Consider the following 230,686-nt stretch of genomic DNA (forward strand, 5'->3'; position numbering starts at 1 on the left):
GGACGGCGTGAGCGCGACGACCGCGCGGGCCGCCGTCAGCGTCCGCGGGCTGGGGCACCGCTACGGCACCCGCACCGCCCTGGCCGGGATCGACCTGGACCTGGGCCCCGGCGTGACCGGGCTGCTGGGGCGCAACGGCGCGGGCAAGACCACCCTGCTGCGCTGCCTGGCCACCGACCTGGAGGCCGACGACGGCGAACTGCGCGTGCTCGGACACGACCCCGCGCGGGCCGCCGAGCGCACCGAGATCCGCCGCCACCTGGGCTACCTGCCGCAGAACCCCGAGTTCTACCCGTACTTCACCGCGTTCGGCCTGCTGGACTACATGGCGGTGCTCAAGGAGCTGGGCGGACGCCGCGCCCGCCACGACGAGGTGCGCCGGGTCCTGGAACGGGTCGGTCTCCACGACCGCCGCCACAGCCGGGTCCGGCGCCTGTCCGGCGGTATGCGCCAGCGGCTGGGCCTGGCCTCGGCCCTGCTCGGGGACCCCCGGGTGCTGCTGCTGGACGAGCCGACCATCGGCCTGGACCCCGAGCAGCGCATCCGGTTCCGCGGCCTGGTCTCGGAGCTGGCCGTGCGCAGCACCGTGGTGCTGTCCACCCACCAGATCGAGGACGTGGCCGCCCTGTGCCAGCGCGTGGTGTGCCTGGACGCGGGCCGGGTGATCTTCGACGGGACGCCCCGCGCGCTGGTGGACGGGGCGCGCGGGCACGTGTGGGAGCGCGACGGCCGCCCCGGCCGGGAGTACACCGCCTGGCGCCTGGCCGACGGGCGCTACCGGGTGCTCACCCCCGCGGGCGGCGCCGCGCCCGGCCCCTCCGAGGGTCTGGAGCCGGTCGAACCCAGCCTGGAGGACGCCTACCTGCTGCTCACCGGCGTGGAACGGGGCGACCGGTGAGCCCCACCCGACACGCGGTCGGCGCCGGACCCGCGCGAGGGGCGCCCAGCGGTCAGGAGGCCGCGGCCCCGGACCGCGGCGCCTCCCGGACACGCGCCGCACGCAGGCACGCCGCCCGGAGCGCGGCCACGTTCGCCCGCCTGACCTGGTTCAACGCGTTCCGCCTGGCCCGCAACCCGTTCGTGCTCCCGGGCTCCCTGGTGGGCGTGTACCTGCTCGTGACCCCGGACTGGGCGAGCGAGACGGCCACCCTGGAGCACTGGTACGACAACGCCGACGCCGCCGCGACGGCCGTGGGCGCGGTGCTCTTCGCCGCGGTCGCCTTCCCCGCCATGCGCGAGGTCCGCTACTGCCCGCGCCTGGTCTCCCCGCTGGGCCGGACGGGACGACTGCTGTCCCTGATGGCGGCGTCCTCGCTGGTCGGCACGGCACTGGTCGTGCTGTGGGCCGGGGTGGACCGCTGGCTGTCCCCTCCCCTGCTGGGCACACTGAGCCCGTCCGCCTACCCGGCGCCCCTGCTGTTGGCGGCCGCGGGCCCGCTGCTGTCCATCGCCCTGGTGGCGTGGACCCGCTCCTACCTGCCGCTGGTCGTGACCCTGCTGGCCCTGCCCGCCTACTGGCTGTACGGCGTCTCGGCGGTGGACGCCAACCTGTCGAGCGCCGTGCTCCGGGTGGAGTGGGCGGCCCGCGTCGCCCTGGACCCCTTCAACGTGAGCGCCCCCTCCGTCACGGACGTGGCCACCGTCTACCTGGTCTACTCCGTGCTGGTCGTGGCCCTCCTGGCCGTCCTGGCCTCGGCCGCGCGGGGCCGCCGCGCCCACCGGGCGGCCTGCCTGGGCGCGGCCGCCGTGCTGCTGGCCGCCGCCGTCGGCACCGTCGTCCACGGCCGCCAGACCCAGCCGCTGTACGCCCCCATCCCCGACAGCCGGGTGTACGGCGCGCAGGGGCCGCCCTGCCAGACCAGGGAGGGCGTCACCTACTGCCCCCTGCCCGGCTTCGAACCGTGGGTGGAGCGCTGGCACGGCGCCCTGGGCCCGGCCCTGGACCTGCTGCCCGATCTCCCGCGCGAGCGCATGCCCGTGGTGTGGCAGGAGAGCTTCTCCTACCACCGGGAGCTGGACGTGCCCCGGGACCGGGACGTGGTGGTCCACGCGTACACAGGCGGCTGGGACCACTACTGGCAGACCGCGATGGTGGGCGAGGCGGCCCGGGTGGTCCTGGGCCTGTCCGACCCCTACGAGACCGGATGCCTGGGCACCGGGCAGGCGCGCGTACTGCTGGCGGCGTGGCTGGCCGCCAGCGTGGAGGGCCTGTCCCGCTACGACACCCTGGACACGCTGGCCGCGAACCTGTACGCCTACCAGCCCTCCCCGGTGGACCTGGAGCTCTCCCTGGCCATGGCCGACCTGCCCGAGGAGCGGGTGAGCCGGGTCCTGGAGCGGAACTGGGAGAGGCTGACCGACCCGCGCACGACCAGCCTGGAGCTGGCGCTGCTGCTGGACACGCCGCTGAGGGAGTCCTCCACCGAACCCGCCGGGCCCGGGGACTGGCGGCGGCTCTACCCCGAGCACCAGTACCACACCTCCGAGGAGGACCCGAGGCGGTACGCCCGGCCCGTGTGCGGCTGAACCGCGACCGGGTTATCGAATGACCTATGCCCCGCGCTCTGGATCGGCCCCGCCCGCCTCCCTAGGCTTCCGGGCACGCCGCACCAGAAACGAGGCCACTCCCCGTGCGCAGAACCACGGCGGCACTCGCCGCCCTCCCCCTCCTGACCGCGGTCCTGAGCCCCGCCGCACCCGCGGCGGCCGAGACCTCCCCCTCCGAGGCGCGGGTGGTGCCGATCCAGGTCACCGGCGACCCCTCCGAACGCTTCAACCTGGTCATCCTCGGCGACGGCTACACCGAGGAGGAGATGCCGCTCTTCCGCGAGCAGCTCGACCAGCACCTCAACGTGCAGTGGAGCATCGAACCCTTCCGCACCTACCGCAACTACCTCAACGTGTACGCGGTGCAGACCCCCTCAGCCGAGTCGGGCGTGGACTGCGACCCCGCCCGGGAGGACCAGGAGCGCGACACCGCCCTGGGCATGGGCTTCTTCAACGGCTGCGACCCCGAAGCCCTGGAGCGGCTGCTGACCGTGGACGAGGAGGCCGCCGAGGCCGCGGCCGACCTGGTGCCCGGGGTGAGCGCGGACAACCGGCAGATCCTGGCCCTGGCCAACAGCGGCACCTACGGGGGGCGCGGCGGCGCCACCGCCACCGCCTCCTCGGGCAACGCCCTGTCCGCGCTGATCAGCCCGCACGAGCTCGGGCACTCCCTGGGAGAGCTCCAGGACGAGTACCCGTACTACTTCCGCGACACGAGCCTGGGCCGCTACACGGGAGGGGAACCCGACTCGGCCCACCACACCCTGATGTCGTCGCGGGAGATGCTCGACCGGCGGGAGAAGTGGTGGCGCTGGCTCGGTGAGGAGAGCGAGGCGGGCGGGACCATCGGCGCCGCCGGCCCCGACGGCCACGAGGGCGGTCTGTACCACTCCGAGGGCGTGTGGCGCCCCAGCGGGCACTCCATGCTCAAGTCGCTGGGCTACTACTTCGACCAGGTCGCCCGGGAGGTGATGGTCCAGCGGATCTCCGGCCTGCGCGACCGGGGCGAGATGCCGGTCTCCTCCACCCCCGAGGGCGAGGTGGGGCCCGAGGACGCCGTGTGGGTGGAGGGCCCCCACCCCGTCTTCCACGAACTGGAGTACACCTGGTCGGTCGACGGCGAGGAACTGCCCGAGGCGGCGGGCTCGCGCGCCCTGGACCTGTCCGGGCTCGGCCTCGACGAGGGGGCGAAGGTGAGCGTCCGGGTGCAGGACCCCACCGGCTTCGTCCGCGATCCGCTCATCCGCGAGTCCGCCGCCCTGACGCAGACGCGCTCCTGGACCGTCGGGGAACCGCTGCCCGCGGACGCGGGGACCGTGGAGTTCACCCGCTTCCGCGACACCGCGCGCGCCGTCGGCGGCGACGAGGTGGTCTACGCCGAGACCTCCCGCCCCACCGACCGGGTGCTGGACGTGGCCTGGACCCTGGACGGGCGTGAGGTGTCCACCTCCGCCGACGGGCGCACCCTGGACCTGGGCGCGGTCGCCCCCGGGGCGGGCACGCACACGCTGACCGCCGCGGTCACCGACCCGGCCGCCCCGGGCGGGGACTCACAGACCCTGGTCTGGAAGGTGGACAACACCGCTCCCACCGCGCCGCGCGAGCTGTCCGAGCCCGCCGCCACCGCCGGGCAGGACCACCACATCCACCTCAACGCGTTCTCCATGCGGCTCTCGCCGCGCGACGACGGCGAGGGCCACGTCGTCGGGGAGTTCCGCGTCGACGGCGACGGCTGGCACCACTACTACGGCTGGCCCGACGACCCCGGGGCGCCGTTCAGGTTCACCCCGGACGGCACCAACGTCGACGACCTCGTCTACGGAAGCCTGGGCAGCGGCGGGCTGTCCACGGCGGTGTTCGAGGTCGACGGACACGAACCGGGCTGGGGGACGCACACGGTGGAGCACCGCGCCATCGACGCGGCGGGCAACACCGGCTCCCCCGACTCCTTCCGCGCGACCGTCGTCCCGGCGGCCGACCCCGAGTGCACCGAGACCGTCACCGGAACGGTCCGGGGCGGCCTGGACGTGGACTCGGGCGTGGTCTGCCTCGACGGGGCCGTGGTGAACGGCGGCGTGGACGTGGCCGCGGGCGCCTCGCTCGTCGTGGACGGCGGGTCGCTGCGGGGCGGGCTGAACGCCGACGGCGCCCACACCGTCCGGCTCACCGGCACCGAGGTCCGCGGCGCGGTGCGCGTCAGCGGGACCACCTCGGAGGTGATGGTCCTGGGCTCGGAGCTGACGGGTTCGCTGGCCCTGCACGGCAACACCCAGGTCCCGTCCCCGACCTGGACCGGGGACCCCGGGGGCTACGGACCGGTCCTGGCGGGCAACAGCGTCCGGGGCTCGCTGTCCTGCACCGGCAACAGCCCGGCGATCGCCGACTTCGGCGCCGCCAACGACGTCACGGGCTCGGCCGCGGGGCAGTGCGCGCACCTGTGACCGGCCGTGCCGCCGGGGCGTGAGGCCCTCGCCTCCCGTCCCGGCGGTCCCCCGCGGACTCCGCCACCGCACCGACCCGGGAGCGGCTGCCGGTCCCGGGCCGCGCCGTGCCCGGCGGTCCGAGGGGGTCGCGGTCAGCCCTCCCGGTGGCGGCGGGCCGGGTGGACCGGCTCCAGCACCGCCAGGCACTCCACGTGATGGGTCATCGGGAAGGCGTCGAACGCGCGAAGGTCCACCAGACGGTAGTCGGCCCGCTCGAACGAGGCCAGGTCGCGGGCGAGCGTGGCGGGGTCGCACGAGACGTAGGCCACCTTGCGGGGGCGCGTCCCGGTCAGGGAGCGCACCACCTCGGCGCCCGCACCGGCCCGGGGCGGGTCCAGCACGACGACGTCGGCGCGCACGTCCGCCCACTCGCGCAGCTGGGCGGCCACGTCGCCCTGCTCGACGCGGACCTGCTCCATGTCCTTGAGGTTGTACCGGGCGTCGCGCACGGCCTCGGCGCCGCTCTCCACGCCCATGGCGCGGCCCTCGGGGCCCACGGCGGCGGCCAGCGCGCCGGTGAACAGCCCCGCCCCGCAGTACAGGTCCAGGGCGGTCTCGCCGGGCTTGGGCTCCAGAGCGTCCAGGACGGCGGCGGTGAGCACCTCGGCGGCGGCCGGGTGCACCTGCCAGAAGCCGCCCGCGCTGACGCGGTACTCGCGGCCGTCGACCTTCTCGCGCACGCCCCTGCGTCCGCGCACCTGCTGGACGCGGCCGCCCTTGAACCGGCGCAGCACCGCGCTGGAGGTACCCAGTTCGGGCAGGGAGTCCAGCCTGGCCCCGGTCGGTGTGACGACCACGGCGCGGTCGGCGCAGGCGGCCGAGGCGACCGCCTCCACGTCGCGGACGCCCTCCCACGTGACGTCGGTCACCCCGAGCTCGGTCACGCCGGGGTGGGCGATGAGGCAGCGCTCGACGGGCTCGATGTCGTGGGAGCGGTGGCGGCGCAGTCCGGCGCGGCCGCCGGAGTCCACGGCGAAGCGCACGCGGGTGCGCCAGCCCAGGCCGTCGGGGGTGCCGGGCAGCTCCTCCACCTCGACCCGGCGGTCGATCCCGGCGATGCGCCGCAGCTGGTCGGCGACGACCTTGCCCTTGAGCGCCCGCTGCGCCTCCGGGGCGGCGTGCTGCCAGTCGCAGCCTCCGCACTTGCCGGGCCCGGCGGCCGGGCAGGGGGCCTGGACGCGGTCCGGGGAGGCCTGGAGGACCTCGACGGCGTCGCCCCTCATGAAGCGGGAGGTCTGCTCGGTGACGCGGACGCGGACCCGCTCGCCGGGCAGGGCGTGGCGGACGAAGACCACCTGGTCCTCGTGGCGCCCCACGCACCAGCCCCCGTGCGCGACGTCGTCCACGGTCAGCTCGAAATCCTGTCCCACACGGTTCATGGCGGTCGTCCTCAAAGATGGTCGGGTCACGTGACGGGTGACCCTGCGCGCACAGCCACCAACCGTCCCCAATCTACCTGCCGGAACCCGCCTCCCGGACGGGCCCGTGGACGGCCGGGGCGACCGAGCGTGTCGGCCGCGTCTGTGCCAAGGTGTCACTGTGCGCACGCGCGACCGCGGCGTGCGCGGCGGCTATCTCGACGGGAGTGCGGGCGAGGTGCACATCGTGATCATGGGGTGCGGGCGGGTGGGGTCCACCCTCGCGCACACCCTGGTTGACCTGGGGCACACGGTGGCGGTGATCGACCGGGACCCCGAGGCGTTCCGGCGTCTGCGCGGCTCCGTGGCCAAGCACGCGGTCCGGGGGCAGGGGCACGACCGGGAGGTCCTGCTCGCCGCCGGGATCGACCGCGCGGGGGCCTTCGCCGCGGTCAGCAACGGGGACAACTCCAACATCATCTCGGCGCGGGTGGCCCGCGAGGCGTTCGGCGTGGACAACGTGGTCGCGCGGATCTACGACCCCCGCCGGGCCGAGGTCTACCAGCGGCTGGGCATCCCCACGGTGGCGACGGTGCGCTGGACGGCCGACGCGGTCCTGCGCCGGATGGTGCCGGGCGACGGGCGGCTCACCGCCGGGCCGGAGTGGCAGGACGCGTCCGGGACCCTGGCCATGAACGAGATGAACCTGCCGCGGGGGTGGGCCGGTCGCCGCGTCGCCGACCTGGAGGAGCGGGCACCGGTGCGGGTGGTCTACCTGACCCGTGCGGGCCGGATCCTCCTGGCCGGATCCGGTGAGCTCCTGGAGGAGGGCGACGTCCTGCACGTGGTCGCCCGCGGCCGCGACCTGGACGGGCTGCGGCTGGACGACGACGAGACGGGGCGTGGGTGAGATGCGGATCGCCATCGCGGGAGCCGGGAGCGTGGGACGCTCCATCGCCACGGAGCTGGCGGGCAGCGGCCACGACGTGCTGCTGATCGACCGGGACACCCGCGCCATCGGCGTGGACGACCTCCCCCAGGTGGAGTGGCTGCTGGCCGACGCCTGCGAGCTGGCCACGCTGGAGGACGCCCGTCTGGAGGACTTCGACGTGGTGGTCGCGGCCAGCAGCGACGACAAGGTCAACCTGGTGGTGTCCCTGCTGTCCAAGACCGAGTTCGGGGTGGACCGGGTGATCGCCCGCATCAACGACCCCGACAACGAGTGGCTGTTCAACGAGTCCTGGGGCGTGGACCTGGCGGTCTCCCCGCCGCGGCTGATCGCCGACCTGGTCGAGGGGGTCCCCGAGGAGGAGCCGGGCGGGGAGGACTCCCTGCCGCCGCTGCCGGGGGCCGAGATCGCCGAGTCGGTGCTGCACGCCGAGAGCCCGTTCGCGGGCGGGCCGGAGGGCGCGCTGGCGGAGTCGCTGCCCGAGGGGGTGGCGCTGGTGGCGGTGGTGGGCCCCGGCGGGGTGCGCCCGCCGGACCCGGGCCGGACCCTGTCGGTGGGCGACACCGTGGTGTTCCTGGCCGAGCCCGAGGTCCTGGGCGCCCTGGAGTCCCTGCTGGGCTCGGCGGACGACCCCGGCCTCTAGGGCGCGCGTCCGCCGGGACGCCCGCTCAGTCCGCCGTCTCGTCCCGGGCCGGGTGCTCCCGCTCCTCCAGCGGGGTGCGGCCCCGGGCCAGCACCCAGACCATGGCCGCGAACGCCGCGACCTGGAGCGGCCAGCCCATGGCGACCTTGGAGAAGCCCAGCAGGGCGAAGGTGTCGGCCCAGCCGTAGTGGTCGGCCATCCACAGCGGGTACTGCACGAGCACCCGGATCACGCAGGGCAGGACCAGCAGCCAGGTCAGGCGTGAGGCCAGGGTGACCACGGCCGGGTTGGCGCGCCAGGAGGTGAAGTCCTCCTTGTCGCCGATGAACGGGCCGATCATCAGCCCGATCGCGGGCCAGCGCACCAGCACCGACAGGCTCAGCACCACGGCGTAGACGGCGTTGTAGATGACGCCCGGCAGGAAGGCGTCGGCGGCGTTGCCGCTGCGCATGGCGAAGACCGCGGCGATGCCGATGCCGAACAGGCTGGTGAGCACGTACTGCACCGAGGAGCGCTGCACGAGCCGGACCGCGCCCAGGACCAGGGCCGCGACCACGCCCAGGACGATCGACAGCCGCAGCTCCGAGCTGACGATGTAGGAGACGGTGAAGGTCAGGGTCGGCACCGCCGCCTCGACCATGCCGCGCTTGCCGCCCAGCGCCTTGGCCAGCTGCGAGCGCACGAGCGCCTCGACCGTGTCCTCGGTGACCGCCGGGCGGTCCGCCGCCGTGGCGCCCCGGCCGGAGTCGCGCTCCGGGGCGGAGGCGTCCCCGGAGTCCGGGGCGTCCGCCGCGGCTCTGTCGTCCGCCCCGGCGGCCGGGGCGGCCTCCTCGGCGGCCCGCTGGTGCTCAGTCATCCTGCTCCTGCTCGGGTTCGGTCGTGGGCGGTCGTCGCCGCGCGGGGCGTCCAACACGGTTCCGCGCGCCGTGTCGGCCCAAGCCTATGTGACGTGCGACCGGTCGCGGGGTACGCGCGGTGGTCGCGCGGATGCGCTCCGCCCGCCTTTGCCCCCTTGGGTCCGGGCTTGTCGCGTGCGGCTTCTCACCCCGCGGCGCACCCTGGCGGTGGAGGAGGGCCGTTCCGTACGCTGGCGACCAGACACCGGAGCCGAGAGCGAGCAGGAGCCCATGCAGACGAGCACGTCCCCGCGCCGGGACCATCTGGAGTTCGCCGCCGCGCTGGACCGGGTGCTGACCCGGCCGGGGGAGTCGCACGTGTGGTCCCCCCACTCGGTGGGCACGGTGCTGGCGCTGCTGGCCACCGGCGCCCGGGAGCGCACCCTGGCCGAACTGGAGGCGCTGCTGGGCGCGGACGCGCGGGGCCAGCTGGAGGAGCTGGACGCGGCCGTGGCCGCCGAGCCCGGACTCGACCTGGCCAGCCTCAACGGCCTGTACGTGCCCGCCGACCTGGAGGTCCTGCCGGGTTTCGCGTCCCGGGTGCGCGAGCGCGCCGGGGCCGAGGTGGAGAACGCCGACTTCGAGCACGACTCCGAGGGCGTGCGCTCACGGGTCAACGCCCGGGTGGCGGAGGTGACCCGCGGCCTGATCGAGGAGCTGCTCCCCGCGGGCAGCGTCCACCCGGGCGTGCGTCTGCTGCTGGTCAACGCGCTGTGGGTGAAACTGGCCTGGCCCGACCCCTTCGACCCCGCCCGGACCCGGGACAGGCCCTTCCACGCACCGTCGGGCAGACGGAAGGTGCCCACCATGCACCGTTCGGCCCGTCTGCCGCACGCGCGGGCCCGGGGGTGGAGCATGGTGAGCCTGGAGGGCGACCACGGCCTGACCCTGGACGTGCTGCTGCCCGACGAGCGCGCGGCCGCTCCCGCCCCGGTGACGGCCGACGCGCTCGCGGACCTGTACGGCCACCGCTCCTCCCAGCAGGTGGACCTGGCCCTGCCGCGCTTCGAGGTGGAGACCGACACCTCCCTGCTCGAACCGCTGGCGGCGCTGGGCGTGCGCGACCTGGCCACGGACGAGGCCCGCTTCGACGGGATCAGCCCGGAACCGCTGCGCGCCGACGAGATCCTGCACCAGTCGGTGCTGCGGGTGGACGAGAAGGGCGCCGAGGGCGCCGCCGCGACCGCCGTGATGATGCTCCGGGCGGCCGCGGTGGCGCCGAGGCCGGTCGCGTTCACCGTGGACCGGCCGTTCGTGTTCGTGCTGCGCCGCGGCGGGGCGGTCCTGTTCCTGGGCCGCGTCACCGACCCCGTGGACCCGGGCCCCGCCTCCTGACCCGGCCGGGGCCGCGCCGCCGCCCGCGTTCGCGGGCGGCGGTTCAGACCTCGAACACCTCGAAGGCGGTGGCGAGGGGGACCCCGGCCCACTCCCCCGCCTGGGCGGCGGCCCGCGGCAGGAAGGACTTCTGGTCGAACCCCTCCAGGTTGGCCAGGTAGAGGGCGTGGGCGTCCAGCGACGCCACGCCCGCGGCCAGGTCGGCCTCGCCCAGTTCGACGTAGTGGGTGGCCAGGGGCGAGGCGCCGAAGGCCACGAAGCGCACGCCCGACCACGGCTGGAGGCCCTCCTCCAGCTGCTCGCGGAACACCCACCGGTTGGCCGCGTCGCGGACCGCGTCCAGCAGGGCCGGGCCCAGCACCCGGTGGTCGGCGTGGTTGAGGGCGCTCGAACCCGCGAAGTGGTCGCGGAAGTTGATGGAGACGATCACGTCGGGGCGGTGGCGCCGGATCGCCTCGGCCAGCGCGGCGCGCAGCGGGATCCCGTACTCCAGGGTGCCGTCGGGGAAGTCGAGGAACTCCACGGTGCCCGCGCCGACCGCCGCCGCCGAGGCGCGCTGCTCGGCCATGCGCAGCGGCGCGCACTCCTCGGGGGCGATGGTGTCGATGCCCGCCTCGCCCCGGGTGACCAGCAGCTCCACCACGTCCTTGCCCTGGCCGGTCCAGCGGGCGATCGCCGAGGAGCTGCCGAACTCCAGGTCGTCGGGGTGGGCCACCACAGCCAGGGCCCGGTTCCAGTCCTCGGGGATCGGCCGGGGCGCGCTGTTCTCCGTCGTCTGCGTCATGTGCCACAGACTACGGAAGACGGCGCGCCCTGCCCGGCGCCTCCCCGGCGGTGCGGGGCACCGCTTCGCCCCGGGAGGCCGCTACTCCCCCGAGCCGCCCGCGGCGCCGCCCGGCTGGCCGCCGTTCCCCGCGGGCCGCGCGCCGGGCGCGGCGCCGTTGGGAGAGCGGCCGGCGTTGCCGCGCTGGGCCGCCTGCTGGGCGGCGCGCGCCTTGGCGGCCTCGGCCATCTTCTCCTGGATCTGCTTGGGCACGGTGATGGGCAGCAGTTCGCTCGGCGGCACCGGGTGGTCCCCGCGCACCACCACGATGTTGGCGAAGAGGTGCTCGACCTCGGCCATCACCTCGGGCTTGGAGGCGCCCTCGCCGCGGATCACTCCGCGCAGCACCCAGCGCGGCCCGTCCACGCCGATGAAGCGCACCCGCTGGGCGAGCTGCTTGCCGTCCTCGGTCGTGCGGCCCTTGACCGGGACCAGGGCCTTGAGCTCGGGGCCGAAGGTGCCGTCGTGCTCCTCGGCCTTGCCGCCCTGCTTGACGACCTGCTCGCGCAGCTCCTCGCGCATCTCGTCCCACAGCCCGGAGGACTTGGGCGCGGCGAAGGGCTGCACCTGGAGGGCGCTCTTGCCGCGCACCAGGGTGACGCCGATGATCTTCTGCTTGCCCTGGGAGTCCTGGGCGACGTTCACCTGGATCTCGGTGCCCTGCTCCATGGGCAGCCGCATGCTGCCCAGGTCCATCCGCTCGGCCTCGGGAGCGTCCTCGGTGGAGTCCCACGGCCCGGAGGAGCGGTGGCGGTCCGCGTCCTTGGGCTGCTGCTCCCGGGAGCGCTCCGGCTCGATCTCGTTGCCGAAGGAGACCGCCCCGGCGGCGCCCTCGCGCCCGGGTGCGGCCTGCGTCCCCGTTCTCTCGGTCTCTTCGTCCCGCTTCTTGCGGCGGCGTCCGAACACGCCTTCACCTCTTCGCTTCCGTCGGTCCCGGATGACTCCGGGGATTCGGGGCGCCGTCACCGCTGTGCGGCGTGCCCCCCGGTCGAACCGAAACCACCCGTTCCCCGCGCCGACTCCGGGAGGGAGTCGGCCTCGACGAACACCGCCCGTTCCACGCGCTGGACCACCAGCTGCGCGATCCGGTCGCCCCGGGTCAGCTTCACCGGGGTGTCCCTGTCGGTGTTGATCAGGGTCACCCTGATCTCGCCGCGGTACCCGGCGTCGACCGTGCCGGGCGCGTTGACGAGCGTGACCCCGCAGCGCGCCGCGAGGCCCGAGCGCGGGTGCACGAAGGCCGCGTACCCGTCGGGCAGGGCGATGGCCAGGCCGGTGGGGACCGTGGCCCGCTGCCCGGGCTCCAGGGTGACGTCGACGGCGGTGTACAGGTCCGCGCCGGCGTCGCCGGGATGGGCGTACTCGGGCAGGGGGAGGCCGGGGTCCAGTCGGTGGACCGTGACGGGGATCCGCCCGCCTTCCAGGGATGTGGTACTCACATCGGCCGAGCCTATCGCTCTCCGGGCGATGAACCGGTGTCCAGCACCGCCGGTACGCGAACGGGGGCGGCCCGCGTCGGCCGCCCCCGCTTCCGTGCTTATCGGAGGCTCCGCTCCGCTTCTCCCACCCGTCGCCCGCCGCCGCCCTCAAACGACGCCTACGGAGCAGTCCTCCCGCGAAAACCCGCCTCCGGCGCCTCCAGAACCCCGCGGGCGCCCGAACTACCCCCAGGGGCTGAGCAGGAGCCGATGAACAGGCTTTACTCCGCGGGGGCCTCGGGCAGAGTCACCTCGACGGTGAGCTCGGCGTCGTCGGTGGCGCGGAAGTCGATCCCGGAGGCGCGGCCCGCGGCGGCGATGTCGGCGCTGGCGGCGCGCGCGGCCTCGACCCGCTTGCCCGAGACGCTGACGTGCTCGACCTCGGCCCGCATGGACAGCTTGGCCTCGGACTTGGCCTTGCGCACGGCGCGCAGCACCTCGGCGGTGGCGGCCAGGACGGCGGGGTCGCCGTCGGCCGCCGCGGCGCGGTACTCGGCGGTGTCGGGCCAGCGCTGGGCGTGGACCGAGCCCTCCTGCCACCAGCTCCAGACCTCCTCGGCCACGAAGGGCACGAAGGGGGCGAAGAGCCTGTGCAGGGCGCCCAGGGCGACCAGCAGCGCGGCGCGGGCGGAGGCGCCCTCGGCCGACTCGGTGTCGTAGGCGCGGGCCTTGACCAGCTCCAGGTAGTCGTCGCAGAAGTCCCAGAAGAAGCGCTCGGTGCGCTCCAGGGCCCGGGTGTGGTCGTAGGCGCGGAAGGCGGAGGTGGCGTCCTCCACGACGTCGGCCAGCGCGGCCAGCATCGCCCGGTCCAGCGGCTGCGTCACCTGCGCGGGGTCGGCGACGGCGCCCTCACCGGCCACGGACATGACGAACTTGCTGGCGTTGAGGATCTTGATGGACAGCCTGCGGCCGACCTTCATCTGGCCCTCGTCCATGGCGGTGTCGGTGCCCAGGCGGCCGCTGGCCGCCCAGTACCGGACCGCGTCGGAGCTGTACTTCTCCAGCAGCGCCAGCGGGGTGACGACGTTGCCCTTGGACTTGGACATCTTCTTGCGGTCGGGGTCCAGGATCCAGCCGGAGATGCCGGTGGTGCTCCAGGGCAGGGTGCCGTTCTCGAAGTGGGCCCGGACCACGGTGGAGAAGAGCCAGGTGCGGATGATGTCCTGGCCCTGGGGCCGGTAGTCCATGGGGAAGACGCGCCGGTACAGGTCCGGGTCGCGCTCCCAGCCGGAGGCGATCTGCGGGGACAGCGAGGAGGTCGCCCAGGTGTCCATGACGTCGGGGTCGCCCATGAACCCGCCCGCCTGCCCGCGCTGGTCCTCGGTGTAGCCCTCGGGCGCCTGCGAGCTGGGGTCGACGGGCAGCTGGTCCTCGGCGGGCACGATGGGCTCGTCGTAGCGCGGGTTGCCGTCGGCGTCCAGCGGATACCAGACCGGGAAGGGCACGCCGAAGAAGCGCTGGCGGCTGATCAGCCAGTCGCCGTTGAGGCCCTCGACCCAGTTCTCGTAGCGGGCGCGCATGTGCTCGGGGTACCAGGTGAGTTCGCGCCCGCGCCGCAGGAGCTGCTGGCGCAGGTCCTCGTCCCGCCCGCCGTTGCGGATGTACCACTGGCGGGTGGTGACGATCTCCAGGGGCTTGTCGCCCTTCTCGTAGAACTTCACCGGGTGGGTGATGGGCGTCGGCTCGCCGACGAGGTCGCCGCTCTCGCGCAGCAGGGCGACGGTGCGCTCGCGCGCGGTGTGGACGGTGGCGCCCACGAGCGTGTCGTAGGCCTCGCGGGCGGCGCCGCTCTCCAGACCCTTGGGCGGGTCGGCCATGATGCGGCCGTCCCAGCCGATGATGGGCCGGGTCTCCAGCTGGAGCTCGCGCCACCAGGTGACGTCGGTGGTGTCGCCGAAGGTGCAGATCATCGCGATGCCGGACCCCTTCTCGGGGTCGGCGAGGCGGTGGGCCCGCACCGGGACCTCGACGCCGAAGACGGGGGTGCGCACGGTGGTGCCGAACAGGTCCTGGTAGCGCTCGTCGTCGGGGTGGGCGACCAGGGCGACGCAGGCGGCCAGCAGCTCGGGTCGGGTGGTCTCGATGTGGACCGGGGTGCCGTCGGGCTTGTGGAAGGCGACCTTGTGGTAGGCGCTGGGGCGCTCGCGGTCCTCCAGCTCGGCCTGGGCGACCGCGGTGCGGAACGTGACGTCCCACAGGGTGGGCGCCTCGGACATGTAGGCCTCGCCGCGGGCCAGGTTGCGCAGGAAGGCGCGCTGGGCGGCGGCGCGGGAGTTGTCGTCGATGGTGGCGTAGGTGTGGCGCCAGTCGACGCTCAGCCCGAGGCGGCGCCAGATGGACTCGAAGACCTTCTCGTCCTCGGCGGTGAGCCGGTCGCACAGCTCGATGAAGTTGCGCCGGGAGACGGGGACCTGCCGCTTGGGGTCGGGCTTGGCGGGCGGCTGGAAGTCCGGGTCGTAGGGGATCGACGGGTCGCAGCGCACGCCGTAGTAGTTCTGGACGCGCCGCTCGGTGGGCAGGCCGTTGTCGTCCCAGCCCATGGGGTAGAAGACGGCCTTGCCGTTCATGCGCTGGAAGCGCGCGACGGTGTCGGTGTGCGTGTAGGAGAACACGTGGCCGATGTGCAGCGACCCGGACACCGTGGGCGGCGGGGTGTCGATGGAGTAGACGTCCGCGCGCTCGGCCGTGCGGTCGAAGTGGTAGACGCCGGACTCATCCCATACGTCGACCCACTTCGCCTCGATACCGTCCAGCGAGGGCTTGTCGGGCATGCGGAAGGAATGAGAGCCGTTGGTCATGGGGCAATGGTAGTGCTCTCCGGGCCGTGGTCGCTCCGGGTTTCGGGCCGTCACAGCGGGGGGTCGGCACCCCCCGGGCACGCTGGCGCGGGGTTGGCCCCTGACTCCCGCGAACGGACGTGAAAGGATCTCCCCGTACGCACGGGAGGGTGTGCGCCGGCCGCGCATCCTCCGTACACCCAACGGAAAACGGTGAAGGATTCGATGGCTAAGAAGGACGGCGGTGACCTCGGCCCCGCCCTCGTGGGCTTCGCGGCCGGGTTCGCCGCGCAGTACGTCATGCGCAAGGCCCTGAACTTTGCCTGGACCCGCGTGACCGGCGAGGAGCCGCCCACGGACGTGGACTCCCCCGACATCAGCCTGGGCACGGCGCTGAGCTGGGCCGTGATGGCCGGTGTCGGCACCGAGGTGGCCCGGGTGCTGGCCGTGCGCGCCGCCCGCGCCAGGATGTTCGGCGCCGGTCCCGGCGAGCTGGAGGTCTGACGCCGCGAAGGCGACGACGGCGGGCGGCCGACCGCACCGCAGTGTGGTCGGCCGTCCGCCGTCGTGTTCCACCGCGCTCCCCGCGAGGAGCCCGGAAGGCCTCACACGCTCCCTCCGAACGGCGGCGGGGTGGTTTCGCGACCGCGCGGGCGGGAGCCGCCCGGGACGGGACGGTTCAGGGGCCGTCCCGTCCGCTCAGGCGCACTCCTTGCAGACCAGCTGGCCGGCGCGCTGCTCGGCGAGCTGGCTGCGGTGGTGCACCAGGAAGCAGCGCGAGCAGGTGAACTCGTCGGCCTGGCGCGGGAGCACGCGCACCGCGAGTTCCTCCCCCGACAGGTCGGCACCGGGCAGTTCCATGCCCTCGGCCACCTCGTCGGGGTCGACGTCGATCGTGCCGGTGCCCTTGTCCACGCGCCGCGCCTGCAGCTCCTGGAGGCTGTCCTCGTTGATGTCCTCGTCAGTCTTGCGCGGGCTGTCGTAGTCGGTGGCCATCTCTGCTAACTCCCATCCCCCTCGTTCAGTGCCTCGTCGCGCGGGTGTAACGCTTGAGAGACCTTGGTTGTGCCCGGTTCGGCCGATGAGTTTTCCCGATGTCGGCGGACCGTGTCCCCTCCCGGGCCACTGTCCACAGGTCAGCAGCACTTTCGCCGCCTCGTGACCGAAGGCGGCCACGTGTGACTGCGCCGGGGCCGCACCCCTGTGTCCTACCCAACGTCGGCTGCCTCGTAGACCTGGGAAATCCGTTTTCGCCCACTCCGGACAAAGCGCGGGACACTCCCCCAGGGGCGGACGAAAAGCAGGACATGCCCACGTCAGGAGGGATTCCCTCCGTGTCCACGCCCGGGGAAGCATACCCACCCGGGGTCGGCACCCGTGACACGGGTCGGCGTGTCATCGGACACGTATAGATACCACGAAGACCGGCCAAACGCAGATCGGCCCGGTGGACGGGTTCAGCGCCGCTCCGCGCCCTCTCCCGGAGGAAGGGGGAGGCGCACGGTGACGACCAGTCCTCCCCCGGCGCGCGGCCACGCGGTCACCGCGCCCTCGTGCGCGCGCACCACGGACCGGACGATGGACAGCCCCAGCCCCGCGCTGCGTCCCGAGCCCACCCGGTCGCCGGAGCCCCGGCGGAACGGCTCGAACAGGCCCTCGATCTCGTAGGCGGGGATGACCTTGCCGGAGTTCTCCACCTGGACGGCGGGCGTGCCCTCGTACATGCCGCTGCGCACGGTGATCTCGCCCCCCTCGACGTTGTACTTGAGGGCGTTCTCCACCAGGTTGCCCACGAGCCGCTCCAGCAGCACGGGGTCGCCGACCACCGTCGCGGGGCGCAGGTCCTGGCGCAGGCTCAGGCCGGAGTCGGCCACCGGTGCGCTGAGCTGGCTGAGCACCGTCCCGGCCACCTCGCCCAGGTCGACCTTGGCGCGGACCTCCAGCTCGCGGTCGCTCTTGGCGAGCAGGAGCAGCCCCTCGATGAGGCGTTCGTGGCGGGCGTTGGTCTCCAGCAGGGTCTGTCCGACGCTCTTGAGGTCGGCCGAGACGTCGGGGGCGCTGAGCGCCACCTCCAGCAGGGTGCGGTTGATCGCCAGCGGCGTGCGCAGCTCGTGCGAGGCGTTGGCGACGAAGCGGCGCTGGCCGTCGAAGGCGCGGTCCAGGCGCTCCAGCATGCCGTCGAAGGTGTCGGCGAGCTCGCGGATCTCGTCGTCGGGCCCGGACAGGGCGATGCGCTCGTGCAGGGAGCGCTCCGACAGGCGGCGGGCGATGCGGGTGATCTTCTGGAGCGGGGACAGCGCCCTTCCGGCCACCGCGTAGCCCAGGGCGACCGCGAGCAGGCCCACCAGGAACAGCGCGAGCAGCGAGAACCGGGTGACGTGGGTGAGCACCTGCTCGATGAGGTCCCTGTGCGCCCGCAGCTCGGCGAAGCTCTGCTCGACCAGGAGCGCGTTGAGCAGGACCGCGACGATCAGGTAGTTGACCAGGACCAGCACGGAGCCCGCGGCGAAGAACAGCATCCCGTAGATGAGGGTGAGCCGCGCGCGCAGGCTGAGGTTGTCGGTGAAGTGGTGCACCCGGGCGGCGGCCGCGGAGCGCTCGGCCCCCGCGCCCTCGGGGGTGAGGGTGTTGAGGCGCCGCCACGTACCGGTGTCGCCGGGGCGGGTGGGCTCGACCTGTCCCGGTTCGGTCCGCTCCGCCGGTCTCACAGCCGGTACCCGGCGCCGGGGACGGTCTGGATGACGGGTGGGTCGCCGAGCTTCTTGCGCAGGGTCATGACGGTGACGCGGACGACGTTGGTGAAGGGGTCGGCGTTCTCGTCCCAGGCCTTCTCCAGCAGCCCCTCGGCGCTGACCACGGTCCCCTGGGCGCGCATGAGCACCTGGAGGACGGCGAACTCCTTGGGGGTGAGGGTGACCTCGCGGCCGTCGCGGTGGACGCGGTGGTTGGCCGGGTCGAGCGTGATGCCGTGGCGCTCCAGGACCGGGGGAAGCGGGGGCGCCGAGCGGCGGCCGAGGGCGTGGACCCGGGCGATGAGCTCGGCGAAGGCGAAGGGCTTGGCCAGGTAGTCGTCGGCGCCGATGGTGAGGCCCTCGACCTTGTCCTGGACGCCGTCGGAGGCGGTGAGCATCAGGATGCGTCCGTTGTAGCTCTCCTGGACCAGGGCGCGGGCCACGTCGTCGCCGTGGGTGCCCGGCAGGTCGCGGTCCAGCACGACGACGTCGTAGTCGTTGACCGCGGTGTACTCCAGGGCGGCGTCGCCGTCGTAGACCACGTCCACGGCCATCGCCTCGCGCCGCAGTCCGACCGCCACTGTGTCGGCCAGGACCCGTTCGTCTTCGACCACGAGTACGCGCACGTTGTCCTTCTCGAGCGTTGGTCCGCAAAGAAAGGGGGCCGCTGCCGGCGCATCCCCCAACACACCGGCAGCGGCGTTCTTGGTCCCGGCCGCGTCATCCGTTCTTTCACAGTCGGGGTAAGGAGACGGTAAACCCGTCGGGGCGGTTTCGCGAACCGCCCGCTTTCCTCGCCCCGCGTGAACGCGGGCGCTGGGCCGGGAGCTTCACGCTCCCCTGGGCACGGGGAGCCGCTGCCGGCGAATCCCCCAACCGCCGGCAGCGACTTAACCCCGCACATCTCAAAACTGACACATCAAGAATAAGAAACAAGTAAGCACCAGCCCTCCCGGGAAAATGTGTCATGGGACACCCTTGTCCGACACATGGTGTAATCCGCACCGGAGGACCCGGCGTCCGGCCCCGGTGGCCCGTCGGCGCGCTCCCCCGGCCCGGCGCGGCGGGGTCGGCCGCCCGGAGACGGGGGGGGCGGCCGCGGGGCGGATCACGAAAGCATCACACCGGGATTCGGTGGTTTGGGCGAAGGTCCGGCAGGGGTACAGGAGGAGGACGCGCGCGTGGACACCGGCCCCTGGCCGGACCGCGACGCGCACGCATGTCACAGGGACGTGACACTTCGACCGTGCGGACGCCGTGGCGTGCGCGAACGGATTCCGCGCCGGAGCACCCTCGTGCCCCGGTGCTTACCCCTGGAAGAGGTGCAATGGGCGAGTTCCTCGCGGAGATCAAGGTCCGTATCAACGAGACCTACCGGTCGTTCCAGGCTGCTCAGGCCGCTGGAGACGACTTCCTCGCCGACACTCACGCGTCGGAGCTGGAGGACCTGTACCGCATCGCGGCTCGCAACGGCGTCGACACCTGCGCCTGAAAGCGCTGAGGGGCGCGGTGGGCACACGGCCCGCCGCGCCCCTCGTGTGTTCCGGGGGAGCCCGGCCCCGCCGGGTGGTCGCGGGGCCGGGCTCCCGTCAGCCGTCGGTGTCGGCGCCCAGCGGGGCCAGGAGGGCCTCCAGGGCTCCGTAGAGCTCCGGGCGGGCCGCGATGACCAGGTCGTTGCTGGGCGGTCCCGAGCGCGCTCCTCCCAGCCGCAGGCCCGCCTCGCTCGCCACCAGGCCGGGGGCGCACCAGTCCCAGGGGTGGAGGCCGCGCTCGTAGTAGGCGTTGCAGCGGCCCGCGGCGAGTCCGGTCAGGTCCACCGCGGCCGACCCGCCGCGGCGGATGTCGCGGATGCGCGGGATCACCTCCAGCAGGACCCTGGCCTGCTGGACGCGGCGCTCGGGGAAGTACCCGAAGCCGGTGGCCACCAGGGCCTGCTCCAGCGGCACGGCGGGCGGGGCCTCCAGGACGCGGCCGTTCAGGCGCGCGCCGCCGCCGAGGACCGCCTCGTAGGACTCACCGAGCCGGGGGACGTTCACGGCCGCGGCCACCACCACGCCGTCGACCTCCGCGGCGACGGACACGGCCCAGTCGGACCGGCCGTACAGGTAGTTGACGGTGCCGTCGATGGGGTCCACGACCCAGCGCACACCGCTGGTGCCGCCCTCGCCGCCGCCCTCCTCCCCCAGGAAGGCGTCCTCGGGGCGCGCGGCGAGCAGGCGGGTGCGGATGAGCTCCTCGGTGGCCCGGTCCATCTCGGTGACGACGTCGGTGGGACTGGACTTGGTGTCGAGCACGGTGATGCCCGCCTGCCCCTTGGCGGCGAGCTCACCCGCCTCCGCGGCCACGCTCACGGCGAGGTCGCGCAGGCTCTCGCGGTCGGGTGCGGCGTGGGTGGTACTCACTGGCTGTCCTCCGTGGCGTGGTGTCGCGCGCCGGGGTGCGTCCCGGACGCGGGTCCGGCCGGGGCCGCGGTCCGCGGCCCCGGCCGGGCGTGGGCGGCTCAGAGCAGTTCGGGCCTGCTCCACTCCTTGCCGTGCACGTGGTGGTCGAGGAAGGCGAAGACGGTCTCGTACCAGATCCGGGCGTTCCCGGGGGTGAGGATCCAGTGGTTCTCGTCCGGGAAGTACAGGAACTTGGCGTCCACCTCGTGCAGCATCAGGTCGCGCCACAGGCGCAGGCCCTCGGAGATGGGCACCCGGTAGTCCTTGTCGCCGTGGATGACGAGCATCGGGGTGCGGATGCGGTCCGCGTGCAGGTGCGGGGAGTTGAGGGTGTAGCGCTCGGGGCGCTCCAGCGGGGTGCCGAACTCGCGCTCCCACACCGGCGGGTAGTCGGTGGTGCCGTTGAAGCCGTCCAGGCCCCACAGGGAGGCGTGGGAGACGATGGCCCTGAACCGGTCGGTGTGGCCGGCGATCCAGTTGGCCATGTAGCCGCCGAAGGAGCCGCCCATCATGGCGGTGCGCTCGGCGTCGATGTCCTCGCGCGCCTCGGCGGCGTCGGTGACGGCCATGACGTCGGCGAAGGTGCGCGGCCCCCACTGGCCCCAGGCGCGGCGGAGCATGTCCTGGCCGTAGCCGGTGGACAGGGCGGGGTCGGGCAGCAGGACGGCGTAGCCGCGCGCGGCGAGCAGCCACGGGTTCCAGCGCCAGGACCAGCCGTTGAAGCTCATGTAGGGGCCGCCGTGGACCCAGAGCATGAGCGGGGCGGGCGAGTCGGCCGAGGCCTCCTCGGGCAGCACCAGCCAGGAGCGGATCGGGGTGCCGTCGTCGGCGGTGGCCTCGATCTCGGTGAGGGTGCCGGGCATGGTGAGCTCGGAGCCGGGGGTGCGCAGGTGCACGGGCTGGCCGTCGGCGGCGTCGGCGGCCAGGCGCACGGGCGCGGGCGGGGCGTCCCAGGCGTCGCGCAGGGCGTAGACGTGGCGGCCGTCGGGGGACGGGTTGAGGTTGCTGTAGGCGCCGTGGTCGCCGGTGACGCGGGTGAGCGCGCCGCTGTCCAGGTCGATCCGGAAGACGGGCCGGCGGCCGCCGTGGTCGGCGACGAGGAACACCGCGCCGGAGTCGGCGGCCCAGGCGAGTTCGCGGGGCCACAGCTCGTGGTCGGCGAGCAGGTCGCGGCCCTGTCCGGTGGCCAGGTCGACCAGCCAGGCGGTCTCGTCCCGGGGTTCGCCGTCGTAGTCGCCCTGGGAGCTGCGCACGAGCAGGACGTGGCGGCCGTCGGGGGAGACGAGCGGGCCGTCGAAGTCGTGGTCGGGGTCGGTGGCCAGGGTGCGGCGCCGGCCCGTGGCGGTGTCGATGGCGACGACGTCGGTGCGCCGGGCGCCCCGGCCGACGGGGACCTGCCACTCGGTGACCAGGGTGGTGCCGTCGGGGGTGAGGTCGCCGCTCGCGCCCAGGAGCGCCATCCCCGCGTCGGGGGTCAGGTCGCGCGGGTCGCCGAGCCTGGAGTCCTCGTCCGCGGGCGGTTCGGCGACCAGGTAGCGGGGGTGTCCGGGGCCGATGTCGCTGTCCCAGGAGCGCACGGGCAGCGCCTCGTGCAGGATGGCGGTGACCCCGGCCTCCTCGCGGGCCTTGCGCGCCTCCCTGTCGGCCTCCTCGTCCTCGCTGAGGGGGAGGGTGTCGGCGGTGAGGGCGACCAGTCCGGAGTCGCGGGCGACCGTGAAGGAGCCGATGCCTCCGGGACGGGAGGCCACCTGGCGGGCCTCGCCGCCGTCGGCGGGCAGGAGCCACAGGGCGGTGCGGGCCTTGGCCTCGGCCTCGGCCTCGGGGTCGGGGCGGCCGGTGGTGAACAGGACCGAGCCGTCGGGCAGGAAGCCGACGCCGCTCTCGCCCTTGGCCGAGCGGGTGAGGCGTCTGGGCGCGCGCCCGCCCTCGGACTCGGGGGCGGTGTCGATCTCCCACAGGGCGCTGCGGAAGGACTTGGCGTCGGGGGCGAGGCCGCTGACGGGCGCGACCAGACGGGTCCCGTCCGGTGAGAGGCGCAGTCCGTTGACGCGGCGGAGTCGGACGTACTCCGGCAGTTCATACCAGGAACGGACCAAGACACATACTCCCTGAACGTCGGCGTGGGGTCGGGGCGGACACCGTCGAGCGGGCCGTGGGGCGACTGTGGTCCCCCGCCCTCCCGCGGGCGGTGTCAGCAGCGTTTACTCACCTTCCCACACGTCCGGGGCGGTGGGTCGGGTCGGGGCGCGCATCCCGTGAGGGGCCGCGGGAGGCCCTCCACTCCAGGATGACCCGCCAGGGCCGTCGCACCAAGCCCTTTCGCCGGTCTGTGGACGACCCCGTGTCGAGCCGCGTCGAGCCGCGCCGGGACCGCCGGCCGACGGCGGGGGATCCGTCGGCCGCGCGGTTCAGCGCCTCAGGCCGGGCACGAGCAGTCGGTGCAGCGCGCGAGCGAGCTCAGGCGCCGGGGCTCGGCCCGTTCGGCGTACTCGCGGACCAGGTCGGTCACCATGGACACGAACGCGGGGTGCGTGCCGGGGCTGAGCGCGCGCTCGTAGCCGATGCCGAGCTTCTTGGCGGTGTCGCGGGCCTCCACGTCGAGGTCGAACTTGACCTCCATGTGGTCGGAGACGAAGCCGTGCGGAATCACGACCACGGCGGGCACGCCCTCGGCGGCCAGCTCCTCCATGCGGTCGTTGACGTCGGGCTCCAGCCAGGGCTGGCTGGGCGGGCCGCTGCGGCTCTGGTAGACGACCTCGTACGGGTAGTCGCGGTCGAGCCCCCCGGCCACCAGGCGCGCCACCTCGGCCAGCTGGGCGCCGTAGGCCCCCTCGGGGCCGAAGGCCTGTCCGGGGCCGCCGCTGGCCTCGGCCATCGTCGTGGGGATGGAGTGCGCCGAGAAGAGCAGGCGCGCGCCCTCGCGCTGCTCCGCGGGCAGGGCGTCCAGGGCGGCGCGGGTGTGCTCGACCAGCGGTTCGACGAACCCCGGGTGGTCGTAGAAGGGCCGGATGAGGTCCACCTCGGGGGCGTCCTCGCCCAGCGCGGCGCGGGCGCGGGCGATGTCCTCCTCGTAGGCGGTGCGGCTGGACCAGTTGCAGTACGCGGAGGTGGGCAGCGCCAGGACGCGGCGCACGCCGTCCTCCTTCATCCGGGCGAGGGTGTCGGTGAGCATCGGGGCCCAGAACCGGTTGCCCCAGTAGACGGGCAGGTCGATCCCGTTGGCGGCGAAGTCGGCGGTGACCGCGGCGAGCAGGTCGCGGCACTGCTGGTTGATCGGGCTGACACCGCCGAAGAGGAAGTAGTGCTCGCCGACCTCGGCGAGCCGCTCACGGGGGATGTTGCGGCCCCGGGTGACGTTCTCCAGGAACGGGATGACCTCGTCCTCCCCCTCCGGGCCGCCGAAGGAGATCAGCAAAAACGCGTCGTAGTAGCTCACAGCTCTTATGAAACCAGCTCCGCCGGACCGGCTCGCGCGACCCCCCGGATGCGTGTCCTGTGGTCTTGGCCTCCTCCCCGCCCGGGGCCGCGTCCGGGGGAACCCGGCTCTGGCCGCGCGGGTGACCGGTCGGTAATGTCGCCGCATGACAGATGTGATGTGGCACACATGGGCGGGCACCCACCAGGCCCGGCCCAGGCGCACGGCGTCGCCGGGGAGCACCGCGGAGGTCGCCGCGGCGGTCTCCTCGGCCGCCGCCGAGGACCTGCGCGTCCGCATGGTCGGCACGGGTCACTCCTTCACCGACGTGGCCGTCACCGACGGCCTCCTCCTCTCCCCCACCTCCCTGACCCGGGTGCGCTCGGTCGATCCCGCCGCGGGCACGGCCACCGTCGAGGCGGGCCTGCCCCTGTGCGACTTCAACGACGTGCTGGCCGGGCACGGGGCGGCCCTGGCCAACATGGGCGACATCGCCGTGCAGACCATGGCGGGCGCGGTGCAGACCGGCACCCACGGCACCGGCCGGGACGCGGGCGGGCTGGCCGCGCAGGTGGTCGGCATGGAGATGGTGCTCGCCGACGGTTCGGTGGTGGAGTGCTCGGCCGGGCGGGAGCCGGAGCTGTTCCAGGCGGCGCGGGTGGGCCTGGGCGCCTTCGGCGTGGTCACCGCGCTGACCATGGCGGTGCGCCCGGCCTTCCTGCTGCACGCGCGCGAGGAGCCCATGCGGTTGGAGGAGGTGCTGGAGCGCCTGCCGGAGCTGCGCGCCGACAACGACCACTTCGAGTTCTACTGGTTCCCGCACACCGGCAACACCAACACCAAGCGCAACAACATCAGCGCGGGTCCGGCCCGGCCGCTCTCGCCCTTCCGCGCCTGGCTGGACGACGAGTTCCTGTCCAACACGCTCTTCGAGGGCGTCAACCGGGTGTGCCGCCGCTTCCCCCGCGCGGTGCCCGCGGTGAACCGGGTCAGCTCGCGCGCGCTGACGGCGCGCAGCTACACCGACGCCTCGTACCGGGTGTTCGCCTCGGTGCGCGACGTGCGGTTCGTGGAGATGGAGTACGCGATCCCCGCCGAGCACCTGGCCGACGTGCTGCGCGAGGCCGGGTCGATCGTGGACCGGCGCGGCCACCGGGTGAGCTTCCCGGTGGAGGTGCGCTTCGCCCCGGCCGACGACGTGTGGCTGTCCACCGCCTACGGGCGCGACACCGCCTACGTGGCGGTGCACATGTACCAGGGCACCCCCTACGAGGCCTACTTCGCCGACCTGGAGGCGCTGTTCACCTCCGTGGGCGGGCGCCCCCACTGGGGCAAGGTGCACACGCGCGACCGCTCCTACCTGGAGGGCGTCTACCCGATGCTGGGCCGGGCCCTGGCGGTGCGGGACCGCGTGGACCCCGGGCGCCGGTTCGGCAACGCCTACCTGGAGCGGGTGCTGGAGTAGCCGCGCGGCACGACCGGCCAGGGGCCGCCGTCGACGTGTCGGCCGGCCCCGGGCGCCTCGCGGCGGCTGGACCCGGCCGTTCCCGACGGCTGAGGGCCCCGGCCGCCGCGAGGCGCGCTCAACCGGTCTGGGGCACGGCGGGCGGGGGCGCGGGGACGGCCTCCTCGCCGCCCTGTCCGCCGGTCCCGGGGCCGGGGACCTGCCCGCCCGGGTCCTGGGTCCCGCCGCCGTCCTCCGGCGGTCCGGTGGGCTCGGTGGTCCCGCCGGTGCCGCCGGGGGCCTCCTCCTCCGTGCCGCCGCCCTCGCCGGTCCCGCCGTCCTCGGGCGCTCCGGTCTCTGGGGCGGGCTCGGTCGGCTGGCCGGTGCCCGGGACCTGCTCCTGCTCCTGATCCCCGAACGAGGGGTCGGGGGCGTCCTCCCCGGTCCCCTGGTCCTCTGGTACGTCCTCCTCGGCCGGGGGCGCGGAGGTGGAGCCGCCGAACAGCGTGGGCGCGCTGGGCTCCTCCGAGCCCTGGGTCCAGGAGGTCAGCGAGCGCCCGGTGAACAGCTCGAACACCAGGATGACCAGCATGACCAGGGCGAAGACCGCGGCGGCCGGGATGACCAGGGAGCGCCAGCCGCGCCGCCGACCGCCCTCGCGTTCGCCGGCGCCGCCGGCTTCGTCGTCGGAGCCGCCGTGATCACCGGAGCCGTCCGCTCCCGGAGGCCACGGACCGACGGCGGGCGTCCGCGCGGTGGCTCCGGGGTCGGCCGGTGTCCGGGTCCGGCCGTCCAGGGCGGGCAGGGCCATGGTGCGGGTGGCGTCGGCGTCCTCCCCGCCCCGGGACGGGGGCTCGGTCCCGGTTCCGGAGACCTGCCGGAGCAGGGCGGTCTCGGAGATGCCCTCGGGCGGCGGCGCCACCGGGGCCCCCGGGGCGTGGGGTACCGCCGCGGCGCCCCGGGGGCCGGAGGCCCGCCCGGCCAGCTGCCTGGCCTGCTCGCCGCCGCGTGAGAACCAGTGCTGCAACAGCGGGCTGACGAGTGTGCTGAGCGCGGCCATGACGGCGGCGCCGATGACCGTGCCGTACACGTTCAGGTAGGAGGCCGCGGTGGCCGCGGCCAGCGTCGCGGCTCCGGCACCGGCGACCTGGGAGACGCTCAGGTCGAACCTCTTCCCTCCCTTGGCGTCCTCCTCCCCTTCTTCCTGGTCGTCGTGGTGTGCGGTCCGACCCATCCGGTCGTCCCCCCTTCGTCGGCCGCGCGCGGGCGCGACGGGACTCTCAGCGCGGGATGGGCGTGTGGTGGGGCATACAGCCCCACAGACCCTGAACTTCACATTTCGCCCATAGCTTGATAACTCAGGCTAAGGGCGACAGGTTTCCGATAACGCCATGAAATAAGAAGCATCACTCTCTGGCACACATCGGCGTGTCGAGTTGCGTCCCGGAGGGTCCGTGTACCCGTGGAACGGTCCGGGATCGGAGTTTTTCCCAGACCTGGGGTGATTCGGGAGACGCGGGATACCATCACGGCTGAGCCCTCGTGCGGGATCGGCGACATTCCCCCGCGATCGCTCCCGGTCGCGGAAGCGTCAGCGTGCCAAGATTGGCACCGAAGCGACCGTGAGGGCCCCGGGTACCCCCGGGGCGGCTCCCACCGCGGCGACAGCCGCGGATCGGGAGGCGGGCACACAGTTCGGACATGCCGGGCGCGGTACTGGCCGAACAGTTGTCGGCCGACCAGACTTGGAGAACGCGGGGGCGGGTCGCGGGACCTGCCCTCGACGGGACGCGAAAGGGAGGGCGATGCACGAGCTTCGCCTCGTGGCCGTGAGCGAGGACGGCACCTACCTGGTGCTCGCCAGCGCCGGCCGTGGAACCCGTTTCACGCTGCCCGTCGACGACCGCCTCCGCGCCGCAGTACGCGGCCAGTTCTCCCGGCTCGGCCAGTACGAGATCGAAGTGGAGAATCCGTTGCGCCCCAAGGAAATCCAGGCCCGTATCCGGTCCGGCGAGACCGCGGAGGCCATCTCCGAGATCTCCGGTATCCCCATCGAGAGGGTCCGCTGGTTCGAGGGCCCCGTCCTCCAGGAACGCGAGTACATCGCCCAGCAGGCCCAGCGCGCGAGCGTGCGCGCGCACGGCGACGCCGCCCCGGGCCCCTCCCTGGAGGAGTTGGTCACCAAGCGGATCGGCGCGCACCAGCTGGAGACCGGTGACGCGGCGTGGGACTCGTGGAAGCGCGAGGACCGTTCCTGGCAGCTCAAGCTCGTGTTCCTGCACGGCGGCGAGGAGCGCGTCGCCCACTGGCTGTACGAGCCCAGACACAACAGCGTGGCCCCGGCCGACGAGGAGGCCGCACGGTTCTCCTCGCCCGACCCCGAACCCGTGTCCTCCCCCGGCGCGACCGTGACGCCCTTCGCCCCGCGCCGCACCGAGACCGCCTCGGACCTGCCCCGGTCCGAGTCCCAGCCGTCCTCCGGGCGCGAACGCCCCGCGCCCCCGCGCCCGTCCTCCGCCGCGCACCGGGACGAGCCGCCGCGCCCGGCCGCCGCCGAGCGCCACCCCGCCGAACGCCGTCCCGCCGAGCGGGAGCGTGCCCCGGAGCGGCCCGCCGAGCGCGAGCGGGCCACCGGACGCCAACCGCTGGAGTGGGACCGCTACCCGGAGCCGCAGGCGGAGCGGTACGAGCGGCCGCGCGGGGAACAGCCCGTCGCGCGCCCCGCCGCGCGGGCGGAACCCGAGCGGTGGCCCGCGTACGAGCGCGGGGCCGAGCCCGAGCGGCGGACGCGGAGCGAGCGCTGGCCCGAGTCCGAGCGCTGGCCCGAGACCGAGCGGTGGCCCGAGACCGCCGCCCGCGACGAGCCCCCGGCACAGGAGCGCCGCCGCCCCGAGCGGCGGACCGAACCGGCCGCCTACGACGAGCCCGCGGTCGAGGAACGGCGCCGCCCCGAACGCCGGGCGGACTGGCCGGAGGCCCGTCCCGCCAGGCCGGTCGAGCCCGAGGCCGCCCCGCCCGCCGGGGAGGGCCCCGCCCAGCAGCGTCCGGCCCCGCGCCGCCGCCGCGCCACCATCGACCTCAACGACAACGGCGTCCCCCGCCGCGCCGCCGAGCAGCCGCCCGCGGCCGCGGTCCCGGCCGCCGCCAGCGGCGGCCCCTCCGCGGCCAAGCGCAAGGGACGCGGCCGACGCGCCTCGGTCCCGTCGTGGGACGAGATCATGTTCGGCTCCAAGAAGGACGAGTAGGGCGCTCCCGCGCCCGCGGGGAGGGGTCGGCCGCACGGTGCGGCCGACCCCTCCCTCACGTCCGCCCCGGTCCGCGCGGGTCCGGCCGCACGCCCCCGCCGTCCGGCCCCGCGTCCCGCGGGTCGACGAGGAAGGGGCGCACCATCTCGGGGGTGACCCGGGCGGCGAAGGCCACCGACTCCTCGAACGAGGCGTCCTGCGCGGTGTAGCCGCCCGCGCCCGCGCCGACCGTGACCTGGAGGTCGGCCAGCGAGGACGGGCGCTGGAAGAGGGTCTGGGTCCAGGTCCAGCCGATCACCGCCGAGTGCTCCACCGTCGCCTGGGAGCGGCGCAGCGAGCCCGAGCGCACGCTCACCCGCCCACCGTCGTGGCCGTGGCCCAGGGAGCGGTACCGGTCCACGCCCAGGAGCACGCCCAGCACCGCCAGGACTCCGGCCGTCCAGGCCAGCCACGCGGCGTCCACGGCCAGGGCGACCGCCAGGAGCAGCACGAACGGCCCCGAGGAGCGGGTCAGGCGGCGGTACAGGGCGGCGCGCGGATGCCGGTTCAGGCCGCCCCGGTACCGGACCAGTGCGCGGTCCACGACGTCCTCGACCACCGCGCGGGGCCCGATCGGCAGCAGCACCGCGCGGTTGGCGGCGTCGCCCAGCCCGGTGACGATGGCGCGCAGGCGCACCGCCCCGCGCAGGCGTTCGAGGGGGTTGTCCAGGAGCTCGTACCCGCGGATGCGGCGCTTCTCCAGCGTCACGCTGCGCCGGGTGAGCAGTCCCCGCTCGGCGACCAGGGAGCCGTCGCGCTCCCTGAGGGTGAAGCCCCAGTGGGTGAGCGCGTAGGAGACCACGGCGAACACCGGCATCAACAGCACCAGCGCACCGGCGAAGAGGGCCGCGGACAGCAGGATCAGGTTGTGGTCGGAGGTGGTCACCCAGTCCACGAGGTAGTCGGTGGCCAGGTCCCCCGCGGTCTGCTGGACCATCCCGAACAGGGTGGCCAGGACCGCGAACGGGGTGAGCAGGTACCCCAGGCTCAGCGCTCCGTACAGGTACCACGAGCGGGGCATGGCGAAGTGGGTGACGGTGTCGTCGCCCCCGGCGGCCCCGGGCGTCTCCCCGGGTCCCGGCTCGCCCTCACCCGTGCCGGGCCCGCCCGGCGCGGCGGGTGGCGCGACTGCCCCGGCCCCGCGACCGGTGAGCACCGCCCTGCGGTGCAGCAGCACCCGGCGCAGGCGGTCGGCCTCGCCCGCCGACACGGCGTCGAGCTTGCCGTCCTCGGTGGCGCCCGCGGAGCCCGCGGCGGCCTCGACGTGGACCACGGCCACGCCCAGCAGCCGGTGCAGCAGGGTGCTGGTGACGTCCACGCCGCGCACCCGCTCCAGCGGGATGGTGCGCTGGGAGCGGCGGAGCAGGCCCCGGCGGATCTCCAGCCGGTCCCCGGCGACCTCGTAACGGGTGGTGCGCCAGGTGACGATCCCGCCCACGAGCAGGGCCACGACGGTCGCTCCCGTGGCGGCGAGCACCCAGGCGTTGAACCCGCCGAGCACCAGCCCGGCGATGATCGGCACCAGGAGGCCCCTGAGCTGGTTGATGGGGCCCACGACCACGCTGCGGGGGCTGAGGCGGCGGGCGCGCTCGGCTCCGAAGGCCTCCGCGCCCCCGCCGTCCTGCCCGCCCCACCAGTCGCGGGGGCCGTCGGAACGCTCCCGCCCGGGCTCCGGGGGCGTCTCGGGGCCGGGGCCGGGGAGCGCGTGGGCGTCCGGGTCCTGGAAGGCGTGGGCTCCGGAGCCCGCGGGCGTGTGGGCGCCGGGGCTCCAGGGCGCCCGGGGGTCGGCGGTCGGGCCGCGGTCGGCGGCCTCCCCCGTGCCCCGGTCCGAGCGCGCGGGGCCGCTTCCGGGGGCGACCCAGCCGCCGTGGTCGTCGGGCTCGGCCGGGTCCGGCGGGCCGTGGTGTTCGCCGTGTCCGTCCATCAGGTCGCGTCGTCCCGCAGCGTACCGGCGCGCACGGCCAGTTCCTCGCTCAGCAGGCGCGCCTCCTCGGCGTCCAGCCCCTCGATCGTGGACGACCCGGCGTAGGAGGCGGTCTGCACCTCCAGCGTCGCCACGCCGAACAGGCGCTCCAGCCACCCCTGCGTGTGGTCCACCGTCTGCAGGCGGTTGACCGGGACCAGCTGCCAGGAGCGGCTGACCCAGCCCGCCCGGGTGTAGATGACGTCCCCGGCCACCTCCCAGCGGTGCACCCGGTACCTCCACGAGGGGACGACGGCGATCCTGCCCAGGGCGTAGAGCGCGTAGACCCCCGGCAGCAGCCAGGCGTTGTCCCTCGCCCACGGGGGGATCCACGCCCAGCCCAGCGACGAGGCCGCCCAGGCGACCGCCGACAGCATGAGCAGGACGACCACGCTGGCGAACATCAGGCGCAGGGTCCACACACCGATCGCCCGGCCGCTCACGCGGCGCAGCGGCGGACGCAGCCGCGCGGCCGCCTCGGGCCCGGACGGTCGCGGCGGCTCATGGGGACCGGGTGTCGCGGGGGTGTCCATCACGCGCACGAGTCTAGGGCCTCGCCCCGCGCCCGCCCCTTCCACCGCGGGCCGCCGACGAAGGCGCACGCCCTGACACGCGCTGACGGAGACGTCCGTTTCCTGGAGGTTTCTCCGTCAGGCGCTGTCAGCGTTCTGTCAGACCGGTTGGCCAGACTTGACAGCAGACGTTGACATCTGGAGGAGCGATGACTGACGCCATCCGCGCGGAGGGCCTGGTCAAGCAGTTCAAGGGCAAACGGGCCCTGGACGGCGTGGACCTGAGGGCCAGGACGGGGGCCGTGCTGGGCGTCCTGGGACCCAACGGCTCCGGGAAGACCACGACGGTGCGCATCCTGGCGACCCTGCTGCGCCCCGACGAGGGGCGCGCCGAGGTGGGCGGCTTCGACGTGGCGCGCCAGCCCCACGAGGTGCGCCGCCTGATCGGGCTGACCGGCCAGTACGCGGCGGTCGACGCCGACCTGACCGGAACCCAGAACCTCGTGCTGATCGCCCGGCTGCTGGGCTTCGACCGGGCCGGGGCGCGGGCGCGCTCGGCGGAGCTGATGGAGCGCTTCGAGCTCTCCGACGCCGCCGGCCGCCCCGCCAAGACCTACTCGGGCGGCATGCGCCGACGGCTGGACCTGGCCGCGAGCCTGGTCGGCCGCCCGTCGCTGCTGTACCTGGACGAGCCGACCACCGGCCTGGACCCGCACAGCCGCAACGGGTTGTGGGACGTGGTGCGCGGCCTGGTCGACGACGGCGTGACCGTCCTGCTCACCACCCAGTACCTGGAGGAGGCCGACCAGCTGGCCGACGACCTCATGGTGCTCGACCACGGCCGGGTGATCAGCGAGGGCACGCCCGAGGAGCTCAAGAGCCGGGCGGGCAACCAGGTGCTGGAGGTGCGCACCGTCGAGACCGGGCAGCTGTCCCTGGCCACCAGGATCATCGAGGCGGTCACCAGCACTCCGGTGTCCTCCGACGGGCTGCTCGCCAGCGTCCCGGTCACCGACTCGGCGGTCCTGCCCGAGGTGGTGCGCCGCCTGGACGAGCAGGGCGTGGCCGTCGCCGAGCTGTCACTGCGCAAGCCCAGCCTGGACGAGGTCTTCCTCGCCCTGACCGGGCACGCCGCCGAGGAGGAGGCCCCCCGGGGGGCCGTTGACGAAGGGACACGAGCATGAGCGCCGTGACGACCCGGACGCCGTCGGCGCGGCCGGAGGACGCGCCGACCACCCCGAAGCGGATCAGTCCGCTGATCACCGTGCGCAACGGCCTGCAACTGGCCTGGCGCAGCGTGCTGAAGATCAAGGCCAATCCCGAAGAGGTCTTCGGGCTGATGTTGCAGCCGGTCATGTTCGTGACCCTGTTCGTCTTCGTCTTCGGACAGGCGATGATGGGCGACTGGCAGTCCTACCGCGACTTCCTGATGCCCGGCATCATCGCCCAGTCGGTCATCTTCGCCACGCTGGGCACCGGCTTCTCCCTCAGCGAGGACGTGGAGAAGGGCATCTTCGACCGGTTCCGGTCTCTGCCCATCGCCCGCTCGGCCCCGCTGACGGGCGCCATCCTCGGCGACCTGGTCCGGTACTCGATCACCGTGGTGATGGTGCTGGTGGTGGGCATGGCCATCGGGTTCCGCCCCGAGGGCGGCGTGGTGGGCGTGGTCGTGGCGGCCGCCCTGGTGCTGCTGTTCGCGTTCGCCCTGTGCTGGATGTCGGCCTTCATCGGCATGATCGTGCGCACCCCCATGGCGGTGCAGGCGTTCGGGATGATCCTGATGTTCCCGCTGACCTTCAGCAGCTCGGCGTTCGTCAGCCCCGACGACATGCCCAGCTGGCTGCGGGTGGTGGCCGCCAACAACCCGGTCACCCACGTCGTGGACGCCATGCGCGCCCTGATGCTGGGTTCGGGCGAGGCCGCCGGTCCGGTGCTGTGGACCGTGGTGTGGGCCGCGATCATCACCGCGGTCTTCTTCCCGCTGGCGGTGTGGGCCTACCGGCGCCGCACCTGACCGGTTCCCGACCAGAACAGGTCGCGCGGCCGCCCCGGGTCCTCCGGGGCGGCCGCGCGCCGTTCGGCGGCGCCTCCCCGGGCAGGGGATCGGCCTCCGGGCCACCGCCTCCGCCCCGCCGGAGCACGCACGCCCCGCCGGGGCCGGCCCCGGGCACGGCGCGCCGGGGATCAGGGGCGCTCCGCGCCACCGGGCGCGTCCGCGGCCAGCCAGGCGTCCACGAGCCCGTGGATCCGGTCGGCGCTCATGTCCCGGACCCCGGCGAGGACGAGGTCGTACTCCCGTCCGCCCAGCTCCCGGCGCGCGCTCTCGCGGGCCCGCACCACCAGGGGCGTTGCGGTGTCGGGCATGCCGCGCAGCACCTCGGCGCAGGCCAGCAGCCAGGCGCCGCGCCGCGGGTCGTGTCCGACGGCCATCACGGCGAAGGTGTCCAGGACCTCCGCGCACACCGGACCCAGGCCGTGGTCGGCCAGCCGCCAGGCGCGCCGGGCGTGCTCCCAGGCCTCCCCGGTGTCACCGGCCCTCCAGGCGACGGTGGTGTACAGGGTCCGCCAGCCCGCCTCCACGTAGACGGGCGAGAACCCGCCCAGGCCCTTGAGGTCCTCACCCGCCCGGTCCAGGACCTGGCGGGCCGCGTCCGGCTCCCCCGCCTCCCGCAGCCACTGGCCCTCGGCCAGGCGCAGCAGCACCATCTGCTCCTTCTCCACGGGCCGCTCGGAGCCGAGGAGCCCCCACAGGTCCTCACGCGCGGCCTCCAGGTCACCGAGGTCGGTGAGGACCTGGGCCCGGCGGACGCGGAACATCCAGTCCAGCGCCTCCAGCCCCGCCTCCTCGGCCCTGCGCACGCCGAGGGTGAGCAAGTCGCGGCAGCGGTCGAGGTCCTCGAACCGGTACAGGTCAACGACCTGGACCAGCGCCTGGCACTCGCCCCAGGTGTCGCCGCACGCGCGGAACTGCTCCAGGGCGGCGTTCGCGCGCTCCATGGACCGACCAGTGCGCCCGTTGACCGCGTCGAACAGGGACAGCAGCGTTCCCACGAGGGCGCGCATCCACGGGTCGGGCTGGTCGGCCGCGGCGGCGAGGCGTTCGTGGGCGGCGCCGGTCGTCCCCTCCAGCAGCGCCCTGTACACCAGGCCGTAGACGAGCATGGGGTGCTCCTCGGCCCGCTGTCCGGCCCCTTCCAGGACGGCCTCGACCTCGCGTATGCGCTCCAGGACCGACTCGTGGTCGGTGGTCGTGTCGGCCCGCTGGAACAGGCAGCTGGCGTAGGCCACGGCGCGCCCCTCGGGCACCCGGTCGCCGACCATGTCCAGGACGTCCACGGCCCACTGGTGGAGCTGGCGCCAGGAGCCGCACAGGGTCCAGTACCACTGGGTGCACTCGACCAGGTCCAGGGCCAGTCCGGCGTCGCGCCGCTCGACGGCCCAGCGCACGGCGGCGCCGCAGTTGTCGGCCTCCGCGGCCAGCCGGGCGAGCAGCTCCCCCTGGCGCGGGCCGCGCAGCAGCGGGTCGGCCCAGCGCCACAGGTCGCGGACGTGGCGGGCGTGCGCGTCGCGCACGCGCTCCTCCTCCCCGCTGCGCGCCAGGCGTTCGGCGGCGTAGGCCCGCACGGTCTCCAGCTGCCGGTAGCGGGGCGGGGTGTCGTCACGGTCGGGGTTCTCGGCGACCACGAGGGACTTGTCGACCAGGGCGAACAGGACGGTCCACGCGTCGTGGCCGCCGATCTCCCCCTCGGTGCCGGGGTCGGCGCAGACCCGTTCGACGGCCTCCAGGGTGGCTCCCCCGGCGAAGATCGACAGGCGGCGCAGCAGGCGGCGCTCGGGTTCGTCGAGCAGGTCCCAGCTCCAGTCGACGACGGCGCGCAGGGTGCGGTGGCGCGGCAGCGTCGACCGGGCGCCCCCGGTGAGGAGCCGGAAGCGGTCGCGGAGCCGGTCGGCGAGCTGGGCGGTGGTCATGGAGCGCAGGCGCGCGGCGGCCAGCTCCAGTGCCAGCGGCAGGCCGTCCAGCTCGCGGACGACGCGGACGACGTGGGCGACGTTGTCGGGGGTGACGCGAAAGCCCGGACGCACGGCGGCGGCGCGTTCGGTGAACAGGACGACCGAGGAGCAGGCGGCGGCCCGGTCGGCGGAGGCCCCCTCGGGCGGCATGTCCAGGGAGGGGACGGGCAGGAGCTGTTCGCCGGGCACGCCCAGGGGTTCGCGGGAGGTGGCCAGGATCCGCAGGCCGGGGCAGCGGGCCAGCAGCGTCGCCACGGCGGAGGCGGCCTCCTCGACGATGTGCTCGCAGTTGTCCAGGACGAGGAGGACGGGGCGGTCGCCGACGAAGGAGACCACCCGTTCCAGGAGCGGAACGATGGCGGCGGGGGCCTTGGGGGCCGCGGAGCGCGCCTGGAGCACGGCGTGCTCGCGCAGCTCCAGCGCGGAGGCCAGCGCCTGGGGGACGTCCGCTGCCGTCCTGGAGGCGAGTTCGACGAACCAGCCGCCGCGGGCGAGCAGGGAGGGCGCCCGCGCGGCCAGCGCGGAGGCGCTCTCGATCGCCAGGCGGGTCTTGCCCGCTCCGCCGGGGCCCAGCAGGGTGACCAGGCGTTCGCGGGTGAGCAGGTCCACGGCGGTGTCCACCTCGGTGTCACGCGGCACGAAGCTGGTCAGGGAGGCGGGCAGGCGCAGGGGCGGGGCCGGAGCCGGGGGCGGAACGGGGGGCTCGGCGGAGGGGGACGCGTCGAGTTCGCCGCGCAGCAGCCTCAGGTGCAGGTCGCGCAGTTGGGGTGAGGGGTCCAGGCCCAGCTCGTCGGCCAGGTGGGAGCGGAAGCGCTCGTAGGCGGCCAGGGCGTCGGCTGTGCGGCCGGTGGCGGCCAGCGCGCGCACGAGGAGCGCGAGGGGGCCCTCGCGGTGCGGCTCGCTTCGGCACAGGGCCTCCGCCTCGGGCAGGACCTCGGCGTGCAGCCCCAGGTCGGCCAGGGCGGTCAGGCGGTCCTCCAGGGCGGCTCGGCGGGTCTCGGCCAGGCGCAGCGCCGTGTCCTCGGCCAGGCCGTGCGCGGTCAGGTCCGACAGGGCCGGTCCGCGCCACAGCGCGAGGGCCTCGCCCAGGTCGCGGGCGGCCTCGGCGGCCCTGCCCGCAGCGAGCCCGGCCCGCCCCCGCCTGACCAGGGACTCGAACTCGGCCAGGTCCACCTGGCCGGGCTCGACCGCCAACCGGTACCCCGAGGCGTCCCCGTCGATGCGCGCGCCCTCGCCCAGCGCGCGGCGCAGGCGGGAGACCAGGGCCTGGAGGGCGTTGCCCGCCGCGGCGGGCGGGCTCCCCGCCCAGACGGCGTCGGTGAGCTCGTCGTTGGCGATCCGCTGGCCGGGCCGGAGCAGGAGGAGGGTGAGCAGCGTGCGCAGGCGCGCACCGCCGATGGCGACGGGTCGCCCGGCCGCGTCGTGGACCGCCAGGGGCCCGAGGATGGAGAACCGCACCGACCCATGATCACCGATCGTGCGGACGGACGCTCTCCGTGAGGAGCCGCCCCCAACCCGTTCCCGCCGGGCCGCGACCGGCGGAGGCGCGGCCGGGGTCGCGGGCCCCCGCGTCCCGCGCGGGAGCGGACGGGAGACCGAACGCCCGCCTGACCGCAGTAGGGTTCGCTGGGGAACGTGTCGTCGGCGCCCGCCCGCGGAGCCGCCCGTTCCCCGCCGGTCCGGCGCCGGGTCTCCTCCGAGCGCCGCACCCGCGTCACCGAGATGTTCGCCTCCACGGCCCGAAAAGCAGGAGTCCCATTGTTCCCGGCCCTCCCCTTCCCCCGGACCACCGGTGCGCCGAGTGCGGCCCGCCCGTCCCCCGGTACGCGCGCCGGCGCGGTGGCGGCCGGGGCCGTCGTGGCCCTGACCACGGGCTGCGGGATCCTCTCGCCCGCGCAGAACGGCGACATGCCCGACGACATCAACGTCACCAGCCCGCTGATGCAGGAGGGCGAACCGCTTCCCGCGGCCTACTCCTGCGAGGGCGCGGCCGAGACCACCGCGGAGGGCGAGGGCGACACGGGCGGCTCCGAGGACCCCGAGGAGGCCCAGCAGGCGTACTCGCCGCCGCTGAGCTGGTCGGGGCTTCCCGACGAGGCCGGGTCGATCGCCCTGGTGGTGGACGACCCGCAGGTGGCGCAGGTGTTCTGGGTGGTCTACGACCTGGACCCCCAACTCGTCGAGCTGCGCCAGAACACCGTTCCGGCCGACGCCAAGCAGGGGCAGAACAGCATCGGCGGGTCCGCCTACGACCCGCCCTGCCCCGAGCCCGACGAGGCCTACGAGTACCGGTTCACCGTGTACGCCCTCCGGGGCCCGCTGGACCTGCCCGAGGGAGCGCCGCTGAGCGCCTCGCTGGAGGCGATCGCGGACCAGGCCGTCGCACGCGGTTCGCTGGTCACGCGCAGCGAGTGACGTAGTTCACCGCGGGCGTCGCCTCCGGATCGACCCCGGACGACCCGACGGATCCGGGGTCACGGGGATTCCTGGAGGAAGCTCCCGTAGCCCTCTGCACACGGAGCACGACAACGCATACAGTGGGTCTGTGCCCCCGCCCCATTTCAGATGACCGATACTCGTCCACTCGCCGCGCGGCGCCCTGACCCGATACCGCACCGGACCGCCTGCGTCCCCCCGCGAGCGCAGGCCGAACCCACCGGATCACCGCGGTCCCCGGAGGTCACCGCCTCCCCTCGTCCGGCCTCCTCTCGGCCGGTCACCGGTGCGACCCGGGCGCGGCCGACCTCCCCAAGGTAGTGCGTACACCATGACCGTCACCGTCATCATCATCATCGCCGTCATCGTCGTGCTCGCCGTGCTCGTGCTCCTGCTGCTGGGCATGCGCGCGCTGAGCTCCGGCTCCCGCGAGGACGACTACGACGACGAGTACGAGCACGAGGACGCCGAGGGCGACGACCGCGACGAGGAGCGGCCGCGCGGTCGCGGACGCGGCCGGGAACGGGCCCGCGACGGGGGTCGGGGGCGCGGCGGGAGCCGGGGTCGCGACCTCGACGAGGACGAGGACGAGGACGACGGGGAGCCGGAGCCGCGCGGCCGCAGCCGCAGGTCCCGTCAGGGCGGCGGCGCCAAGGCGGAGCGGCGGCCCCGGGGCAGGCGCAAGCTCGACGCGGACTGGGACGACGATGACGACTCCCTGTCCGACAACGACTTCTGGTCGAGCCTGGGCGAGGACGGCCCGGCGCAGCGGCCCGCCGGTGCGCGGGACGGGCGCGGGGACCGGGACTCCGCCGTCACCGTGACCGCCCACGAGTACGAGGACGACGGCTACGACGACGGGTACGGGGACTACGAGGACGAGGAGTCCTCCGGACCCCCCGGAGCCACCACGGTCATGCCCGCCGCGGGAGGCCGCGGGAGCGGCGACCCCTCCGCCGACCTGGCCGTGCTGGCCAGCCTGGGACAGGGCAGCGTACCCCATCCGGTGGAGGAGGACGGGGAGGAGCCGCCGCGGGGCCGGGGCCGCAGGCGGCGCGGGGCCGAACCGGTCGGCGAGGACGAGCGCGCCCTGCCTCCGGGGGCTCCGCCGCGTTCCGCGCTTCCCCCCGCCCGGGAGGCCACGCCCCCGGGGGGCGTCCCCCAGCCCTCCCAGCCCGCCGCACCGGCCGCACCGGCCGCCTCGGTCTCAGACGACCCCCTGGGCACCGGTTCGTGGTCGCCCCGTTCCTCCTACTCACCCTCCTCGACCGATCCGCTGGGCTCCTCCACCAGCGCGCACGACCCGCTGGGGGCTGCGGCCAGCACGCACGACCCGCTGGGAACCTCCTCCAGCACGCACGACCCGCTGGGGGCCTCCTCCGGGCGCGACCCGCTCGGCGGGTCCGGTTCCGTCCCGTCCTCGGGGGATCCGTTCCAGGGCCGCTCGTCCTACGACAGCGGGTCGATGAGCCGCTCGGACTACCCGGGAACGGCCGGTGCGCGGAGCGCGTCCCCCGCCGACCCGCTCGGCCCGGCCTTCCAGTCCCCGGCCCCGGGCACCGGCACGAGTTCGCCGATATGGTCCAGCATGGACACCGGCGCGCACCAGCGCTCCGAGCTCGGCTTCGGCGGCGGGCAGGGCGGCGCGGGCACGGGCCACACGTCCCCGGGCGGCGCGGGCGATCCCGCCGACCCCCTGAGCGGTGGTTACCGGTCGCGGCCGGAGACGTCCCACACCACGGGGACGCACCAGCGCTCGGCCTACGACACGGGGTCCCACCAGCGTCCGTCCTACGACACCGGAGCGCACCAGCGGTCCTCCTACGACACGGGCGCCCACAGCCACGCCGACTACGGCATGCCCGGCACCGGACGACCCGAGTACGACACCGGCAACCACACCCGCCCCTCCTACGACACCGACTCCTTCAACCGCAACGACCACGACACCGGAACCCACCACCGCTCCCCCTACGACACGGGGTCCCACCAGCGTCCGTCCTACGACACCGGGGCACACCAGCGGTCCTCCTACGACACGGGCGCCCACAGCCACGCCGACTACGGCATGCCCGGCACCGGACGACCCGAGTACGACACCGGCAACCACACCCGCCCCTCCTACGACACCGACTCCTTCAACCGCAACGACCACGACACCGGAACCCACCACCGCTCCCCCTACGACACCGGCGCCCACAGCCGCCCGGCCCAGCCGGACCCCAACCCCCCGCTGTGGGGTCCGCAGGAGGACGGCGGCGCCTTCGGGGCCCCGGGCGTCCACGGCGGTCCCGGCGCGGCGGGCTTCCCGGGCGGGAGCGCGGTCACCGGGGCCCCGGAGCCTCCGGCGCCGTTCGACCAGGGGCCGGTCGGCCAGCCCGCCTATCCGTCCGCGTTCCCCGGTGAGGCCCCCGGGTACCCGCAGGGCGGTTACCCGACGGGGGGATACCCGGTGGACCAGGTGCGCGGGGACGCCCCGGCGGGCTACGGCGAACAGGCCCCGTTCGGTTATCCGGCCGGGGGCACCGGCGGCTACCCGAGCTCCCCGGGGGGCTACCCGGGCGGCGGACAGCCCCAGCAGCCGCAGCAGCCCGGCTACGGCGGCTTCCCGCCCGCGCCGGACTGGCGGTCTGGCGAGGAGGAGCGGCACCCCGGCGGGCCGCAGGCGCCGGAACCGTACCCGACCGACCCCCGCGACCCGCACGGCCGCAACCGCTACGAGGGCGGGTACGAGGACGGCCGCTTCATCTGATCTTCCGGACGTCCGCAACACGCGGTAACGACCCTTTTCCGGCCCCCGGGCCGTACGAGAGGTACATCACTTCACACCCCGAGGCGGTAGGCGAGCCCGCCACCTCGGGGTTTTCTCTGTCCTGATTTGTCCCCAGGACATGTGAAGACAGGAAAATGGTTACCAAAGGAGCAACAGACCGTAACACTCCGTGGCGGATACTGGCTACAGTTGGTAGCGCGAAGGACACCCTCAGGGACGTTCTCTCATCCCGTGTCTCCACGCGCGCCCCCCGATCCGAACACCGCAGTCCCCGTGCGCCCACGCATCACTTGCCTGGTCCAACCCGAATGGAGTAACCATGCGCAACGACGCCCAGGGAGTCACGTCCGAGAGGCCGCCCACGGCCTCACCCGGGCAACGTTTCGACCGCCACAGGGGGATCGCCGCCGACGTCGGCGCCTCACTGGTGGTCTTCCTGGTCGCCGTCCCCCTGTCCCTGGGGATCGCCGTCGCCTCCGGCGCCCCGCTCATCGCCGGGATCATCGCCGCCGTGGTCGGCGGGATCGTCGCCGGACTCGTCGGCGGGTCCGTGGTCCAGGTCAGCGGCCCCGCCGCCGGTCTGACCATCATCGTCGCCGACCTGGTCATGACCTACGGCTGGCGGGTGACCTGCCTGATCACCCTGCTGGCCGGGCTGGTCCAGCTCGCCCTCGGCGCCTTCCGCATCGCCCGGGCCGCCCTGGCCGTCTCCCCCGCCGTGGTGCACGGCATGCTCGCCGGGGTCGGCGTCACCATCGCCCTGGCCCAGCTGCACGTGGTCCTGGGCGGGGAGCCGCAGAGCTCGGCGGTGGCCAACATCGCCGACCTGCCCCACCAGATCGCCAACAACCACACCCCGGCCGTCGCCGTCGGCGTCATCACCATCGCGATCATGTTCACCTGGAACAAGCTGCCCTCCCTCGGGCGGCTGCGGCCCGCCGTGGTGCCCGCCGCACTGGTCGCCGTGGCCACCGCGACCCTCATCTCCACCACGAGTGGCTGGCAGGTGCAGACCGTCGTCCTGCCCGGCTCCTTCGCCGACGCCTGGAACGGCCCGATGCTGCCCGAGGCCGGGCAGTGGGACGGCATCGCCCTGAGCGTGGCCGCCGTGGCCATGGTCGCCAGCGTCGAGTCCCTGCTCGCCGCGATCGCCGTGGACCGCATGCACAGCGGCCGCCGGGTGATGCTCAACCGCGAGCTGTGCGGCCAGGGCGCGGCCAACACCATCAGCGGCGCCCTGGGCGGGCTGCCGGTGGCCGGTGTGATCGTGCGCAGCACCACCAACGTGCGCGCCGGGGCGCGCAGCCCGCTCTCGACCATCCTGCACGGCGTGTGGATCCTGCTGTTCGTCGCCCTGTTCGCGCACGTGGTCGAGCTGATCCCGATGCCCGCGCTCGCGGCGCTGCTGGTGTTCATCGGCGTGCAGATGGTCTCGATCGCCCACCTGCGCGACCTGCGCCGCCACCACGAGGCCAGCGTCTACCTGGTGACCCTGTTCGGCGTGGTGTTCCTGGGGCTCCTGGAGGGCGTGTTCATCGGCTTCGGACTGGCCATGATCGTCTCCCTGCGCAGGCTCACCAAGCTGACCGTGACCACCGAGGAACGCGACGAGCGGGTGCACATCACCGTGCACGGCTCGCTCACCTTCCTGGGCGTGCCCCGGCTCGCGCACGTGCTGCGCACCGTTCCCTCGGGCTCACGGGTCGACCTGGACCTGCACGTGGACTTCATGGACCACGCCGCCTTCGAGGCCATCCACGCCTGGCGGGTGGACCACGAGCGTACCGGCGGCAGCGTCGACATCGACGAGGTGCACGAGAAGTGGTACACGCGCAGTTCCACCCGGTCGGCGCCCGCCGCCAAGACCGCGCCCGGCGGCCTGGCCCGCTGGTGGGCCCCCTGGGAGATGCGCGGCGACGGCGACCGCGAGGTGAACGCGCTGGGCCTGCTGGCGGCCGGTGCCCGCGAGTACCACGCCAGCACCACCGACCGGATGCGGTCGGTGATGAGCCGCCTGTCGCACGGCCAGAACCCGACCGCCCTGTTCGTCACCTGCGCCGACTCGCGCGTGGTGCCCAACCTCATCACCGCGAGCGGGCCCGGCGACCTGTTCACCGTGCGCAACCTCGGCAACCTGGTGCCGCCGCGGGAGGCCCCCGACAACGGTTCGATGGGCGCGGCGATCGAGTACGCGGTGAACGTGCTGCGGGTGCCCTCGATCGTGGTGTGCGGCCACTCGCACTGCGGGGCGATGCAGGCCCTGTTGGAGAAGGCCCACCTGGAGGCGGACGAGCAGGCGTCGCACATGCGCCGCTGGCTGTCCCACGGCTCGGAGAGCCTGGCGCGGGTGGGCGAGGAGTCGGGCGCCCTGTCGGGCCTGCCCACGGCTGAGGCGCTGCGCCGTCTGGCCCAGGCCAACGTGGAGGCGCAGATCGGCAACCTCGCGAGCTACCCGGTGGTCCGCGAACGGGTGGAGGCGGGCGAGCTGACGCTGACGGGGATGTACTACGACCTGGAGACGGCGAGGGTGCACCTCCTGGACGCCGAGACGGGGGAGTTCGTCCCCGTGCAGGGCGTCCAGGACGTGAACGACCCCGTGCCCCACCCGAGGACGGATGCGGACCACGGGGATCAGCTGGTGGAGGAGTCCTCGTCGGGCGCGTCGTCGCGTCCGTCCTGCTGAACGCCTGAGGCCTGGTAGGAGGCGAGCAGGACGATCACCACGATGGCCACGACAGGCAGACCGAAGAGAGCCACCCAGAAGGCGGTGGAGTCGAACAAGATGCACCCATTCCCGTGAACGCGGATGCCCGCTGGGTCCGACCCCGGACGTCGGCCCACGGGCGTACGCGCTCCGGAGGTCGCCCGGGGTAGGGAGCGCAGGGGCCAATCTATCGGTGCGCGCGGGCGCCGGGCCATCACCGGAGGGCTGTAGGACTGTACCCGTGCACCGCGAGTGGTCTCTCGGCCCCTCCGACCCGCCGCCCGGGGGCCGCGCCCGCCGGAACACCCCGGGTGGGGCCGCGCCAGCCCGGCTCACGCGTGGAGGGATCCGGACGCGGAGCGATCGGCCCGCTCCCGCTCTCCGGCTGGTCCGCCGCCCGGGACAGAACCGGAACACGGCCGTCTCCCCCGCGCGGAGCGCCTGGTCAGAAGGGTGTGTGAGGGGAGTCGGCCGGTAAGCCGGATTCTGTCGGTTCCGAGGAACCGGGCGGCCATCCATCTGGGACCGCCGTTGCCGACGGCCTCGGTGCGGTCTACCCGCGGACTCGGGCGGGCCGCCCTCGAACATCCGCGCGGGAACCCGAAGGTTCCCTTTTTGACCTTGCTCCGGGTGGGGTTTACCGAGCCGACCGGATCACTCCGGCCGCTGGTGGTCTCTTACACCACCGTTTCACCCTTACCACCGCGAGCGGTGGCGGTCTGCTTTCTGTGGCACTGTCCCGCGGGTCACCCCGGGTCGGTGTTGCCGACCACCCTGCCCTGTGGAGTCCGGACTTTCCTCGAACACGCGCACCAGGCGCGGTCCGCGACCGCCTGGCCGACTCCCCTCGCCGCCCATTCTACGCCCGCCGCCGCGGCCCCGCTCCCCCTCGGCCCCTCACGCCAGGTGGGCGGTGTCGTTGAGGGAGCGCACCACCATGGGCCCGTCGGCGAACACGTCCACCTCGGTCAGGCACGCGGTGTCCAGGTGCATCCGGTACAGCGCCTCCAGCGGGGCGAGCAGGGCCTGCTGCACCAGCGCCTTGATGGGGGTCACGTGGGTGACCACCAGGACGGTGCGCCCCCGGTGCCGCTCGACCAGGGCCCGGCGGGCGGCGGCCACCCTGCGGGAGGCCGCGGCGAAGCTCTCTCCACCGGGCGGCGCCGTCTCCGGGTCGGCCAGCCACCGGTCCACCTCGGCCGGGGCCTGCGCCCGCGCCTCGGCGAACGTCATCCCCTCCCAGTCGCCGAAGTCGGTCTCGACGAACCCCTCGTCGACCTCCACCGGCAGCCCGAGCGCCTCGGCGGCGTGGGCAGCGGTGTCCCTGGTGCGGCGCAGCGGGGAGGACACCACCGCGTCGAACGGCCGCGGGGCCAGGCGGCGCGCGGCCGCCCTGGCCTGCGCGTGCCCGTCCTCGGTCAGCGGGATGTCGCCCCGGCCCGCGAAACGGCGCTCCACCGACAGCGGCGTCTGCCCGTGCCGCAGCAGGACGAGCCGGGTCGGCGCGGTGTCGGGCGGTGCCCCCCAGCCGGTGCTCACTGCTCGGTCCGGCCGCCCAGACCCGACTCCTCGGTGCGGACCAGGATGCGGCGGCAGTCCTCGCAGCGCACGACCTCGTCGGCGGCCTGGGCGCGGATCTCGTTGAGCTCGACGGTGCTCAGCGCGAGCTTGCAGCCCCCGCAGCGGCCGTAGCGCAGCGGTGCCGCGCCCACGCCGCCGTACTGGGCGCGCATCTTGTCGTAGAGGGCGAGCAGGTCGGCGGGGATCTCCTCGGCCACGCGCTCGCGGTCCTGGGTGGTCCGGGTGCGGTCCCACTGGATCTCGGCGGCGGCGGTGTCGCGGCGGGCCACGATCTCGGTGTGCTCGGCCACGAGGCGCTCGCGCTCGGCGGTCAGGCGGGCCACCGTGGCGTTGAGCTCCTCGGCGCGCTCCATGACCTCCAGGACGATCTCCTCCAGCTCGGCCTGGCGGCGGCCCAGCGAGGTGATCTCCGACTGGAGGTTCTGGAGTTCCTTGGCGTTGGTGATCTGCCCGGACTCCAGGCGCTTGGCGTCCCGGTCGGCGCGCGTGCGCACCTGGTCGACGTCGCTCTCGGCCTTGCGCTGCTGGCGTTCGACGTCGGAGACCCCGGTCTGCGCGGTGATCAGCTCGCTGTCGATCTGGTCGACCCGCTCCTTGAGCCGGGCCGCCTCGGCGACCTCGGGCAGGGTGCGCGCCCGGTGGTCCAGGCGCTGGAGGTCGGTGTCCAGGTCCTGGAGGGTGAGGAGTCTGGCCTGTGCGGCGGGTTCGGCTTTCACGTGTGACGTCTCCTGTGATGGCTGGGGAGGGCGAGTACGCCGCCCGCGCTCTACTCTGTGCAGTTTGGTCGGCGACCCCGCGGGGCCCGTGGTCTCTCTCAGACGTGTGAGACGGCCTGTGACCAGGCGTCCGTGACCGTCGTCGAGACGCGGACCTCCACGTTAGCCCCATCCGGGCCGCCCGCGCGCCCGAGTGCGTCGACCAGGTGGCGCGCACCGTCGGCCAGCCAGGGCCACTCGCTGGCGAAGTGGGCGGTGTCGACCAGGGCGGGGCCGCCCGGGTTCTCCACGAACTCCGAGGCGGGGTGGTGGCGCAGGTCGGAGGTGACGAACACGTCCACGTCCGCGGCCCGGGCCGCGCCGAGCAGGGAGTCCCCCGCTCCCCCGGACACCGCGACGGTGTTCACGAGGCGGTCCGGGTCCCCCGCGACGCGGATCCCGGCCGCGGTGGCGGGCAGCCCGCGGGCGACCTGCTCGGCGAACTCGCGCAGGAGCACCGGCCGGTCCAGGGCGCCGATCCGGCCGATGCCGCGGCGCCCCTCGGGGTCGGTGGCGTCGGGGTCCAGGGGCCGCAGCGGCCCGGTGAGGCCGACCGCGCGGGCCAGCGCGTCGGACACGCCGGGCGAGGCGGTGTCGGCGTTGGTGTGCGCGGTGTACAGGGCGGTCCCCGACCGGATGAGCCGGTGCACGATCCGCCCCTTGGGGGTGTCGGCGGCCACGCTGGTGACACCGCGCAGCATCAGCGGGTGGTGGGTGATGATCAGGTCGGCGCCCCAGGTCAGGGCCTCGTCGACGACCGCGTCGACCGGGTCGACGGCGAACAGCACCCGCGCGACCTGTTGCGCGGGGTCGCCCGCCACCAGCCCGACCGCGTCCCAGGAGGCGGCCCACGCTGGCGGGTAGACCCGCTCGAAGGCGGCGGTCACGTCGGACAGGGTCAGGTGCGCGGAATCGGTGTTCACGGCCCCGACCCTAGCGCTCCCGCGGCCGGTCGCGGTCCACCGGCGGTCGCGGTTCAGGGAGGGGCCAGGCGCGCGCCGACGTCGCGCAGGCGCTCGGCGACCCGGGGCGGGGCGTCCAGCGTGAAGGGGACGCCCAGGGCCAGGGCCGCCGCCGTGTACTGGCACACCAGGTCGAGGGAGTCGGCGCTGATCCGGATGCGGCAGCGGTCGTCGTCCAGCGGTTCGACCCGGCCGGGCAGGGGGCCGTGGAATCGGCTGTGGAAGTCCTCGGCGGACAGCTCCAGGGTCAGGTGCGCGGTGTGTCTGTAGACGCCCGCGGCGAAGAGGCGGGTGAGGAAGGCCGCCGGGTCGGGCGCGGGCAGCGGCCTCTGCTCGAACCGCCGGTGGGTGGGCCGCGGGCCGCTGACCCGGTCCACCCGGAAGGTGCGCCAGTCGTCGCGGTCGGTGTCGTGCGCGATCAGGTACCAGTGCCCGCCGTGGGAGACCAGGTGGTGCGGCTCCACCCGGCGCCCGCGGGCGTTGCCCTCCCGGTCGCGGTAGTCGAAGTCGGTGACGGCCAGGTCGCGGCAGGAGGAGGCCAGCGACCCCAGGACGGCGGGGTCCACACCGGGGGCGTCGGGGTGGGGCACCGCGCTGGTGGCGCCGCCCACGGCGGCCAGCCGGGGGCGCAGACGGGCGGGCAGGACGCGTTCGAGCTTGGCAAGGGCGCGCAGCGCGCTGTCCTGGAACCCGGTGGCGGTGGCCAGGCCCAGGGCGATCGCGACGGCCTCCTCGTCCTCCAGCAGCAGCGGGGGCAGGTCGCGTCCCGAGGCCAGGCGGTAGCCGCCCGCCACTCCGGGCGTGCCCTCCACCTGGTAGTCGAGCCCGCGCAGCCGTTCGACGTCGCGGCGCAGGGTGCGGGCGCTGACGCCGAGCCGCTCGGTGAGCTCCGCGCCGCTCCACTCGCGCCGGACCTGGAGCAGGGACAGCAGCCGCAGCAGCCGCTGCGGCATCTCCCCGCGTACGGATCGGCCCATGAACGCAGACTGCCAGAGATCGCGGTCATGTTGTGACCGCATGGGTTCCTACGGTGGCCGACATGAGCGAGCACAACGAGAACACGGGCACCAAGGGCACCAAGAGCACGACGAGCGACACGGACGCGCTGGGGGACCTGACCCGACGGGTGAGCGGACCGGTGCACGCGCCCGGGACCGACGCCTACGACGGGGCGCGCACGGGAATGCAGCTGCTGGACCGGCACCGGCCCGACGCCGTGGTGGAGCCGGTCGACGCCCAGGACGTGCGCGCCGCCGTGGCCTGGGCCTCGGAACGGGGGCTGCGGGTGTCGGCCCAGCTCACCGGGCACGGGCTCGGCGCGGGTATGGCGGGCGGCGTCCTCCTCGCCACCCACCGCATGGACGGGGTGCGGGTGGACCCCGACCGCGGCACGGCGTGGGTGGAGGCCGGGGCCACCTGGCAGACGGTGGCCGACGCGGCCGCCGAGCACGGGTTGGCGCCTCTGTCGGGCAGTTCCCCCGCCGTGGGCGCGGTCTCCTACACGCTCGGCGGCGGCGTGGGGCTGCTGGCCCGCCGGTACGGGTTCGCCGCCGACCACGTGCGGCGCGTGGACCTGGTCACCGCCGACGGCCTCCTGCGGCAGGTCACCGGCGACGACGACCCCGACCTGTTCTGGGCGGTGCGCGGCGGCGGCGCGGGCGCGTTCGGCGTGGTCACCGGGATGGAGATCGACCTGTTCCCGGTCCCGCGGATCTACGGCGGGAGCCTGCTCCTGGACGCCGGAGCCGAACCGGGGGTGCTGGAGGCCTGGCGGCGGTGGGCCGAGTCGGCGCCCGAGGAGATGACCTCGGGGGCCTCCGTGATGGTCTACCCGGACATGGAGGGCGTGCCCGAGCCGATGCGCGGCCGCCGGGTGGCCCAGGTGTCGGTGGCCTGGTCGGGCCCGCTGGAGGAGGGGGCGAAGGTGGTGGAGCCGCTGCGCTCGGCCGCCCCGGTGCTGGCGGACACTCTGCGCGAGATGCCCTACGACGAGTCGGGCGCGGTCTTCGACGAACACCAGGACCGGGCGGGGTTCCGCGGTCGCAGCGTGCTGGTGGACCGGCTGGACGGGGAGGCGCTGGCCGAGCTGATCCGGATGACGGGCGAGGCGCCGTTCTTCTGCGTGGTCTGGCTGCGCCACCTGGGCGGGGCGCTGGCCCGGGAGCCGCGGGTCGCCAACGCCGTCGGGCACCGGGGCGCCGCCTACGCGCTGACGGTGCTGACCTTCGCCGAGACCGAGGACACCGAGGCGATGCGCGACCTGCGCGAGCGGGCCGCGGCGCTGTTCGGGCCGTACGCGGTGGGCCGCTCGTCCACGCTGGGCTTCGGGCCGATGGAGGAGGCCGAGGTCCGCGAGGTCTTCGACGAGGACGACCACGCGCGGCTCGCCCGCGTCAAGGCCGCGTACGACCCGCGCGGGGTGTTCCACTCCAACCGGCCGATCCCGGCCGGGGGCTGGTGACCGGGGCGCGGCCCGCACCGGACCCGCCGCCGGGAGCGCGCACCGCTTCCGGCGGCTCCGGTAACCGGACTGGACGGCGCCCGCCCCCGCCTCCCCGGTCGGGTGGTGTGAGCACCGGCACGGACCGACGGCTCCGACCGGCCTCTAGGCTTGTCGGGCTATGGAGAAGAGCGAGCAGCAGCGGCCCCCGTCCCCGGTCGGCGCACACGTCCCGGTCGCGGGCGGCATGGCCGACAAGGGCCTGGCCTACGCCGCGGAGATCGGCGCGGAGGCGGTCCAGGTCTTCGTGTCCAACCCGCGCGGGTGGGCGACCAACGGGGGCGACCCCGCGCAGGACGCGCGGATGCGCGAGCGCACCGACCTGCCCGTGTTCGTGCACGCCCCCTACCTGATCAACCTGGGCACCCCCAGCGAGGAGACCGCCGAGAAGTCGGTGCGCTCCCTGGAGCACGCGCTGCGCCGCTCGGCCCAGATCGACGCGCTGGGGGTGGTCGTGCACACCGGTTCGGCGGTCTCCGGCGGGCGCGAGGTGGGCCTGTCGCGCACCCGCGAACGGCTGATGCCGCTGCTGGAGGGGCTGGGCGAGGACGTCCCTCCGGTGCTGCTGGAGCCGATGGCCGGTCAGGGCCAGGTGCTGTGCGCGACCATCGACGACCTGGCCGCCTACCTGAAGGTGCTGGAGTGGCACCCGCGCGTGGGTGTGTGCCTGGACACCGCGCACATGTTCGCCGCCGGGCACGACATCTCCACGGTGGAGGGCATGCGCGCGGCCCTGGACCGCTTCGGCGCGGTGGTCGGCGCCGACCGGCTGAGGGTCGTGCACTGCAACGACTCCAAGGCCGCGTGCGGCAGCTGCAGGGACCGGCACGAGAACATCGGCGCCGGGCACATCGGCGCGGAGCCGTTCGGTGAGCTCTTCCGCCACCCGGTGAGCGCCGGGGTGCCGCTGATCCTGGAGACCCCGGGCCCGGCCGGTCCGCACGCCGCCGACGTGGCCGCGCTCAAGAAGCTGCGCGAGGCCTGAGGGGCGGCCGTCGGGCGGTCAGTCCCGCTCGGCGGCGGTCCCGTCCGACCTGCCCTCGGCCTCGGGCAGGATCGGGAAGAGGGCGGTGTCCACCTGGACGACGTCGGTGTCGGGGTGGCTCTCGGGGGTCCGCCCCTGGAAGCGTTTCCCCCAGGAGCCGAGGAAGTCGTTGAGCGCGTCGGCGAACTCGGCCGCCTCCTCCGGGGTCATCCGGGCGTGGCTCGTGGAGTCGGTGGCGGCGTCCTTCCACCTGCGCACCGCGGGCAGGTCGGGACTGTCGGAGACCAGCGCGGTCCAGTCCGCGAACCGTTTCCGTTTTTGCTGGTAGAGGCGGTCGAGGACGGCCTGGGCGACGACCCGGGTCTGCGGGTCGCTGAGGAACTCGTGCCCGGACATGCTCCAGCCGCCGGGGCGCATCCGCCACCAGCGCTCGCGTCCGCCCTCGCGCCCCGGTTCGTTGTCGATGAACCCGTAGCGTGACAGTTGGCGCAGGTGGTAGCTGGTGGCGCCGCTGCTCTCCCCCAGGCGCCGGCCCAGGATGGTGGCGGTGGCCGGGCCGTTGAGCCTGAGCTCGTCCAGCAGGCGGGCGCGTAGCGGGTGGGCCAGGCCCCGCAGGGCCTGGGCGCTGACCCGCATCTGCTCGTGGGGGTCGGAGGGGACGTCGTCGGTCATGGCCCTCACCGTACTGCGGGGACCCTTCCGCAAACAGCCCGCTGCAAAGCTTTCTTGGTACCGCTGGCACACGTGTCGCCCTCCTGGAGCGCGGCGGGGTCAGCTCTCGTCAGCGGCGGAGGCCACGGCCTCGTCGGACAGCCGCGCGCACTCGGCGACGGCCCGGCGGAAGACCAGCGGCGTGGCCACCATGACCAGTCCGCCGACCACGAAGGGCAGGGCGAGGTCGATCCGGCCCAGCAGGCCGCCCAGCAGCGCGCCGACCGGGGACAGCCCCCACCCGATCATGCGGAAGGCGGCGGCCGCCCGGCCGCGCACGTGGGAGGGGACCACGGCCTGGAAGAACAGGGAACCGGACACGTTGGTCACCGTCAGGCACAGGCCCATCAGCCCCCAGGCGAGGGCGGCGGACCAGGCGTTGGGCACCAGGCCCACCGCCAGCAGGCACGCCCCCATCCCCAGGTAGCCGCCCATCATGACCGCCCTGCGGCCAAGGCCCGCGACGAGCCGGGAGGCCAGCACCGCCCCCAGGACGCCCCCGACCGCGATCGACGCCAGGAAGAGCCCGTACAGGGCCGCGGGAACGCCCAGCACCTCCTGGGCGTAGAGGACCAGCACCGAGGTGGCCATCTGGATGCCGATCATGGACCCGGCGTTGTTGAACGCCAGGCCCCGCGTCAGCGGCTGGCCGAAGACGTGGGCGAAGCCCTCCCGCAAGGAGCGCAGGACGCCCTGGCCGGACCCCGCGCCCTCACCGCTCTCCGCGGCCCCGGTGGACCCGGTGGACCCGGCCGGGTCGGGAGCGCGCCGCAGCATGAGGGCGACGGTCACCACGAGCACGGCGCACAGGGCGTAGGACAGGGCCGTCCCGGCCACGGGCAGGGCGGCGGCGACCGCGAAGAGCACACCGGCGACGGGGGTGGCCACACAGTCCTGGGCCACCAGGCGACCGCCCTCCAGCCTGCTGTTGGCACGGTCCAGCAGGCGGCCGGGCACGATCCGCGCCACGGTGATCCGGGTGACGGGGTCGGTGACCGTCTCGCAGCAGATCACCACGAAGATCGTGGCGTACAGGGCCCACAGGGTGGCGCCGCCGGTGGCGATCAGCACGGCCAGGGCCGTGACGGCGATCGCGGCGACCGTGCTGGAGACCGTCATGGCGCGGAGGCGGTCGACCCGGTCCAGCAGCACGCCCGCGAACGGCCCGACGAGCAGCCAGGGCAGGAAGCGCGCCACCACCAGCCCCGAGACGGCGAGCGGGTCGTGGGTGAGGGTGGCGGCGACCAGCGGTAGGGCGGTGGTGAGCATCCCGTCGCCGAGGTTGGTGAGGGTTCCGGCCGCCCAGAAGCGGTGGAAGACCCCGCCGAGGCGTTCGGTGCGCGGCGGCGTGGCGGGGAATTCGGTGGCCATGGAGGTCCTCCTGGGTTCGGGGGTGCCACCACCGTAAGACAAAGTTTTCTTTGCAAAGACCTACATGCAAAGTTTTCTCTGCACTACTTTCGGGGACACCGCCGTCACGCGTCGCCAGGAGCACGGGAGAGGAACCTCCCCGCCACCGGAAGCCCGTTATGGGCGACAATGGAGGACGTACGCCCCGGGCTCCGGGGCGGGTTCCGGCTCAAGGAATGAGGTGTCGCCGGATGGATCCGGTCTCCATGGTCTTCGGAGCCACGATCGCTCTCGGCGGGTTCCTGTTCGGCCGCCTGCTGACCAAACGCCAGACGCGGGAGGCGCTCGACCAGCAGCGCAGGCGGGAACAGGCCCGGGCCCTGGGCGCACCGCAGAACCCCCAGCCCCTCTGCGGGTGCGGCCACCACCTGGTCTTCCACGACCAGCAGAGCAAGAGGTGCCAGACCCAGGTGGTCATCCCCGGCCGCTGGACCGGGCAGGCCAGCTCCACCTACCGCCAGTGCATGTGCCAGGGCTACCGGGGCCCGCTCCCCCTCGACGAGTACTACGCCCCCGACTACCTCAACGAGACCGACGGCTGACCCGAAGCGGACGCGTCCCCGGTGGGAGGGTGCGGCGCGGTTGTCCACAGGCGGTGACGGGGGCTGGCGCGGACCGGCCCCTTCCGCTTTCCTGGAAGCTGGGCGCCGCCCCGGGTCCCTCCCTCCCGACCGCCTCCCCCGCCTCCGACCGCACGGACCGGCCCCGCGCACGGGGACCGCTCCGCCCCGTTCTTTGCGAAACCGCCCCGGCGAGGGCCCCCGCGCCGTGTCCGGCGCTCCCCGCGCGGGAACCGGGCGAGACCACCGCCACAGTGCGCGAACCTGGGACACGGGGCCGACGGGATGACAATGTCCCTCCCCGCCACCAGAATGTCCCCGCACCGAACAGCCAGAGAGTGGACGTTTAACCAGTGACGACGCCTGTGACACCCACGATCGACCAGCGCATCGCCGAGGAACTCGGAGTGGGCGCGCACCAGGTCACCGCCGCCGTCGACCTGCTCGACAGCGGATCGACCGTGCCCTTCATCGCCCGCTACCGCAAGGAGGCCACCGGAGCGCTGGACGACGCCCAGCTGCGCGCCCTGGAGGAGCGCCTGCGCTACCTGCGTGAGCTGGCCGAGCGCCGGACCGCGATCCTGGAGTCCATCCGTTCCCAGGGCAAGCTGGACGAGGCGCTGGAGGCCAGCATCCACGCGGCCGACTCCAAGGCCCGGCTGGAGGACATCTACCTCCCCTACAAGCCCAAGCGGCGCACCAAGGCCCAGATCGCCCGCGAGGCGGGGCTCGAACCCCTGGCCGAGGGGCTGCTGGCCGACCCCAACCAGGACCCCCGGGAGGCGGCCGCGGCCTACGTCGACCCCGACAAGGAGGTGGCCGACGTCAAGGCCGCCCTGGACGGGGCCCGCGCCATCCTGGTGGAGCGCTTCGCCGAGGACGCCGACCTCACCGGCGTCCTGCGCGAGCGGCTGTGGGAGAGGGGCCGGCTGGGCTCGGCCGTGCGCGAGGGCAAGGAGGAGGCGGGCGCCAAGTTCGCCGACTACTTCGCGTTCTCCGAACCGCTCACCCAACTGCCCTCCCACCGCGTGCTGGCCATGTACCGGGGCGAGAAGGAGGAGATCCTCACCCTCACCCTGGAGCCGGAGGACGCCCCGGCCGAGAACCCCGACGGCACCACGCCCCGCAGCACCTACGAGAACGCCATCGCCCACCACTTCGGGATCGTGGACCGGGGCCGCCCCGCCGACCGCTGGCTCCAGGACACCGTGCGCTGGGGCTGGCGCACCCGCATCCTGGTGCGGCTGGACATCGACGTGCGCATGCGGCTGTGGCAGCGGGCCGAGGACGACGGCGTGAACGTGTTCGCCGCCAACCTGCGCGACCTGCTGCTGGCGGCCCCCGCCGGAAGCCGCGCCACCCTGGGCCTGGACCCGGGCCTGCGCACCGGGGTCAAGGTCGCGGTCACCGACGCCACCGGCAAGGTCGTGGCCACCGACACGGTCTTCCCGCACGCGCCCCGCCGCGACTGGGACGGCGCCATCCACAGCCTGGCCGGGCTGTGCGCCGCCCACGGCGTGGAACTGGTCGCGATCGGCAACGGCACCGCCTCCCGCGAGACCGACAAGCTCGCCGCCGACCTGATCAAGCGCCACCCCGAACTCGGCCTCACCAAGGTGATGGTGTCGGAGGCGGGCGCGTCGGTGTACTCGGCCTCGGCCTACGCCTCCGAGGAGCTGCCGGACCTGGACGTGTCGCTGCGCGGCGCCGCCTCCATCGCCCGCCGCCTCCAGGACCCGCTGGCCGAGCTGGTCAAGATCGACCCCAAGTCGATCGGGGTCGGCCAGTACCAGCACGACCTGGCCGAGACCAAGCTGTCGCGCTCCCTGGACGCGGTGGTCGAGGACTGTGTGAACGGCGTGGGCGTGGACGTCAACACCGCGTCGGTGCCGCTGCTGACCCGCGTGTCGGGCGTGACCTCCACCCTGGCGCGCAACATCGTCGCGCACCGCGACGCCAACGGCCCCTTCCGCACCCGCGAGGCGCTGCGCTCGGTGCCGCGCCTGGGCCCCAAGGCCTTCGAGCAGTGCGCGGGCTTCCTGCGCGTGCCCGGCGGCGACGACCCACTGGACGCCTCCGCGGTGCACCCCGAGGCCTACCCGGTGGTGCGGCGCATCCTGGACCGGGTGGGGACCGACCTGCCCTCGCTCATCGGCAACAAGGACCTGCTGTCGCGGGTGCGCCCCGAGGACTTCGTGGACGACACCTTCGGTCTGCCCACGGTCACCGACATCCTCGCCGAGCTGGACAAGCCCGGCCGGGACCCGCGCCCGGCCTTCACCACCGCCACCTTCAAGGAGGGCGTGGAGAAGCTCCAGGACCTGACCCCGGGCATGCTCCTGGAGGGCGTGGTCACCAACGTGGCGGCCTTCGGCGCGTTCGTGGACGTGGGCGTGCACCAGGACGGCCTGGTGCACGTGTCGGCGCTGTCGTACAAGTTCGTGGAGGACCCGCGCGACGTGGTCAAGCCGGGCGACATCGTGAAGGTCAAGGTCCAGGACGTCGACATCCCGCGCAAGCGCATCTCCCTGACCATGCGCCTGGACGACGAGGCGCCCGCCCGCGGCGGCCGGGGCGGCCGCGAGGAGCGCGGTGACCGCGGCGGCAACGACCGCCGCCGGGGCAACGGCGGCGGAGGTGGCGGCGGACGTCGCAACAACGGCGGCGGGCGCGGCCGCGACAACAGCGGGGGCGCCGCCCCGCAGGGCGCGATGGCCGAGGCGCTGCGCCGCGCCGGTCTGGGCAAGTAGCACCCTCGCCGCCCACGGGCGCGGGGAGGGGGCGACCGCCCTCCCCGCGCCCGAGCCGCGACCGGGGGCCGACGCGTCCCGGCGGCACGGGCGTCACGAGCCCCCGGCCTCGCGGGCGTCCGGGCCCCGCGGCACGCCGGGCGCGCGGATGCCGGCTCCTCCCCGGTTCTGCGGTGGCGGAGGCCGACCGCCCCCGACCGGCCCCGACCGGGTCAGACGTGGTCCCGCGGGATCACCGAGGTGTAGATCTTGGTGGCCACGCGCCGCGTGCCCTCGTAGGCGTCCAGCGTCGCGTGCAGGTGGAAGTCGGTCGCCGTGGACGTGAGCACCGTGTGGGTCCTGGTCCGCACGGACCAGTCGCCGCGGGCGAAGCCCATCGTCCACACCGCCTCGCCACGCACCGAGTCGTGGTCGTCGCCGACCCTGCTGTAGCGCTCCTCCGCCCGACGGGTCACCTCCAGGCCTATGTCGTCGAAGCGCACCGTCCCCAGGTCCTTGACCACCTCCAGCGCGGCCCCGTAGCGCACCAGGTCCTGGGTCAGGTCCCACCGCTCCTCGCCCGGAGCGATCCGGCTCGTCGCGATCGGGGCGGTGCCCTCGGGCTCTCCAAAGGCCGCCACGCCCCGCCCGTCACCGCCGCCCTCGACCGGACGCACCGGCAGCAGCACACGCGTGTGCTCCCCCTGGAACACCGAGAGGGTCACCGGCTCGGGCGAGGGCCACACCAGCGGCCAGTAGGAGGTGGAGACCGAGACCCGCACCCGGTGCCCGGCCGGGAAGGCCTGGGCCACACCGTTGAGGGGGACCGACACGCGGTACCGGCGCCCGGGCACGAGCTTGCGCGGCCTCTCGTGGCCGTCGGCGTGGGTCAGGTTGAGCAGCCCGTAGGTCACCCGCGTCGCCTGCCCCTTGGGCGTGACGTCGCACAACCGCACCGCGACCATCGCGTCGGGCCGGTCCACCGCCAGTTCGAGTTCGACCACCGCGGAGCCCAGGATCTCCAACCGCCGGGGAAGCGGCACGCTGTCGAAGACGATGGACCCGCCGTCGTCCTCGCGCTGGTCGTAGGGCAGGTCCGGAGGGGCGTTGTACGAACACCACTTGCCCGCGTGCTGTCCGGTGGACAGCGGAGAGGACAGGGTCAGGGCGTCCTCCCTCCTCTCCCGCTCCCCCTCTCCGAGCACCCGGCCAGCCCCCAGCGAGCGTGACTCGAACACGATGTTCGGTGACGGCCACTCCCGCTCGCCGACCCAGCGCCCGGGCCGATCCTCGTAGGCGGTGGAGGGGACCACGCTCTCCTGCATCCAGGCCCGCAGGGCGGGTGCGTCCATCACGTCGTTGTCCACGCCCTTGAGCCAGCGGTCCCACCAGCGCACCATCTCCTGGAGGAAACCGATGGCGGGGCCGGGCTGGCCCAGGTGCGGGTACTTGTGCGACCAGGGGCCCAGCAGCCCGAGGCAGGGAACCCCCAGACCCGCCAGCAGCCGGAAGACCGAGTTGGAGTAACCGTCGGCCCACCCGCTGACGGCCATGACGGGCACCCGGATCGCGCCCAGGTCCTCGATCACCGAACCGTGCCTCCAGTACGCGTCCCGGTGCTGGTGGCGCAGCCAGGTGTCGAGCCACAGGCCGCTGTGGTCCAGCCGCTCGTGCCACATGTCGCGCCAGCGCTCACCGACCAGCTCCGGATCGGGCGGGCAGGAGTTGTAGGCGAACATCGTGGAGGCCCACGACAGGTTGTCCCCCAGCAGGCATCCGCCCATGTAGTGCACGTCGTCGGAGTAGCGGTCGTCGGTGGAGCAGGCGGTCACGATCGCCCGCAGGCTCTCCGGCCGCCGCGCGGCGACCTGGAGGGCGTTGAACCCGCCCCAGGAGATACCCATCATGCCGGTGCGGCCGTCGCACCAGGGCTGCCCGGCGAGCCAGGCGAGCACCTCCTCCGCGTCCAGGAGCTCGCGTTCCAGGTACTCGTCGGTGAGCACCCCCTCAGAGTCGCCGCTGCCGCGCAGGTCCACGCGGACGCACGCGTACCCGTGCCCGGCCATGTAGGGGTGGTGCACCGAGTCGCGCTGCGCGGTCAGGTCGCGCCTGCGGTACGGGATGAACTCCAGGACCGCCGGCACCGGGGCCTCCTCGCTCCCCACCGGACGCCAGATCCGCGCGGCGAGCCGGACCCCGTCACTGATCGGGATCAGGACGTACTCGTCCTCGCGGACCTCGTGGGGCAGGTCGCTGACGGTCCTCATCACCGGACCCCCTCCTGTCGGACGTCGTCGGTGTCATGGATCGTGAAGGGCAGTTCCGCCACGCAGGCCCGGTACCTGCGCTCGCACTCCTCGCCGTCCCCTCCGCCCACGAACACCTGGGCCAGCTCGAAGCTGTAGCTGTCCTGGAGGGGCAGGTCGGAGAGCCGCTGGCCCTGGCGCGCGACGATCTCCACCTTCGTACCCGGCGCCGTCTTCTCCGCGCGCGCGACGTCCTCGGCGGTGGGCACCGCCGCGACGAAGCCGTCGCGGAAGCGGCGCAGGAACCACTTGGCGGCCACCGCGTACCGCCCGTCGCGCTCCAGCTCGGGCTCCTCCCCCAGCGCGACCCTCAGGCAGATCTCGTGGTTGGACACCCCGCGCACCAGCTCGAACAGCCTGGCGTGCGACTGGGAGTGGCGCGGGTTGATCTCCAGGAGCCGGACATCGCCGCTGCGCGGATCGTGGAAGTACTCGATGTTGAAGGTCACGTCGTCCAGGCCGATCCGGGAGATCACCCGTTCGGACAGCTCGGTCAGGCGCGCGCCGACCTCTTCGGGCACCCTGGACGGGTACTCGTAGCGCAGGAAACTGGACGTGCCCGGGTAGCGGTGGGAGTCGACGATCCCGTAGACGTGGGGAACGCCCCGGCGGACGTAGCCCTCGACGGTGAGCTGGTCGCCCGTGGCCTCCTCCTCCGCCAGCGCGGCCGTGCCCCCGCACCCGGCGACCTCCGGGGGCAGCCGCAGCAGGTCCATCACCCACTGGAAGGGCGTACCGAAGCGCCCGGCGCCCGCCCTGATCCGGTCCATCGCCGCACGGAACTCGGCGTCGTCGGCGGCGTGGAAGGCCAGCTCGGAGGAGCACGACTTCACCGGCTTGACCCACAGCGGATAGGACAGCCCCTCCGGTTTGACCGTGGCGTCGAGGCCGACCTCGGCGAACCGGGGAACCGCCTCGGGGATGACGGCGCGCTGCTCCAGACGGCTCCAGTACTTGTGCTCGCACCGGACGACGGCTTCCAGGGGCGCGCACGACAGCCCCCGGTCCCGGCACAGCAGCGGCACCAGCGAGCTGACCGGGAAGTCCCAGAACCCGATGACCGCATCGACCCCCGCCTCGAAGGAGTCCAGCCTCCCGGCGGCCAGGGCCAGGACCGCGGGCAGGTCCACCGGCCGGTCCTGGCCGATCTCGTCGAGGTCGAGCAGTTGGAGGAAGCGGTAGCCGCGTTCGGCGGGCAGCGAGCGCAGGACCTCCCGGTTCTGGTCGTCGAGCCCCAGGACGAAGACGTTCGTGGTCATCGGGCACCTCCGGCGGGGTGGTGCCAGCCGGCGGCCACGCCCCCGCACCGCAGACCCGATGCGCCCCGGCCACCGGCGCCACCCACTCCTACCTGTGAGGATGCCCCTCTTCCCCACCCGCCCCGACCGGACCGCGAGGCGTTTTCCCAACCTTTACCGGCCGCGGGTCGAAGCGGGACGGCGCCCCGGCCGCCGCGCGGGGAGCCCGCCTACCGGGGAGCCAGGGCCACCCCGGCCCACAGCCCGCGCACCGGCGAGGGGTCGCTGGCGTGCAGCAGGTCGTCGGTGTCCCACACCTTGACCGCGGTGGCCCCGGCCGACACCGCGGGCCAGCCCGGGTCCCCCGTGGCGGCGAAGTCGCGCCAGGCAGCGACCATCCGCCCCGACAGCGCCCGGTGGGCCTCGCTGGGCTCGCCGTCGAGCAGGAACCTCCCGAAGTCGGTGTCCAGGTTGCCGAACGCGAACGGCAGGTCGAAGGCGTGGCAGGCCCCCAGACGCCCCTCCATGGCCGGGCTCTCCGCGGCCAGCCGGAAGAAGTGGGCACGGCCCCCGGCCGCGGCGTGCGCCTCGGCGAAGCGCACCGTGTACTCGCAGAACAGTGCGTCGCCCTGGATCGCGGCGAACAGCTCGCGCGGCGTGGCCCCGGGGTGCACCGACCGGTAGGCGGCCACCGCGCCCTCCCCCAGCCCCAGGCGGGAGGCGGTCACCGCCAGGGCGGACTCGTCGTCGATCTCCACGTTCTGCCCCAGCTCGGTGAACAGCCGGTACTCGTGGGCGTTGTGGCCGACCAGCAGGTCCACCCCCGAGGCGGCGCCGCGCGCGACCGCCTCCAGCGGGGCCTCGGGCAGGTCGGGCCCGCCGACCACGGGCGCGAAGCAGGTGAAGGGCTTGGTGCGCACGCCCCCCGAGCCCCCGGACGGGGCGGAGTCGAGCACCGCGTCGGTGGCCTCCAGCAGCTTCTCCGGCGCCAGCGCGGCCAGGGCCTGCGCCTCCAGCGGCACGCCCGCGGCCGCGGCGATCCGCTCGGAGACCAGCCGCGCGGTGTCCGCAGTGAGCATGTCCCCCGGCACGCTGTGCGCGATCGCGCGCCGGAAGAGGCCCCGGGCCCGCGGCGAGGCCATCAGGCACGCGACCGAACCGGCCCCGGCGGACTCCCCCGCCACCGTCACGTTGTCGGGGTCTCCCCCGAAGGCGGAGACGTTCTCCCGCACCCACCGCAGGGCGGCGGTCTGGTCGAGCAGACCGCGGTTGTCGGGGCGGCCGGGCACGTGGCCGAAGCCCTCGAAGCCCAGCCGGTAGTTGATCCCCACCACGACCAGGCCGCTCTCGGCGAGCCGGGTGCCGTCGTAGGTGACCTCGGAGGCCGCTCCGACGATGTAGGCGCCCCCGTGGATCCACACCAGCACCGGGGCGCGGTCGCCCTCGCGGGCGGCGGTCCACACGTTGAGCGACAGGCAGTCCAGGGACGTCCCCGGGGCCCAGGGCGCCGCGCCCAGGAGCTGGTTCCCCTGCGGGGGCGGAGGGCCGAAGGAGGTGCAGTCGCGGACGCCGTCCCAGGGGGCGGCGGGCGCGGGGGCGGCGAAGCGCTGTTCCCCGAAGGGGGCGGCCGCGTAGGGCACGCCCCGGTAGACGGCGACCCCGCCGCTCTCGGAGCGCGGCGAGGCGGTGCCCCGGACCCGTCCGGCTGCTGTCGTCACTGTGTACTCGGCGTCCACGTGCGTCCTCCCCATCGGTGCGCGGCACCCCACACCTAACAACGTTAGGCAGACCGGCGCAAGACCCCGCCGCGACGCCCCCGCCCGCGACACCCGTCCGCATGGCCGGGACGCGGCGGGCACCCGAACCTGACCGACCGGTAACATACCACCTGGTCGGTATGAACAGACGAAGGAGGGGTCGCCCATGCGCGCCATCCAGATCACCGAGTTCGGCGGACCCGAGGTCCTGCACCTCACCGAACTGCCCGATCCCGAGGCGGGCCCCGGCGAGGTCCTCGTCGACGTCACCCGCGCCGGGGTCAACTTCGCCGACACCCACCAGGCCGAGAACAGCTACTTGGCCCCCGCCACGCTTCCGCTGGTCCCGGGCATGGAGATCGCCGGACGCACCGCCGACGGCCGCCGCGTGGTCGCCCTGACCACCAGCGGCGGCTACGCGGAGAAGGCCACCGCCGCCACCGGCACGGCCTTCGACGTCCCCGACGGGGTCTCGGACGAGGACGCGCTCGCCCTGATCGTGCAGGGCGCCACCGCCTGGGTGCTGCTGCGCAGGTCCGTGCGGATGGACCCGGGCGAGACGGTCGTGGTGCACGCGGCGGCGGGCGGCGTGGGCACGCTCGCCGTCCAGCTGGCCAAGCGGTTCGGCGCCGGGCGGGTCGTCGCCGTGGCCAGCAGCGAGGACAAGCGCGCCCTGGCCGTGGAGCTGGGCGCGGACGCCGTCGTGGACTCGGCGGCCCCCGACATGACCGAGGCGCTGATCGAGGCCAACGGCGGCCAGCGCGTGGACGCCGTCCTGGACATGGTGGGCGGCCGGGTCACCGACCAGAGCGTGCGGGCGCTGGCGCCGTTCGGACGCCTGGCCTTCTACGGAATGGCCTCTCGCGAGCTGCCCAGCCCGGTGCAGCCCGCCAACCTCATGCGCTTCTCCACCAGCGTGAGCGGCATGTGGCTGCCGCACGTGTGGACGCTGCCGGGGGACGTGATGAGCCGGGCGATGGCCGAGCTGTTCACGCTGGTGGCGGAGGGGCACCTGAGGCCCGTCCTGGGCGGCTCCTACCCCTTGGGCGAGGCCGCGCGGGCGCACGAGGCGCTGCGGTCCCGGGGAACCGTCGGCAAACTCACCCTCGACACCACCGCCTGAGAAAGCGCCACCTTTACCACGTAGATCACCAAATGTCCGACGTGTCGGATTCCGACGGCCCGGAGGCGGACCGGCGCGAGCCCAGTGAGCGCCGCGCCGGTCCGCCGCGCCGGACGGACACCGCCACGGGGAGCCCGGGGGGAGCCCTCCGCGCGGTCGGCCCTACTCGGAGGCGCTGCGGTAGACCAGGTCGGTGTAGTCGGGGTGGCGCTGGATCCACCCCTTGACGAAGGGGCACAGGGGCAGCACCGCCAGGCCCCGCGGGCGCACGTCGTCCAGGGCCCCTCTGACCAGGGTTCCGCCCAGGCCCTGCCCCTCGTGGGCGGGGTCGATCTCGGTGTGGGTGAAGGTCACCATGTCGTCGGTGAGGATGTACTCGGCGAACCCGGCCACCTCCCCGTCGACCCTGATCTCGTAGCGTTTCTTGTCCCGTACGTCGACCACGTCGGTCGTCATGGAAGCCCTCACTCTCCGGTCCGCGGGGGGACGTCGTCGGCCCGCGCCGCCATTGTCCCGCCTCGGCGCCCCTTTCGCCCCTTGCGGCACGCACCTCCCCCGACATAGAGTCGCCCTGACATACCGACCAGTCGGTCTAAGGAGTGCGGAATGACATCCCGGTTCGGCGGGCGGACCGCCATCGTCACCGGCGCGAGCCGGGGCATCGGCCTGGCCGTCGCCCAGCGGCTCGTCGACGAGGGCGCGCGCGTGTGCGTCACGGCGCGCAGGCCCGAGCCCCTGGAGGAGGCCGTCAATGCCCTGGGCGGACCCGAGCACGCCATCGGCGTCCCCGGCCGGGCCGACGACCCCGAGCACCAGGACGCGGCCGTGGCCGCCACCCTGGAGGCCTTCGGCAGCATCGACATGTTCGTCAACAACACCGGCATCAACCCGGTCTACGGGCGGATGATCGACCTGAACCTGGACGCGGCCCGCAAGATCTTCGAGGTCAACGTGATGTCCGCGATCTCGTGGACGCAGAAGGCCTACCACGCCTGGATGGCCGAGCACGGCGGAGCCGTCGTCAACGTCTCCTCCGTGGCCGGGACCAGGCCCGCCCCCGGCATCGGCTTCTACGGCGCCACCAAGGCGACGCTCATCCACGTCACCGAGGAGCTGGCCGTCGAGCTGGGCCCGGGGGTCCGCGTGAACGGCGTCGCCCCGGCCGTGGTCAAGACCCGGTTCGCCGCCGCCCTCTACGAGGGGCGCGAGGAGAAGGTCGCCGCCCAGTACCCCCTGGGGCGCCTGGGCGAGCCCGAGGACGTGGCGGGCGCGGTGGCCTTCCTGCTCTCCGACGACGCCTCCTGGATCACCGGCCGCACCCTCGTCCTGGACGGCGGCCTCACCCTCACCGGAGGTGTGTGACATGGACCTGACCGACACCGGGGCCGTGGTCACCGGCGCGGGCAACGGCATCGGCGCCGCGATCGCGCGCAGGCTCGCCGGAGCCGGGGCGCGCGTGGTGGTCAACGACCTGGACGCGGGCGCGGCCGAGGCCGTGGCCGCCGAGATCGGCGGTGTGGCCGTTCCCGGAGACGCCGCCGGCGAGGCGGGCGTCACCGCGCTCGTGGCCGAGGCCGGGGCGCACCTGGGCGGCATCGACCTGTACGTGGCCAACGCGGGCGTGGGCGTGGGCGGCGGCCCCGAGGCCCTCGAGGCCGACTGGGACCTGGCCTGGCAGGTCAACGTGATGGCCCACGTGCGCGCCGCCCGCGAGCTGGTGCCCGGCTGGCTGGAGCGCGGGCGGGGGCGCTTCCTGACCACGGTGTCGGCCGCGGGGCTGCTCACGATGCTGGGCAGCGCGCCGTACTCGGTGACCAAGCACGCCGCCCTGGCCTTCGGCGAGTGGATGTCGGCAACCTACGGCGACCGCGGGATCACCGTGCAGTGCGTGTGCCCGATGGGCGTGCGCACCAACCTGCTGGAGAGCAGCGGCGACACCGGCAGGGCCATCCTGTCCCCGGAGGCGATCACCCCCGAGGAGGTCGCCGACGCGGTGATGGTCGGCCTGGCCGACGGGCGCTTCCTGATCCTGCCGCACCCCCAGGTCGCCGACCACTACGCGGCCCGGGCCGACGACACCGACCGCTGGCTCGCGGGGATGCGCCGCCTCCAGGCCAGGGTCTTCGAGGAGCGGGCGTGAGCGGCGAACACACGGACGCGCTCCCGGGCCTGGACCTGGCCGGCCTGCGCGCCTACCTGGACGCGGCCGTGCCCGGCCTGGTCTCGGGCCCCCTGGAGGGCCGGGTCGTCGCGGGCGGCAAGTCCAACCTGACCTACGTGGTCACCGACGGCGCCGGCAGCTGGGTGGTGCGCCGCCCGCCGCTGGGCCACGTGCTGGCCACCGCGCACGACATGCCCCGCGAGTACCGGGTGATGAGCGCGCTGCGCGACACCGCCGTGCCCGTCCCCCGCACGCACGTCCTGTGCGAGGACGCCGAGGTGCTGGGCGCGCCGTTCTACGTCATGGAACACGTGGCGGGCACCCCCTTCCGCACCCGCGACGAGATCGCCCCGCTGGGCGCGGAGGGCGTCCGGGGCCTGGCCGAGGCGCTGATCGCCACCCTGGGCGAGCTGCACGCGGTGGAGCCCGAGGAGGTCGGGCTGGGCGACTTCGGCCGCCCTCGGGGGTTCCTGGAGCGCCAGGTGCGCCGCTGGGGCAAGCAGCTGGAGGCCTCCCGCAGCCGGGACATCCCCGGCATCGACGAGCTGCACGAGAGGCTCGCCGCGACGCTGCCCGAGCAGTCGGCGCCCGCGATCGTGCACGGCGACTACCGCCTGGACAACGTGCTGGTCACCTCCGGGGGTCGCATCAACGCGGTCCTGGACTGGGAGATGGCCACGCTCGGCGACCCGCTCGTGGACCTGGGCCTGATGCTCGTCTACCAGGCGCAGCCCGTGGGCGTGGGCGCCGTGCCCGCCACCTCCGCCGAGGGCTACCCCTCCCCCGAGGAGCTGGTGGGCATGTACGCCGCCGCGACCGGCCGCGACGTGTCCCGGCTGGGCTGGTACGTGGCCCTGGGCTGCTTCAAGCTCGCGGTGATCGCCGAGGGCATCCACTTCCGCCACAGCCGGGGACTGACCGTCGGGGCGGGCTTCGACCGGATCGGCGAGGTGGTCGCGCCCCTGGTGGAGCGCGCCCACACCATGCTCGAGGAGGACTGAATATGGACTTCGCCCACGACAGCGAGACCGAGGAACTGCGCGAACGGCTGCTCGCCTTCATGGACGAGCGCGTCTACCCGGCCGAGGCGGTGCTGGAGGAGCAGCTGGCCGCGCGCGAGGACCACTGGTCCACCGCGCCGGTGGTGCGCGAGCTCCAGGCCGAGGCGCGCGAGCGCGGGCTGTGGAACCTGTTCCTGGCGGGCCACCCCGAGCACGGCGGCCTGCCCAACCTGCGGTACGCGCCGCTGGCGGAGATCACCGGGCGCAGTCCGCGCCTGGCGCCGATCGCGCTCAACTGCGCCGCGCCCGACACCGGGAACATGGAGGTGCTGACGATGTTCGGCACCCCGGAGCAGCGCGAGCGCTGGTTGGAGCCCCTGCTCGACGCCCGGATCCGGTCGGCGTTCGCGATGACCGAGCCCGCGGTGGCCTCCTCCGACGCCACCAACATCACCACCAGCATCGTCCGCGACGGCGACGAGTACGTGGTCAACGGACGCAAGTGGTACATCACCGGGGCCCTCAACCCCGAGTGCGCCGTGTTCATCGTGATGGGCAAGACCGACCCCGACGCCGAGCGGCACAGGCAGCAGAGCATGGTGCTGGTGCCGCGCGACACCCCCGGGCTGACGGTCAGGCGGGGCATGACGGTGTACGGCTACGACGACAGCGACCACGGCGGCCACGCCGAGGTGGTGTTCGAGGACGTGCGGGTGCCAGCCTCGAACCTGGTCGGCGGCGAGGGCGAGGGGTTCGCCATCGCCCAGGCCCGGCTGGGGCCGGGCCGCATCCACCACTGCATGCGCGGTATCGGCATGGCCGAGCGTGCCCTGGAGCTCACCTGCCGCCGGGTGCTGGACCGCGTGGCCTTCGGGAGGCCGCTGGCCGAACAGGGCGTGGTCCGCGAGTGGATCGCCGAGGCGCGCGTGGCCATCGAGCAGCTGCGGCTGCTGGTGCTCAAGACCGCGTACCTGATGGACACGGTGGGCAACAGGGGCGCGCACACCGAGATCCAGGCGATCAAGATCGCCACCCCGCGCACGGTGGAGTGGATCCTGGACAAGGCGATCCAGGCGCACGGCGCGGCCGGGGTCAGCCAGGACCTGCCCCTGGCCGGATGGCTGGCGGGGGTGCGGTCGCTGCGGCTGGCCGACGGGCCCGACGAGGTGCACCTGCGCTCGCTGGGCCGCGCGGAGCTGCGCAAGTACCGCTAGAGGCGCTCCGCGGGGAGCGCACGAGGGGGCCGGGCGCGTCGCGTCCGGCCCCCTCGCCCTTGGCCCCTCGCCGTCGGGTCCCCCGCGCTCAGGCCCCGGGGCGCAGCCCGGCCACGAGCAGGTCGGCGAAGTGGCGCCCCACGTCCTCGCCGCTGAGCGCGCCGCCCGGGTGGTACCAGGTGCTCAGGTGGTGGACCGAGCCGAAGAAGTAGTTCACCACCAGGTCGGCGGAGACGTCGGTGCGAAAGACCCCCTCGTCCTGCCCCTGGGCGACCATGTCCCGGAAGATCTCGTGGTAGCGGCGGCGCTCGGCGCGCACGGCGCGCTGCTTGTCCTCGCTCAGCTGGTGCATGGAGCGGAAGAAGATGACGGTGTCGTCGAGGTTGGCGACGCTGGTGACGATGACATCGGCCGCGGCGGCGTGCACGCGGTCGGCCACCGGCTCGTCCCGCGAGGCGATCCGCACCAGGTGCTCGGTCTGCATGCGCAGCACGCGGGCGTAGACCTCGTAGAGCAGGTCGTCCTTGGAGCCGAAGTAGTGGTACATGGCGCCCTTGGTGACGCCCGCCGCCGCCACGACCTCCTGCACGGAGGTGCCCTCGTATCCGTTGGAGGCGAACAGGCGCGTCGCCGCCCCCAGGAGACGCTCTGGCACCGATCCGGTCGGTGTGTCGGCCTCGGCCGTCCGCTGTCCTCGCGCCATGTGCTGCCCCACCTCGTGCCCCGTCAGTCCCGGAAATACCGGCCGGGACAGCATACCGACCGGCTGGTACCCGACGCCACGCGCACGGATGCCGTCGCTCACACCACCCGCAGGTCGACCTCGCGCCCGTCGGGGTCGGTGAGCACGCGGCGCCCCGGCTCCAGGGGCGGGACGGCGCGGTCCCCGCGCACGGTGAACCCGAGGCGCACCGCGCCCGTGGAGCGCTCGGCGGTGGCCGGGCAGATCTCGACGACCATGCCGTCGGCCAGTTCGGCCGCGTGGTGTTCGGGCCCCGAGCCGTGCCGCTCCCGGACGAAGCGCAGACCGAGCCCGGTGTAGAAGGCGCGGCACTCCTGGACCCGGTCGGTGTAGAGGACCAGGAGCGTGGCGCGCGGGAGCGCCGCTTCGGGGAGCCCGTCCTCCGGCGGGTCCTCCTCCAGGATCCGCCGGGCGCGGGCGTACTTGGCGCGCAGCCGCCTCGCCCGTTCGTCGGGCAGCAGGGCCAGGCGGCGCTCGTCGGAGTTGTGGGCGTTGTCGGCGAGCTTGACCAGCCTGCCCAGCGGGTCGGCGGCGGCGCGTCGCACCATCTCCTCGTAGGGCTCCCCCGGGCGCCGGGTCACCGACTCCACCGCGCGCACGACCTCCTCCGGGCACCCCCGCGCGCGCAGGTCGCCGGCGGTGAGCGGGGTGTCCTCCAGCACGTCGTGCAGCACCCCGGCCGTCTGGGCGCGCTCACCGTGCCCGGCGAGCAGGTCGCGCACCGCGAACACGTGCTCGGTGTAGGGCCGGCCGGCCCGGTCGACCTGCCCGGCGTGGGCCTCCTCCGCCAGGCGCGAGGCCTGTTCCAGCGTCATCGCCACCGCCTCCACCCCCCGTCACGCCGACCGTACCGGGCGCGCGGGGACGGGGCCGGTCTCAGTCCCCCACGAAGTTGTCGCCGTACTCCTCCGAGGGCGCCACGGGCGTGATGACGTCGACCAGCACCCCGCCGGGGTCGGCCACGATGAAGTGCCGCTGACCGAACGCCTCGGTGCGGATCGCCAGTTCGGGCCGCAGACCGCCGAGCACCACCAGGCGCTCCCACTCGGCGTCCACGTCCTCCACCTCGAAGTTGAGCAGCAGCCCCTGGACGGGCCTGCGGTAGCCCTCGGGGACGGTGGGGTGCCCGGGGTCGAGCAGGGCCAGCTCGTACTCGGGCGGGCCGGGCCTGCGCAGGCTCACGTACCAGTCGGCGGCGAAGGTCTCCTCGAAGCCGAACAGGCCGACGTAGAAGTCGCGGCACTCGGCCAGACGGGGCGTGCCGAGCACCGGATAGAAGCTGCTGAGCCGCATGGACTCCACCTTTCACGTACCTTCGGTATGTGAAGATACGCTATTGGCATACCTTCGGTATGTCAACAAGGGGGAGGGCGGGTACATGACCGCGGAACCGGGCGGCCGCGCGCGGCAGCGCGAGCGCACCAGACGCGTCCTGCTGGGCGAGGCCCGCAGGCTGTTCGCCGCGCACGGGTACGGCGGGGTGGGACTGGCCCGGATCGTGGCGGACTCCGCGGTCACCAAGGGCGCCCTGTACCACCACTTCGAGGGCAAGCCGGACCTGTTCCGCGCGGTCCTGGAGGAGGTGCAGACCGAGGTCGGCGACGCCGTGGCGCGGGCGGCGGACGCGCACGCCGACCCGTGGGAACGGCTGACCGCCGGGTGCCGGGCCTTCCTCACCGCCAGCACCGCACCGGACGTGCGGCGGATCATGCTGGTGGACGGGCCCGCCGTCCTGGGCTGGAGCACCTGGCGGGCCCTGGACGAGGCCGCCTCGGCCCGCCACCTGGCCGAGGCGCTCCGCGCGCTGGTCGAGGCGGGCGTCCTGGAGCCGCGGCCGGTCGCGCCCGTGGCCCGCCTGCTCTCGGGGGCGATGAACGAGGCCGCGCTGTGGCTGGCCGACAGCGACGACCCCGACGACCTGGAGCGGGTGTGGGAGGCGCTGTCGCGCATGCTGGAGTCCCTGCGCCGCACCTGAACCGGGTCCGTCCCCGCCCGGTACCGGACGGAGCGGGCGGGGGCGGGCGGAGCCCTCGGCCGGCGCCCGGAACGCCCCGTGTCAGGCGCTATGGTGGCCCCCATGGCGGAGAGCAGGCGGACGGACGAGGACACGCGGTTCCGCGACGACTTCGTCGGGCGCTTCTCCGAGTACTGGCAGTCGCAGGGCCGCCCCCGCGCCGAGGGCCGCATCGTGGGCTACCTGCTCGTCGCCGACCGCGAGGCGGTGAGCGCCGAGGAGATCGCCGACGGCGCCCGGGTCAGCCGGGGGTCGGTGTCGCAGTCGGTGCGCCGCCTGCGCGAGATGGGCTTCGTGGAGCTGGTCCCCTCCCCCGGGAGCCGCTCGCGGCTGGTGGCCATGGACGAGGACGTCTGGGGCGGGTTCCTGCGCAACGAGCGCTCCTACCTGCGGCGGCAGAGGGAGCTCGCGGCGTCGGCGCTGGAGCGCCTGCCCGGTCTGAGCCCGTCCGCGCGCACCCGGCTGCGCAACATGCACGACTACATGACCTGGCTGGACGAGTACCACGACACCCTGCTCTCCTCCTGGGAGGAGTACAAGGCCCGGCGGGACTGAGGGCTCAGACGCGCTCGTGCGGGATGACCAGCGGCGTGCGGGTGCGCGGGTCGGGCACCACGTCGCAGGGCAGCCCGAACACCTCCTCCACCAGGCGGGCGGTCACGACCTCCTCCGGAGGGCCGTCGGCGACCACCCTGCCCGCGTCCATCAGCACCAGGCGGGTCGCGAACCGGGCGGCCTGGGCCAGGTCGTGCAGGACCGCGACCACCGTGCGCCCCCGGCGGTGCAGGTCGGCGAACAACTCCAGCAGGTCGTACTGGTGGGCGATGTCCAGGTAGGTGGTGGGCTCGTCCAGCAGCAGGACGCCGGTGTCCTGGGCCAGGACCATCGCCACCCAGGCGCGCTGGCGCTGGCCGCCCGAGAGGGAGCCCACCTGGGTGTCGGCCAGGTCGGTCAGCCCGGTCAGCTCCAGCGCGCGGCCGATCGCCGTCTCGTCCTGGGGGCTCCACTGGCGCACCAGCGTGTGGTACGGGAAGCGGCCTCGGGCGGCCAGGGCCCGCACGGTGATGCCCTCGGGGGCGGTCGGGCTCTGCGGCAGCAGCGCCATCTGGCGCGCGACCGCCTTGGCGCGCTGGCCGCGCACGTCACTGCCGTGCAGCAGCACCCGCCCCGACATCGGCTTGTTCACCCGCCCCAGGGCCTTGAGCAGCGTGGACTTGCCGCAGCCGTTGGGGCCGACGATGACGGTGAACTCGCCCTCGGCAACCCCCAGGTCGAGGTCGCGCACGACCGGTTCGGCCCCGTACCCCAGGGTCAGGCCCTCCGCGGACAGCACCAGACTCACAGCACACCCTTTCGCCATTCACGAATCAGCAGGTAGCCCAGGTAGACGCCGCCGAGCCCCATGGTGAAGACGCCGACCGGCAGCCCGTCCCCGACCGGGGACTGCTGGACGGCCAGATCCGCCGCCACCAGCAGCAGGGCCCCGACCAAAGCCGACAGCACCATGTTGGGGCCCGGCACGGCGGAGAGCCGGCGCGCGATCTGCGGCGCGGTCAGGGACACGAACGCGATCGGACCGGCCACGCTCACCGCGGCCGCGGACAGCACCACCGACAGGCAGACGGCGGCGGTGCGCGTGGAGGCGGCCCGCGCGCCGAGGGCGTCGGCGAGCTCGTCGCCCATCTCGTTGAGGGAGACCGGTCCGGCCAGCGCCGCCACGAACGGCAGCGCCAGCAGCAGGATCACCCAGATGGTGGTGGCGTGCTCCCAGGAGCGGGCGCCCAGGCTGCCGTTGACGTAGGCGGACAGGACGCTGGCCTGGTCGCGGGCCATCACGGACACGACGAAGTGGGTGAAGGCCTGCGCCATGGCGGCCACCCCGATGCCCGCCACGATCAGGCGGCCGGGGTGGCGCAATCCGGTGCCGGTCACCGTGGCCACGACGACCATGGCCAGGGCGGCACCGGCCAGGGCGCCCAGCGGCACGGGGAGCACGCCGGGCAGGACGAGGGCGGCGAAGGCCGCGCCCGCCCCGGCACCGGCGCCGAGGCCGATGACGTCGGGGCTGCCCAGGGGGTTGCGGGTGACGGACTGGAAGAGCGCGCCCGCCAGTCCCAGGGCGGCGCCCGTGCCCGCGGCCACCACCAGGCGGGGACCGCGCAGCCGTTCGAGCACGAAGGTCTCGGTGGCCTCGCCCCCGCCCGTCAGGACGATGGGCAGCCGGGTCAGGGGCACGCCGAGCCGTCCGAGGGCGAGCGTGGCGGCCGCGGCGGCGACCAGCAGGAGCAGGAGTCCGGCCGCCCACAGCAGCGAGCGCCGGTGGACAGGCAGCGCGACCGGGCCCAGCCTCAGCACGGGCGGGGATGCCTGCCGGGGCCGGGTGTGGCCGTACTCGTGCCGGGCCGGGCCCGCCGGGGCCGGGGACGTGCGGGTGGTTCGGGTCATGGGGTACTCCGCATCCTGCGGACCGCGTACAACAGGACGGGCGCACCGACGAACGCCGTGACGACGCCGACCATGAGTTCGGTGGGGCGCACGATGGTACGGCCGACGACGTCGGCGAGCAGCAGCAGGGTCGGGCCCACCAGCAGCGCGAAGGGCACCTGCGCGCGGAAGTCGACGCCGACCAGGGCGCGCACCACGTGCGGCACGGCCAGGCCGACGAAGGCGATGGGCCCGGCGGCCGCGGTGGCCCCGGCGGCGAGCAGGGTTCCCGCGACGAGCCCGGCCGAGCGGATCCACACCGTGTTGGCGCCGGTGGCGATCGCGGCCTCCTCCCCCAGGGCCAGGGCGTTGAGGCCGCCGCAGACCACGAGGGCGAGCAGGACGCCGACGCCGATGACCGGCAGCACGGACACGATGACGTCGTAGCCGCGCCCGGCCAGGGAGCCGACCACCCAGTAGCGGTAGCTGTCGAAGGTCTCGGGCAGGCTCAGGGCCACCGCCTGGACGTAGGCGGTGAGCACGGCGGAGACCACCGCGCCCGCCAGGACCAGGCGGACCATGCCGCCGTCGCCGCCGCGGCTGCCCACCGTGTAGGCGGCCAGCCCCGCGACCAGGGCCCCGGGCAGCGCCCACCAGACCGTCGCGGTGACCGAGGTGGGGCCGAACAGCGCGGTGGCGGTGACCACCGCGGCGGCGGCCCCGGCGTTGACGCCCAGCAGGCCGGGGTCGGCGAGGGGGTTGCGGGTGATGCCCTGCATGAGGGTGCCCGCCAGGGCCAGGGCGGCCCCGGCCACCACCCCCAGAACGGTGCGCGGGTAGCGGCTCTCCACCACCGTGGTGGTGAAGGAGTCCGCCCCGCCGGTGATCGCCGCCCACACGTCGGCGACCGGTGTGGGCCTGCTGCCCATGACGAGGCTGAGCAGCACCGCCCCCGCCAGCGCGGCGACGCCCGCACCGAGCATGAGCGCGGTGCGGGCGGGACGCGTGCGGGGCGCGGCCGCGGGTGTCTTCGCCCTGACCATGGAGGTGCTTAGCTCTCGATGTTCTGGACGGCCTCTTCGATCATGGGCACGTAGCGGTCGATGACCCAGGGGACGGTCAGCGGGTTGATGATCGAGGAGGCGGTGACGAAGGAGTTGTCCTCGGAGGCGACCACGGCGCCGCTCTCGACGGCGGGGATGGCCGCGTACAGCTCCTGGGCCTCGATCTCGGCGCGGGTCTCGGGGTCGCTGTAGAACGTGAAGAGCAGGTCGCTCCCGGAGAGCTGGTCGGCGTTCTCCAGGCCGATGATGGCCGAGTCGGTGCCCTCGGTCTCGGGGAAGGTCTCCACGACCGGGTCGACGGTCAGGCCCAGCCCGCGGACCATGGCCACGCGCTGCTCGTCGGGCAGGAACACGCCGAGGGTGCCGGGGCCGTCGGTGTAGACGTAGGAGAAGGTCAGGTCGGCGAACTGCTCGTTGGCCGCCGCGGCCTCGTCGAACTGCGCCTCGATGTCCTGGATGAGGCCCTGGGCCTCCTCGGGCTGGCCGAGCGCCTCGCCGATGATCTCGATCTGCTGGTCCCAGTCGGTGCTCCAGGGCAGCTCGGGGTAGGCGACCGTGGGCGCGATGTCGCTCAGGATGTCGTACTGCTCCTGGGTGACGCCGGACCAGGGGGCGAGGATGACGTCGGGCTCCAGCTCGATGATGGCCTCGAAGTCGATGTCGTCGGCACCGGTGAACTGGGCGGGCAGCTCCTCGCCCGCCTCGGTGACCGCCTCGTGGATCCACGGCAGGTAGCCGGTGTCGTCGCTGCCCCACTCGTAGCTCTCGACACCGACGGGCACGACGCCGAGGGCGATGGCGGTCTCGGCGGAGCCCTGGCCGAGGGTGACCACGCGCTCGGGCTGCTCGGGGATCTCGGCGGTGCCCAGGGCGCTGTCGATGCTGACCGGGAACTGGCCGCCGGCGGTGTCGCCGCCGCTCTCACCGGTGCTCTCCTCCGCGCTGCCGCACGAGGTGAGGCCGACGGCGAGGAGGGTGGTGAAGGCGATGCCGCTGACACGGCGAAGGGTGGAGGCCATGCTCACACTGCTTTCTTCGTCATGGGGAGTGGCCGCGCCGTGTTCGGGCGGGCCGTTTCCGCGCATGGGGCGTCCCGAGGGGAAACACGGAGGACAGAACGGGAGGATCCCGGCGAAACCAAGGTTAGTCTAACCTCACTCGACTCGGATTTCAAAAGTTCTGAACTCCGGACGCGGGCCCCGTCCGGCTCTCCCTGCCCCCACCTGACGCAGCCTTGACCTGCCATGGAGCTTGTCCGGGACCTCCTCGGGAAGTGCCTCTAGAGGCAACCACCAACGCGAGGAGCACCATGATCGCCAAACTGTCCCAGATGGGTGTCACGTCCGAGATGGCCTACGGAGCCGGGCTCGCCTCCATCGGACTCAGCTTCCTGAGCTGGGCCACCTCCCTGAAGAAGGAGGAGGGCACCGGGCTGGCCCGCGCCGACCGGTGGGGAATCTTCATCGGTGAGTGGGCGCCCACCTTCTTCGCGATCGGCGTCGCGCTTCGGCTGGAGGAGTCCACGAAGAAGTAGGGCCGCGCCGCGGCGTCCGGGGAACCGGACGCGCCGCGGGCGGACGGGTCGCGCGCCCGGTCGGAGCCGCTCCGGCCGGGCGCGACGCGTGCGCGGCGCCGACCGGAGCGCCGAGCGCCTCCGCGCCGGTGGGGACGGTCCGCCTGTCACTACCCCCGTGCGGCGCGGCCGGGCCCGGTTCCGGCGCCCCGGGGAGGGCCCGGCGCCGCCCCCGCTCAGCGGCCTCCCAGGTGGACGCGGGCCTCCCAGGGCCGCAGCGGCGCGAAGGCGCCCTCGTCGGGGTGGTTGCCGATCAGGCGGACCGGGTCGCGCCCGGCGGCGGAGGGATCCAGCTCCAGCGGCACCGTCCGCGCGCTCCAGTTGGCCACCACCAGCAGCACCCGGTCGTCGAGGACCCTCCGGTAGGCGTAGACCGCCGGGTCGTCCTCCAGCAGCGGCTCGAAGCGGCCGTGCACGACCACCGGGTGCTCCCGGCGCAGCGCGATGAGCCGCCGGTAGTAGTGGAAGACCGAGTCCGGGTCGGCCACGGCGGCCTCGGCGTTGATCTCGGTGTGGTTGGGGTTGATCGCGATCCACGGGGTGCCGGTGGTGAAACCGGCGCCCGGCGAGGCGTCCCACTGCATGGGCGTACGCGCGTTGTCGCGGCTCATCCGGGCGATGGCCGCCATCGCCTCCTCCGGGTCGGCCCTGCCCGTGTCCACCACCGCGCGGTGGTGGTTGAGCGTCTCCACGTCGCGGTAGTCGGCGATGTCGCCCATGTGGGCGTTGGTCATGCCCAGTTCCTCGCCCTGGTAGACGTAGGGCGTGCCCCGCATCATGTGCAGGGTCGTGGCCAGCGCCGTGGCCGACGCCACCCGGTGGTCCTCGTCGCCGAAGCGCGACACCACCCGGGGCTGGTCGTGGTTGTTCCAGTACAGGCTGTTCCACCCGTGCTCGCCCATGCCGGTCTGCCACCGGTTGAGGGACTCCCTGAGGCGGCGCAGGTCCGGGGGCCGGGGGTCGAACTTGCCGCCGGGCCCGTGGTCCAGGTCCATGTGCTCGAACTGGAAGACCATGGACAGCTCACGCCGCTCGGGCATGGTGTGCAGCAGGGCCTGCTCCACGTCCACTCCGGGCATCTCGCCCACGGTGAGCACGTCGCGGCCCTCGAACACCTCCCGGTGCATCTCGTGCAGGAACTCGTGCAGGCGGGGGCCGTTGATGGCGTGGTCGGCGAAGATCCCGTGGTCCCCCGCCAGGGGCCCGTCGGGCATCTCCGGGGTCTTGGAGACGAAGTTGATGACGTCCATGCGGAAACCGTCGGCGCCGCGGTCCAGCCACCAGCGCGCCACGTCGTGCACCGCCGAGCGCACCCTGGGGTTCTCCCAGTTCAGGTCGGGCTGGCGGCGGGTGAACAGGTGCAGGTAGTACTCGCCGCTGGCCTCGTCGCGGGTCCAGGCGGGTCCGGAGAAGACCGACCCCCAGTTGTTGGGCGGGCCGCCGTCGCGCCCGGGCCGCCAGAAGTAGAAGTCGCGGTGTTCGGGGTCCCCAGCGCGGGAGGCGGTGAACCAGGGGTGCTCGTCGCTGGTGTGGTTGACGACCAGGTCCATCACCAGGCGCATGCCGCGCCCGTGCAGTTCGTCGCGCAGGCGGTCCCAGTCGGCCAGGGTGCCGAACCGGGGGTGGATGTCCAGGTAGTCGCTGACGTCGTACCCGTTGTCGTCCCAGGGCGAGGGATAGACGGGTGACAGCCACACCACGTCCACGCCCAGCAGCCTGAGGTAGTCGAGCCTGTCGATGACACCGGGCAGGTCGCCCACGCCGTCGCCGTCGCTGTCGTTGAAGCTGCTCGGATAGATCTGGTACACGACGCTGGACTTCCACCAGGCGGGGCTGCTCTCCAGGGGCATGGGCGTCCTCGGGTGCGTAGGGGCGGGGAGACGGGCCCCGGCGGCCGCCGGGTGTGGGGCCCCGGTATCGGCGGTACCCGGCGCGGGGGCGGCCGACACCGGCGGTCGCCCGGTCGTGGACGGGCGGCTCCGCCCCCCACGTGGACCGGGGCCGCGCCGCGGAGTCGTCCACAGGGGGCCGGGGACAGGTTGGCGGACGCCGTCGGACGGGCATACGGGAAGCGACGCACACGACGAGGGAGAGCCCATGTGCCTGAACGGAACCGGTGAGACCGTCCGCTCGCGGAGCGGCGAGGCCGGGTCGGAGCCCGCCGGACCACCCGGTTCGCCGGGCCGCCCGCGCCCGTGGCCCACGGGCTTTCGCAGGGTGGCCGACCTCAGCCACGTGCTCTCGCCGACGATGCCCTCCTGGGGGGAGGACAAGCCCCGGCGCGAGAGCCTGGGCGATCCGGTTCCCGAGGGCGAGTTCGGCTTCTACCTGCAGCAGTGGACGCTGAGCGAGCACTCGGGCACGCACCTGGACGCGCCGGGGCACGTGATCGGCGGCGGGCGGCTGGTCCCCGACATCCGGCCGGACGAACTCCTCGCCCCGGCGGCGGTGATCGACATCCGCGCCCGGGCGGCCGAGGACCCCGACACCACGGTGACGGTGGACGACGTGCTGGCCTTCGAGCGCGAGCACGGGCGGATCCCGGCGGGGGCGGCGGTGCTGATGCACTCGGGGTGGAGCGCCCGGTGGGCGCAGGGCGACGAGGCGGTGCGCGGGGTGGCCGCGGACGGCTCCTGGCACTTCCCGGGGTTCGGCCCCGAGGCCTGCGAGTTCCTGATCGGGCGGCGCGGGGTGGTCGGGGTCGGAGTGGACACGCTGAGCACCGATCCGGGCGACTCCACCGACTTCCCCGCGCACGAGGTGGTGGGCAGAGCCGACCGCTGGGGGCTGGAGTCGCTGACCGGGCTGGAGCAGCTGCCGCCGAGCGGTGCGCTGATCAGCGTGGGGGTCATGCCCGGCCTGGACGCCTCCGGAGGGCCCAGCCGGGTTCTGGCCATGTGGTGAGGAAGCACCGTGGTGAAGGAGCGCCGTGGTGGGAGGGGATGCGGAAGGGATGTGGTGAAGCGGCGCTGTGGCGACCCGGCCCCGGCGCGGAGCGGTGACGTGTCCTCCGGATTCCCCCGGAGCCCCGGGCGCGGGGCGGGGCCCGGGGTCGGGGAGGTCAGCAGCCCTCGACCCGGGGCATCGCCCCGCCGTCGGGGCGCCACTCCAGCAGCATGATGGTGGCGTCGTCGGTGAAGCTGCCGCGCTGGTGGTCGTGGATGGCGTGGACCAGGCGCCGCAGCGTCTCCGGGGCGGGTTCGTCGGCGGCGGTGGCGCGGATGATGAAGTCGGCGAACCGTTCGAGGCCGAACATCCGCCCCCGGCTGTCGTGCGCCTCGGTCACCCCGTCGGTGTAGAGCAGGATCCGGTCGCCGGGTTCGAGCCGGACCCGGTGCACGGTGCGCGGTTCGGCCTCGCCGAGCACACCGCCGAGACCGAGCGGCACCTCGGGGGCCCGCTCCAGGGCGTCCTCCAGCAGGAGTCCGCGCCGCAGGAGCAGGGGTGCGGGGTGGGCGCAGTTGACCCAGGCGAACTCCCCGGTGGACAGGTTCAGGGAGGTGAAGACGGCGGTGCAGAAGCGCTCGGGGAGCCAGGAGGTGAGCGCGCCCTCCACGCTCTCGGTGAGTTCGGCGAGGTCGGCGCCGTTGCGCCGGGCGTTGCGGATCCCGGCCATGGCCACGGACGCGGTCAGGCCGGAGGCCAGGTCGTGCCCCATCGCGTCGAGGATGGCGGCGTGCAGGGTGTCCTTGGTGATCGAGTGGTCGAAGGCGTCGCCGCCCAGGTGGTAGGCGGGTTCGAGGACGGCGGTGGACACACCCCGGGAGGTGCCCAGGGTGCGGGGCGGCAGGAAGGCCCGCAGCATCTCGGTGCGCAGGTCCATCGCCTGGGTGCGGGTGTGGCGGACGTAGGTGTCGCTGTAGGCGCGTTTGGAGGTGACGACCAGGGCCAGCAGCGAGGCGAGCGCGTGGCAGCGGCGCAGGGTGGACTCGTCGAGCACGGGAGCGCTGATGTGCACGACCCCCATGCGGTCGGCGCCGTCGCGCAGGGGCAGCCACAGGCCCAGTTCGCCGTCGCCGCCCTCGACCAGCCGCAGCGTCTCGGAGCGGTAGGCCTCCCCCGCCACGCTGGAGTCGACCTTGAGCGCCGGGCCGCCGAGCAGCGGGACGAGGAGGCGCTGTTGCAGGTCGACCAGGTACACGCAGATGCCGCTGAGTCCGATCCGCTCGCCGTAGCGGCCGGCGGCTTCGAGGACCTCGATCGGGGCGCACCCGTGCACGGACCTGACCAGCTCCTCGAACAGCTGCGCGGCCTCGGCGGCTGGGACGGTCGCGTCGTCCATGTGCCCACCTCCCCCAGCAGTCTCACACCGCGGGCTCGGGCGAGGGGGTCGCGGCGGCCGCGTGTCCCGTGGCGGGGCCGGTCTTTACCCGGGGCCGGGCCGAGGGGCCGGTCCTGATCCGGGATCAGGCCGAGCGGTCGCGGCGTTCGCCGTCCCGGTCGGAGCGGATGCGGGGAACGATGGTGGGGTTGACGTTGTCGATCACGGTCTCCCGCGTAATGATCACCTGACCCACATCCTCACGAGAAGGCACCTCATACATCACCGACAACAACACCTCCTCGATAATCGCCCGCAAACCACGCGCACCCGTACCCCGAATAATCCCCTGCTCAGCAATCGCGTTCAAAGCATCCGGCGTGAACTCCAACTCCACACCATCCAACTCGAACAACCGCTGATACTGCTTCACCAACGCGTTCCGCGGCTCCGTCAAAATCCGGATCAACGCCTCACGATCCAGATCATGCACACTCGTGATCACCGGCAACCGACCCACGAACTCCGGAATCATCCCGAACTTCAACAGATCCTCCGGCATCACCTCACCGAACAACGCCGAACCACCCAGCTCACCCTTGGGACGCAACACCGCGTTGAACCCCATCCCCTGCTGACCCGTCCGCGACTCGATCAACTTCTCCAACCCCGCGAACGCACCACCACAGATGAACAACACATTCGTCGTGTCGATCTGAATGAACTCCTGATGCGGATGCTTGCGACCCCCCTGCGGAGGCACACTCGCCGTCGTCCCCTCCAAGATCTTCAACAACGCCTGCTGCACCCCCTCACCCGACACATCCCGAGTGATCGAGGGATTCTCACTCTTACGCGCGACCTTGTCGACCTCGTCGATGTAGATGATCCCCGTCTCGGCCTTCTTCACGTCATAGTCAGCCGCCTGGATCAACTTGAGCAGGATGTTCTCCACATCCTCCCCCACATACCCCGCCTCCGTCAGCGCCGTCGCGTCCGCGATCGCGAACGGCACGTTCAGGATCCGCGCCAGAGTCTGCGCCAACAACGTCTTGCCCGACCCCGTGGGCCCGAGCAGCAAGATGTTGGACTTGGCGATCTCCACATCCTCCTCGCCCGGACGATCCCCCTCCGAACGCACCCGCTTGTAGTGGTTGTACACCGCCACCGACAACGCCTTCTTGGCCTGCTCCTGACCGATCACATACGAGTCCAGGAACTCGTAGATCTCACGGGGCTTGGGCAACGAGTCCCAGTCGGCCTCCGAGGGGAGGACTCCCTCCTCCTCTTCCATGATCTCGTTGCACAGGCCGACGCACTCGTCGCAGATGCAGATGTGACCGGGCCCTGCGATGAGGCGGCGGACCTGGCCCTGGTCCTTGCCGCAGAACGAGCACTTGAGCAGGGGCCCACTGGCACCGGTGCGTGTCACTAGAAACGTTCTCCTCACGCGGGCAGCGCCCGGGCGGTTCGGCGGGGTCGCCCCCCGAGGCCAGATGATCTCAACATCCGGATTCTCACGGTAACCCCTGCCGGGACGGGCCGCAAAGCAGGACCGCCTCGCACCCGCACCCCGGGGGAGGGGCGCGCCGCCCTCCCCTCGCACCACCCACTCGTCAACTTCAATTGACTTTTTCCGTGGGTCAACCTACGTTGACTCACGGGGGGAGCGCACCTTCGCCATCGGAGGGGACGCGCACCACGCGCCGCTCCGCCCTGCCCGCACACCCCGGGAGGATCAGATGACGTCCCACTCCACCGTCCGCACGGCGCTCGCCCTCGCCGTCCGCGCCGACCTGCCCGTCCTGTTGTGGGGTGCGCCGGGGACCGGCAAGACCTCCGCGGTGACGGCGCTGGGCCGCGCGCTGGAGCTGCCCGTGGAGGTGGTGGTGGGCTCCATCCGCGAACCCAGCGACTTCTCCGGGCTGCCCGTCGTCCGCGACGACGGCACCTGGTTCGCTCCCCCTCGCTGGGCCGAGCGCCTGGCCGCGCGGGGCTCGGGCCTGCTCTTCCTCGACGAGCTGACCACCGCGCCCCCGGCGGTCCAGGCGGCCATGCTGCGCGTGGTGCTCGAACGCGCCGTGGGAGACCTCGCCCTGCCCGAGGGGGTGCGCGTGGTCGCCGCGGCCAACCCGCCCGGGCTGGCCGCCGACGGCTGGGAGCTGTCCGCGCCCCTGGCCAACCGGCTCGTCCACCTGGACTGGGAGGTCGGCGCCGCCGACGTGGCCGAGGGGTTCGTCCACGGCTTCGCCTCCGAACCGCACCGACCCGAACCGCCGGGCCCCGCGCGCGTGGCCGCCGCCCGGGCGACCGTGGGCGCGTTCCTGCGGGTGCGCCCCGAACTCGTGCTGTCGGTCCCCGACTCCCCCGAGCGCTCCGGACGCGGCTGGCCGAGCCCGCGCAGCTGGGAGATGGCGGCGGTGGCCCTCGCGGCCGGCCGGGCCAACCCCGGCACGCGGGAGGCCGTGGCCGCCCTGGTGGTCGGGGCGGTGGGCGAGGCCGCGGGTTTCGAGGCGCTGTCGTGGCTGCGCGCCCTGGACCTGCCCTCCCCCGAGGAACTGCTCGCCGACCCCTCCGCCGCGCTGCCCGACCGCGCGGACCGGTTGTACGCCCTGCTCGGCGCGCTGGCCGCGCACGTGGTCGCCGACGGGGGCGCCGAGGTCTGGGAGCGGTCCTGGGAGGTCGTGGCCCGGGTGGCGCGGACCGTCCCGGACGTGGCGGCGACCGCCGCACGCACCCTGGCCGCCGGACGGCCGGAGGGCACGGCCACACCCCGGGCCCTGCTCGACCTGGCCCCGGCCCTGCGTTCGGCGGGGATGCTGCCGTGAGCGCGCGGGACCGGCGGGCCCTGACCCTGGAACGGTTCGCGTCGGCGCGGCTGTGGGCGGCAGCGCGCGCCCCGTACCTGGCGCACGCGCTGTTCGCGCTCACCCCGGTCGTCCTGGAGCCGCGCCTGGACGGGGAGGGCGGCGAGCCGGTGGCCGACCCGGACTTTCGGGCACTGCCCGCCGACACCCGGTGGAACGTGCACCTGGACCCCGGCACGGTGGCCGCGACCCCGGTGGAGGAGCTGGGCTGGTGGCTGCTGCACGGGATCGGACACCTGGTCCGCCGCCACGCCGAACGCTCCCCGGACTCCGAGGGGTCCGTCCCGGGGAGGGCGGGGCCGGGGTACGGGCGGACCTTCGGTCCGGCCTCCGGTGGGAGCGGGGTCTCCGAGCGGGACGCGCGCCTGTGGAACCGGGCCGCGGACGCCGAGGTCAACGACGACCTGGAGGCCGACGGGCTGACCACCCCGGACGGGGTGCTCTCGCCGCGGGCGCTGGGCCTGCCGGAGGGTCGGTTGGCCGAGGAGTACGTGTCGCTGATCGAGGTGCTGGAGGAGGCCCACTCCCGGGGCGGGCGGAGCGTCGCCGACCCGGTGGACTGCGGCGGAGCCGTCCACGGGACGCGGGGAACGACGGCGTCGGCGGCGGCCTCCGGCGGCCTGGACAGCCTGGAGCGGGACCTGCTGGAGCTGGCGCTGGCCCGGGAGATCACCGCGCGGGCCGCCGCGCGGACCGGGATCCCGGGCGGGTGGCTGCGGTGGGCGCGGGAGCGGCTGCGCCCGTCGGTGGACTGGCGGGCCCGGCTGGGCGCGGTCGTGCGGCGGGGCGCGCACCGGGCCGCGGGCCGGACGGACTTCTCCTACCGGCGCCCCTCGCGCCGTCCCGGACCGCGGGTCCGCGGCGGAACCGCGGTGCTGCCGTCGATGGTCGCCCCGGCGCCGGAGGTGGCCGTGGTGGTGGACACCTCCGGCAGCGTTCCGGGCCCGGTGCTGGAGCTGTTCCTGGCCGAGACCGCCGCCGTGCTCGCCCGGGTCTGCGGCCCCGGCCGACGGCTGCGGGTGGTCTGCTGCGACCTGCGCGCCCACCCCGTGCAGACGGTGCGCCGGGCCGAGGAGATCCGGCTGGTCGGGGGCGGGGGCACCGACCTGCGCGAGGGGATCGCGGCGGCGGTGGCTGCGCGTCCCCGTCCGGACCTGCTGCTGGTGCTCACCGACGGGCACACGCCCTGGCCGGACCGGCCTCCGGCGGTACCGGTCGCGGTCGGGCTGGTCGGCGGCCCGGCCGCGCCACCACCGCCGCCGGACTGGGCCCACGTCGTGCCCCTGCCCGCCGACCCCCGACACGAACGGACGGGCGCCGGTGTCCACGCCGCGGCGCCGCCCACGAACCCGGGCCCCGCTGAGGGCCCCGACGAACGGAGGAGACCATGAACGTCGCGTTCGACGACCACGAACCCGGACCCGAGGACCTGCACCTGTGGACCGCGCGCGGTTTCACCGTGGCGGACGCCCGCCGCTGGATCGACGCCGGGTTCGTGCTGGACGCCGCAGAGCGCTGGCGCGGCAGCGGCGTGTACCGGCCCGGCCCCGCCCTGGAGTGGCGCGCGGCCGGGATGACCCCGTACACGGTCCGGCCCATGCTCCGCGCGGGGATGACCCCGGGTGAGGCCGTGCGCTGGCACGAACTGGGCTACTCCCCCGCCGAGGCCGCCGAACGACACCTGGCGGGCGAGCGCCCCCGGCCCCGGCGGCTGCTGCGGGCCCTGCTGCCGGTACGGCGGGCCCCCGGGCTGGACCTGAGCGAGGAGCAGGCCCAGACACTGGACGCACTGCTGTCGGCGGGGGTGCCCGCGGTGACCGCGCGCGCCTACCTGGACACGGGCTGGGACGGCGCCGACGCCGTGCCGTGGGCCCGCGCGGGAGTGGACCCCGCGCAGGCCAGGGTGTACCGGGCGATCGGGTTCTCCCCGCGGGAGGGCGCGGCGCTGGCCGGGGACGGCCGCGACGCGCTGGCGCTCATGTGCGCGTGGTGGGACGCGGGCGTGCCCCGCGAGGAGGTCGCGGCCTGGACGGTGGCGGGGTTCGGCTCGGCCGAGGCGGCTCGGGCCCGCGCCTCGGGCGCGGGGCCGGAGGGGGCGCGGGTGCTGCGCGCCCTGGGCGGTCGGTCTCCGGCGCCGGGCCCGGACACGGAGGAGGGACCGGGGACGGGGCCCTCCTGAACCGGTCGGCCGCCGCGGCTCCCGTGAACTCCGGAGCCGCCGGAGCGGCCGCAACCGCTGGACGGGCCCCTGGGGACGAGGCCCCGAGGCGGGCCTCCCCGTTCGCGGGGTGCCGGTCGGGGACGGCCGACCGGGCCTCCTGGCCGGGGGCCGTCTACCGGCGGCCCGCCCGCTCGCCGAGGAGCGCGGCGACGGCGTGGCCCGCGCCGCGGGTGTCGGAGCGGGCGGTGATCCGGCCGCCGGCGACGCGGACGGCGCTCTCGGTGGCGTCGCCGACCACGGGCACGCCCGCGGCCGCGGCGATCTCACCGGAGGGGTCGAACACCACGCGCAGGCGCGGCCAGGCCCGCTCGGGGAAGGCCTGGCGCAGGCAGCCGCACAGGTCGGCCACGGCCAGCCGCGCGAGCGGGGTCAGTTCGTCGGGGTCCCCGGTGACCACCACGGCGGTCACCGGGGAGCCCGCGGGCGCGGAGCGCAGCGCCTCCTCCGCCGCTTCGAGGCGGTGCGTGCCCAGGACCGCCACGATCCCGTCCCCGGCCAGGGACACGGCGCGCCTGCGGACCGCGTCGAAGGCCTCCGGCGGTGACCACTCCTCGTCGGCGGGCACCGCCTGGCGCACGTGCTCCAGGTGGGGCGGCGGCCAGGCGTCCTCCAGGTCCAGGTCGGCCAGGCGCTCGCAGGCGCGCACCACCGCGAAGGGGTCCGCGAAGCCGGGCGCGACACCGACCAGCTGGCCGGTCCCGTACAGGGTGGTGAGCACGGTCCCGGCCACGCGCACCCGGCGTCCGCCGGGGTCGGACGGGGGCGCCAACGCCTCCAGGGACAGGCCGAGCAGGAGTGCGTTCAACCGCATGAGCTGGGCGAAGGCGCTCCGGACGGGCTCGTCGGAGAGGACCTCGGGCGGAAGCGCGGTCCCGGTCAGCGAGGACTCTCCGGTGGTGGGGAGCCGGGAGGCCCAGGCGCGGGCGAGCGCGCCCAGCGCCGTGCGGGCGCTGTGCCCGGGTTCGGGTCGGGCGGCGTCGGCGGAGCGCTCGGCGGCGTCGGCCAGCACCGACAGGTACAGGGCGCGTTTGCCGGGGAAGTTGGAGTAGACCGCGCCCCGGGTGAGGTCGACCCGTTCGGCGATACGGTCGACCTTGGCGTCGCGGAAACCGTGCTCGGCGAACTCGTCCCCGGCCGCGGACAGCACGCGCGCCCGGTTGCGGGCCTGGCGCTGCGCCCTGGTGAGCCGGACCATCGTGCTTCCCCTCGCTTCGGCGTCCACCCATCCTACGGTGGGATGCCCCGGGCACCCGGATAACGGGGAAATCCCGATGCCCCGGGTATCCGGACACGGGCGCGGACCGCCCCGGGGCTCGGACGGTCACCGGGGCCGGCCTGGCGCTGGCCGGGCCCGGGGAGGGCCCTCGGCAGGAGAGGCGCGGGTCAGGAGTGCTCCCGCAGCCACCGCGCGCGCCGCATCAGGTGCCGGGCGTCGGCGAGGGCGTGGTGCAGCCCCGACTTCTGGGGCGGAAGCCTCGGGTCCCCGAGCCGGACCGCCTCCTGTTTGAGGTCGTGGGTGAGGAAGGGCACCTCGCGCGGCATCTCCCTGGGCGTTCCCCACAGCTGGCACAGCAGCACGTGGTCGTAGGAGCCGTACCACGCCCACAGCTGCGGTTCGGGGGTGTCGCGCAGGAACTCGTGCACCATGCGCGCGATCTCCCCGCGGGTGCGCACGTGCGGATGGCCGGTGTCCAGGACGGCGCCCTCCGGTCCGCCGCGCAGGGGCAGCTGCGGCCAGACGTGCTCGGACAGCCACGGGTCCGAGCGCACGAGGTCCTGGTCGAACTCGGAGCTGACCGCGTACAGCTCGCGCCCGTCCTCGGCCACCATGCCGATGCTGACCAGGACCAGGGGGTGCTCCGGCCCCCGGTCGACGAACTCGGTGTCGTAGTACACGCGCATGCGCGCTCCCCTCCGGGCGGCCGGACGGGCCGGTGCGCCCGTGCCGCGTGGAGTCCGGCCCATCGGCCACGGTCGCACACGCACGGGCTCCGCGTCAGCGGGTTTCCCGTCTCCGTTCGGCGGCACACGCCCCGGCATGCGACGGCCGGTCCGCCCGAACGGATCGGGCGGACCGGCCGGTGTCCGGTCGGCTCAGGGGGTCCCGGCCGGATCGGTCACGGGTGGGCCGCTATCCGGCGTAGGTCTCGAACTCGGCGACGCGCGGCGTGCCGTTCGAGCCGGTGATCTCGAAGTTGATCTTGCGCAGCGCCGTCGGTTCGAAGTCGATGACGCCCGCTCCGCTCCCGGTGGCCAGGACGTCACCGGTGTCGTGGTCGACGACCCGCCAGGAGCCGATGTTGCCCTCGGCCCCGGCCGCCTCGCGGATGTTGATCGTGGACACGGTGGTGTCGGAGCCCCACTTGACCGAGATGCGGCCGGTCGAGCCGCTCGGCGACCAGTAGGTGCCCATGTCGCCGTCGACGACGTTGCCGTAGCTGGTCCCGCTGGCCTTGCTGGAGCCGTCGGCTCCGGCCCCGGCGCTGAGGTTGGTGCCCTCGGGCGGGTCGGTCGGGTCGGGGTCCGGGGGGTCAGTGGGGTCCGGGTCCGGCGGGTCGGTCGGGTCCGGGTCCGGCGGGTTCTCCGCCTCGCAGTTGCCGTCCGAGACCTGGTTGCCCTTGTTCGCGCCCGCGATCTGGCCCAGCATCCCCGGCACGCACCCGGCGTCGTCGAGTTGGTAGGAGTAGGGGATGCTCACCGACGTGGTGGACTGGGGGTTGGGCCCGGCGGGGTAGCTGTCCTCGCCCGGGCTGGACCAGGTGACGTTGTCGAAGATGTTGCCGCCGACCTCCCAGGTGCCCCTCTCATCGGTGTAGAAGGTGCCCAGGACGTCCTTGGAGTCCTCGAAGTAGTTGTTCTCCACCTTCGCTCTGGCGCCGGCACGGGAGTTGATGCCGGACTCGTGGATCCGGGTGTAGTGGTTGCTGTACATGTGGCCTATGCCACCGCGCAGCAGGGGCGCGCGCGAGTCCAGGTTCTCGAACCGGTTGTGGTGGTAGGTGACGTAGCCGTTCGAGCGGTCGCTCTCGCTGGACCCGACCAGACCGCCGCGGCCGGAGTTGCGCAGGATGCTGTAGGAGAGGGTGACGTACTGGGTGTTGTTCTTCATGTCGAAGAGGCCGTCGTAGCCCTCCGACTCCCCGCCCGACGCCTCCAGGGTGACGTGGTCCACCCAGACGTTGCGGACGCCGTTCTCCATGCCGATGGCGTCGCCGCCGTTGGACGTGGGAGAGCCGGACTTCTTGACGTTCCGGACGGTGACGTTCTGGATGATGATGTTGCTGGACTCACGGATGTGGATGCCCAGCTGGTCGAACACGGCTCCGCTGCCGGTCCCGACGATCGTGACGTTGCTGATCTTCTTGAGCTCGATCACGTCGTCGGCGGTGTCACAGCTGTCGCCCGACACCTTGGAGGTGTTGCCGTGGTTGATGGTCCCCTGGACCTCGATGACGATCGGGGTGCTGGAGCTGGCCCGGTTGCACAGGGCCTCGTGGATCTGGGTTCCGGTCGTGGCCCGTACCGTCTGTCCGCCCGCGCCGCCGGTGGTCCCGCCGTTCTGGGTCGCGTAACCCGTGGCGCTACCGGTCTGCGCGGCCGCCGAGGACATCGGCAGAGCCAGACCGGCCGCCACCACCGCCGAGGCGGCCAACGTCGACAGGAGCCGACGGGTGGTTGTTCTTCTCACCGCTTGCCTTTCCAGTAGGGATGAGCACTGGGGTGTCCCAACTCACATTAGAGAAAGCGCTTTCCATGTCAAGGGGGTTAATGCAAACGCTTGCAAGAGGGACAAGTGTTGCTACAGCATTACAGGCTCGTGAACTGCGGGTTTAATGGCAGCGGCGGAAAAAATGGGATCGAGTCCCTCGAAGTATGCAACCGGTTGGCGCCCCTCGCCGACGACCCCGCGAGGCGGGGGAGGAGGACTCCGCGCTCGCTCGAACCACTCCGGGGTTTCCGGAAACGGCGGGACGGAAAAACGGACACAACCGCTCGATCCAACCCAAGACGAGCAGGCGGAGGCACAGAGCCCACAGGCCCCGCGAGCTCACATCCGGACGCTTCGCGTCAGTGCTTCCGCGAACCCACCAGGAGCTTCGACGTGCGCCGACTGGCGAACCCGACAAATTCCGGAAGATTAATGAAATTTACGGCTTGACTTCCGGAGTGTTCTCGCTCAGATTCAACGGCAGAAACAACGGCGACCCGGCCTTCGGACAGTCCGCGCACCGGAGTTCGACACCGGGACACCCGAAAAAATGTTAGCGCTAACATCCTGAGACGAAGGTCCGGGACCCGTGGTGCGCCCCTCTCGGGCGGGTCGTGCGGCTCCGGGTCCTTGGAGGAAGCACGATGTCTATGTTGAGCAGGTCTTTGGCCTCACCGCCCTCACGGCGGCGAGGATGGCTGCTGCGAGTCCTCATCGCCGGTGTGATGGTCATGGCGGTCGGCGGCGCCGACACCGTGGCGGCGCCAGCGCCCGCCGCGGCGGCCACGGTCGACACCGACGCGTGGTACGTACTGGTGAACCGCGACAGCGGCAAGGCGTTGGACGTGTACAACCAGGCCACCGGTGACGGCGCGCGGATCACCCAGTGGACCCGTAACGACCAGTACCAGCAGCAGTGGCGGTTCGTCGACTCCGGCGACGGGTACTACCGGTTGCGGTCACGGCATTCGGGCAAGGTGCTGGACGTCCACAACTGGTCGACCGCCAACGGCGGCGGTATCGTCCAGTGGACCGACCACGACCAGGCCAACCAGCAGTTCCGGTTGGAGGACTCACCCGGCGGGCACATCCGACTGGTCAACCGGCACAGCGCCAAGGTCGTGGAGGTCCAGGGCGCCTCGGCCGCGGACGGTGCCGACATCGTGCAGTACGACGACTGGGGCGGCGGCAACCAGCAGTGGCGACTCGTCCGCGTCGACGGCTCGGGACCAGGCGAAACGTGCGCTCTTCCGTCGAGTTACACCTGGACGTCGACCGGGCCGCTGGCCCAGCCGAGGCCGGGATGGGCCTCGCTCAAGGACTTCACCCACGCCCCGTACAACGGCCAGCACCTCGTCTACGCGACGACCCACGACACCGGCACGTCCTGGGGCTCGATGAACTTCGGCCTCTTCTCGGACTGGTCCCAGATGGGCTCGGCCAGCCAGAACCCGATGCCCTTCTCGGCCGTCGCGCCGACACTCTTCTACTTCGCCCCCAAAAACGTCTGGGTGCTCGCCTACCAGTGGGGCGGACCCGCGTTCTCCTACCGGACCTCGACCAACCCCGCCGACGTGAACAGCTGGTCGGCTCCGCAGACGCTCTTCTCCGGAAGTATCGGTGACTCCTCCACGGGGCCGATCGACCAGGCGCTCATCGGCGACGGCACGGACATGTACCTGTTCTTCGCCGGGGACAACGGCCGCGTCTACCGGGCGGACATGCCCATCGGCGACTTCCCGGGCAGCTTCGGCTCGACCTCGACGGTCGTCATGTCCGACAGCACCAACAACCTGTTCGAAGCGGTTCAGGTCTACAGGGTCGAGGGCGCGAACCGGTACCTCATGATCGTCGAGGCCATCGGCGCGCAGGGGCACCGCTACTTCCGCTCGTTCACGGCCACCAGTCTGGACGGCACCTGGACGCCGCAGGCCGCGACCGAGGGCAACCCCTTCGCGGGCCGGGCCAACAGCGGCGCCACCTGGACCAACGACATCAGTCACGGCGAGCTGATCCGCACCGGCCCCGACCAGACCATGACCGTCGATGCCTGCGACATGAGGTTCCTCTACCAGGGGCGCTCCCCCGATTCCGGAGGCGACTACGGCCTCCTGCCCTACCGGCCCGCGGTGCTGACGCTGCAACGCTGACAGGAGTCCCGGTTCGTGTGGGGTCCGGCTCATCATCGGTGTGAGAGAGCACCCCGCCCGCCCGCCGAGCTGCGCGGCCCCGACCAAAGGGGCGCACCTCGGGGGGTCTCCCCCGGGAGAAACGACGAGACGACCCGGTGAGGCGGCCGAAGGCCCCCGAGCAGGGTCGTCTCAGAGTCGAGTGGGCGCGAAGGGACTCGAACCCCTGACCTATTGCTTGTAAGGCAATTGCTCTAACCAACTGAGCTACGCGCCCGTGCGTCGGACGAGATCATACCGCTTCGCCGCAATCACCGCGCACGGGCCATCAGACCAGCTCGCGCAGCCGCCGCAGGTACTCGTCCACGTCACGCGGCTCGGAGAACCCGGTGAGGGTGGACCAGCGCACGACTCCCCCGGCGTCGATCAGGAAGGTCCCCCGCCGCGCGGTGCCCCGCTCGGGGTCGAACACCCCGTAGGCCCGGGCCACGCCGCCGTGCGGCCAGAAGTCCGACAGCAGGGGGAACGGGTAGCCCTCCCGGTCGGACCACGTGCGCAGGGCGAAGACGGAGTCCACCGACACCGCCATGACCTCGGCGCCGAGATCGGCGAACTCGGGGTGGCGCGCGCTCAGCTCGGCGAGCTCCCCCGAGCACACGCCCGAGAAGGCCAGCGGGTAGAAGACCAGCAGCACGGGGCGGCCCGGCACCGGGGAGGTGTCCTGGCCGTACTGGTCCTGGAGGGTGAAATCGGGCGCGGGGGCGCCCACGGGGGCGGTCATGGATCCCTTTCGTCGGCGGGCACTCCTCAGCGCCGCGCGCCCGCCTCTGGGACGCGCGGCACCGGATGCCTCACCCTTGGCGGGTGGTGTCCGTCACCGCTTGGGAACGACCAGCCGCGTACCCGACCAGTCCGCGCCGATGCTGACTGCGCTGGTCTGGGAGAGGCCCGACGTCGACGCGGCCTCGGCGACCTCATTGGGCGACACGTGCAGGTCACGGCCCGCCTTGGGCGTGAGCACCAGGATGGTCCCGCCGTCGGCGATGGTGGTCACCGTGTCCATCAGCGCGTCGGTGAGGTCCTCCTCCTCGTCGGACCGCCACCACAGCAGTGCCGCGTCGACGTCGCCGTCGTAGTCCTCGTCGACCAGCTCCTCACCGGTGAGTTCGGTGATGGATGCGCGCAGGTTCTCGTCGACGTCGTCGTCGAAGCCGAATTCCTGCACCACCTGACCCGGCTTGAATCCGAGTCGGTCAGCCAAGCCGCGTTCGCTCTGTGCCTGGCCCGCGGTCGCGCTCACGAAAGTTCTCCTCCACAGATGGTTTTTCTCAATCTTGCCTGCACGAAGCAGTTGTCACAACGACGCCGGGCTGTTTGCGCGCCCGACACGTGGGTCCGCTGACCATCGCTGATGGCCTAGTTCACACGCTAGCGGCATGTTCCGTCAACGCGCTGCCAAACCTTGCCCGTCAGGACGAGAGGTAGGACAGGCGCACCCTGCGGTCGGGGTTGTCCACGTTGAGGTCCACCACGGCGATGGACTGCCACGTGCCGAGTTCGAGTCGGCCGCCGACGACGGGGACGGTGGTCTGGGGTGCGACGAAGGCGGGCATCACGTGCGACCTGCCGTGACCCCGCGAGCCGTGCTTGTGCCGCCAACGGTCGTCGGCGGGCAGCAGGTCGGCCAGGGAGGCGAGGAGGTCGTCGTCGGACCCCGCCCCGAGTTCGATGATCGCCACACCCGCCGTGGCGTGCGGGACGAAGACGTTGAGCAGTCCGTCCCCTCCGGCCTCGGCGACGAAGTCGCCGCACTGGCGGGTGATGTCGGTGACGCTCTCCGATCCACCGGTGTGCAGCTCCAGGATCTGTGTCCTCATAGCGCCACCTTCGCGCAGGCGCGGCGCTCGTGCAACCATCCGGCTCCGGGCTGTGGATGGCGCTCGGCCCCGCGAGGGGCCATACTCGTCCCCCACATGTGCGAACCTGGTCGAAAGGAGGCGAAACGGTGACTGCTTCTTTACTTCTGGGGCCCCTGCTCAGGCACCCGGGGGAGACCACCGCCACAGTGTGGGTGGAGACGGACACCCCCTGCGCGGTGCGTGTCGTGGTCGACGGCGCCGCCGAGGCGACCGCCCGGACCTTCACCGTGCACGGCCACCACTACGCCGTCTGCACGGTCGCGGGGCTGGCCCCGGGCTCCCGCCTGCCCTACGAGGTGTTCCTGGACGAGGACCGGGTCTGGCCGGAGCCGGACAGCTCCTTCCCGCCCAGCACCGTGCGCACCGTGGACCCGGAGGCGCCCACGCGGCTGCTGTACGGGTCCTGTCACACGCCCACCCACGACTCCCCCGAGGGCGTGGTCCGCTACGGCCCCGACATGCTGCGCGCCACGGCCCGGCGGCTGGCCCGCGAACCGGTCGGGGGCAACCTGGCGCTGCTGCTCATCGGCGACCAGGTCTACGCCGACGAGGTGCAGGAGTCGATGCTCGCGTTCCTGCGCGAGCGGCGCGCCCGCGGGGGCGCCCGCGACGACCCCGACGACGAGGTCGTGTACTACGACGAGTACGCCGAGCTGTACCGGCAGGCCTGGAGCGACCCGCAGGTGCGGTGGCTGCTGTCCACCGTGCCGACCCTGATGGTCTTCGACGACCACGACGTCCGCGACGACTGGAACACCTCGGCCGCCTGGCGGCGCGCCATGGACCGGCGGCCCTGGTGGCGCAGGCGCATCACCAGCGGCCTGGGCTCCTACTGGGTGTACCAGCACCTGGGCAACCTCTCCGAGCAGGAGAGGGAGGGCGACCGGCTGTGGAAGCGGGTGCGCGACGCCGACGGCGACGCCGAGGAGCTGGTCGACGCCTTCGCCTGGCAGGCCCACAGCGAGCCGTCGAGCTACCAGTGGGGGCACCACCACGACTTCGGCGGGGTCCGGCTCGTGATGGCCGACACCCGCTGCTCCCGCGCCCTGGGCGAGGGCGACCCCTCCGACGGGTCCAGGTCGATCCTGGGGCCCCAGGGCCACGACTGGCTGGACGGCCACCTGACCGGCGGGCCGGACCACGTCGTGGTCGCCTCGACCGTCCCCGTGCTGCTGCCCCCGGCCGTGCACCGGTTGGAGGCCTGGAACGAGGCGGTGTGCGCGGGCGCCTGGGGGCGGTGGCTGACGGGGCCCGCCGAGCGGCTGCGCCAGGACATCGACCTGGAGCACTGGGCCGCCTTCCAGTACTCCTTCCGCCGCCTGTCGGACTCCGTGGGCGAACTCTCGCGGGGCGAACGGGGCCCGGCCCCGGCCACCGTGCTGTTCCTGGGCGGGGACGTGCACTTCTCCTACCTGGCGCGCGCCCGCCACCGCGGGGGCGGCGCGAGCCGGGTGACCCAGCTGGTCTCGTCCCCGCTGTGCAACCAGGCCCCGACGAGCATGCGCCGCATGGTCCGGCTGTCGGTGAGCCGCCCGCTGCGCGCGATCGGGTGGCTGCTGACGCGGCTGGCGGGGGTACCCGAGCCCGATCTGCGCTGGGACCTGGGGTCGGCCCCCTACTTCGGCAACACCCTGGGCCAGGTGGACTTCGACGGGCGCGCGGCCCGGGCCGCCTGGTACCACTGCGCCCGGGGCGGGGGCGACGCGCTGCCCGACGTGCGCATGACCGCGGAGCTCTGACGAACCCCGCGCCGACGCGCGGCCCCCGCCGGCGGAGCGGGCGCGAAACGCCGCCGGGGGCGCCGCGGGCCGGGACCGGCCGACGGCGCCCCCGGGCGGGGCGGGGCCTGTCAGGTCAGGGCTTGTTGGGCGTCGGGCGCCGGCTGGACTGGGCGCCGCGCCGCGGCCTGCGCACCGAGAGCCCGAGGGCGCCGCTGCCCTGCTCCAGGATGTGGCGGGCCCGGTTCACCGTGCCGCGGGGCGTGCGGGCGGGGGCGGCCTCCGCCCTGGCGCCGTCCTCCCCGTCGTCCCCGGCCTCGGCGTCCCCGTCCAGGTGGGGCATCGCCCGGGTCGGCCGGACCTCCCTGCCGGACTCCCCGGCCCCCGACGCGGCGCCCAGGTGCGGCAGGACCTCGGTCGGCTTCTCCCCGTCGGCGTCGGTAGACGCCTTCGGGCGCCCGGACTCCAGGTGCGGGAGCACGTCGGTGGCCTCCTGGTCCACCGGCCGGATGGGCCGGGTGCGCTCCGTGGCGGCCGGGTCGGCGGCGGTGTCGCCCGCCTGCTCGCTCTCCTCGCGCACGGCCTCCTTCCAGGCCTTCTCCTCCTCCGACTTGCGCCGGTCCTGCCGGGCGTTCTCGGCCCGCCAGGCGCGCCAGTTGCGCGCCGCGGGGGTGAGGACCGGCCAGGTCACCCGCGCCGGGCGCGACAGCGCGTGCCACAGGTAGGCGGTGGTGCCCCACGCCTCCATGGCCCGGCGCGCCCTGGTGATGGTGAAGAAGGTGGGCAGGGCCAGCAGCAGCTGCGGCCAGGCCAGCGCCAGCGCGGCGAACAGCGGGTACAGGCCCCCGCCGATCACCGACGCGGCCGCGCCGATCACCACCGGGACCAGGGCCAGCGTGATGCGCAGCCCGGTGAACTGGCGGAAGCGGTGCAGCGAGCGGCGCGCGGAGACCTGCGGCACCAGCCCCTCGGGGAGGGGCGTGGGCTGCACGACCAGCGCGAGCAGCATCGTTCCGACGCCCACGCTGGCGGCCAGCAGTATCGTCCACCCCGCGGCAGCCAGTTGGCCGCCGACCAGCAGGTAGACCACGCCCAGCACGGGCAGCGGCGCGGGGAGCCAGAACAGCGCCCGTCTGCGCAGCTCGCCCTCCTGAGTGGGCGCGAGAACGTAATCGATCATCGGACGGAAGAGCCGGGACCCTATCCTCGGTCGCTCGACCACAGCGTTGACCCCCCAAGAACGTCGTGACGGGGCGGTGCGGGGACCTTCGCCCGAGGATGACGCAGCCTCAACGGTCCCGTCGGCAACCCGCCCACCACAAAGCTATCCCTTTTCATGTGGTCCCCGGGCGTACACAACCAGTTACCGACATACCCGGCTCTGGTGAAACTTCCATAAGGGGACTGACATGGCAGGCAACGATCAGGTTACGCGGCGGGTTCCCCTCCCCGGGGCCGTGACCGGAACCGGCCTCCCCTCGGGGGATCAGGCGCCGTCGGTCCGCGCGAGCCGCCCGAGGGCGACCGCCACCCGCAGGACGAAGGAGCCGCGCCCGTCGGAGGGCGTGCGCCCGGTGAGCTCGGCGATCCGGCTGAGCCGGTAGCGGACGGTGTTGGGGTGCACGAACAGCATCCGCGCGGTGGCCTCCAGCGACGAGGCGTGCTCCAGGTACACCGACAGGGTGTCCAGCAGCGGCGACCCCGCGCCCAGCAGGGGCACGTACACCTCCTCGACCAGCTGCCTGCGCGCCTCGGCCTCGCCCTGGAGCGCGCGCTCGGGCAGCAGGTCGTCGGCGAGCACCGGGCGCGGCGCGTCCGGCCAGGCCACCGCGGCCCGCAGCCCGTTGACCGCGGCGCGCAGCGAGGCCCCCGCGGACCGCAGGTCGGGGACGGCGGGCCCCACCACCACCGGGCCCGAGCCGAAGAGCCCGGCCAGCGGTTCGGCGGCTGCCGCGGGCAGGTCCTGCGCCGGGTAGCGGTCCCCCACGCCGATCACCACGACCACGCGGCGTCCCTGCATCCCGGCCAGCACGTCGTGGCCGAGGCGGCGCGCGGCCGAGCGCAGGTCGTCCAGGACCTTGCCGCCGTCGTCGTCTCCGACCTCCCCTGCCACCGCGACGACCGGGGTGTGCGACCAGCTCAGCGCCGAACCCCACGTCTGGAGGCCGTCCTCCTGGTCGCCGTGCAGCAGGGCGTCCACGATCAGGGCCTCCAGGCGCGCGTCCCACGCGCCCCGAGCCTCGGCGGCGCGCGCGTAGACCTTCGCGGAGCTGAAGGCCACCTCGCGCGTGTAGCGCAGCACGGCCTCGCGCAGCTGCTGGGCTCCGCCGGGGGCGGCCAGCTCCTCCACCTGTCCCTCGACCACGTCGATGACCACGCGGATCATGTCGACGGTCTGCTGGAGGGAGACCGAGCGCGTGAGCTCGCGCGGCGCGGTGCCGAAGACCTCGACGGTGATGGCCGGGCGGCCGCGCACCGGGTTGCGGAACCAGTCGACGAAGGCGGCCACCCCGGACTGGGCGACCAGACCGATCCACGAGCGGTCCTCGGCCGACATCCGCCGGAACCAGCCCAGGCGCTGTTCCATGCGGGCCACGGCGGCCGTGCCGAGCGCGCCCATGGAGCGCTCCAGCCGGCGCACGGTCTCGGCGCGCACGCGTTCCTGCTCCGTGGGCACGGAGGCGGGTGCGCCCTCCGGGTCCGCCGTGGTGCCCTCGTCGTCCGGGGTCTGGTGGGGTTCGGTGTTCACCTCTCCAGGTTCGCATCCCGCGGCACCCGGCCGGCGGGCCGCCCCGTGTCCCCGGCGGGCGCGAACCGCTGGCGTGACCGGGCGCGCGCGCAGCGTACCGTCGGAGGGTGACCTCTCCCACCGGTTCCGGGTCCGAGGGAGCACGTTCGGCACCGTTTTGTGGAGTCCCAACAAACGGTGTCGAGTAAGTTCGTGCTCCTCCCCCTCTGACCGGTGATCTCCTACAGGGCAAGGTTGATGTCGTGCTTGTAATCGTTGCTCCCGGCCAAGGCGCCCAGGTTCCCGGATTCCTCTCCCCGTGGCTCGAACTGCCCGGCGTCTCCGCGCAGGTCGAGGCGTGGTCCGAGGTCGCCGGGCTGGACCTGGTGCGCTACGGCACCACCGCGGACGCGGACGAGATCCGTGACACAGCGGTCGCCCAGCCCCTGCTGGTCGGGGCCGGCCTCATCGCGGCCTCCGCCGTGCTCGGCCCCCTGGCCGCCCCCTCCCCCGCGCTGCCCGCCGAGGGCTCCCTGCTGGACGCCGTCGCGGGCCACAGCGTCGGCGAGTTCACGGCCGCCGCCATCGCCGGTGTCCTGTCCCCCAAGGACGCGATGGCCCTGGTGGCCGAACGCGGCCGGGGCATGGCCGACGCCGCGGCGCGGACCGAGACCGGTATGACCGCCGTACTCGGCGGCGACCGCGAGCAGGTGCTGGCGGCGATCGCCGCCGCCGGCCTGACCGCGGCCAACGACAACGGTTCCGGCCAGATCGTGGCCGCCGGCACCACCGCCCAGCTCGCGGCCTTCGCCGAGAACCCGCCCGAGCGGGCGCGACTGCGCTCCCTGTCGGTCGCGGGCGCCTTCCACACCGAGCACATGGCCCCGGCCGTGGAGCGGGTGCGGGCGGCCGCGGCCCCCCTGTCCCCCTCCGACCCCACGGTGCGCCTGCTCTCCAACGCCGACGGCGCCGTGGTCGAGAGCGGACCCGAGTACCTGGAGCGCCTCATCACCCAGGTCTCCTCCCCGGTCCGCTGGGACGCGTGCACGCAGACCCTGGCCGACCTGGGCGTGACCGCGATGATCGAGCTCACCCCGGCGGGCACGCTCACCGGCCTGGCCAAGCGCGCCCTGCGCGGGATCGAGCTCCTCGCGGTCAAGACCCCCGACGACCTCGACCGCGCCGGCGCCCTCGTCAAGGAGCACGCCGGGAACCCCGCGGCCACCGACCAGGAAGGCTAACCATGTTCAGCTCCCCGAGAGCTCCCGGAGGCGCGTCGATCACCGCCTTCGGCGAGTACCAGCCCTCCCGGGTCGTGACCAACGCCGACCTCGAGGAGCGCGTCGACACCAGCGACGAGTGGATCCAGAGCCGCGTGGGCATCCGGGAGCGGCGCATCGCGGGCTCCGAGGACACCGTGACCAGCATGGCGGTGGCGGCGGGCGGCAAGGCCCTGGCCGCCGGCGGCCTGTCCCCCGAGGACATCGACCTGGTGATCGTGGCCACCTGCACCGTGCAGGACCAGATCCCCAACACGGCCGCCACGGTCGCCGCCAAGCTGGGCATCACCGCCCCGGGCGCCTTCGACCTCAACGCCGCCTGCGCGGGCTTCTGCTACGCCCTGGGCGTGGCCGCGGACATGGTCCGCGGCGGCAGCTCCCGCAACGTGCTGGTGATCGGCTCGGAGAAGCTCAGCGACTGGGTGGACTGGGACGACCGCGGCACCTGTGTGATCTTCGCCGACGGCGCCGGGGCCGCGATCGTCTCCGCCTCCGAGGAGCAGGGCATCGGTCCCGTCGTGTGGGGCTCCTCCGGTGAGCGGGCCGCCAAGATCCACCTGCGCGAGGGCAAGTACCTCTGGCAGGAGGGCCAGGCGGTCTTCCGCTGGACCACCACCGAGCTGTACAAGGTCGCCCTGGAGGCCCTGGAGAGGGCGGGTGTGGAGCCCTCGGAGCTGACCGCCTTCGTCCCGCACCAGGCCAACCTGCGCATCGTGGAGGCCATCGCCAAGAAGCTGGGCGCGCCCCAGGCACTCGTGGCCCGCGATATCGTCACCGCTGGCAACACCTCCTCCGCGTCCATCCCTCTCGCTCTGTCGCGGATGATCGGACGCGGGGAGCTGCCGTCGGGGAGCACCGTACTCACCCTGGGTTTCGGGGCGGGGCTGGTCTACGCCGCCCAGGTGATCCGCATCCCCTGAGCACCCGCCCGAACCCGCGGTCACACCACGCCAGTCGGGTCCGCGAGCCCGCGGCTCACGTGGTGTCCCTGAGCCGACACGAATCACCGAGCAAGGAGAAAGACGACATGGCCCAGCAGACCGAGCAGGAGATCCTCAAGGGCCTCGGCGAGATCATCGAGGAGATCGTCGGGACCGAGGCCTCCGAGGTCACCCCGGACAAGAGCTTCGTCGACGACCTGGACATCGACTCGCTGTCCATGGTGGAGATCGCCGTCGCCGCCCAGGACAAGTTCGGCGTGGAGATCCCGGACGACCAGCTCAAGGACCTCAAGACGGTCCAGGACGTCATCAACTTCATCCAGAAGTAGGCCGTTCGGGGCGGCGGGACCCACCCCGTCCCGCCGCCCGACCCGCCGCCACGACCGGCTTCCCCTCACATCCGCCAACGCCCCCGGCCCCGCAGCCGGGAACGACCCACGAGAAGGGCGATCGGATCATGTCCAAGACCGATGTCGTCGTCACCGGCCTCGGCGCCACCACCCCCCTCGGGGGTGACGTCGCGACCACATGGTCCGCGCTCCTCGACGGCCGCTCCGGTATCAGCATGCTGCCGGAGGAGTGGCACGAGAAGCTCCCGGTGCACTTCGCCGGACAGATCGCGCAGGAACCCTCCGAGAAGCTCCCCAGGCCGCGCCTGCGCCGCCTGGACCGCACCCAGCAGTTCGCGCTGATCGCCGCGCAGGAGGCGTGGCAGGACGCCGGCTCCCCCGAGGTGGACCCGATCCGCCTGGGCGTGGTGGTCTCCAGCGGGATCGGTGGCATCCTCACCATCCTGGAGCAGTACGACACCTTCCGTGAGAAGGGCTGGAAGCGGGTCTCCCCCTTCACCGTGCCCATGCTCATGCCCAACAGCCCCGCCGCCGCGATCAGCCTGGAGTACACCGCCCGGGCCGGTTCGCACGTGCCGGTGAGCGCCTGCGCCTCCAGCGCCGAGGCCATCGCCAACGGTGTGGACATGATCCGCTCCGGGCGCGCCGACGTGGTGATCGCGGGTGGCACCGAGGCCGCGATCCACCCGCTCAACATCGCCTCGTTCGCGTCCATGCGCGCGCTGTCCACGCGCAACGACGACCCGCAGCACGCCTCCCGCCCCTGGGACAAGGACCGCGACGGCTTCGTCATGGGCGAGGGCGCGGGCATCCTCATCCTGGAGTCGGCCGAGCACGCCGCCCGCCGGGGCGCCCGCGTGTACGCGCACGCCTCGGGCGTGGGCTACACCAACGACGCCTACGACATCGTCCAGCCCGAGCCGGAGGGCACCGGCCAGGCCCGTGCCATCACCCAGGCCCTGGCCGACGCCGACCTCACCCCCGAGGACATCGTGCACGTCAACGCGCACGCCACCTCCACCCCGGCCGGGGACGTGGGCGAGACGCGCGCGATCCGCACCGCTCTGGGCGACTCCGTCGCCGACCGCGTCGCGGTGACCTCCACCAAGTCCATGACCGGCCACCTGCTGGGCGGCGCGGGCGCCGTGGAGTCGATCGCGACCATCCTGGCGCTGCACGACGGGCGCATCCCGCCGACCATCAACATCGAGGAGCTCGACCCGGGCGTGGCCGTGGACATCGTCCGCGACAAGCCCCGGGACATGCCCGCGGGCGACGTGGCGGCCATCAACGAGTCCTTCGGGTTCGGCGGCCACAACATCGCGGTGGTCTTCCGCCGCGCCTGACCCCCGCCGGACGCGGCACCTCCGCGCAGGCGCGCACGGCACCGCCCGCCGGGACGACCCCGGCGGGCGGTGCCGTGTGTGCGCCGGGCGGGCCCGAACGCCTCCGGGAAAGCATCCCTCACCGTCGGTACGCGATTGCCTCCGGACGTGAACGCCGTCGAACCGCCCTCCCTACACCCCGGTGAAGGTGAGGGGAACAGCCGAGGACAAGTCTTCAGGTGGGACCGATTCGGGGTCACCATGAGAACTGTGACTGCGCTGCATCCCCAACACACTCCCACGGCGCATCCGGACGGGCCGGGTGCGGTCGCCCGCCGCTCCCCGGGCGCTCCCGGCTACCAGCCCGTCGTCGACCTGGACTCGGGGACCGTCGTGGCCGTCGAGGTCACCGCCTCACCGCCGCCCGCCGTGCGGGGCTCCTACGCGGAGGTGACCCCGCAGGAGGAGGCGGCCGTGGCCGAGTGGCTCCTGGCCCTGGTCCGCGAGACCGCCGTGTCCGAGAGCCTGCTGCCGATGGTCCTGCCGCTGCCCGCGCGGATCCTGGCCGGGGAGGGGTTCGCCCCCCTGGTGGAGAGCCTGTTGCGCCGTGCGGGCCGCCGACCGCGCGACATCACCTTCATGCTCAGCCCGGACATGGCCGAGCTGGCGCGCAGGACCGTGGTGTCCGGGGTCTCCCGGCTGCGCGCGGCGGGTTTCCGGTGCGGGTTCGGGACGGCGATGGTGCGCCCGGACCTGGTGGTGGAGGCCGCGCCGTTCCTGATGCGGATCGACCCGGCGATCGTCTCCGGTGTGGCCGGGGACCAGCGGCACGCCACCGTGGTGGAGGGCTTGGCGCGGATCGGCCGGGGCAGCGGCGTGTACGCGCTGGCCTCGGGCGTGGGCAGCGTCGAGGACGTGGTGCGGCTGCGCCGCTGCGGGATACGCGTGGGCACGGGGCCGTTCTTCGCCGACAGCGCGTGGCGGCCCGGCGAGCGGGTGACCCCGGTGCCCGAGCCGAGCGCCGGGCAGGGCGGGGAGGAGGACTCCGGCCCCCGGGTCACCGAGTTCATGGTGCCGCCCGTGGGGCTGGACTCCGACGCCACCGCGGAGCAGGTGCTGGAGTCCTTCACCGGGGACCCGGCGCTGAACAGCGTCATCCTCATCGACCACCGGGACCGCCCGGTCGGGGTGGTGGACCGGACGCGGTTCCTGCTGTCGGTGACGGGCCGCTACGGGCACGCCCTGCACGCCAAGCGTCCGGCGCTGCGGCTGGCCGAGTCCCCGCGCACGGTTCCGGCGTGGATGTCGGCGCTGGCGGCGCTGCGGGTGGCGGGCCAGGACACCGAGCGGGTCTACGACGACCTGATCGCCACCAACTCCTACGGCCAGTGCCTGGGCGTGGTGCACATCAGCGACCTCATCCAGTCCCTGTCGCGCAGCTGAGCGCCGGAACGGACGGCGCCCGCACCGGGTCCGGTACGGGCGCCGCCGCGCGTGGGCGGACGGCTCAGTCCACGGGGTCGGGGCCCTTGGTGCCCGAGGGGCTGCTCGTGGGCGCGCTCTCGGCGGGGTCGAAGCCGTTGTAGGTGCCCTCCCAGGCCTTGCCCTCCTCGATGCTCCTGGCGATCCGGGACCGGGTGTCCTCGTCGTGCAGGTAGTCCAGCTCGGGGCGCTTGGGCAGGCGGCCGTCCCCGGAGGAGCGGCCCATGGCGCGGCGGCGCAGCCACGGCACCAGGTACTGGCGGGCCCAGCGGCGGTTCTCGCGGCGGCGCAGGATGCGGGGCAGCTGCCGGGGCGGGGTGGTCCACGGGTCGGTCCAGGACTCGGGCGGGCCCATGGGGAAGCCGAGCAGGTCGGCCACGCGCGCGGCGACGATCTGGTGGCCCGCGCCGTTGAGGTGCAGGCGGTCCTCGCTCCAGGCGCGGGAGTCGGTCAGAGCGTTGAGCGCCCACAGGTCGACGATCTCGGTGCCGGTGCGCTCGGCGACGGCGCGCATGTGCATGCTGAACACGGCGATGCGGCCGCGGTAGTAGCGCAGGACCGGGATCCACCCGGTGTCGTGGCCGGACAGGATCACCACGCGGATGCCGGCGTCGCGCAGCTGGCGGATGCCCCACTCGAAGTGCTCGGCGAGCCGGTCGAGGTCCCCTCCCGGACGCAGGACGTCGTTGCCCCCGGCCAGGACGGTGACCAGGTCGGGCTTCCAGGCCAGCGTCTGGTCGAGCTGCTCGCCGAAGATGTGGCGCATCCGGCGTCCGCGCACGCCCAGGTTGGCGTAGCGGAAGTCGGGGGTCACCGTGGCCAGGTGCTCCGCCAGTCGGTCGGCGAAGCCCCGGTACTCTCCGTCGGGGCCGCTGTCGTCTTCCATCCCCTCGGTGATGCTGTCGCCGATCGCCACGTAGGACCGGATGGGATCCGGTCTGTGGAGGCGAGCGGCCGCTGGGGGATTCGTCTCAAGGTCTGTCACGTCAACCAATCATCCGGCTCGACCGTCCCACGCCTGCGCGCGCCGAGGGTGCGCGGGTACGGCGATCGTGGTGTCGGGCCGCGGTCCGGCCACCACCCGTGTCCGAACACCGTCGACCCCTGTCGGCCACCGGGCGCGGCCGTCCGGCCGGAAAGGTCGCCCGGGCGAAGGAAAGTGCCCTTCCAGCATACCCGCGGCCGACGACGGAGTGCCTGGGACGGAGTGTGTCGGCACACCCCGCCAGCCTCCATACTTCCCGGGCCGGTCGTGCGCGCCCGTTGCGCGCGGGGGACGCCCATGTGAAGGCGCCGTGAATACCAACGACCGGCTGGTCCGGGAAGAACCCGCGACCGGCTATGAGGTAGCTCACATGTTCGCGCAGGCCCGGGGGCCGGAACGCCCTCGTCACGGTCATCACACAAGGCAGTCACGGTCCGGTCGCGGCGGACCTGGCACGCCCGGGGGTACCCATGTGGCGTCAGGGGACGTACGATCTCGGGGAAGTGCTCACGGCACCCCTGTCCCCCGGCTGGCCGTGCCCGCCCGTGGCGCACGGACCGGTCTCCCGTCCGGCCTCCCCGCGGGTGAGGGGCGCGTACTGTGGTGCATCGAACCGAAGGCCCGTGCGGTTCCTCCCCAATTCACGTGCAGACACCAGGAGGTCGAGGTCCCCAGCGGATGAACGCCGTCTCTCCGATCTGCCTCGTCGACCTCGCACCCGCACTGCGGTGGTCGAGGTCGCCGGACGTGGCTCCCCTGCTCCACCACGACCGTCTGATCGACGGCTGGTGGCACTCGCTGCCCGTCGCACGCGTCCTGGACATCGCGGGACCGCCCTGGCTCGCGCACGGCATCGCCCGCCTGGCGCTGGAGCAGTGGTCGCACCTGCCGCTGGCCGAGTTCCTGCCGAGCCTGCGCACCCAGCTGGTGGACTGCTCCGACCTCTCCGAGCCCGTGCGCGGCGCGGTCGTGGCCACCGCCGGGGACTGGGAACGCCTCATCTCCACGAGTCCGCAGGAGATCGGCACGTGGGAACTCGCCGACTGCGACCCCATGGACATCCTGAGCACGGTGGCCTGGCGCGCGCTACAGCCCTGCTGCGAGCTTCCCGGGGGCCCCATCCCCTCCCCCGCCCTGATGATGGAGGCCGTGCGCACCATCGCCCACTGGCTGCCCGACTCCGCGCCCGAGCACGTGCACAGCGCGCTGGAGTACCTCACCGCGGCCACGGGCTCCGGGATGGGGACCGAGAGCCCCGGGCACGCGGCCCCGCCGCAGACCCCGGCCACGCGCGCGATCCGCACCCTGCGGGCCCTGCGCGCCCAGCGCGGCGAGGAGGCCGAGCCCTCCGGCGTCGCGGTCCGGGAGCAGGCGGCCACGGCCATGGTCAGCTCGGCCGCGATGATCCCCGGCTCCGCCCTGCGCACCGAGGCCGTGGGCGGTGACGGCGCCCGCAGCGAAGGCGCGGGCGACCTGCGCTCGCAGTTCCGCAGCTCCCTGCTGGGCCCCGGGCGCACCCTGCGCCGCCCCAGCTTCGGCCCGCCCAAGGCCATGCGGCCCGACCACACCGAGGAGCGCCCCCCTGCCCCGGCGCTGGGCCAGCACCCCCTGGTGGACCTGGTCGAGGAGATGTTCCGCTCCTGGCCCGAACTGGAGCGCACGGTAGCCGCCGAGCGCCTGTTCGCCACCGACCCCATCAGCATCCGCGTGCTCTCGGAGCAGATCGCGGTGGACGTCACCGAGATCCGCTCCGCCCAGCGCAAGGTGGAGGAGCGCCTGCTGCGCTGGCTCAACGCGCCCGAGGGCGCCGCGATCACCAAGCACCTGCGCGAGCTGTCCGAGCAGCTGGGCGCGGCGACCACCATCGACCGCCTGATCAACGCCCACCCCGACCACCCGGTGGACGTGCCCACCCTCAACACGCCGCTGTGGCGGGTGATCATCACCCTGTTCACCGACCGGCGCATGCACAACGGCTGGCTGATCGCCGACGACCCCAACCGGCTGCGCTGGCAGACCCGCGAGCTGCTGGACGACGCCCCCAGCATGACCGAGGCCGGGATCAGGCTCAGCCGGATCGGCATCCGCCAGCAGGAGCTGCGCGCCTGGCTGTTGAGCACCCCGGGGGTGAGCCTGCGGGACGGGCACGTGTTCACCGACCCGTCGGTGCCCATGGAGATGCCCGCCAACCACCCGGGCCACACCGCCCCGGAGGACTCGGGGGCCACCACCGAGAACGGGCTGCCCATACGGCGGCGCATGGACGCGCAGCCGTCCGCGGCCCCGGCCGAGCCCGCCCCCTCCCACCAGCCCGGACCCGGCCCCGAGCAGGTTCCCGCGGTCTTCGGCGCCGCCGCCCTGGACCCGCACCGCGTCGTGCCGCTGGGCCCGGCTCCCGGACAGGCCCACGGCCTGCCGTCCACGGCCCCGGTCGCGCCGCCCGCACCGCCCTCGCGGCCCGGTGCGAGCGACCCGGCCATGGCGGCCCGCTGCTTCCGCGCCCCCGACGGGCGCTGGTGGCACCGCATCGACATCACCGCCGACCACCTCAACGGCGCGCCCGTGGCCGTGCCCACGGGGTACGCCACCCACCTGGGCCTCCAGCCCGGGCGTCTGCTGTGCCTGACCGCCCCGGGCGCGGACCTGCTGGTGCTGGTCTGGCGCGACCAGCCGGCGTTCGACTCCCTGCGCCCCCTGCTGCGCCGCCAGGCCGCCCAGCCCGGCGACCGCGTGTTCATCACCGTGGCCGGGGACCGGCTGGACGCGCGCAAGCTGCCCGCCACCGACCTGAGCGGCCACTCCCCCACGGCCCGGGCGCTGCACCTGAGCGGCTACACCGCGCCCGCCTCCACCGAGGACGCCCTGAAGATCCTCTCCCGCCGGATCACCGACAGCGACGACGAGGCGTTCGCCGACCCCCAGTCGCTGGTGGACCTGCTGTCCCTGCGCGGTGACAACGACATCGCCGCGGAGCTGCGCGCGGGCATGTTCGCCGCGCACTAGGCACGACTCGCCACGAGCGCCCGCAGCCCTCCCGGCGGCGGGCGCTCGTGGTGTGCCAGGACCGCCGAGTGGTGGGGCCAACGCAGACGAACGGGGCGTTACGACCCGCTGAAGACACACGAAGTCCGCATGAACACACACAAAGGCAGAAACAAAAACACACAAACCCTAGAAGTGGCCGTGCGCGTGTGGTTGACTACTCACCGCCCCCTTCCGGGCGCGGTCCCACCCCCTGATGCACGACCACACTGAGGAGTTCCATGTCCGCCGCGTTCTCACGAGGCAAGTCGCTCGCCCTCACCCTGGCCCTGGGCCTCCTGCTCTCCCTCGGCCTCGCGGTGGGCACCGCCACCCCCGCCGCGGCCGCGGGCACCTTCCGCCTGTGCAACGTGTCCTCCGACTACACGGCCTACGCCGACTTCGGCAGCTTCACCACCTTCGTGGTCAACCCCGGCCAGTGCACCAGCACCGGTCTCAACGCCTCCCGCACCTCCTACTCCGTGACGATCCGGGGCACCTGGGCCAACTCCCCGTCCAAGACCACCACCCAGTACCGGATCCCCGCCGGCCGCAGCGTCGACTTCCACGCCGGCGGAAGCTTCGCCGCTCCCCAGTTCAACCCCCTCGTCTACTGACGGCCCCGGGCGCCCGCGCCCGAAGGCCCTGAGGATCCCACGGCCCCCGCGCACGACCGCGCGGGGGCCGCTCCCGTCCCCGCGACGCGGACCGCCACGGGCCGCCGCGGCGCCGGACGGGCGCCCGGAGCCGCGCGGCGGCGGCCCCGCACACGCGAACGGGCCGGTCCCCGAGGGGTACCGGCCCGTTTCGCGCGTGCGGCGCGTGTCAGACGTTGAAGCCCAGCATGCGCAGCTGGTCGCGCCCGTCGTCGGTGATCTTGTCCGGACCCCACGGCGGCATCCAGACCCAGTTGATCTTGACGTCGCGCTCGAACTCGTCCAGGGCGCTGGTGGCCTGGTCCTCGATCACGTCGGTCAGGGGGCACGCCGCGCTGGTCAGGGTCATGTCCAGCGTGATGGTGCTGTCGTCGGCGTTCACCCCGTACAGCAGGCCCAGGTCGACGACGTTCACGCCCAGCTCGGGGTCGATCACGTCCTTGAGCGCCTCGCTGATCTCCTCGACCAGCGCCTCCGCCTCCGGGGAGAGGGGGGCGCCCTCGACGGCCTCGGTCGTTGTCGTCTCGTTCTCGCTCATCAGACGGCTTCCTTCTCCAGGGACTGCGACACGGCGTCCTTCCAGGCCATCCACCCCAACAGGGCGCACTTGATCCGCGCGGGGTACTTGGACACGCCGACGAACGCCACGGCGTCCTCCAGCACGTCCTCGTCGGGCTCGCCCTTGCCCTTGGACTGCATCAGCTCGGTGAAGGCGTCCAGGGTGGTCATGCCCTCGGCGACGGTGCGGCCGATGAGCAGGTCGGTCAGCACCGAGGTGCTGGCCTGGCTGATCGAGCAGCCCATCCCCTCGTAGGAGACGTCGCTGACGACGGCCTCGCGGTCGAGGCCGCCGGAGCCCTCGGCGGGGGTCAGCGCCACCCGGAGCGTCACCTCGTCCCCGCAGGTGGGGTTGATGTGGTGCGCCTCCGCGTTGTGCGGATCGCGCAGGCCCTTGTGGTGCGGGTTGCGGTAGTGGTCCAGGATGATCTCCTGGTACATCGCGTCCAACTGCATGGTCAGGCTGTTCCTCGCTCTAGGGCCGGGTTCCGAAGAACTTCTGCGCGGCCCTGATGGCCTCCACGAGCGCGTCCACATCCTCCTGCGTGTTGTACAGGTAGAAGGACGCGCGCGTAGTCGCGACGACGCCCAGCCTGCGGTGCAGCGGCCAGGCGCAGTGGTGGCCCACCCGGACCTCCACGCCCCGGTCGTCCAGGACCTGGCCCACGTCGTGCGGGTGGATGTCGTCCACGGCGAAGGACACGGCGCCGCCGCGGTCCACCGCCTCGGTGGGGCCGACGATCCGCACGCCCTCCAGGGCCCCGATCCGCTCCAGCGCGTACTCGGTGAGCGCGTGCTCGTGCCCGGCGACCCGGTCCATGCCCACGCGGGACAGGTAGTCGCAGGCCGCGGCCAGGCCGACGGCCTGCGGGGCCATCGGCACACCGGCCTCGAAGCGCTGGGGCGGGTCGGCCCAGGTGGAGTACTCCATGTGGACCACGCCGATCATGGAGCCGCCGGTGATGAACGGCGGGATGGCCTCCAGCAGCTCCCGGCGCCCCCACAGCACCCCGATCCCGTTGGGACCGAGCATCTTGTGGCCGGAGAAGACCAGGAAGTCCACGCCCAGCGCGGCCACGTCGACCGGCATGTGCGGGACCGACTGGCAGGCGTCCAGCACGGTCAGCGCGCCGACCTCGCGGGCCCGGGCGACGATCTCCCTGACCGGGTTGACGGTGCCCAGCACGTTGGACTGGTGGCTGAACGCCACCACCTTGGTGCGCTCGTTGACCAGGTCGGCGATCCCCGACAGGTCCAGGCGCCCCTCGTCGGTCACCGGGAACCAGCGCAGGGTCGCCCCGGTGCGCTGGCACAGCTGCTGCCAGGGCACCAGGTTGGCGTGGTGCTCCATCTCGGTCACCACGACCTCGTCGCCGGGCCCCACCTGGAAGCGGCGCAGCTCCTCGTCGGCGGTCGCGGAGTTGCTCAGCGCGTAGGCCACCAGGTTGACGCCCTCGGTGGCGTTCTTGGTGAACACCACCTCCCCGGCGTCGGCCCCGATGAACCGGGCGATGGTCTCCCGGGCCGCCTCGTAGGCGTCGGTCGCCTCCTCCGCGAGCTGGTGCGCGCCACGGTGCACCGCCGCGTTGTGGCGTTCGTAGAACTCACGTTCGGCGTCGAGCACCTGACGGGGCTTCTGCGAGGTGGCCCCGGAGTCGAGGTACACCAGCGGCCGCCCGTCGCGGACGGTCCGGGAGAGGATCGGGAAGTCCTCCCGGATCGCCGCGACGTCGAGCGGGGCCGCCCCGGCCCGACCGAACTCGCGGACTGTGGTCATGGGTTACGCGCCCGCCTTCACGAAACGCTCGTATCCCTCGGCCTCCAGCACGTCGGCCAGCTCCGGGCCGCCGGACTCGGCGACGCGGCCGCTCGCGAACACGTGCACGAAGTCGGGCTTCACGTAGTTGAGGATCCGGGTGTAGTGCGTGATGAGCATGACGCCCATCTCACCGCTGGCCTTGGCGCGGTTGACGCCCTCGGAGACGACCTTGAGCGCGTCGACGTCCAGGCCGGAGTCGGTCTCGTCCAGGATGGCGACCTTGGGCTTGAGCAGCTCCAGCTGGAGGATCTCGTGGCGCTTCTTCTCACCGCCGGAGAAACCCTCGTTGACGCCGCGGGCGGCGAAGGCCGGGTCGATGGACAGGTCCTTCATCGCTCCCTGGAGCTCCTTGGAGAACTGGCGGAGCTTGGGGGCCTCGCCGCGCACCGCGGTGACGGAGCTGCGCAGGAAGTTGGACATGGACACGCCCGGGACCTCGACCGGGTACTGCATGGCCAGGAACACGCCGGCGCGGGCGCGCTCGTCGACGCTCATCTCCAGGATGTTCTCGCCGTCGACGAGGACCTCGCCCTCGGTGATCTCGTAGCGCGGGTGGCCCGCGATCGCGTAGGCGAGGGTGGACTTGCCCGAGCCGTTGGGGCCCATGATGGCGTGGGTCTCACCGGAGTTGACGGTCAGGTCAACGCCCTTGAGGATCTCCTGCCGCTCGTCCTCGCCGATGAGGACGTCGGCGCGCAGGCCGCGGATTTCGAACTTGGTCATTTCAGGCCTCAGGAATTCTTCTCATCCAGCGAGACGAGCACGTCTTCGCCGTCGATCTTCACGTCGTAGGTGGGGACCGCCTGGGTCGCGGGCGGGTTGATCGGCGCCCCCGAGCGCAGGTCGAAGCAGGAGCCGTGCAGCCAGCACTCGATGGTGCCGTCCTCGACCTCGCCCTCGGACAGGCGGACCTCGGCGTGCGAGCACACGTCCCGCACGGCGTACACCTCGCCCTCGCTGCGGACCAGGGCGATGGGTGTCTCGTCGTCGGTCTCGACCCCGAGGGCCCCCTCCTCGGGGATCTCGGAGAGCTCGGCGACCTTCACCCAGCGTCCGGCCTCACTCATGGGCGGCCAGCTTGCGCTCGACCTTGGCCATGATCTCCTCACGCAGCTCCTCGACCGGGATCCGGTTGATGAGCTCCAGGAAGTAGCCGCGGATGACCAGGCGCCGGGCCTCGTCCTCCGGGATGCCCCGGGAGCGCAGGTAGAACAGGTGGATGTCGTCGAGGCGGCCGCTGGCGGCGGCGTGCCCGGCGCCCTCCACCTCACCGGTGAAGATCTCCAGGTTGGGCACCGAGTCCACGCGGGTGTCGTCGGTGAGCTGGAGGTTGCGGTTGTGCTCGTAGGAGTCGGTGCCGGTGGTGCCCTCACCGATGATCACGTCGCCGATCCACACACCGTGGGCGTCCTTGCCGCTCAGCGCGCCCTTGTACTCCACCCGCGAGCGGGTGTTGGACATGTTGTGGTCGATGAGCGAGCGGTGCTCGTGGTGCTGGCCGTCGCCGGTGAAGTAGAGCCCGTGGAGCTCGGCGTTGGCGCCGCGCCCCTTGTAGGCCACCTTCGGGGAGAGCCGGACCAGGTCGCCGCCCAGGGTGACCACGATCGACTTGAACGTGGCGTCCTTGGCCACCTGGGCGTTGTGCTGCGAGACGTCGACGGCGTCGCCGTCCCAGTCCTGGACGCTGATCAGCGTCAGGCGCGCGCCCTCGCCGACGTGGATGTCCACGCTGCCCGCGCGCACGCCCGTGCCGGTCTGGTTGAGGACCACGACCGCCTCGGCCAGCGGCTTGACGTCCAGGACGAACTGGTCGTAGCGCGTGCCGCCCTGGGCCTGGCGGTTGACGGTGATCGGCCGCTCCAGGGCCGCGCCCTGCGCGACCGTGATGACCGTGGCCTCCTCGAAGGAGGTGTAGGCCTGGGCGGTGACGCGGTCGGCGGGGAACCCGGCGGTGCCGAGCCGCGCGTCGCCGCGGCCGACCGTCTCGACGGTGGCGCCCTCAGGGGCGTCCACGTCGAGCTTGTCGGTGCCGTCGGCGACGGCGCTGCCGTCGTGCAGGCCCTTGAGGCGGCGGATCGGAGTGAAGCGCCACTCCTCCTCGCGGCCGCCAGGGACGGGGAAGTCGTTCACGTCGAAGGACCCGTGGGTGGCCAACTTGGAGAACGGGATCTCCCCCAGGCCGTGGCTGTGGGCCTTGGGTTCGGTGCTCGGGCTGGTCAACTTAACCAACCGCTCCTTCCATCTGAAGCTCGATCAGCCGGTTCAGTTCCAGCGCGTACTCCATGGGCAGCTCGCGCGCGATGGGCTCGACGAACCCGCGCACGATCATGGCCATGGCCTCGTCCTCGTCCATGCCCCGGCTCATCAGGTAGAAGAGCTGGTCCTCACTGACCTTGGAGACGGTCGCCTCGTGCGCGAGCTCGGCGTCGTCCTCGCGCAGGTCGTTGTAGGGGTAGGTGTCCGAACGGCTGATGGTGTCGATCAGCAGCGCGTCGCACTTGACCGAGGACTTGGCGTGGTCGGCGCCCTCCTGCACCTGCACCAGTCCCCGGTAGGAGGCGCGGCCCCCGCCGCGTGCCACCGACTTGGAGATGATGGTGGAGGAGGTGTTGGGCGCGCAGTGCACCATCTTGGACCCGGTGTCCTGGTGCTGGCCCTCGCCCGCGAAGGCGATGGACAGGGTCTCGCCCTTGGCGTGCTCGCCCATCAGGTAGACGGCCGGGTACTTCATGGTGACCTGGGAGCCGATGTTGCCGTCGATCCACTCCATGGTCGCGCCCTCTTCGGCCACGGCGCGCTTGGTGACCAGGTTGAAGACGTTGTTGGACCAGTTCTGGATGGTCGTGTAACGGCAGCGGGCGTTCTTCTTGACGATGATCTCGACGACCGCGGAGTGCAGCGAGTCCGACTTGTAGATCGGCGCGGTGCAGCCCTCGACGTAGTGGACGTAGGCGCCCTCGTCGACGATGATCAGGGTCCGCTCGAACTGGCCCATGTTCTCGGTGTTGATCCGGAAGTAGGCCTGGAGCGGGATCTCCACGTGCACGTTCTTGGGCACGTAGATGAACGACCCGCCGCTCCACACGGCGGTGTTGAGCGCGGCGAACTTGTTGTCGCCGGCCGGGATCACGGAGCCGAAGTACTCCTCGAAGATCTCCGGGTGCTCCTTGAGGGCGGTGTCGGTGTCCAGGAAGATGACACCCTGCTCCTCCAGGTCCTCGCGGATCTGGTGGTAGACGACCTCGGACTCGTACTGCGCGGCGACACCGGCGACCAGGCGCTGCTTCTCCGCCTCGGGGATGCCCAGCCTGTCGTAGGTGTTCTTGATGTCCTCGGGCAGGTCCTCCCAGGAGGTGGCCTGCTTCTCCGTGGACCGCACGAAGTACTTGATGTTGTCGAAGTCGATCTTGGACAGGTCCGCGCCCCAGTTGGGCATGGGCTTCTTGTCGAAGAGCCGCAGGGACTTGAGGCGGAGCTTGGTCATCCACTCCGGCTCGTCCTTCTTGGCGGAGATGTCGCGGACGACCTCTTCGTTGAGACCGCGGCGGGCCGAGGACCCGGCCGCGTCGGAGTCGGCCCAGCCGTACTCGTATGTTCCGATCCCCTCGAGCTCGGGATGCGCGATAGACGTCATGCGCGGACTCCTCCTGGACTCAGACGTCCTTGTGGTGAACTGAGCCGTCCGCCGCCTGGCGGATGGCCTTGGAAGCGGGGGTGCCGTCCGCCCCGCTCTCCGCGTCGCCCCGGGGGGTGACGTGGGTGGTGCACACACCGTCGCCGTGGGCGATGGTGGCCAGCCTGCGCACCGGGGTGCCCAGCAGCCGCGCGAAGGCCTCGATCTCGGCCTCACAGAGTTGCGGGAACTCGGCGGCCACGTGCGCGACGGGGCAGTGGTGCTGGCACAACTGGTCGCCGCCGCCGGGTGCGGGCGCCTGGCCCGCGGTGGCGGCGTAGCCGTCGTTGGAGAGGGCCTCGGCCAGCAGCCGGACGCGTTGCTTCGCGGGAACCGCGTCCAGCAGGGGCTTGTAGCGCCGCTCCAGGTCGGCGACCTGACTGCGTGCGAACTCGCCCACGGCTCCGGGACCGGCCGTGTCGGCCAGGAAGCGGAGCGCGCTGGTGGCGAGGTCGTCGTAGGCGTGGACGAAGGCGTCGCGTCCGGCCTCGGTGATGGCGAAGACGCGCGCCGGGCGGCCCCGGCGGCGTCGTCCGCCGTGGGGCCGGGCGTCGCGGGCCTCGACCATGCCCTCGCTGGTCAGGTTGTCGAGGTGGCGGCGGATGGCCGCCGGGGTGAGCCCGAGCCGCTCTCCCAGGGCGGAGGCGGTGATCGGGCCCTTCTCCAGGATGAGCCGCGCGACCCGTGCGCGGGTGCCGGTCTCGGCCCCGCGCTCCGTTCCGGCCAGGGGACGGGTCACACTGGACGCCTCGGACACAGTCTCCCCCTCCCTCTCTGACGCGGCCCTCTGGTTTTGACAACATCAGTGTGGCGTAAATAAGTCCGCCGAGGCAAACCCGACCTCATGGACTTGGTCACCAAGGACAGGCTTGCCTTACAGGGGATTCACGCACCGGCAACCTCCCGGACACGAACAAGGACGGGCCCGCGTTCCTTCCCGACGACCATATTCCGAGACAGCCGTATCGGGATGCGGACAGGGGTGTTCGGCGCGCCGCCGGGTCCCGGGCGCCCCGGCCGGGGCGGTGAAGCCCTCCGCCGGGCCGCACGTAGACTCAGGGCCCATGGACACAGCCGCGGTCGAGGTCGTCGACCTGGTCAAGCGCTACGGCGCCACCACCGCAGTCACCGGCCTCACCTTCAGCGCGCGCCGGGGCGCGGTGACGGCTCTGCTCGGTCCCAACGGAGCGGGCAAGACGAGCACCATCGAGATCTGCGAGGGCTTCCGCCGCGCCGACGGCGGGCGGGTGCGGGTGCTGGGCCTGGACCCCGTGGCCGACTCCGGTGCCCTCAAACCCCGCGTCGGGGTGATGCCCCAGTCCGGGGGCGTGCCCACCGGCGCCCGCGCCGCCGAGTGGCTGCGGCTGATGGCCTCCTTCCACGCCCGGCCGATCGAGCCCCGCCTGCTGCTGGAGCGGCTGGGCCTGACCTCGGTGGCCGCCACGCCCTTCCGCCGCCTGTCCGGCGGCCAGCAGCAGCGCCTGTCCCTGGCCTGCGCCGTGGTCGGCCGCCCCGAACTGGTCTTCCTGGACGAGCCGACCGCGGGCCTGGACCCGCAGGCGCGCATGGCCACCTGGGACCTGGTGGCTGCCCTGCGCGAGGCGGGCGTGGCGGTGATCCTGACCACGCACTACATGGAGGAGGCCGAGCGGCTGGCCGACCACGTGGTCATCATCGACCGCGGCGCCGTGGTCGCCGAGGGCACCCCGGCCGAGCTGACCGGGGAGCGCAGGGAGGTCTGCTTCTCCGCCGAGGCCCCGGTGGACACCGCCCTGCTGGAGGCCGCCCTGCCCGAGGGCAGCCGGGTGGAGGCCCAGGGCCCGGCCGACGGCCGCCGCGAGTACGCGGTCTTCCCCGGCGGCGCGGGCGCGCCGGGACCGGAGTTCCTGGCCACGGTCACCGCCTGGTGCGCCTCGGCCGGAGTCCTGGCCGAGGACCTGCGCGTGCGACGGCGTACCCTCGAAGACGTCTTCCTCGAACTCACCGGCAGGGAACTGCGCGACTGATGCACGAGCACACCTCCACCGCCTCCGCACGGGCGACCGCCGACGCGCCCGCTCCCCGAGGCGACGACGCCTCGCTGTTCACCCCCGCGCCCGGGGCCGCGCCGATGTGGCGGATGGTCGCCGCGCAGGCCGGGATGGAGCTGCGGGTCATGCTGCGCCACGGCGAGCAGTTCCTGCTCACCATGGTGATCCCCGTGCTGCTGCTGGTGGGCTTCAGCCTCACCTCGGTGCTGGACGTGGGCGAGGGGGCTCGGGTGGACGCGCTCACGCCCGGCGTGCTGGCGCTGGCGGTGATGTCCACGTCGTTCACGGGCCTGGCCATCGGCACCGGCTTCGAACGCCGCTACGGGGTGCTCAAGCGGCTGGGGGCGACCCCGCTGTCGCGCTTCGGCCTGCTGGCCGCCAAGACCCTGGCCGTGCTGGGCGTGCAGGCGATCCAGACGGTGGTGCTGTGCGCGGTGGCGCTGGCGCTGGGCTGGTCGCCCGCGGTGAGCCCGGCGGGCGTGCTGGCGGCCGTGGCGCTGGTGCTGCTGGCCACCGCCGCGTTCAGCTCACTGGCCCTGCTGATGGCGGGCACGCTGCGGGCCGAGGCGACCCTGGCCGGGGCCAACCTGGTGTACGTGCTGCTGCTGGGCCTGGGCGGGGTGCTCTTCCCGGTCAGCAGCTTCCCCGGACCGCTGGAGCAGGCGGCGTCGGCCCTGCCGATCACCGCGCTCAGCTCGGGACTGCGCACGGTCCTGGCCGACGGCTCCCTGCCGGGCCCGGGCGCGTTCGCGGTGCTGGCCGTGTGGGCGCTGGTCTGCGGCGTCCTGGCCAGCCGCCTCTTCCGCTGGGAGTGACCCCGGGCGGGGTCAGCCCAGGGGCAGCAGGCGCCACTGCTGGTGGGCGTGGCCGCCGTCGGGCGCCTGGGCGACCCTGGTGCCGTTGTCGGGGGCGCCGCCCTGCGCCTCCAGTGCCTGGCCGGTAGCCCGGTTGACCAGGCGGACCACACCCGGCCCCACCTCGATGAGCGACCAGTGCTGGTTGGGCGAGCCGGTGCGGGTGAGCAGTGCCGCGCCGGGCTGCGCGGCCGGGTCGGCGGGGATCTCCAGGAGCTTGCCGCTGCCCACGCCCTCGATCTCGTAGAAGCCCCCGTCCACGGGGATGAAGCGCCACTGCTGGTTGGTCTGGTCGTGTCGGTCCCACAGGTGGACGGGCGCGCCGTTGGCGGTGGACGTGCCCGCGACGTCCATGACGCGGCCGCCGTGGACGCTCTGGACCGCGTAGACGAGCGCGGGGTCCAGGCCCGCGGGGTGGACGACCTCCTCCTCCGACGGCTCCTCGGTGGGCTCCTCGACCTCGGGGGCTCCGGGCGGCTGGACCAGGATGCCCGAGGCCGTGGTCATCTCCGGCTCCTCGGGCCGATCGCCTCCGGACACGAGCAGGCCCCCGGTGTAGCCGCCGACGAGGGCCACCAACAGCAGGGCCAGGGCTCCGGCCAGGAGCGGCCAGCGGGGGACGTACCCTTCGTGGGCGCGGGGGGAACGGGCACGGCGTCGGGACATCGAGGACACTCCAGCGGGGTGCGGGCGGGGGCCGCGTCGATCCACGGCCCGGACCATTTCACACCACTTTGCCGGTTTGGTGCACGTTCGCCCGTCGGCGATGGGGACTCGATAGGGTCCGGGCATGGAAGCGATCGGAGTCCCCTGGTTCATCGCGGTCCGCTACCTCGGCCCGCCGTTGTTCCTGCTCGCCGCGGGCGGCGCCCTGATGCTGTGGCGGCGGCCCGCCCGGCCCGGACTGGTGTGGGGCGCGCTGCTGGTGAACCTGCTCGCGGCGGCGCTGCCGTTCCTGTGGATCGGGGTGCAGCTCCTGACCGGCCGGGCGGACCAGACGGTGCACGGGCTGGTCATGACGCTGGCGCAGCCCGCGGTGGCCACGGCGGCCTGGGGACTGCTGCTGGCCGCGGTCGTGGCCCGGCCCCCGGGAGCGGACCGGGCCGGGCCCGCCCGGCCCGCGAGGGGCCCGGACCGGGCGGACCGGAGCCGGGCGCGGACCGGGGACGGCGGGGAGCCGGAGAGGACCCCCGAAAACGTAGGATGACTTGCCATGAGCACTCCGACCCGGCCCCAGGCAGCGTTCTCCCTGTTCCGAGCGGTGGAGGCGGTGCCCCCGGTCTGGCTGGTGATGGTCGGCATCGTCTCGGTGCAGACGGGCGCCGGGGTGGCCAAGAACCTCTTCGACGTGCTGCCCCCGGCCGCGGTCGTGTGGCTGCGGCTGCTGACCTCGGCAGTGCTCCTGGTCCTGGTGGCGCGGCCGGTGCTCAGGGCGCGCTCGCGAGGCGACTGGCTGGTGGTGGTCGGCTACGGCGTCGCGCTGGCGATGATGAACTTCCTCATCTACCAGGCCTTCGCGCGCATCCCGCTGGGGATCGCGGTCACCATCGAGTACCTGGGGCCGCTGGCCATCGCGATCCTGGGGTCGCGGCGCCGGATCGACCTGGTGTGGGCGGGCCTGGCCGGGCTGGGCGTGGTCGCGCTGGGACTGGAGTCGGGCTCGATGGACCCGCTGGGCATCCTGTTCGCCGTGCTGGCGGCGGTGGCCTGGGCGGGCTACATCCTGCTCAGCGCGTCGACGGGCCAGCGGTTCAGCGGGACCTCCGGCCTGGCGATCGCCAGCGTGGTCGGCGTGGTCGTCATGGCGCCGATCGGGGTGTACGAGGGGGGCGCGGCCCTGCTGGACTGGCGCCTGCTGCTGTTCGGCCTGGTGGTCGGCGTGCTGTCCTCGGTGGTGCCCTACACGCTGGAGCTGACCGCGCTGCGCCGGATGCCGCCGCGCGTGTTCGGGGTGCTGATGAGCCTCCAGCCCGCCGCCGCGGCGCTGGTGGGCCTGGTGGTGCTGGGTGAGCTCCTGACCGTGTGGCAGTGGTTCGCGGTGGCCTGCGTGATCGTGGCCAGCGCCGGTTCCACCCGCACCTCGGCCCGCGACCGCGGGGACGGCCCCGAGTCCGACGGCGCGTCCGCCCGGCCGACCCGGGAGGGCCCCGAGGAGCGGTAGGCGGGCGGGCCCGCGGCCGCCGTGTCCGTGACGCGCCCGTCGGGACGGCCCGTCCGGGAAGACTCGCACAGGAGTTTCGCTACTCCGTGTTTCCGAATGGACACAAATGGTTATCTGTCCTGGTGGGTCGGCCAAACGGCACGATCACTCGCACTCGAAGGGAAAGCCATGCGCACCACCGCCAAGATGATGATGACCGCCCTGTTCACCGCCGGCCTGCTCGGCATGGGGTTCGGGACCGCCTCCGCGGGCGAGAACGACACCGACGTCTACCAGGCGTGCGTGCAGGAGCAGGGCTTTCTCGGTCTGATCAACCTGGACCTGGACCTGCTCAACCAGTGCATCTCCAACCACGTCGGCTAGGACCGCGCCGACCGGTCATCGGAGGCGGGCCCTCCCGAACCGACGAGCCCCGGGACCGGGCCGATCGGGAGAACGGATCCCGCCGCCACGGAGGGGGCGCCCACGCGTGGGCGCCCCCTTCCCCTGTGCCGAACGGCGGCGTCGGACCAGGTGGGAGACTGCGCGGGGGGTGGACACCGGTTCCCGCGACGATGTACTACAGTCTGTCGTATGTCTGATTCCCCGGCCTCCGCGGTGCTGGCCGCGAACTCGGTCCCCCCGCTCGCGGCGGAGGACATCTCCCTTCTCGGACTCCCCCTGTGGGGCTGGCAGATCGCCGTCGCGACCGCGGGAGTACTCGCTCTGGTGCTGCTCGCGCGCACGATCTGGACACCCACGCAGCGGTCCCTGCGGGCCTGGGCGCTCGGCAACATCGTCGTCAACGCCGGAATCGCCGTCACCGGCGCCACCGTGCGCGTCACCTCCTCGGGCCTGGGCTGCTCGGAGTGGCCCAAGTGCACACCGGAGAGCTTCGTGCCCATCGACACCGGGCACGCCGCGCTCAACGCGGCCATCGAGTTCGGCAACCGGACGCTCACCTTCGTCGTGCTGGCGGTCGCCGTCATCACCTTCGTCGCGGTCATGCGGATGAGCCCGCGCCGCCCCGACCTGGTCCGGCTGGCCGTCATCGTGCCGTTCGGCGTCCTGGGCCAGGGCGTGGTCGGCGGCATCACCGTGTGGACCGACCTGCACCCCGCCTCGGTGGCCGCGCACTTCCTGCTGTCCATGGTGATGGTCTTCATCACGGTCGCCCTGTACGTGCGCTGCCAGGAGCCCGAGGGCAAGCCCCAGGTGTCCGCGGGGCCCATGCTGCACGCCCTGAGCATCGGACTGGTCGTGGTCGGCTTCGTCCTGCTGGTCGCCGGGACCGTCGTCACCGGCACCGGCCCGCACGGCGGCGACGCCGCGGCCCCCCGCTGGGGGTTCGACCTGGCGGCGGTCACCCGCCTGCACTCCGCGCTGGCCTGGCTCACCACGGCCGGGGCCGTGCTGGCCGCGGTCATCGCCTTCCGCGGCGGCGCCCGGCGGCCGGTCCGCATGAGCAGCGTGTTCCTGCTGGTCACCGTCGTCCTCCAGGGCGTCGTGGGCTACACCCAGTACGCCCTGGAGCTACCCGAGGCCCTGGTGGTCCTGCACGTCCTGGGCTCGGCCCTGACCTGGGTCGCGATCTCCCGTCTGTACTTCTCCACCACGCGCCTGGTGCCGCCGGGTCAGGAGCTCAGCGAGGATCCTGCTGACCGTGACGGGGAACGTAGTCCTGTTGCGCCCGCGCCTGGGCGATGACGTGGGCGAAATCGGCCCGGCGCAGGAAGCCGGAGTCGGTGGGGTTCTCCGCCCAGCCCGGGGCGACCGGCTGGGGCATCCGCCCCAGGAAGGCGTCCCGGGCCACGTGCATCAGCGCCAGGAACGAGTCCCGGTGGACCTTCCAGTCGGGCGCGGGCAGTCCGGCGTCCAGCCTGCGGTGCAGCAGCGCGAGCTCGGTGGCGGCGAGCTGGTACTCGCGCATCGCCTCGCGGCCCCTGCGGCCGGCGTTGCGCGCCGCCCACTCCCTGGCCCTGCGGCGCCCCTGCAGTGAGCTGAGCATGGTGATGTCGGCCGGGGTGACCAAGCCGGTGGAGACGTAGGGCGGCAGGTACCGGGCGATCGCGCCGATCTGCCGGTGGCGGTCGCGGGCGGCCAGCGCCAGGATCGCCATGAGCACGCCGAAGAGCACCATGTAGGCGACGGCCAGGCCGGACCAGCCGAAGTGGGTGGACCCGTTCCACATGCCGTGCAGCAGCACCGCCGCGGCCCACCCGGCGACGGGGGCCAGCAGGCGCAGGGCTCCGGAGCGCATGGCGGCGTAGGCCACGCCGATGCCGATCATCGCGGTGTAGACCGGGTGCCCGAACGGGGCGATCAGCCCCCGGATGGCGAAGGTGGCCACCAGGGTCCCGTCGAAGAACGCGCTGAGGAAGTACAGGATGTTCTCGGTGAAGGCGAAGCCGGTGGCGACCATCCCCGCGTAGATCACCCCGTCGGTGAAGGTGTCCAGCTCGTGGCGGCGCCGCCAGAGCAGGATGAGCAGCACCACGCCCTTGGCGCTCTCCTCCACCAGCGGCGCGACCGCCGCCGTGCCCAGGAAGTCGCCCAGGTCGCGGCCGAACAGCGGAACCGTGACGTGGGCCAGGCCCCAGCTGTTGAGCAGCAGGGAGACCACCACGGCCACGCCCGCGCCCCAGGCGAAGGCGAAGAACAGCACCCATCCGGGCTCGGGCTCGATCCGGTCGAGCATGAGGATGAGCGGCACGAGGATGCACACGGGGATGACCGCGGCGACGAGGCTGACGGCGAAGCCGAGCCCTCCGTCGATCCCGGCGGCCGCTCCCCCGGCCAGGGCGAGCAGCCACAGGTAGACCAGCATCCCGATCATGCAGACCACGCTGACGGTGGTGCCCAGGATGAGGGTCATCGAGTGGCGCGAGCGTCGGCCCTGGAGGATGGCCTTGCTGTCGAGACGGGGCATGGGCACCGATCGTAGCGGGAACCGGGCCGACCACGGCTTTCGCCCCCGGCCGACCGCCCGGAGGACCGCGCGGGCCCCGACCGGTGGCGGCCCGGGCGCCCGTGGGCGGCCCCCGGCGGGACACCGCCCGCGGGCGCGGGGCGGCCTCAGCCCAGGAGGCCCGCGATCAGGGGGTCGACGGTGACCGCCACGAACAGCAGCGCCAGGTAGGCGTTGGACAGGTGGAAGAAGCCCATCGTCTTGAGCTGCGCGCCGGTCACGCCCGCGCGGGAGCGGTTGAGCAGGCGGTGCGCCTGGACGACCAGCAGCGCGCCCAGGGCGACGGCGACCGCGCCGTAGAACCAGGTGGTGCCCGCCACCGGCCAGAACAGCACCGACACGATCGCGGTGGCCCAGCTGTAGAGCACGCACTCCAGCAGCACCCGGCGGTCGGTGGCGACCACGGGCAGCATCGGGACCTTGGCCTGCGCGTAGTCCTCCTTGTAGCGCATGGCCAGCGTCCAGGTGTGCGGCGGCGTCCAGAAGAACACCACCAGGAACAGGACGAACGGGGCCCAGTCCAGGCTGTTGGTCACCGCGGCCCAGCCGATGAGCACCGGCATGCACCCGGCGATGCCGCCCCACACCACGTTCTGCGCGGTGCGCCGCTTGAGCAGCAGCGTGTACACGAAGATGTAGAACAGGATCGCGAAGACCGACAGCACGGCCGAGAGCACGTTCACCAGGAGGGCGAACCCGACGGTGGAGCCGACGGCCAGCACCAGGCCGTAGACGAGGGCTCCGCGCGGGGTGACCAGGTCCATCGCACCGGGGCGCTGGCGGGTGCGACGCATCTCACGGTCGATGTCGCGGTCGATGTAGCAGTTCATCGCGTTCGCGCTGGCCGCCGACATGGTGCCGAACACCAGGGTGGCGACCGCGGTCCACAGCGGCGGCACGCCCCCGGCCGCGACGAACATCACCGGGATGGTGGTGATGAGCAGCAGCTCGATGACGCGCGGCTTGGAAAGGGCGACGTAGGCGCGGACATGGGCGCCCAGCGAGGCCCTGCGGGGGGCCTGGGGCTGGTCGCCGTGCGGGTTCGTCCGCGGGGCGCGGTTGGTGAGGGCCATCAGTACCCGGTCCTCACGGCCGGACGGTTCTCTCGCGTCCCCCCGGGGGCCACCGGCTCGGTTTCAGACACGCGGATACCTCGACAACTCTAGGGGTTTCGACACTGCTCGCCACGCGGGGGCCGGCGGACCGACAAAGCGTCTGGATCGGCGGAAACCCCGTCAACGACATACTGTAGTACTTCCTCGCGCGCGCCTGAGACCAGCCCCCTCACAAGGAAAACCGCTGGTCCTCGGGCCTGGGTGCGTACGGTGGTCCGCCGGGTGTACTGAAGGGTCGCACACGCCCCGACGCGCTTCCAGCCCGCCACGCACCGCCCGCGGCCCCCGCCGCGCGGCGCGGCCGCCGGTGGCCGCGCCGCCGAGGGCCGCCCGGGAGGCGCTCCCCACACCCCTACCGGCCGGTAATGAGAGGTGTCGGGCAACGACATCCCGGGTAGCGGACGATAGGCTCGATCGTGGCCGAATCCGTCGTGGTCTCCAGCCCGCGGCGGCCGTCGCCCGGGGACGCCGCGTCCGCGCCCTGAACAGCCGCGGGTGCGCGTTCCCGCAGTGCTCGGCCCCGCCCGCACGGCGGGCCGCCCGGGTTCCGGCGGCGGTTCGAGAACGAACGCAACCGACACACCCCGCGCTCCGGCCGACGGGCGCGGGGGTGCCCGAGAAGGAGAGCGAAAGTCCGTGAACGCCCACACCCCGCAAACCCTGGAGTGGTCGGACCTCGACCTCCGCGCCGTCAACACGGTCCGGGCCCTGGCGATGGACGCGGTCGAGAAGTCGGGTAACGGACACCCCGGCACCGCGATGAGCCTGGCGCCAGCCGCCTACCTGCTCTTCCAGAAGATCATGCGCCACGACCCCTCGGACCCCGAGTGGACGGGCCGGGACCGCTTCGTGCTGTCGATCGGCCACTCCAGCCTCACCCTGTACATCCAGCTCTACCTCGCCGGGTACGGGCTCGAACTGGACGACCTCAAGAACCTGCGCCAGTGGGGCAGCCGCACGCCCGGCCACCCCGAGTTCAGCCACACGCCGGGGGTGGAGACCACCACCGGCCCGCTGGGCCAGGGCGTGGGCAACGCGGTCGGCATGGCCATGGCCGCCCGCCGCGAGCGCGGCCTGTTCAACCCCGAGGCCGGCCCGGGCGCCAGCCCCTTCGACCACCACATCTACGCGTTCTGCTCCGACGGCGACGTCCAGGAGGGCGTGAGCCACGAGGCCAGCGCCCTGGCCGGGACCCAGCAGCTGGGCAACCTCATCATGATCTGGGACGACAACCGGATCTCCATCGAGGACGACACCCGCATCGCGCACTCCGAGGACGTGGCCGAGCGCTACCGCGCCTACGGCTGGCACGTGGAGGAGGTCGACTGGAGCGCCACCGGCGAGTACGTCGAGGACGTCGAGGCCCTGTTCCAGGCGATCGTGCGCGGCAAGGCCGAGACCCAGCGCCCGACCTTCATCCGCCTGCGCACCGTCATCGGCTGGCCCGCGCCCAACAAACAGAACACCGGCGCCATCCACGGCGCGGCCATCGGCGCCGACGAGATCTCCGCCACCAAGGCGATCCTCGGCCTGCCCGACGAGCCCTTCGCCGTCGAGGACGCGGTGATCGAGCACACCCGCCGCGCCGTGGACCGGGGCCGCGAGGCCCGCGCCGCCTGGGAGGTGGAGTTCAGGGCCTGGCACGAGAGCGCCGGGGAGCACGCCGAACTGTTCGACCGCCTGGTCGAGAAGCGGCTGCCCGAGGGCTGGGAGAAGGCCCTGCCGACCTTCGAGGCCAGCGAGAAGGGCATGGCCACCCGCAAGGCCAGCGGCGAGGTGCTCTCGGCCCTGGCGCCGCTGCTGCCCGAGCTGTGGGGCGGCTCGGCCGACCTGGCCGGGTCCAACAACACCACGCCCAAGGGCGAGCCGTCCTTCCTGCCCTTCGACCGCGCCAGCGAGATGTTCCCGGGCAGCCCCTACGGGCGCGTGCTGCACTTCGGCGTGCGCGAGCACGGCATGGGCTCCATCCTCAACGGCATGGCCCTGCACGGCCCGACCCGGCCCTACGGCGGCACCTTCCTCGTCTTCAGCGACTACATGCGCCCCGCGGTCCGGCTGGCCGCGATCATGCAGCTGCCGGTCACCTACGTGTGGACGCACGACTCCATCGGCCTGGGCGAGGACGGCCCCACCCACCAGCCGGTCGAGCACCTGTGGGCGCTGCGCGCCATCTACGGCCTGGACGTGATCCGCCCCGCCGACGCCAACGAGACCGCCGTGGTGTGGCGCGAGGTCATCGAGCGGGGCGACCGCCCGTCCGCGCTGGCGCTGACCCGCCAGAACCTGCCCGTCCTGGACCGTGAGGAGTACGCCTCGGCCGAGGGCGCGGTCAAGGGCGGCTACGTGCTGGCCGAGGCCGACGGGGGCTCCCCCGAGGTCATCATCATGGCCACCGGCAGCGAGGTGCAGATCGCCCTGGACGCCCGCAAGGCGCTCCAGGAGGCGGGCACGCCCACCCGCGTGGTGTCCATGACGTGCGTGGAGTGGTTCGAGCGCCAGAGCGAGGAGTACCGCGAGCAGGTGCTGCCCTCCTCCGTGCGCGCCCGCGTGTCGGTGGAGGCCGGGATCGCCCTGGGCTGGCGCGGGTACGTCGGCGACGCCGGCGAGTCGGTGAGCCTGGAGCACTACGGCGCCTCCGCCCCGTACCAGGTCCTGTACGAGAAGTTCGGCTTCACGACCGAGGCGGTCGTCGAGGCGGCCCGCAAGAGCATCGCCAGGGCAGGCAGCTGACCCCGGCGGGCCCCGCCGGAGGATCCCGGCGGGGCCCGTCCTCCTTTGACGTGTGTGACCGGGGGCGGCGCTCCGCCCCCCCAGGAAGGCGGAAGAACCCATGAGCAACGCACTCCGCGACCTCTCCCAGGCGGGCGTGTCCGTCTGGATCGACGACATCAGCCGTGAGCGGCTGCGCTCCGGCAACCTGACCGAGCTGATGTCGACCCGCCACGTGGTCGGCGTCACCTCCAACCCCACCATCTTCGACAAGGCGCTCGCCGAGGGCGACGCCTACGACCAGCAGGTCCACGAGCTGGCCGTGCGGGGCGTGACGGTGGAGGAGGCGGTGCGCATGATCACCACCTACGACATCCGCTGGGCCGCGGACACCCTGCGCCCGGTCTACGACTCCACCGACCGCGTGGACGGACGCGTCTCCCTGGAGGTGGACCCGCGCCTGGCCAACGAGACCGAGCGCACGGTCGCCGAGGCCAAGGCGCTGTGGTGGATGGTGGACCGGCCCAACCTGATGGTCAAGATCCCGGCCACGGCCGCGGGCCTGCCCGCGATCACGCGGGTGCTGGGCGAGGGCATCAGCGTCAACGTCACGCTGATCTTCTCCCTGGAGCGCTACCGCCAGGTGATGGACGCCTTCCTGGAGGGGATGGAGCTGGCCCGCGCCAACGGCCACGACCTGTCCCGCATCCAGTCGGTGGCCTCGTTCTTCGTCAGCCGCGTGGACACCGAGGTGGACAAGCGCCTGAAGGAGATCGGCACCGACGAGGCGCTGTCCCTGCTGGGCCGCGCCGCCCTGGCCAACGCCCGCCTGGCCTACGAGGCCCACCAGGAGGTCTTCGCCTCCCCCGAGTGGAAGGCCCTGGAGGAGCACGGCGCCAAGCCGCAGCGGCCGCTGTGGGCCTCCACCGGCGTGAAGGACCCCTCCTACGAGGACACCCTCTACGTCGCGCAGCTGGTGGCGCGCGACACCGTCAACACGATGCCGGAGGCCACGCTGGAGGCCACCGCCGACCACGGCGAGATCACCGGCAACACCGTGCTGGGCACCTACGAGCAGGCCCGCGCCGACTTCGCCGCGCTGGAGAACGCCGGGATCAACCTGACCGACGTGTTCGCCGTGCTGGAGGACGAGGGCGTGGACAAGTTCGTCAAGTCCTGGGAGAGCCTGCTGAGCGCGCTCTCGGCCAAGCTCGACAAGCTGTCCTGAACCGCGCGGCCGTCCCGGTGACGGGACGGCCGTGCCCTTTCCGCCCGTCCCCACGCGCCTGCCCCCCGGCGGGGGCGGCGCCCAGCGTCCCACCGGCCACTCTCGACAGGAAAGACGGGAACTGTGAAAGAACCGGTGATGCCGGGAGCGGTACCCAACCCGCTCCGCAACGCCTTGGACCGCAGACTGCCCCGTATCGCCGGACCCAGCGTGCTGGTGCTCTTCGGCGTCACGGGCGACCTGGCCCGCAAGAAGCTCCTGCCGGCCATCTACGACCTGGCCAACCGGGGGCTGCTGCCGCCGGGCTTCGGCCTGGTGGGGTTCGCCCGCCGGGACTGGGAGGACCAGGACTTCGCCGACGAGGCCTACCAGGCGGTGCGCGAGCACGCGCGCACCCCGTTCCGCGAGGACGTGTGGCGCCAGCTCAGCGAGGGCGTCCGGTTCGTCCAGGGCGAGCTGCACGACGACGACGCGTTCGACCGCCTGGCCGAGTGCGTGCGCACCCTGGACACCGAGCGCGGCACCGGCGGCAACTACGCGTTCTACCTGTCGCTGCCGCCCAAGCTGTTCCCCACCGTGGTCAAGCAGCTCAAGCGGAGCGGCCTGGCCGAACCCGAGGAGGACCAGGTCCCGGAGGGCGGGATCCGGCCGTGGCGGCGGGTGGTGATCGAGAAGCCCTTCGGCCACGACCTGGAGAGCGCCCGCGACCTCAACGCGGTCGTGGACGACGTGTTCCCGCCCTCGTCGGTGTTCCGCATCGACCACTACCTGGGCAAGGAGACGGTCCAGAACATCCTGGCCCTGCGCTTCGCCAACACCCTCTTCGAACCCCTGTGGAACCGCAGCTACGTGGACCACGTGCAGATCACCATGGCCGAGGACATCGGCGTGGGCGGCCGGGCGGGCTACTACGACGGGATCGGCGCGGCCCGCGACGTCATCCAGAACCACCTCCTCCAGCTGCTGGCCCTGGTGGCGATGGAGGAGCCCATCTCCTACAGCGCGGACGCGCTGCGCGCGGAGAAGGAGAAGGTGCTGGCGTCGGTGTCGCTGCCCGAGGACCTGTCCACGGGCACCGCGCGCGGCCAGTACGCGGCGGGTTGGCAGGGCGGCGCGGCGGTGCGCGGCTACCTGGAGGAGGAGGGCATCCCCTCCGACTCGGTGACCGAGACCTACGCGGCGCTGAAGCTGTCGGTGGACACCCGGCGCTGGTCGGGCGTGCCCTTCTACCTGCGCACCGGCAAGCGGCTGGGCCGCAGGGTGACGGAGGTGGCGCTGGTGTTCCAGGCCGCTCCGCAGCAGCTGTTCCCGCGCACCGACGTCAGCGAGGTGGGGCAGAACGCCCTGGTGCTGCGCATCCAGCCGGACGAGGGCGTGACGCTGCGCTTCGGCTCCAAGGTGCCCGGGGCCAGCATGGAGGTCCGCGACGTGAGCATGGACTTCGCCTACGGGCAGTCCTTCACCGAGGCCAGCCCCGAGGCCTACGAGCGGCTCATCCTGGACGTGCTCATCGGCGACCCGCCGCTGTTCCCGCGCCAGGAGGAGGTCGAGCTGTCCTGGCGGATCCTGGACCCGGTCGAGGAGTACTGGTCCAAGGCGGGCCAGCCCGAGCAGTACGGCTCGGGCACGTGGGGCCCGGAGTCGGCCGAGCAGCTGCTCTCCAGGGACGGACGCCAGTGGCGGCGCCCGTGAACAGCCACGACCCCGCCGGGAGGAACCGATGACGCTCTACCTGCCGCGCACCACCACCTCGCAGATCGCCGAGGCGCTCATGGCCGAGCGGCTCAGCGTGGGCGGCGGTGCCATGAACATGGTCCTGACCCTGGTCATCGTCACCGACGAGGCCGACCACTACGACGCGGTGCGCGCCGCGACCGAGGCGGGCCGCGAGCACCCCTCGCGCGTGGTGGCGCTGGTGCGGCGCGACCCCGACGCCGAACCGGCCATCGACGCCGAGATCCGCCGCCCGGGCACCTCGGGGCCCGGCGAGGCGGTGCTGCTGCGGCTGTACGGGCCGCTGGGCGAGCACGCGGACTCGGTGCTCACCCCGCTGCTGGTGCCCGAGGCGCCGGTGGTGGTGTGGTGGCCGGGCGTGGGCCCGGCCAACCCGGCCGCCGATCCGATCGGACGCCTGGCCCAGCGCCGGATCACCGACGCGCTGCGCGCCCCGGACCCGGTGAGCGACCTGCTGGAGCGGGTGTCCCACTACAGCCCGGGCGACACCGACCTGACCTGGACCCGGCTGACGCCGTGGCGCTCGCTGCTGGCCAGCGCCATGGACCAGCCCTGCGGGTGGGTGACCTCGGCCAGTGTGACGGCCGAGTCGCACTACCCGAGCGCCGAGCTGCTGGCCGCGTGGCTGTCGGACCGGCTGGACGTGCCGGTGGCCCGCGAGACCTCGCACGGCCCCGGCCTGACCGAGGTCCGCCTGACCACCGACCAGGGGGACATCACGATCTCCCGGGTGGACGGCCGGGTGGCCACGCTGTCGCGGTTCGGTCAGCCCGACCAGACGGTGGCCCTGGCGCGGCGCGCCGCCTCCGGAGCCCTGGCCGAGGAACTGCGCCGTCTGGACCCCGACGAGATCTACGAGAGCGCGGCCCGGCACCTGGAGCCGCTGCTGTCCGGAAGCGGAGCACGAGGATGAGCGAACCGGAGATCGTCCGCCACTCCGACGCGGGGGCGCTGGCCGACAGCGTCGCGTTGAAGCTGGTGAACATGATCGTCCAGGCCGAGGCCGACAAGCGCGACTTCCACCTGGTGCTGACCGGGGGCGGGATCGGCATCCGCACCCTGGAGGCGGTGCGCGACCACGCCCTGGAGGCCGGGATCGGCTGGTCGCACGTGCACCTGTGGTGGGGTGACGAGCGCTTCCTGCCGGACAAGGACCCCGAGCGCAACGAGACCCAGGCGTGCGCGGCGCTGATCGACGCGGTCCCGGTGCCCGCGCACAACGTGCACCCGATGCCCGCCTCCGACGGGCTGGACGGCGACCACGTCGAGCACGCCGCCACCCGCTACGGCCGGGAGCTGGCGGTGGCCGCGCGGGCCCGGGGGCCGGTGCCCGTGTTCGACGTGTGCCTGCTGGGTGTGGGCCCGGACGCGCACGTGGCCTCGCTCTTCCCGGGTCTGCCCGGGGTGCGCGAGGACGAGGCGTCGGTGGCCGCGGTGCACGACTCGCCCAAGCCCCCGCCGCGGCGGATCACCCTGACGCTGCCGTCGATCCGGACGGCCCGCGAGGTGTGGGTGCTGGCCTCGGGCGAGGGCAAGGCCGAGGCCGTGCGGCTGGGCCTGGCCGGGGGCAGCGTGGACGAGGCCCCCGTGGCCGGTGCGCGCGGCGCGGAGCGGACCGTGTTCTGGGTGGACGAGGCGGCGGCCTCGAAGCTGTAGCCCGTCTCGACGTCGACGACCGCCCCGGCCGGATCCGGCCGGGGCGGTCGTGCGTGCGGCGCCCCTTCCCCCGCCGGGCGGCGTCCCCTCCGGGATGTCCGTGCCGGGGAGGAGCGGCCTCAGGCGCGGGCGAGCTCGCGCACGACCGTCATGTCGTCGAAGGGAACGAGGTCGCCGCCGACGCTCTGGTGGGTCTCGCTGCCCTTGCCCGCGACCAGGACGACGTCGCCCGGCTCGGCCGAGGACAGTGCGAGGGCGATGGCCCCGCGCCGGTCGCCGACCCGTGCGAAGGGTGCGCCGACCGCCGCGATGCCCGGGGCGACCTGGTCCATGATCGCCTCCGGGTCCTCGTAGCGGGGGTTGTCCGAGGTGAGGACGCACAGGTCGGAGTAGGTGGCCGCGATCTCGCCCATCCGAACGCGCTTGGTGGTGTCCCGGTCGCCGCCGCAGCCGAAGACGGTGAGCACCCGTCGCGGGGCGAATCCGCGGATCGTGCACAGGACCTTGTCCAGCGAGTCGGGCGAGTGGGCGTAGTCCACGATGACGGAGACCCCCTCGGGTGTGCCGAAGTGCTCGAACCGGCCCGGGATCTGCGGCATCCGGTCGAGGGCGTCCACCAGTGCGCCCAGGTCGTGGCCCAGGACGTGGCAGGCCGCCACCGCGGCCAGCGCGTTGGACACCGAGAACCGGCCCGGGACGGGGATCGCCGCCGGGTACTTGTGGCCGTCGTGGTGCAGGACGAACCGCGTTCCCGAGGCGTCGACGACCAGGTCGGTCGCCCGGTAGTCCGCGTCGGCGTCGACGGCGTAGGTGGTCACGGCGCCGGGCATCAGGGCCGGGATCGCGGCGCCCACGGGGTCGTCGGCGTTGACCACGGCGCGTCGGCACATGCCCTGGAACAGGAGCATCTTCGCCCTGGTGTAGCTCTCCATCGTGCCGTGGTCGTCCAGGTGGTCCTGGGTCAGGTTGGTGAAGACCCCGACGTCGACGAAGGAGCCGTCCACCCTGTGGTTCAGCAGTCCCATCGACGTCGCCTCCAGCACGACGCTGTCGCCGCCCCGGTCGCGCATACACGCCAGCAGGTACTGGAGGTCCGGTGACTCCGGCGTGCTCAGCACGGACCTCGGCATGGGGATGGGGGCGCCGGCGACCCGGGCCCCGGAGGTTCCGATGACCCCCACCCGGGCGCCCTCGGAGAGCGTCAGCAGCGACTCGTACATGGACGACACCGACGTCTTGCCGTTGGTGCCGGTGACGGCGACCACGTCCATGGCGCGCCCCGGTTCGCCGTGGTAGCGCGCCGAGACGAGTGCCGTCGCGATCCGCGCGTCCGGTACCCGGACCACGCACGCGCCGGTGTCCGCCGGCCGGTGCCCGGCCGGGTCCGGACCCTCGACGAGCACGGCGGCGGCCCCGCGCGCGAGCGCCTCCCCCAGTGCCTCGGGACCGCCCTCGCGGTGTCCCGGCAGGGCGGCGTAGAGCGAACCGGGAGTCACGCGGTCGGCGTCCAGGCACGGCCCCGAGGTGATCGGTGTGTCCTCGTCTCCGTGCAGTACCTGGTGGTCGTGGCCGTACAGCAGTTCGCTCAGCTTCACGGGAGGTCCCTTCGGGAGTGGTGCGGCCGACGCCGTGGGCACGGCCGCACCCGCGGGCGCAGCCGACGGGGCCGGCTGGCGTGGAGAGTGGTGCGGGACTGGGGAGACCCCGGTCCGGCCCGCCATGGGCTCGGACGGAGGCGAGGAGGCGCGCGGTGCGCGCGGAGGGTGACGAGCCGCGGGGCGCGGGAGGTCGCGGGCGCGGCCGCCTCCGGGGCGGCCGGAACTACGTGGAGAGGTCGCTAACCGTGGCCGTGCAGGGCCGTGAGACCGGTGCGGGGCGTCGCCGGGAGGACGGAGGTCGACAGGCTGACGGCCGGGAGGGCCGCGGTGGCCGGGCCCGGGACGAGGGCGGTCCGGGACGGACCCTGCTCCACCTCGTGCGTATCGGCCATGACTGGAGTGTACGCGCCGGGCCGCGTACACGGGCTCGGGCGCCGGTCGGCGGGCGGGTGGGGCCGGGGCCGAGGGCCTCAGTCGAGTGCGCCGGGGCAGGTGAGCCCGGACTCGGGGACCTCTCCGGTGAGCAGGTAGGCGTCCACCGCCTCGTCCACGCACGGGCTGCGGCCCGTGCCGTAGACGGTGTGCCCCGCCCCCTCGTAGGTGACCAGGGTGGCGGTCTCCATCCGTTCGGCCAGGTCCTCGGCCCAGGCGTAGGGGGTGGCGGGGTCGCCGACGGCGCCCACGACCACGATCGGGGGCGCGTCCGGCGCGGTCGCCGTGGGAACCCGCCCCGTCTCGGGCCAGTACGCGCAGGGCAGGTGGTCCCACACCGGGTCGGGGCCGAACAGCGGGGCGAGGTCGGCCGCCTCGTCGGCGGCGTCGCGGTAGGCCTCCACGGTCACCGGGTCGGCGCGGTCCGCGCAGTTCACGGCGGTGAACACCGCGCCCGGGTCCTGGTGCTCCGTTCCCGGTACGGCCTCGTCGGAGCCCGCCCGCGCGTACGCGCCGAAGGTGCGGTCGTGGAGCCGCCCGAGGTGGAGCGCGGTCCCCTCGGCGTCGTCCCCGGCGAGGGCGGTGAACAGGTCGGCGAGCAGGTCCCAGCCGTCCTCGCGGTACAGCTCCATGACGACCATGGCCGTCAGCGCGCGCCCGTCCACCGGGATCCCCTCGGCCTCGGCGGGGACGCGGTCGAGGCCGCGCAGGAGTGCGGCCGCCCGGACGTCGGCCTCGCTGAGGGTTCCGGAGCCGCCGGAGCCGGGGGCGCGGTCCGCTCCGGCGAACGGGCAGGCCGCGTCGCGGGCGCAGTGGGCCACGAACGCGTTCCAGGCGCCCTGGAGGGCGGCGACCTGCTCGACGGCGGCCCGCGCGTTGGAGGTGCCGGGCGCCGCGGCGCCGTCCAGGACCGCCGCCCGGACGCGGTCGGGGTACAGGTGGGCGTAGAGGGCGCCCAGGTGGGCGCCGTAGGAGTGGCCGACGAAGTTCAGCCGTTCCTCGCCCAGGGCGTCGCGGACGATGTCGAGGTCATGGGCGACGTGGACGGTGCCGAGGCGGGCCAGGAACTCCTCCCCCACGGTCTGCGCGCAGGCCCCGGCGTACCTGCGGGCGGCGTCCTCCAGGGGTTGGAGCTCGACGGCGTCCAGGTCGCCGGGGTCGGTGCCGGCCACGCCCTGGCGTGCCTCGACCAGGGCGTACCGGTCCCCGCAGGCGAAGCCGCCGCTGTCCCCGACGCCGCGCGGGTCGAAGGAGACGAGGTCGAAGGCGGCGCGGACGTCGTCGCCGAACAGGGGCGTGTCCAGGGCCCGGACCCCGGAGGCGCCGGGGCCGCCCGGGTTGACGACCAGGGAGCCCAGGCGCTCCTCCGGCGGGCCGCTGGCGGGCGCGCGGACCAGGGCGATGTCGAGGGTCCTGCCGCCGGGCTCGTCGTGGTCCAGGGGGACCGTGACCGTGCCGCACTCCAGGCTCTCCAGCCACTCCGGATCGGTTCCGCGGTCGGCGGGGCCGGTGGTCCGCCCGCTCTCGTGACAGGGCCGCCAGGCCGCGTCCTGGCCGAGGAAGGGGTCGTCGGCGGGAGGAGAGCAGGCGGCGGCCAGCACCACCGCCATGAGCCCGCCGAGCCCGGGGGCACCCACCCCGCACCGCACCGCTGACTCCGTTCCCGCGTCCTGCCCCGTCTGCCCTCCCATCCTGCCCGGCGAGGGCGCCCGCAACCTCCGGGACGGGTCCGCCGACGTGCAAAAAGACGGTCAGGCCGAGCCCCCGGGGCGGCGTCGGCGGCGGGTCAGAGCAGGCTGACGTCGGTGTCGAGCAGCGCGGGCAGGGCACCGGGGGAGGCGATGGCCACGAGGGGGCGCAGGGGGTCGCCGAACGCGATCCGCCCCGGCCCGCCCTGCGGTGACGGGTCGGCGTGGGCGATCCAGTCCACGAGTTCGACCGCGCGGCTGACGTCGCCTCCCGGCCGGGTCAGGGCGACCACCGTTCCCGCCACGTCGCAGCGGGTGCCGAGGTGGGCGGTGGCGGCGAACACGCTCTGCGCCCACGCCCCCCGGCCCACCTCGCGCGCCTCCCCGCCGGGGTCGCGGCGCCGCCGCCAGCCGGGCGCGGTCAGGCCCACCGCGCGGTCGTCGAAGGTGAGCACCAGGCTGGGCCGCTCCTGGGCGGTCAGGCACTCCTCGGGGTCGGTGAGGGAGGCGTCCATCCACACCCGGACCGGACCGCTGGCCGCGCGCACGAGGGCGGCGCGGGCGGCGTCGAGCAGGACGGTGTCCACCTGGGTGCGGGCCGCGCGGCAGGCGTTGCCGGTCAGGGAGGCGTCCCCGTCCCCCGCCCCGGTGCCGGGCAGCGGCGTGTACCCGGGCAGGACCAGGTGCCAGTCGACGCTGGCGCGGCCACGCAGGGGCAGTTCGCCGTGGGTGAGGCAGACCACGGTCCGCCTGCGCGCCAGCTGGTAGGTGGCGCAGGCGCCCGTGCGGCGGGCGGCCAGGGCCAGCCCCAGGCTCATCGCCTTGGTGCCGGTCGTGATGTCGGCGACGACCGGGGGCGTCGGGTCGGCCCCCTGTTCGCGGACGATCCAGCCCTGGGCGACGGCGGCGACCGCGTCGGCGTCGAAGCCGTCCACGGGGTCGGGGGTGAAGCGGACCCGGTCGCGGTACCCGGCCTCCCTGAGCAGGGCGGCGTCGGCGGAGGGGGCGCCGGGGTGCTCGACGGCGTACAGGGTCCGGGCGGCGGACTCGCGCATCCGGTCGCGCACGCTCTGCCTGGAGGGCAGGACCAGGGCGCGGGCGGGCCGGTGGGCGTGCAGCGCGGTGAGGGTGCCCAGGCGGCTGCCGCCCAGGGAGGTGACCAGGACGGGTCCGTCCTTCGGTCCGGGGTGGCGCCCGGGCGGCGGGGGCCCGGGGGCCTCCGGCGGCGCGGGGCGGGGGCCGGGGTCCGGGGCTCCGTTCGTGTCGGGGGAGGCCAGGCCCGGGAAGAACGCCCCGCGGATGTCCTCGAACGACGTCAGCCGGGACAGCAGGTCCTCCAGGCTCCACACGTGCACGCTGCGGGCGGCCAGCGCGGGGTTGTAGGCGGTGACGCGTTCGCGCAGCCCGGGGACCGCGGGCCCGGAGTGGACGAACAGCACCTGGACCGCGGTGCCGAAGACCCGGCGGGCCTTGGCCACCGTCCACCCGGCCCGGGCGACGACGTCCTCGGGGCGGGTCTTGGCCTCCACGCACAGCACGCGGTGGCGGTGGCGCAGGACGGCGTCGAAGTCGGCGACCGAACCCCCGGGGTGGCGGGGGTCGGCGACCTGGCGTGCCCCGACGACCTCGGTGTCGGACCGGCGGCGCGTGTGGCGCAGCAGGTGGGACAGGACGCGGCCCTCGGCGACGACGCCGCGCCGCACGGCCGGGGGCAGGTCGGGGAAGCGCGCCTGGAGGGCCTGGCGCCCGCCCTGGACGAAGAGGCGCACGGGTTCGGGGTCGCGGTCCTCCAGCCAGTGGGCGCCGTGGATTCCGGCGAGGGTGCGCAGGTCGACGCCGTCGCTGACCAGGGGGCGCCCCGGGTGGGAGCCGTCGGCGGTGCGCAGCCGGTCGTGGACCGCGTCCAGGTAGTGGCGCCAGCGGCGGGAGCCGGGGTGCCGGTCCTGCGGCAGGACCCGCTCGTGCAGCAGGGCCGCGGCCACGCTCATCACCTTGGTGCCGCCGGTGTAGTCCAGGTACCAGGGTTCGCCGCCGTTGGCGCGGTGCAGGGCGGCCAGGGTGTCGGTGACCGGGCCGAAGTCGTGCGGGTCGGGCCCCACGCTCACCACGCTCACCGACTCCGGGGAGGCCAGGCGCTCCACGGCGGCGGCGACGCGCCGTGCCAGCGGCCGGGTCCCGTCGCTGGCGACCAGGGCCAGGTGGTCGGCGCGCAGGGTGAGCGAGGACAGCAGCGCGGGGGTGGGGTTCTGTCCGACGAGCACGACGGCGGCACGGGGGCTGTCCACGGCGTCCTGTTCTCCGGGAGGGGGCGTCGAAGGACCACGCTATGCGGTGGGACCCCGTTTCTCCAGCGCGGGCGTCCACCGCTAGGGGACCGCCTCCGCGTCCCGGGGGCGGAGGCCGAGCCGCACCAGGGCGCCGCTGACGACGAAGGACCGGCAGGCGGTGACCACGCCGCTGCCGTCGCGCACGAGGTCGGAGGGGACCAGCAGGTCACGGCGTTCGGGATGGGCGGAGACGACCACGGAGGAGACGATGAACCACACGCCCTCCTGCGGTTCGGGGAGGTCGGCCCGGGTGCGCTCCTCGGCCACCAGCGGGACCCCGGCGACCTCCAGGCCCACGGGGACGCGGACGGCCTCCACCCGGGCCGGTCGGGTGGATCCGGGCCAGCGCCGGATGACGCGCGACCTCTCGTCCACGACTGTCACCACATGCGGCGTCAGGTTGACCACCAGCATCCGGCGACCTCCGTTCCTCTCGCTTCACCGCCGGCCGGGCTGACCGCCGGGTCCGGCGGCGGCGCGCCCTCACCGCAGTCTCTCGGACACAGGGCACGCCCCCGGAGAACGCGCCGGACCGGAAAACCCGTAAACACTGAGGCCGTTGTTACTGATATCCATTTTGCACTTGTTTATAGAAATTCATCCTGCTTGGTACAGGGGTCCAACAATTGACATTTCCCCCTCCGCGGGCCTAATTTGGTAGGCGACCTCCCGTTGACGCGGGGGTGTCACCTGAGGTCTCGCGTTCTCTCACGCGCTTTCCCGGAGGGCTGGGGAAGCGTCCCGGCCCCGGACCACCGGGGAGAAGAGTTCGTGAGCACGCACCACTGCTCCGCCTGGGAGCTGTTCGGCTCCGCCGCCTTCCTGCGCGCCTTCACGCGCGTTCTGGGGTGCGGGCCGTGCTCCGCGGACGGAACCGCGCAGGGCTGCTCGGGTCACTCCGAACAGTTCGGCGACTATGTCGACCTGTGCGCCGAGCACTGCCCGTGCCCGGTGCACGGAGGCGACCCCGAGGGCGTCATCGCCGTACGCATGCGCCGCGCCGTGCCCGACGGCACCGCCGTCGACCGCACCGCCGCGCACCGGCTGCGCGACGCCCTGGACGACGTGCGCCGGGACCGCTCCTACAAGAACCTGCGCCGGGTCTACCCGCAGGCCTCCTCCGACGGCCGGGTGCGCTGCGCGTTCTCCGAGCGCCCGCGGCGCTGGGCGCAGCGCCGCGACGTGTCCCGGGTCGCCGCGGACGTGGTCGACCAGGAGGCGCTGGCCATGCTGGTGCTCACCGCGGGCTGGGGCAACCCCGCCGCCGACCTGCCCGAGGACGTGCACCCGGGCGAGGCGGTCTCCTTCACCGAGGACGGCAGCGCCGTACCCGTCGCCGACCTGCGCGGACGGGCCCTGACCGCGGTCGGGGAACCGCCCATGGTCTCCACCGCCACCGGCGACTACCTGCTGCGCAAGCTGGCCGAACTGGCCTCCGGGCGCGACGCGGACGCGGGCCGCACCCCCGACCAGCGGCGCCGCCTGCTGCTGCGCGGCCTGCTGCCCGGCATGAGCGGCGAGGACGTCGCCCGCAGGCTCACCGGCGTGCTGGGCCGGATGGCGGTGGACATGCCCGTCCACTTCCGGCTGGTGCAGCAGGCGCGGGGGCGGGCGCGCAGCGCGCCCTACTCCCCCGTCCCCGACGCCCCCGAACCCGAGGAGGAGTCCTCGCGGCGGCGCGAGGTGCTGGACGCGTCGGAGCGCGCCTGGCTGGAGCGCACCGCCCGGGAGCTGACGGGACGGGCCCAGGAGGCACGGGAGGACTTCGAGGCCGACCCCCAGGGCGCGCTCGACGCCCTGCTGTGCGCGCTGCTGGAGCGGGAGCCCGCCCCGGCGCTGTGGACGGGAGCCCAGGAGGACCCCGACCTGCGCGCGGACCTGCTGGAGGCGCTGGCCGAGGCCGTCGACGGACGCCCGTGAGGAGGCGCGCTCACCCGGCGTCGCGGAACCGCCGGGTGAGCGGGGGCAGCACCGGGTACTCGGCGAACTCGCGCAGGGACATCACCGCGGTCGCCTCCCAGGGCAGGCGGCCCCGCCACCGGCTGGCCAGGCACACGTCCACCGCCTGGTCCACCTCCCGCCAGCGCCCGGGGGCGGGCTCGCCCGGCAGGCGCCTGGCCGCCAGGGCGGCGCCGAAGGCGTCCAGGAACCCCCGGACCCGCTCCTGCCCGGCGCGCACGACCCCGGCGCCCGGGTCCAGGGACAGCGCGCGGGCGCGCCGGTCCACCAGGTACAGCTCCGGACGCAGGTGGACGCTGCCCATGCCCAGCGACTTGCCCATGCCGATCTTGTGCGCGTGCTCGGGGTCGGCGGGGTCACCCCCGTCCACGGGGTTGTCCAGCAGCAGGGCGCGCAGCAGCGCACCGAGTTCGCCGTCGGTGAGGTTGGTGAAGGTGATGCGTGAGCGAAAGGTGAGACCGTCGCGGAGGGGGACGACGTCGCGTTGGGTGTCGCGGGGCGGTTCGGGCCGGGATCCCGGAGCCAGCACCGTCAGCCCCAGCTCCTCCTGGGTGCGGGCGTCGTAGCGCACCGGTCCGCCCGGGGCGGCGCGGTGCCGGTGCAGGTACACCTTGTACCCGCCCAGCCGCACCAGGCCCTCGTGCGACCACGTGATGATGTCGGGCCGGTCCCCCGAGGCGGCGTCGGGCCCCTGGAGCAGGTAGTTGGCGAAGCAGCCGCGCTGGGGCGAGAGCAGCTGCACGCGCAGGGCCGCGCCGTCGGGGTAGTCCGGGTCGGGGTCGGTGCTCAGCGCGCTGCCGAAGGACACCCGGCCCTTGGACGCCCCCGACTCGCCCGCGAAGGTGTCGGTGTCGCCGAACAGGGCCCGGCACACGTCCACCGTGCGCCCCGCCAGGGCGGCCCTGCCCGGGTCGCCGTGCTGGGGGCCCAGCACGGGCGCGGGCAGGGCCCGGCGGACCGGATTGTCGTCGCTGACGGCGATGCGGTAGCCGCCGGAGCGGCCGAAGGAGACCACCTCCCCGGTCGCGTCGAGGTCGAACCAGACCGGTTCGAGCCCGCGACGGGGCAGCCCTCCGCCGCTGGCCCCGGCGACCGGTTCGCGCACGGGATCGGCCGCGCCCGTGCCCAGGGTGTCGGGGAAGGCGGCGCGCTGGTAGCCGGTGACCTGCTCGGCCGACTCGAACAGCTCCACCATGGCGTCCGGGACGCGCAGGCGTCCGCCCAGGTCGGCGGGCCGGGGGAAGAGGTAGGCGTTGCGGCGCTCGCCCGCGGCGACCCCGGTCAGGACCACCAGGGCCCGCACCACCCCTCCCCTGCCCAGGTCGCGGGCGCCGACGGCGCGGGCGTCCAGGTAGGCGCGGGCCTCCTCCTCGGTGGGTGCGACGGCGGCCACGCGCCGTTCCCCGGGCAGGTGGACGGCGTGCACCCACCGGTACTGGAGGTGCCCGTGCTGTTCGTGGGTGGTGGGGACGTAGGTGTTGCTCCTGGGCGGGTCGGGAAAGTCGTCGATACCGAAGTCCCAGGTGCGCAGGCTCTCGCGCAGGACCGTGAAGGGCACCTTGAGCGCCTGGCCTGGCTCGCCGGACAGGGCGGTGGCGGGGACCTCGACCACGTACCAGCGCCCGTCGGGCGGCGAGTGGAACAGGAACCCCTGCTTGGTGCGCAGCCCGGACCGGCGTCTGCGGTAGTGGGAGTGCTGGTGGGCCATGACCCTGCGGGCGCGCGTGGACAGGGCGCTGTCGGCGCTGTCGGGATCGATGCGCACGGGCGCGCGGAAGAACAGCATCGGGGTGTTGACCGGGCCGGTCTCGCCGCTGGTGAGCATGCGCACGGTGTTGCGGACCAGGCCGCGCAGGGTCGAGCCGGGGACGGCGGGCAGGTGGCGGTCGCCGTGCGGGAAGCGGGTGGAGGCGTTCACGCGCCCGCGTTCGAGGGTCTGGCCGACGAAGGTGGGGGTGAGGGTGGTCAGGGTCAGGTCGATCCACCCCGAGTGGGTGCCCGCCACGGTGCGGTCGTGGCTGCGCAGCAGGTCGTCGGTGGGGTGGTCGCCGTGCAGGTCGGCGGCGGGCATGGGGGTGTCGGCGATCCGGACCAGGCCGTAGGGCGCGGTGGCGTGGAACCGTCCCGCCCGCGGGTGCGGGGCGCCGCCGCACTCGCCGGGGCTCACCACGGCTGTTCCCCCCGCCGGATCTCGTCGCCGGTGCCCACGTCGAACTCCGGCCCGGTCGGCTTGACCCCCGGGCGCATCCCGGTGAGCCGGTGGAAGGCCACGCCCACCGCGCCGGTGGCGGGGTCCTGCGCCCAGTACTCGCGCACCGTCAGCCAGGTGCCCGTGCTCTCCAGGGCGGTTCCGGCTCCGGGCACGGGCCGGAGGCGGCCGGAGAAGTCGGTCCACGCCACCGGGAGCACCGCCTGTGTGCCGGAGGGCTCGCGCGTCACCGACAGGGGCACCTCCCCGTCCAGGGTGCGGCTGGAGGAGGGTCCGTTCCAGCCCTGGAGGAGGAGGGAGCGCTCGCGCGGGCGCAGCTCCTCGGGGAGGTCGCCGGGGGCGTCCGCGCTGATCCACCCGGCCTCGGCGCCCTCCCCGAGCCGGATCTGCGCGTGCGGGCCGAACACCAGGACCTCCAGGACCCGCCAGCGGTCGGCCGGCCCCGGGGGCGGGGCCGACAGGTGGGCGGTGGGCGGCTGGTCCGAGCGGCGCCACCGCGGTCCCGGGCAGGCGCCGGTGACGCGGCCGTCGCCGAGTTCGGCGAGCAGCCACTGCGGCCGGTCCGGTGCGCCGGGCACGCCCGGGACTCCGGTGTCGAGCAGGCGGCAGCGGACACCGTGGACGAGGACGTCGTCGAGGACTCCGTCGACCTGCGCGGCGGTCAGGCGGCGCACGGCCAGGCCGTGCGGGCGCGGGGGCTCGTGGTTCACCTGGGCTCCTTCGTGGTGGGCGCGGGGGCGAGCGCGGCGTGCAGGGCGGCCAGCCAGCCGCGGGCGGTGGCCGCGTCGGCGCTGTCGGGTGCGAACAGGGCGGTGAGCAGGTCCACCGTGTCCGGTGGCCCTCCGCCCGGGGGGCGGGTGGACAGGAGGGCGCGGGTGGCGGTCAGGCGCCCGTTCCCGGTTCCGGCGCCCGCGCCGAGGGCGTCGAAGGGTACCGTGGCCAGCTCCCGCACGAGGAGGGCGAGCAGGCCGCGGACGGCGTCGTCGGGCCCGCGCACGTCCAGGACCGCCTCAGCGCTGCCGCCGCAGTGCAGGTCGGTGGTGAACAGGCGGCCGTCCACGGCGTCGCCGAAGAGGGAGTCCACGGTCAGCCGGGTGGCGGTCAGCGGCGCTCCGCCGGTGAGCACGGGGACGGTGCGCAGCCGGATCCGGGCGGGGCGCGGGAGGCCGCGCCGGTCGGTGTCGGCGCCCCACCAGTGGTCGTGCCAGTCGCGCCACCGGTCCGGTCCGGCGCCCAGGTGTTCGGCCGCGTCCCGGACCAGTCGGCCGCCGATCCTCTTGAACAGGGCGAACAGCGCGGTGTCGCCCAGGACCGGGGCGGGGTGGACGGCCGCCTTGTCCGGGTCGGTGACGGCGGGGCGGTGGCGGTGCGCCCGGTCCGCCTCGCCCAGGCGTTCGGGGGCGGGGGCGTCGCCGACCATGAGCAGGCCGGGCCTGGGGTCGCGCGGCGGCGGGGCGGTGGGGTCGGGCTGCTCGGCGACGGCCAGGGTCAGGTGGAGTTCGGCGCGGTGGCGGCGGTCGGGCCGGTGGGCGCGGGCGAGCGCGTGGGCGGCGGTGGCCCCGCGCCCGCAGGCGCGCAGGGCCCCGGTCAGGGCGGTGGCCAGGTCGGCGGGGGCGTCGGCGAGCGCGTCGGCGCCCTCCTCCCAGCGCCGGGCCCAGGAGCGCGCGTGGTAGGCGAACCAGCCGCGCTCGTCGGTGAGGTCGTGGCGGCGCGCCGACCAGTGGGTGGCGCGGACGGCGCCGTAGCCGCGGCCGGTGCGCCCGCCCACGCGGACGCCGGGACCGGACTCGCCGGGTCCGGAGAGTCCGCCGCAGGCCAGGAGCAGCAGGGTGAGCAGGCGGGCCTCGTCGGCCGGTGCGGGCACGTGCAGGCGCAGGTGGACGGTGAACACGGTGCCCGCGGGCAGGATCTCCCACCGCCACGTGCGGCCCGGCTGGACGGTGCCCGCGGCCGGGTCGACCCGGATGCCGGTGCGAACCGCGACCGCGGTGTCCTCGGGGAGTTCGGCGCGGGCGTCGTCCACGTCCAACGCGCTCGCGGCGGCCCCCTCCCCGCCCGGCGCGGCCTCGGACTCCACCGAGCCCATCAGGGCGCGGACGTCCTCGGGGTCGCCCGTGCGTGCGGCGAGTTCGTGGCGCAGCAGCCCGGCCAGGGTGGTGGCGCGCAGGCGGGGCGCGCCGGTGACCGGGTCGCGGTCCACGTGCAGGTCCGCGTCGCTTCCGGCGGCGTGGCGGGGCCTGGCCCGGGCCGCCCCGACGTGGGTGTCGGAGAGCAGGCACAACCGCAGGGTGACCTCCCACAGCAGCCCGGGCGGGGCTGGCTCGCCGCTCACCCGGGGCCTCCCCCGCCGGGGCGTCCCCCGTCCTGCTCGGCGCGCGGCAGGCGGGCGGCCTCGGCCAGCCAGGAGGAGACCAGGACCAGGGCGAGGCGTGCGGCGGCACGGCGCTCCCAGTCGCGGGCGCGGGCGGACATGCCCTGGTCCTCGGGGGGCAGGCCGTCGGGCAGGGAGAGGTCCACGGCGGCGACGGCACGGGCGTAGGCGGGGCTGTGCACGGGGTGGGGCCGGTTGTCCCGCCACCAGGCCTCGGCTCCGCCGGACAGGTCCGCCAGCCAGGACCGGACGCTGACGGGGCGGTCGTGGCCCGGGCGGGCCAGACGGGCCCGGTCCAGGGTGCGCACGGCCCGGTCGTGCGGGACCTTGGGGGTGCCCGTGTGGCCGCGGACGGTGCGTCCGAGGGCGGCCAGGGCGTCCTCGGGGGTGGAGTGGGGGTGGGCGGCGACCTCGCGCAGGCGCCCCAGCAGGCCGGGGGTGAGCGGGGCGAGCCAGCGGGCGGAGCCGCGGACCAGGGCGCGGGCGTGGTCGCGGACGGGCTGGACGGCGGCGTTCCACAGGAGCGCGTCGTACAGGGCGCGCAGCTGGTCGTCCTCCTCCCCCGGCGGGGGCGCCGCGGCGGGGACGGCGCGGCCGTCGGGGAGGGCGACGGTACCCGGCGGGCGGCCCGCGAGGGGGGCGGCCGTCGGGGCGAGGGGTTCGGGGCCGGGAGGGGGCGGGCAGAGCAGGGTGAACTGGCCGTGGCCGTCCACGACCCGTTCGCCCAGGGGGTGCGCCTCCAGGTCGCGGACCCGCCCGGTGTCCAGGTCGCGGTCCAGGACCAGGCGGACCACCGCGCCGGGGCGGGCGGCCCAGCGCTGGGCCATGGGGCCGTGGTAGCCGCGGTGGTAGGCGCCGACGAGCCCGGCCTCGGCGTGGCTGGCGAGGACGCGTGCCCGGGCGCCGGGCAGGCGTCGGGCCAGGAGGTCGAGCACGGCGGGCACCAGGTGCGCCGGGCGGTACTCGCCGTCGTCTCCCACCAGCAGCGCCGGGGAGAGCAGGAGCAGGTCGAAGGGGGTCCCGGCGGCCCAGGAGCGGGGGCCCGAGGGTTCGACGCGGTCGGGCGACAGGAGGCGGTCGGGGTCGGCGGGGGCCACGCGGACGCCGCCGTGGGCACGGGTGCCCCCGGAGCCGAGGGTGAGGGTGCCGTCGGCCTGGGCCAGGAAGGCGGTGAGGCGTTCGGCGAGTTCCCGCAGGGCGGCGTGGTCGCGGGCGCGCAGCTGCCAGCGGGCCTCGAAGACCTGGCCGGGGTCGACGCTGGTGGTGAGGAAGGGCACGCCCCGGGGCGCGTCACCGGTGCGGGGGCGGCCGAGGTACTGCTCGGTGGTGGTGCGCACGGCGGCGCGCAGGGAGCGGTCCGGGGTGAGGGGGTCGCGGACCGCGCGGTAGGGCGTGGCCGGGTCGGTGGGGCCGAAGGCGTCGACGGTGGTGTCGCCGTCCTTGCCCGGCGTGTACAGGTGGGCGGGGGCGGGGTGGGCGGCCCCGGCCTCCAGAAGGGGGTGGGCGGGGGCGAAGCGGACCTGTTCGCCGCGGGCCACCCAGTCGTGGAGTTCGCGGTCGCGTCCGGCGCGGCGCAGCGCGGCGGCGAGCATGCCGCGCTGGGCGCGGCCGCTGACGGAGTGCTCGGTGTCCACGCGCAGAGGGTCGAAGGAGGTGCGCACGGCGAGGGTGTCGGTCAGGACGTAGCGCAGCGGAAGGTAGCCGCTCACCGCGAACCCGCTCACGTGCCCGCCTCCGTGAGCGCCGTGCCGGGGGGAACGGAGTCTCATGGGGGTGTACCTTCCCGTTCCCGGCCGCCGTTCACGGGCGCGGCCAGGCTCAGGGTCACCTCGTGCGGGTCGCTCCCCCCGGCCCCGGCCAGGCGCACGTCCACCCGGCCCCGGCCGCGCGTGCCCCTGGACCCGATACGGGTGGTGGCCAGGCAGGCGCGGGCCAGCAACCGCCAGTGCTCCTCCCCCGGCGGGGAGGCCCAGGTCAGCGCGGCGGTGAGGGTCAGGCCCGGCAGGAGCGTCCGGTGCGTGCGCAGGCGGCCCGGCTCGGGCGCGCCGTCCGGACCCACCGCGATGCCCGACTCCAGGGTCGTGTAGGCGTCGGTGACCGCGCGGCGCAGGGTGGAGCGCAGCGGTTCGGCCCGGCCGGTGAGCGCGCGGGCGACCGCGGCGCGCACCCCGTCGCCCAGGACGGCGTGTCCCACCCGCAGCATCCGGTCCGCGCCGTGCGAACCCCCCCGGCCGAAGACCTCGTCGCAGGCCCCGGCCAGGCCGGGCGCCACCGCCAGGGCGCTGACCGCCCCGGCGCGCAGCCGCGCGGCGAGGCGGTGGCGGGGCAGGTAGGGCAGGCCGTGCTCGTCGGTGACCACGTCGGTGTCGGCGCCCGTGCCGTCCGCGCTGGCGCCGACGAACAGCGCGGGGGAGGCCAGGTGCACGGTGACGCGGTCCGGGCGGCTCACCGGAACGCGCCCCGCGGACGGGCCGCCCCGGTACGCGGACCGCCGCTGCCCGCCCGCCGCTGGGGGCGGTGGGGGTCGAGGGCCGCCGCCAGCCCGGGGTCCAGGTGCAGGTCCAGCACCTCGACCGCGTCGAGCAGGCCGCCGGGCGTCCAGCCTCGGGGCAGGTCGACGGGCCCGCCCGTCGCGTGGGCGCGGCGGGCGAGTTCGGGCTCCGGGTCGGCGCCCGACTCCAGCAGGGGAACCAGCGCGGAGACCAGCCAGCCCCGCTGGCGGGTGTCCCCGTCGGCGAGCAGGCTGCCCGGCGCGGTCGCGGACAGGTACCGGTCCAGGAAGCGGGCGAAGCCGGTTCCGGTCAGGGGCAGGGCGGTCCGCGGTACGGGCGCCCGGCGGGCCCGGTCCAGGCGGCGCAGCACCCGTCCGACGCCGTCGAGGCGCGTCGTCCAGGCCACGGCGTGCTCGTCGCCCGCTCCGGGGTCGGCCCCGGCGGTCTGGATGCGGTGCTCCTTGGCGCGGCGGCACATCGCCTCGCACAGGTCGTAGCCCAGTGACAACGGGGAGCCCACCGGCTGCACGGCCACGCCCACCCCCACCGTGGGCACGAACGTGGTGTGCGCCGCGCCGTCCGGCGCGACGACGGTGCGCCCGCCGCCGGGGCGGTCGCCGTGGGCCTCGGCGAGCGCGCGGTGCAGCCCCACCCGGGGGTCGCGGTCGTCGCCGACGCGCTCGGGGTCGGCGTCCAGCCAGTCGAGGGCGTAGCGCACCAGGCTGAGGGCGATCCGGGCGTCGCACAGCACGGTCAGGTCGTCTCCGGCGACCACGACGGGGCGGACCGGCAGGGACACGGGGCCGGGCGGCTCGTGGTGCAGGGTGATCGGCGCGGCGGCGCCGGTTCCGGGGATGAGGGGCCGCTGGCCGGGTCCGGCGTGGACGGTGGCCGCCACCGCGCGCACGAGGACGCGGGCCAGCCCCTCGGTGAGTCCGGCGATGCGGGTGGACAGGCGGCGCTGGGCGAAGGCGCCCGAACCCGGCACGGCCGGGTCCCCCGCGCGTTCGCGGTACTCGCCCAGGAGGGCGCCCAGGCCGTTGACGTCGATGTGGACGACCGCGACGCGGCTGAGGCCGCCGTGGTCGCGGCCCAGGCGGTCCACCTCCATCGGCAGGGTCAGGGCGGGGGCTCCGGCGGCGGTGACGGCACCGGACAGCCAGTCGCGGCTGTGGGCGCGGTGCCAGCGGCGGCCGATCCCCCGGGCCCGGGCGACGTCGGCGGCCACCCTCTCGTGCACGTCGGGGTGGTCGTCCTGGGCGCGGCTGCTGTCCACCGACTCGGCGGGGCCCCCGCTGACCGAGCACACGGCGGTGATCCCGTACCCGTGGGCGGGGGTGTGCAGGGCCGACATGTGCCGTCGCGCCTCGCGCAGCCGCGCCGGGAGCAGGGCCAGCGCCTCGTCCACCCCGGCGGCCGCCGTCGTGTCGGTCCCCGGCGCGCGGTCGGTCCCCGGGGCCCCGGGCGTGCCCGTGTGCTCCGGGGCGGCGCCGCCCGGGCCCCCGGCCCCGGCCCCGTGTCCGGCCTCGGGACCGTAGGCCACGTGCGCCACCACGGGGGTCAGGTCCGCGGCGCGGTCGCGCAGCCTGCGGGTGTAGCGGGCGGTGAACCCGCGCGCCGAGGCCGCGTCGGGGAAGACCGCGGTGAACGCCCCTCCGGCGTCGCGCAGCACCACGCAGTCCGGCGGCACGAGGTCGGCGATCCCGTGCTCGGCGTCGGAGGTGTCGGTCAGCTCCGCGACGAGGGCGGCGCGCCCCACCGCGTCCAGGATGCGCCGGCCGCTGTACACGTAGGCCTGGATGCCGCGCAGGTCGACACCGACCACCACACCGCTGGACGGTGTCGCCCCCGGTCGCGTCGGGGCACCGGGGGGCCGGTGCTGCTCGGGGGCGAAGGTCACCGTGTCGGGCTCCTCCATCGGCGGGACGTGCGGGAACGCGGCGCCGCCGTGCGGCGCCTGCTGACCTCTCTCGGACGGTGCCGCACGACGCACCGGTACCAAGCGATACCAGTCCGGGTCCGCGGGGCCGAGCCCCGCCCCGGCACGACGCGCCCGTTCCCGGGGCGCGGCGCCGTCCGGCCGGGGCTCGGGCGGCCTCCTCCCCCCGGGCCCGCCGCACGGGCGCGCGGCGCTGTCCGAGAGAGCTGGGTGCACGCACACCGCCCCGGTACGGAAGGTTCCCCGATGGCCCCGCACACGTCCGAGACGATCGCGCCGCCAGGGCGCGACACGTCCGTCCCCGCCGCCGCGAACGGCGCTCCGCTCACCCCCCACGACCTCGTGCCGCACCTGCGCGGCCTGGCCCGCGCCCTGCGCGACCGGGGCGCGGACCGGGCCGGGCGGGAGCGCGCCCCCTCACCGTGAGCGCACGCCGTCGGCTCCCGCCCCCGTCCACGGGGCGGGAGCCGACGGCCGGGCCGGGCACCGGTGCGGCCACCGGTCCCGGTCGGCGGGGTCAGTCGAACAGGGCGCCCCCGAACTCCTCCTCGGCGACGGCGTGCGCCCGGGTCTCACCCACGCGCTGCGGGGCGCGCCGGGGCACCCGGTGCGGGGTCCGCCGGGGGCGCTGGGCGGGCACCCGGGCGGACGGCTGGCCGCTGGTCACCGTGTCCACCTGCACGGAGCCGAAGCCCTGGGCGGTGTACTTGCCCGCTCCGGCCAGCTCCAGCAGTTCCAGGAGGGTGGCGAAGGCGTCGGCGTGGCGGCGCTCGCCCCCGGCCAGGTCCAGCCGCAGCCCGCCGTGCCAGCCGAGCACGGTGCGGTTGTCGGCGTGCTGGTGCTCGGCCAGCCGCACCTCCTCGCCGGGCAGGGGCTCGCGGCGCACCCGGGCCAGCCCGCCGAACACCAGCTCCAGCCAGGGCTCGGCCAGGTCGGACGGCGCGAACCGGGCCACCGCGCCCACTGCCCCGCTTCCGCCGACGATCCCGCCGCCCGAACGGTGCACGGCGCCGAAGAGGCGACGCGGGGTGGGCCAGATGTGCGGAATGCGCTCACCGGCGGCGTCGCGGGTGGTCATGACGATGGGGGTCCGGCTGCGCACCGAGGCCGAGCGCACCGCGGACGGGCCGCGCGGCTCGGTGAGCATCTGGGTGTAGGTGCGGTCGAAGGTGCGGGTGACCGAGAGGGGCACCAGCAGGTGGTCGCCGATCCGCTGGGGGTCGCCGACCAGCTCCTCCGGTGCGAGCGGGGGCGGGGTGTCGTCGTCCAGCCAGGTGAGCGTCCAGTGGTGCAGGCGGTCGCCCAGGGGCGAGGGCCACCCGTTCATGGCCCACCGTTTGGCGGCCGCGTGCTCCTCCGGGGACTGGGGCCACCAGCGGTTGAGCAGTCCGTGGCAGTCCTCGGGCCGGATCGGCCGCGCCGTGTCCGCCAGATCTCGCAGGATCACGGTCCACCGCATCGGCACGGGCACCACCCCTTCACTCGGTCGCGGCGGCGGGCGCACGCCGCCGAGGACTCCTCTCGGACAGTGCCGGGCCCTGTCCACGGCCTCGCGTTCCCTCGGGCACCGCCCTCCGTGCCGGGGCCGCCCGTGGGCGCACGCTTCCGGTCACCGGCCGCGTGCGCGGTCCCCGCGGGCGGGCGCCGCGTGCGCCGGGCCCTCGGGCGCGCACGGCCGCGGGTTCCCGGATCAGCCCTCGGCCATCTCCAGCAGGCGCAGCACGGTGCGCCAGTTGCGGCCCGTCACGGTCCCGTCGACGTGCCGGGCCACCAGGTCGGGGAGTCTGGCGTGTCTGAGACCCAGCTCGTGGCGGGTGTAGACCTGGTCGCCCACCACCGCCATGCGCTCGCGCGGGTGGGCGGACGGGTCGAGCGCGGCCAGACCCGCGGCGTCCACGGCGCCGGAGCAGAACAGGACGAGGAACCCGGCGGGGTCGGGGACGGAAAGGGGATTGGCCTCCACCGCGGCGCGCAGCTGCCCGGCGGTGCGCACCACGGTCGGCACGTCGAGCCCGAGTTCGGCGTCGACGGCCTCCCGGACCCGCCGGGCCACGGCCTCGGGCCGCGTCCCCTCGGCGCTGAACACCGCGTTGCCGCTCCGGAGGTGGGTGGCCACGTCGCCGTAGCCGAGCCCGGCGAGCAGGGAGCGCAGGTCGGCCATGGCGACGCGGCGGTGCGCGCCGAGGTTGATTCCGCGCAGCAGCGCGACGTACCTGGTCATGCCCACCATTGTGCCGAGACGGCGACGGTGCGCACAAGTGTTCGACACCGGCTGTGGACAACCCTCCCCGACGCGGCCGACGGCGGGGCCGTCCGCACCCGGCCTCGCGAACGCGGCGTCCCCGCGGGTTCCGACCCCTCCCGTGGACCCCGGCGGGGGCCGCGGGTGCGTACGCTGGCACGCGTAGGCGCGGCTCCCTGGCCGCCGCGCAGACGTGAACCGCACCACGACCCCGGAGACGCCGTGCCGCGCCTGAGCCACACCTTCGACATCACCGCAGTGGACAGGGAGGTGGTCGAGCGCATCGTCGCCGCCCTGCACGAGGTCGCGCGCAGCTGCCGTTTCGACGGACGGGGCTGGCTGCTGACCCCCGACGCGCCGACCCGGGCCCGTCTGGACCGGCGGGCCGACGAACTCGGCCTGCTCGACGGTGAGGAGGCCGAGCGGTTGCGGGAGGAGCAGCGCCGCGCCGCCGAGGAACTGCGCGGGGGCGGCGCCGACACGTCGGCCGAGGCCGACGAGCTGGCGGTGGCGGCCAGCGAGCCCTCCCTCCAGTTGCAGCGGGGGCGCCACCTCGAACCCCGCAGCCACTACCTCATCGCCGAGCTGTCCCCGAGGGCGTCCCCGTCGATCCCGCCGACGACGAGGAGAAGGGCTGGAGCGGCACGGGCGTGACCCTCACCTCCTGGGACGAGGCGGGCACCACCTCGGCCGAGTTCGCCATGCCCGACACCGTCGGCACGCAGGAGGACCCCGTGACGTGGGGGACCGTCACCCACGACGCCGCCGCCGGACTGCTCACCTGGAACGCGCGGGTGCGGCTGCCCGGGCGCGGTGCCTGGCTGCGGTCGGCCGAGGGCACCCTGGAGGTGGACACGGGCGCCTGGTACGAGGCCGTCGCGCGGGGCCGGGACACCCCTCCCGTGCGGGTGCGGGCCACGCACTCCCTGGCCCGGATCAGCGCCTGGCTGTCCCCTTCGGTCCGCGCCGACGGCCGCTGGGCGGTGGAGGCCGTGCTCGACGTGCGCGGCCGGGGCGTGTTCCGCCCGGTGGTGGCGGCGGCCTTCTGGGCGGTCACCGCCTCCTTCCGCAGGGAGGACAGGCGCACGGCCCGTCAGGGAGGCGGGGAGCCGACCACGCGGGAGCGCCTGGACCAGACCGCCCGCGCCTGGGACCGCGTCGCCCGCAACGCGCCCCGGATCCCGGAGCTGCTGCACGAGGTGGCCCGGGCCATGGCCGAGGCGCCCGCCAGGGACTGACTCCCCCGCCCTCCTCCGGGCGCTCCCGCCGCGGCCCCGCCGCTCCCGGCCTCCCCCGCCCGTCTCCGGAAACCCTGCGCCCCGAAGCCCGCTGGTCAGTCCCGCTCGGCGCCCCACCCGGTCAGGGAGCGCACCCGCAGCTCGGTGAAGCGCGCGGTGTCGCGCTCCGGCGAGAGCAGGCTGCCCAGGACCGCGCACGCGAAGCCGAACGGCACCGCCAGCAGCGCCGGGTTCTCCATCGGGAAGAGCTGGACGTCGATCCAGGCGGGCAGCACCGACAGGTTCTCCCCCGTGACGGGGTCGGTCCTGCCCGACATCACCGGCGACAGCAGCATGAGCAGCAGGGTGGCGGACAGGCCGCCGTAGACGCCCCACTCCACACCCCTGGTGTTGAAGCGGCGCCAGAACATGGTGAGCACGATGACCGGCAGGTTGGCCGCGGCCGCGACGGCGAAGGCCAGCCCCACGAGGAAGGCCGCGTTCATGTCCTGGACCCGCACGGCCAGCACGACGGCCACGGCGCCGATCACGCAGGCGGAGAGACGCGCCACACCCACCTCCTGCGACTCCCGGGGCCTGCCCCACATGAGGACGTGGCCGAACAGGTCGTGCGCGATCGAGGAGGACGAGGCCAGGGTGAGGCTGGCGACGACGGCGAGGATGGTGGCCAGCGCGACCGCCGAGACCAGCGCGAGCAGCACGGCCGCGCCCGCGGGACCGGCGGTCAGCCGCCCCACCTCCTCTGCGAGCATCGGCACCGCGGTGTTGCCCGAGGGGTCCGCGGCCGCGATGCGCTCGGAGCCGACCAGCGCCGCGGCGCCGAAGCCCAGGGCCAGCGTCATGAGGTAGAAGGCCCCGACCATGACGATCGTGCGGTTGACCGAAGAGCGCGCCGCCCGGCCGTCGGGCACGGTGTAGAAGCGGATGAGGATGTGCGGCAGCGCGACCGTGCCCAGGACCAGGGCCAGCCCGAGGCTGATGAGGTCGAGCTTGTTGAACAGGGTCTGGGCGGGGTCGCCGGGGACCTCCACCCCGAAGCGCAGCCCCGGTTCCAGGAAGGCCTGACCGTGCCCGCTGGCCTCGGCGGCCCCGCCGAGCAGGGCGCGCGGGTCGAAGGCGAACAGGGCCAGCACCAGGGCGGTGAGCAGTCCGGTGGCGGCCAGCAGCGCGACCGCCTTGATGATCTGGAGCCAGGTGGCCGCCTTCATGCCGCCGTACATGACGTAGACGATCATGAGCACGCCCACGAGCACGATCACGCCCGTGCGGGCCTGCTCGGCGCCCATCCCCAGGAAGGTCCCGCCGTCGTGCAGGCCCAGCAGGACCGCGACCAGGGCTCCGGCGCCGACCATCTGCGCGACCAGGTAGAACACGCACACGGTGACGGTGGAGACGGTGCAGGCCAGGCGCACCCGCATCCGGCCCATGCGGAAGGCCGGCAGGTCGGCCATGGTGAAGCGGCCGGTGTTGCGCACCAGCTGGGCCATCGGCAGCACCAGCAGCCAGGCCACCAGGAAGCCGATGGAGTACAGGAAGCCGTCGTAGCCCTGGAGGGAGATCATCCCGGCGATGCCCAGGAAGGAGGCCGCGGACAGGTAGTCGCCGGTCAGTGCGAGCCCGTTCTGGGTGCTGGAGAAGCCGCGCCCGCCCGCGTAGAAGTCGACCGCGCCCCGGGTGGTGCGCCGGGCGCGGACGGTGACGGCGAGGGTGACCAGGACGAACAGGGCGCACAGGCCCACCGTCCACGCGTGCGCGACGCCGAACTCGCTCCCCAGCGCGCCGCCCAGGGCGTCCAGGTGGTCGGCGGTCGCGGACGGGACGGTGGACGCGGACGGTGCTTCGGCGGCGGGCGTTTCGGTGACGGCTGCCACTCCGGCGGCCTCCGCGGCGGCGCCGTCCCCCGTGACGGCACCGCCCGCGGCCGCCGCGGCGGCGCTCATCGGTCCGCCGCCGTCCCGTCGGCGGCCTCCCCGCCGCGGGCCTCCTCGCGGATCTCCCGCGCGGGGGGGTCCAGGGAGCGCTCGGAGAAACGCCCGAACGCCCAGGCGAGCGCGAACACCCACAGGAACTGTCCGATTCCCATGACCAGTGCCACGTTCACCGAATCCGTGAGCGGCCTGCCCATGAAATCACGCGCGTAGGCGGAGAGCAGAAGATAGGACAGGTAACCGAGCAGGAATGCCGATACCAGCAGCCCTGTCTGGAGCGCGGACCGCCTTCGGAGTTTCACGAAACGCGGATCGACCGACACCCGCTCGCAGGCGCGCGTGCGTTCGGCCCGCGCGCGCCGCCGCTCCGCCGCGGACACGGTTCCCCCCGGTCGCGGCGCCTGCCCCCGCACGCCGACACGCCCTCTGTGGGCACCCTCCATGTACTCGACCACGGCCCTCCCCCTGCTCCCTCTCTCCGGACGCCGCTCCCCCACGGCGTCCGCCGTTCCCCGTGTGCGCGGCGCGGGCGCCGCCACGGGTCCGCCCGGAGGGAACGGCCGAACACGGCGCTTTCCCCCGGATGGGGCAATACCCTAGCGATGCGCCCGGCGCCGTGTTCGCCAAACGCACAAATCGGTGTTCGGCAATGGCGCGCACGCGTTTCGAGAAACGGACAAAAAACCGGAAGACAAACACGCGGTTCCATAACGTCCGCCCCGCCGCGGCCGCCGCCCCGCCGCCCGCACGGCGGGACGCGCGTCCGCGGGCGCCCCGCCCGCGGACGCCGCACCCGCGCGGACCCCCTGGTCACCCCCGGCACGCCCGCCGGACACGGGCGCACGCGCCCCCGAATCTTCGCTAGGCTTCGGGGCGACCCCGAACCCGTGACGGCACATCCGGCGTGCAGCCGGTTTGCGCTTTCGTACAGGTGTATGATTAATGGGTCCGCTCTGTTCACGCGATACCGAAGGGAAATCCCCGCCGTGGTCACCGAGGTCTTCACGCTCAAGTACTGCGACCCCCACGCCGTCAGCGAGGAGAAGGTCGAGGCGACTGAGGTCATCCAGTTCGCCTGGGAGGGTGTCGTCCGCGAGGTCGACGCGTGCGCCGACTGCTTCAAGGAGCACGAGGCCCGTCTGGAGCCCCTCGTCGACTACTCGCGTCCGGTGAAGAAGCGCCGCGTCACCAAGAAGGCCGCGTCCTCCTCCTCCGCGCCCGCCGAGGGCTCCGACGACTCCGCGGACGACGAGTCGAACTAGCCAGCGCCCCCGGGCGCGGACCCGCGCCCCAGGGAACGGCCTCATCGCGTCAACCGCGAGCGGGGGCCGACGACACCCCCCAGTGATCGTCGGCCCCCGCGTTCTGTGTGCGGCCCCGGGCGGGAGCCGCGTGCCCGGTCCCGGCCCGTGAGCCGCGCGGGTCGCGCCGCTCCGGGCCGCCGTCCCGGCACGCCCCGGGTTCACCGCGGACCTCCTCGGAGGGAGCGTGGGCCGGTGCCCCACCGCCGCGGAACGACGCTGTACCGCGGCGGCGGACACGCACCGACGTGCATCCAGGTTGGGTGCCGCGGGTTTCGGGGAGATTAGCCGTTCGTTGAGTTCATGAGGACATTGGATGACCCGCTCGTCACACCGCGCCCTCCGTTCTCAGGGGCGCCCCGAGACCAGTTCCCCGTCCTTCCAGACCGCCGCGACCTGGGGGACCCCGGGCCGGTAGGCGAGGTAGAGGTGGTTGGGCGCGTCCAGCAGGAGCAGGTCGGCGCGCGCGCCTGGGGCCAGGTGGCCGACGTCGCTGCGGCGCAGCGCCCGCGCCCCTCCCGCGGTGGCCGCCCACACCGCCTCGTCGGGGGTCATGCCCATGTCGCGGACGGCGACCGCGACGCAGAAGGCCAGGCTGGAGGTGAAGCAGGAGCCCGGGTTGCAGTCGCTGGCCAGGGCGACCAGGGCCCCGGCGTCGATGAGCGCGCGGGCGTCCGGGTAGGGCTGGCGGGTGGAGAAGTCCACCCCGGGCAGCAGGGTGGCGACCGTGGGCTCGGGGCGCGCGGCCGCCTGGGCCAGGGCGTCCACGTCCGCGGGTTCCAGGTGGGTGCAGTGGTCGACCGAGGCGGCGCCCAGTTCGACCGCCAGGCGCACGCCCGGCCCCGGGCCCAACTGGTTGCCGTGCACGCGGGGCAGCAGTCCGCGTTCCATCCCGGCGGTCAGGACCCGTCGGGAGGCGTCCTCGTCGAAGGCGCCGCGCTCGCAGAAGACGTCGATCCACCGGGCGTGCGGCGCGCAGGCCTCCAGCATGGGCCCCGTGACCAGGTCGACGTAGCCCTGGGGGTCGTCGGCGTACTCGGGGGCGACCACGTGCGCGCCCAGGAAGGTGACCTCGTCGGTGACGCGGGCGGCCACGGCCAGGCAGCGTTCCTCGTCGGCGACGGTGAGACCGTACCCGGACTTGACCTCCAGGGTGGTGGTGCCCTGGGCGCGGGCCTCGCGGAGCAGGCGCCGGGCCCCCGCGAGCAGCTCGGCGTCGGAGGCCTCGCGGGTGGCGGCCACGGTGGTGCGGATGCCGCCCGCCGAGTAGGGCTGTCCGCTCATCCGGGCGGCGAACTCACGGCTGCGGTCGCCCGCGAAGACGACGTGGGAGTGGCTGTCGACGAACCCGGGGATGACGCAGCGCCCGGCGGCGTCGATCCGCGCGTCGGCGGCGGGCGCCTGGGCGCGCGGGCCCGACCAGGCCACCCGGCCCTCCTCGACGACCAGCGCCGCGTCCTGGACCTCGCCCACCGCGCCCCGACCCCGGGAGGGGTCGTTGGTGACCAGGGTGGCGATGTCGTCGATGACGATGCTGCGGGGCACGTCGCTCACGTGAGGACCTCCTTGATGACGGTGTCGAGTTCGCGCGCGGTGTCGGGAACCAGGGTGTGGACGCCGTCGCGGACGATCCAGTGCCCGTCGGCCATCACGTGCCGCACGTCGGCGGCGGTGGCTGCGAAGACGACGGCGTCGGCGGCCCGGGCGGGGTCGGCCCCGGCCAGGCGGGTTCCGTCCAGGGGGACGTTGACCAGGTCGGCCCGCGCCCCGGGTGCCAGGACACCGGCGTCGGGCGCCTCGCGCGGGGGTTCCTGGGGTCCTGCTCCGACGTGCGCCGGTCCCTCGGACGCCCCGGGGAGGGCCGCCCCCGGCACGCGGGTCCAACCGAGGCTGGCGTGCCCGTGCGCGGTGGCGGCGCGCAGCAGCTCCCCGGCGCCCAGGGTGCCGCGCCGGTGGGTGCGCAGGCGCTCGTGGAGTTCGACCGCCCTGGCCTCCTCGAACATGTCGGTCAGGGCGTGCTGGTCGGTGCCCAGGCTGAGCGGGGCGGGCAGCAGGTCGCCGGTGCGCGGCAGGCCGTCGGCCAGGTCGCGCTCGGTCGTGGGGCACAGGCACACCGTGGACCCCGCCGCGCGGACGGCCGCCACGTCGGCGTCGCTCAGGTGGGTGGCGTGCACCAGGCTGGTGCGCGGGGTGAGCGCGCCCGCGTCGGCGAGCACGGCCGTGGGGGTGCGGCCGTACGCGGCCAGGCAGGCGGCGTTCTCGGCGGGCTGCTCGGAGACGTGCGCGTGCAGCACGGCGTCGCGCCCGGCGGCGAACGCGGCCACCTCGGGCAGCTGCGCGGCGGGGACCGCGCGCACCGAATGGGCGGCCGCTCCCGTGCGCACGTGCCCGCCCCCGGGACGGAACGCGGCGGCGCGCCCGGCCCAGGCGGCCGCGTCCCCGTCGCCGAAGCGCGACTGGGGGCCGGCCAGCGGCTGGTGGACGCCGTGGGCGTCCAGCCCGCCGGACAGGTAGCACACGTCCAGCAGGGTGATCCGGATCCCCGCGTCGGCCGCCGCGGCCGCCAGGGCGTGGCCCATGGCGTTGGGGTCGGCGTAGCGGACTCCGCCGGGGGCGTGGTGCAGGTAGTGGAACTCGCCCACGCAGGTGATCCCGGCCAGGGCCATCTCGGCGTAGACCGCCCGGGCGAGGCGGCGGTAGGTGTCGGGGTCCAGCCGCTCCGCCACGCGGTACATGGTCTCGCGCCAGGTCCAGAAGGATCCGCCGCCGGCGTGGGTGCGTCCCCGCAGCGCCCGGTGGAAGGCGTGCGAGTGGGCGTTGGCGAGCCCGGGCAGGGTGAGGCCGGTGAGGGTCCGTGCGTCCCCGGGGCGCCGCGTTCCGGCCGTCACCGCCGTGATCCGGCCGTCGGCCACCTCCACGAGCACGCCGCGCTCGGGCGTACCGTCCTCGGCGCCGGTCCACGCCCACTCGCACCACAGGCGGTGGTCGCGCGGCCCCCGGGAACGCCCGGAGGCGGTCCCGGGGGCCGCGGGACCGGCGCTCCCGCCGGGGGCGGAGGCGGCGGGGCCGGTCCCGGAGTCCGCGCCGGTCGTCATCGGTCCCCCTCCCGGACGGGGCGGGCGAGCAGGTCCTGGAGCACGTCGGCCAGGGCGAGCACCCCGGCGTGGCAGTCCTCGGGGCGGGCCCACTCCTCGGGGGAGTGCGACACCCCGGTCGGGTTGCGCACGTACAGCATCGCGGTGGGCACGTGCGCGGCGAGCACCCCGGCGTCGTGTCCGGCCCCGGTCGGCAGCACCGGCACCCGGGGGTCGGGGGCGCGGTCGGCGACCACGGCGGCCAGGCGGTCGCGCAGGCCGTGCGCGAACGACACGAGCGGGGTCAGGGACTCGTTGGCCGTCGCGCAGTCCACGCCGTGCTCGCGCGAGGCCCGCTCGGCGGCCTCGCGCACCCCGGCCACGACCGCGCCGAGCGCGGCCTCGTCGGCGGCGCGCGCGTCCAGCCAGGCGCTGACCAGGGACGGGATCGCGTTCGTGCCGTTGGGGTTGACCAGGGCCCTGGCCACGGTGGCGCGGGCGCCGTGCTCCTCGGCCAGCGCGCGGGCCGCCAGGATCGTGTGCGCGAACGGCAGCATGGGGTCGCTGCGGTCGTCCAGGCGGGTGGTGCCCGCGTGGTCGGCGCGGCCGGTGAAGTCCATCCGCCAGCGCCCGTGCGGCCAGATCGCGCTGGCCGCGCCCACCGGGTGGGCGGTCTCCTCCAGGGCTCGGCCCTGCTCCACGTGCAGTTCCACGAACACGTCCAGGTCCGCCAGCGCCCCGGGGTCGGCGCCGATCGCGTCGGGGTCGTGCCCGGCGGCCTCCATGGCTTGGGCCCAGGTCGTTCCGGAGGCGTCGGTGAGGCCGCGCGCCCGCTCGGGGGAGATCTCCCCGGCCGTCAGGCGGCTGCCCAGGCAGGGGACGCCGAACCGGCCGCCCTCCTCCTCGGCGAACACCGTGACGGCCAGCGGCCGGGCCGGGGTCAGTCCGCGCCGCCGCAGCTCGTCCACGGCGGCCAGGGCGCTGGCCACCCCGAGGGGCCCGTCGAAGGCCCCGCCGTCGGGGACCGAGTCCAGGTGGGAGCCGGTGGCCACCGCGCCCGGACCGGGTGCTCCCCACCAGGCCCACAGGTTGCCGTTGCGGTCGGTGCGCACGTCCAGGTTCCGGGCGGCGGCGGCCTCGGTGAACCAGGCGCGGGCGTCGGCGTCGGCGCCGTTCCAGGCGTGGCGGCGGTAGCCGCCGCTGCGCGGGTCGCGGCCCACGGGTACCAGGTCGGCCCACAGGCGGTCGAAGGCCCCGGGGTCGGGGGCGGTGGGATGGTCGCTCACAGGGTGTTTCCCCACGTCGAAACGGATGGTCGTGCGCGCGGCCGGAGCCCGCCGGGGCGCCCTCGGAAGGGCGTCCCCGGCGCGGTTCAGTCCTCCTCGCGCATCGGGACGCGGATGCCGTGCTCGCGCGCGACGCGCCCGGCCTCCTCGTACCCGGCGTCCACGTGGCGGATGACGCCCATGGCGGGGTCGTTGGTGAGCACCCGCTCCAGCTTGGCGGCGGCCAGGTCGGTGCCGTCGGCGACGCTGACCTGCCCGGCGTGCAGCGAGCGGCCCATCCCCACTCCCCCGCCGTGGTGGATGGACACCCACGAGGCGCCGGAGGAGGTGTTGACCAGGGCGTTGAGCAGCGGCCAGTCCGCGATGGCGTCGGAGCCGTCCAGCATCCCCTCGGTCTCGCGGTAGGGGGAGGCCACCGAGCCGGTGTCCAGGTGGTCGCGGCCGATGGCCAGCGGCGCGCGGACCTCGCCGGAGGCCACCAGTTCGTTGAAGCGCGCCCCGGCGGCGGCCCGCTCGCCCTGGCCGAGCCAGCAGATGCGGGCGGGCAGCCCCTGGAAGGCGACCCGCTCCCCCGCCATGCGGATCCACCGGGCCAGGTGCTCGTTGTCGGGGAACAGGTCCAGGACGGCCCGGTCGGTGCGGGCGATGTCGGCGGGGTCGCCCGACAGCGCCGCCCACCGGAACGGCCCCTTCCCCTCGCAGAACAGGGGCCGGATGTAGGCGGGGACGAACCCGGGGAAGTCGAAGGCGCGGGCGAAGCCGCCGCTGCGGGCCTCGTCGCGGATGGAGTTGCCGTAGTCGAAGACCTCGGCGCCCGCGTCCTGGAAGCCCACCATGGCCTCCACGTGCGCGGCCATGGACTCGCGGGCCCGGTCGGTGAACTCCTCGGGCCCGGCGGCGGCCAGGTCCCTCCAGTCCTCGAAGGCCACCCCGGCGGGCAGGTAGGCGAGGGGGTCGTGGGCGGAGGTCTGGTCGGTGACCACGTCGATCGGCGCGCCGCGCGAGAACAGCTCGGGCAGGACCTCGGCGGCGTTGCCGAGCACTCCGACCGACAGCGGGCGGCGCTCGTCGCGCGCCCGCACGGCCAGTTCCAGGGCGTGGTCGAGGCTGTCGGCGCGCACGTCCAGATAGCGGTGCTCGATGCGGCGTTCGATGCGGCTGGGGTCGCACTCGACCACGATCGCGACGCCGTCGTTCATGGTCACGGCCAGCGGCTGGGCGCCGCCCATGCCGCCGAGTCCGGCGGTGAGGGTGATGGTTCCGGCCAGGGTCCCGCCGAACCGTTTGGCGGCCACGGCGGCGAAGGTCTCGTAGGTGCCCTGGAGGATGCCCTGGGTGCCGATGTAGATCCACGAACCGGCGGTCATCTGCCCGTACATGGTCAGGCCCTGGGCCTCCAGGCGGCGGAACTCGGGCCAGTTCGCCCAGTCCCCCACCAGGTTGCTGTTGGCGATGAGCACGCGGGGCGCCCACTCGTGGGTGCGCATGATCCCGACCGGGCGGCCGGACTGCACGAGCAGGGTCTCGTCGCCCTCCAGGTCGCGCAGGGAGGCGGTGATGCGGTCGAAGCTGCGCCAGTCGCGCGCCGCCCTGCCCGTGCCGCCGTAGACCACCAGCTCCTCGGGGCGTTCGGCGACCTCGGGGTCGAGGTTGTTGTGGAACATGCGCAGGGCGGCCTCCTGCTGCCACCCCTTCGCGGACAGGGTGGTGCCGCGCGCGGCGCGGACGGTACGTGGACTGCTCACGCGGTCTCCTCGCGGTGTTCGGGTCGGTTCAGGCCAGGGGGACGACGGACTCGGCGGCTGCGACCACGGAACCGTCGGTGATCAGGTCGGCGACGGCGGCGATCTCGGGGGCCAGGTGGCGGTCGGGGCCGGGTCCGGAGACCTTCTCCCGTACGGTGCGCAGCACGGCGCCGGTGGCGGGGCCGGGCTCCAGCGGCGAGCGCAGGTCCAGGGCGCGGGCGGCGGTGAGCAGCTCCACCGCCAGCACGCTGGTCAGCCCGTCCACGGCGCGGCGCAGCTTGCGGGCGGCCGACCAGCCCATGGACACGTGGTCCTCCTGCATGGCCGAGCTGGGGATGGAGTCGACGCTGGCGGGCACGGCCAGGCGCTTGAGCTCGGAGACGATGGCGGCCTGCGTGTACTGGGCGATCATGTGCCCGGAGTCCACTCCGGGGTCGTCGGCCAGGAAGGCGGGCAGGCCGTGGGAGCGGGACACGTCGAGCATGCGGTCGGTGCGCCGCTCGGCGATGGAGGCGGTGTCGGCGACGGCGATGGCCAGGAAGTCGAGCACGTAGGCCACGGGCGCGCCGTGGAAGTTGCCGTTGGACTCCACCCGTCCGTCGTCCAGGACCACGGGGTTGTCGATGACGCTGTCGAGTTCGCGTCCGGCCACCAGCAGCGCGTGGGCGAGGGTGTCGCGGGCGGCTCCGGCCACCTGCGGGGCGCAGCGCAGCGAGTAGGCGTCCTGGACCCGGTTGCAGTCGGGGCCTCGGTGGGAGGCGACGATGGGCGAGGAGTCGAGCAGGGCGCGCAGGTTGGCCGCGGAGGCGGCCTGGCCGGGGTGGGGGCGCAGGCGCTGGAGCTCCTCGGCGAAGACGCGGTCGGTGCCCAGCAGCGCCTCGACGCTCATGGCCGCGGTGATGTCGGCGACCTTGAGCAGGCGCTCCAGGTCCATGCAGGCCAGCACGAGCATGCCGAGCATGCCGTCGGTGCCGTTGATCAGCGCCAGGCCCTCCTTGGCGCCCAGCTCGACCGGGCGGATCCCGGCCTCGTGCAGGGCGGTGTAGGCGGGCAGGTCCCGCCCGGCGGCGTCGCGGACCCGGCCCTCGCCCATCAGGGCCAGCGCCACGTGCGACAGGGGCGCCAGGTCCCCCGAGCAGCCCAGGCTGCCGTACTCGTGCACGACCGGGGTGATGCGGGCGTTGAGCAGCGCGGCGAGGGTCTCGGCGGTGGCGACCTCCACGCCGGTGTTGCCCGAGGCCAGGGTGCGCAGGCGCAGCAGCATGAGGGCGCGCACGACCTCGTCCTCCACCTCGGGCCCGGTCCCGGCGGCGTGCGAGCGGATGAGCGAACGCTGGAGGCGGGCCCGCAGGTCGGGGGCGATGTGGCGGGTGGCCAGCGCGCCGAAGCCGGTGCTGACCCCGTAGGCGGGAACCTCGCCGCGGGCGAGCGACTCGACCCGTTCGCGGCCGTGGTGGAGGGCCTTGCGGGCCTGCTCGGACAGGGTGACACGGGCGCCGTGGCGGGCCACGTCGAGGATCTGGGCCGGGGTGAGCGGCGCATCGCCGACGACGACGGAAGGAACTGCTGTGGACATGCCTCCCATTTGACCCCCCGCGTGACCCCTGGTGAAGGGCTGACACGAGGGTTCCGTCTGGGATCTCAGACAACAGGGGAGCCGCACCGTGGGACAATCAGGGCATGAGCCTCGTTCCGGCGGCCACCCGCGCGCTGCGGCTGCTGCGCTTCCTGGCGACCCGCCCCGGGCCGGTGTCGGCCTCGGCGATCGCCGCCGAGCTGGGCATGCCCCGCTCCAGCGTGTACCAGCTGCTGGAGGCCATGGCGCGGGAGGGCTTCGTGACCCACCTGCCCGAGGAGCGCCGCTGGGGCCTGGGCGTGGCGGCCTTCGAGATCGGCTCGGCCTACCTGCGCCACGACGGCGTCGAGCGCCTGGCCCGCCCGCTGCTGCACCAGCTCACCGAGGCCACCGGCGCCACCGCGCACCTGGGCGTGCTGCACGGCGCCGACACCCTGTACCTGCTCAAGGAGCAGCCGCCGCACGCCCCGTCGCTGATCACCGGGGTGGGGGTGCGCCTGCCCGCGCACCTGACCGCGTCGGGGCGGGCCATGCTGGCCCGGCTGCCGCGCGCCCAGGTGCGCGCCCTGTACCCGGACGCGGCGGCCTTCACCACCCGCACCGGCCGGGGCCCGGCCTCGCCCGGCGAGCTGCGCCGGGTGCTGGCCGAGGAGCGGCGCCAGGGCTGGTCCATCGAGGACGGGCAGGTCACCGAGGGCTTCGTGTCGGTGGCCGCGGCCGCCTGCGACCACAACGGCCGCCCCGCGGCGGCGATCAGCCTGACGGTGCCCAGCGCGCGGCCGGTCACCCCGCAGGCCCTGGCCGGGCGGGTGCGCGACGCGGCGGCCGACCTGACCCGTCGTCTGGACGGCCGCGCCTCACCGTAGCGGCGGGGTCCGCTCCACGACCGAGGGCAGCGGGGCCGTGCGCTCCACCATCCGCAGGATCTTCTCCTTGAGGTCGGCGGGCACCTGCACGTAGAACTGCGTGGGCGCGTCCACCGCCTCCAGGTCCAGGCTCTCGGCGGTCTCGGCCCAGCTGGGCAGCTCGGCGTCGGTGCGGTGGGTGTCCAGCACGAACTCGATGAAGTAGGTGAGCCTGCGCCCGCCGGTGTGCACCTCGCGGATGCGCCGGATCTCCGTCCAGGCGATGAACGTCCCCTCGCCGGGGAACCACCACTTGCGCTCCTGCAGGACGGTGACGCCGTCGCTGTCGGCGCTGATGCCCTGCCGGGTGATGCGCTGGGGCAGCCCGCGCAGCACGAACACGTTGCTCCCCGGGCCCACGAAGAGCATGACCAGACCCGCGAAGGCCCACAGCGTCACCGAGCCGACCGTGGTCTCCTCGCGCAGCACGTGCCAGAGCATCGACCCCAGCACCACCACGAACCCCGCCGTGAGGGCGGCGGAGAAGTAGGCCACGGCCATCCACATGCGCGTGTTGGGGCCGCGCAGGCTGACGTACCTGCGCAGGTGGGAGACGCTCTCGGGCGTTCGGGTCAGGTCTGAGGGAACACCTCGGGTGGCGGCGGGGGCGTCCGCGGGTTCGGGGGAGGCCATACCCACCATTGTCCCCACTCCGGCGGGTGCTCCGTGCGCCGGACCCCGCGCGGACGCGGGGATGATGGGCCAAAGCACGGGTGGACGCGGCCGGGGAGCGCTAGAGTCCGGTCCATGAGGCCGAACACGAGCGAGTACGACACCGAGCTGAGGCTGAACGGCGAGGTGATCGTCCTGGACGGGGTGCCCTACCAGGGGCGCACCGTGCTTCCGGAGGGGCCGGACAGGTTCGCCTGCCTGGAGCGCTGGGCCAAGGGAGTGGCCGAGACCCTGGGGGAACCGGTGACCTGGCGTGCCGCGGAGAACGGGCAGCTGGCCGGGCGCGGGACGGTCCAGCCCGGTCCCGGGGCTCAGAACCGCCGGGCGCTCTGAGCCCCGCACTTGGCGCACTGGAACTTGCGGTCGTCGCCGAGTATCCAGTCGTGGTCCCCGCCGGTGGGGCACGTAGACATCGACACCATCTCCTCACAGGGGCTGTCGGGGTGCGTGCCGATCACTCTATTTCCCAAGAACCACACCAGTCCCGAGAATGAGAAGTTCGTCCTCGTATTCACGTACGGCCGGGGCACCGGACCCGGACACGCGTGGGGCCCGTCGCGACCGCGACGGGCCCCACGGAAAGCCTGCGGGGGAAGGAGCGGCTAGTTCTGCCTGGCCCTCATGTGGGCCTCGACGGCGGCGCGGTCGGCGCGCAGCTTGGCCAGGGCCTCATCGAGGATGAGCTTGCCCTCCTCCTCGCTGCGCCGCTCCTTCACGTACGCCAGGTGGGTCTTGTACGGCTCGGTGCGCGGCGGAGACGGGGGGTTCGCCTTGTCCTTGCCCGCGGGGAAGCCGCAGCGCGGGCAGTCCCACTCGTCGGGGACCAGCGCCTCGCTCGCGAAGCTGGGCACGACCTCGTGCAGGTTCGCGCAGTAGAACGGAACCCGGACGCGCGGGGCGGCCTCGCCCCGCTCGGCCTCACCCATGGGACCGGCTCCGACACGGCTGCCACGAATGGCACTGCCACTACCCACGAAAAACTCCTTCGGCGAACTCGCTCACCGGTTCTCGGGCGAGCTTGACGGTGGACGGGGTGTGCCCGCGGGTCGCGGGCTACATGCCCCGGTTGATCAGCAGGCCGAGGATGACGATGGCGATGATCCACACGACCCCGATCACGATGGTCATCCGGTCGAGGTTGCGCTCGACCACCGACGATCCGCCGAGCGAGGACGTGACGCCGCCGCCGAACATGTCGGAGAGACCGCCGCCCTTGCCCTTGTGCATGAGCACCAGGAGGACCAGCAGCACGCTGAGAAGCATCACGAGGATGGACAGACCGAGGATCACACGCTCACCCGTAGCTCGACCCCGAAGCGGGGGGGTTATGGACCGACCCTCGTTTCCCGTGCGCACCAGCGGTGACACCGGACCGGCGCGGGCACCTGGGAATCAGGGGACCGGGGACAATTTCGGATTTTACCGTGCCCTTGGCGGCACGGGCGGGGAAACCGCGAGGCACGGAGAACCCCACAGCGAAGTCTAGCCCGACCCGGCGACCTGTCGGGCACCCCGCCCGTCACCATCGGGCATCGAAGAGTGACGGGCGGGGTCCGCGCCGCGGCTAGTTGTCGCCGAAGCGGATGATCTTCACGAACTCGTCGGCCTTGAGGCAGGCGCCGCCGACCAGGGCACCGTCGACGTCGTCCTTGGCCATGATGCCGGGGGCGTTGTCGCCCTTGACCGAACCGCCGTAGAGGACGCGCACCGCGCCCGCGACCTCGGGCGAGTACAGCTCGGCCAGGCGCGCGCGGATGGCCGAGCACACCTCCTGGGCGTCCTCGGGGGTGGCGACCTCGCCGGTGCCGATGGCCCACACGGGCTCGTAGGCGACGACGATCCTCTCGGCCTGCTCTGCCGGGACCTCCTTGAGGGCGCCGTCCAGCTGGGCCAGGACGTGCTCGACCTGCTGGCCCGCCTTGCGGACCTCCAGGCCCTCGCCCACGCACAGGATCGGGACGATGCCGTTGGCGAACGCCGCCTTGACCTTGGTGTTGACCAGGGCGTCGTCCTCGCGGTGGTACTCGCGGCGCTCGGAGTGGCCCACCAGCACGTAGGAGCAGTCCAGCTTGGCCAGCATGGACCCGGAGATCTCGCCCGTGTAGGCGCCCTTCTCGTGCGCGGAGATGTCCTGGGCGCCGTAGACGATCTTGAGCTTGTCGCCGTCGACCAGGGTCTGGACGCTGCGCAGGTCGGTGAACGGCGGCAGGACGACGACCTCGGCCTTGTCGTAGTCCTTGTCGTTGAGCGCGAACGCCAGCTTCTGGACGAGCGCGATCGCCTCCAGGTGGTTGTTGTTCATCTTCCAGTTGCCCGCGATGAGCGGCAGGCGCTGGGACATGTCGGCACTTCCTCGTCTGTGAAAGGGGACTTCGGACTTACTTGAGGGCGTCGATACCGGGCAGGTCCTTGCCCTCCAGGTACTCCAGGCTGGCGCCGCCGCCGGTGGAGATGTGGCCGAAGGCCGCCTCGTCGAAGCCCAGCGCACGCACGGCCGCGGCGGAGTCGCCGCCGCCGACCACGGTGAAGGCGCCGGAGTCGATCAGGGCCTGGGCCAGCGCGCGGGTGCCCCCGGCGTAGGGCGCCATCTCGAACACGCCCATCGGGCCGTTCCAGAACACGGTGCGGGCGTCGGCCAGCTTCCGCGCGAAGAGCTCCCGGCTGCGGGGGCCGATGTCCAGGCCCATCCGGTCGGACGGGATGGCCTCGACGGCGACCTCGTCGTGCGCGGCGTCGGCGGAGAACTTCTCGGCGGCCACCACGTCCACCGGCAGGACGATCTCCACGCCCTCGCGCTCGGCGCGCTCCAGGTAGCCCCTGACGGTGTCGAGCTGGTCGGCCTCCAGCAGACTGGAACCGACCTCGTGGCCCTGGGCCTTGAGGAAGGTGAAGACCATGCCGCCGCCGATGAGCAGGCGGTCCGCGGTGCCCAGCAGGTTGTCGATGACGCCGAGCTTGTCGGAGACCTTGGAACCGCCCAGGACCACGGCGTAGGGCCGCTGGGGGTCGCCGGTGAGCCTGCGCAGCACCTCGACCTCGTTCAGCACCAGGCCGCCGACGGCGTGCGGCAGCCTGCCGGGCAGGTCGTAGACGCTGGCGTGCTTGCGGTGCACGGCGCCGAAGGCGTCGCCCACGTACAGGTCGGCGAGCTGAGCGAAGCGGTCGGCGAGCTCCCCCCGCTCGGCGTCGTCCTTGCTGGTCTCCCCCGGCTCGAAGCGCACGTTCTCCAGCAGGGCGACCTGGCCGTCCGTGAGGGCCTCGGAGGTGGCGCGGGCCGACTCCCCGGCGGTGTCGGAGGCGAAGGCCACCTCGGCGCCGAGCAGTTCGCCCAGGCGGGCGGCCACCGGACGCAGCGAGTAGCGGGGGTCCGGGGCGCCCTTGGGGCGGCCCAGGTGGGCGGCGACGATGACGCGGGCGCCGCGCTCGCGCAGCGCGGAGATGGTGGGCACGGCCGCGCGGATGCGCCCGTCGTCGGTGATGCGGTCGCCGTCCAGGGGCACGTTCAGGTCGGCCCGGACGAACACGCGCCTGCCGGAGACGTCGAGGTCGTCGATCGTCCGCATGCTGGGTCTCCTCTTGGAATGTGGGGTGTGGCGGTCCCGGGCGGTGGGGCCGGGAGGGGCTCGCACGACGGCACCCCTCCGCGCGCACTGCGGGCGAAGGGGTGCCGTCTCACGCGCCGGTGGCCATGAGGGCCGTGGACGCTACAGGCCGGAGCCGACCAGCTTGGCCAGGTCGACCAGGCGGTTGGAGTAGCCCCACTCGTTGTCGTACCAGCCGACGATCTTGACCTGGTTGCCGAAGGCCATGGTCAGCTTGGAGTCGAAGGTGCACGAGGGCGAGGTGCCCACGATGTCGGAGGAGACGATCTCGTCCTCGGTGTAGACGAGCACGTCCTTGAGCGGGCCCTCGGCGGCGGCCTTGAACGCGGCGTTGACCTCGTCCTTGGTGACCTCGCGCTCCAGGGTGACGACCAGGTCGGTCACGGAGCCGTCGGGCACGGGGACGCGCATGGCCATGCCGTCCAGCTTGCCCTGGAGCTCGGGATGACCAGCGCGGTGGCCTTGGCGGCACCGGTGGTGGTCGGGATGATGTTCTGCGCGGCCGCGCGGGCGCGACGCAGGTCCTTGTGCGGGAAGTCCAGGATGACCTGGTCGTTGGTGTAGGCGTGGACCGTGGTCATCAGGCCCTGCTTGACGCCGAAGTTGTCCAGGAGGACCTTGGCCATCGGCGCGACGCAGTTGGTGGTGCAGGAGGCGTTGGAGATGACGTGGTGGTTGGCCGCGTCGTACTTGTCGTCGTTGACGCCCATGACGACGGTGATGTCCTCGCCCTTGGCCGGGGCGGAGATGATGACCTTCTTGGCGCCGGCCTCGATGTGCTTCTTGGCGTCCTCGGCCTTGGTGAAGATGCCGGTGGACTCGACCACCACGTCCACGTTCAGGTCCGACCAGGGCAGCTGGGCCGGGTCGCGCTGGGCCAGGACCTTGATGGTCTTGTCGCCCACGCGGATGAAGTCGTCGCCGACCTCGACGTCGCCCTCCAGGGTGCCGAGCACGGTGTCGTACTTGAGCAGGTGCGCGAGCGTCTTGGTGTCGGTGAGGTCGTTGACCGCGACGATTTCGATGTCGCTACCACCAGCGGCGACCGCGCGCCAGAAATTGCGGCCGATCCTGCCGAAGCCGTTGACGCCTACACGGATGGTCACGGAACCAATCTCCTCATATATCGCACATCATTTCCACCCGGGCATTAACCCCCGCCTGGAACGCCGTACTCCGGGGTCAACCGGTCGACCGCCATGAGCAGGTTCAACGCACACAGGGTGTTCACCACGAGCCTAGCGGAGCACCGGCGAAGAGCCGCTGCTGGGCCACGGCCGAGCCTGCGGGCCCGGTGGATTCGCGACCATCCTGGCACTGCGAGGCGGAGAGGTCTATACCATTTTCCGAAGTTATCCCGGAGTTTTCGCAGTTAACAAAGCCGAACATCGGTGTTACGGCGCCAACGCCCCGGGGCCGCGGGAGGGCTCCGGGTCAGGGGACCAGCATGTCCGGGGTCAGGTTGGCCTCGGTGCCCTCGATGCCCAGGTCGCTCGCGCGCTTGTCGGCCATCGCCAGCAGCCTGCGGATACGCCCGGCGATGGCGTCCTTGGTCAGCGGCGGCACGGACAGCTGTCCCAGCTCCTCCAGGGAGGCCTGCTTGTGCGCCAGGCGCAGCTGGCCCGCGGCCACCAGGTGCTTGGGCGCGTCCTCGCCCAGGATCTCCAGGGCCCGCTCCACGCGCGCGCCCGCGGCCACCGCCGCCCGCGCGCTGCGCCGCAGGTTCGCGTCGTCGAAGTTGGCCAGCCGGTTGGCGGTGGCGCGCACCTCCCGGCGCATCCGCCGCTCCTCCCAGGCCAGCACGCTCTGGTGCGCGCCCAGCAGGGTCAGCAGCGCGCCGATGGAGTCGCCGTCGCGGACCACGACCCGGTCCACGCCGCGCACCTCGCGCGCCTTGGCGTGCACCTTGAGCCGGCGTGCGGCACCCACCAGCGCCAGCGCGGCCTCCGGCCCGGGGCAGGTCACCTCCAGCGACATCGACCGGCCCGGCTCGGTCAGGGAGCCGTGCGCGATGAACGCGCCCCGCCAGGCCGACTCGGCGTCGCAGGCTCCGCCGGCCACCACGTGCCGGGGCAGGCCGCGCACCGGGCGGCCGTTGTTGTCCACCAGCCCCGTCTGCCGGGCCAGCGACTCGCCGTCCTTGATCACCCGGACCACGTACCGGTTGCCCTTGCGCAGGCCGCTCGGGGACAGCACGACCACCTCGGACTCGTGGCCGAAGACCTCGGAGATGTCCTTGCGCAGGCGGCGCGCGGCCGCGCCCGTGTCGAGTTCGGCCTCGATCACGATGCGCCCTCCCACCAGGTGCAGGCCCCCGGTGAACCGCAGGATCGTGGACACCTCGGCTTTGCGGCAGCATGGCTTGAGAATGGTCAGCCGGCTCAACTCATCCTTCACCACGCCGGTCATCGCCATCGCTGAGGTCCTCCCCGTCACACAACCCGACCCGGCACCACGCACTCGGCACCGGGGATGCGCCGCCGCGGCCCGGCCACGAGCGGCTTACTCCGTGGCAGACTACGTGACCGGGCGCTGGCTGCCGACCCCCGCACGGCGTGTTGCCCATCCGCCGACCAGCCGCGCCGCGCACCCTGGGGGCCTTCGTGCCGGTGTGCGGCCAATTGCCCTCGACCTGCGAGGACCGCGGCCCTCAGCCCTCCAGGATCCTCTCGAAGGCCGCCGCGAGCCGGTCGGGGTCGTGTCGCGGTGTGCCGTCGTCGCGGGACAGCTCCGCCAGCTCCAGGCGCCCGCCCAGCTCGCCGACCGCCCGCACCAGGGGCTCGGGCTCCTCGACGGTCCCCCGGTCGGCGAGCACCACGTCCACCCCCAGCTTGGGCGCGTGCTCGCGCAGCACCTCCAGGTAGGTCTCGGGGCGGAAGCCGTCGGTCTCGCCCCGCTGCGGGGACAGGTTCAGCGCCACCATGCGCTTGGCGCGGGTGGTGACCAGGGCGTGCGCCAGGTCCGGGACCAGCAGGTGGGGCAGCACGCTGGTGAACCACGATCCGGGGCCGAACACCACCCAGTCGGCCTCGCGCACCGCCTTGACCGCCTGCGGGCTGGCGGGCGGGTCCTCGGGGATGAGTGAGATGGAGCGCACCTTGCCGCTGGTGCTGGCGCACGCCACCTGGCCGCGCACCGTGGTCAGCTCCTCGGGCCGCGCCGGGTCGATCCCCGACACCTCGGCGGCGATGTCCAGCGGCACCGACGACATCGGCAGCACCCTGCCGTGCGCGCCCAGCAGCTGGCCCACCCAGTCCAGGCCCGCCACGGAGTCGCCGAGCAGCTCCCACAGGGCCACGATCAGCAGGTTGCCGACCGCGTGGCCGTGCAGTTCGCCCTCGGAGCGGAAGCGGTGCTGGATCACCTCGCTCCAGGTGTGGCCCCACTCGTCGTCGCCGCACAGCGCGGCCAGCGCCATGCGCAGGTCGCCGGGGGGCAGGACGCCCAGCTCCCGGCGCAGGCGGCCGCTGGAGCCGCCGTCGTCGGCGACGGTGACGACCGCCGTCACGTCGGTCGTCACCCTGCGCAGGGCCGACAGGGAGGCGTGCAGGCCGTGCCCGCCCCCCAACGCGACCACCCGGGGCGGACGCCGCCCGTCACCGTCGGGTGCTGTGCTCTTCGCCATGGCTGTGGTCTGCCCCTCGTCCCATGTCCACCGGACGAATCGGACCGTACCACCGAGAACGGTGCACCGCGGGCAGGGCGCGTGTCGGGCGCCCGCGGGTCACTCCCGGCCGACGTCCCGGTGGACCACGTGCACGTCCACACCCTGCCCGCGCAGCCGGTCGGCGAACTGCTCGGCCATGGCCACGCTGCGGTGCTTGCCCCCGGTGCAGCCCACCGCCAGCGTCATGTAGTGCTTGCCCTCGCGCTGGTACCCGGCGATGGTCAGCTTGAGGACGTCGGAGTAGGCCTCCAGCATCTCCTTGGCCCCGTCCTGGGCCAGGACGTAGTCGCGCACCGCGTCGTCACGGCCGTTCATCGGGCGCAGTTCGGGCACCCAGTGGGGGTTGGGCAGGAAACGGCAGTCCAGCACCAGGTCCGCGTCCACGGGCAGGCCGTGCTTGAACCCGAAGGAGACCACGTTGGCGCGGGGGCGCGCCTCGTCGCTCTCCCCGAAGAAGCCGATCACCCGGGCCTTGAGCTGGTGCACGTTGAGCTGGGAGGTGTCGATGACCAGGTCGGCCTCACCGCGCACCGCCCGCAGGGTCTCGCGCTCGCGGTCGATGCCGTCGGTCAGGCGCCCGTCGCCCTGGAGGGGGTGGGGCCTGCGCACGCCCTCGAACCGGCGGACCAGGGCGTCGTCACCGGCCTCCAGGTAGAGCACGCGCGCGGTGATGTCGCGCTTGCGCAGTTCCTCCACCGTGGACAGCAGGTCCTCGGTGAAGGCCAGCGAGCGCACGTCCACGACCACGGCGACCCGCGGCACCGCCCCGTGCGTGCGTCCGGCCAGCTCGATCATCGTCGGCAGCAGGCCGGGCGGCAGGTTGTCCACCACGAACCAGTCCAGGTCCTCCAGGGCCCTGGCCGCCGTGCTGCGGCCCGCACCGGACATGCCGGTGACGATGACCACCTCGGGTGGCAGTTCCCCACCCAGTTCGACCGTCATGCGTCTCCTCCCCCGTCAGTGATGTGCTGTGCTGGTGCCCCGTCGCCCCGCCCCTCCGTCGTGGCGGGGCCGCCGGACAGGTGCGCGTGCACGGCCTCGGCCAGCTTGGGGCCGATCCCGGGCACCGCCGCGATCTCCTCGGCCGTGGCCGAGGCGAGCCTGCGCACCGAGCCGAACGCCTTGATCAGGGCCGTCCTGCGGGACGGCCCCAGACCGGGCAGCTCGTCCAGGCTGCTGCCGGTCAGCGCCTTCGCGCGCTTGTGCCTGTGGTACTGGATGGCGAAGCGGTGGGCCTCGTCGCGCACCCGCTGGAGCAGGTAGAGCCCCTCACCCGCGCGGGGCAGGATCACCGGGTCCTCGTCGCCGGGCAACCACACCTCCTCCAGGCGCTTGGCCAGACCGCACACGGCGACGTCCTCGATCCCGAGTTCGTCCAGGGCGCGGCGCGCCGCCTCGGCCTGGGGCCGGGCGCCGTCCACCACCACCAGGTTAGGCGGATAGGCGAACTTCCCGGGTGACGGCTCGTCGTCGCTTTGGTGACCACCGTGGTCGCCGGTCTCCCCCATGCGGGCGACCTCGCCGCTGCGGGCGCTCTCCTCCAGGTAGCGCCGGAAGCGCCGGTGGACGACCTCGTACATGGCCGCGACGTCGTGCTGTTCGCGGCCGCCCTCGCCGCTGCCGCGGACGGAGAAGCGGCGGTACTCGGACTTGCGGGCCAGGCCGTCCTCGAAGACGACCATGGAGGCCACCACGTGCTCGCCCTGGAGGTTGGAGATGTCGAAGCACTCGATGCGCAGCGGCGCCTCGGACAGCTCCAGTGCCTCCTGGATCTCCTGGAGGGCGCGGCCGCGGGTGCTCAGGTCCCCGGCTCGGTGGGTCTTGTGCCGGGCCAGCGACTCGGCCGCGTTCTTGGCGACGGTCTCCATCAGGGACTTCTTGTCGCCCCGCCGCGGCACCCGCAGGTCCACCGAGGAGCCGCGGTGCTCCGACAGCCAGGCGGCCATGGCCTCGGGGTCGGCGGGCTCGTGGGAGACCAGGACCTCGCGGGGGACGGCGGTGCCGGTGCCCCCGCTCTCGTCGTCGCCCTGGGTGGGACCGTAGATCTGGCCGAGGAAGGTCGCGATCAGCTCGCCGGGGCCGTCGTCGGCCACCTTGTCCACCACGTAGCCGCGCTGTCCGCGGATGCGCCCGCCGCGCACGTGGAAGATCTGCACGGCCGCCTCCAACTGGTCGTCGGCCACGGCGATGACGTCGCAGTCGGTGGAGTCGGGCAGGACGACGGCCTGCTTCTCCAGGGCGGCGCGCAGGGCCTCGATGTCGTCGCGGATGCGGGCGGCCCGCTCGTACTCCATCTCCCCGGCGGCCTCGCGCATCCGCCCCTCCAGCTCGCGCAGGAACCGGCCTGTGTCGCCCGCCAGGAAGGAGCAGAAGTCCTCGGCCAGGGCCCGGTGGTCCTCGGGCGAGGCCTTGCCCACGCAGGGGGCCACGCACTTGCCGATGTAGCCGAGCAGGCAGGGGCGGCCGCTGTTGCGGGCGCCGCGGAACACCCCCGGGGAGCAGGTGCGCACGGGGAAGACCCGCAGCAGCAGGTCCACGGTCTCGCGGATGGCCCAGGCGTGGGAGTAGGGGCCGAAGTAGCGCACCCCCTTGCGCTTGGCGCCGCGCATGACCTGCACCCGGGGGAACTCCTCGTTGAGGGTGACCGCCAGGTAGGGGTAGCTCTTGTCGTCGCGGTACTTGACGTTGAACCGGGGGTCGTACTGCTTGATCCAGGAGTACTCCAGCTGGAGGGCCTCCACCTCGGTGCCCACGATCGTCCAGTCGACGTCGGCGGCGGTGGAGACCATCTGCTGCGTGCGCGGGTGCAGTCCGGCGAAGTCGCGGAAGTAGGAGGAGAGCCGGGACCGCAGGTTCTTGGCCTTGCCCACGTAGATCACGCGTCCGGAGGAGTCCCGGAACCGGTACACGCCCGGGTCGGTGGGGATGGATCCGGGCGCGGGGCGCAGGTGAGGAGTCGCAGCCATGGTCCCATTGTGGTAGGTCGGGGGGACATACGGCCAACCGAGCCCCGTACGCTCCGCGCGTGGCACGTCTCACCCCGCCGTCCTCCCCCGCGCGCCGTACCCGCCCCGCCGGAGACGCACGCGCCCGCGTCCCTCGGGCGAAGGTAAGCGAAACGTCACGATTGGGTATCCGCATGCTCTAGGTTGGGCGGGTACACAGGAACTTCCCGACATCGACGACAAGAGGGGGCCCTTCGTCGTGAGCCTGCCCCAATGGATCACGGTCGGCGTCACCGTCACGGTCGCGGTGCTGCTGGTCTTCGCCGTGCGCTGGGTGCTCAAGCACAAGCTGGGCAAAGCCTGGCGGGTGTCCCAGCACGTGGTCCACCGCACGACCTACACCAGTTACGGCGCGGCCGCGGTGGTCGGCGCGAACCTGTCGCTGCCCAGCCCCGCCAACGTGGACTGGGGCACGTACCAGGCCATCGACCACGCGATGAGCATCCTCATGATCGCGACGCTGACGGGCCTGGGCGTCAGCCTGGCCTACGCGGTCACGGACATGGTGCTGGCCCGGCTGTCGGTCGCCAACGGCGACGCCGACCGCAAGGCGCGGCGCATCCAGACCCAGGTGCGGCTGCTGCGCCGGGTGATCACCTCGATCATCGTGGTGCTGGCGGTCGCCGCCATCCTGTTCACCTTCGACGAGGTCCGCGCGCTCGGCGCCGGACTGCTGGCCTCCGCGGGCATCATCGGCATCGTGGCCGGTGTGGCGGCCCAGTCCACACTGGCCAACCTGTTCGCCGGGCTCCAGCTGGCCTTCAGCGACGCCCTGCGCATCGGCGACGTCGTCGTGGTCGAGGGCGAGTGGGGCCGGGTCGAGGAGCTGAGCCTGGTCAACGTCACCATCAAGATCTGGGACGAGCGCCGCCTGGTGGTCCCGGTCGCCAACTTCACCACGACCAGCTTCGAGAACTGGACCAAGCAGGGCACGGCGATCACCGCCAAGGTGGTGTTCCCGCTGGACTGGGAGGTGCCGATCGAGGAGATGCGCGAGGAGACCGGGCGCCTGATCACCCGCAGCGAGCACTGGGACGGGCGCAGCTGGTCCTGCCAGGTCGTGGACATCGCCCCGAGCGGCGAGGTGCTGGTGCGGGTGGTGGCCACCGCCGCCGACACCGGACACCAGTGGGACATCGCCTGCGAGATCCGCGAGCACCTCATCGGCTGGCTGGTCGAGAACTACCCCGAGTCGCTGCCGCGCCACCGCGCCCAGTTCCTGCCCTCCGAGGACGCGGACGAGGCCACCTACGCCGCCCAGTTCCCCACCTCGGCCTTCCGGCGCCACGAGCCCAACGGCGTCAGCGGCCCGCCCGGGGGCGACCCCGGCGAGGCCTGAGCCCGACCGGTCCACACACGCGACGGCGCCCGGAGCGGAAGATCCGCTCCGGGCGCCGTGGTGTCGCGGCGGGCGGGTCCGTGGAGTCCTCGCTCGGATCCGCCCTTCGGCCCCTTTCAGGAGGAGGGGCCCTGGAGGATGATGTCGGTGCCCTCGACGGTGACCTCGAACGGCTCCAGCGGCTCCTGGGCCGGACCCACCAGCGCCTCCCCGGTGGAGATGTCGAACTCGCTGCCGTGGCACAGGCACCGGATGACCTCGTCCACCTCCTGGACGGTGCAGCCCGCGTGCGTGCACGAGGCGCCGAAGGCCCGGTACTGGCCCGCCTCGGGCTGGGTCACGACCAGTTTGCTGTTGCTGAAGACCGCTCCCGCGCCCTCGGGGACGTCGGTGGTCTGACCGACCACCTGGCCGTACCGGACCTCCTGCGGCTTGGGCTCCTGTCCGCCGCAGGCGCTCACGGCCGTGACGGCCGCGGCCGTCCCCGCCGTCCCGAGCAGTCGGCGCCTGCTCATCCCGCACCCGCACGTCCTCTTACCGGCCACGACGAAACGCTCCTCACCTGCACCGAAATATCACTACACAATGTAGTAGGTGCGGCGGTGTGCCCGGGTTCCGGGGTGCGCGCGAGAACCCTCAGGCCCGCGGCGGATACGGGTGCGTCTTCGGGGGTTGCGGGCTCACCTCAGCCACGTCGAGCACCACGGTGCCAGCGATCCGGTCGTGCAGCCCCTGCCGGTTGGGCCGGTTCCAGGCGGCCATCCCGCCGGTGAGCAGCGCCGTCACGGCCACCAGGAACCACCAGAACCAGACGGCGCTGAAGAACAGGAAGAACAGCAGGAAGGGCAGGGCCAGCAGCGCGGCGCGCACCGTCAGGGCGGCGATCGGCAGGGTGCCCAGGCTGCCGTTCCCGGCCTGGGGCGCGACCCTGAGTCCGACGCGGCGCTTGCCCAGCGTCTGCTGCCAGCGGGAGAGGGCGAGGGTCTCATAGCCCGCGTAGAGCAGGAAGAAGGTCACCGACAGGAAGAGCGGGTACCGGTCACCGATACCGGTCGTGTCGCCGGAGCCGACCGCCTGGACGCCCACCCAGGCCAGGGAGAGCACGAGCGCCAGCAGCAGCGCGGGCAGGGCGACCAGGAGCAGGTCGATGCCGCGCGCGTACGCCCGCGTACGCCAGGCGGCCAGCGGATAGAGCGGCTCCACGGGTTCGGGGCCCGGCACGGGGCCCTGCGCGCCGGAGCGGGCGTCCTCGTGGAGGCCGCCGTGGGCGCCGACGGGCTCCCCGGGCCCGGGGTGGGACGGGAGCGGCTGGGTCTCCGGAGGCGTCGGCCCGCCGCGGTCCGGTCGGGGAGGGACGTTCATGGGCTGGCCAACCTCCAGGGCGGTTCATCGGAGTCGCGCGGGGGCCGGGCGCGGACACGGCGCCCGGGGCGGGGATGGCCGGGCGGGACGCGGACACGCTCGACTCTACTCAGGTGAGACATCTGTCGCGAACCCGCCAACCCGACGGCCACGGGCAGCGCGGCGCCCCGCCCCGCGGGGACCGGGACGGGGCGCCGCGCTGGCGTCGGGCGCGGGATCAGAGCATCTTGGCCAGGAAACGCCCGGTGTAGGACTCGGCCACCGCGGCCACCTCCTCCGGGGTTCCCTGCGCGACCACGGTGCCGCCGCCGGAGCCGCCCTCGGGACCCATGTCGATGACGTGGTCGGCCGTCTTGATGACGTCGAGGTTGTGCTCGATGACGATCACCGTGTTGCCGGTGTCGGCCAGCCGGTTGAGCACGCCCAGCAGCTTGCGGATGTCCTCGAAGTGCAGGCCGGTCGTGGGCTCGTCGAGCACATACACCGTCCGCCCGGTGGAGCGGCGCTGGAGCTCGGCGGCGAGCTTGACCCGCTGCGCCTCACCGCCCGACAGCGTCGTGGCGGGCTGGCCCAGCCGCACGTAGCCCAGGCCGACGTCGGCCAGGGTCTGGAGGTGGCGGCGGATGGCGTTGATCGGCTCGAAGAACTCCAGGGCCTCCGAGATCGGCATGTTGAGGACCTCGGAGATGTTCTTGCCCTTGTAGCGGACCTGGAGGGTCTCCCGGTTGTACCGGGCGCCGTGGCACACCTCGCAGGGCACGTAGACGTCGGGCAGGAACTGCATCTCGATCTTGAGCGTGCCGTCTCCGGAGCAGGCCTCGCAGCGGCCGCCCTTGACGTTGAAGGAGAACCGGCCCGGCTGGTAACCGCGCGTCTTGGCGTCGGTGGTCTGCGCGAACAGCTTGCGGATGTGGTCGAAGACCCCCGAGTAGGTGGCCGGGTTGGAGCGCGGGGTCCGCCCGATGGGGCTCTGGTCCACGTGCACGACCTTGTCCACCTTGTTCGTGCCGTTGACCCGCAGGTGGCGGCCGGGCACGTCGCGCGCCCCGTTGAGCTCCTTGGCCAGCGCCTTGTAGAGGATCTCGTTGACCAGGGTGGACTTGCCCGAGCCGGACACGCCGGTGACGGCGGTGAACACGCCGAGCGGGAAGGCGACGTCGACCCCGTGGAGGTTGTTCTCGCGCGCTCCCCGGACCACCAGCTCGTGGCCCCGGGTGAGGGGGCGGCGCTCCACGGGCACCTCGATGCCGCGCTTGCCGGACAGGTACTCGCCGGTGAGGGAGTCCTCGGAGGTGAGCAGCTCGTCCACGATCCCCGAGACCACGACGTGGCCGCCGTGCTCACCCGCGCCGGGGCCGATGTCCACGACCCAGTCGGCGGCTCGGATGGTGTCCTCGTCGTGCTCGACGACGATGAGCGTGTTGCCGATGTCGCGCAGGCGCTGGAGGGTCTCCAGCAGGCGCGCGTTGTCGCGCTGGTGCAGGCCGATGGAGGGCTCGTCCAGCACGTACAGCACACCCACCAGACCGGAGCCGATCTGGGTGGCCAGACGGATGCGCTGGGCCTCCCCGCCCGAGAGCGAGCCCGAGGAGCGCGCCAGGCTCAGGTAGTCCAGGCCGACGTCGAGCAGGAAGCCGAGCCGGGCGTTGATCTCCTTGAGCACCTGGGCGGCGATGACCGCGTCGCGCTCGGAGAGCGTGAGCGCGGCCAGGAAGGCCGCGCTGTCGCTGAGCGGCATCTGGGCGACCTCGGCGATGGACTTGCCGCCCACGGTCACCGCGAGCACGACCGGCTTGAGGCGCGTGCCCTCGCAGGTCGGGCAGGGCACGGTGCGCATGTACCCCTCCAGCCGTTCGCGGCCGTAGTCGCTCTCGGTCTCGGAGTGGCGGCGCTTGACCCAGGGGATGACGCCCTCGAACTCGGTGTAGTAGGAGCGGTTGCGCCCGTACCTGTTGCGGTAGCTGACGTGGACCTGGGTGTCGTGCCCCTCCAGCAGGGCCTTGCGGGCGCGGCGCGGCAGCCGCTCCCAGGGGGTGTCCAGGTCGAAGCCGATCGCCTCGCCCACCGCCTTGAGGATGCGCTCCCAGTAGCCGCTGTTGGGCCCGCCCGACCAGGGGCCGATGGCGCCCTCGGCCAGCGTCCTCTCGGGGTCGGGGACCAGGAGTTCGGGGTCGACCTCCATGCGGGTGCCCAGGCCCGAGCACTCGGCGCAGGCGCCGTAGGGGGCGTTGAAGGAGAAGGAGCGCGGTTCGAGCTGTTCGAAGGACAGGTCGTCGTAGGGGCAGTACAGGTGCTCGGAGAAGACCTTCTCGCGGTCGGGGTCCCCGGCCTCCACGTCCACGAAGTCCAGGATGATGGTGCCCCCGGCCAGCTTGAGCGCCGTCTCCACCGAGTCGGTCAGGCGCCCGCGGGAGGAGGGCTTGACGCTGAGGCGGTCCACGACCACGGCGATGTCGTGCTTGTCGTAGCGGCCCAGCTTGGGCGCCTCGTCCAGGCGCACGGCCTGCCCGTCCACCACCGCGCGGGTGTAGCCCTTGGACTGCAGGTCCTTGAACAGCTCGACGTACTCGCCCTTGCGTCCGCGCACGACGGGGGCGAGCACCTGGAAGCGGGTGCCCTCCTCCATCTCCAGGACGCGGTCCACGATCTGCTGCGGGGTCTGGCGGGCGATCTCGCGGCGGCACTCGGGACAGTGCGGGACGCCGATGCGCGCCCACAGCAGCCGCAGGTAGTCGTAGACCTCGGTGATGGTGCCGACGGTGGAGCGGGGGTTGCGGCTGGTGGACTTCTGGTCGATGGACACCGCCGGGGACAGGCCCTCGATGAAGTCCACGTCCGGCTTGTCCATCTGCCCCAGGAACTGGCGGGCGTAGGCCGACAGCGACTCCACGTAGCGCCGCTGGCCCTCGGCGAAGATCGTGTCGAAGGCCAGCGACGACTTGCCCGAACCGGACAGGCCGGTGAACACGATCATGGAGTCGCGCGGCAGGTCCAGCGAGACGTCCTTGAGGTTGTGCTCCCGGGCTCCCCGGACTACCAGTTGTTCGACCATCGAGTGAGACATCCTTCGGCTCTGGCGCACAGGACGCGGACCCCGTCGCGTGACGTCGGCTGACCCGTGTGGAACTTCGCGTGCGGCGGTCGGGGCCTCCCGGAGACCGCCCGGGCCCCGGAGGCGGGCCGCTGAGGAGAGGGGGGAGGACGCTCGCCTCTCCCGCCCGTCCAGCCTAACGACCGCCGACGACGGTTTCTTCCACCTCGCGAAACAAGGCGGCACCCCGGCGCCGGAGCGCTCAGGGTGCCACCACTATAGACGAACGGCTGTTCGAATCCGGCCGTTTCCCGGAATGTCCTCGACGCGCCCGCGGGCCCGCCGTCCGCTCAGGAGCGGTCCGCCGGGGAGTCGACGGAGGGGTCGCGCTCGGTCTTGAGCTCGGGGTTCTTGCGCTCGTCGGCGCGGGACTTGACCAGGCTGCCGACGATGGTGATGGTCATGATGCCCAGGATGACGGTCAGCGACAGGCCGATGCCGACCTCGGGCACGTGCACGCCGTTCTCGTGCAGGGCGTGCAGGATCATCTTGACGCCGATGAAGACCATGATCGCCGACAGGCCCCAGCTGATGTAGGCCAGGCGGTCCATCAGACCGGCCAGCAGGAAGTACAGCTGGCGCAGGCCCAGCAGGGCGAAGGCGTTGGCGGTGAAGACGATGTAGGCGTCCTGGGTCAGACCGAAGATCGCCGGGATGGAGTCGACGGCGAAGACCAGGTCGATCATGCCGATCGCGACGATGACCATCAGCATCGGCGTGATGTGGCGGCGGCCGTCGAGCTTCACGGTGAGCTTGGCGCCGTGGTAGTCGTCGGTCACCGGCCAGAAGCGCTTGAGGAGGCGGACCACCGGGGTCTGGGTGAAGTCCTTCTCCTCCTCGTCGCCCTTCATGTGGTCGCGGACGATCTTGTAACCGGTGTAGATCAGGAAGGCGCCGAAGAGGTAGAAGACCTCGCTCCAGGCGTTGATGACCTGGGCGCCCAGGACGATGAAGATACCGCGCATGACCAGCGCGATGACGATGCCGACGAGCAGGACCTCGTGCTGGTACTTCCTGGGCACCGCGAAGGAGCCCATCAGAAGGTAGAACACGAAGAGGTTGTCGATGCTCAGGCTCTTCTCGGTGACGAACCCGGCGAAGTACTCGGCGCCCGCGGCGCCTCCGCCGAAGTACCAGACACCGAAGCCGAAGATGATGGCGATGCCGATGTAGAAGGCCGCCCACCAGGCGGCCTGCTTCATGCCGAACTCCTGGGGGCCCTTCGTCTTGCTCCAGGGATGGTCGACGATGATGAGGTCGATCACCAGGATGGCGACCATGGCGCCGATGGTGGCAGCCCACAACCACAAGGGAACGTTCACGGACGGTCTCTCCTCCGGTCAGTGCGCGCGAGCGGTGTGCACGCACGTCGAACCACCGGAGGTCTCTCCCGCTCGCAGCGGAGCGCTGCGAACCGGCGGCACCGGGAGGACGACATTGTCCGCCGTGATGACGACACCGCCGCGACAGGGATACTCCCCTCACGTGTCAGGCCAGGATACCGGTACCGCACCGTGGGCGGCACACACCGGACCGTAGTCCAGGATGACATCTCCACCCCCGCGAGGTGAAGTCCCGGTGGAGGTAGCATCGACCGCACCCCGGGGACAGGTCCACCCGACCCCGGGGCCATCCCGCCCCCGGGCCCCCGCGCGTCCCGCCTCACCTCCGCAGCACCGCCTTGTACACGCACGCGGCGGCCTCCACCGCGTCCTCCTCGCTCGGCAGCGCCTTGGCCGCCTCGCGCGAGCGCGCCCGCAGGTCCTCGGCCAGCGCCGGGTCGTCCAGCACCCGGCCCACGGCGGCGGCGAAGGCCGCGGGATCCCCCGGCGGCACCATCAGCACCGTCCCCGAGTACAGGTCCGGGATGCCGCCGACCCGCGTGGAGACCACCGGCAGCCCCGCGCGCAGCGCCTCCATGATCACCAGCGAGGGCCCCTCCCACTGACTGGTCAGGCAGAACACGTCCGCCGCCGCCAGCAGGTCGGCCACGTCCGCGCGGTGCCCCAGCATGCGCACGTCCGCGCGCATCTCCGCGGCCGTGTCGTGCAGCTGCCCCCACAGGGGCCCGTCCCCGGCGATCGCCACCACCGGTTCGGGGCGGCGGTCGGCGATGGCCGGCGCCGCCGCCAGGAGCATGTCCAACCCCTTCTGCTCGGCCAGGCGGGCGACGGTCAGCAGCAGCGGCCGCTCCGGCAGCACCGCCAGGTCGGCCCGGGTGGCCTCGCGCCCGTTCACCGGAGCGCCGGTCTCGGGAGCGGCCACCACCGCCAGCCGCGCGTCGCGCGCCCCGACCGAGCGCAGCCTGCGCACCAGGTCGCCCGACACCCCCAGCACCACGTCCGCGCGGTGCGCCACGATCCGCTCCAGCACCGGGTAGGCCGCCGACAGGGCCCCCCGCACCAGCGGCGGCGCGTTGTGCGCGGTCACCACCAGCGGAGAGGCGCCGGCCAGCGCGCACAGGGCCCCGGCCCGCAGCCCGTGCGCGTGGACCACGTCCGCGCCCCGGGTCAGGGCGCGCAGGCGCAGCACCGCGCCGGGATCACCCGCGGAGGGCGCCGCTCCGATGCCGACCGGGGAGAAGCGCATGCCCTCCGAGGTGAAGCCGAACTCGCGCTCGGCGGAGGCCGGGCCCAGCACCGCCACCCGGTGGCCGCGCGCGGCCAGGCCCGCGCCCAGCGAGCGCACGTGGCGGCCCACCCCTCCACTGCTGGTACCGATGACCAGCGCGATCCTGGCGTTCAACGCCTCTCCCTCCTGCGTTCGAGTACGGTCCCGACCCGGTCGGCGACGGCACGCACCGCCGGACGGTCCACCACCGCCGCGACGGCCGCGTAGGCGGCCAGCGCCGCCGTCGCCGCCACCGCGGCCGCCGCCACCGTCTGCCACACGCCGTCCGCGGGCAGGGCCGCGGCCACCGCGCGCCCCGCGGTCCACCCGACCACACCGCCCAGCGCCGCGGCCAGTACCGAGCGCGCCACACCCGTCAGGGCCGCGCGCCCGTGCGTGCGCGCCACCGCCGCGCACAGCAGGGCCGCGGCCAGGCTCAGGCCGACCGTGCTGGCCGCGCCCAGCCCGGCGATGGACCAGCCCTGCGGCAACATCCACACCAACACCACAGCACACAACATCACCACCAGCCACCCCACCACCTGGGCCGTGGCGGCCAGGCGCCCGTGGTGCGAGGCGTACAGGGCCCGGCTGAGCAGGGCCACCAGCCCGAAGCCCGCCACGCCGGGAGCGTAGGCGAGCAGGGCGCGCTCCAGGGTCAGCGGATCGTGCTGGGCGAAGACCAGGGCCACCGGGGCCGCGGCGGCGGCCAGGGCGGCGCCCACCCCCGCGGTGACCACCACGCAGGCGCGGGCGCCGCCCGCCACCAGGGAGGCGTACCCCCGCCGGTCGTCTTCGGCGTGCGCGACCGCCAGGGCGGTGAACGCGCTGGTGGCGATGGGCACCGCGATCACCCCGTAGGGCAGGGTGAACAGGGCCCAGGCGTAGGTGTGGAGCACGGCCGCGCCCGCGCCGCCGCCCCGGTTGGCCAGGGCCACGAACAGCAGCAGGCACAGCTGCATGGCCGCCAGCGGCAGCAGGGAGGCCAGCGCCAGGGAGCGCACGCGCCCGCCCACCCCGGGCGGGAAGGTCAGGCGCGGCCGGGGCCGCACCCGCAGCCGCCGGGCGGGCCCCACGACCGTGAGGAAGAGCGCCGCCGCCCCGGCGGTGGTGCCCAGGGACAGGGCGAGCTCGGCCGCCAGCGGCAGGCCCGCCACGTCCTGGCGGTGGTCGGCTCCCAGCGGCACGAAGGCCACGTAGGCGGCGATGACCACCAGACTGGACACCAGCGGGGCCAGGGCCGGGGCCAGGAAGCGGCGGTGGGACTGCAGGACGCCGTAGAGCACCGAGGCCAGGCCGTAGAGGACGATTTGCGGGGCGAAGACCGCGAGCATGCGGGCGGACAGCCCGAGCAGCGCGCCCCGGTCGCAGCCCTGGCCCGCGCCCAGCATGAGCGACATCGCCGGAACCGAGACCAGGGCGAGCAGCGCCGCCAGCGGCACGGCCAGCAGCAGGACCCACGTGATGAGCGCCGAGGCGGTGTGGCGCACCTGCTCGCGGTCGCCGCGCTCGGCGGCGGCGGCCAGCACCGGGACGACCACGGCGGTGAGCGCCCCGCCGATGACGATCTCGAACAGGACGGCGGGCAGCTGGTTGGCGGTGACGTAGGCGGTGCCCAGACAGGTGTCGCCGACGGTCTGGGAGAAGACCACGGTGCGTCCGAACCCCGCCAGCCTGGCCCCCACGGTGACCACCGCGATGAGCGCCGCCGCCGTGCCTACTCCGCGCGTCACCCCCTGGATGGTACGGGACACCGTGGCCGTCTCACTCGCGCCTGCCCCAGCGGTCGAGGCGGCGCAGGGCCGGAACGCGGTCGATGACGCGGGAGAAGCTGACGCGCTCGCTGGCCAGGGTCAGGGCGGCGACCCCCGCGAGCAGGGCCGCGCGCACGGGGCGGGGCGCCCGGGCCGCGACGGCCGCGCCCAGGGCGGCGCCCAGGGCGTTGGCCCCGGCGTCGCCGAGCATGGAGCGCTCGGCGAGCTCGTCGGGCAGCAGCGCGGCCGAGGCGCCCACGACGGGGCCCAGCAGCGGCGCGGCCGGGGAGGCCAGGGCGGGGGCGGCGGCGAACAGCGCGACCTTGGCCGCGCGTCCGGGGCGCAGGTCGAACAGGTTGAGCAGGTTGGCGCTGGCGGCGATGAGCGCCCCGTCCAGCACGGTGTCCAGCGGTGAGCGGCGCAGCAGGCGGGCGGCGGCGACCCCGGTGGCCCCGATGCCCGCCATCTTGACCATGCCGGTGGTGACCCGGCCGCTCGCCAGGGCGCCCAGGTGCCCGCGCAGGCCGCGGGCCCGGGAGGAGCCCGCCAGGTCGTCGTAGACCCCGAAGGCGGCGGCGCCCGCCGCGGCCAGCACGGAGGCGGCGCGCACGCGCGGGCCGGGGCCGGGCACGAGCAGGACGGCCGCGCACACGCCGCAGGCCAGCGCGGGCCCCTGGCGCAGGGTGACGCTGCGTCCGCGGAAGTTGGTGCGCAGCCACACGTCCGTCGCTTCTGCCCCGCCGGACGGGTCCGGTGCGCCCGGTGCGCGCGGAGCGACGGACGCGCGAGGGGCGCCGGGTGCGCCCGACACGGCGGGGGTGCGTGGTGCGTCGGTGGTGACGAGTGTGCTGGACACGCGTGGCGTGCCGGACGGACTCGTGGCCTCAGGTGCGCGCTGGATGCCGGACACGCCTGGCGTGCCGAACGCGTCCGGCGCATCCGGTGTACGCGGTGCGGCTGACATGCCGGAAACATCGCATGTGTCAGGTGCCTGCGGGGCGACGGGCGTGCCCGGTGCGACGAACGCGTCCCTGCCGCCGGGCCCGGCGGCAGGGACGGCTCCGTGCCCGGTGGCACGGCCCCGGGTGAGCAGGGAGTAGGCCGTGGAGGCCGCGGCGGCTCCGAGCAGGGCGCCGGTCAGGCCCTGGGCCAGGAACCGCGCGGCGGCGGACCCGGGGTCCGCGAGGGGGACGGGGGCGGTCAACGGTGTCACTCCCCGTCCCGAACGGTGCGGCGGACCTCGTCGGTGCCGCCGCCCGCGTCGCTCGCGCCGTCGCTCCCGGTGGGCTCCGGCGAGGCATCGGAGGAGTCCTCGGAGTCTTCGGAGGCCTCGCGCGGCTCGGGCAGCGGGTCGGGGAGGAAGCCCGCCACTCCCTCGCCGATGCCGTACGCCCCCCCGGCCTCCTTCAGGTTCTCGGCCAGGGCCAGGACCGTGATGACCTCGCCCATCGGGCGGCTGGCCACGTCCACGGTGGCGAAGGCCGCCTCCGCGGCGCGCGCCTGCGCGAGCATCCCCTCGCCCCGGGCGGAGGGCCCGTCACCGGCCACGACGGTGGCGCCGACCTCCTGGTGCAGGGCCGTGGTGATCGTGTTCAGCACCGCGTTGGCGGTCTGCGGGTCCTGGCCCTCGGGCGAGGACCCGCCCGAGGGCGCGAGGACGACCACGGCGTCGGAGGACTCAGCGGGGTCTCCCTCGACCGTGATGAGCCCGCCCTCGGTGAAGGCCTCCAGGACGGCCGCCGGGTCGTGGCCGCCGTCACCGCCCTCCCCCGCCCGGGCGGACGGGGACTCGGACGGGGACGCCTCCTCGTCATCGGAGCCCCCCTCCCCTGAGGGGTCCTCCTCCGCCGCGGCCAGGGCGCGGCCGATCTCGGCGCCCGCCTTCTCGTGGGGGCTGCCGGACAGGTCCTGGGGGTCCTGGGTGATCTGCAGGGCCAACTCGTCGACGAAGGTGGCGTTGCCGCCGTCCAGGAAGGCGTCGCTGATCTGGACCCGGCCGACGACCTCGCCGCCCGCCTGCTCCACGCGCCCGGCCAGGGCGTCGGCCGTCTCGGTGTCGGCTCCGGGAGCGCTCACCACCACCACACCGAGGCCGGTGAGCAGACCGGCGAGCGTGTCGTCGGACACGGCCTCGGCCATCCGGTCGGCCCCGGCGTTGACCTGGTCGGCGGCGTCGCGCTCGGCGCGCAGCTCCTCGCTCTGGCTGCGCAGGTCGGCGGTCTCGGACTGGAGCGTGTTGAGCAGCGGGTCCTGGAGCATGGTGGTCCCCAGGACGAGCCCCACGGTGAGCGCGAGGAACACCGCGACGATGGACACCAGGTGGTAGCGGAAATCGATCACGTCAACAGCCCTGTCAACCAGTAGGAGAGCGCGTCCCAGCGCGCCGCGAGAAAGGTGAGGTAGACCTGGCCCGCCGGTGAGCTGTAGGCGGCGACCACGATGGTGAGCAGGCAGGCCGCGACCAGCCCGAGCAGGGCCCAGGGGGAGATGCGTGAGCGGTACAGGCGGCTGACGCCCTTGGCGTCGACGAGCTTGCCGCCCACCCGCAGCCGGGTCAGGAAGGTGCTGGCCATCCCCGCCCGGCCCTTGTCGAGGAACTCCTCCAGGGTGGCGTGGGTGCCCACGGCCACGATGAGCGCGGCGCCCGCGCCGTCGGCGAGCATCATCGCCACGTCCTCGCTGGTGCCCGTGGCGGGGAAGACCACCGCGCCGTGCCCCAGGTCGGTGAGCCTGGGCAGGCCCGGGGCCCTGCCGTCGCGGTAGGCGTGCACGACCAGCTCGGCCCCGCTGGCCAGCGCCCGGTCCGAGACCGAGTCGAAGTCGCCGACGATGATGTCGGGCTTGTACCCCGCCTCCATGACCGCGTCCGCCCCGCCGTCCACGGCGATGATGACCGGCCGGAACTCGCGGATGTAGGGCCGCAGCGCCGCGATGTCCTCCCGGTAGTGGTAGCCGCGGACCACGATGAGGACGTGGCGGCCCTCGATGTCGGTCTCGATGGTGGGGATGCCGATGCCGTCCAGGAGCAGGTCGCGCTCGTGCTGGAGGTAGGCCATGGTGTTGGCCGCGAAGGCCTCCAACTGTGTGGCCAGCCCCGCGCGGGCCTCCTCCATCGCCGCGCTGACGGTCCCCTGGTCCTGGAGGGTGCCGCGCGCGACGACCTCGTCGCCGCGGTACAGGGTGGCGCCCTCCAGGCGGAGCCGCTCGCCGTCGCGGACGCGGGTGAACACCTCGGGATCGACGTCGTCGACCAGGGGGATCCCCGCGTCCACGATCATCTCCGGCCCCTGGTTGGGATAGCGGCCGCTGATGCTCGTGGCGACGTTGAGGACCGCCGACACACCGCAGCCCACCAGGGCCTCGGCACTGACGCGGTCCAGGTCGACGTGGTCGATGACCGCGATGTCGCCCGGTCGCAGACGTTTGGTCAGGTTCTTGGTGCGCCGGTCCGAGCGGACGGGCGCGATCAGCCCTGTGGGAGCGTCCGCCCGGGTGCGGCGGAACCGCATGACTGTGGCGCTGAGCGCATCCGATACCTTCATCGCTGGCATACTGTCAGAACTCCCCTACGGAGAGTCATCACAGCTGTGAGATCGGCGTGTTCTGGTCGAGACCGCCGACCTCACCCCGTTCCGGGACGACCACGGCGACCTGCCCGCCCACTACCCCGAAACGCCAGAAGGTCACACATCCGTTCCGAACGTGTACACAGCGCCCAGCTCAGGCGGCCGGATAGGCGCGCTCCGGATCGGCGTTGGTGAGCAGCTCCTCGGCGTGCGCACGGCCCAGCTCGGAGTCCTCCAGCCCCGCGAGCATCCGCGACAGCTCCCGGACCCGGCCCCCGCGGTCCAACCGCACCACACCACTCTCGGTGACCAGGCCCTCGGTAGACTTCTCCACCACCAGGTGGGCGTCGGCGAACGCCGCGACCTGCGGCAGGTGCGTGACGACGATGACCTGCGCGCGCCGGGCCAGCCGGGCCAGCCGGCGGCCGATCTCCACCGCGGCCTTGCCGCCCACACCCGCGTCCACCTCGTCGAAGACGAACGTGGGCACCGGGTCGGCACCGGCGAAGACCACCTCGATGGCCAGCATCACGCGCGAGAGCTCACCGCCCGAGGCGCCCTTGTGCAGGGCCAGGGGCGGAGAGCTGGGGTGCGGGGCCAGCAGGACCTCGACCTCGTCGCGGCCGTGCTGGCCGAACTCCTCACCCGTGGTGATGCGCACGCTCACGCGGGCGTGCGGCATGGCCAGCGCGGTCAGCTCCTCGGTCACGGCCTCCCCGAAGCGGTCGGCGGCCTCGGTGCGCACACGGGTCAGCTCGGCGGCGAACAGTTCCATGCGCTCGTGCAGCTCGTCGGCCTCGGCGCGCAGCGCGTCGATGCGCTCGTCGTCGCCCTCCAGGTCGGCCAGCCGCTTGGCCGCGTTCTCGGCCCAGGCCAGCACCTCGTCCGTGGTCGCGCCGTACTTGCGCGAGAGCGAGGTGAGCAGCGCGCGGCGCTCCTGCACCAGGGCCAGACGGGCGGGGTCGGCGTCCACCGACTCGGCGTAGGAGGCCAGCTCGGTGGCGGCGTCGGTGAGGATGTAGGAGGCCTCGTCCAACCGCTCGCCGATCGCGGCCAGCTCGGCGTCGTGCTCACGCACCGCCGCCACGGCCTGCCGGGCCGCCGAGAGCAGCGCGGCCACGTCCACCTCCACGTCGGAGGCCGGATCCCCGGCCAGCGCCTCGTGGGCGGTGGTGGCCGCCACGCGCAGGCTGTCGGCGTGCGCCAGCCGCGTCTCCTCCGCGAGCAGCTCGGCGTCCTCACCGGGCTGGGGCTCGGCGGCGGCGATCTCCTCCGCGCCGAAGCGGAGCATGTCGGCCTCCTGGGCGCGCTCGCGCGCCTGCTCCACCAGCTCCTCCAGCTCCGCCGACACCTCCCGGTGGCGCCGGTAGGCCACGGTGTACTGCTTGAGCGCCTTGGTCAGCGGCTCGCCCGCGAAGCGGTCCAGGGAGGAGCGCTGCCGGTCCGAGCGCAGCAGGCGCTGCTGGTCGGACTGGCCGTGCACGGCGACCAGGTCGTCGGCGAGGTAGGCGAGCAGGCTCACCGGGGCGGACCGGCCGCCCATGGTGGCGCGCGAGCGGCCCTCGGCCGACACCGCGCGGGTGAGGATCAGGACGTCGTCGTCGATGTCGCCCCCCGCCTCCAGCACCCGGGCGGCCACCCGGCCGCCCGAGGGGACGGTCAGGCGCCCCTCCACCACGGCCCGGTCCGCGCCCGGACGCACGCGCTGGGGGTCGGCCCGCCCGCCGAAGAGCAGTCCGAGCCCGGTGACGACCATGGTCTTTCCCGCGCCGGTCTCGCCGGTGACGACGGTCAGCCCCGGTGACAACTCCAAAACGGCGTCGTCAATGACTCCGAGCCCCTGGATACGGACTTCTTCGAGCACCGATCCCTCTCCTGTAGTTGACGCCACTGCCCACACGCGCGCACGACACACCCGGCCGCGCGGGCCGGTCAGCGGCCGTGCTCGCTACGGCCCCGCCATCCGGCGACCGACAATCCGAACTTGGCCACCAGCCGGTCGGTGAACGGCGCCCGGTGCAGCCGGGCCAGCCGAACCGGCGTGTCGGCACGGGTGATCTCGATTCGTGCCCCCGCGGGCAATTCGACCATACGCCGTCCGTCGCACCAGAGCACGCCCGGCGCCGTGGCCGGGACCACCTCCAGGGCCACGGTCGCGTTCGGCCCCACCACCAGGGGCCGCGCGAACAGGGCGTGCGCGCTGAGCGGCACGACCATCAGGGCGTCCACGTCCGGCCACACCACCGGGCCGCCCGCGGAGAAGGCGTGCGCGGTGGAACCCGTGGGGGTGGCGCACACCACACCGTCGCAGGCCCAGCGCGAGAGCGGACGTCCGTCGATCTCCAGGACGGTCTCCAGGATGCGGCGTGCCTCGCCCTTCTCCAGGGTCGCGTCGTTGAGCGCCCAGTTGCGCACGGGCGGACTCCCGTCGCCCCGGCCCCCGTTGAAGACCGCCACGTCCAGGGTCATGCGCTCCTCGACGTCGTAGTCGCGGTTGACGACGCTGCGCACGGTCGCGCCCAAGTCCTCGCGCTCGGCCTCGGCCAGGAACCCCACGTGGCCCAGGTTCACCCCCAGCAGGGGCGCCCCGGCCGGGCGCGCGATCTCCGCGGCGCGCAGCAGGGTGCCGTCGCCGCCGAGCACCATGACCAGCTCGACGCCCCGGGCCGCCTCCGCCGGTTCCACGACCTCGACCGGGGAGAGCACGCAGTCCTCCGCGGCCAGTTCCTCGATCTCGTTCTTGAGCATGCGCACGGTCAGCCCGGCCCGGCTCAGGCTCTCGTGGACCAGTTGGGCGCTGCGTACCGCGGCGGGCCGACCGGTGTGGGCCAGCAGGAGAACACTGCGTCCGCTGGTCATCGCCGTCCCCTTACGTTCACTCCCCGGCGGGGAGTCTGAAGTGCTGGCCGGGGCGTTCGCCGACCCGGCCGGGTCACGTTACCGGACTCCTGAGACACGCTCGCCACGGTCGCTAACGCGGCCCCTCCTCCACGGCCCGGGCCAACGCGTCCGGGTCCAGGGGCGCGGCCCCCGCGCGCATCCACAGGAAGTACTCGACGTTGCCGGAGGGGCCCGGCAGGGGGCTGGCGGTGACGCCGACGGTGCCCAGCCCCAGGGTGAGGGCGTGCGCGGCCACGTCGGAGACCGCCTCGGCGCGCAGCGCGGGCTCGCGGACCACTCCCCCGGCGCCGACCTTGTCCTTGCCCACCTCGAACTGGGGCTTGACCATGAGCAGGAAGTCGGCGTCGGCGGCCACGCAGTCCCGCAGCGCCCCCAGCACCAGGCGCAGCGAGATGAACGACAGGTCGCCCACGACCAGGTCGGGGCGGGGCTCGCCGATCTGCTCGGGGGTGAGCTCACGGACGTTGACCCGCTCCATCACGCGCACGCGGTCGTTGCTGCGCAGCGACCAGGCGAGCTGGCCGTAGCCCACGTCCACCGCGGTGACGTGGGCCGCCCTGCGGCGCAGCAGCACGTCGGTGAACCCGCCGGTGGAGGCGCCCGCGTCCAGCGCCCGCCGATCGGTGACGTCGAACTCGAAGGCGTCGAGGGCCCCGATGAGCTTGTGGGCGCCGCGGGAGACGTAGGGGGGCTCGTCGGAGGGCGGACGGACCACGATGGGCTGGTCCTGGCCGACCTGGGTCGCGGCCTTGGAGGCCACGATCCCCGCGACCTTGACGAACCCGCCCTCGATGATCTCGGCGGCGTGTCCACGGGAGCGTGCGTGCCCGCGGCGGACCAGTTCCGCGTCGAGCCGGGTGCGTTTTGCCATGGTTACCGAGGATACCGGGGCTGTTCGGGGGCGCCGGCGCCCTGGTCGAGCGCACCGAGCACCCCGGACAGCTCCTGGTGCAGGGTGTCGAAGACCGCGACGTGCTCGGCGGTGGGCAGGGACTCCAGCGACGCCAGCCGCTCCCTGGTGCTGCGCAGGGTCTGCTCGGCCAGTGCCTGGGCCTGCTCGTTGGGGTCCATGCCTCTCCCGGTGTTCTCGCTGGTCCGACTCTACTTCTTCGTGGTGCCCCTGCTCTTGGTGGTGCGCTTGGCGGCGGTGCGCGCGCGGGCCGTCTTGGCCGCGGTACGGGGCTTCCTGGCCGCGGCCCTGTCGGCGTCCTGGGCGTCGGCCCCGTCGTCGGCCGCGGTGCCCGCGGCGTCCGCGGAGGCCTCCGCGCCGCCGTCGGCCGCCTCCCGCGTGTCCCGGACCCCGGTGGCCTTCGCCTCCCCCTCGGTCGCGGCTGCGCCGGATCCGGCCTGGGCCCCGGAGCCGCGCTCCTCGGACTCGGCCGCGGCGCCCTCCCCGGCCCCGGTGGACACCTCGGCCTGGGAACCGTCGGTCTGCGCGGCGGCCGCGGGGCGCACCGGCGAGGACGCGCCCGCCTCGACGGGGGCCAGAACGCGCTCGACCGCGTGGCGGGCGGCCAGGCGGCGTTCGAGCTCGGCGACCCGGCGCACCAGCCGCTCGTGGTCGGCGCGCGGCACGACGTCCATCCGCTCCAACTGGCGCCCGACCTCGGAGCGGACCAGGTCGGCGAGGGCCGCGCGGTTGGCCTGGCTGGTCTCGATGAGCTCCCCGGCCAGGTTCTGGATGCTCTGCCCCACCCGCGGCGGCAGGCTCTCCCCCTCCGCCGCGACCGGCGCGGCGGGACCGTTCGCCCTGAGCAGGGCCTTGGCCGCGGCGACGGCCTGCTTGCGGGAGAGTTCGGTGAGGCCACTGGCGGCATCGAGGTAGGTGCGTACCGCGTCGACGACCATGATGACAAGTGCTCCTTGATGGGACCGCGAAAGAGGAAGGGGGCGCGGGCAGGGCGAACCGCTGCGCGACGGGGGGCCGTGGCCAACGCTACCGGGACCGAACCGGCGTTGACACGCGAACTCCCAAGACCGCCCCATTCGTCCCGATGGCACCACAAGGACGCGAACGCCCGGCGCCTGGGGCATGATGTGGCCATGAGCAGCATCGACACGTGTCTCACCGGCATCGAGAAGGTGAACCAGCGCATCCTCGCCCAATCCGACGAGAAGCGCCGCAAGTACATCCGTGAACGCTCCCTGAGCGTGGAGGTCCCCGACCTGGAGACCGTCTTCGACATGCGGCTCACCCTCGACGGCCTGGTCGACATCACCCACCGCCCCGCGGACCGGCCCGCGCCCCGCGCACAGGTGCGGATCACCGTGGCCAGCGAGGACCTGGTGGCCCTGGCCGAGGACCGCCTGGACGCGGCCAAGGCCGTGTTCGGCCGCCGGGTCAGGATCGACGCCAGCGTCGGCGACCTGCTGCGCGTGCGGAAACTCCTCTGAGCCGACCGCGCGGCGCCCGACCGGCGAACGGCGACGGGTACCGTGCTGGGATGCCACGCCAACCTCTCGAACTGGCGCCCTTCCGCGGTCTGCGCTACGCCGACCCCGACGCGGACCGCTTCGTCGACGGGGAGTTCGACCTCGCACGACTCCTGGCCCCTCCCTACGACATCCCCGACGCCGACGAGGCGCGTGCGCTCCAGCGCTCCGACCCGCACAACGCCGCACGGGTCACCCTGCCCTTCGAGCTGAGCCGCCAGAGCCCCGCCGGAACGGGCAGGTCCGTGCCGCGCCGCTACCGCACGGCCGCCGACCTGCTGCGCAGCTGGATCGACGACGGTGTGCTCGCGCTGGACGCGCGACCGGCGCTGTACGTGTACGAGCAGGTCACCGCCGACGGGCGGCGCCAGCGCGGACTGGTGGGCAACCTGCGCCTGCCCGAGGAGGGCGCCGAACCCGCCGTACGCCCGCACGAGGACGTGGCCGACCCGCCGGTGCGCGACCGGTTCCACCTGATGGGCCTGGCCCGGGCCAACCTCGAACCGATCTTCCTGGTCTACCGGGGCGGCGACGGGTACGCGTCGGCCGCCACCGAGGCGGTCGCGGGCGCCCCGCTCACGCACGCGCGCACCCGAGACGGAGCCGAGCACCGGCTGTGGGCGGTCACCGACCCCGCCGTGCTGCGCCGGATCAGCGCCGACCTGGCGGGCCGGTCCGCGCTGATCGCCGACGGACACCACCGCTACGCCGCCTACCGGCGCCTGCGCGCCGCCCACGACGCCCCGGGCTGGCGCTACGGGCTGGCCCTGCTCGTGGACAGCGACACCCACCCGCCCCGGCTGGGCGCCATCCACCGGGTGCTCCCCGGCCTGGACACCGACGCCGCGGTCGAGGCCGCCCGCACGGTGGCCTCCGTGGAACGGGTCGCGGGCCCCCACGCACACGCCCTGGACCGGGCGGAGGCGCCCGCCCTGCTGCTGGTCTCCGCCGAGGGCGACGCCCACCTGGTGCACGGCTTCGACGAGCGGGTGCTGGAGCGGGCCATGCCCGACCGCTCCCCGCAGTGGCGGCACCTGTCCACGGCCGCCCTGCACCAGGTGCTGCTGCCGCTGTGGGAGGTGCCGGAGGAGCGGGTGCGGATGGTGCACGACGACGCGGCCGAGGCGGTCGCGGCCGCCCGCGACGGGAAGGGCACGGCCGTCATCGTGCCCGCGCTGCGCGTGGAACAGGTGTACGCGGTGGCCGACCGCGGGGAGCTGACCCCCCGCAAGTCCACCTCGTTCGGCCCCAAACCGCGCACGGGTCTGGTCATGCGTCTCCTGGACTGAGGGAGCGGCCCCGGGCCGACCGCCGCGCTCCGACGAGGCGGGCCGCCCGGGCCGCGTACACCACGGCGAAGGCGAGCGCGGCGGCCACCAGCAGGGCCAGGGCGGTGGGGGCCAGGTAGAACGTCTGTCCCCAGGTCATGTCACGGCCCTGGGCCAGCAGCGCCGCCAACCGGTTCGGGAACACGGCCGCGGCGATGACGGCCAGCCCCGGCAGCAGGCGCACGGCGCCGCGCCACCGGGGGCGCGCACGGGCGGCCTCCGCCCAGGCGCCGGCGCGCCGCACACCCCGATGGGCGAGGTAGCCGGTCAGCCCGACCAGGGCGACCAGGACCAGGTCGAGCGCCAACAGCACCGGAGCGGTCGGCGCGGCGGGCTCCCCGCCCTCGGCCAGGGCCACCAGCCCGTGCAGCAGCGCGGAGGCGTCGGCGCTGCCCAGCCCGGTGTTGGCCATCACCGCGACGCCGTACCCGCTCCCGGGCAGCAGCGCCTGGTGGGCGGTGTAGGTGAACTGGATGCCCCCGTGCGAGACCATGGGGGCGCCCGCCGGGCTCTCCCCGGCGTTCCAGCCCAGCGCGGTGTCGCCTCCCGCGCCGCCGACCGGGGTGTGGGTGGCGGTGATCCCCTCCTCCGACAGGACGCGGGCGCCGTCGGCTCCCCGTCCCCCGTTGTTCTGCGCGACCAGCCAGCGGGCCATGTCGTGCGCGGTGGTGACCATGCCGCCCGCGCCGTTGAAGTAGCTCCGCGGCTCGGGCACCGCGACGGCCGCGCCCAGGACGGCGACGTGCCCCGGGGCCACCCCCGCCGCGAAGACCTCCCCGGCGGTGTCCACGGTGACGGTGTCGTCCATGCCCAGCGGCGTGAACACGCGCTCGTCCAGGTACTCGCCGAAGGCCCGGCCGCTGAGGACCTCCACCAGCCGGGCCGCGACGTGGTAGTTGGGGTTGTGGTAGTGGAACTCGGTGCCCGGATCGGCGGCCAGCCCGGAGTCGGCCATCCTGGCGAGCGCCCCCTCCAGGTCCTCGGCCGCGGGGGCGCTCTTCTCCCGGAAGGCGGTGTCGGACATCCCCGAGGTGTGGGTGAGCAGTTGGCGGACGGTGACGCGGTCGGCGCGCGGGTCGTCGAGGGTGAACCCCGGCAGGTGCCGCGCCACCCGGTCGTCGAGCGCGAGCGCGCCGTCCTCCACGAGCTGCATGACGGCGAGCGCGGTGAAGGCCTTGCTGACCGAGGCCACACCCATGGGGGTGTCGGCGGTGATCGCCCCGCCCGCCGAGTCGGTGCCGTAGCCCGCCGCGCGCACCACCTCGGTACCCCGGGTCACGGCGACGGCGGCCCCCGGCAAGGGCGAGGCGTCCAGGTAGTCGGACACGTAGGCGTCCACGGCCTCGGGGGTCAGCGCACCCGGGTCCGTGTCGGGGACCTCGGCCCGGGCGGGGGCGGCGGTGAGCAGCAGGAGGGCGGCGGCCAGGCCCGCCGCCGCGATTCTGGTCAGGGACATGGGGACCATCGTGCTCGGCGCGGCCCGCCCGCGGCCACGGTGCCGACCGTAAGCGCATCCTGGGGTTTTCCCCACCCCCGCCCCCCTGCGCGCCTCCCCGCGGACCCGGCCGCCCCATATCCACTGGCCCGGCACCGGCCGCCTGCTGTACCCATGGTGATCTGCTCCGTTCCCTTCCAGCCGAGGAGTCCCCAACGTGCCCGCCGAGACGAAGAACCCCGGCCGACCCCAGACCCGGGCCTCCCTTGCCCGCGACCTGACCGCGCTGGGGGTCGCACCCGCCGACACCCTCCTCGTACACACCTCCCTCAGCGCGCTGGGCTGGGTGTGCGGCGGTGAGCAGGCCCTCGTGCAGGCCCTCATGGACGCCGTCGGCTCCGGGGGAACGCTCGTCGTGCCCACCCAGACCATGGACAACACCGACCCCGCCGGATGGCGCGACCCCCCGGTCCCCGAGGACTGGTGGCCGGTCATCCGCGCGCAGGCGCCCGGATTCGACCCGCGCCTGACACCGAGCAGGTACATGGGCCGTGTCCCGGAGATGGTGCGCACCTGGCCGGGAGCGGTCCGCAGCGCGAACCCGCAGACCTCCTTCGCCGCGCTGGGCCGCCGCGCCCGCGACCTCATGGCACACCACCCGGTCGGCTGCCGCCTGGGCGAGGACTCCCCGCTCGCCGCGCTGGAACGCGTCCGGGCCAAGGTCCTGCTGCTGGGCACGGGGTTCGACTCCTGCACCGCCTTCCACCTGGCCGAGTACCGCGTCCCCCGGCCCCGCCTGGAGCGGTCCGGGTGCGCGGTCCTGACCCCGGACGGCGGCCGGACGTGGGTGGACTTCACCGACGTGCTCCTGGACGAGGAGGACTTCGCGCGGCTGGGCGCCGACTTCGAGAGCACCGGGGCCGTGACCTCGGGCCCGGTGGGCGAGGCCACCGCACGGCTGTTCTCCCTCCCTGGAGCGGTGGCCTTCGCGTCCAGCTGGATGACCGTGAACCGGGACAGGTGACCCCCGCCCCGGAGGATCCGGTGCCCGCAGCGGTGCCGGTGGGGCAGCGACACAGCGCACATCCCGGCCCCGGACGGACGGTCCCGGCCGAGGGGACCCGCGCCATAGCCTGGGAGACGACCACCGCCATCACACGGAACGGGTTCCCCGCCATGTCCCTGCTCGCCGCAGACCGCCCCCTGAACGAGATCCACGACGCGATGCTCCTGGACCTGGACGGGGTCGTCTACATCGGCCCGCGGGCCGTACCGGCGGCGCCGGAGGCGGTGGGCAAGGCGCGGGCCGCCGGAGCGCGGGTGGCGTTCGTGACCAACAACGCCGGGCGCACCCCGGCGCGCATCGCCGAGCACCTGACCGAACTGGGCGTGGGCGCCGCACCCGAGGACGTGGTGACCTCCGCGGAGGCCGCCGCCCGCCTGGTCGGCGAACACCACCCCGCGGGTTCGGACGTACTGGTGGTGGGCGACACCGCGCTGCGCCAGGCGGTGCGCAGGATGGGACTGCGCCCGGTGTCGGTCGACAGCCCCTCGGTGGTGGCCGTGGTGCAGGGCTACTCCCGGCACATGACCCGCGACCTGCTCGACCAGGGCACGGTCGCGGTCCGGCGCGGCGCGTTCTACGTGGCCAGCAACAACGACGCCACCGCACCCGGCGAGTGGGGCCTGACCCCCGGCAACGGGTCCTTCGTCCGGGTCATCGCCAACGCCACCGGGGTCGAACCCGTCGTCGCCGGAAAGCCCATGCGTCCGCTGCACGAGGAGGGCATCCTGCGCACCGGAGCGCGCAACCCGCTGATCGTGGGCGACCGGCTGGACACCGACATCGAGGGCGCTACCGCCCACGGCGCGGCGGGGATGCTGGTGCTGACGGGGGTGGCCACCCCGATGGACGCCCTCGCCGCACCCGAGCACCAGCGCCCCAGCTACCTGGCGTGGGACCTGTCGAGCATGAACCACACGCACCCGGCCGTCGTCCGCGAGGGCGACCGCACCCGCTGCGCGGGGTGGACGGTGACCGTCACCGGCGGCGCACCACGCGTCGAGGGGGCCGGGGACCGGCTGGACGGGCTGCGCGCACTGTGCGCCGCGGTCTGGGCGGACCGGGCGGCGGACCCGTCCGGCCCGGCCGCACGCGAGGCTCTGTCCCGCCTGGGCTGGTGAGCCCGCGCGGCGGGCCCTCACCGCCGCACCGCCCCGGCGGCCGCGGGGCCCTCGGCCGCACGGACCAGGGTCGCGGTCCTGGCCTCCACCTCGCACACGCTGCGTACGCCCTCCCGGCCGCGCCAGGTGCGGCGGCGCAGCTCCCCCGTCATCCGGACCACGTCGCCCAGCCGCCAGGTGCGTATCCCCTCGTGCAGGTCGCGGTCGAAACTGGTGCAGGTGATCGAGTCGGACCGGCGCCCGCGGTAGCGGCTGTCGCGGGGGCGGGCCACACAGATCCGCCAGGTGGCCAACCGGTCGCCGCTGGGCAGCTCGCGGATGAGGGGCCGGGCGGTGATCCGCCCGGCCACGAGGATCTCGTTGCGGTGCTCGGACTCACACGGGTCCTGCCGCGGGGACGGGGTGTCGGGGGCGGTCCGGCTCGGTGCGACCGCGGACTCCTGCTGCATGTGGACGTCCTCCCATGGGGTGAAGAGCGAGGAGACGGGCGCGACGCGGAGCAGGGGCGCGGGGCGGGGAACCGAAGGTCCGGCCATCCGCGTGCGGCGGGGGCGTGCGCTCTCCCACCAGGATCCCCCGGCGAGGGTCCGGGCGAAAGGCCCGGCGCGAGGCTGTGGACAACCCGTCCCGGCACCGGCCGCGCTCCGCGCGCCCCCTCCGGCGAGGACCGGGCCGAGCCCCGCCCCGACCAGCCGTGACACCCTTGTCCTAGAGTCGGATCCTGTCCGGTTCGGTCCCGCCGAACCCCACGACGACCGAGGAACAGGGGTGCTTGCAGTGCACGACGACGTGGACGTGAGCGGTCTGCCCGAGGGGATCACCCCGCTGGGCGACGACATCTTCGCCATCGACACGATGCTCGCCGGATACCCGGGGATCGTGTCGAGCTACCTCATCCGCTCCCAACGGCCCTGCATCGTCGAAGTCGGCACCGCCGGTTCCGCGCGGGTCCTGCACGAGGCCGTCACCCGTCTCGGGCTGGCGCCCGCGGACCTGGCCACCATCGTGGTCACCCACATCCACCTGGACCACGCGGGCGGCACCGGAGACATGGCCGCCCTGTTCCCCAACGCCGAGATCGTCGTGCACGAGCGCGGCGCCCGCCATCTGGCCGACCCGAGCAGGCTGATGCGCAGCGCCGAGATGGTGTGGGGCGACCGGCTGGACAGCCTGTTCGGACGGATGAACCCCACCGAGGCGACCCGTATCCGGTCGGTGGCCGAGACCGGCGAGATCGACCTGGGCGGCGGACGCCGCCTGGTGACGCACTACGCCCCCGGCCACGCCAAGCACCACATGGGCCTGGTCGACACCCTCACCGGCGACCTGTACGTCGGCGACGCGCTGGGCGTGTACAAGCCGCTCACCGGAGAGGTCAGCCCGGCCACGCCGCCGCCGGACTTCGACATGGAGGCGTGCCTGCGCACCCTGCGGCTGTTCGGGGACATCGACGCCCAGCGGCTGATGTTCTCCCACTTCGGCGCGGTCACCTCGGTCCCCGAGACCCTCGACCGGGCCGAGTCCGAGCTCCGGCTGTGGGTGGAGACGGTGCGCGAGTCCCACGGCAGCACCGGCGACCTGGACCACGCGATCGCCATGGTGCGCGACAAGGTGGTCTCGCGCTACGCGCCGACGCCGCCGGGGCTGCCCGCGGAGTCCGCCGCGATCCTGGACACCCTCAGCGGCGCGGAGGCCAACGTGTCCGGCATCGTGCACTGGCTGGACAGGCTCGCCCGGGAACAGGCCGAGGCCCGGGCGGCGGCGGAGGAGGAGCGCTCCTGACCGGTCCCGGCGGCCGCGCGACCGCCGGGCGCGGCGCGCGGCCCGCGGAAAAACCGGGTGCGCCCACCGGACCCCGGACCTAGTCTCACCCCCATGACGACTCAGATCCGCCCCATGGAGCGGGCCGACATCCCCCGGGTCCTCCCCCTCCTGCGCGCCGTCCACCCCTGCCGCGTGCTGACCGAGGAAGCGATGCGCTGGCGGGCGGAGAACCCCCTGTCCGGCGTGCGTGAGACCACCCTGCTCGCGGTGGAGGACGGGACCCCGGTGGGTTTCCTGCGCTCAGCGCTACGCTGCGGCGGTGAGGGCCCCCGCAGCGGCCGGTCCCTCCTCGCCACGGTCGCCGCCTCCCACCGGGACACGGACGTGGGCGCGCGCCTGCTGGACGCCTCCGAGCGCCACCTCGTCGAGGGCGGAGCCGAGGTGCTGCGGACCGAGGCCGCCGAGGAGGGCGTCCAGACCGGGGGCGAGGCCTTCCGGCGGACGGTGCTGGAGCGGGGGTACACGCCCGAGGACACCCACCGCGTCCTGGGCCTGGACCTGGCCGCGCTACCCGCCCTGCCGAAGGCTCCCGAGGGCGTCGAGCTGCGTCCCTTCAGCGACTACGCCGACGACCCGCGCGAGATCTACGAGGTCGACAGGCTGGCCAGCCTGGACGAGCCGGGCGCGGACTCCTGGTTCCCCTCCTACGAGGGGTGGCGCAAGGACGTGTGGGAGCACCCGCTCCGCGCACCGGACCTGTCCCTGTTGGCACTGGTCGAGGGCGTACCGGCCGCCATCACCTGTTACGTCAGCGACGGGGAGACCCGGATGGAGTCGTCCATGACCGGCACCCTGCGCGAGTTCCGGGGGCGCGGTCTGGCCGGGTACGCCAAGGCCGCGGCACTGCACCGGGCGCGTGAACGGGGCATGCGCTACGCCTACACCGGCAACCACGAGGACAACGCGCCGATGCTGGCCGCGAACCGGCGGCTCGGCTACGCCCCGGTCGGTTCCGAGACCGTCTACGTCCGGCGGCTCAGGGGTTAGCGGACGGCTCCGGCGGGGCCCCGGGCAGCCCCAGCGCCCGGAGCAGGTGGGCGTAGAGTCCGTCCGCCCAGGAGAGCTGGTCGTCGGAGGGCAGGACGTCGAAGGCCCGCACCTCCACGGTCTCGAACTCCCCGGTCAGCGGGGCCAGCGCGGTCACCTGCGCGTGGGTGACCACCGTGACGTGACCGCCGGAGAGCACGTAGTGGCCGACGGGTCGGATGTCGCCGAGGGTGGCGCCGGCCTCCTCCCGGGCCTCGCGGCGCGCGGTGTCCTGGAGGGTCTCCCCCGGTTCGGCGTGACCGCCGGGGAACTCCCAGGCCCGGCGCCGGTTGCGCACCAGCAGGGGCCGGTCACCGGTGTAGGTCAGGCACACCACGGAGTCGTGGACCTCGGGGAGGACCCCCAGGCGCACGACGGCACCGCCGAGCGGAGCGTCTCCGCCCGGCGGTGCGGTACCACCGGTTCCGTGGAAGGGGCTCAGTCCCGGTCCTCACGGTCGCGGTGCCGTTCGTCGCGGTCGCGCGGGGACGCGTCCTCCTGCGGCTCCTCCAGGGGTTCCTGCTCCTCGGCGTCGGTCCAGACGATGCCGTCCTCGGCGTCGTAGTCGACCAGCTCCATCCCCTCCAGGGCGGCCAGCCGCTCGTCGGCGTCGGTGACGCTGTCACTGTCCACGGCCGAGGCGCGCGAGAAGTACTCGCGGGCGTCGTCCTCGCGGCCCAGTTCCTCCAGGACGTCGGCGTAGGCGTAGAAGAGGCGGGCGACCCACGGACGGGCGCGCCTCTCCTTGAGCTCGGGTACCTGGAGTTCGGCCAGGGCGGCCTTGGTGTCGCCCATGTCCCGGCGGGCCCCGGAGGCGACGATGCGCAGCTCGATGCGGTCGGCGGCGTCCAGGTCCTTGGCTGCCGGGTCGTTGGTGATCTCCAGCGCCCGTTCGGGACGGCCCAGGCCGCGCTCGCTGTCGGCCATGATCGCGAGGAAGTTGTCGCGTCCGCTCATCCGGCGTGCGGCGCGCAGGTCGGACAGGGCCTCCTGCCACTTGCCCACGGTGTAGGCCGCCACACCGGAGGCCTCGCGGACGCCGGGAACGCGCGACGCCTTGCGGCGCGCGTAGGCCGCGTGGGCGTAGGCCCGCTCGGGGTCCTCGTCCAGGAGCATGCCGGCGGCGACGATGTGCTTGCCGACCAGTTCGGCCAGCGACTTGGGCAGCGAGTGGAGGTCACGCCTGGTCTCGGGGTCCAGCTGGGAGTAGCTGACCTCCGCCGGGAGCTGGGGCGCGACGTCGGCCGGGTCGCGGTCCTCGCGCGGCGCACGGCGGTCGTCACGCCGGTCGTCCCGGCCTCGGAAGCCGCCGCCCCTGTTGTCGTCGCGGCCGCGGAACCCGCCGCCTCGGCGATCGTCACGGCGATCCCCACCGCGGAACCCGCCGCGGTCGTCACGGCGGTCCCCGCCGCGGAAACCACCACGGTCGTCACGGCCTCGGAAGCCGCCGCGGTCGCGGTCCCCGCCGCGGAAGCCGCCCCGATCATCCCGCCGGTCCTCGCGGCGGTCGTCCCTGCGGTCGTCACCGCCACGGGAGCCTCCCCGGTCGTCCCGGCCGCGGTACCCGCCGCGGTCGTCGCGACGGTCCCCGCCACGGAACCCGCCGCGGTCGCGGTCATCGCGGCCGCGGAAACTCCCGCGGTCGTCGCGGCGCTCTCCGCTACGGAAGCCGCCCCTGTCATCCCGGCGGTCCCCACCGCGGAAACCACCACGGTCGTCACGGCGGTCACGGCGCTCTCCGCCGCCTTCGCTGCGAAAGCCGCCGCGGTCATCGCGTCGTTCGTCACGGCCCCGGAAACCACCACCGCCGCGACGCTCGTCGCGACCCTGGTAGCCCCCGCGGTCACGGTCGTCACGGCGGTATCCTCCGCGCCGGTCGTCACGACCTCTGTCATCTCTGGAACCGCTGTAGCCGGACCGGGCGCGGGGTCCGTCACCGCGTCCCCGACCACCAGGTCCACCGGAGCGATAACCGCCGCGCTCGTTGGCTCCGGAGTCCTCGCGGTCTCCCGATCGGCTGTCCTCAGTCATCCAACCCGTCCGTCAACACTCAAAAGCGCTGCCACCTTGAGCAGTAGCAGCGCGTCATAGTACTCGTGCCTTCCAGCTTACGACATGGTGTCGCCGCTCATCACCAGAGCGCAGGTGCCCAACGTCCTACTTTCCCGACAGCGTCCGCGCACACCGGATCGGGTTGTCCACAGCCCGCAAGAGGCCCTGGCACCCCCACCCCCGCACCCGGTTCACTGGAACACAGGGGGCCCACCCAAGGACCCGCACCCCCACCCACCCCCACATTCACAAACGCACAAACAACCCCACAAAAAAAGGGGGTGGGGAAGCCTCCCCGACAACCCCACCCCCACACAAAAAAAGAGGGGCCGCCCCAACAGGCGACCCCTCCCTCACAAAAAACCGTGGCAGCGACCTACTCTCCCACCCCACCACAGGGCAGTACCATCAGCGCAAAGAGACTTAACGACCGGGTTCGGAAAGAGACCGGGTGTGACCCTCCAGCAATAACCACCACGGAAACCACACACCACCCACCCGACTCCACCCACCCCCACAAAGGAGCAAGGAATCACAGCGAGCAGCAAGCTCCGTGAAAAGTGTGCGCGAACATCCAATTATCTGCAGCGGACAAGCCCTCGGCCTATTAGTACCGGTCAGCTCCACCCCTCACAAGGCTTCCACACCCGGCCTATCAACCCCATCGTCTATAGGGAGCCTTACCCCCTCAAGGAGGCAGGAGACCTCATCTCAAAGCAAGCTTCCCGCTTAGATGCTTTCAGCGGTTATCCCTCCCGAACGTAGCCAACCAGCCATGCCCTTGGCAGGACAACTGGCACACCAGAGGTTCGTCCGTCCCGGTCCTCTCGTACTAGGGACAGCCCTTCTCAAGTCTCCAACGCGCACAGCGGATAGGGACCGAACTGTCTCACGACGTTCTAAACCCAGCTCGCGTGCCGCTTTAATGGGCGAACAGCCCAACCCTTGGGACCAACTCCAGCCCCAGGATGCGACGAGCCGACATCGAGGTGCCAAACCATCCCGTCGATATGGACTCTTGGGGAAGATCAGCCTGTTATCCCCGGGGTACCTTTTAGCCGTTGAGCGACACCGCTTCCACACGCCGGTGCCGGATCACTAGTCCCAGCTTTCGCTCCTGCTCGACACGTCCGTCTCACAGTCAAGCTCCCTTGTGCACTTACACTCAACACCTGATTACCAACCAGGCTGAGGGAACCTTTGGGCGCCTCCGTTACTCTTTGGGAGGCAACCGCCCCAGTTAAACTACCCACCAGACACTGTCCCCGAACCGGATCACGGTCCAAAGTTAGATGCCCGAAACAGTCAGAGTGGTATTTCACCAACGCCTCCACCGCCACTAGCGTGACAGCTTCACCGGCTCCCACCTATCCTACACAAACCATCCCAAACACCAATGTCAAGCTATAGTGAAGGTCCCGGGGTCTTTCCGTCCTGCTGCGCGAAACGAGCATCTTTACTCGTAGTGCAATTTCACCGGGCCCATGGTTGAGACAGTGGGGAAGTCGTTACGCCATTCGTGCAGGTCGGAACTTACCCGACAAGGAATTTCGCTACCTTAGGATGGTTATAGTTACCACCGCCGTTTACTGGCGCTTAGATTCCCAGCTTCGCAAGGGCGAACCCCCACTAACCAGTCCTCTTAACGTTCCAGCACCGGGCAGGCGTCAGTCCGTATACAGCGTCTTACGACTTCGCACGGACCTGTGTTTTTAATAAACAGTCGCTTCCCCCCGCTATCTGCGACCCCACCCAGCTCAGGATGCAAGATCCGTCACCAGACAGGGCTCCCCTTCTCCCAAAGTTACGGGGACAATTTGCCGAGTTCCTTAACCATGGTTCACCCGAACGCCTCGGTATTCTCTACCTGACCACCTGCGTCGGTTTAGGGTACTGGCCACACACGAACTCGCTAGAGGCTTTTCTCGACAGCATGGGATCACTCACTTCACCAAAAACGGCTCGGCATCACGTCTCAACCTTCATGGTGTGCGGATTTGCCAACACACCGGCCTACACGCTTACCCCCGGACAACCACCGCCGGGTAGAGCTACCCTCCTGCGTCACCCCATCACTTACCTACTACAAGCTCGGTTCCCAGACCAGTAAGTCAAAGCTCCCCGAAGGGACCCAAGACCACCAGCGTGGTTAGCATCACCTGATTCAGTACTGGACGCTCGTGCACGGGTACGGGAATATCAACCCGTTATCCATCGACTACGCCTGTCGGCCTCGCCTTAGGTCCAGACTCACCCTGGGCGGATTAACCTGCCCCAGGAACCCTTAGTCAATCGGCGGCAACGTTTCTCACGTTGCTATCGCTACTCATGCCTGCATTCTCACTCGCACGCCCTCCACCACACGATCACTCGGCAGCTTCACCGGACGCACGACGCTCCCCTACCAACCCAGGAATCTAGTCCTGAGCTTCACAGCTTCGGCGGTGTGCTTTAGCCCCGCTACATTATCGGCGCAGAACCACTTGACCAGTGAGCTATTACGCACTCTTTAAAGGATGGCTGCTTCTAAGCCAACCTCCTGGTTGTCTCAGCAACTCCACAACCTTTCCCACTTAGCACACGCTTAGGGGCCTTAGCTGATGATCTGGGCTGTTTCCCTCTCGACTACGAAGCTTATCCCCCGCAGTCTCACTGCCGCGCTTCACTTCACCGGCATTCGGAGTTTGTCTGACGTCAGTAACCTTGTCGGGCCCATCAGCCAAACAGTAGCTCTACCTCCAGCAAGAAACACGCGACGCTGCACCTAAATGCATTTCGGGGAGAACCAGCTATCACGGAGTTTGATTGGCCTTTCACCCCTACCCACACCTCATCCCCCAGGTTTTCAACCCTGGTGGGTTCGGGCCTCCACGAGGTCTTACCCCCGCTTCACCCTGGACATGGGTAGATCACTCCGCTTCGGGTCCACAGCATGCGACTCCAACGCCCTATTCAGACTCGGTTTCCCTACGGCTACCCCACCCGGGTTAACCTCGCCACACACCATGACTCGCAGGCTCATTCTTCAAAAGGCACGCCATCACCAAAGACAAGCTTCAGCTCTGACGGCTTGACAGCACACGGTTTCAGGTACTATTTCACGACCCCTCACCGGGGCACTTTTCACCTTTCCCTCACGGTACTAGTGCACTATCGGTCACCAGGACGTATTTTGGCTTAGCAGGTGGTCCTGCCAGATTCACACGGACTTTCACGGGCTCCGCGCTACTCGGGAATACGTCCAACACCTAGGTTCTTCCTACACCTACGGGACTCTCACCCACTCCGGTACCGCTTCCCAACGGTTTCAGCTACAAGAACCACTCAGCGCTCTGAGTCGGCAGACCCAGACAGACGCATCCCACAACCCCGCACACGCAACGACTGCCGTCTATCACACGCCTGCGGTTTAGCCTCTTCCCCGTTCGCTCACCACTACTAGGAGAATCACTGTTGTTTACTCTTCCTGCGGGTACTGAGATGTTTCACTTCCCCGCGTCACCACCAACCACCCTATACATTCAGGTGGCGGCAACCCGACACAACTCGGGCTAGGTTTCCCCATTCGGACACCCACGGATCACAGCTCGGTTGACAGCTCCCCGTGGCCTATCGCGGCCTCCCACGTCCTTCATCGGCGCCTGGTGCCAAGGCATCCACCGTGTGCCACTATCACTTGGCCACTACAGATAATAAGATGCTCGCGCACACTATTCACAAATCAAAACACCAACCGCACACCCCGACACCACTCACACCACCAGGATCCTCGTCCTGACGACAACTGAGAGTTCTCAGAGGCGGTCCGCGGGAACCAACACCCGACCAGAACCGAAAAGGCCCCAGCCGGAGGTTGCTTCCTCAGACACCCAACAGCGCGCCCCCGGACGCTTCTAGTCGCCCGAGGTCAAGTCCGATTTGTCTTTGAGCCATCCTGGATACTGCACGCAGCACCAGGTCCACTTTCGAGCCCGGCCGGCTGTAGAAGTAATGCCGACCTGTAAAGACTCCTTAGAAAGGAGGTGATCCAGCCGCACCTTCCGGTACGGCTACCTTGTTACGACTTCGTCCCAATCGCCAGCCCCACCTTCACTCACTCCCTCCCACAAGGGGTTAGGCCGCAAGTTTCGGGTGTTGCCGACTTTCATGACGTGACGGGCGGTGTGTACAAGGCCCGGGAACGTATTCACCGCGGCGTTGCTGATCCGCGATTACTAGCGACTCCACCTTCATGGGGTCGAGTTGCAGACCCCAATCCGAACTGAGACCGGCTTTTAGGGATTCGCTCCACCTTACGGTATCGCACGCCCATTGTACCGGCCATTGTAGCATGTTTGCAGCCCAAGACATAAGGGGCATGATGACTTGACGTCATCCCCACCTTCCTCCGAGTTGACCCCGGCAGTCTCCCATGAGTCCCCACCATTACGTGCTGGCAACATGGAACAAGGGTTGCGCTCGTTGCGGGACTTAACCCAACATCTCACGACACGAGCTGACGACAGCCATGCACCACCTGTCACCCGCCAACTAAATGACCTCACATCTCTGCGAGTCCACGGGTGATGTCAAACCTTGGTAAGGTTCTTCGCGTTGCGTCGAATTAAGCAACATGCTCCGCCGCTTGTGCGGGCCCCCGTCAATTCCTTTGAGTTTTAGCCTTGCGGCCGTACTCCCCAGGCGGGGCGCTTAATGCGTTAGCTACGGCGCGGAAACCGTGGAAAGTCCCCACACCTAGCGCCCAACGTTTACGGCATGGACTACCAGGGTATCTAATCCTGTTCGCTCCCCATGCTTTCGCTCCTCAGCGTCAGGTAAGGCCCAGAGACCCGCCTTCGCCACCGGTGTTCCTCCTGATATCTGCGCATTTCACCGCTACACCAGGAATTCCAGTCTCCCCTACCTACCTCTAGCATGCCCGTATCCACTGCAGAACCGGAGTTAAGCCCCGGTCTTTCACAGCAGACGCGACACGCCGCCTACGAGCTCTTTACGCCCAATAATTCCGGACAACGCTCGGACCCTACGTATTACCGCGGCTGCTGGCACGTAGTTAGCCGGTCCTTATTCCCCACCTACCGTCAACCTCCAGAGAACTGGAAGCCTGCGTTGGTGGTAAAAGAGGTTTACAACCCGAAGGCCGTCATCCCCCACGCGGCGTCGCTGCGTCAGGCTTTCGCCCATTGCGCAATATTCCCCACTGCTGCCTCCCGCAGGAGTCTGGGCCGTGTCTCAGTCCCAGTGTGGCCGGTCGCCCTCTCAGGCCGGCTACCCGTAATCGCCTTGGTAGGCCGTTACCCCACCAACAAGCTGATAGGCCGCGAGCCCATCCCTGACCGAAAAACTTTCCACCCTCCACCATGAGGTGGCGGGTCGTATCCGGTATTAGACGGCGTTTCCACCGCTTATCCCAGAGTCAGGGGCAGGTTGCTCACGTGTTACTCACCCGTTCGCCGCTCGTGTACCCCGAAGGGCCTTACCGCTCGACTTGCATGTGTTAAGCACGCCGCCAGCGTTCGTCCTGAGCCAGGATCAAACTCTCCATAAAGGTCACTCAACCCGACCCGACCGTGAAGGTCTGGGCGGGTAAACCTAGAAGTAATCCTGACCAACCGGGTTACCCCGGCTAATCAAAGGAACCTCCGCACACGAACCGAGTGGTTCTGTGTGACGGGGCCAAAACAAACATGGCTTAAAGAAAATCAAACACGCGCTGTTGAGTTCTCAAGAAACAACCGCTCTTCGCTTACAAGCTGCTGTGAGCTTTTCCGCCGAAGGCGTTGTGCGTTTCCGCTTTGTTGTGTCTTTACTTTATCAGGTGTTCCGCGCCCCGCCAAATCGGCGGTTTGGGGTGTTTCTGATCGGGGTAAAGCCCGTTTCCTGTTTCGCTTCCGTGTTTCCTTGGAAGCGCCTCCCGAAGCCTAGCCGATGCAGAGCGGTGCTCGAACCGGTTCGGTTGAGAGGAGGAAGAGAGTTCGCGGTCGCGGTCCGGTTCCGAGTCGGCCCGAGGGCCGCTCGCCGTCCCGCAGCGACTCGTCCGAGTATAGGGAGGGCCGGGGCAGACGTCAAGCCGGAGCCCGGTACGCGCGTCAACCGCGCGCTCCGGGACTCTGTCGCCCCTGACGGGCGGCTTGTTCGGGCCCCTGTGACGTGCGCGGTCCTCACACCGGGTCCGCGCTGTTACGTCGGCTTTTGTTCAGACAACGGGCTTCCTGCCCGGAAGGTTCCCGTTCGAAACCCATCGGCCCCGGTTGTGGCCCGGCTCCCCCTCCCCTGTTCCACGCCCCGCGCTCACAGCAGGTCTGCGAGCAGCGTGGACGCGGAAGCGGGAGGCGGCCGGACCGCGCCGGACACCGGAGCGGCGGGCACGGCCGCGGGCCGGTATCGGGCACCGGCCCGCGGAGCGGCACGTCAGCCGTTGAGGACCAGGCCGCCGATGTTGCGCTTGCCCTTGCGCAGCACGACGAAGCGTCCCTGGAGCACGTCCTCGGGGCGGAGCACGGCCTCCACGTCGGTGACCTTGACGTTGTTCACGTAGGCCCCGCCCTCCTGGATGGCGCGGCGGGCCGCGGACTTGCTCGGCGTCAGGCCGCTCCGCGCGAACGCGTCGGTCACCAGCAGCCCGTCGACGGGACCCTCGACCTCGGCCCGGGGAACCTCGGCCAGGGCGGCCTTCAGCGTGCGGGCGTCCAGGTCGGACAGGTCCGCGCGGCCGAACAGCGCCAGGCTGGCCTCCTTGACCTTGCGGCACTCCTCCTCGCCGTGCACGAGGACGGTGAGGTCCTCGGCCAGGACGCGCTGGGCGGCGCGGGCCTGCGGACGCTCCTCGGTCTGGCGCTCCAGTTCCTCGATCTCGTCGCGGTCGCGGAAGCTGAAGGTCTTCAGGTAGCGGACCACGTCGCGGTCGTCGGCGTTGAACCAGAACTGGTAGAAGGCGTACGGCGAGGTCAGCTCGGGGTCGAGCCAGACGCTGCCGGACTCCGTCTTGCCGAACTTGGTGCCGTCGGCCTTGGTGAGCAGGTTCGTGGTCAGCCCGTGCGCCTGGCCGTGCGGCTCGTTTCCGTCCATCCTGCGGACCAGGTCCAGGCCCGCGGTGATGTTGCCCCACTGGTCGGAGCCGCCGGTCTGCAGCGTGCAGCCGAAGCGGCGGTAGAGCTGGACGTAGTCGTAGGACTGCAGGAGCACGTAGCTGAACTCGGTGTAGCTCATGCCCTCGCCGTCGAGCCGGCTCCTCACCGTCTCCCGGGCGAGCATCTGGTTGACGCTGAAGTGCTTGCCGACGTCGCGCAGCAGCTCGATGGCGTTGATCTCGCCGAGCCAGTCGGCGTTGTTGGCCAGAACGGCGTCGGTCGGCTCCGGCTGCTCCCCCTCGGGGGTGAAGCGCAGGAACGCGGACAGCTGCCCGCCCAGGTTGTCGACCCAGCCCCGCACGGTCTCCAGCGAGTTGAGCTGGCGCTCGGCGTTGGGCTTGGGGTCGCCGATGAGACCGGTACCGCCGCCGACCAGCGCGATCGGGCGGTGGCCCGCCTGCTGGAAACGGGCCAGGGTCAGGATCTGGGTGAGGTGACCCACGTGCAGGCTGCCCGCCGTCGGGTCGAATCCGCAATACAGGGTGATCGGACCATCGGCGAGCGCCTTGCGCAGTGCGTCAAGGTCGGTCGTCTGCGCGAGCAGGCCGCGCCACTGGAGTTCGTCGATGATGTCGGTCACTGTGTTGCTCTCTGTTGTGTAGGCGGGCCCCTGGGGCCCGATCTGCCTTGAAGTGTAGGCCGGACGCGGCGGAACGCCATCCGGTTCTCCCGCCTCTCCACGCTATCGGCTGTGGTGGAGCCGCAGATCGCACGGCCCCGCCCCGGCGCATCCCCGTCCCGGCACGGCCCCGCTCCGGCGCGGAGACGGTCCCGTCTCACGAAGAATCCGGCCGGACCCCTTGACCTGGTTGGCTAATGGCATTAGCTTTCTGGTTATCAGGGAAAGCCAAACGGCAGGGAGAGCACGATGCACCACCTCACACGCCCTCAGGGGCGGATCGCCTACGACCTCTACGGAGCCGGGAACACCGGACCGCTCGTGGTCTGCGTGCCCGGCATGTTCGACCACCGCCACTCCTTCCGCTTCGTCGGCGCGGGCCTGGCCGAGGCCGGATACCGGGTCGCCGCCATGGACCTGCGCGGCCACGGCGACAGCGACACCACCTTCGACGACCACACCAGCCGGGCGGCGGCCACCGACGCCCTCGCCCTCGCCGAGGAGCTGGGCGGGGAGGACGTGGTCATCGTGGGCAACTCCCTGGGCGCGGGCGCCGCCGCCATCGCGGCCAAGGACCGGCCCGACCTCGTCGCGGGCATCGCCCTGCTCGGCCCGTTCCTGGGCCCGCCCTCCCAGGGCCTGTTCACCCGTGTCGGGCAGCGTCTGCTCCTGCTGCGCCCCTGGGGCCCCCGCGCCCTGACCGCCGTCTACGACCAGTTGCACACCGGCCGCACGCCCGAGGGGCACCGGCGCCAGTTGGAGCTCGTCCTGGAGATGCTGCGTCCGGCCGACCGCTACCGCGCCGTGTACCGGACGGTCTACGCGCCCAACGAGACCGTCTCCGACGCCGGGGGGATGCGGGCCCGGGCCGTGGTGGTCATGGGCGAACTGGACCCCGACTGGAAGGACCCGCGTGCCCAGGCCGAGCGGGTGGCCTCCGTGGTGGGGGGTTCGGTGCTGATGGTGCCCGAGTGCGGCCACTACGCCCACGCGCAGCGTCCCGACGTGGTCGTGCCCGCCGTGGAGGCGCTGCTCCAGGAGGTGGTGACCGGTGCCTAGGGCGGGGCTGACCCCGGCGGCGGTGGCCGAGGAGGCTGCACGGCTCAGCGACGAGGAGGGGTTCGACTCCCTGTCCCTGGCCTCGGTCGCCAAGCGGCTCGGAGTGGCCACACCCAGCCTGTACAAGCACGTGGACGGGCTGGCGGGACTGCGCCGGGAGGTGGCGCTGCTGGGCGCGAACGGGATCGGCGAGGAAGTGCAGCGCGCCGCCGTGGGCCGGTCCGGTCCGGAGGCGCTGCGCGCGACGGCCGACGCCTACCGCCGCTACGCGCACGCCCACCCGGGGCGCTACGCGGCCCTGCAACAGCTGCCGGTGCTGGCCGGGGCCAGGGCCGAGTTGGCCACCGACCCGGTACGGATCCTGGCCGCCGTCCTGCGCGGGTTCGGCATCGCCGAGGATCAGGCCGTGCACGCGATCCGGGCGCTGCGCAGTTCGCTGCACGGGTTCGTGGACCTGGAGACGCGCGGCGGCTTCGGCCTGCCCGAGGACGTGGACCGGTCCTACGCGCTGCTGGTGGAGGGGTTCGTCCGCGCCTTCCAGGAGTGGCCGGCCACGGTGCCCGGCGCGGCTGGGGCACACGAGGACACGGGGAGGGGGTAGGCGGTGCTGGCAGGACACTTCGGGGTCGCGGGCCTGGTCAGGGCGTGGCGCCCGGAGCTGCCCATGGGCGCGCTCCTGGTCGCGACGCAGTTGCCGGACCTGGTCTTCCTTCCGTTGGCGGCACTGGGCGTGGAGAGCGGGGGCCCGGCCTCACCCGGCCTGAGCGGTTACGGGTCCCTCCTCATCCGCGCGGAGTACTCCCACGCCCTGGTCGGCAACCTGCTGCTCGCGCTGGCGGTGGGCGCCCTGGTGCACGTGTCGCTCCGTGGACGGTGGGGCCGGGGCGCCGGTCCGGTCCTGGGCGGGGTGGTGTTCAGCCACTGGCTCCTGGACCTGCTCGTGCACCGGCCGGACATGCCGTTCCTGCCCGGTGGCGCGGGCGGGCTGCCGCTGCTGGGCCTGGGGTTGTGGGAGGCGCCGGTGGCTGCGGCCGTGGTGGAGGGCGCGCTGGTGCTGGCGGGCACGGTCCTGTACGCCTGGCGCACGCTCCGGGACCAGCCGGACCGGGGCCGGGCACGGCTCTACAGCGCGGGTGTGGGGCTGCTGCTGGTGGGTTCCTTCGTGTTCGACCTCTTCGCGCCCTGACGTTTTTCGTCTCCCCTCGTCGGCGCGCTCCCGGTGAGCAACACCTGGCTTCGAGCGGTGTTACGGCCGTACCCGGTATGGGCCAAGCTGGTGGGGACGACCGCGCGCCGTCCGCGCGCGGCGCCCGACCCGTTGTGGAGCCCCTGATGCCCAAGAAGGCCGCGTCGAAGATCGGTGGTCTGGTGACCGCCGTGGTCGGCGTCCTCGCCGTCGCCGTGTTCGTGCTGTACCAGCTGGGAGTGATCGAACCGGACCCCGAGCGCACCGCCGACCCCCGGGACGACGGTTCGTCCGTGCCCGGGGACGGCGGCGCCTCCTCGTCGGTGGAGCAGGCCCGGCAGTGGATGGAGGAGTTGCGGGTGGAGGAGGAGAGCGACCCGCCGGGGTACGACCGGGCGCTCTTCCCCCACTGGGACAGCGGTGTGCAGGACAACTGCACCACCCGTCAGGTGGTCCTGCTGCGCGACGGCGAGGACGTGCGGGTCGACGACGACTGCCAGCCGGTGTCGGGGTCCTGGTACAGCCCCTATGACGGGGAGACCCTGACCGAGGCGGAGGACCTGGACATCGACCACATGGTGGCCCTGAAGGAGGGCTGGCGCTCGGGCGCCCACGCGTGGACGACCGAGGAGCGCGGGCGCTTCGCCAACGACCTGGACTCCTCCCAGCTGTGGGCGGTGAGCGCTTCGACCAACCGGTCCAAGGGCGACTCCGACCCGGCGGACTGGCTGCCGCCGTTGGAGTCCTCGCACTGCGACTACGTGGTCTCTTGGATCGAGGTCAAGCACGTGTGGGACCTGACCGTCGATCCGGACGAGGAGGCGGCGCTGCGCGAGGTGCTCTCGGGCTGCTGAGGCCGGTTCAGGCGGGGTTGGCGGCTCTGACGCCCCGGGCGGTGGTCAGGAGTTCCTCCTGACCGACGAGGCCGAAGGCGTCGCGGACCTCCACCGCCGCCCCCCTGAAGGGCGTCCAGAACGCCTCGGCCTCGCCGTGCAGGGCGGTGAGGCCGTTGTTGTCGAACTCGGTGAGCTCCCAGTCGGGTGAGCGCTCGTGGTACTCGGTCAGGAAGTCGCGGACGGCGGACAGGTCGGTGAGCCTGTCGCCGCGCATGACCAGGACCTGGAGGACCACCCTGGCCCCTCCCCCCTCCAGGGTCGTCTCCCACACCCGGCTGGAGAAGGACACTCCGCCCCACTCGTAGTCGAAGTCGGAGACCGAGGTCCGGTCGTCGATCTGGTCGGGCAGGTACCCGATGGTGAATCCGTCCAACTCTCCCCCTCGTGGGCTGGCTGCGGCCGGGGCCGCGACGAGTGCGAGCACGGCGGCGAGGACCGCCGCGACCCACCGGAGAACACGCATGGTCACCTCCGGCGGCGGTCACGGGACCCTCCCGCGCCGCCGCCACTTCTCATGGTGGGACGCCGCGAAGGCCCGTACCAGAGTGTCCTCGAACCTGTGGACAACCCCCGCCGACACGCGCGGGGCCCGCGTCGGAGCCCCCTACCCCGGCGGTCAGGGGACGAACGTGTCGGTGAGGAACTCCGCGATCGCCAGGGACGAGGTGGCCGCGGGCGAGGGCGCGTTGCGCACGCACACCACCCGCCCGTGGGTGTCCACGTGGAAGTCGTCGAGCAGGGAGCCGTCCCGGGCCAGTGCCTGGGCGCGCACCCCGGACGGGGCCGGGCGCAGGTCGGCGGCGGCCAGTTCGGGCAGCAGCCGCCGGGCCCGGGCGGCGAACGCGGCCCGCGAGGCGGACACGAGGGTCTCCCGGGCGCCCATGGTCCAGTGGCGGCGGGCCAGGCGCCAGAACCCGGGCCAGGACAGGGTCCGCGCGAGTTCGCGGGTGCGTACGTCGCGTGCCCGGTAGCCCTCCAGCGCGGTGGCGAGGATGGCGTTGGGCCCGGCCATGACCTCGCCGTGGACGTGGCGGGTCAGGTGCACCCCGAGGAAGGGGTACCGCGGGTCGGGGACGGGGTAGAGCAGGCCGTTCACCAGGTGGCGGCGCTCGGGGACGAGTTCGTGGTACTGGCCGCGGAAGGGCACCACCCGGGGGTCCTCCGCGGCGCCCGCCATGCGGGCGAGGCGGTCGCTGTGCAGGCCGCCGCAGACCACCAGGCGGTCGAAGCGGTGGACGAGCCGCTCGCCCCGGGGATCGCCGGTGAGGACGCGGACGCCGTCGTGTTCCTGGCGCAGGTCCAGGACGGGCGTGTTGAGCAGGACCCGGCCGCCGGACCGGCGCACGTCGTCGGCGAACTGCTCGGCGACGGCGACGAAGTCGGTGACGGCGGTGGTCGGCGAGTGCAGGGCGGCGACGCCCGCCGCGTGGGGTTCGATCTCGCGCAGCCCCTCGGGGCCCAGCCGGGTGACGCCGGGGACGCCGTTCTCCCGCGCGCGGCGTTCGACGTCGTCCAGGCGTGCCTCGTCCTCGGCGTCGGCGGCCACGAGGACCTTGCCGACCTCGTGGTAGGGCAGCCCGTGCTCGGCGCAGTAGTCCCTGAGCAGGCCGACGCCGCGCCGGCACAGCGTGGCCTTGAGGGAGCCGGGCCTGTAGTAGAGCCCGGCGTGGACGACGCCGCTGTTGTGGCCCGTCTGGTGCGCGGCGACCCGGTCCTCCTTCTCCAGGACGGTGACGCGGGTGCCGGGGCGGTGGAGGGTGAGGCGGCGGGCGAGGGCCAGTCCGACGATGCCCGCTCCGATGACGCCGATGTGTTCGGTGCTGCGCATGGGCGGCACGCTAGCAACACGGGTCCGGGCGGGAGGCGGGCGGACCGGTCACAGCGAGCGCAGACCGACGAGGACGGCGTGCAGCAGGTCCTCCCGGCCCAGCGGGCGTGAGGGGCCGCAGCGCTGGAGCGAGCCGTCGGCGACCATGTCGGAGACGATGGCCCTGACCTGGCCGACCGGCAGGCGCACCTCGGCGGCGAGCTCGACGACGCTACGCGCGCGCAGGGCGTGGCGGAGCAGGGCCTCGCGTTCGGGCCGCAGCAGCTCGTGGCGGCCCGGGACGCGGGCGGCGACGACGAGGCTGAGCAGGTCGGGCTCGTCCGGGCCGCAACGGGGGACGCCGAAGGCGTCGGCGTCGGGATCGCCCGCGGCCACGGCGAAGGGGCGCAGGAAGCGCTCCTGGCCGGGTTCCTCCTCGGGGCCGGGGAGGGACGGGGACGACGGGGGCGGGTCGGGGCGGGTTCCGCGGGCGTGCGCGGCCGCTCTGTGACCGGGGCTGCCGTCAGCTCTCACCGTTCCCCCTCTGCTGTGTGGGGGCGGGTGCGTGCAACGCGCCGTCGTGCCACGGTCCGGGGACGGTTTGCCGTGCGGGCGGGTGGCCGTGCGGGCCGGGGAGGAGGTGCTCCCCCGTCTCCCCCGGCGGAGCGGTGCCGCCGGGACCGCCGGAGGCGGGCACGGACCTCTGCGGTCCGGTGTGCGCGAGGACGGCGCCGTGCGGGCCGGTCCGGTCCGGCTGCGGGGAGAAGGGCTGCGGGCCGCTCTGCCCGAGAGGCGGCACGGGGACCTGCGGACCGGTCCGGTACTGCTGCGCCAGGGGCTGTGGACCACTCTGCCCGGAAGGCGGCGCAGGGACCCGCGGTTCGGCCCGGTCCGGCCGCGGCACCGAGGGCTGCGGGCCGGTCTGCCCGGAAGGCGGCACGGGGACCTGCGCTCCGGTCTGCCCGGCGGGGACCCCGGAGGGCTGCGGACCGGTCTGGCCCGCGCGCACGGGGATCCGCGGTTCGACCCGGTCCGGCCGCGGCACCGAGGGCTGCGGGCCGCTCTGCCCGAGAGGCGGCACGGGGACCTGCGGACCGGTCCGGTCCGGCTGCGGGGAGAAGGGCTGCGGGCCGGTCTGCCCGGAAGGCGGCACGGGGACCTGCGGACCGGTCCGGTCCGGCCCCGGCACGAAGAGCTGCGGACCTGTCTGCCCCGAAGGTGTGACGGGAGCCTGCGGGCCGGTCCGGCCCTGGACGGTGCCGTCCGCGCCGCCCGCGCCGTGACCGCGCGTGGTGAGGGCGGCCCTCGCGGGGGGCGCCCCCCACCCGGCCGGAACGCGGGCCTCCCGTCCGTTCGCCGCCGGGCGGCCCGTGGGCGTGCCCGCGACCGTCACGAGGTTGTCGACCGGCTCCAGCAGCGAGGCGGGGATGAGCACGGTCGCCCGGGTGCCACCGTAGGGCGAGGGCCGCAGCCAGACCCGGACCCCGTGCCGCCCCGCCAGGCGGGACACCACGAACAGGCCCAGCCGGGGGTCCTCGGGCAGGGCCATCACGTCGAACTCGGGGGGCTGGGTGAGCGTGCGCTCGGCCTCCGCGTAGCCGCGCTCGGACATGCCCAGGCCCCGGTCCTCGATCTCCACCACCAGCCCCTCCGCGGCCGGGGTGCAGCCGACGTCCACGGGCGTTCCCGCCGGGGAGAACTGCGTGGCGTTCTCGACCAGCTCGGCGAGCAGGTGCACCACGTCGGCGACCACCTGCCCGTGCATGAGCACGCGGGGCGCCGAGGTCAGGCGGACGCGTTCGAAGTCCTCGGTCTCGGCGATGGCTGCGCGCAGCACGTCCACGAGCGGGCGGGGCTGGCGCCAGCGGCGGGCCGACTGCCCCCCGCCGAGGATGATGAGGTTGTCGGAGTAGCGGCGCGCGCGGGTGGCCAGGTGGTCCAGGCGGAACAGGCGGCGCAGCGCCTCGGGGTCCTGTTCGTGGTACTCGATCTCGTCGAGCAGGCGGAGCTGGCGCTGGACCAGGGCCTGGTTGCGGAAGGCGATGCCCAGGAAGGCGCGGTTGGCCCCCCGACGGATCTCGGCCTGGAGCACGGCCGACTCCACGGCGGTGAGCTGGGCGGCGTCGAAGGCCTCGGCGACCTGGCCGATCTCGTCGTTCCCCCACTCGTCCAGCGGCGGCAGCTCCTCCTGGACGTCGACCTTCTCGCCGCGCTGGGCGCGGTCGACGATGTCGGGCAGGTCGCCGTCGCGGTCCAGGATCTGTTCGCGCAGGTGGGTCAGGCGATCGGTGAGGCGGCGCGAGGAGCGGCCGACCACGGCGATGGCCACCGCGCCGCCCGCCAGGGTGAGCGCGGCCGCCGCCACGCCCAGGAAGACGCGCAGCAGCGCGGCGCTCCAGGCCAGGTCGACGGTGCGCCGGGCCTGGAGCCCGGCCAGGTCCTGTAGCGCCAGGGCGGCCTCGGCGGAGGAGTCGTCCCACGCCTGCGCCCTGATGTCGACGTCGGCGTTCCAGCCCGAGCCCGTGGCCCCCTGCCCGGGTTCGGCCGGTTCGGCGAGCGGCTGGCGGGTGACCACCCGACGGCTCAGCTCCTCCGCCCGGGACCAGGCGGGCAGGGACACCAGCTCCTCGTAGCGCGCGGCCACGCTCGGGTGCATGGCGGCGCTGGCCGGCTCCAGGGTGTCGCGGTAGGCGGCGGTGAGGTAGGTGAAGTGCGCCGTCTCCTCGTAGCTCATCTCGCCCCGGGCGATGGCTCCCGCGAGCAGCGCGTCGGCGGTGGAGTAGGCGGAAGAGGCGCCCATGAGCTCGCTGGTCAGGACGGCGTCGGTGAGGTTCTCCCCGCCGTCGGTGGTGTGCACGAGCGCGGTGATGGCGCCGGTGGTGCCCGCCAGGACCTCGTCGTAGCGCAGGATGGTCTCCTCCTGCCCGACGTCGTGCGCGTCCACGTCCGCGCGGACCTCGTCGAGGATCCCGGCGCTGTCCACCAGGCCGGTCGCGCTGCGTTCGACCTCGTCGTCGCGGGTTCCGCGCAGTCGCTCGGCGAACGCGACGGCCTCGGCCATGGCGGTGTCGGTGTCCTCGCGCTGCTCGTCGAGGGCGGCGCCGACCTCGTCGTCGCGGGTTCCGGTGCTCTCGAAGCGGCCCAGGTGGACCAGGGAGAGGCGGCGTTCGGCCCGCACCTCGTCCGCCGCGGCGGAGAAGACCTGTGTCCCCTCGCGCGCCTGGACGACGGCTCCCATGAACTGGACGGCGCGGATGGTACCGATGGCGGCCACGACGAGCCAGAGCGCGAGGAAGCACAGGCTCGGGATCAGCACGATGCGGGTGAGCTGTCTCCGGATCGTGGGCGCGTTGTCGCGGGTTCTGCGCATGGCCCCCTCCGGCCTGTGCGGTTGCCGGGCGGCGAGAGGGCGCCCCGGCGGCTTTCGGTCAAGCCGAGGCTATCGAAGAATCCTTGCTTTATGCTGTCAAACGATCACTATCAGTTGCCTTTTCTTGGTGCGCTTCTCTCCCCCGGATGTGTTAACGGCCGCTCCCGGGTCGAGAAACCGCAGGTCCGGGCGCCGGGCGCACTCAACGGGGGCCGCCCGCTGTGCGGACGGCCCCCGGGAGGCACACCCTCGTGTGCCGGGGTACGGCGTGTCGCGCCCTCGGGGCGCTGTCGGGGAGGCTGCGTTCGTCGCGGCCGCGCGCGGTCAGGACTCCGGGCGGTGCCGGGACCCCACCGGGGCGGGCAGCTCCTCGACCGTGGGCGGCTGCTCCACGCCCAGGGAGTTGAGGACCTCGGCGTAGCGCAGGGCGGCGATCTTGCCCAGCAGGCTGTCCGCGCCCAGGGGCGCGCCGAGTCTGGCGCCGAAGCGCGCGGCGAGCGCCTCCAGCTCCTCGCGGGGCAGCTCCGGCCCCAGGGCGCTGGGCGCGATCACCGGGCGCCTGCAGCCGCCCTGGCGCAGCTGGCCCACGACCTGCTCGACCGCGGCCTCGTTCTCCAGGTCGGCGGGCAGCACGGTCAGGCCCAGGCGCGCGGCGAGCAGTACGGCGCTCACCCCCGCGGCCCCGGCCGCGGCCTCGCCGCCCACGGCTCCGACGATGATGCCGTCCGCCATGGTGGTGTCACGGGCGACGACGCTGATCAGGCGCATGCGGTCCGCGCGCACGTATCCGGACTCGGCCAGCCGCAGGTGCAGCACCTCGGCGAGCATGGGGTGCGGCCCCAGGCCCTCGGTGACGCGCGCTTCGGCGCCCGTTCGGGCGACGGCCTCCTCGATCGCCGCGGACGTGCCCGCGTGCGGTGCGGTGACCAGCGGGACGACGACGGCGGACAGGGGGCTGCCCTGGTCGTCCTTGAGGTCGGTGAGGGCCTCGGTGAGGCTCTGTTCGTCGCCCTCGGTGTGGCCGTAGCGGATGGTGACCTCGGGGCGGTAGGCGCGCACGAGGTCGGCCATCCGGGCACCGATCGACTCACCGTCGGCGCCCCTGGCCCGGTCGGCCGTGCCCGGGACCGCCATGATCAGGGCGGGGGTGCCGAACCAGTTGTCGAAGGACAGCGGGTTGCGGTGGCGGCCGGAGCGCCGCTTGGGCAGTTCGCGTGGGGGAAGTCGGTCAGAGTTTCGCATACCAGGATTCAGATGAGAGGCGGATGGGGTGCCCGGTGGGGCCGGTGGTCACTGCCGCGACATTGTAGCGTTCGGCACCTTGTTGCATGGGCGTGTCCTCCGAACGTATACCGGATCGAATCCGCAGGGATTGTCCGGGTCGGCGACCCGCACGTCTCACCCGCTCATGACGGGGCTCCGGCCCTGGATCACGTGGGTGACCAGCTCCACCAGCACCTCCTTGCAGGACGCGCGCTCGCGGGCGTCGGCCATGATGACCGGCACCTCGGCGGAGATGTCCAGCGCCTCGCGGACCTCCTCGTCGCGGTAGACGGTGGAGCCCTCGAAGCGGTTCACCGCGACCACGAAGGGCAGCCCGCGGCGCTCGAAGAAGTCCACGGCGTGGAAACAGGTGTTCAGGCGGCGGGTGTCGGCCAGCACGACCGCGCCCAGCGCCCCCTGGGAGAGCTCGTTCCACATGAACCAGAACCTGTCCTGTCCGGGGGTGCCGAACAGGTACAGGACGATGTCGGGGTTGATGGTGATGCGGCCGAAGTCCAGGGCGACCGTGGTGGTGGTCTTGTCCTCCACTCCCCCGAGATCGTCCACGCCGTAGCTGGCCTCGGTCATCACCTCCTCCGTGCTGAGCGGGGTGATCTCACTGACGGAGCCGACCAGTGTGGTCTTGCCCGCGCCGAATCCCCCCGCGACGATGATCTTGACCGCCTGGGGGATCGCTTCCTGCGGCCTGGTGTCAGAGTCTGCGGATGCCATCGAGTACCGCCTGAAGTACTTTCTTCTCGGGAAGCTGGGTCATGGGCGCCCGGGTGCGCACGTCGCCGTCGGCGAGGAGGTCTCCCAGGAGCACCCTGACGACGGTCAGGGGGATGTCGAGCCGGGCGGAGATCTCGGCCACCGATATGGGTCTGCGGCACAGGCTCAGGATGGCCTGCTGTTCGGGCTCTCCCTCCCGGTCCCCGCGGTCCGCGGCGGCGACGACGATGGTGACCAGGTCCAGGCGCGGACCGGTGCGGGGCCGGGTGCGGCCCCCGGTCATGGTGTACGGGCGCACGAGCTGTCCCGAGGGGGCGTCGCCGAGCACGACACCCGCCGAGGGCCCCTCCGACGTCGGGTGCCCCCGGCCCCTGTACCAGGCCAGTGCCCGGCGGCCGGACAGCGGCTGCGCCGCCTCGTCCGGGGCCGAGGGCACGGCCGGCGGCGCTCCGCGCCGCTCTCCGGGCGTGCTCATGAACCGGCGCTCCCGGTGACGGTGAGGTGGTCCGGCCGGCGCGGCGCGGCGGTGAGGAACTGGCCCACCCGCTTGACCCGCAGGTTCATCTCGTAGGCGACCAGCCCGACGTCGGCGTCCTCGGTGGCCAGCACCGCCAGGCACGCTCCGGCGCCCGCGGCGGTGACGAAGAGGTAGGAGTGCTCCATCTCCACCACGGTCTGGCGGACGTCGCCGCCGCCGAAGTGCCGGCCCGTCCCGCGCGCCAGGCTCTGGAACGCCGACGCCAGGGCCGACAGGTGCTCGGCGTCCTCGGGGGCCAGCCCCCGCGAGCCTCCGAGCAGCAGTCCGTCGGCCGACAGCACGATCGCGTTCTCGGCGCCGACGACGCGGTCGACCAGGTCGTCCAGGAGCCAGTCCAGATTGTCAGCGGCCTTGCTCTTGCCCACCATGTCAGTCGCTTTCTCCCGTGTGATCGTCGGCGCTCGCACCGACCTGACCGTCACTGCTGTGTTCGCGTTCGTCGGCGTCGGCCCCGATGTCCGCGGCCCGGCCGCGCCGGGTCCCGGCGCTGAAGGCGTCCATCATCCGCCGCGCCTGTTCGGGGGTGCGCCGTGAGGAGCCCGGGGGGTCGGCTTCGTCCCACTCGGGCGGGTCCGCGGCTCTGAGCTGGGGGGCGAGGCTGGCCTGGCGCCTGCGCCGGGGAAGTCCGGGACGGCCGGGTGCGGCGCCGACCCGGCCGGATCCGGGTTCGGCCCCGGGGGCGGTGTCCGCGGCCTCGGAGTCGGGCACGGGCGCCGGTACCCGGCGCAGCAGGGGCGTGCCCCGGGCCGGGAGCGCGCCGTCGCCGTCGCGGGGGACCGGACGCAGGAGCGGCCGGCTCCGGTGGGGGGCGTCCTGCGTGGTGAGCGCGTCGCCGTGCTGCCCCGACGGCTCACGCAGTACCGAGTGGGCGCCCTGGCGGATGGCCGCGCGTGGCCGTTCCGGGGCGCTGGAGGAGGAGGCGACCAGGGCTCCGGGGACGAGCACCACGGCCCGGGTACCGCCGTAGGGCGAGTGCCGCAGCTGCACCCGGATGTCGTGCTTGGCGGCGAGGCGGGCGACGACGAACAGGCCCAGGCGCGAGTCCCCGCCTGAGGTCATGACGTCGAACTCGGGAGCCTCGCTGAGGGTGCGGTTGGAGCTGGTCAGGACCTCCTCGGTCATGCCCAGGCCACGGTCCTCGATCTCCACGGCCACGCCCTTGGGCACGGACTCGGTGGCGATGGTGACCTGGGTGTGCGGCGGCGAGTAGGCGGTGGCGTTCTCGACCAGCTCGGCGAGCATGTGGATGACGTCGGCCACCGCGGCGCCGGACAGCGACAGGTCGGGGACGGAGGTCAGTCGGACCCTGGTGTACTCCTCGGTCTCGGAGATCGCGCCGCGCAGGATGTCCACGAGCGGGACGGGGTGGCGCCAGCGGCGGCCGGGCTGGGCGCCGCCCAGGATGATGAGGTTCTCGGCGTGGCGGCGGCCCCGGGTGGCGAGGTGGTCGAGCTGGAAGAGGCTTTCCAGCAGGTCGGGGTCCTCCTCCTCGCGCTCGACGCGGTCCAGCAGCTGGAGCTGGCGCTGGAGGAGGGACTGGTGGCGGTGGGCGATGCCGAGGAAGACCCGGTTGACGCCCGCGCGGATGTCGGCCTGTTTGACGGCGGCGGCGACGGCGGTGCGCTGGGCGATGTTGAAGGCGTCGGCGACCTGTCCGACCTCGTCGTCGCCGTGGTCGAGCTGCTTCATCTCGGTGTCGAGGTCGACCTGCTCCCCCGACTCCAGGCGGCGCACGATGCGGGGCAGGTCGCTGCGCGCGCTGCCCAGGGTGTCGGCGCGCAGCTGGGCGAGCCGGTGGGTGAGGCGTCCGGCGGAGCGGGCGGCCACACCGTAGGCGAGAGTGCCCGCGAACAGGGAGGTGATGCTGCCGCCCAGGGCGAGGGTGAGCATCCAGGAGCTGGCCTGCTCGGTGGCGGTGACGACGGCGGCGGCGCGCGTGGCGGTGATGTCGGCCAGTTCGGCGTTGACCTGGTCGGCGGCCTCGCGCCAGCCCCCGAGCCCCGCGGGCGGCGTCGGGTCGCGGGTCTGCTCGCCGCTGAGGGCGTCCACGATGACCGGGGCCTCGTGGGTGGCGAGGGTGTCCGCGATGGCCAGGGCGTCCTGCCAGGGGCGGCTCCCGGCGAGGACGGTCAGGGCGGGGGGCTCGCCGTCGTCGGCGGCGGGGCCGGGAGGGGCCATGTCGACGCGGTGGCGGGCGTCGGCGGTGAGCGCGGTGACCTGTGCCTGCTGGAAGGGGTCGAGGGAGTCCTCGGCGAGCACGGACGCGATGAGGGCGTCGGCCCGGCTGAAGCTCTCCTGGGCCCACATCAGGTCGGTGACGGCGGCGGCCTCGGCGGTGGCGGGCCCGTTGTCGAGGGAGCGGGCGGTGCCGGCGTAGAGGCGGATGCCCTGTCCGATCGCGGTGGTGTAGACGGTGAGGGCGTCCTCGGGTGGACCGGGCTCGGCGAGGTTCTGGGCACGCAGTTCCGTGACCTCGGTCAGGGAGGTGAAGAAGTCCTCGGCGAGGGGTTCGGTGGCCGGGTCGTCCCGGTCGCCGATGGTGCCGCGCAGGTCGTGGACGGGGACGAGCGCCTCGTCGGTGCGCGAGGCCGCGTCGGACAGGGCGGCGCGGCCGTCCTCGGCGGGATCGGCGAGGTAGGCGGCGCTCAGGCGGCGCTCCTCCTGGAGGAGGGTGAGCGCCGCGGCGAGCCGGATCCCGGCGCGGCCGTCGCCGACCGAGGAGCGCAGCGACACGGCCTGGACGAGTGTGGCCGTGCTGAGGACGACGAACAGCGCCAGGAAGGTGATGCTGGGGATCAGTACGATCCTGTTGATCTGAGCCCTGATGGCGCTGCGGCCGGTGCCTCCCGTGTTCCCCATTGCGTTCCTCCCACGGACTGGTCGCGGGCGCCTGCCGGACGTGGGTCGCACCGCACGACGCGCGGATGCGCCGGAAGTGCCGTGCACCGAGGGGTTCGTCACGGTTCGCACAGGGCAGACCACGCCTGGTGCCCGCAGACTCAGGACGCTACCGCACTCTCACGGCGGGTGCCGGGCGAATTCCAAAATGGGTGTGACGTGGGCGCGGGGACCGTGGACGCGGTCGCCGGAGGGGACCCCGCGAACGCGTACGGGCGCGCCGGCCCCGGTGGGGTCGGCGCGCCCGTACGCGGCTTCGGCGGGGCTCAGGCGGTGAAGGCCTTGCGGTGCTCCTCGACGACCGAGCGCAGCTTCTCCAGCTGCTCGGCCACGCGCACGGGGGCGGTGCCGCCCTTGTCGGAGCGCGAGGCCAGCGAGCCGGACACGCTGAGGACCTCGCGCACGGCCGGGGTCAGGTGCTCGGAGACGGCGGCGAGGTCGTCGTCGCCGAGGTCGGGCAGGTCGATGCCCCGCTCCTCGCACACGCGCACGCAGGCGCCCGCGATCTCGTGCGCCTCCCGGAAGGGCACGCGCTCGCGCACCAGCCACTCGGCGATGTCGGTGGCCAGGGAGAAGCCCTGCGGGGCGAGTTCGGCCATCCGGTCGGTGTGGAAGGTGAGGGTGGCGACCATGCCGGTCATCGCGGGCAGCAGCAGGTGGAGGGTGTCCACCGCGTCGAAGACCGGTTCCTTGTCCTCCTGCAGGTCCCGGTTGTAGGCCAGCGGGAGCCCCTTGAGGGTGGTGAGCAGCCCGGTGAGGTCACCGACGAGGCGCCCGGCCTTGCCGCGGGCGAGTTCGGCGACGTCGGGGTTCTTCTTCTGGGGCATGATCGAGGAGCCGGTGGAGAAGGCGTCGTCGAGCGTGACGAAGGAGAACTCCTTCGTCGCCCACAGGATGACCTCCTCCGAGAGCCGGGACAGGTCCACGCCGATCATGGCGGTGACGAAGGCGAACTCGGCGACGACGTCGCGGGCGGCGGTGCCGTCGATGGAGTTGTCCACCGAGTCGGGGAAGCCCAGCTCGGCGGCGACCGCGCGGGGGTCCAGTCCCAGGGAGGACCCGGCCAGCGCGCCGGAGCCGTAGGCGGACACCGCGGCGCGGCGGTCCCAGTCGCGCAGCCGCTCGACGTCGCGCACCAGGGGCCAGGCGTGCGCCATGAGCTGGTGGGCGAGCAGCACGGGCTGGGCGTGCTGGAGGTGGGTGCGGCCGGGCATGGCGGCGTCCGGGTGGGCCGCGGCCTGGTCGGCCAGGGCCCGCACCAGGTCCAGGATCCGGTCGGCGATCTGCCGGGCCTCCTCGCGCAGGTACATGCGCACGAGGGTGGCGATCTGGTCGTTGCGGGAGCGCCCGGCGCGCAGCCGTCCGCCCAGTTCGGTGCCGACCCGCTCGATGAAGCCGCGCTCCAGGGCGGTGTGCACGTCCTCGTCCTCCAGGACGGGGGTGAACGCCCCGGAGGCCACGTCGGCCTCCAGCCGGTCCAGGCCCTCGATCATGCGGTCCAGCTCGTCGGCGGTGAGCAGGCCCGCCCGGTGCAGGGCGCGGGCGTGGGCGCGCGAACCGGCGATGTCGTGGCGGGCCAGGCGCCAGTCGAAGTGGGTGCTCAGCGACAGGCGCGCCAGGGCCTGGTCGGGGCCGCCCTCGAAACGGCCTCCCCACAGGCGCAGCGCCTCGGGCTGGTCGGCCATGGTGGTCTCTCCTTGACGTGTGGTGCGGCGGTGCGGGGCCGGGGCCCCGCGTCCGCCCGGGTGCTACGTGCGCGGTCGCGGGGCCCGGCGGTTCCGGCGGGGGTCCGGGACGTCCTCGTACGAGGTTACGGTCTGCGGTCGGCCAGTCGCAGGAGGGCGGCGGCCAGGTCCTCGCCGCCCTGGGGGTCGCGGGAGATGACCAGGATGGTGTCGTCCCCCGCGATGGTGCCCAGGATGGCGTGGAAGTCGGTGTGGTCGATGGCCGAGGCCAGGTACTGGGCCGCGCCGGGCGGGGTGCGGACGATGACCATGTTGGCGGAGGCCTCGGCCGAGACCAGCAGGTCCTCGGCGAGCCGGGTCAGGCGCGCGCCGGAGACCTGCTCCAGGCCCAGACTGTCGGGGCGGGTGCGCTGGAGGCGTTCGCCCCCCTCCCCCGGCAGTACGTAGACCAGGTGCCCGTCGGCGGTGCGGAGCTTGACGGCGCCCAGTTCGTCCAGGTCCCGGGAGAGGGTGGCCTGGGTGACCTGGACGCCCGCCTCGGACAGGCGCCTGGCCAGCTCGCCCTGGGACCTGACGTCCTCTCGGGTGAGGACGTCGGTGATCCGGGCGTGTCTGGCCGCCTTGGTCATCGGCGCCGTGCCGCCGTTCTCCGCCGTCATGGGCGGACGGCTCCGGGGTTGTCGCTGGCCTCCAGCAGGAAGGCGAGCAGGGCCTTCTGGGCGTGGCGGCGGTTCTCGGCCTCGTCCCAGACCACGCTCTGCGGCCCGTCGATGACCTCGGCGGAGACCTCCTTGCCGCGGTAGGCGGGCAGGCAGTGCAGGACGATCGCCTCGGGGTGGGCGGTGGCGAGCAGGTCGGCGTCGATCGCGTAGGGGCGGAAGGGCGCCTCGCGGTCGGCGGCCTCGTCCTCCTGGCCCATGGACACCCAGGTGTCGGTGGCCAGGACGTCGGCCCCCCGGGCTGCCTCGCGGGCGTCGGCGGTGACCGTGACCGACCCGCCGGTGGTGGCGGCGATCTCGGCGGCGCGCGCGACCACCGCGGGGTCGGGCTGGTGTCCCTCGGGTGCGCCGACGCGCACGTGGAGTCCGGCGGTGGCGCCGCCGAGCAGGTAGGAGTGGGCCATGTTGTTGGCGCCGTCGCCCAGGTAGGCGAGGGTGAGCCCGGCCAGGTCGCCCTTGTGCTCGCGGACGGTCTGCAGGTCGGCCAGGATCTGGCAGGGGTGGAACTCGTCGGTGAGGGAGTTGACCACCGGGACGGAGATGTGGGCGGCCAGGGTCTCCAGGTCGCTCTGGGCGAAGGTGCGCCACACGACGGCGGCGACCTGGCGTTCCAGGACGCGGGCGGTGTCCTCCAGGGGCTCGCCGCGGCCCATCTGGGTGCTCGCGGTGTCCAGGACCAGGGCGCTGCCGCCCAGGTCGGCCACGCCCACGGCGAAGGACAGCCGGGTCCGGGTGGAGGGCTTGTCGAAGAGCAGGGCGACGGTGCGCGGACCGGCGAGCGGCCGGTGGCCGAAGCGGTCCTTCTTCATGTCGTCGGCGAGGTCGAGGACCCGGGCCTGTTCGTCCGGGGTCAGGTCGTCGTCGCGCAGGAAGTGGCGGGTCACGGCTACTGCTGCTCCTTCGTCGCTGCGGCCTCGGCTGCGTCCAGGATGGTGGGCAGCGCCTCGATGAACAGGCCGATCTGTTCGGGTGTGATGACCAGGGGCGGGGCGATCCGGATCGCGTGCGGCGCCACGGCGTTGACGAGGAAGCCGCGGACGGCCGCCTGTTCCTGCACGTGGGCGGCGTGCGGCGCGGTGAGCTCCAGGGCCCGCCACAGTCCGCTGCCGCGCTGTCCGGCCAGCAGGGGGTGGTCGATGGTGTCGAGCTGCTCGGCGAGCAGGTCGCCCATGACGGCGGTGTGGGCGAGCAGGTTCTCGCTCTCGATGGTGTCGAGGACGGCGAGGGCCGCCGCGCAGGCCACCGGGTTGCCGCCGAAGGTGGAGCCGTGGTCGCCCTTGGCGAAGGCGTCGGCGTAGCGGCCGAAGCCGACGCAGGCGCCGATGGGCAGGCCGCCGCCCAGGCCCTTGGCGAGGGTGAGCACGTCGGGGCGCACGTCCTCGGCCTGGTGGGCGAACCAGAGGCCGGTGCGGCCGATGCCGCTCTGGATCTCGTCGAGGACGAAGGCGGCGCCGGTGTCGTCGCAGATCCGCCGGACCCCGGCGAGGTATCCCTCGGGGGCGGGGACGACCCCGGCCTCGCCCTGGGTGGGTTCGGTGAACACCGCGACGCAGTGCTCGTCGACGGCGTCGGCGAGGGCGTCCAGGTCGCCGTGGGGCACGAAGCGCACGTCCATGCCGAAGGGGCCGAAGGGCTCGCGGATGGCCTCCTTGCCGGTGAGGGCGAGGGCGCCGGAGGTGCGGCCGTGGAAGCCGTGGGACGCGGCGACGAAGTAGTGGCGGCCGGGCCCTGCGGCGCGCTTGACCAGCTTGAGCGCGGCCTCGTTGGCCTCGGTGCCGGAGTTGGTGAAGAAGACCTTGGCGTCGCCGCCCACGAGGCCGATCAGGCGCTCGGCGAGTTGGACCTCGCGTTCGTGGACGAACAGGTTGCTGGTGTGGGCGAGCGTGGCCGCCTGGTGGGCGACCGCCTTGACCAGTGCGGGGTGCCCGTGTCCGAGGCTGGAGACGGCGATCCCGGCGATGAGGTCGAGGTACTGGCGGCCGTCGGCGTCGTAGACCTCGCAGCCGCGCCCGAGGGTGAGGGCGATGGGCGGGACGCCGTAGGTGGGCATGAGCGAGGCGGCGAAGCGCTCGCGCAGGTGGGAACCGTTGGTCACTGTGCGCCTCCTGCGTTGGTGACGGTGGTGTGGTTGCCGCGCCAGGGGCGCGGAGTGTGGTCGTTGCCCGCGAGCAGGGCGGCCTCCAGTTCCTCGTCGGCGACCATGGTGCCCACGCCCTGGTCGGTGAAGACCTCCAGGAGCAGGGAGTGGGGCACGCGGCCGTCGATGATGTGGGCCTGGGGGACGCCGCCCTCCACGGCGTTCAGGCAGGCCTCCATCTTGGGGAGCATTCCCGAGGACAGGGAGGGCAGCAGCGCGCGCAGCTCGTCGGCGTTCAGCCGGCTGATCAGCTCGGTGTTGCTGGGGTAGTCGGAGAACAGGCCCTCGACGTCGGTGAGCACGATGAGCTTGCTGGCGCCCAGGGCCACCGCGAGGGCGGAGGCGGCGGTGTCGGCGTTGACGTTGTAGACGCCGCCGTCGTCGGCGCGGGCGACGCTGGAGACCACGGGGATGCGGCCGTCGTCCAGGAGCGCGGCGACGGCTCCGGGGTCGACCCCGGTGATCTCGCCGACGCGGCCGATGTCGACGGTCTCTCCGTCCACCTCGACGGTCTTGCGCACGGCGGACAGCAGGTTGGCGTCCTCGCCGGACATGCCGACGGCGAAGGGGCCGTGCTGGTTGACCAGGCCGACGATCTCGCGGTTGACCTGGCCGGTGAGGACCATGCGGACGATGTCCATGGCCTCGTCGGTGGTCACGCGCAGCCCGGCGGTGAAGGTGGACTCCACTCCGGCGCGTTCGAGCTGGGCGCTGATCTGGGGGCCGCCGCCGTGCACGACGACGGGGCGCAGGCCCGCGTAGCGCAGGAAGACGACGGACTCGGCGAAGCGGGCCCGCAGCTCCTCGCTGATCATGGCGTTGCCGCCGTACTTGACCACGACGGTGCGGCCGTGGAAGCGGGAGAGCCAGGGCAGCGCCTCGATGAGATGGGCCGCCTTGTCCAGGGCGCGGGCCCTGGCCGGGTCGTCGGTGGTGTGGGGTGAGCGCGCGATCATGAGTTCTGGGCCCGGTCGTGGTCGGTGGCGGGGGTGTCGGCGCGCAGCTGGGTGGCCAGCTCGGCCAGCACTTCGGTGAGCAGTGCGGCGAGGTCGTCCTCGCGGGGGGACGTGCCGCTGGCTCCGCTGGCCATGAGCAGCACGGTGTCGTTGGCGGCGGTCAGGGGGGCGAGGGAGGCCGCGACGGCGTCGGCGAGCAGGCGCCGGCACTGGTCGGCGGTGACGTCGGCGTCGGTGGTGAGCACGCACAGCGCGGTGGACAGGGAGGCGTCCGGGCCCTTGGCCATGGCGCCGACGGTGTAGCCGTCGCCGCGCCGGAAGGCGATCTTGGCGACGGTGTCGGTGGTGCGGATCGCGTCCGCGGCGTCCAGTCCGCCGCCGCGCGAGGCCTGGGCCAGGGCGGCGGTGACGCCCCGGAGCAGGGCGTCGGGACCGGTGCGCCCGCCCACGGGCCCGGCGGAGCAGAGCACGACCTCGGCGGCGGAGTCGTCGAGCAGGTCCGCGGTGTGCTCGGCGGCGGCGTGGACCTCCTGGAAGCCCGCGTCGCCCCCGCCGGAGTCGATGACGGCGGCGCGCACGCGCTCGCCGAGGAGGACCTGCTGGGACCACAGGACGGGGGCGGCCCTGTCCTCGGCGGCGGTGAAGACGGCTCCGGCGGCACGGGAGGGGCCGTCGTTGACGACCACGGCGACGTCCCGGGCGCCGCCGTCCCTGAGCCCGGCGGCGACCCCGGCCGCCCGGAAGCCCCGGGGCGCGGTGACGCTCACGGGGCGACCGCCGCGAGCGGGAGGCCGGTGTCCTCGGGCAGGCCGAGGGCGAGGTTGGTGCTCTGGACGGCGCCGCCCGCGGTGCCCTTGGTGAGGTTGTCCAGGGCGGCGACGGCGACCATGCGGCCCGCGTCGGGGTCGACGGTGACCTGCACGAGGGTGGTGTTGGCGGCGAGCGTCATGGCGGTGCTGGGCCAGGTGCCCTCGGGGAGCAGGTGGACGAAGGGCTCGTCGGCGTAGGCGGTCTGGTAGGCCGCGCGGACCCGCTCGGCGGTGACGCCCTGCTTCAGGGGCGCGGTGCAGGTGGCCAGGATGCCGCGGGGCAGCGGGGCCAGAACCGGGGTGAAGGAGAGCCTGACCGGCTCGCCGGTGACCGCGGTGAGGTTCTGGACGATCTCGGGGTTGTGCCGGTGGGTGCCGCCGACCCCGTAGGGGCTGAGCGCGCCCATGACCTCGCTGCCGACGAGGTTGGGCTTGGGCGCCTTGCCCGCGCCGGAGGTGCCGGTGACGGCGACGACGGTCAGGTCGGGCTCGACGAGCTGTTCGGCCAGCCCCGGGAAGAGGGCCAGCGTGGCGACGGTGACGTGGCAGCCGGGGACGGCGACGCGGCGGGCGCCGGTGAGCCGCTCGCGCTGTCCGGGGAGTTCGGGGAGACCATAGGGCCAGGTCCCGGCGTGCGGGGTGCCGTAGAAGCGTTCCCAGGCGGCGGCGTCGTTGAGGCGGAAGTCGGCGCCGCAGTCGACCACGAGGGTGTCGTCGCCGAGCTGCTGGGCGATGTCGGCGGACTGGCCGTGCGGGAGGGCCAGGTAGACGACGTCGTGGCCGCGCAGCTCCTCGACGGTGGTGGGCGCCAGGATCCGGTCGGCCAGCGGCAGCAGGTGCGGCTGGTGCTGGATGAGGGGGGTGCCGGCGTTGCCTCCGGCGGTGACCGCGCCGATCGAGATCTCGGGGTGTCCCAGGAGCAGGCGCAGCAGCTCGCCTCCCGCGTAGCCGCTGGCTCCGGCGATGGCCGCTGTGTGTCCCATGGTGGTGCCCCCTGATCAGTTCGACTGAACTATCATGCACTCACATGCAAATGTATGCAACCAGATTCGCCGAGGCCCCCACCACTGTGCGCGGGGTCTCATGGCGGCCGATCGGTGTGCTCGGAACGCCTCCCGGGCCGGGGGAGAGCGCTCCGGCGGCCGTCACCACGCGTCCGTGCGCGTACGGATCCCCCTGTCCCGGGGAGTGCCCCTTTTCGGGCGGCCTCAGCCAGGCACCCGCAGAGACCTGGCTGGCGGGAAGGCCCTCGGGGACCGGCGTACGACCTCGCCGCGCCGATCCCCCGCGTCAGCGGCCCGAGATACGGGTGGCGATCCCGGCCAGACGCGAGGTGTGCGCCCTGTCCTCGGTCCGCGACTCGCGGCGGTCGGCGCTCCGGTACAGCCCGTGGATGACCTGCGTGCCCACCCAGCGCAGGGGCTCGGGCTCCCAGCCGCGGTCGCGGTGGCCCACCCACGGCAGACGGGTCAGGTCGGTCTCGCGGCGCAGGACCAGGTCGCGCAGGGTACGCCCGGCCAGGTTGCTGGCGGCCACGCCGCTGCCCGCGTAGCCGCCCGCCCAGCCCAGGCCGGTCTCGGCGTCCAGGTGCACCGTGGGGCGCCAGTCGCGCGGCACCCCCAGCACACCGGACCAGGCGTGCTCGACCGGCACGTCGGCCACGTCGGGGAACATGCGGGTGAGCGCCCGCCACAGTTCGGCGATGGCCTGCGGCTGGGTGGCGCCCTCCTCCTCCTGGGCCGAGCCGAAGCGGTGCGGGACGCCGCGCCCGCCGATCGCGATGCGGTCGTCGGCCGTGCGCTGGGCGTAGACGTGGGAGTGGGCGGTGTCGCCCAGCAGCTCCCGGCCCTCCCAGCCGATCTTCTCCCACAGTTCGGCGGGAACGGGCTCGGTGACGATCATCGAGGAGTTCACCGGCTGCCAGTCGCGGCGCTGGCCGCGCAGGGTGGAGGTGAAGCCCTCGGTGGCGCGCACGACGTGGTCGGCGTAGACGGTGCCGTGCCCGGTGACGACCGCCGGGCGGGACGCGCCCTGGCGGGGGCGGATCTCCTCCACCTCGGTGCCCTCGAAGAGGGCCACGCCCAGGTCCTCCACCACCCGGGCCAGCCCCGTGACCAGTTTGGCGGGCTGCACGCGGGCGGCGTGCGGCGAGTAGGCGCAGGCGACGGCCCCGGACACCGACAGCCGGGGCTCGTGCTCACCGTCGAGCAGGTGGATGTCGTCGGGCCAGTAGCCCCATTCCTGGAGGTACTCGATGTCCTCGGCCAGGCGCTGGCGCTGTGCGGCGTTGGTGGCCACCAGGCGCATGCCGCCGCGGACGACGTCGGCGTCGACGCCCTCGGCCTCGGCGACCGAGGCCACCTCGGTGACGGTGTCCATCATCGCCCGTTGCAGGGCGACCATCGCGGCCTTGCCGTGTGACTGCGCGTAACGCTCGCGGGAGCCCGCGAACTCCGCGGACAGCCACCCTCCGTTGCGGCCCGAGGCGCCGAACCCGGCGAACTCACGTTCGACCACCGCCACGCGCAGGTCCGGCTGCTCCTTCTTGAGGTAGTAGGCGGTCCACAGGCCCGTGTACCCGGCTCCGACCACGCAGACGTCGTAGTCAGCGGTGCCGGGCAGGGGTGCGCGGCGCTCGGGGAGCCCGGTCTCGCGGAACCAGAAGGAGACGCCTCCGTTGGCGAAGCGCGAGGACCGTGGAATCGCTCTCATCTGCGCGGCAGTGGTGAACAGTCCCATGTTTCCCCCCGAAAAACTGTGCGCTCACGGTCCACCCCGCGGGACCCACGAACTTCCGCCAACCTACACGGGAACGGCGGCCGGTGGGATGC

Annotated in this window: 193 protein-coding genes, 1 tRNA gene, 3 rRNA genes, 1 other RNA gene and 1 pseudogene (1 of these 199 running past the window's edge); 71 read left to right on the top strand and 128 right to left on the bottom strand. The window is 73.5% G+C overall.

All coding sequences use genetic code 11. The features are described 5' to 3' along the window. The 4 genes from EV372_RS00500 to EV372_RS00515 all read left to right on the top strand — a co-directional run. A protein-coding gene (locus EV372_RS00500) for a zf-HC2 domain-containing protein (RefSeq protein ID WP_130394248.1) crosses the window boundary here: on the top strand, window positions 1-11 show its end. Its footprint begins 790 nt before the window's first position; 11 of the gene's 801 nt are visible here — the last part of the coding sequence; its start codon lies off the left edge, out of view; its stop codon occupies window positions 9-11. Then, a complete protein-coding gene (locus EV372_RS00505; RefSeq protein ID WP_130394250.1) occupies window positions 8-898 on the top strand; it encodes an ATP-binding cassette domain-containing protein in 891 nt (296 codons plus the stop codon). The genes EV372_RS00500 and EV372_RS00505 overlap by 4 nt, the downstream gene beginning before the upstream one ends. Then, window positions 895-2,526 (top strand): hypothetical protein, encoded by a 1,632-nt coding sequence (locus EV372_RS00510; protein WP_130394252.1) that lies wholly within the window; start codon window positions 895-897, stop codon window positions 2,524-2,526. The genes EV372_RS00505 and EV372_RS00510 overlap by 4 nt, the downstream gene beginning before the upstream one ends. A 104-nt stretch (window positions 2,527-2,630) precedes the next feature. Continuing rightward, on the top strand, window positions 2,631-4,988 hold the full coding sequence (locus EV372_RS00515) for a M64 family metallopeptidase (protein WP_130394254.1): 2,358 nt from the start codon (window positions 2,631-2,633) through the stop codon (window positions 4,986-4,988). Between the two features lie 134 nt (window positions 4,989-5,122). On the opposite strand, the gene EV372_RS00520 is transcribed toward EV372_RS00515, so the two are convergent. Continuing rightward, on the bottom strand, window positions 5,123-6,409 hold the full coding sequence (locus EV372_RS00520; RefSeq protein WP_130394256.1) for a class I SAM-dependent RNA methyltransferase: 1,287 nt from the start codon (window positions 6,407-6,409) through the stop codon (window positions 5,123-5,125). Window positions 6,410-6,626: 217 nt separating this feature from the next. Here EV372_RS00520 and EV372_RS00525 point away from each other — a divergent pair, with 217 nt between their 5' ends. Further along, window positions 6,627-7,298, top strand: coding sequence for a potassium channel family protein (locus EV372_RS00525; protein WP_130398688.1), 672 nt, complete (start codon window positions 6,627-6,629; stop codon window positions 7,296-7,298). Then, complete coding sequence (locus EV372_RS00530) at window positions 7,291-7,980, top strand: potassium channel family protein (protein ID WP_130394258.1); 690 nt, start codon at window positions 7,291-7,293, stop codon at window positions 7,978-7,980. Before EV372_RS00525 ends, EV372_RS00530 begins: the two co-directional genes overlap by 8 nt. Before the next feature lie 25 nt (window positions 7,981-8,005). Here the strand turns inward: EV372_RS00530 and EV372_RS00535 are convergent, their stop codons facing one another. Beyond that, window positions 8,006-8,836, bottom strand: a complete 831-nt coding sequence (locus tag EV372_RS00535) for a DUF3159 domain-containing protein (RefSeq protein WP_130394259.1) — start codon at window positions 8,834-8,836, stop codon at window positions 8,006-8,008. A gap of 271 nt (window positions 8,837-9,107) precedes the next feature. On the opposite strand from EV372_RS00535, the gene EV372_RS00540 reads away from it, so the two are divergent. Further along, window positions 9,108-10,211, top strand: a complete 1,104-nt coding sequence (locus tag EV372_RS00540) for a serpin family protein (RefSeq protein WP_130394261.1) — start codon at window positions 9,108-9,110, stop codon at window positions 10,209-10,211. Between the two features lie 43 nt (window positions 10,212-10,254). Here the strand turns inward: EV372_RS00540 and EV372_RS00545 are convergent, their stop codons facing one another. From EV372_RS00545 to valS, 4 genes are all read right to left on the bottom strand, one after another. Then, window positions 10,255-10,995 carry a PIG-L deacetylase family protein gene (locus EV372_RS00545; RefSeq protein WP_130394263.1) on the bottom strand — a complete coding sequence of 247 codons (741 nt, stop codon included), beginning with the start codon at window positions 10,993-10,995 and terminating at the stop codon, window positions 10,255-10,257. A gap of 81 nt (window positions 10,996-11,076) precedes the next feature. After that, window positions 11,077-11,940, bottom strand: coding sequence for a DUF3710 domain-containing protein (locus tag EV372_RS00550; RefSeq protein WP_130394265.1), 864 nt, complete (start codon window positions 11,938-11,940; stop codon window positions 11,077-11,079). A gap of 56 nt (window positions 11,941-11,996) precedes the next feature. Further along, window positions 11,997-12,473 carry a dUTP diphosphatase gene (gene dut / locus EV372_RS00555; protein ID WP_013153898.1) on the bottom strand — a complete coding sequence of 159 codons (477 nt, stop codon included), beginning with the start codon at window positions 12,471-12,473 and terminating at the stop codon, window positions 11,997-11,999. A 260-nt stretch (window positions 12,474-12,733) separates the two neighbouring features. Continuing rightward, a complete protein-coding gene (gene valS / locus EV372_RS00560) occupies window positions 12,734-15,310 on the bottom strand; it encodes a valine--tRNA ligase (RefSeq protein ID WP_130394267.1) in 2,577 nt (858 codons plus the stop codon). 204 nt (window positions 15,311-15,514) lie between these two features. Between valS and EV372_RS00565 the strand changes: the two genes are divergently transcribed. Beyond that, a complete protein-coding gene (locus EV372_RS00565; protein ID WP_047869069.1) occupies window positions 15,515-15,793 on the top strand; it encodes a DUF4235 domain-containing protein in 279 nt (92 codons plus the stop codon). Window positions 15,794-15,988: 195 nt separating this feature from the next. Here EV372_RS00565 and EV372_RS00570 read toward each other — a convergent pair whose 3' ends face one another. From EV372_RS00570 to EV372_RS00580, 3 genes are all read right to left on the bottom strand, one after another. After that, window positions 15,989-16,285, bottom strand: coding sequence for a DUF4193 domain-containing protein (locus tag EV372_RS00570; protein ID WP_013153901.1), 297 nt, complete (start codon window positions 16,283-16,285; stop codon window positions 15,989-15,991). A 461-nt stretch (window positions 16,286-16,746) separates the two neighbouring features. After that, window positions 16,747-17,997 carry a sensor histidine kinase gene (locus EV372_RS00575; protein WP_130394269.1) on the bottom strand — a complete coding sequence of 417 codons (1,251 nt, stop codon included), beginning with the start codon at window positions 17,995-17,997 and terminating at the stop codon, window positions 16,747-16,749. Continuing rightward, on the bottom strand, window positions 17,994-18,647 hold the full coding sequence (locus EV372_RS00580; RefSeq protein ID WP_026338173.1) for a response regulator transcription factor: 654 nt from the start codon (window positions 18,645-18,647) through the stop codon (window positions 17,994-17,996). Before EV372_RS00580 ends, EV372_RS00575 begins: the two co-directional genes overlap by 4 nt. 701 nt (window positions 18,648-19,348) lie before the next feature. Between EV372_RS00580 and EV372_RS28935 the strand changes: the two genes are divergently transcribed. Continuing rightward, on the top strand, window positions 19,349-19,513 hold the full coding sequence (locus EV372_RS28935; protein ID WP_013153904.1) for a hypothetical protein: 165 nt from the start codon (window positions 19,349-19,351) through the stop codon (window positions 19,511-19,513). 97 nt (window positions 19,514-19,610) lie between these two features. On the opposite strand, the gene EV372_RS00585 is transcribed toward EV372_RS28935, so the two are convergent. From EV372_RS00585 to EV372_RS00595, 3 genes are all read right to left on the bottom strand, one after another. Further along, entirely contained in the window at window positions 19,611-20,423 is an 813-nt protein-coding gene (locus EV372_RS00585; RefSeq protein WP_130394271.1) for an inositol monophosphatase family protein, read from the bottom strand. A gap of 98 nt (window positions 20,424-20,521) precedes the next feature. After that, window positions 20,522-22,558: a S9 family peptidase gene (locus EV372_RS00590; RefSeq protein WP_130394273.1), complete on the bottom strand. Its 2,037-nt coding sequence runs from the start codon at window positions 22,556-22,558 to the stop codon at window positions 20,522-20,524. A 320-nt stretch (window positions 22,559-22,878) separates the two neighbouring features. Then, window positions 22,879-23,898, bottom strand: a complete 1,020-nt coding sequence (locus EV372_RS00595; protein WP_253794306.1) for a ferrochelatase — start codon at window positions 23,896-23,898, stop codon at window positions 22,879-22,881. A gap of 157 nt (window positions 23,899-24,055) precedes the next feature. Between EV372_RS00595 and EV372_RS00600 the strand changes: the two genes are divergently transcribed. Continuing rightward, entirely contained in the window at window positions 24,056-25,342 is a 1,287-nt protein-coding gene (locus tag EV372_RS00600) for a D-arabinono-1,4-lactone oxidase (protein WP_443689979.1), read from the top strand. Between the two features lie 118 nt (window positions 25,343-25,460). Here the strand turns inward: EV372_RS00600 and EV372_RS00605 are convergent, their stop codons facing one another. Further along, window positions 25,461-26,555 carry a hypothetical protein gene (locus EV372_RS00605; protein ID WP_130394277.1) on the bottom strand — a complete coding sequence of 365 codons (1,095 nt, stop codon included), beginning with the start codon at window positions 26,553-26,555 and terminating at the stop codon, window positions 25,461-25,463. A 571-nt stretch (window positions 26,556-27,126) separates the two neighbouring features. Here EV372_RS00605 and sepH point away from each other — a divergent pair. Continuing rightward, window positions 27,127-28,566, top strand: coding sequence for a septation protein SepH (gene sepH / locus EV372_RS00610; protein WP_130394279.1), 1,440 nt, complete (start codon window positions 27,127-27,129; stop codon window positions 28,564-28,566). Window positions 28,567-28,621: 55 nt separating this feature from the next. Here the strand turns inward: sepH and EV372_RS00615 are convergent, their stop codons facing one another. Both EV372_RS00615 and EV372_RS00620 read right to left on the bottom strand, forming a co-directional pair. Further along, window positions 28,622-30,529 carry a PH domain-containing protein gene (locus EV372_RS00615; RefSeq protein ID WP_130394281.1) on the bottom strand — a complete coding sequence of 636 codons (1,908 nt, stop codon included), beginning with the start codon at window positions 30,527-30,529 and terminating at the stop codon, window positions 28,622-28,624. Beyond that, entirely contained in the window at window positions 30,529-31,101 is a 573-nt protein-coding gene (locus EV372_RS00620) for a PH domain-containing protein (RefSeq protein ID WP_165436051.1), read from the bottom strand. The genes EV372_RS00615 and EV372_RS00620 overlap by 1 nt, the downstream gene beginning before the upstream one ends. 188 nt (window positions 31,102-31,289) lie before the next feature. Here EV372_RS00620 and EV372_RS00625 point away from each other — a divergent pair, with 188 nt between their 5' ends. Next, entirely contained in the window at window positions 31,290-32,264 is a 975-nt protein-coding gene (locus EV372_RS00625) for an ATP-binding cassette domain-containing protein (protein ID WP_130394285.1), read from the top strand. Further along, the gene (locus EV372_RS00630; protein WP_130394287.1) at window positions 32,261-33,094 is read left to right on the top strand and encodes an ABC transporter permease; all 834 of its coding nucleotides are present in this window, start codon (window positions 32,261-32,263) and stop codon (window positions 33,092-33,094) included. Before EV372_RS00625 ends, EV372_RS00630 begins: the two co-directional genes overlap by 4 nt. Window positions 33,095-33,264: 170 nt before the next feature. Here EV372_RS00630 and EV372_RS00635 read toward each other — a convergent pair whose 3' ends face one another. Continuing rightward, window positions 33,265-36,549: a BTAD domain-containing putative transcriptional regulator gene (locus EV372_RS00635; RefSeq protein WP_130394289.1), complete on the bottom strand. Its 3,285-nt coding sequence runs from the start codon at window positions 36,547-36,549 to the stop codon at window positions 33,265-33,267. A 300-nt stretch (window positions 36,550-36,849) separates the two neighbouring features. Here EV372_RS00635 and EV372_RS00640 point away from each other — a divergent pair, with 300 nt between their 5' ends. The 3 genes from EV372_RS00640 (at window position 36,850) to EV372_RS00650 (ending at window position 42,983) form a co-directional block, all read left to right on the top strand. Next, a complete protein-coding gene (locus tag EV372_RS00640) occupies window positions 36,850-37,506 on the top strand; it encodes a YbhB/YbcL family Raf kinase inhibitor-like protein (RefSeq protein ID WP_130394291.1) in 657 nt (218 codons plus the stop codon). A gap of 352 nt (window positions 37,507-37,858) precedes the next feature. Continuing rightward, window positions 37,859-40,279, top strand: a complete 2,421-nt coding sequence (locus EV372_RS00645) for a hypothetical protein (RefSeq protein ID WP_130394293.1) — start codon at window positions 37,859-37,861, stop codon at window positions 40,277-40,279. 340 nt (window positions 40,280-40,619) lie between these two features. Beyond that, on the top strand, window positions 40,620-42,983 hold the full coding sequence (locus EV372_RS00650; protein WP_130394295.1) for a SulP family inorganic anion transporter: 2,364 nt from the start codon (window positions 40,620-40,622) through the stop codon (window positions 42,981-42,983). Here EV372_RS00650 and EV372_RS28940 read toward each other — a convergent pair. From EV372_RS28940 to EV372_RS00675, 6 genes are all read right to left on the bottom strand, one after another. After that, window positions 42,932-43,081, bottom strand: coding sequence for a hypothetical protein (locus EV372_RS28940; RefSeq protein ID WP_013153920.1), 150 nt, complete (start codon window positions 43,079-43,081; stop codon window positions 42,932-42,934). The two genes, EV372_RS00650 and EV372_RS28940, sit on opposite strands and share 52 nt — an antisense overlap. A gap of 382 nt (window positions 43,082-43,463) precedes the next feature. Then, window positions 43,464-43,849, bottom strand: an RNA gene (rnpB, locus tag EV372_RS00655) — RNase P RNA component class A. 52 nt (window positions 43,850-43,901) lie between these two features. After that, window positions 43,902-44,543, bottom strand: coding sequence for a histidine phosphatase family protein (locus EV372_RS00660; protein WP_130394297.1), 642 nt, complete (start codon window positions 44,541-44,543; stop codon window positions 43,902-43,904). Next, a complete protein-coding gene (locus tag EV372_RS00665; protein ID WP_130394299.1) occupies window positions 44,540-45,301 on the bottom strand; it encodes a CT398-like coiled coil hairpin domain-containing protein in 762 nt (253 codons plus the stop codon). Before EV372_RS00665 ends, EV372_RS00660 begins: the two co-directional genes overlap by 4 nt. Before the next feature lie 98 nt (window positions 45,302-45,399). Continuing rightward, a complete protein-coding gene (locus tag EV372_RS00670) occupies window positions 45,400-46,263 on the bottom strand; it encodes a Nif3-like dinuclear metal center hexameric protein (RefSeq protein WP_130394301.1) in 864 nt (287 codons plus the stop codon). A gap of 53 nt (window positions 46,264-46,316) precedes the next feature. After that, window positions 46,317-47,279, bottom strand: coding sequence for a helix-turn-helix transcriptional regulator (locus tag EV372_RS00675; protein ID WP_130394303.1), 963 nt, complete (start codon window positions 47,277-47,279; stop codon window positions 46,317-46,319). Between the two features lie 62 nt (window positions 47,280-47,341). On the opposite strand from EV372_RS00675, the gene EV372_RS00680 reads away from it, so the two are divergent. After that, on the top strand, window positions 47,342-48,763 hold the full coding sequence (locus tag EV372_RS00680; RefSeq protein WP_130394305.1) for an FAD-binding oxidoreductase: 1,422 nt from the start codon (window positions 47,342-47,344) through the stop codon (window positions 48,761-48,763). A gap of 160 nt (window positions 48,764-48,923) precedes the next feature. Next, window positions 48,924-49,787 (top strand): deoxyribonuclease IV, encoded by an 864-nt coding sequence (locus EV372_RS00685; protein WP_130394307.1) that lies wholly within the window; start codon window positions 48,924-48,926, stop codon window positions 49,785-49,787. A gap of 18 nt (window positions 49,788-49,805) precedes the next feature. Here the strand turns inward: EV372_RS00685 and EV372_RS00690 are convergent, their stop codons facing one another. After that, window positions 49,806-50,459, bottom strand: coding sequence for a winged helix-turn-helix domain-containing protein (locus EV372_RS00690; protein WP_130394309.1), 654 nt, complete (start codon window positions 50,457-50,459; stop codon window positions 49,806-49,808). Between the two features lie 99 nt (window positions 50,460-50,558). Continuing rightward, window positions 50,559-51,869 carry an MFS transporter gene (locus EV372_RS00695; RefSeq protein WP_130394311.1) on the bottom strand — a complete coding sequence of 437 codons (1,311 nt, stop codon included), beginning with the start codon at window positions 51,867-51,869 and terminating at the stop codon, window positions 50,559-50,561. Between the two features lie 230 nt (window positions 51,870-52,099). On the opposite strand from EV372_RS00695, the gene EV372_RS00700 reads away from it, so the two are divergent. Further along, window positions 52,100-52,450 carry a hypothetical protein gene (locus EV372_RS00700; RefSeq protein WP_130394313.1) on the top strand — a complete coding sequence of 117 codons (351 nt, stop codon included), beginning with the start codon at window positions 52,100-52,102 and terminating at the stop codon, window positions 52,448-52,450. 383 nt (window positions 52,451-52,833) lie between these two features. Further along, complete coding sequence (locus EV372_RS00705) at window positions 52,834-55,218, top strand: Tex family protein (RefSeq protein ID WP_197044344.1); 2,385 nt, start codon at window positions 52,834-52,836, stop codon at window positions 55,216-55,218. A gap of 212 nt (window positions 55,219-55,430) precedes the next feature. On the opposite strand, the gene EV372_RS00710 is transcribed toward EV372_RS00705, so the two are convergent. The 3 genes from EV372_RS00710 to EV372_RS00720 all read right to left on the bottom strand — a co-directional run bounded on the left by EV372_RS00710 (window position 55,431) and on the right by EV372_RS00720 (window position 60,477). Beyond that, on the bottom strand, window positions 55,431-57,464 hold the full coding sequence (locus EV372_RS00710; protein WP_130394317.1) for a CocE/NonD family hydrolase: 2,034 nt from the start codon (window positions 57,462-57,464) through the stop codon (window positions 55,431-55,433). Continuing rightward, window positions 57,464-58,762, bottom strand: a complete 1,299-nt coding sequence (locus EV372_RS00715; protein WP_130394319.1) for an ATP-grasp domain-containing protein — start codon at window positions 58,760-58,762, stop codon at window positions 57,464-57,466. The genes EV372_RS00710 and EV372_RS00715 overlap by 1 nt, the downstream gene beginning before the upstream one ends. A 209-nt stretch (window positions 58,763-58,971) precedes the next feature. After that, window positions 58,972-60,477, bottom strand: coding sequence for a carboxylesterase/lipase family protein (locus tag EV372_RS00720; RefSeq protein WP_130394321.1), 1,506 nt, complete (start codon window positions 60,475-60,477; stop codon window positions 58,972-58,974). Between the two features lie 187 nt (window positions 60,478-60,664). On the opposite strand from EV372_RS00720, the gene EV372_RS00725 reads away from it, so the two are divergent. Next, entirely contained in the window at window positions 60,665-61,621 is a 957-nt protein-coding gene (locus EV372_RS00725) for a quinone oxidoreductase family protein (RefSeq protein ID WP_130394322.1), read from the top strand. Window positions 61,622-61,783: 162 nt separating this feature from the next. On the opposite strand, the gene EV372_RS00730 is transcribed toward EV372_RS00725, so the two are convergent. Continuing rightward, on the bottom strand, window positions 61,784-62,077 hold the full coding sequence (locus tag EV372_RS00730; RefSeq protein WP_130394324.1) for a GNAT family N-acetyltransferase: 294 nt from the start codon (window positions 62,075-62,077) through the stop codon (window positions 61,784-61,786). 150 nt (window positions 62,078-62,227) lie between these two features. On the opposite strand from EV372_RS00730, the gene EV372_RS00735 reads away from it, so the two are divergent. The 4 genes from EV372_RS00735 to EV372_RS00750 are packed head-to-tail and all read left to right on the top strand — an operon-like array spanning window position 62,228 to window position 65,997. Next, window positions 62,228-62,983, top strand: a complete 756-nt coding sequence (locus EV372_RS00735) for an SDR family oxidoreductase (protein ID WP_130394326.1) — start codon at window positions 62,228-62,230, stop codon at window positions 62,981-62,983. 1 nt (window position 62,984) lies between these two features. Next, window positions 62,985-63,761, top strand: coding sequence for an SDR family oxidoreductase (locus tag EV372_RS00740; RefSeq protein WP_130394327.1), 777 nt, complete (start codon window positions 62,985-62,987; stop codon window positions 63,759-63,761). Continuing rightward, complete coding sequence (locus EV372_RS00745) at window positions 63,758-64,783, top strand: phosphotransferase family protein (protein ID WP_071622403.1); 1,026 nt, start codon at window positions 63,758-63,760, stop codon at window positions 64,781-64,783. The genes EV372_RS00740 and EV372_RS00745 overlap by 4 nt, the downstream gene beginning before the upstream one ends. A gap of 2 nt (window positions 64,784-64,785) precedes the next feature. Next, window positions 64,786-65,997: an acyl-CoA dehydrogenase family protein gene (locus EV372_RS00750; protein WP_130394329.1), complete on the top strand. Its 1,212-nt coding sequence runs from the start codon at window positions 64,786-64,788 to the stop codon at window positions 65,995-65,997. An 88-nt stretch (window positions 65,998-66,085) separates the two neighbouring features. On the opposite strand, the gene EV372_RS00755 is transcribed toward EV372_RS00750, so the two are convergent. The 3 genes from EV372_RS00755 to EV372_RS00765 form a co-directional block, all read right to left on the bottom strand. After that, window positions 66,086-66,700 carry a TetR/AcrR family transcriptional regulator gene (locus EV372_RS00755; protein WP_130394331.1) on the bottom strand — a complete coding sequence of 205 codons (615 nt, stop codon included), beginning with the start codon at window positions 66,698-66,700 and terminating at the stop codon, window positions 66,086-66,088. Between the two features lie 98 nt (window positions 66,701-66,798). Further along, window positions 66,799-67,554, bottom strand: coding sequence for an HD domain-containing protein (locus EV372_RS00760; protein WP_130394333.1), 756 nt, complete (start codon window positions 67,552-67,554; stop codon window positions 66,799-66,801). Between the two features lie 61 nt (window positions 67,555-67,615). Then, window positions 67,616-68,032 carry a VOC family protein gene (locus tag EV372_RS00765; RefSeq protein WP_130394335.1) on the bottom strand — a complete coding sequence of 139 codons (417 nt, stop codon included), beginning with the start codon at window positions 68,030-68,032 and terminating at the stop codon, window positions 67,616-67,618. Window positions 68,033-68,117: 85 nt separating this feature from the next. On the opposite strand from EV372_RS00765, the gene EV372_RS00770 reads away from it, so the two are divergent. Then, window positions 68,118-68,714 (top strand): TetR/AcrR family transcriptional regulator, encoded by a 597-nt coding sequence (locus EV372_RS00770; protein WP_130394337.1) that lies wholly within the window; start codon window positions 68,118-68,120, stop codon window positions 68,712-68,714. 102 nt (window positions 68,715-68,816) lie between these two features. After that, window positions 68,817-69,308, top strand: a complete 492-nt coding sequence (locus EV372_RS00775; protein ID WP_130394339.1) for a GbsR/MarR family transcriptional regulator — start codon at window positions 68,817-68,819, stop codon at window positions 69,306-69,308. Between the two features lie 4 nt (window positions 69,309-69,312). On the opposite strand, the gene EV372_RS00780 is transcribed toward EV372_RS00775, so the two are convergent. The 4 genes from EV372_RS00780 to EV372_RS00795 are packed head-to-tail and all read right to left on the bottom strand — an operon-like array spanning window position 69,313 to window position 73,260. Further along, window positions 69,313-70,095, bottom strand: a complete 783-nt coding sequence (locus EV372_RS00780; protein WP_019608236.1) for an ABC transporter ATP-binding protein — start codon at window positions 70,093-70,095, stop codon at window positions 69,313-69,315. After that, window positions 70,092-71,198: a FecCD family ABC transporter permease gene (locus tag EV372_RS00785; RefSeq protein ID WP_486484079.1), complete on the bottom strand. Its 1,107-nt coding sequence runs from the start codon at window positions 71,196-71,198 to the stop codon at window positions 70,092-70,094. The genes EV372_RS00780 and EV372_RS00785 overlap by 4 nt, the downstream gene beginning before the upstream one ends. Then, on the bottom strand, window positions 71,195-72,220 hold the full coding sequence (locus tag EV372_RS00790) for a FecCD family ABC transporter permease (protein WP_130394340.1): 1,026 nt from the start codon (window positions 72,218-72,220) through the stop codon (window positions 71,195-71,197). Before EV372_RS00790 ends, EV372_RS00785 begins: the two co-directional genes overlap by 4 nt. 8 nt (window positions 72,221-72,228) lie before the next feature. Next, a complete protein-coding gene (locus EV372_RS00795) occupies window positions 72,229-73,260 on the bottom strand; it encodes an iron-siderophore ABC transporter substrate-binding protein (protein WP_130394341.1) in 1,032 nt (343 codons plus the stop codon). A gap of 290 nt (window positions 73,261-73,550) precedes the next feature. Between EV372_RS00795 and EV372_RS00800 the strand changes: the two genes are divergently transcribed. Further along, window positions 73,551-73,775, top strand: a complete 225-nt coding sequence (locus tag EV372_RS00800; RefSeq protein WP_013153948.1) for a hypothetical protein — start codon at window positions 73,551-73,553, stop codon at window positions 73,773-73,775. A gap of 215 nt (window positions 73,776-73,990) precedes the next feature. Here the strand turns inward: EV372_RS00800 and EV372_RS00805 are convergent, their stop codons facing one another. After that, complete coding sequence (locus tag EV372_RS00805) at window positions 73,991-75,664, bottom strand: glycoside hydrolase family 13 protein (protein ID WP_130394342.1); 1,674 nt, start codon at window positions 75,662-75,664, stop codon at window positions 73,991-73,993. Window positions 75,665-75,911: 247 nt separating this feature from the next. On the opposite strand from EV372_RS00805, the gene EV372_RS00810 reads away from it, so the two are divergent. Beyond that, window positions 75,912-76,718, top strand: a complete 807-nt coding sequence (locus tag EV372_RS00810) for a cyclase family protein (RefSeq protein WP_130394343.1) — start codon at window positions 75,912-75,914, stop codon at window positions 76,716-76,718. A 157-nt stretch (window positions 76,719-76,875) separates the two neighbouring features. On the opposite strand, the gene EV372_RS00815 is transcribed toward EV372_RS00810, so the two are convergent. After that, window positions 76,876-78,096: a PP2C family protein-serine/threonine phosphatase gene (locus EV372_RS00815; RefSeq protein ID WP_130394344.1), complete on the bottom strand. Its 1,221-nt coding sequence runs from the start codon at window positions 78,094-78,096 to the stop codon at window positions 76,876-76,878. 124 nt (window positions 78,097-78,220) lie between these two features. Continuing rightward, window positions 78,221-79,507 carry an ATP-dependent Clp protease ATP-binding subunit ClpX gene (gene clpX, locus EV372_RS00820; protein ID WP_013153952.1) on the bottom strand — a complete coding sequence of 429 codons (1,287 nt, stop codon included), beginning with the start codon at window positions 79,505-79,507 and terminating at the stop codon, window positions 78,221-78,223. 310 nt (window positions 79,508-79,817) lie between these two features. On the opposite strand from clpX, the gene EV372_RS00825 reads away from it, so the two are divergent. Genes EV372_RS00825 through EV372_RS00835 form a run of 3 tightly spaced genes read left to right on the top strand, consistent with a single transcriptional unit; the run spans window position 79,818 to window position 83,121 of the window. After that, complete coding sequence (locus EV372_RS00825; protein WP_130394345.1) at window positions 79,818-80,903, top strand: AAA family ATPase; 1,086 nt, start codon at window positions 79,818-79,820, stop codon at window positions 80,901-80,903. Then, window positions 80,900-82,333 (top strand): DUF2201 family putative metallopeptidase, encoded by a 1,434-nt coding sequence (locus EV372_RS00830; RefSeq protein ID WP_130394346.1) that lies wholly within the window; start codon window positions 80,900-80,902, stop codon window positions 82,331-82,333. The genes EV372_RS00825 and EV372_RS00830 overlap by 4 nt, the downstream gene beginning before the upstream one ends. Continuing rightward, window positions 82,330-83,121, top strand: coding sequence for a hypothetical protein (locus EV372_RS00835; RefSeq protein WP_130394347.1), 792 nt, complete (start codon window positions 82,330-82,332; stop codon window positions 83,119-83,121). Before EV372_RS00830 ends, EV372_RS00835 begins: the two co-directional genes overlap by 4 nt. 154 nt (window positions 83,122-83,275) lie before the next feature. On the opposite strand, the gene EV372_RS00840 is transcribed toward EV372_RS00835, so the two are convergent. From EV372_RS00840 to EV372_RS00850, 3 genes are all read right to left on the bottom strand, one after another. Continuing rightward, a complete protein-coding gene (locus tag EV372_RS00840; RefSeq protein ID WP_130398691.1) occupies window positions 83,276-84,358 on the bottom strand; it encodes a TetR/AcrR family transcriptional regulator in 1,083 nt (360 codons plus the stop codon). 188 nt (window positions 84,359-84,546) lie between these two features. Further along, window positions 84,547-85,065, bottom strand: a complete 519-nt coding sequence (locus tag EV372_RS00845) for a 3'-5' exoribonuclease (protein ID WP_130394348.1) — start codon at window positions 85,063-85,065, stop codon at window positions 84,547-84,549. 229 nt (window positions 85,066-85,294) lie between these two features. Continuing rightward, entirely contained in the window at window positions 85,295-86,851 is a 1,557-nt protein-coding gene (locus EV372_RS00850; protein WP_130394349.1) for a pectate lyase family protein, read from the bottom strand. Between the two features lie 746 nt (window positions 86,852-87,597). On the opposite strand from EV372_RS00850, the gene EV372_RS00855 reads away from it, so the two are divergent. Further along, a complete protein-coding gene (locus EV372_RS00855) occupies window positions 87,598-89,022 on the top strand; it encodes a non-reducing end alpha-L-arabinofuranosidase family hydrolase (protein ID WP_130398692.1) in 1,425 nt (474 codons plus the stop codon). 182 nt (window positions 89,023-89,204) lie between these two features. On the opposite strand, the gene EV372_RS00860 is transcribed toward EV372_RS00855, so the two are convergent. From EV372_RS00860 to EV372_RS00875, 4 genes are all read right to left on the bottom strand, one after another. Continuing rightward, window positions 89,205-89,278: transfer RNA gene (locus EV372_RS00860), tRNA-Val, on the bottom strand. Window positions 89,279-89,329: 51 nt separating this feature from the next. Then, on the bottom strand, window positions 89,330-89,782 hold the full coding sequence (locus EV372_RS00865; RefSeq protein WP_130394350.1) for a peroxiredoxin: 453 nt from the start codon (window positions 89,780-89,782) through the stop codon (window positions 89,330-89,332). 93 nt (window positions 89,783-89,875) lie between these two features. Then, window positions 89,876-90,301 carry a DUF3052 domain-containing protein gene (locus tag EV372_RS00870; protein ID WP_061080051.1) on the bottom strand — a complete coding sequence of 142 codons (426 nt, stop codon included), beginning with the start codon at window positions 90,299-90,301 and terminating at the stop codon, window positions 89,876-89,878. 169 nt (window positions 90,302-90,470) lie between these two features. Beyond that, on the bottom strand, window positions 90,471-90,878 hold the full coding sequence (locus EV372_RS00875) for a secondary thiamine-phosphate synthase enzyme YjbQ (RefSeq protein WP_019610553.1): 408 nt from the start codon (window positions 90,876-90,878) through the stop codon (window positions 90,471-90,473). Window positions 90,879-91,006: 128 nt separating this feature from the next. Between EV372_RS00875 and EV372_RS00880 the strand changes: the two genes are divergently transcribed. After that, window positions 91,007-92,659, top strand: a complete 1,653-nt coding sequence (locus EV372_RS00880; RefSeq protein WP_130394351.1) for an alkaline phosphatase D family protein — start codon at window positions 91,007-91,009, stop codon at window positions 92,657-92,659. 115 nt (window positions 92,660-92,774) lie between these two features. Here EV372_RS00880 and EV372_RS00885 read toward each other — a convergent pair whose 3' ends face one another. Continuing rightward, window positions 92,775-93,818 carry a hypothetical protein gene (locus EV372_RS00885; protein ID WP_130394352.1) on the bottom strand — a complete coding sequence of 348 codons (1,044 nt, stop codon included), beginning with the start codon at window positions 93,816-93,818 and terminating at the stop codon, window positions 92,775-92,777. 306 nt (window positions 93,819-94,124) lie between these two features. Beyond that, the gene (locus tag EV372_RS00890; RefSeq protein WP_130394353.1) at window positions 94,125-95,387 is read right to left on the bottom strand and encodes a helix-turn-helix domain-containing protein; all 1,263 of its coding nucleotides are present in this window, start codon (window positions 95,385-95,387) and stop codon (window positions 94,125-94,127) included. A gap of 242 nt (window positions 95,388-95,629) precedes the next feature. Here EV372_RS00890 and EV372_RS00895 point away from each other — a divergent pair, with 242 nt between their 5' ends. From EV372_RS00895 to EV372_RS00915, 5 genes are all read left to right on the top strand, one after another. Continuing rightward, a complete protein-coding gene (locus EV372_RS00895) occupies window positions 95,630-96,607 on the top strand; it encodes an ACP S-malonyltransferase (protein ID WP_130394354.1) in 978 nt (325 codons plus the stop codon). Between the two features lie 2 nt (window positions 96,608-96,609). Further along, the gene (locus tag EV372_RS00900) at window positions 96,610-97,566 is read left to right on the top strand and encodes a beta-ketoacyl-ACP synthase III (RefSeq protein WP_130394355.1); all 957 of its coding nucleotides are present in this window, start codon (window positions 96,610-96,612) and stop codon (window positions 97,564-97,566) included. A gap of 107 nt (window positions 97,567-97,673) precedes the next feature. Continuing rightward, the gene (locus EV372_RS00905; protein WP_013153968.1) at window positions 97,674-97,916 is read left to right on the top strand and encodes an acyl carrier protein; all 243 of its coding nucleotides are present in this window, start codon (window positions 97,674-97,676) and stop codon (window positions 97,914-97,916) included. Window positions 97,917-98,044: 128 nt separating this feature from the next. Then, a complete protein-coding gene (gene fabF, locus EV372_RS00910; RefSeq protein WP_013153969.1) occupies window positions 98,045-99,283 on the top strand; it encodes a beta-ketoacyl-ACP synthase II in 1,239 nt (412 codons plus the stop codon). A gap of 240 nt (window positions 99,284-99,523) precedes the next feature. Continuing rightward, complete coding sequence (locus EV372_RS00915; protein ID WP_275101070.1) at window positions 99,524-100,705, top strand: EAL domain-containing protein; 1,182 nt, start codon at window positions 99,524-99,526, stop codon at window positions 100,703-100,705. A gap of 64 nt (window positions 100,706-100,769) precedes the next feature. Here EV372_RS00915 and EV372_RS00920 read toward each other — a convergent pair whose 3' ends face one another. Then, the gene (locus EV372_RS00920; protein WP_041552783.1) at window positions 100,770-101,660 is read right to left on the bottom strand and encodes an SGNH/GDSL hydrolase family protein; all 891 of its coding nucleotides are present in this window, start codon (window positions 101,658-101,660) and stop codon (window positions 100,770-100,772) included. Between the two features lie 747 nt (window positions 101,661-102,407). On the opposite strand from EV372_RS00920, the gene EV372_RS00925 reads away from it, so the two are divergent. Next, the gene (locus tag EV372_RS00925) at window positions 102,408-104,732 is read left to right on the top strand and encodes a hypothetical protein (protein ID WP_130394357.1); all 2,325 of its coding nucleotides are present in this window, start codon (window positions 102,408-102,410) and stop codon (window positions 104,730-104,732) included. A 260-nt stretch (window positions 104,733-104,992) separates the two neighbouring features. Beyond that, entirely contained in the window at window positions 104,993-105,367 is a 375-nt protein-coding gene (locus EV372_RS00930) for a hypothetical protein (protein WP_130394358.1), read from the top strand. 208 nt (window positions 105,368-105,575) lie between these two features. On the opposite strand, the gene EV372_RS00935 is transcribed toward EV372_RS00930, so the two are convergent. From EV372_RS00935 to EV372_RS00970, 8 genes are read right to left on the bottom strand one after another with little or no spacing between them, the layout of a single operon-like run. Then, complete coding sequence (locus EV372_RS00935; RefSeq protein WP_013153974.1) at window positions 105,576-105,944, bottom strand: metal-sulfur cluster assembly factor; 369 nt, start codon at window positions 105,942-105,944, stop codon at window positions 105,576-105,578. Next, window positions 105,944-106,420, bottom strand: coding sequence for a Fe-S cluster assembly sulfur transfer protein SufU (sufU, locus tag EV372_RS00940; protein WP_013153975.1), 477 nt, complete (start codon window positions 106,418-106,420; stop codon window positions 105,944-105,946). The genes EV372_RS00935 and sufU overlap by 1 nt, the downstream gene beginning before the upstream one ends. Window positions 106,421-106,439: 19 nt before the next feature. Further along, entirely contained in the window at window positions 106,440-107,741 is a 1,302-nt protein-coding gene (locus EV372_RS00945) for a cysteine desulfurase (protein ID WP_130394359.1), read from the bottom strand. 3 nt (window positions 107,742-107,744) lie between these two features. Beyond that, window positions 107,745-108,506: a Fe-S cluster assembly ATPase SufC gene (gene sufC / locus EV372_RS00950; RefSeq protein ID WP_130394360.1), complete on the bottom strand. Its 762-nt coding sequence runs from the start codon at window positions 108,504-108,506 to the stop codon at window positions 107,745-107,747. Between the two features lie 8 nt (window positions 108,507-108,514). Continuing rightward, entirely contained in the window at window positions 108,515-108,850 is a 336-nt protein-coding gene (locus EV372_RS00955; RefSeq protein ID WP_013153978.1) for a non-heme iron oxygenase ferredoxin subunit, read from the bottom strand. Further along, window positions 108,843-110,003, bottom strand: a complete 1,161-nt coding sequence (gene sufD, locus EV372_RS00960; protein WP_130394362.1) for a Fe-S cluster assembly protein SufD — start codon at window positions 110,001-110,003, stop codon at window positions 108,843-108,845. Before sufD ends, EV372_RS00955 begins: the two co-directional genes overlap by 8 nt. A 1-nt stretch (window position 110,004) precedes the next feature. Next, window positions 110,005-111,417: a Fe-S cluster assembly protein SufB gene (sufB, locus tag EV372_RS00965; RefSeq protein ID WP_130394364.1), complete on the bottom strand. Its 1,413-nt coding sequence runs from the start codon at window positions 111,415-111,417 to the stop codon at window positions 110,005-110,007. 19 nt (window positions 111,418-111,436) lie between these two features. Beyond that, window positions 111,437-112,213, bottom strand: coding sequence for a helix-turn-helix transcriptional regulator (locus tag EV372_RS00970; RefSeq protein ID WP_130394366.1), 777 nt, complete (start codon window positions 112,211-112,213; stop codon window positions 111,437-111,439). A gap of 307 nt (window positions 112,214-112,520) precedes the next feature. Between EV372_RS00970 and EV372_RS00975 the strand changes: the two genes are divergently transcribed. Both EV372_RS00975 and EV372_RS00980 read left to right on the top strand, forming a co-directional pair. Then, window positions 112,521-113,462, top strand: a complete 942-nt coding sequence (locus EV372_RS00975; protein ID WP_130394368.1) for an ABC transporter ATP-binding protein — start codon at window positions 112,521-112,523, stop codon at window positions 113,460-113,462. Beyond that, window positions 113,462-114,301, top strand: coding sequence for an ABC transporter permease (locus EV372_RS00980; RefSeq protein WP_130394370.1), 840 nt, complete (start codon window positions 113,462-113,464; stop codon window positions 114,299-114,301). The genes EV372_RS00975 and EV372_RS00980 overlap by 1 nt, the downstream gene beginning before the upstream one ends. Window positions 114,302-114,313: 12 nt before the next feature. Here the strand turns inward: EV372_RS00980 and EV372_RS00985 are convergent, their stop codons facing one another. After that, window positions 114,314-115,006 carry an RICIN domain-containing protein gene (locus EV372_RS00985; protein WP_130394371.1) on the bottom strand — a complete coding sequence of 231 codons (693 nt, stop codon included), beginning with the start codon at window positions 115,004-115,006 and terminating at the stop codon, window positions 114,314-114,316. A gap of 124 nt (window positions 115,007-115,130) precedes the next feature. On the opposite strand from EV372_RS00985, the gene EV372_RS00990 reads away from it, so the two are divergent. From EV372_RS00990 to EV372_RS01005, 4 genes are all read left to right on the top strand, one after another. Continuing rightward, on the top strand, window positions 115,131-115,547 hold the full coding sequence (locus EV372_RS00990; protein WP_130394373.1) for a hypothetical protein: 417 nt from the start codon (window positions 115,131-115,133) through the stop codon (window positions 115,545-115,547). 6 nt (window positions 115,548-115,553) lie between these two features. Next, a complete protein-coding gene (locus EV372_RS00995; RefSeq protein WP_130394375.1) occupies window positions 115,554-116,501 on the top strand; it encodes an EamA family transporter in 948 nt (315 codons plus the stop codon). A gap of 168 nt (window positions 116,502-116,669) precedes the next feature. After that, on the top strand, window positions 116,670-116,864 hold the full coding sequence (locus EV372_RS01000) for a hypothetical protein (RefSeq protein WP_013153987.1): 195 nt from the start codon (window positions 116,670-116,672) through the stop codon (window positions 116,862-116,864). 210 nt (window positions 116,865-117,074) lie between these two features. Beyond that, window positions 117,075-118,187 (top strand): COX15/CtaA family protein, encoded by a 1,113-nt coding sequence (locus tag EV372_RS01005; RefSeq protein ID WP_130394377.1) that lies wholly within the window; start codon window positions 117,075-117,077, stop codon window positions 118,185-118,187. On the opposite strand, the gene EV372_RS01010 is transcribed toward EV372_RS01005, so the two are convergent. Then, complete coding sequence (locus tag EV372_RS01010) at window positions 118,123-119,409, bottom strand: PrsW family intramembrane metalloprotease (protein WP_130394379.1); 1,287 nt, start codon at window positions 119,407-119,409, stop codon at window positions 118,123-118,125. The two genes, EV372_RS01005 and EV372_RS01010, sit on opposite strands and share 65 nt — an antisense overlap. Window positions 119,410-119,555: 146 nt before the next feature. Further along, entirely contained in the window at window positions 119,556-120,521 is a 966-nt protein-coding gene (locus tag EV372_RS01015; protein WP_013153990.1) for a heme o synthase, read from the bottom strand. 678 nt (window positions 120,522-121,199) lie between these two features. On the opposite strand from EV372_RS01015, the gene tkt reads away from it, so the two are divergent. The 5 genes from tkt (at window position 121,200) to pgl (ending at window position 127,890) form a co-directional block, all read left to right on the top strand. Next, window positions 121,200-123,293, top strand: a complete 2,094-nt coding sequence (gene tkt / locus EV372_RS01020; protein WP_130394381.1) for a transketolase — start codon at window positions 121,200-121,202, stop codon at window positions 123,291-123,293. Between the two features lie 100 nt (window positions 123,294-123,393). Then, window positions 123,394-124,500 (top strand): transaldolase, encoded by a 1,107-nt coding sequence (gene tal, locus EV372_RS01025; RefSeq protein WP_130394382.1) that lies wholly within the window; start codon window positions 123,394-123,396, stop codon window positions 124,498-124,500. Window positions 124,501-124,638: 138 nt separating this feature from the next. Then, the gene (zwf, locus tag EV372_RS01030; RefSeq protein WP_130394384.1) at window positions 124,639-126,192 is read left to right on the top strand and encodes a glucose-6-phosphate dehydrogenase; all 1,554 of its coding nucleotides are present in this window, start codon (window positions 124,639-124,641) and stop codon (window positions 126,190-126,192) included. A 28-nt stretch (window positions 126,193-126,220) separates the two neighbouring features. Continuing rightward, window positions 126,221-127,147 (top strand): glucose-6-phosphate dehydrogenase assembly protein OpcA, encoded by a 927-nt coding sequence (locus tag EV372_RS01035; RefSeq protein WP_130394386.1) that lies wholly within the window; start codon window positions 126,221-126,223, stop codon window positions 127,145-127,147. Then, the gene (gene pgl, locus EV372_RS01040) at window positions 127,144-127,890 is read left to right on the top strand and encodes a 6-phosphogluconolactonase (RefSeq protein ID WP_013153995.1); all 747 of its coding nucleotides are present in this window, start codon (window positions 127,144-127,146) and stop codon (window positions 127,888-127,890) included. Before EV372_RS01035 ends, pgl begins: the two co-directional genes overlap by 4 nt. 119 nt (window positions 127,891-128,009) lie before the next feature. Here the strand turns inward: pgl and EV372_RS01045 are convergent, their stop codons facing one another. From EV372_RS01045 to EV372_RS01060, 5 genes are all read right to left on the bottom strand, one after another. Then, a complete protein-coding gene (locus tag EV372_RS01045; protein ID WP_130394388.1) occupies window positions 128,010-129,485 on the bottom strand; it encodes a UDP-N-acetylmuramoyl-L-alanyl-D-glutamate--2,6-diaminopimelate ligase in 1,476 nt (491 codons plus the stop codon). A gap of 242 nt (window positions 129,486-129,727) precedes the next feature. After that, the gene (locus EV372_RS28945) at window positions 129,728-129,880 is read right to left on the bottom strand and encodes a hypothetical protein (protein ID WP_156095254.1); all 153 of its coding nucleotides are present in this window, start codon (window positions 129,878-129,880) and stop codon (window positions 129,728-129,730) included. Between the two features lie 78 nt (window positions 129,881-129,958). Next, window positions 129,959-131,530 carry an alpha/beta hydrolase gene (locus EV372_RS01050; protein ID WP_130398693.1) on the bottom strand — a complete coding sequence of 524 codons (1,572 nt, stop codon included), beginning with the start codon at window positions 131,528-131,530 and terminating at the stop codon, window positions 129,959-129,961. Between the two features lie 176 nt (window positions 131,531-131,706). Then, a complete protein-coding gene (locus tag EV372_RS01055; protein WP_130394390.1) occupies window positions 131,707-133,893 on the bottom strand; it encodes a PDDEXK family nuclease in 2,187 nt (728 codons plus the stop codon). 81 nt (window positions 133,894-133,974) lie between these two features. Next, entirely contained in the window at window positions 133,975-134,349 is a 375-nt protein-coding gene (locus EV372_RS01060) for a hypothetical protein (protein ID WP_019610529.1), read from the bottom strand. A 357-nt stretch (window positions 134,350-134,706) separates the two neighbouring features. Between EV372_RS01060 and EV372_RS01065 the strand changes: the two genes are divergently transcribed. Then, complete coding sequence (locus tag EV372_RS01065) at window positions 134,707-135,855, top strand: hypothetical protein (RefSeq protein WP_130394392.1); 1,149 nt, start codon at window positions 134,707-134,709, stop codon at window positions 135,853-135,855. Between the two features lie 10 nt (window positions 135,856-135,865). On the opposite strand, the gene EV372_RS01070 is transcribed toward EV372_RS01065, so the two are convergent. The 6 genes from EV372_RS01070 to EV372_RS01095 are packed head-to-tail and all read right to left on the bottom strand — an operon-like array spanning window position 135,866 to window position 144,884. After that, the gene (locus tag EV372_RS01070; RefSeq protein WP_130394394.1) at window positions 135,866-138,064 is read right to left on the bottom strand and encodes a TIGR03986 family type III CRISPR-associated RAMP protein; all 2,199 of its coding nucleotides are present in this window, start codon (window positions 138,062-138,064) and stop codon (window positions 135,866-135,868) included. Then, window positions 138,058-138,813, bottom strand: coding sequence for a hypothetical protein (locus EV372_RS01075; protein WP_130394396.1), 756 nt, complete (start codon window positions 138,811-138,813; stop codon window positions 138,058-138,060). Before EV372_RS01075 ends, EV372_RS01070 begins: the two co-directional genes overlap by 7 nt. Next, the gene (locus EV372_RS01080; protein ID WP_130394398.1) at window positions 138,810-140,435 is read right to left on the bottom strand and encodes an RAMP superfamily CRISPR-associated protein; all 1,626 of its coding nucleotides are present in this window, start codon (window positions 140,433-140,435) and stop codon (window positions 138,810-138,812) included. Before EV372_RS01080 ends, EV372_RS01075 begins: the two co-directional genes overlap by 4 nt. Then, the gene (locus tag EV372_RS01085; RefSeq protein ID WP_130398694.1) at window positions 140,432-142,198 is read right to left on the bottom strand and encodes a hypothetical protein; all 1,767 of its coding nucleotides are present in this window, start codon (window positions 142,196-142,198) and stop codon (window positions 140,432-140,434) included. The genes EV372_RS01080 and EV372_RS01085 overlap by 4 nt, the downstream gene beginning before the upstream one ends. Before the next feature lie 41 nt (window positions 142,199-142,239). Next, entirely contained in the window at window positions 142,240-142,923 is a 684-nt protein-coding gene (locus EV372_RS01090; RefSeq protein WP_130394400.1) for a hypothetical protein, read from the bottom strand. Then, complete coding sequence (locus tag EV372_RS01095; RefSeq protein ID WP_486484080.1) at window positions 142,920-144,884, bottom strand: hypothetical protein; 1,965 nt, start codon at window positions 144,882-144,884, stop codon at window positions 142,920-142,922. The genes EV372_RS01090 and EV372_RS01095 overlap by 4 nt, the downstream gene beginning before the upstream one ends. Window positions 144,885-145,151: 267 nt before the next feature. On the opposite strand from EV372_RS01095, the gene EV372_RS01100 reads away from it, so the two are divergent. After that, window positions 145,152-145,331 carry a hypothetical protein gene (locus tag EV372_RS01100; protein WP_130394402.1) on the top strand — a complete coding sequence of 60 codons (180 nt, stop codon included), beginning with the start codon at window positions 145,152-145,154 and terminating at the stop codon, window positions 145,329-145,331. A gap of 91 nt (window positions 145,332-145,422) precedes the next feature. Here EV372_RS01100 and EV372_RS01105 read toward each other — a convergent pair whose 3' ends face one another. Further along, entirely contained in the window at window positions 145,423-146,364 is a 942-nt protein-coding gene (locus EV372_RS01105; RefSeq protein ID WP_165436052.1) for a CRISPR system precrRNA processing endoribonuclease RAMP protein Cas6, read from the bottom strand. A 231-nt stretch (window positions 146,365-146,595) separates the two neighbouring features. After that, window positions 146,596-147,135, bottom strand: coding sequence for a DUF1697 domain-containing protein (locus EV372_RS01110; protein ID WP_130394406.1), 540 nt, complete (start codon window positions 147,133-147,135; stop codon window positions 146,596-146,598). Window positions 147,136-147,369: 234 nt separating this feature from the next. Here EV372_RS01110 and EV372_RS29305 point away from each other — a divergent pair, with 234 nt between their 5' ends. After that, the gene (locus EV372_RS29305) at window positions 147,370-147,801 is read left to right on the top strand and encodes a hypothetical protein (RefSeq protein ID WP_486484396.1); all 432 of its coding nucleotides are present in this window, start codon (window positions 147,370-147,372) and stop codon (window positions 147,799-147,801) included. After that, complete coding sequence (locus tag EV372_RS29310; protein ID WP_486484397.1) at window positions 147,798-148,385, top strand: hypothetical protein; 588 nt, start codon at window positions 147,798-147,800, stop codon at window positions 148,383-148,385. Before EV372_RS29305 ends, EV372_RS29310 begins: the two co-directional genes overlap by 4 nt. A 95-nt stretch (window positions 148,386-148,480) precedes the next feature. Here EV372_RS29310 and EV372_RS01120 read toward each other — a convergent pair whose 3' ends face one another. Both EV372_RS01120 and EV372_RS01125 read right to left on the bottom strand, forming a co-directional pair. Continuing rightward, the gene (locus EV372_RS01120) at window positions 148,481-150,325 is read right to left on the bottom strand and encodes a sodium/solute symporter (RefSeq protein ID WP_486484081.1); all 1,845 of its coding nucleotides are present in this window, start codon (window positions 150,323-150,325) and stop codon (window positions 148,481-148,483) included. Next, window positions 150,322-150,768 carry a DUF485 domain-containing protein gene (locus EV372_RS01125; protein ID WP_130394408.1) on the bottom strand — a complete coding sequence of 149 codons (447 nt, stop codon included), beginning with the start codon at window positions 150,766-150,768 and terminating at the stop codon, window positions 150,322-150,324. The genes EV372_RS01120 and EV372_RS01125 overlap by 4 nt, the downstream gene beginning before the upstream one ends. A gap of 531 nt (window positions 150,769-151,299) precedes the next feature. Here EV372_RS01125 and EV372_RS01130 point away from each other — a divergent pair. After that, complete coding sequence (locus EV372_RS01130; protein ID WP_013154013.1) at window positions 151,300-151,575, top strand: Lsr2 family protein; 276 nt, start codon at window positions 151,300-151,302, stop codon at window positions 151,573-151,575. 387 nt (window positions 151,576-151,962) lie between these two features. Here the strand turns inward: EV372_RS01130 and hutI are convergent, their stop codons facing one another. From hutI to hutH, 5 genes are all read right to left on the bottom strand, one after another. Next, window positions 151,963-153,168, bottom strand: a complete 1,206-nt coding sequence (gene hutI / locus EV372_RS01135) for an imidazolonepropionase (protein WP_130394410.1) — start codon at window positions 153,166-153,168, stop codon at window positions 151,963-151,965. After that, window positions 153,165-154,709 carry a formimidoylglutamate deiminase gene (locus EV372_RS01140; protein WP_197044345.1) on the bottom strand — a complete coding sequence of 515 codons (1,545 nt, stop codon included), beginning with the start codon at window positions 154,707-154,709 and terminating at the stop codon, window positions 153,165-153,167. Before EV372_RS01140 ends, hutI begins: the two co-directional genes overlap by 4 nt. Next, window positions 154,706-155,974 carry an allantoate amidohydrolase gene (locus tag EV372_RS01145; protein WP_130394412.1) on the bottom strand — a complete coding sequence of 423 codons (1,269 nt, stop codon included), beginning with the start codon at window positions 155,972-155,974 and terminating at the stop codon, window positions 154,706-154,708. The genes EV372_RS01140 and EV372_RS01145 overlap by 4 nt, the downstream gene beginning before the upstream one ends. An 86-nt stretch (window positions 155,975-156,060) precedes the next feature. Next, a complete protein-coding gene (hutU, locus tag EV372_RS01150; protein ID WP_130394414.1) occupies window positions 156,061-157,719 on the bottom strand; it encodes a urocanate hydratase in 1,659 nt (552 codons plus the stop codon). Between the two features lie 28 nt (window positions 157,720-157,747). Beyond that, a complete protein-coding gene (gene hutH, locus EV372_RS01155) occupies window positions 157,748-159,295 on the bottom strand; it encodes a histidine ammonia-lyase (RefSeq protein ID WP_117197946.1) in 1,548 nt (515 codons plus the stop codon). 104 nt (window positions 159,296-159,399) lie between these two features. On the opposite strand from hutH, the gene EV372_RS01160 reads away from it, so the two are divergent. Next, window positions 159,400-160,161: an IclR family transcriptional regulator gene (locus tag EV372_RS01160; protein ID WP_130394415.1), complete on the top strand. Its 762-nt coding sequence runs from the start codon at window positions 159,400-159,402 to the stop codon at window positions 160,159-160,161. Here the strand turns inward: EV372_RS01160 and EV372_RS01165 are convergent. Continuing rightward, window positions 160,153-160,833, bottom strand: a complete 681-nt coding sequence (locus EV372_RS01165; protein WP_165435949.1) for a hypothetical protein — start codon at window positions 160,831-160,833, stop codon at window positions 160,153-160,155. The two genes, EV372_RS01160 and EV372_RS01165, sit on opposite strands and share 9 nt — an antisense overlap. 114 nt (window positions 160,834-160,947) lie before the next feature. Here EV372_RS01165 and EV372_RS01170 point away from each other — a divergent pair, with 114 nt between their 5' ends. Continuing rightward, window positions 160,948-161,205, top strand: a complete 258-nt coding sequence (locus tag EV372_RS01170; RefSeq protein WP_130394419.1) for a hypothetical protein — start codon at window positions 160,948-160,950, stop codon at window positions 161,203-161,205. Between the two features lie 269 nt (window positions 161,206-161,474). Here EV372_RS01170 and EV372_RS01175 read toward each other — a convergent pair whose 3' ends face one another. From EV372_RS01175 to uvrC, 9 genes and pseudogenes are all read right to left on the bottom strand, one after another. After that, window positions 161,475-161,846, bottom strand: coding sequence for an RNA polymerase-binding protein RbpA (locus EV372_RS01175; RefSeq protein WP_013154023.1), 372 nt, complete (start codon window positions 161,844-161,846; stop codon window positions 161,475-161,477). 79 nt (window positions 161,847-161,925) lie between these two features. After that, window positions 161,926-162,162 (bottom strand): preprotein translocase subunit SecG, encoded by a 237-nt coding sequence (gene secG, locus EV372_RS01180; RefSeq protein ID WP_130394421.1) that lies wholly within the window; start codon window positions 162,160-162,162, stop codon window positions 161,926-161,928. Between the two features lie 274 nt (window positions 162,163-162,436). Next, window positions 162,437-163,213, bottom strand: coding sequence for a triose-phosphate isomerase (gene tpiA, locus EV372_RS01185; RefSeq protein WP_130394423.1), 777 nt, complete (start codon window positions 163,211-163,213; stop codon window positions 162,437-162,439). A 37-nt stretch (window positions 163,214-163,250) separates the two neighbouring features. After that, entirely contained in the window at window positions 163,251-164,435 is a 1,185-nt protein-coding gene (locus EV372_RS01190) for a phosphoglycerate kinase (protein ID WP_130394425.1), read from the bottom strand. Window positions 164,436-164,576: 141 nt separating this feature from the next. Beyond that, window positions 164,577-165,580, bottom strand: a pseudogene (gap, locus tag EV372_RS01195) (type I glyceraldehyde-3-phosphate dehydrogenase). Between the two features lie 328 nt (window positions 165,581-165,908). Then, a complete protein-coding gene (gene whiA, locus EV372_RS01200; RefSeq protein ID WP_013154028.1) occupies window positions 165,909-166,889 on the bottom strand; it encodes a DNA-binding protein WhiA in 981 nt (326 codons plus the stop codon). A 235-nt stretch (window positions 166,890-167,124) separates the two neighbouring features. Beyond that, window positions 167,125-168,099 (bottom strand): gluconeogenesis factor YvcK family protein, encoded by a 975-nt coding sequence (locus EV372_RS01205; RefSeq protein ID WP_013154029.1) that lies wholly within the window; start codon window positions 168,097-168,099, stop codon window positions 167,125-167,127. 99 nt (window positions 168,100-168,198) lie between these two features. Beyond that, window positions 168,199-169,083: an RNase adapter RapZ gene (gene rapZ, locus EV372_RS01210; protein WP_013154030.1), complete on the bottom strand. Its 885-nt coding sequence runs from the start codon at window positions 169,081-169,083 to the stop codon at window positions 168,199-168,201. Continuing rightward, complete coding sequence (gene uvrC, locus EV372_RS01215; protein WP_130394426.1) at window positions 169,080-171,107, bottom strand: excinuclease ABC subunit UvrC; 2,028 nt, start codon at window positions 171,105-171,107, stop codon at window positions 169,080-169,082. Before uvrC ends, rapZ begins: the two co-directional genes overlap by 4 nt. Before the next feature lie 238 nt (window positions 171,108-171,345). On the opposite strand from uvrC, the gene EV372_RS01220 reads away from it, so the two are divergent. Further along, entirely contained in the window at window positions 171,346-172,485 is a 1,140-nt protein-coding gene (locus EV372_RS01220; RefSeq protein ID WP_130394428.1) for a mechanosensitive ion channel family protein, read from the top strand. Window positions 172,486-172,601: 116 nt separating this feature from the next. Here the strand turns inward: EV372_RS01220 and EV372_RS01225 are convergent, their stop codons facing one another. The 14 genes from EV372_RS01225 to EV372_RS01290 form a co-directional block, all read right to left on the bottom strand. Further along, the gene (locus tag EV372_RS01225; RefSeq protein ID WP_019610504.1) at window positions 172,602-173,000 is read right to left on the bottom strand and encodes a Rieske (2Fe-2S) protein; all 399 of its coding nucleotides are present in this window, start codon (window positions 172,998-173,000) and stop codon (window positions 172,602-172,604) included. A gap of 121 nt (window positions 173,001-173,121) precedes the next feature. After that, window positions 173,122-173,847, bottom strand: a complete 726-nt coding sequence (locus EV372_RS01230) for an RDD family protein (RefSeq protein WP_130394430.1) — start codon at window positions 173,845-173,847, stop codon at window positions 173,122-173,124. 217 nt (window positions 173,848-174,064) lie between these two features. Beyond that, a complete protein-coding gene (gene uvrA, locus EV372_RS01235; RefSeq protein ID WP_130394433.1) occupies window positions 174,065-176,899 on the bottom strand; it encodes an excinuclease ABC subunit UvrA in 2,835 nt (944 codons plus the stop codon). 329 nt (window positions 176,900-177,228) lie between these two features. Then, window positions 177,229-178,260: a TerC family protein gene (locus EV372_RS01240; protein WP_130394435.1), complete on the bottom strand. Its 1,032-nt coding sequence runs from the start codon at window positions 178,258-178,260 to the stop codon at window positions 177,229-177,231. 340 nt (window positions 178,261-178,600) lie between these two features. Further along, window positions 178,601-179,683, bottom strand: a complete 1,083-nt coding sequence (locus EV372_RS01245; protein WP_130394437.1) for a glycosyltransferase family 4 protein — start codon at window positions 179,681-179,683, stop codon at window positions 178,601-178,603. Further along, window positions 179,680-181,302, bottom strand: a complete 1,623-nt coding sequence (murJ, locus tag EV372_RS01250) for a murein biosynthesis integral membrane protein MurJ (protein WP_130394439.1) — start codon at window positions 181,300-181,302, stop codon at window positions 179,680-179,682. The genes EV372_RS01245 and murJ overlap by 4 nt, the downstream gene beginning before the upstream one ends. 10 nt (window positions 181,303-181,312) lie before the next feature. After that, window positions 181,313-182,113 (bottom strand): hypothetical protein, encoded by an 801-nt coding sequence (locus tag EV372_RS01255; RefSeq protein WP_486484141.1) that lies wholly within the window; start codon window positions 182,111-182,113, stop codon window positions 181,313-181,315. Between the two features lie 398 nt (window positions 182,114-182,511). Continuing rightward, window positions 182,512-183,642 (bottom strand): copper transporter, encoded by a 1,131-nt coding sequence (locus tag EV372_RS01260; protein WP_130394443.1) that lies wholly within the window; start codon window positions 183,640-183,642, stop codon window positions 182,512-182,514. Continuing rightward, window positions 183,639-184,811: a putative cytokinetic ring protein SteA gene (steA, locus tag EV372_RS01265; RefSeq protein WP_130398698.1), complete on the bottom strand. Its 1,173-nt coding sequence runs from the start codon at window positions 184,809-184,811 to the stop codon at window positions 183,639-183,641. Before steA ends, EV372_RS01260 begins: the two co-directional genes overlap by 4 nt. A 211-nt stretch (window positions 184,812-185,022) precedes the next feature. Continuing rightward, a complete protein-coding gene (gene recN, locus EV372_RS01270) occupies window positions 185,023-186,732 on the bottom strand; it encodes a DNA repair protein RecN (RefSeq protein ID WP_130394445.1) in 1,710 nt (569 codons plus the stop codon). A 68-nt stretch (window positions 186,733-186,800) separates the two neighbouring features. Then, window positions 186,801-187,727: an NAD kinase gene (locus EV372_RS01275; RefSeq protein ID WP_130394447.1), complete on the bottom strand. Its 927-nt coding sequence runs from the start codon at window positions 187,725-187,727 to the stop codon at window positions 186,801-186,803. A gap of 112 nt (window positions 187,728-187,839) precedes the next feature. Further along, window positions 187,840-188,640 carry a TlyA family RNA methyltransferase gene (locus EV372_RS01280; RefSeq protein ID WP_130394449.1) on the bottom strand — a complete coding sequence of 267 codons (801 nt, stop codon included), beginning with the start codon at window positions 188,638-188,640 and terminating at the stop codon, window positions 187,840-187,842. Between the two features lie 2 nt (window positions 188,641-188,642). Then, window positions 188,643-188,840: a hypothetical protein gene (locus tag EV372_RS01285; RefSeq protein WP_013154045.1), complete on the bottom strand. Its 198-nt coding sequence runs from the start codon at window positions 188,838-188,840 to the stop codon at window positions 188,643-188,645. Between the two features lie 30 nt (window positions 188,841-188,870). Next, window positions 188,871-189,617, bottom strand: a complete 747-nt coding sequence (locus tag EV372_RS01290; RefSeq protein ID WP_130394451.1) for a membrane fusogenic activity family protein — start codon at window positions 189,615-189,617, stop codon at window positions 188,871-188,873. A gap of 195 nt (window positions 189,618-189,812) precedes the next feature. On the opposite strand from EV372_RS01290, the gene EV372_RS01295 reads away from it, so the two are divergent. Together EV372_RS01295 and EV372_RS01300 are read left to right on the top strand one after the other, a co-directional pair. Beyond that, window positions 189,813-190,163 carry an SCP2 sterol-binding domain-containing protein gene (locus EV372_RS01295; protein ID WP_130394453.1) on the top strand — a complete coding sequence of 117 codons (351 nt, stop codon included), beginning with the start codon at window positions 189,813-189,815 and terminating at the stop codon, window positions 190,161-190,163. A gap of 50 nt (window positions 190,164-190,213) precedes the next feature. Beyond that, on the top strand, window positions 190,214-191,491 hold the full coding sequence (locus EV372_RS01300) for a DUF1015 family protein (RefSeq protein ID WP_130394455.1): 1,278 nt from the start codon (window positions 190,214-190,216) through the stop codon (window positions 191,489-191,491). Here EV372_RS01300 and EV372_RS01305 read toward each other — a convergent pair. Next, the gene (locus EV372_RS01305) at window positions 191,472-192,995 is read right to left on the bottom strand and encodes a serine hydrolase domain-containing protein (protein WP_130394457.1); all 1,524 of its coding nucleotides are present in this window, start codon (window positions 192,993-192,995) and stop codon (window positions 191,472-191,474) included. The genes EV372_RS01300 and EV372_RS01305 overlap by 20 nt on opposite strands. A gap of 187 nt (window positions 192,996-193,182) precedes the next feature. Here EV372_RS01305 and EV372_RS01310 point away from each other — a divergent pair, with 187 nt between their 5' ends. Together EV372_RS01310 and EV372_RS01315 are read left to right on the top strand one after the other, a co-directional pair. Then, entirely contained in the window at window positions 193,183-193,989 is an 807-nt protein-coding gene (locus tag EV372_RS01310; RefSeq protein WP_130394459.1) for an AAC(3) family N-acetyltransferase, read from the top strand. Between the two features lie 152 nt (window positions 193,990-194,141). After that, a complete protein-coding gene (locus EV372_RS01315; RefSeq protein ID WP_130394461.1) occupies window positions 194,142-195,149 on the top strand; it encodes an HAD-IIA family hydrolase in 1,008 nt (335 codons plus the stop codon). A gap of 17 nt (window positions 195,150-195,166) precedes the next feature. Here EV372_RS01315 and EV372_RS01320 read toward each other — a convergent pair whose 3' ends face one another. Then, window positions 195,167-195,598 (bottom strand): single-stranded DNA-binding protein, encoded by a 432-nt coding sequence (locus EV372_RS01320; protein WP_130394463.1) that lies wholly within the window; start codon window positions 195,596-195,598, stop codon window positions 195,167-195,169. 328 nt (window positions 195,599-195,926) lie between these two features. On the opposite strand from EV372_RS01320, the gene EV372_RS01325 reads away from it, so the two are divergent. Both EV372_RS01325 and EV372_RS01330 read left to right on the top strand, forming a co-directional pair. After that, window positions 195,927-196,931 (top strand): MBL fold metallo-hydrolase, encoded by a 1,005-nt coding sequence (locus EV372_RS01325; protein ID WP_197044477.1) that lies wholly within the window; start codon window positions 195,927-195,929, stop codon window positions 196,929-196,931. Window positions 196,932-197,024: 93 nt separating this feature from the next. Then, window positions 197,025-197,960, top strand: a complete 936-nt coding sequence (locus tag EV372_RS01330; RefSeq protein WP_130394467.1) for a GNAT family N-acetyltransferase — start codon at window positions 197,025-197,027, stop codon at window positions 197,958-197,960. Here EV372_RS01330 and EV372_RS01335 read toward each other — a convergent pair. After that, the gene (locus tag EV372_RS01335; RefSeq protein WP_130394469.1) at window positions 197,950-198,372 is read right to left on the bottom strand and encodes an NUDIX hydrolase; all 423 of its coding nucleotides are present in this window, start codon (window positions 198,370-198,372) and stop codon (window positions 197,950-197,952) included. The genes EV372_RS01330 and EV372_RS01335 overlap by 11 nt on opposite strands. A gap of 65 nt (window positions 198,373-198,437) precedes the next feature. Continuing rightward, window positions 198,438-199,115: a hypothetical protein gene (locus tag EV372_RS29205; protein WP_130394471.1), complete on the bottom strand. Its 678-nt coding sequence runs from the start codon at window positions 199,113-199,115 to the stop codon at window positions 198,438-198,440. Between the two features lie 15 nt (window positions 199,116-199,130). Between EV372_RS29205 and EV372_RS29210 the strand changes: the two genes are divergently transcribed. Continuing rightward, on the top strand, window positions 199,131-200,090 hold the full coding sequence (locus tag EV372_RS29210) for a hypothetical protein (RefSeq protein WP_130394473.1): 960 nt from the start codon (window positions 199,131-199,133) through the stop codon (window positions 200,088-200,090). A 324-nt stretch (window positions 200,091-200,414) separates the two neighbouring features. Here the strand turns inward: EV372_RS29210 and rrf are convergent. The 4 genes from rrf to tyrS form a co-directional block, all read right to left on the bottom strand. Beyond that, window positions 200,415-200,530, bottom strand: a 5S ribosomal RNA gene (gene rrf / locus EV372_RS01350). A gap of 107 nt (window positions 200,531-200,637) precedes the next feature. Continuing rightward, window positions 200,638-203,734 (bottom strand): 23S ribosomal RNA (locus EV372_RS01355). 332 nt (window positions 203,735-204,066) lie between these two features. After that, window positions 204,067-205,599 (bottom strand): 16S ribosomal RNA (locus EV372_RS01360). Together the 16S, 23S and 5S rRNA genes form the textbook arrangement of a ribosomal RNA operon. An 863-nt stretch (window positions 205,600-206,462) precedes the next feature. Next, window positions 206,463-207,761 carry a tyrosine--tRNA ligase gene (tyrS, locus tag EV372_RS01365; RefSeq protein ID WP_130394475.1) on the bottom strand — a complete coding sequence of 433 codons (1,299 nt, stop codon included), beginning with the start codon at window positions 207,759-207,761 and terminating at the stop codon, window positions 206,463-206,465. 288 nt (window positions 207,762-208,049) lie between these two features. Between tyrS and EV372_RS01370 the strand changes: the two genes are divergently transcribed. From EV372_RS01370 to EV372_RS01385, 4 genes are all read left to right on the top strand, one after another. Further along, window positions 208,050-208,859, top strand: coding sequence for an alpha/beta fold hydrolase (locus EV372_RS01370; RefSeq protein ID WP_130394477.1), 810 nt, complete (start codon window positions 208,050-208,052; stop codon window positions 208,857-208,859). Continuing rightward, a complete protein-coding gene (locus EV372_RS01375) occupies window positions 208,852-209,460 on the top strand; it encodes a TetR/AcrR family transcriptional regulator (RefSeq protein WP_130394479.1) in 609 nt (202 codons plus the stop codon). The genes EV372_RS01370 and EV372_RS01375 overlap by 8 nt, the downstream gene beginning before the upstream one ends. 3 nt (window positions 209,461-209,463) lie before the next feature. After that, window positions 209,464-210,045, top strand: a complete 582-nt coding sequence (locus EV372_RS01380) for a permease (RefSeq protein WP_130394481.1) — start codon at window positions 209,464-209,466, stop codon at window positions 210,043-210,045. Window positions 210,046-210,191: 146 nt separating this feature from the next. After that, window positions 210,192-210,899 (top strand): HNH endonuclease family protein, encoded by a 708-nt coding sequence (locus EV372_RS01385; protein WP_130394483.1) that lies wholly within the window; start codon window positions 210,192-210,194, stop codon window positions 210,897-210,899. Between the two features lie 7 nt (window positions 210,900-210,906). Here the strand turns inward: EV372_RS01385 and EV372_RS01390 are convergent, their stop codons facing one another. From EV372_RS01390 to EV372_RS01470, 17 genes are all read right to left on the bottom strand, one after another. Next, on the bottom strand, window positions 210,907-211,314 hold the full coding sequence (locus tag EV372_RS01390) for a hypothetical protein (protein ID WP_130398699.1): 408 nt from the start codon (window positions 211,312-211,314) through the stop codon (window positions 210,907-210,909). Between the two features lie 243 nt (window positions 211,315-211,557). Then, window positions 211,558-212,769, bottom strand: coding sequence for an L-2-hydroxyglutarate oxidase (gene lhgO, locus EV372_RS01395; RefSeq protein WP_130394485.1), 1,212 nt, complete (start codon window positions 212,767-212,769; stop codon window positions 211,558-211,560). 48 nt (window positions 212,770-212,817) lie between these two features. Next, window positions 212,818-213,282: a DUF742 domain-containing protein gene (locus EV372_RS01400; protein ID WP_130394487.1), complete on the bottom strand. Its 465-nt coding sequence runs from the start codon at window positions 213,280-213,282 to the stop codon at window positions 212,818-212,820. Beyond that, on the bottom strand, window positions 213,272-216,118 hold the full coding sequence (locus tag EV372_RS01405; protein ID WP_130394489.1) for a nitrate- and nitrite sensing domain-containing protein: 2,847 nt from the start codon (window positions 216,116-216,118) through the stop codon (window positions 213,272-213,274). Before EV372_RS01405 ends, EV372_RS01400 begins: the two co-directional genes overlap by 11 nt. 324 nt (window positions 216,119-216,442) lie before the next feature. After that, window positions 216,443-217,360, bottom strand: a complete 918-nt coding sequence (locus EV372_RS01410) for a sirohydrochlorin chelatase (RefSeq protein ID WP_013154066.1) — start codon at window positions 217,358-217,360, stop codon at window positions 216,443-216,445. A 156-nt stretch (window positions 217,361-217,516) separates the two neighbouring features. Beyond that, entirely contained in the window at window positions 217,517-218,113 is a 597-nt protein-coding gene (locus EV372_RS01415; protein ID WP_130394491.1) for a GTP-binding protein, read from the bottom strand. After that, the gene (locus tag EV372_RS01420; RefSeq protein ID WP_197044346.1) at window positions 218,094-218,588 is read right to left on the bottom strand and encodes a DUF742 domain-containing protein; all 495 of its coding nucleotides are present in this window, start codon (window positions 218,586-218,588) and stop codon (window positions 218,094-218,096) included. Before EV372_RS01420 ends, EV372_RS01415 begins: the two co-directional genes overlap by 20 nt. Next, the gene (locus tag EV372_RS01425; RefSeq protein ID WP_013154070.1) at window positions 218,585-219,019 is read right to left on the bottom strand and encodes a roadblock/LC7 domain-containing protein; all 435 of its coding nucleotides are present in this window, start codon (window positions 219,017-219,019) and stop codon (window positions 218,585-218,587) included. The genes EV372_RS01420 and EV372_RS01425 overlap by 4 nt, the downstream gene beginning before the upstream one ends. Before the next feature lies 1 nt (window position 219,020). Next, complete coding sequence (locus EV372_RS01430; protein ID WP_130394493.1) at window positions 219,021-221,510, bottom strand: ATP-binding protein; 2,490 nt, start codon at window positions 221,508-221,510, stop codon at window positions 219,021-219,023. Window positions 221,511-221,815: 305 nt separating this feature from the next. Beyond that, complete coding sequence (argH, locus tag EV372_RS01435) at window positions 221,816-223,234, bottom strand: argininosuccinate lyase (protein ID WP_130394495.1); 1,419 nt, start codon at window positions 223,232-223,234, stop codon at window positions 221,816-221,818. 125 nt (window positions 223,235-223,359) lie between these two features. Then, complete coding sequence (locus EV372_RS01440; protein WP_013154073.1) at window positions 223,360-223,893, bottom strand: arginine repressor; 534 nt, start codon at window positions 223,891-223,893, stop codon at window positions 223,360-223,362. Further along, a complete protein-coding gene (argF, locus tag EV372_RS01445; protein WP_013154074.1) occupies window positions 223,890-224,837 on the bottom strand; it encodes an ornithine carbamoyltransferase in 948 nt (315 codons plus the stop codon). The genes EV372_RS01440 and argF overlap by 4 nt, the downstream gene beginning before the upstream one ends. Before the next feature lie 2 nt (window positions 224,838-224,839). Next, window positions 224,840-226,048 carry an acetylornithine transaminase gene (locus tag EV372_RS01450; protein WP_013154075.1) on the bottom strand — a complete coding sequence of 403 codons (1,209 nt, stop codon included), beginning with the start codon at window positions 226,046-226,048 and terminating at the stop codon, window positions 224,840-224,842. Beyond that, window positions 226,045-227,046 carry an acetylglutamate kinase gene (gene argB, locus EV372_RS01455; protein WP_130394497.1) on the bottom strand — a complete coding sequence of 334 codons (1,002 nt, stop codon included), beginning with the start codon at window positions 227,044-227,046 and terminating at the stop codon, window positions 226,045-226,047. The genes EV372_RS01450 and argB overlap by 4 nt, the downstream gene beginning before the upstream one ends. After that, complete coding sequence (locus tag EV372_RS01460) at window positions 227,043-227,813, bottom strand: bifunctional ornithine acetyltransferase/N-acetylglutamate synthase (RefSeq protein ID WP_130394499.1); 771 nt, start codon at window positions 227,811-227,813, stop codon at window positions 227,043-227,045. Before EV372_RS01460 ends, argB begins: the two co-directional genes overlap by 4 nt. Next, a complete protein-coding gene (argC, locus tag EV372_RS01465; protein WP_130394501.1) occupies window positions 227,810-228,838 on the bottom strand; it encodes an N-acetyl-gamma-glutamyl-phosphate reductase in 1,029 nt (342 codons plus the stop codon). The genes EV372_RS01460 and argC overlap by 4 nt, the downstream gene beginning before the upstream one ends. Before the next feature lie 307 nt (window positions 228,839-229,145). Beyond that, a complete protein-coding gene (locus EV372_RS01470) occupies window positions 229,146-230,567 on the bottom strand; it encodes an NAD(P)/FAD-dependent oxidoreductase (RefSeq protein WP_130394503.1) in 1,422 nt (473 codons plus the stop codon). Window positions 230,568-230,686 lie beyond the last annotated feature (119 nt).

It is taken from the genome of Nocardiopsis sp. CNZ308, from assembly GCF_004217075.1.

Excerpts from the sequence above, each read along its gene's own strand:
- EV372_RS00520 (WP_130394256.1), bottom strand. The coding sequence starts at position 6,409 with ATGAACCGTGTGGGACAGGATTTCGAGCTGACCGTGGACGACGTCGCG.
- EV372_RS00535 (WP_130394259.1), bottom strand. The coding sequence starts at position 8,836 with ATGACTGAGCACCAGCGGGCCGCCGAGGAGGCCGCCCCGGCCGCCGGG.
- EV372_RS00540 (WP_130394261.1), top strand. The coding sequence starts at position 9,108 with ATGCAGACGAGCACGTCCCCGCGCCGGGACCATCTGGAGTTCGCCGCC.
- EV372_RS00545 (WP_130394263.1), bottom strand. The coding sequence starts at position 10,995 with ATGACGCAGACGACGGAGAACAGCGCGCCCCGGCCGATCCCCGAGGAC.
- valS (WP_130394267.1), bottom strand. The coding sequence starts at position 15,310 with ATGACCAACGGCTCTCATTCCTTCCGCATGCCCGACAAGCCCTCGCTG.
- EV372_RS00565 (WP_047869069.1), top strand. The coding sequence starts at position 15,515 with ATGGCTAAGAAGGACGGCGGTGACCTCGGCCCCGCCCTCGTGGGCTTC.
- EV372_RS00570 (WP_013153901.1), bottom strand. The coding sequence starts at position 16,285 with ATGGCCACCGACTACGACAGCCCGCGCAAGACTGACGAGGACATCAAC.
- EV372_RS28935 (WP_013153904.1), top strand. The coding sequence starts at position 19,349 with ATGGGCGAGTTCCTCGCGGAGATCAAGGTCCGTATCAACGAGACCTAC.
- EV372_RS00600 (WP_443689979.1), top strand. The coding sequence starts at position 24,056 with ATGTGGCACACATGGGCGGGCACCCACCAGGCCCGGCCCAGGCGCACG.
- EV372_RS00605 (WP_130394277.1), bottom strand. The coding sequence starts at position 26,555 with ATGGGTCGGACCGCACACCACGACGACCAGGAAGAAGGGGAGGAGGAC.
- sepH (WP_130394279.1), top strand. The coding sequence starts at position 27,127 with ATGCACGAGCTTCGCCTCGTGGCCGTGAGCGAGGACGGCACCTACCTG.
- EV372_RS00615 (WP_130394281.1), bottom strand. The coding sequence starts at position 30,529 with ATGGACGGACACGGCGAACACCACGGCCCGCCGGACCCGGCCGAGCCC.
- EV372_RS00620 (WP_165436051.1), bottom strand. The coding sequence starts at position 31,101 with ATGGACACCCCCGCGACACCCGGTCCCCATGAGCCGCCGCGACCGTCC.
- EV372_RS00625 (WP_130394285.1), top strand. The coding sequence starts at position 31,290 with ATGACTGACGCCATCCGCGCGGAGGGCCTGGTCAAGCAGTTCAAGGGC.
- EV372_RS00630 (WP_130394287.1), top strand. The coding sequence starts at position 32,261 with ATGAGCGCCGTGACGACCCGGACGCCGTCGGCGCGGCCGGAGGACGCG.
- EV372_RS00645 (WP_130394293.1), top strand. The coding sequence starts at position 37,859 with ATGACCGTCACCGTCATCATCATCATCGCCGTCATCGTCGTGCTCGCC.
- EV372_RS00650 (WP_130394295.1), top strand. The coding sequence starts at position 40,620 with ATGCGCAACGACGCCCAGGGAGTCACGTCCGAGAGGCCGCCCACGGCC.
- EV372_RS00675 (WP_130394303.1), bottom strand. The coding sequence starts at position 47,279 with ATGGGCCGATCCGTACGCGGGGAGATGCCGCAGCGGCTGCTGCGGCTG.
- EV372_RS00680 (WP_130394305.1), top strand. The coding sequence starts at position 47,342 with ATGAGCGAGCACAACGAGAACACGGGCACCAAGGGCACCAAGAGCACG.
- EV372_RS00685 (WP_130394307.1), top strand. The coding sequence starts at position 48,924 with ATGGAGAAGAGCGAGCAGCAGCGGCCCCCGTCCCCGGTCGGCGCACAC.
- EV372_RS00690 (WP_130394309.1), bottom strand. The coding sequence starts at position 50,459 with ATGACCGACGACGTCCCCTCCGACCCCCACGAGCAGATGCGGGTCAGC.
- EV372_RS00695 (WP_130394311.1), bottom strand. The coding sequence starts at position 51,869 with ATGGCCACCGAATTCCCCGCCACGCCGCCGCGCACCGAACGCCTCGGC.
- EV372_RS00700 (WP_130394313.1), top strand. The coding sequence starts at position 52,100 with ATGGATCCGGTCTCCATGGTCTTCGGAGCCACGATCGCTCTCGGCGGG.
- EV372_RS00710 (WP_130394317.1), bottom strand. The coding sequence starts at position 57,464 with ATGAGGACCGTCAGCGACCTGCCCCACGAGGTCCGCGAGGACGAGTAC.
- EV372_RS00715 (WP_130394319.1), bottom strand. The coding sequence starts at position 58,762 with ATGACCACGAACGTCTTCGTCCTGGGGCTCGACGACCAGAACCGGGAG.
- EV372_RS00725 (WP_130394322.1), top strand. The coding sequence starts at position 60,665 with ATGCGCGCCATCCAGATCACCGAGTTCGGCGGACCCGAGGTCCTGCAC.
- EV372_RS00730 (WP_130394324.1), bottom strand. The coding sequence starts at position 62,077 with ATGACGACCGACGTGGTCGACGTACGGGACAAGAAACGCTACGAGATC.
- EV372_RS00735 (WP_130394326.1), top strand. The coding sequence starts at position 62,228 with ATGACATCCCGGTTCGGCGGGCGGACCGCCATCGTCACCGGCGCGAGC.
- EV372_RS00740 (WP_130394327.1), top strand. The coding sequence starts at position 62,985 with ATGGACCTGACCGACACCGGGGCCGTGGTCACCGGCGCGGGCAACGGC.
- EV372_RS00750 (WP_130394329.1), top strand. The coding sequence starts at position 64,786 with ATGGACTTCGCCCACGACAGCGAGACCGAGGAACTGCGCGAACGGCTG.
- EV372_RS00755 (WP_130394331.1), bottom strand. The coding sequence starts at position 66,700 with ATGGCGCGAGGACAGCGGACGGCCGAGGCCGACACACCGACCGGATCG.
- EV372_RS00760 (WP_130394333.1), bottom strand. The coding sequence starts at position 67,554 with ATGACGCTGGAACAGGCCTCGCGCCTGGCGGAGGAGGCCCACGCCGGG.
- EV372_RS00765 (WP_130394335.1), bottom strand. The coding sequence starts at position 68,032 with ATGCGGCTCAGCAGCTTCTATCCGGTGCTCGGCACGCCCCGTCTGGCC.
- EV372_RS00770 (WP_130394337.1), top strand. The coding sequence starts at position 68,118 with ATGACCGCGGAACCGGGCGGCCGCGCGCGGCAGCGCGAGCGCACCAGA.
- EV372_RS00775 (WP_130394339.1), top strand. The coding sequence starts at position 68,817 with ATGGCGGAGAGCAGGCGGACGGACGAGGACACGCGGTTCCGCGACGAC.
- EV372_RS00785 (WP_486484079.1), bottom strand. The coding sequence starts at position 71,198 with ATGACCCGAACCACCCGCACGTCCCCGGCCCCGGCGGGCCCGGCCCGG.
- EV372_RS00790 (WP_130394340.1), bottom strand. The coding sequence starts at position 72,220 with ATGGTCAGGGCGAAGACACCCGCGGCCGCGCCCCGCACGCGTCCCGCC.
- EV372_RS00795 (WP_130394341.1), bottom strand. The coding sequence starts at position 73,260 with ATGGCCTCCACCCTTCGCCGTGTCAGCGGCATCGCCTTCACCACCCTC.
- EV372_RS00800 (WP_013153948.1), top strand. The coding sequence starts at position 73,551 with ATGATCGCCAAACTGTCCCAGATGGGTGTCACGTCCGAGATGGCCTAC.
- EV372_RS00805 (WP_130394342.1), bottom strand. The coding sequence starts at position 75,664 with ATGCCCCTGGAGAGCAGCCCCGCCTGGTGGAAGTCCAGCGTCGTGTAC.
- EV372_RS00810 (WP_130394343.1), top strand. The coding sequence starts at position 75,912 with ATGTGCCTGAACGGAACCGGTGAGACCGTCCGCTCGCGGAGCGGCGAG.
- EV372_RS00815 (WP_130394344.1), bottom strand. The coding sequence starts at position 78,096 with ATGGACGACGCGACCGTCCCAGCCGCCGAGGCCGCGCAGCTGTTCGAG.
- EV372_RS00825 (WP_130394345.1), top strand. The coding sequence starts at position 79,818 with ATGACGTCCCACTCCACCGTCCGCACGGCGCTCGCCCTCGCCGTCCGC.
- EV372_RS00835 (WP_130394347.1), top strand. The coding sequence starts at position 82,330 with ATGAACGTCGCGTTCGACGACCACGAACCCGGACCCGAGGACCTGCAC.
- EV372_RS00840 (WP_130398691.1), bottom strand. The coding sequence starts at position 84,358 with ATGGTCCGGCTCACCAGGGCGCAGCGCCAGGCCCGCAACCGGGCGCGC.
- EV372_RS00845 (WP_130394348.1), bottom strand. The coding sequence starts at position 85,065 with ATGCGCGTGTACTACGACACCGAGTTCGTCGACCGGGGGCCGGAGCAC.
- EV372_RS00855 (WP_130398692.1), top strand. The coding sequence starts at position 87,598 with ATGGTCATGGCGGTCGGCGGCGCCGACACCGTGGCGGCGCCAGCGCCC.
- EV372_RS00865 (WP_130394350.1), bottom strand. The coding sequence starts at position 89,782 with ATGACCGCCCCCGTGGGCGCCCCCGCGCCCGATTTCACCCTCCAGGAC.
- EV372_RS00875 (WP_019610553.1), bottom strand. The coding sequence starts at position 90,878 with ATGAGGACACAGATCCTGGAGCTGCACACCGGTGGATCGGAGAGCGTC.
- EV372_RS00885 (WP_130394352.1), bottom strand. The coding sequence starts at position 93,818 with ATGATCGATTACGTTCTCGCGCCCACTCAGGAGGGCGAGCTGCGCAGA.
- EV372_RS00900 (WP_130394355.1), top strand. The coding sequence starts at position 96,610 with ATGTTCAGCTCCCCGAGAGCTCCCGGAGGCGCGTCGATCACCGCCTTC.
- EV372_RS00905 (WP_013153968.1), top strand. The coding sequence starts at position 97,674 with ATGGCCCAGCAGACCGAGCAGGAGATCCTCAAGGGCCTCGGCGAGATC.
- fabF (WP_013153969.1), top strand. The coding sequence starts at position 98,045 with ATGTCCAAGACCGATGTCGTCGTCACCGGCCTCGGCGCCACCACCCCC.
- EV372_RS00915 (WP_275101070.1), top strand. The coding sequence starts at position 99,524 with ATGAGAACTGTGACTGCGCTGCATCCCCAACACACTCCCACGGCGCAT.
- EV372_RS00925 (WP_130394357.1), top strand. The coding sequence starts at position 102,408 with ATGAACGCCGTCTCTCCGATCTGCCTCGTCGACCTCGCACCCGCACTG.
- EV372_RS00930 (WP_130394358.1), top strand. The coding sequence starts at position 104,993 with ATGTCCGCCGCGTTCTCACGAGGCAAGTCGCTCGCCCTCACCCTGGCC.
- EV372_RS00935 (WP_013153974.1), bottom strand. The coding sequence starts at position 105,944 with ATGAGCGAGAACGAGACGACAACGACCGAGGCCGTCGAGGGCGCCCCC.
- sufU (WP_013153975.1), bottom strand. The coding sequence starts at position 106,420 with ATGCAGTTGGACGCGATGTACCAGGAGATCATCCTGGACCACTACCGC.
- EV372_RS00945 (WP_130394359.1), bottom strand. The coding sequence starts at position 107,741 with ATGACCACAGTCCGCGAGTTCGGTCGGGCCGGGGCGGCCCCGCTCGAC.
- sufC (WP_130394360.1), bottom strand. The coding sequence starts at position 108,506 with ATGACCAAGTTCGAAATCCGCGGCCTGCGCGCCGACGTCCTCATCGGC.
- EV372_RS00955 (WP_013153978.1), bottom strand. The coding sequence starts at position 108,850 with ATGAGTGAGGCCGGACGCTGGGTGAAGGTCGCCGAGCTCTCCGAGATC.
- sufB (WP_130394364.1), bottom strand. The coding sequence starts at position 111,417 with ATGACGTCTATCGCGCATCCCGAGCTCGAGGGGATCGGAACATACGAG.
- EV372_RS00975 (WP_130394368.1), top strand. The coding sequence starts at position 112,521 with ATGGACACAGCCGCGGTCGAGGTCGTCGACCTGGTCAAGCGCTACGGC.
- EV372_RS00980 (WP_130394370.1), top strand. The coding sequence starts at position 113,462 with ATGCACGAGCACACCTCCACCGCCTCCGCACGGGCGACCGCCGACGCG.
- EV372_RS00985 (WP_130394371.1), bottom strand. The coding sequence starts at position 115,006 with ATGTCCCGACGCCGTGCCCGTTCCCCCCGCGCCCACGAAGGGTACGTC.
- EV372_RS00990 (WP_130394373.1), top strand. The coding sequence starts at position 115,131 with ATGGAAGCGATCGGAGTCCCCTGGTTCATCGCGGTCCGCTACCTCGGC.
- EV372_RS00995 (WP_130394375.1), top strand. The coding sequence starts at position 115,554 with ATGAGCACTCCGACCCGGCCCCAGGCAGCGTTCTCCCTGTTCCGAGCG.
- EV372_RS01000 (WP_013153987.1), top strand. The coding sequence starts at position 116,670 with ATGCGCACCACCGCCAAGATGATGATGACCGCCCTGTTCACCGCCGGC.
- EV372_RS01005 (WP_130394377.1), top strand. The coding sequence starts at position 117,075 with ATGTCTGATTCCCCGGCCTCCGCGGTGCTGGCCGCGAACTCGGTCCCC.
- EV372_RS01010 (WP_130394379.1), bottom strand. The coding sequence starts at position 119,409 with ATGCCCCGTCTCGACAGCAAGGCCATCCTCCAGGGCCGACGCTCGCGC.
- EV372_RS01015 (WP_013153990.1), bottom strand. The coding sequence starts at position 120,521 with ATGGCCCTCACCAACCGCGCCCCGCGGACGAACCCGCACGGCGACCAG.
- tal (WP_130394382.1), top strand. The coding sequence starts at position 123,394 with ATGAGCAACGCACTCCGCGACCTCTCCCAGGCGGGCGTGTCCGTCTGG.
- zwf (WP_130394384.1), top strand. The coding sequence starts at position 124,639 with ATGCCGGGAGCGGTACCCAACCCGCTCCGCAACGCCTTGGACCGCAGA.
- EV372_RS01035 (WP_130394386.1), top strand. The coding sequence starts at position 126,221 with ATGACGCTCTACCTGCCGCGCACCACCACCTCGCAGATCGCCGAGGCG.
- pgl (WP_013153995.1), top strand. The coding sequence starts at position 127,144 with ATGAGCGAACCGGAGATCGTCCGCCACTCCGACGCGGGGGCGCTGGCC.
- EV372_RS28945 (WP_156095254.1), bottom strand. The coding sequence starts at position 129,880 with ATGGCCGATACGCACGAGGTGGAGCAGGGTCCGTCCCGGACCGCCCTC.
- EV372_RS01050 (WP_130398693.1), bottom strand. The coding sequence starts at position 131,530 with ATGGCGGTGGTGCTGGCCGCCGCCTGCTCTCCTCCCGCCGACGACCCC.
- EV372_RS01060 (WP_019610529.1), bottom strand. The coding sequence starts at position 134,349 with ATGCTGGTGGTCAACCTGACGCCGCATGTGGTGACAGTCGTGGACGAG.
- EV372_RS01095 (WP_486484080.1), bottom strand. The coding sequence starts at position 144,884 with ATGGAGGAGCCCGACACGGTGACCTTCGCCCCCGAGCAGCACCGGCCC.
- EV372_RS01100 (WP_130394402.1), top strand. The coding sequence starts at position 145,152 with ATGGCCCCGCACACGTCCGAGACGATCGCGCCGCCAGGGCGCGACACG.
- EV372_RS01105 (WP_165436052.1), bottom strand. The coding sequence starts at position 146,364 with ATGCGGTGGACCGTGATCCTGCGAGATCTGGCGGACACGGCGCGGCCG.
- EV372_RS01110 (WP_130394406.1), bottom strand. The coding sequence starts at position 147,135 with ATGGTGGGCATGACCAGGTACGTCGCGCTGCTGCGCGGAATCAACCTC.
- EV372_RS01120 (WP_486484081.1), bottom strand. The coding sequence starts at position 150,325 with ATGAGCGCCGCCGCGGCGGCCGCGGGCGGTGCCGTCACGGGGGACGGC.
- EV372_RS01140 (WP_197044345.1), bottom strand. The coding sequence starts at position 154,709 with ATGACGACCGGCGCGGACTCCGGGACCGGCCCCGCCGCCTCCGCCCCC.
- hutH (WP_117197946.1), bottom strand. The coding sequence starts at position 159,295 with ATGTCCACAGCAGTTCCTTCCGTCGTCGTCGGCGATGCGCCGCTCACC.
- EV372_RS01160 (WP_130394415.1), top strand. The coding sequence starts at position 159,400 with ATGAGCCTCGTTCCGGCGGCCACCCGCGCGCTGCGGCTGCTGCGCTTC.
- EV372_RS01165 (WP_165435949.1), bottom strand. The coding sequence starts at position 160,833 with ATGGCCTCCCCCGAACCCGCGGACGCCCCCGCCGCCACCCGAGGTGTT.
- EV372_RS01170 (WP_130394419.1), top strand. The coding sequence starts at position 160,948 with ATGAGGCCGAACACGAGCGAGTACGACACCGAGCTGAGGCTGAACGGC.
- tpiA (WP_130394423.1), bottom strand. The coding sequence starts at position 163,213 with ATGTCCCAGCGCCTGCCGCTCATCGCGGGCAACTGGAAGATGAACAAC.
- EV372_RS01190 (WP_130394425.1), bottom strand. The coding sequence starts at position 164,435 with ATGCGGACGATCGACGACCTCGACGTCTCCGGCAGGCGCGTGTTCGTC.
- whiA (WP_013154028.1), bottom strand. The coding sequence starts at position 166,889 with ATGGCGATGACCGGCGTGGTGAAGGATGAGTTGAGCCGGCTGACCATT.
- EV372_RS01205 (WP_013154029.1), bottom strand. The coding sequence starts at position 168,099 with ATGGCGAAGAGCACAGCACCCGACGGTGACGGGCGGCGTCCGCCCCGG.
- rapZ (WP_013154030.1), bottom strand. The coding sequence starts at position 169,083 with ATGACGGTCGAACTGGGTGGGGAACTGCCACCCGAGGTGGTCATCGTC.
- uvrC (WP_130394426.1), bottom strand. The coding sequence starts at position 171,107 with ATGGCTGCGACTCCTCACCTGCGCCCCGCGCCCGGATCCATCCCCACC.
- EV372_RS01225 (WP_019610504.1), bottom strand. The coding sequence starts at position 173,000 with ATGAGCAGGCGCCGACTGCTCGGGACGGCGGGGACGGCCGCGGCCGTC.
- EV372_RS01230 (WP_130394430.1), bottom strand. The coding sequence starts at position 173,847 with ATGAACGTCCCTCCCCGACCGGACCGCGGCGGGCCGACGCCTCCGGAG.
- uvrA (WP_130394433.1), bottom strand. The coding sequence starts at position 176,899 with ATGGTCGAACAACTGGTAGTCCGGGGAGCCCGGGAGCACAACCTCAAG.
- steA (WP_130398698.1), bottom strand. The coding sequence starts at position 184,811 with ATGCGGTTCCGCCGCACCCGGGCGGACGCTCCCACAGGGCTGATCGCG.
- EV372_RS01275 (WP_130394447.1), bottom strand. The coding sequence starts at position 187,727 with ATGACCAGCGGACGCAGTGTTCTCCTGCTGGCCCACACCGGTCGGCCC.
- EV372_RS01280 (WP_130394449.1), bottom strand. The coding sequence starts at position 188,640 with ATGGCAAAACGCACCCGGCTCGACGCGGAACTGGTCCGCCGCGGGCAC.
- EV372_RS01285 (WP_013154045.1), bottom strand. The coding sequence starts at position 188,840 with ATGGACCCCAACGAGCAGGCCCAGGCACTGGCCGAGCAGACCCTGCGC.
- EV372_RS01290 (WP_130394451.1), bottom strand. The coding sequence starts at position 189,617 with ATGGTCGTCGACGCGGTACGCACCTACCTCGATGCCGCCAGTGGCCTC.
- EV372_RS01295 (WP_130394453.1), top strand. The coding sequence starts at position 189,813 with ATGAGCAGCATCGACACGTGTCTCACCGGCATCGAGAAGGTGAACCAG.
- EV372_RS01300 (WP_130394455.1), top strand. The coding sequence starts at position 190,214 with ATGCCACGCCAACCTCTCGAACTGGCGCCCTTCCGCGGTCTGCGCTAC.
- EV372_RS01305 (WP_130394457.1), bottom strand. The coding sequence starts at position 192,995 with ATGGTCCCCATGTCCCTGACCAGAATCGCGGCGGCGGGCCTGGCCGCC.
- EV372_RS01315 (WP_130394461.1), top strand. The coding sequence starts at position 194,142 with ATGTCCCTGCTCGCCGCAGACCGCCCCCTGAACGAGATCCACGACGCG.
- EV372_RS01320 (WP_130394463.1), bottom strand. The coding sequence starts at position 195,598 with ATGCAGCAGGAGTCCGCGGTCGCACCGAGCCGGACCGCCCCCGACACC.
- EV372_RS01330 (WP_130394467.1), top strand. The coding sequence starts at position 197,025 with ATGACGACTCAGATCCGCCCCATGGAGCGGGCCGACATCCCCCGGGTC.
- EV372_RS29205 (WP_130394471.1), bottom strand. The coding sequence starts at position 199,115 with ATGCTCCTGGACGAGGACCCCGAGCGGGCCTACGCCCACGCGGCCTAC.
- EV372_RS01370 (WP_130394477.1), top strand. The coding sequence starts at position 208,050 with ATGCACCACCTCACACGCCCTCAGGGGCGGATCGCCTACGACCTCTAC.
- EV372_RS01385 (WP_130394483.1), top strand. The coding sequence starts at position 210,192 with ATGCCCAAGAAGGCCGCGTCGAAGATCGGTGGTCTGGTGACCGCCGTG.
- lhgO (WP_130394485.1), bottom strand. The coding sequence starts at position 212,769 with ATGCGCAGCACCGAACACATCGGCGTCATCGGAGCGGGCATCGTCGGA.
- EV372_RS01405 (WP_130394489.1), bottom strand. The coding sequence starts at position 216,118 with ATGCGCAGAACCCGCGACAACGCGCCCACGATCCGGAGACAGCTCACC.
- EV372_RS01410 (WP_013154066.1), bottom strand. The coding sequence starts at position 217,360 with ATGCGAAACTCTGACCGACTTCCCCCACGCGAACTGCCCAAGCGGCGC.
- EV372_RS01415 (WP_130394491.1), bottom strand. The coding sequence starts at position 218,113 with ATGGCATCCGCAGACTCTGACACCAGGCCGCAGGAAGCGATCCCCCAG.
- EV372_RS01420 (WP_197044346.1), bottom strand. The coding sequence starts at position 218,588 with ATGAGCACGCCCGGAGAGCGGCGCGGAGCGCCGCCGGCCGTGCCCTCG.
- EV372_RS01425 (WP_013154070.1), bottom strand. The coding sequence starts at position 219,019 with ATGGTGGGCAAGAGCAAGGCCGCTGACAATCTGGACTGGCTCCTGGAC.
- EV372_RS01430 (WP_130394493.1), bottom strand. The coding sequence starts at position 221,510 with ATGGGGAACACGGGAGGCACCGGCCGCAGCGCCATCAGGGCTCAGATC.
- argH (WP_130394495.1), bottom strand. The coding sequence starts at position 223,234 with ATGGCCGACCAGCCCGAGGCGCTGCGCCTGTGGGGAGGCCGTTTCGAG.
- EV372_RS01440 (WP_013154073.1), bottom strand. The coding sequence starts at position 223,893 with ATGACGGCGGAGAACGGCGGCACGGCGCCGATGACCAAGGCGGCCAGA.
- argB (WP_130394497.1), bottom strand. The coding sequence starts at position 227,046 with ATGATCGCGCGCTCACCCCACACCACCGACGACCCGGCCAGGGCCCGC.
- argC (WP_130394501.1), bottom strand. The coding sequence starts at position 228,838 with ATGGGACACACAGCGGCCATCGCCGGAGCCAGCGGCTACGCGGGAGGC.
- EV372_RS01470 (WP_130394503.1), bottom strand. The coding sequence starts at position 230,567 with ATGAGAGCGATTCCACGGTCCTCGCGCTTCGCCAACGGAGGCGTCTCC.